Below are 163089 nucleotides of genomic sequence, written 5' to 3'. Positions count from 1 at the left end.
GTGCTCGCTTCCACCGTCGACGGCTGTTCCATAGCCAGATACTTCATTCGCCAAGCGTCCACTTAATCTAAGCGGACACTAACGCCTCAAGGTACGCGTCAGTAGGCGGCCTTCGTCGTATGCATACACACAAACAATGGTTCGCCCGAGAGGGTGATCCGGATCGTTCCCGCGGGGACGATGGGCAAGGCGATCTCGTTGGCAGGCTAGATCCTGGGACTGACTCTCCCAAGGTCGCTCATCAGATTGAGACGCCTCGCTCTCCTGACCCCATCATGCGGCGGCCCAGCGCCGACCGCGAAGAGAAGCGAGTGACCAGCGGGGCGACATGATCCGGAAAATGATGCAGGAGAAGCTTGACCTCACCACCCCCAATCAGAGAAGCCCGCCAGCCCTGGCGCACTGATCAGCCTGGTGCATGCTGGAGAGCACGGCGAAGCTAGAGCACTGCCTGAGGCACGATCAGGTTTTTACAATCTATCACTTTTACGAAGCATTCAAAAACTAAACCTTAACACAAAATAACTCTATGCCCCGGGAGCATGTAGTAGAGATTTGGAGGTGAAGACGGCGCCTTAAACCCGGCAGCTTTGTGCACCAGTGAACACACGGGCGCGATTGACTATGGAAAGCCCGCCAATGACCGCAGTCCCTCAATTTGGAAAGTTGGCAATCGGAGTTCCCGACCAGGTTTCTTTGGTTCCCTCCACGGATTTGCGAGCGGCGACCAAGGCGGCGTTTGCGGTCGAGTTCGGCCGATTTCTCGATCAGACTGATGATATTGTCAAACCGGAAAAGTTGTTCGGCCTTGTATGTGATTTTGCCCTGAATTTTGATTGCCCGTGGATCGCATATGGCTCTCTTACTCCCAACCAAAAATGTTTGAAGCCGGTCCGGCGCATGCTGAACTATCCTGAGGAATGGCAGCAGCGCTATTTAGAGATGCGTTACGACAAAATCGACCCAATCTTTAGGACAAGTCGAAATCGGACAGGAGCTTTTCGTTGGAGCGAGGTGTACAATGACTCACGCACGACAGAGGACGAACGTCGTGTTTTCGACGAGGCTGCCACGTTTGGCTTAAAGTCTGGAATTAGCATTCCGTTGCACCGCTCGGATGGAAGCCTTGCAGTTGTGAGCTTTGCTCATGTACATGACCAAGAATTCGAACATACCACTGTCACATACTTAGCGCTCGTAGCCTTGCACTTTCATCTCAGGATCGCGGATTTCGCGAATTCGATTGGCGCCGAAGAGCCAGTTATTCTCTCACAAAGAGAAAAGGAGTGTATTTCGTGGGTAGCCAGAGGAAAATCATCGTGGGAGATAGGCAAAATTCTACACATTTCGGATAATACCGTGAATTTCCACATAAAGAATGTGCTAAAAAAATTAGAGTCGTCTAACAGAACAGTCGCGGCTATTAAGGCAACGAACATCGGAATAATAGATTATTGAGGCGCACCGTCAATCCGGTCCCTCTGGTCGGCGTCTTGCCGGGACGCAGGATCATCGCGACCGAGCGGCCGGCGGCGGACCATAAACATGGATCGGCAGGAAGCAGCGCTCGTCGTAGTGGGGCGTTGAAGAGCGACAGCTGCTGATGGCCATGAACGACATCGAGCGTATCGTCAATGTCGAGCTTCACGCTCTCGGGCGGCACGGCATAGCTCGACAGCCACAGGTCGACCAGCACATCGCCGAGCCGGATAACGGTCTTGAGGTCGGGCAGGTTCTCCAGGCGCGAGCATGTCGGCAGCGAGCACAGGTCGAGCCCGCTGTCCGGCAACCGTCCGCAGGCAAGCTTGGAGGCCGGGTCGGCGCGCAGCCGATCGAGATCGGTGGCATCCTCATAGCCGCAGGCGATCGCAAAGATGCGGGCGCCCAGGATTTCGACCATGGCGTGCCTCACCCGCTGCGGGTGACGCGAACCGTGGATCGCAGCCGCAAGCCGGTCGGCCAGTCGCAAACGCCGCTCGCGGCGGCCAGAAGCATAACGCCGCCATCCGATGTGATGCGTCCGCCATCAAACGCAGGTGGGATCTTTTTGCGTCCAGCGGCTGGAAAACACAACGGCGGCAACGTCATGGCTCGCGAGATCTAGTGGAAGGGTTGGCCTCAGCAACCGAATCCTACGCCAAAATCAACCGCTTAACTTATCCGCCAGCCTCTCCAGCACGCTGTCATGCATAAGACTGGCCTTCCGCGACTAGGGGTGAGACGCGACGATGCCCGACGTGCTCGGGGCAGAGTTCGAACCACGCTTTCGAATGGCAATGGTCCTCTCGACCCGTCGCGAGAACGACGTCTCTGCGCATTGTCAGCGGCTTTGCATCTTGGCGACGACAACTAAACGCCGCTATTGGTGCTCCTTGCGCTAGAGTTCCGACAAGTTTTGTCGGGTGTGTCGGGTTTGCGACGGATGTTACCGATTAAACCCGCCGTCTGCGTCGCGGCTAGCGAGCGTATTCACACAGATTCGCTTGTTCTCGTCGATCAGCGAATTGGCACGAGATTTGAGCTAACAGAGAGCGTACGAGACGAGAGCGGAGTCGATACATATATTGCTAGATGAACGATCTCATCCTTGTGCCATTTGGCCATCGGCCCACAAAAACACACAACTCGAATCGGATCGCCCGTATGTCGTTTACTGAAGAGAAAAATAGCTCATGGGACGATTGGCGTTGGCAGCTTGCTAATAGCGTCACCACATTTGACGCCCTAAGAGATCACCTAAACCTAGCATCAGAAGAGGAAGATGCGTTCCACAAAGTAGGTAAGCGATATGTATTCCAGGTAACTCCGTATTACTTATCGCTGATGGACCGGAACGATCCAAACGATCCGGTTCGTCTCCAGGCTGTCCCAAACAACAAAGAGCTTACTGACATTTATCATATCGATCAACTCCCGTCGTTCCACCGATCAGGCGTGGAGTCCGAGAATCCTCTTTGGAAGGAGGGGAAGACCGATGTGAGTTGCATCGTTCACAGGTATCCCGATCGCGTACTTTTTCATCTAACCAACTTGTGTCCCACGTATTGCAGACACTGCTCGCGCAAGGTCCACGCGAGTCACGACTCAATCGTCAGCGACAGGTCCTTGATTGACAGTGGAATTTCGTACATTGAAGCACGGCCAGAGATTCGGGATGTATTGTTGAGCGGCGGTGATCCTCTTACGATTGGTGATAACAAGATAGAGTACGTACTGTCGCGTCTCAGAAAGCTTCGACATGTAGAGATTATCCGTATTGGCACCCGGACTCCTGTGACCCTCCCTCAGCGGATTACGCCCGAATTCTGTCGGATGATTAGGAAGTATCATCCGATTTGGATAAATACTCAATTCAATCACCCAAAAGAGGTGACATCTGAGGCCAAGCTCGCCATCGAACGGCTGCTCGAAGCGGGGGTCCCGGTGGGAAATCAATCCGTGCTGTTGAAAGGAATTAACGACTCGGTCGACGTTATGAAACGGTTGGTCCACGCACTCGTTATGGCGCGCGTGCGACCGTACTATTTATATCATGCTGATTTAGTGCGAGGAGCTGAGCACTTTAGAACATCGATAGCTGAGGGGATGCATATAATCGAAAATCTCCGCGGACATACCAGTGGGTTTGCGGTGCCACAGTATGTGATCTGCACGCCTCTAGGTAAGACGCCGCTCAATCCGAATTACCTGATTGGCTCGGGCCCGGGGCATGTCTTCCTACGCAACTATGAGTGGAGGACTTGGAAGGATCCGGACGCTTGAGAGCCCGGCCTGAAGTGTATGCTGCAGATGACTTACCCTCGTCGCAATCCGCATCGGAAAGCCGTTCAAACTGCAGGAGTGCGGAATGTTTCTTAAAGCGGACGGAACGGAAGTCTGGCTGCAGAGCTCACGAAGGTTGCCGTATCTATCGCTCGCTGGGGTGATGGAGACATCTGAGGATTATCAGTTGGTTCGATCAAGGCTGCGGCAAGTCTATAAGAGCTTTCACGGTATGGCCTCCGACGATGCATTCCTTATTCGGGATGGGAAAGGCAGCGCCTTGCTTTTTTGCGCCAGACGCGACAAGAACTGCGCCCTCTTACTGCTCGGAGAATTTGGCCGAAGTGGGAAACGACAAAGACCGAGCGCCGTGCTCGAGGACTTGATCGATATTGTCGACAGGAGCCTTAGCGGAATTGAGCAGCACAGTGGCGCAACCATTCGGCTTCGGGTGGTGAAGCCCGAAGTTGCAATAGGCGCCGGCTGAACGAGCCGCCGAAGCTGGATAGACGTTGTTGGCGGCGACATCAAAGGCAATCCTGATGCCCTTTGTACATGCAATTATGGAGCCATGTCTTCGCCGGATTCGGCCGCCCTCCAGCACCGCCGACTATACTGTGGCTCTCGTAGCGCGGGGTAAAGCGAGGAATTGCAGTTTCTTGGAAGTTTTCCCGGACGCTTACCTGGAAGTGCCGATCGCTCCTCCTTTCTGGAAACCGCATAGAATTGTGTCCACCGGCACTCATGGGCTACTGAAATCGTTAGCAGAAAGGGCCTACATCCATTTTCCGACATCCAGTGGAACCCAACTAGTCGATACCGTATCGGTTCGGCAGATGGAGTTCGTAGCGGCTAGCTAGTCATCCTGCTGTGCAGGATTGCGCAACAATTGTGGAGCCGCGGGCGTCGGCGAGCAGGACATCTAGCTTCTTCATTGCTACTAGCGCAAGGATCTCCATTGCCATATCGACGCGACAAATAGTTCGGGCTTTGGCTTGACCGTCGGCCAATATGCACACCTCGACGAAACAATTGCGCGTGTGACAGGACCCATCACGGCCGACAATCTTATGTCATTCTACTTGTATCGGAACAAAAAGGTCATAGTGAGATGAAAGTTGCTGTTCTCGGCGCCGGCGTCGTGGGTAGTGCAACGGCCTATATGCTTGCGAAGGAAGGACACGAGGTCACGGTCGTTGATCGGTGCGACAGGCCGGGAATGGAAACAAGTTTCGCCAATGGCGGTTTGATGACACCGAGCGACGCCAGCCCGTGGAATTCGCCAGGAACGGTCAGGCAGATCGGCAGGATGCTGTTCGGGAGCAAGTCGACTTTGAAGATTAATCCAAGCGCCATACCGTCAATCCTTGGTTGGGGCCTCAAATTTCTGGCGAACGCGACTTACGAGCGGCACAAGGCCAACATGATTTCGAACATTAGGATCGCGAAGTTGAGCATGGACGCCTTGCGCAGTATCCGCCAGACCGCGCGTCTCAACTATGATCAAACGACGCGTGGCACAATGCGGGTCTTTCCTTGCGGCGGGCGGATATCTGAATTCGTGCAAATGTGTCATGAGATGCAGGAATGGGGGGTCCAATTTGAGGTGCTCGATCAGGACCAGATCCTTGAGAAGGAGCCCTGCCTCGGACCTGTTATTGACCGCTATTGCGGCGCCGTGTTCTTTCCGGATGATGAAAGTGGCGATGCTCACAAATTCACGAATGAGATCGCGAGACTGGCTGCTGAACTGGGCGTTCAGTTCTTGATGAACACCCATATTAGGGAGATAGGCAAGGGATCTTCCTCGCGGATCTCACATATATCGACATCTCGAGGCGATTTATCTGCAGATGCTTACGTTCTTTCGCTGGGCAGCTACAGCCCAATATTGGCTCGCCCTTTGAGAATCACGTTGCCGATTATTCCCGTTAAGGGGTATTCCGTCACTGTGGCACTGAACGGATGGAAGGGAGGACCGACACGCCCTGTTATGGATGATGGATACCATGCTATGATGGTGCCCATGGGTGATCGACTGCGCATGGGCGGTCGAGCTGAATTCGCCAGATACGACACACGTGTTGACGAAAAGGAAGGACGGCGTGTTCTGCACGATATTCTGAAAATCTTGCCGGCTCTACGCTCTCACATCGACGCAGGTGCTGTGCTAAATTGGGCTGGTTTGCGCCCGATGACGCCTGCTGGGCCCCCTCTGGTCGGACCCACGCCCTATACGAACCTCTTCCTGAACACCGGTCACGGCCCACTCGGATGGACCATGGCATGCGGGTCTGCAAAGCTGATTTCCGATCTCATTACGCATGGACGAATTTGACTAATTTCTTCGATCGAACGTACGCGTTGTGACGTAGCGCGAGGCCGAATTCCGTTGCGCAAGCAGCCGGGCCAAGCCGCCCTATTAGCGCAGGTCTCGCCTATCGAAGACCTGCTACACTGCACGGTGCGGCGGCATGTTGGACTTCCACGGGCGCGCTTGCTCAAGCTGCCCAGCAAGCCGCAGCAGGGTGGCCTCGTCACCAAAACGGCCCGAGAACATCATCCCCATCGGTAGCCCTGACTTGTGCCAAGCGAGCGGCATAGACATAGATGGCTGGCCGGACATATTGAACACAAGTGGCATTGGCCATACGCGCCGACGTGCTGCCTGGATATGTGCGAGATCAGGGCGCATTGGATCAAGCTCTCCAATTCGTATCGGTGACCCGCAAAGTGTCGGACATAAGAACACTTCACACGTAGCAAAGAACGCGACAAGGCAACGGGAAATTTCAAAAACGGAATGCTCAGCGGTGACGTAATCGATTGCGGTTCCATTCTGGGCATTCCGTGCGCGTAGGAGCGTTAGCAACTCGAGATCACTCTCGGTCAACGGGCGGCCAAGTCGCCTCTCGCCAGAGCGCACTGCCAATGCCACCAAGTTGGCTCCGTTGATAACTTCTCCAACTTCGATCGGATCGAAAGGTAGAGTCGGCGCTCGTTCCTCAACGTCGTGACCGAGCTGCTCCAAGAGCGTGGCCACCTCGCGAACCGCATTCGCAATCTCAGGGTCGAGGTAGTCTCCATAAGGAGACCTGGTTGTAAAGGCGATGCGCAAGCGACCGGGAATTCGACCTACCTCATTCAAAAATGGTCGTTCCGCAGGCGGCGCGCAAAAAGGGCTGGTAGGCTCCGGCCCGGACAACGCGTCAAGCATTGCTGCGCTGTCTCGCACGCTCACACTGATTACGTGAGGACAATCAACTAGGCTGGCCCACCCTAGTCCCATATTCGGGCCGATCGGCGTACGAGCTCGGGTGGGCTTGAGCCCGAATAGGCCGCACACAGAGGCTGGTATTCGAGTAGAACCACCGCTATCGCTAGCGTGCGCCACGGGTACGATGCGCGCAGCAACTGCAGCAGCAGCGCCGCCTGAAGAGCCACCTGCAGAATACTCGAGATTCCACGGATTGCGCGTTGGGCCATGCAAACGGGATTCGGTGGTGCCCAGCGCGGCAAATTCTGGAACCGCCGTCTTTCCAAATATCGTAACGCCGGTCTTCAGTATGCGATGGGCAAAAGTGCTGTTATGGTCCGCCACGTAGTCGCTATAAGCGCTCGATCCATATGTGGTTCGCGTTCCCGCCAGAGCCGTGATGTCCTTCAGCAAAAACGGAACGCCTGTAAAGGGGCCGTCTGGCAATCCCTCAGAGATCTGACTTTTAGCAAAGTCATAGTGCTTGATGACTACCGCATTGATTTCCGGGTCTATGTTCTCAGTTCTTCGTATCGCTTCATCAAGCAACTCTTCTGGCGTCACCTCTTTCCTGCGAACGAGGTCTGCGAGGCCCAGCCCGTCGTAGTTCGAGTACTCTTCCATTCTCGCGAGACCCTCCGCATATCAGCTACTACAAACCGGTTGCTGCCTTTAGACCAACCTATCGACCGGAAGAAACCTGCCGCCGGCGGACTCCAATGTCAGGGCTTGCACAGGTATCCGCCATCAACGGCAAGGACCTGGCCGGTGATATACTTCGCTTCTTCCGAAACCAAGAACAGAGCAGCATTGGCAACATCCCAAGCTTCTCCCATGCGCTTCATTGGGGCGCGTTCATTTCGAAGCTGGCGCATTTTTTCGCGATCGCCGCCATAAAACTCTTTGTGCCTCTCGACCATGGGCGTATCCATGAGCCCCGGCATAATTGCATTCACGCGAATGCCTTTATCCGCGTAATCGAGTGCCATCGCTTTGGTAAGCGTATTTACCCCGGCCTTAGAGACACAATATAGGAATAATCCTGGTGAGAGCCTCTCGGCCGAGACCGAAGAGATATTCAGAATCGCTCCACTGCCACGCTCCAACATTGATGGCAGGACCGCACTGGAGGTAATGAACATGCTCTTCAGGTTCACGTTGATGACGCGATCCCATTCTTCATCGTTGGTGTTGAGCACGCCCCCAAATGTTTTCGGCTCGACACCAACGTTGTTGTGAAGAATGTCTATTTGCCCATATTCCTCGAGACACTTTCTGACCATAGCCTCGCAATCCGAGCGCTGGCTAACGTTGGCCTGAAAAGCAAAGCAGGTGCCACCCTCCTTCTCGATCATTTGCCGGGTCTTCTCTGCGGCCTCCAGATTGAGGTCAACAAGCATCACTGAGGCGCCCTCGCGGGCATAAACGACCGCGGATGCCTTGCCATTTCCGAGACCGTCACCTCCGGTTGATCCGGCTCCCGCAACAATCGCGACTCTGCCTTTCAGACGTTTGTGCATGGTCCACTCTGCAACTATGACTAGAGGTTAGTTTGAAGAGTCCGGGCGGGCCGCGTCGAGCGCTTTTTGAAACTCAGCGCTCGATCGCTGACGTTCGGTCCAGCCGATTCCACCAATCATACCGCCGTCTACAACAAGGTCGTGGCCGTTCACAAAGCTGGACTCATCGCTTGCAAGATACAGGACTGCGAAAGCAATATCTTCCGGCAGGCCGGAGCGTGGTATGGGCTGACGTGTCTTGTTGAACTCACGAAGGATAGCTGCTTTCTGCAGGGCTTCCGGCCCCGTCCTCCCCATTCCAGTCGCGATCTGACCAGGAGAAACCGAATTCACGCGGACACCAAATTCTCCAAGCTCCATAGCCACGCACTTTGTCAGGTGAATGACGGCTGCTTTGGCGGCGCTGTAATCCATGTAGGCAGAAACAGCCTGAATGCCCGAAATGCTTCCAGTGTTGATAATGCTGCCGGATCCTTGCTTTTTCATGTGGGGAGCAGCGTGCTTCATCCCGAGCATAACGCTCCGCGCGTGTGAGGCCATTACACGATCAAATCGATCCACTTGCATCGATTCAATGCCGCCGGATTGGCCAAGCATTCCAGCATTGTTGAAGAGGCAATCGATGCGACCAAATCGAGTTACGGCTAATTCGATAAGGCCTCTGACCTGATCCTCGTCCGTAACATCGGTCTTCTTAAAGACACAGGCAGGACCGAGGCGCTCGCACAAGGCGTCCCCCTCCGGGGCAAGGAGGTCTGCAACTACGACTTTCGCGCCTTCCGCGACGAACAGTTCAACAGTTGCCAACCCGATACCTTGGCATCCGCCAGTGATCGCTGCCGCTTTGCCGTCCAAACGTCCCATTGCCTAATCCTTCGTGCCTTTGGGCACCACAGTGTTAATTGATGTAAGTGATACTCTTCATTAGGCCGGAAATGTCAGGAATCTTCTCCAAAGAAAGAAGGATTTCGGAGATTTGATCTCCTCGACTTACAGAAAAAATTCCTGATACGCATTTGCGATATTTATTGAGGACCTCACCTTCGCCGACGTTGATGTGCTCAGTAATCTTCCGAGTCATCGAGTGAATCTGACTCCCATCGTTCAGGGTGATGGTGATTGGCAGTGCTTGGCCGGCCAGGTCTTCTCGGTAGACGATCTCAATTTTATCGCGGAAGGCAGACACATCCGATCCGTTCGCCCCTTCGGTCGTATACCGGTCCAGCCATGGACTTTTGTCCAAAAAGCTGCAGGCGATGCTGTGAGCCAAGCTGAACTTCGCCTCGTCCGCATTCCTTGGGTGGTGATAAAGCGCGGCGGCGAGTTGAAAAGAAGGTGGCGCCTCCAGGCGAACGGCTTTGACTTGGTGAGCGGAAAGGCTGTGCTCCTCGATTAGCCTGACAAATGCATCGATAGGATGCATTTGGGATAGGCAGCATGGATACTTCTTAATTTCGATGTCCAGCGCCCTGAATGGCGCCCCGAGCTTTAGATCCGGGTTTGCGATTCCCGCCACTGCATGAAGATACCCCAGCGGGCATTCCAGCACGGCGAGTTGTCCGGTCAGGCCATGCTTCGCCAGGAAAGCCGAAGCCAGGCCGTTCCGCCCGGCCATGCCGGACTCGTAAAGGTGCGCCCCCGATCCGACCTGTTTGAACAGGCCCGCCGCATGAGAGGCCGCTATGCTAACGGCCATACCGATCTCATGATCGCTGAGCTTAAGCAACTTGGCCGCACCAGCGGCCACACCGATAGTGGATCCTGCGGACCAAGGCGCCAATCCCCGGGCCATCATGTCCTGCGAAGCGATGGCCAGTTTGGATGCAACGTCCCAGGCTACGACGAACGCCTCTATCAGTTCCTTGCCCGAGATTTTCAGCTTCTCACCCAGTGCGAGCATCGCGGGGAAGACGCCAACGCTGTACATGTTTTCAGCGCGGGTATCGTCTTCGAGCTCCGTTGTATGGGAAGTCGTCCCGTTGGCCAGCGCCGCGTATTCCACGGAAGTGCGGAAGTTTGCGCCAATCACACCAACTTCCTGCGGAGCTCCGCATTCTTTCACGTAGCTCAGAACGGCCTTGCTTGTTTCGCTATTCACGCCAGCCAGCGTCATTCCCACGCCGCTAAGGAGTACGTTCTTCACATGCTGAACGAGCTTCGTATCAAACTCATCAAAAGTAGTCTTTTGAACAAACTGCGCAATGTCTGCCGTCGTACCCATGGTCAATCCCGCGATAAGTTTAGCTACGTCTGCCCGACATGAACGTCGCAACTAGCGTCGGTGAGCTTGGGCGTCGATAACGACGCCCAAGCTTGCGTCCAAATCAGCCGATGACCCATTCCTTAAACCGACGCGAAATAGGCTCGAGATTGTCCGTCCAATAAGCCCCGTCAACGAACAGACTCTTGGGGTTTGTCATATCCGGAGTCCACTTGCTGAGTTCGGGATCGAGAAGCGGAATTGCCTTCTTAGAGTTCGGAGCGATGAACGCCGCGTTGGATAGACGTGCCATGACCTCAGGCCGCAAGAAGTATTCGATGTACTTCATACCACCTTCTTTGTTCGGCGCCCCTTTCGGTATAATCAGTTTTTCAGTGCCGAGTAGGTTCTGTTCGAACGAGAACGCGAGTGGTTTGCCGCCTCCTGGCGCGTTTGTGGCCTTAACTCGATTGGCATAGCTGTAGCTGAAGTCGACCTCCTGGGTCTGCAACAGCGAGATCGTCTGGGGAGTCGCAGTCACCCAAGCTGCGATGCTGGACTTCACACGATCCAGGACTTTGAATGCGCGATCCACATCCAGCGGGTACATGTCCTTGGGCAAAACCCCATCAGCAAGGAGAGCTGCTTCAAGGGTTTCATTTGGCCGATTGGGCAAGGTACGACGACCGGGGAATTTTGCCACGTCAAAGTATTCTGCGAAGTTCTTGGGATGCGCCTCCGGCCCGAACTTCGCAGGATCCCATGCGATGCCACCTACGAAAGAACTTGACGTTACATACTCCTTCTGCGGAGGGACGGCCATATCGGCCACGTTCAAAATCCCCAAGTCGACCTTATCCCAGAGTCCCAGCTTGGATCCTAGCGCCGCGTCTTCGTCGACGGTCATGACAACATCGATATCTACACGTCCGGCGAGAGCTTGGGCTTTCAGTTTTGCAATATCCGGAAGCGGGACAATATTGACCTTGATCCCTGTCTCCTCGGTAAAAGGTGTGGCTACAGTTTTTACCAAGATCTCTTGAAACGTGCCGCCGTAGCCCGTGATCGTGATCGACTTAGACTGGGCGCGGGCGCGGGTGATCAATGCTGGGGCAAGCACTGCAGCCGAGGACGCTGCAAGAAACGTACGCCGGGACAACTGCTTCGATATCGACATAACTAACTCCTTCCATTGCTAGGTTGACGATGACTGTGTTGGCAAACTCAACGTCGGGTCTGCGCTAAATGCTTACGCACTCAACACGACAGACTCAGCAGGTGACCAGGAGAGCTTGACTTCAGATCCAAGCTCGGGGCGAGTGGAGGCGGGACCGGAGACCAGCTTTGCTGTAACCGAAACTCCCTGCACTGTTTTCACCGTGATCCTGGTCATGCCTCCGATGAAGGATATCCCCTCGACCGTCCCGTGCAGCCAGTTGTGACCCGCAAGTGTATCGGCCTGCGCAGCCGACACCTGCATCTTTTCCGGCCGAACCATTACCAGGACCTCCGAACCCAGGGCCCGCTCTGAGCTCGGCACGTGAACTAGTCCAGCCCCATCGATCGACACTCTGTTTACCGCAGTGATCTTGCCCAGTAGCAAATTAGACTCTCCGATGAACTCCGCTACAAAGCGGCTATTGGGCCTGAAGTACAATTCATCTGGAGTGCCTAACTGAGCGATCTCGCCGGTCTTCATGAGGCAGATCCGGTCAGACATGTTGAGCGCCTCCTCCTGATCATGCGTTACGTAAATGATCGTGGTGCCCAACTCATGATGCAGGCGCTTGATTTCAGTCTGCATCTGCTCACGAAGGTTTTTGTCGAGCGCTCCAAGTGGCTCGTCCATCATGATGATGTCCGGAGAGTACACGATGCAGCGAGCGATACCGACGCGCTGCTGCTGGCCACCTGAAAGCTGGCGGGGCTTTCGATCCTCGAAGCCCTTGAGTCCAACTCGATCCAACGCATCCAAGACTTTTCTGCGGATAGTTTCGGACGGTTCGCGCCTAGCGCGAAGTGGATAAGCAACGTTCTCAAAGACTGTCATATGAGGCATAAGGGCATAGCTCTGAAACACCATCCCGATGCCTCTGTCGCGGGGAGGCAGACGAGTAATATTTCTGCCAGACAGGAGTATTTCGCCCGAACTAGGCGCGATCGCCCCAGCGATCAAATTCAGCAAGGTTGTTTTCCCGGAACCAGAGGGACCGAGCAACGTAAGAAATTCCGATTTTTTGACAGTCAATTCAGTAGCCTTAAGGACTGTCACCGAGCCGAATGCCTTCGAGATCCCTCTCAAAGATATTGCTTCACCACTCGGGGCATTGTTGATGCGCATACGTTCACTCCCAGACTCCGATCCAGTCAGGTGACCGCCTGAGCGAAAGTTCATCGTAGACTGAACTGAGATTGGGTTTTCGTCGCTCAAGACACATCCTCGCCTGTTGATTTCCTCAGGCCAATAGTAACGATGCAGGCAAGCACAGACAGCGCAGTCAGAAGCGCCGATACGGCCGCGATCACTGGTGAGACTTCCCACGAAAGGTCGTTATACATCTTGACTGGCAGCGTCACCGTATCACTGCCCGCGAGGAACCAAGAGATTATTACCTCATCAAATGAAAGCAAGAACGCAAAGAATGCGGCGCTTATCAAAGACGGAACAAGCTGAGGGAGCACAACTGTCAAGAACATGTGAATAGGAGACGCACCCATTAGCTCCGCGCCAAACTCCAAATTTCGATCCAGCTTCTGCACACCCGCAATAATCATTAGCATTACGAACGGTAATGTTACCATCAGGTGGCCAAGAACAAGCGAGAGGGTTGTTCCACCAATGCCGATGTACGAGAAGTAAAAGTAGATTCCCAACCCGGAGACGATCGTGGGAATGACCAAGGGGCTGAGCAAGGTTCCGAGAATGAAAAGCTTTCCCAGAAATTCATGGCGCGAAATCCAGTATGCCGAAGGGACGCCAACGAAAAGTGCGGCAGCCGTCGAGAAAACCGCGACTTTGAGGCTCGTGTATATCGGCAATAACCAGCTATCCGAAGTAAACAAAATTCTGAACAAATCGAGCGAATATGTTGACGGAGGAAATTCGAGCGCGTTTGTTGGCCCAAATGCCATCGGAATTGTCACAGCGACTGGCGCCAGCAAAAAAACGTAGACGACCGTGGCGAGGCTGGAACCAATAAAACTATACCGCTGCGACACAGGATCGAGCACTGAGTTCACCATGACAAGTCCCTCAGATCCTACGCCGACGCCAAAGGGCCATCGGAACGATGAAGATTGAAGCTAATATCAGCAAGATAACGCTTATTGACGATGCCTTAGGCCAGTCGAGTACTTCACGATTATAAAAGTCGACCAAGTTGGAAAGCATTTGATCTTTTGGGCCACCGAGTAGCGCTGGTATCACAAACGCACCTAATGACATAACGAACACACTCAGCAAACCCGCCACTACCCCTGGAACACTTAGAGGGACAGTTACGGTCCAAAAGATCCTCGCCGGTTTCGCACCCATAACGGACGCCGCTCTGTAGAGCGCGCTATCGATTGCTAGCAGACTCGCGAGCACCGGCAGGACGACGAGGGGAACGAGGAAATTGGTCATGCCGACGAGCAGTCCGACGCGATTCAGAACGAGCGGCAGCTGCACGTCGATCCCAGACGCCCATCTCAGGAGATTGTTTATGATGCCGTAGCGACCCAAGATGATGGTGAAGGCAAAGCACTTGACCAGAATGCTTGTCCAGAACGGCAGGAGAATGAGAAACATGAGAGCAGTTCGTCGATTCGGGCTCTGTTTCGCCAAGTGAAGGGCAACGATGTACCCCAGTACGAGGCTCAGAACGGATGAAAGTGACGCTACAACCAGTGTCGTTGTTAGCGTTTGCCTAAACAAGTTGCTTTCCAGGATTGCTATGTATGCCGACAGGGGGCCGGCGTCGCCTTGGAAGCTTGTAAAAAGGACGTAGCAAAGGGGGGGTAGTACTATGCCCACTGCAACCAATGCAGCAGGTGACATGAACAGCGATTGCACTCTGAGATTGATTGAGCGGTCCATTTGAGCCTAGGCCGAAGTTTGTGACAGACGGGGTTTCGCGTGATCGGGATGAGGGCTCCGCGAACGATATTCTGCACGCGTGGCATTCGCGTCGCCTGTTATCGCGAACGGTCCAGAGAACTCTCGACTGGAGTTCAATATCAGCGAACACGTCGCGCTAAGCATCAACTCGCCCATCTGGTTTAACCGACATCCTCATGGTCTTGCCCTTCGGATTCGGGAGTGACTTCCGATGGAAACGGCTAGTCAGATCGACGTCACTCAGGCCTTCTCGTGCTGGACCGAAGCTCCTGGTCTGCAGAAGAGGTTTCCGTACGCAGCACTTGAATGAGATGTCGACGTCACGCAAAACAATGAGTTCAGACGCAGTCATTTTTCATGAGCGGAATATCTCATTCGATGAAGCCGTAAGCCGTCATGGTTCCTCCCGAACGATCGAGCTTTTGTAATATTGTTATCCAATATCGCATATTGCATTTAGCCGGTCAAGAGGGAATTCGTTTAGCGGCGGCGCTGCCACCTGGCTAGCTCGAATGGGGGTTGAGCTTTGCGCGCGCATTGGATAGCAATATGCGGGACCGCATTTCGCTAGGGATTTGGGTGTGACCATGCTCGACAAGAGGAACAAAAGCAGGACTGGGCTCAATCCGCCTGCTTCATTCCCGAAGCCCAACGTCGACGAGCGGCTCTATCTGGGAACTGTCGAGAAGGGGCTGCTAATCCTCGATACGTTCTGTGCCAATCCTCGACCGTTGACGCTCGCTGAGGTCTCGGAGGCATCTGGGTTGAACAAGAGTGCAACCCAGCGGGTGCTCTACACGTTGCGAGCGCTGAGATACCTAACCCATAGCGAGACAACTCGGCAATATTCGTTGGCCGCGAGGGCTATGGATATCGGAAATGCCTATCTTCGTAGTAATCCCATCGTGGAAGCAACATTTCCATACTTGCTCGAGGCCAACAAACGATCGCAGGAGACAGTCAACCTGACAGAACTTGATGGTTCCGACATCATATTTATCTCGCGTGTTCCAAGCAGGAACGTGATGAGCTCCTACGTGACGATTGGCACGCGTCTCCCCGCTTTCGCCACTGCGCCAGGGCGCGCGATCCTGGCCAACCTCGACGCCGACGCTAGTAACGCCATTTTAAATGGCTCGAGCCTTTCAGCGATCACCCCACACACCACGACAAGTCGGCAAAAGCTTCTCAAGGAATTGGAAAAGGTTCGCCAAAGAGGCTTCGCTATCGCCAATCAAGAGGCGATGCCCGGAGACATTTCGACCGCTGCGCCGGTCTTCGGCTACGACAACAAAGTTGTGGCTGCCGTTAATATTGCTGCTTCAACCGCCAGTTGGACTGCTGAGAGAGTGGAAGCTGAGCTGAGCCCTATTACCGTTGAAATCGCACGCCAGATGTCCAAGGTGGTGTCCCAGTATAGGCGCACATGAGCTGCAGGGCAGGCTCTCAAAGAGTGTTGGCACGAGAGGACCTTGGCCATCTTGAACGCGACCATCACTAGCATGCGCCTCTTGCGAGCCCAGCGTCTGTTTGAGCCAAAAAGTATCTGGCGCCCCGCGTTTGCGCGCTACTGCACGAAAGCGGTGCCGGCAATGACGACGGCGACACCCAAGCGCGCTGGTTGCTGCCAAAGGGCGAACGTTTGGCGCGATCAGCGCCTCCAAGAGGCGTTGGCTACCGCGGCGGTCGAATGTGCTGAACTGGCCGATGGTAAAAGCCTCTGGAGCCGCGTCGCTACAGCGTCGCGTCTTTCGTGAAGAGTGAAGCCCCATTGCGACACGGGCATGTTTGCGCAAACTTTGACGGCCCCAGGACATGGTCAGTCTCGTCAACGTCCAAACCATAGCTAATCTGCATGGCGTCTGAGGTCTGTCCGTGATTCGATTCCCCCGGAGAGATCGGAGGATGAGATGCGCGGCGAAGATGATGGGACGGAAGGGTTTTCTTCGTATGTGAGTTGCGAGGCTCAGGTTCCATCGGATCATCCGCTTCAAGCGATCCGTGCGATACACATCTTGCCAGCGGATTTCGCCTTGCCCGCAATCACCTATGCGGCGGTGGTCACATAACAGGCTGCGGAAAAACCCTTCGGAAGCGGCACTGGCTTTGGTGGATCGATTGGATGCCAAGCGACGGATCACGCTCGGTGCGGACAAGGCCTACGACGCGCGCGCGTTTGTCGCCGCCCTGCGCAAGCGCAAGGTTACCCCGCACATCGCCAAGCACGAGTATGTCACAAGAACGGCATCCTGCATCGAAGCGCTCTCGATGAGCGCACGACGAGGCATCCCGGCTATACGATCAGCCTGCGTATTCGTAAGCGGATTGAGGGGGTCTTCGGGTGGATCAAGACCACCGGAAGTCTTCGCCAAACGCGCCATGGAGGGACCGAGAAGGTGGACTGGGCGTTTACCTTAACCGTCGCCGCCTACAATCTGGTCCGGCTGCCAAAGCTGATGGCCGAGGGCGTGCCTAATCCGCCTCAAACCGGTGGATTGCGCAAAACCGGTCGAAAGAGCCTGACAAGAGCCGGCACAATGACCCTAGGGTGAGCTGATTTTCGCATCAATCCAACGGCAAAGGGCCTAACGGCTTGGGTTTTTCCGCAGCCTGTTAACTCTCGATAAATCCCCGTATACGCGTTCAAAAACGTCTGCGGTTTAGACGCGGGCGATCCAATCGCGTCGCGATTTCTCGCGCCAGACAAAAAGCGTTCCAAATCCGAATAGGCGAAAAGACGCTTGACTTAACCGCGGGACCTATTCACACTATATGATATTCGATATTGCATTCCAATGTGGGCTAGGCCGTGGATCGCTATATTCTCATCGACAGGCACGATGTAGTTGCTGTCATCACACTCAACAGGCCGGAAATCCTTAATGCCTGGCACGCTCCAATGCGGAGCCAACTTATCGATGCCCTCCTGGAACTCCAGAGCGACAAGGCAGTCGGTGCGATTGTCCTGACAGGGGCGGGGAACCGGGCATTCTGTGCAGGTCAAGATTTTAACGAAGCAAAGACGTTCGACGGTGATAGCGGTTCCAAATGGATCGCAGAATGGGAGCGTTTGTACGATGTCATTCGATCGCTTCCTAAGCCGCTGATCGCGGCGTTGAATGGAGTTGCCGCCGGTTCGGCGTTCCAGGTTGCACTGCTCTGCGACTTCCGCATTGGCCATTCTGGAGTACGGATGGGTCAGCCCGAAATCAATTCTGGCATTGCGAGCGTCACTGGGCCGTGGATCATGCGGGAAATCCTGGGGCTTGCTCGCACCACAGATTTGACGCTCAGCGGCCGATTGATGGATGCAACGGAGTGCCATTCGATCGGAATCATCAACAAGATTGTTCCGGCGGAAAGCGTCCTGGACGCCGCTCTCTCGCTGGCACGCGAATTGGCAGCGAAGCCTCCTCTTGCCATGCGCCTAGACAAGCAGTGGCTTCGCGAGATGACCGAGGCCGGGTTCCGCGAGTGTCTCGATGCGGCGGTGCGGATCCATCGTGAGGCTTACGCCTCCGGCGAGACGTCTCGGATGATGGACAAGTTCTTGGCTGAACGTGCAGCCAGGAAGGCGTGACATTTATGGTCAAGTCCCCCAATGGCTTTATTGCGGACTTCAGCAAAAAGGCCGATCAGAACCCGGATCGGATCTTTGCCAAGTTTAACGGTGAACCACTAAGTTTCGCTACGCTGAACAAACAGTCCACGACATTTGCGGCCGAGCTACGTCTTAGAGGCATGCAGCCTGGCGATCGTGTCGCAGTGATGATGCGAAATTCGCGGCTGTCCCTAGCCGTACTTTTCGGGATTGCCCGCTCAGGCGCCGTCTGGGTTCCGGTAAATGTTCATCAGAAAGGCGAGGGGCTGCGCTACATCTTGGACCACAGCAAGCCAAGACTGGTGGTCTGCGATCGAGAGTTTCTTCCGAGCATTGTTGATTGCCACGCCGGGATTCCATCTGACGCGGTGGTGACGATTGGTGAACCGTATGATGGGCGTTCACTCGAGACAGTTCTGCAGAAGAAATTGCCTTTCGCCGACGTTCGGCTCGAAGCCGATGATCTATTTGCAATAATGTACACGTCCGGGACCACCGGACGACCGAAGGGTGTTCTCGTCACGCATGGCATGTTGCGGCTTGCTGGGGAGGCCGCTCGCATCCTGACGGCGATGAAATCAGAAGACGTATTCTTCGTTTGGGAGCCGCTCTTCCACATCGGCGGCGCTCAATTGATCACTTTGCCGATCATCGAAGATGTCACATTGGCCATGGTCGATCGTTTCAGCGCGAGCTCTTTCTGGAGTCAGGTACGAGACGCTGGCGCGACCCACATTCACTACCTCGGCGGCATTTTGCAAATTCTGCTAAAGAAGCCGGAAAGCGACCTCGACCGTCAACATCTGGTGCGCATTGCATGGGGTGGCGGCTGCCCCAAGGACGCCTGGCCAAAGTTCAGGGACCGCTTCGGCGTGCAAATACGGGAATGCTACGGCATGACGGAAGCCTCGAGCATCACCACCTGCAATATCGAGGGCGTGGTCGGTTCGGTCGGCAAGCCGATGCCTTGGTACACTGTTGACGTTGTAGACGAGAGCGGCAATCCCGTAGCTCCCGGCAGCAGAGGAGAGATTATTGTCCGGTCGTCGTTGGAGGGTGCGCTTTTTAAAGGGTACCTGGACAACCAAGAAGCGACCGACAAAGCCCTTGTAGGAGGAGTGCTGCACACCGGCGACTCGGGCACCTTGGATGCTGAAGGAAACCTCTGGTTACACGGGCGCATCACTGACAGCGTCAGATGCAAGGGTGAGAACGTGTCGGCTTGGGAGGTTGAGCACGTAGCGGCAAGTCATCCCGCTGTCGAAGATTGCGCAATGATCGGTGTCACTGCTGACATCGGCGAACAGGACATCAAGCTGTTTGTGAAAGCCAAGAAAGGCAAGTCAATCGAACCGGAACACTTATCGGGCTGGCTGGCCGAACGTCTGGCCTCCTATCAGAACCCTCGCTACATCGAAATCGTCGGTGAGTTCGAGCGCACGCCAAGTCAAAGGATCATGAAACATCTGCTTCCGACAGACTTGGATAATTGTTGGGATCGGATGGCGGCGCAACAGTCAGCTCCGATCTAGGCGCGATCGGCTCTACCCGGCTTCCGCGGAGTCTAAAAAAGGGCGCCGCGACCCTTGTGTTTCGAAATGAGAGCGACTGCGAAAGGAAGGGCTAGATGGTTGGCAAGGTACCATCGGCAGTGGCCGATCGTTTGATACTCGTCGGTTGCGGTAATATGGGTTACGCGCTTTTGAGCGGCTGGTTAGGCTCAAAGGCACTTGATCCGAGGAATGTGCATGTCGTTGAGCCTCTTGCCGATCTTCGCGAGCGAGCGGCACGATTAGGGATCAAGGTACATGAGACGCCAGAGAGCCTGCCGGATCAAGCCGATCTGGTCGTTTTCGCTCTAAAGCCCCAAGCAATAACGGCAGAGTCGCCGATCTACCGTCGTTTTTCCGAACAAGCTATTTTCGTAAGCATTGCTGCGGGTTTGACTATCAGGGATCTGAGGACACTCCTCGGAAAGGCGCGAGTGATACGGGCCATGCCCAATACTCCTACCGCAATTGGTAAGGGATCGACGGTTGTCTTCCCAGGCGACGGCGTTCAGGAGCTAAACCTGAACAGAGTGGCGTCCCTGTTTGCCGCCGGCGGCCCTGTACATAAGGTGGATAACGAATCTGTGTTGGACGCTGCGACCGCTATCAGCGGTTCCGGCCCAGCCTATATCTTCTATTTTATGGAGTGCCTTACCATAGCCGCTCACGAGCTCGGCCTTCCAGAAGAGCTCGCAATAAAGCTCGTCAAGGAGACTGTTTACGGCGCTGGCGCCCTGGCTTTGCAAACTGAAAGCGAGCCGGCCCAACTCCGGCGGCAAGTAACAAGCGCCAACGGGACGACAGAAGCGGCACTCTCGCTCCTAACAGCAGAGGATAAACTCTTGTGTCTCATTCGCCGCACGACGAAAGCGGCTTTCGATAGATCAAAATCACTTTCCGCGAATGCGTGAATACTCGCGCAATCAGTTTTCTCGGTGACTTAGCTCGCCCTTGCACGGCAACACCTCTTGTTGCTCTCTGTACCGGCGGCATAAAACGGAAGACGGAGCGTGCGTTAGCACACAATTACGTTTGAACGATCCTACGGTCCAATTCGTCGATCGGGTAGGGGACCGTTTTTTTCAGCTTATGTCCGCCTGTACTGGGAAACAACTTTGGACATCTGGCGAGCGATATCAACTGTGATCGGGCTGAGTGTAGCCTCCACTCTCTCAGGCGTCCAATTGGCGGTCGAAGCCGCGATATTAACAGCAGCTATAACTTTGTTATCGTAGCCAAACACCGGCGCGGCCGTCGAGATGTCTCCAGGTATCGCCTCCTGGTCGGTTATGGAGAAGCCCTTTTGGCGCACTCCCTCCAATTGTTTGAGAATTCTTTGCCGATTGCTGATCGTGTGCAGAATCTCATTGATTGAGGCGGGCTCAAGGTTCGCAAGGATGGCGCGCCCTGGCGCCGTGACGAAAGCGGGGAGGCGCGTACCAACCGTTACGTACGAGCTCATCACGTTCCTGCTTGGAACACGCGAGATAAATATGATGTCGGAACCATCGAGCTCCGCCAGGTTGACGGTCTCCTGTGATCGTTTGTTGGCCTCGAGCAGGTATGGAAAGGTTACTTCAACTATGGGATTGCTGCGTAGGTAGGCATTTCCGATATTCATAGCCCTCGCTGACAGAGAATATTGCCGCGTTATTTCGTTCTGAGTTAGGTACCTGAGCGCCCGCAACGTGTAGAGCACGCGCTGGGTTGCACTTTTATTCAACCCAGACGCTTCCGAGACTTCCGATAATGTCATGGGGCGAGGATTGGCACAGAAGGTATCAAGGATAAGCAGCCCTTTCTCGATAGTTCCCAGATAGAGCCGTTCATCGACGTTGGGCTTCGAGAATGAAGCGAGTGAATTGAGCCCAGCCCTGCTCTTGTTCTTGTTATCGAGCATCGTCACTCCCAATTCATACCGGAATGCCACCCCGTGCGCATTGCTATCCAATGCGAATGCAAAGTCCAGCTCCCAATACAGGTAGGCTCTGCGCAAGTGGCACCATTTGCCGACGCCTGTAACTGAGGCCGTCAAACGGCGTGGTTCCAGGGCATAAGCGCGTCGATTTCGCTGCTCGGCTCGCCATGCTCCGATTCGCCGCTCAAGCGTACGACGCATGCCTTCGGACAACTCCGGATGCCCCGCAGCATCTCGTCATAAACCGCGACCGCCCGGATCCCGGGAGCGGCCTTGAGAAGCGGAATGACTTCGGCGTCAAAGATATGCTCGAGCGGATCGGGGCGATGGCGCTCGTGGGGCTGCTTCTTCTGCGACGGAAGTCGGGATCATGATCGATGCGGGAGGCTGTCGCCCGGCTGATCGACGCCTTCGCGACGGCGGAGCGGCGATGGCCCGCTCGGGGCCGGAAGTGGCGGATATCTTCCGCTGCTGCGGCGAACCCTATCGCGCACGGCATGATGCTGACGGCGATCGAACTGTGCCGGACCGCGGCGCTTGGCAGCGGGGGGAATGCCTGTCGCGACAGGTAATTGGCGTTGCTCGTTAGCTGCCTTATGGGCCAATTCTGTAACGCGGACTTGGCCCATAAGGCAGGTGTTGACGGCGATGCGCCGGTGGCCGCATTCATCGCATGCTTCGACGTGCCGCCGAATCGCTGGCCCGCGCACAATGGCTGGAGGATCGTCGCACCGAGCTACTCTTGGTAGTGCAACGCAGCAATCTCGTTTACTTGGTCCACCGCGTCGATCTTCCGCTGCGCAATCTGCTTGTCGGCGAAGGTCTGCTTGAGAAGCTGTTTGGCGAACTGGACCGGCAGTTGGAGAAGGCCGGCGTGATCCTGAAGCGTGGCACGATGCTGGATGCCACGCTGATCGATGCGGTCTCATCGCTGCCTTCGGGTGAGCGGGCCTCGAAGGATGCGGACGCGCGCCCCACCGTGCGGCAGGGCAAGAGCGGCTTCACCTTAGGCTACAAGGCTCATGTCGCAGTGGACGAGGGTTCGGGCCTGATCCGCAAAGTGATCACCACACCGGCCAACGTCAACGACACGGTGATGGCCGATCATTTGATCTGCGGCGACGAGAAGACGGTGTGGGCGGACGCCGCCTACGACACCCATGCCCGTCGCGCCCGGCTCAAGGCCGAAGGCAAGAAGCCTCGCATCGCACGGCGGCCCAACAAGCACCATCCGTTGCCGCCGCGGCTCAAACACTACAACCGCTTGATCGCCAGACGCCGCGCGGCGGTGGAGACCACCTTCGCGACGCTCAAGAACCGCATGAGGCTGACCACCATCCGCTATGTCGGGCTGGCGAAGGCCAGCGCCCAAGTGACATTGGCGGCGATCGCCTTTAACATGCGCCGATGGGCCGCCATCACAGGATAGGTGCGCCTGCAGCCCGGCCGTATAGGCCGAACCGCCGCCCGGAGCTCAAAACCAAACGCAAAATCCCCGGAAAGACAAGCAACAACCCGCCGCATTCCATTCCCGCCAGCGCTCTCAACTGCGCAACAGGCCCTAAGTGACGGACGGCATATCGACTGGTCTACGCAAAGGCGGTGCCGGCGCGGCGGCGCAGTACCAGCAACAAGCTTACCCCTCGCAGCAGTTGAAAAATGTGAAAAGCGGCCCAAAGTCCATGATTGCCGAACAACTGGCCGAATGCAAACAAAGTTGTGACAAAGGCCGCGAAGGATAGGAGCATCATATTGCGCACGTCGAGCCACCAAGTTGCGCCCACGAAGACGCCGGTCATCTGAAGTGCGAGCGCGCCGCTCGGTGCTGCGAAGGCCGCCCAAGGAAGATAGAGAGCCGCCTCGGCTCGCACATCAGCTGCCTTTGTTATGGCGCCAATGAGATGTTCACCGAACGCGAAGATCACAACGCTCGCAAGAACCGCAAGCGCAAGTCCCCAGCCTGCGGTCAGCTTAACGGCTTGTGAAAAAGCCGGCTGATAACGGGCACCAAGCGCTCGCCCGACGAGTTGCTCGGCCGCTGCTCCAAACCCATCAAGAAAATAGGCCGCGACCAGGAATATATGCATCAGGACCGCATTAGTGGCGAGGGTCAACGCGCCAAGCTGGGCGCTCTGTCTCGTAAACAGCATAAAGGCACCCAGGAGCATGCAAGAAGGGGTCACTATGTCACCGCTGACGTAAAGCATTCGCCCTATTGCCGCCATGTTGAACGTAAGTTGGCGCGACATTTTCGGCATCGCGCGGAAGCGGACCAAGAGGATTGTCATCCCGGCGACCATGGCGACGCCTTCACTGAAGACAGTCCCCCAGGCGACGCCTGAAATGCCCCAACCGAGATAAAGACCTAGAAGGATCGAGAGGGCGACATTCATCCCGTTCAGGAGAAGTTGCAGGAGAAGGCCGAGGACTGAATTGCCGCAGCCTAGGAAGTAGCCGAGAATTGTATAGTTAATGAAGGCAGCAGGTGCTGCGATAAGACGGACGCGAATGTACAAATCCATCGCGGCGGTCACACGCTGTTCCGTGTTCATGAACCATTCGCCAACCACGGCAATCAACGGCGAAAACAAGACCAGGCCCAGGCCAGAAATTGCAGCGATGACAAGCGCCCGCCAGAAGACCGCCTTCTCTTCCAGAGCGTCGTTTCTCCCGAAAGCCTGGGCGACTAGTGCTGTCGTGCCGGAGCGCAAGAAATTGAAGGCAGCGAAAACGATGTCGAAGACCGCCGCTCCGGCGGCAAGACCCCCAACTAAAGCTGCATCACCGAACCGGCCAACTACGGCCGTACCAACGAGGCCAAGCAGCGGCGTCGTGAGATATGCGAGCGTCATCGGAATGGCAATTGCCAGTACCTGCCGATGGGTTACCCTGAATGGCGTGGAGCCTTGAATCGACGTCTTCTTTGCCACGTTCGGCTCCTGTTGGATCGATTGCATTTGATTACAGTCGGTGTGACGAGCGGCCCTTGGACAGTTTCCGCAAACTTGCGATTCTTGGGAGGCCATTTCGACTTGCCTCAATCTTGCTTCGAGCGGATTGGCACTTGGCCCGATCTCTCAGCTGATATCATTTAAAAGAGACGATGGCGCAGCGAGCCATTGGGCGATTACACCACCATCTACAGCTGGACTGTTCGCTTCTGCACCCTTCGGTAGCAAGCGGCACCGCCTGAAAGACATCTGGCATCTGCGGAACCAATACCTGAACAGTTGTATCGAAGCGGAACTGTCGGGCCATCCAATGCCGGGCGGCGTCTTGGTCGCGCCCGATCTCAAAAAGGAAAATGAACGTACCATTGTCGGCAATTGGGAAGTGCAAAGATCCCGCAAAATTATTTGAAGGTTTTTTGAAACGAGGACTGGCCAGTCGCTGGGTACGAGTCAGAGGGAAACTGCCTTGCGGGCCAAGTGAGGGTGTAGCTGACGGTCGGTATGGATATCGCTACTGACTGTCGCCAGTCACTCGTCTCGAGATTGTTGGCACTGGCCGCCGGCGCCGCTGGTCGGAGGAGGAGAAGCTGCGGATCGTCGAGGATGGCAATTCGGCTCCGCGGCAGGCATCCGCGACAGCGCGGCGCCATGGGATTTCCAACCCACTGCTGTTTGCCTGTCGCAAGGCGTATCGCGAGGGTCGGCTTGGCAAAGGTGGCGTCTGCGGTTTCGTGCAAGCGACGATCGTACCGGAGCAGCCGACCCATGCAAACGCTGGTGAAAGCCAGCCCGAAAGAGACCTACGATCTCGACGAAAATCCAGGGCAAGCAAATGACCTATAGCCCGCGCGAAGGGCTGATCCATAAGTATGAGCTTGGTCTGCTCTATGTGACGGTGACCTGCTCCGCCCACTGTCGCTGCTGCTATCGCGAGGAGCTGATCGGGGGCAAAGAGATCACCCGCGAGGATCGCTCAGTTCCGGGAAGGCTCGATTGCCGAACCGGTTGGCGCGCATCGGATGCACGGCGCAAGTTGTTTCGTTGGCACCGCACGATCTCGGAAACGCCTGGTCATGCGGCAACTGTAACGCCATGGCCCTTCACCGCTTCTCCCTGCCGATAGTAGACACCGAAGCGGTTCCCCAGAAATGCGTCGAGCGCAATGTCCTCCTGGCGAACGAAGCCGTGGGCCGGGATATACCCGCCAGCAAGCAGATCGAGTACCGCGCAGATGCTGGAAGCGGTCGTAACCTGGATCGCGCTCGTGATGCGCCCTCCAATCTGCGTGCTGTAGATCTTGTTCGCGTAGGTTTCCTGGATCAAGCGGCCACTTCTTCGCCCGGAAACAGCCACGAACACGATCACGACGTCCTGTAGCGTCGTAGGCAGTGCGTGTTCGAGTATGTCCTTCAGTACCTCACGGCGGTGCCGTAGCCCCAAGTCCTGCAAAAGCGCCTTCATGATGGCGGCGTGACCGGGATAGCGGATGGTTCGATAGTTGAGCGTGTTGACCTTGCCCTTCAGCGTTTCGCAGAGCGTCCCCAATCCGCCGGAGGTATTGAAGGCCTCATAGGTGACGCCGTCGAGCGAGAATTCTTCGCGTTCCTCCAGTGCTGGCACTTCAACGAGTTCGCCGTTGACGACGGCCTGGCAGGGCTGGATGTACTCGTTGATGACCCCGTCCGTGCTCCAGGTGAGGTTGTAGTTCAAGGCGTTGCTCGGAAACTGCGGGAGTGCACCAACGCGCAGCCGCACGCTGTCGAGGCTGTCGAACTTTCGTGCAAGGTCGCTCGCCACGATGGAGATGAAGCCGGGCGCCAGTCCGCATTGTGGAATGAATGCGGTCTTGGCTGTCTTGGCGATCCGCCTTACCTGCCGAGTGGACTCTACGTCCTCGGTGAGGTCGAGATAATGCACCCCAGCTTTTGCAGCAGCAGTCGCGATGGTAACCGTCAGCTGGAAAGGCGCCGCGCTCAGTACCGCATATTTGCCGGACATCAGCGCAGACAAGGCTGCCTCGTCGGTGATATCGAGGATTGCCGTCGAACGGGCTGGACCACTTTCAATTTCCGCCAGCTGTTCGGCACCGCGGTCGACGACTGTCACATGATAGTCCCCGTTATCCGCAAGCAGCCGAGCGATCGTGGATCCGATCTTTCCAGATCCGATGACGACGACATCCTTCATTATTTCCTCCTGCAAAGCACCATATCCGACGGTAATGCTCTCAGGTGGTGCGGTTGTAGTGTTAACTTTTATAAAATTCTGACCTCCGTTCGTCGCATCGCAGGAGAGAATTTAACGAAACGCAGGTTTCGGACAAAAATCGCCAACTTCTGGTGCTGCTTGCAGAAGACGCGCGCATGCCCACCGCCGTGCTCGCGCGGAGGTTGGGTGTGTCGCGCACGACAATTCAGGCGCGGCTCGATCGCCGGAACGTTCCTGAGCCTGGACAGGGTTGGAAAGTCGATCGCGGCGCTCAAAGGGATTGAAGGTCATGCAATCGGCATCGCGGCGCCAGACATCTTTTGCTTCACCCTAATCCCGCGGGCTGTCAGGCAGATCCGTGTCCATGACCGATCCTGCGTCTTCCACGTCAAGTCGGGAGCTACCAGGACCTCGCAGAGCATGTGCTCAACGGGCGCGCTGATCTGGGCGTGTCGCGTCTGCCCCTTAACGAAAGACTCTTTGACTGGATGCCAGTCACAACCGCGACGAATGTCCCATCAGATTCCATGTGACGTGAATTGCCATCAACGTGCGTTCATGATTGCTGGGTATATGTCACGTCCTCGCTTGCTGCCGGAAAAGAATTTCCCGAGCTACGCATACCTTCCTGGCAAACATCCACATCCGGTGCGCGACCCCTTGGGTCACAGTTACCAAAGCGACCCGGTGACCGTTGTTGCCGTCGAGGAAGCACTCAGCTCACACGCATTCCGATGGGGTATCGACCTCTTCAACCACGGCTATTACTGGGAAGCTCATGAAGCTTGGGAGCCTCTATGGCACGCTGCGAAACAAAGCGCTCAGCATCGCCAGTTCTTCAAGGGATTGATCCTGTTGGCAGCGGCCGGGGTGAGATCCGCGAAGGAAAGCGGGTCGCTGCCGCGCGCCATTCGGCAAGGGCTGCGGCGCTATTTTATCAGGTGGCGCTTCTGCCGAGCCGGCCCTTTGAGGCCGCACTTGAACTCGGAAATCTATGGGCTCCGTATCCGTCCTTAAAATTGGCCAAGATCACAGCTTGGGCCGATGGCCCAATACCTGTCGTAGGATGAGGAATTTCGAAGCCTTTGCTTGCGCGTCCTGACATCATAAGAAGTCGGCCGAGAATGCGATGTCCTCCCATCCGACCGGAGATCTATGCAGTCGTCTGGAACGATCCGAACAAGAGCAGTTGCCGGCTAGGACTGCGACATCCTGCGGGTCGACGAGGCTGAGGCGCTGCTTGAAGCCTCGACGATGCCGGGTATAGCGTGGCGATCTGGAAGAGACGTGCGCGACACTCTCGATCAAGGTGAGATTCAACGTCGCCGCGCTATGCTCTCGCTGTAGTAGCGCTTAAAGGACTAGCCTTCCCGACCAGCGGTCCGCTTCGATCTTCGTGCCATATGACGCCGACCGCCGGGCAAGATCCTCGATGATCGAGCGGCCCATCTCGCTCCTGGCTAGTACCGGCACGCGCCTCGTGTGAGGTAGCCCCGTCTCAAGGGATTTCTCTCCACCCAGGATGATCGGTTCCAGTGACATGCCACAGAGTGCTCCGTCTTCATTGAAGGAGCAAAGGGCCACCACGCTTTTCCAGACGTCGGCCGAGTTCCACTCAGCTTCGTGCTCTGGAACGTGAAAGATAAAATTGCCGAGCCCAAAAAACAGTGGCGCCGATTTGTATATCTCCACCGGCTGCAGCACAGGCGCACCGTGGCAGGCAAATATCCGCGCACCTGTGTCGACGCATCTCCTGGCGAATACCCTCACCCACTCGGGAACTTCGCGCCAGTCGGCCTCCCAGTGGTGGTGGTGAAGATAGGCTATGACGAACTCGCCACGGCGGGCGGACTCGTTTATCGCGGCAAGCTGACTGGACGCACTGGTTTGGTCAATGAGAATGTGCCGCCGATTCTGGACCGACCGTCGGAACACCGTCCCGTAGAAGTCGATGTCGCGAGGGTCGCTCACGACTGGCGGATCGTCTGGTTGGTAATAGTTTGCCCTCTCCAACTCGCCGCTCTTGAATATCGACTGTATGGCGGTCAGCATGTCGAACTTTTCAGGATCAACAGTGAAGAGCCGGCGCACCTCTAGCCTGTTAACGCCCGGCCTGGCGGGTCTGTCCGAAGCTGCGTCGTCGGCATACATTGTCGCCGGGCCAGGCCCGGCGTCCATGGCAGCCAATGCGACCGTCTTCGCTCCCATCTTCTTCGAACGAGATGTCCTCGCGGCGGCACGGTCAGGGCCTGTGCCCGCATGGAGAAACCCGCGAGCCTCCACCTCCTCGAGCGTGGAAAGGACCCCACCTGGACCTAAGTCAAAAGCGTGGTTGTTCGCCAAGGACAGCGTGTTGAAGCCCATATCCTTCAGAACGTCGAGGACAAACGGCTCCGAACAACCGAAAAACGATCCCTTCATCGGCCAGCCAGGGTGGCGTCCCGTTACGGTCGTCTCCAAGTTGGTGAAGGCGACATCGGCAGTTTTCAACATCTGCACAATGTCATGGAAGCCGCTGTCGGGCGACGCACGGACATCGTGGTGAATCAAGGATTGGCCGGTCATTGCGACGGTGAAGGGCGATGTCATTTTTTGCGAGCTTCTTTTCGGAAAGGGCGAGCATGGGGCGACAGCATGGCGAACCCCGTTGCTTCGCCATGCCGCAATTCGAAGAACTTACGAAACGTCATTCAGAGCGCTGGGGTGGAGAGAGGTCGAAGCCGAACCATTGCAGGCTGAGCTTCTTCAACGTGCCGTCATTGACCGCGCCGACAATCGCCTTGTCGAATGCCTCCACCAAATCTCCATCGTCCTTCCTGATGCCGATGCCAATGCCGGGTCCCCACGTCCCGCCAAAGAGTTGCGGACCATAGAACGCCGCGTTCTGGCCGTCCGGGCTGTCCAGAAACAGCTTCCAGTTGGAGTAATCCGCCAACCCACCGTCGATCCGGGCGGCGGCGAGATCTAGCTTCAGGTTCTCCAGGGAGTCGTAGCTCCGGATCGTCGCCACCTTGCCGAACAGGTCGGTCAAGACTGCCTCGGAGTTGGAGGAGCGCAGCACACCAAGGGTTTTCCCGGTCAGGGCCTCCTTGACCTGGTCAAGGATCGCCTGTTTGCCGGCGTCCATTCCCGTGAGGTTCAGCTTCCGCTTTATGTCAGTTGGTGGCAAGTTCAGATCCCGACGCATGACGATCTGGTTGGTGCCGATAGCGTAGGGCTCTGAGAAAGAGATGGTCTTCTTCCGCTTCTCGGTGATGGACATACCGGAAATAATCGCGTCGTATTTTCCAACGGTGAGCGCAGGGATGATCCCGTCCCAATCCTGCGCCACAAAATTGCATTCGATGTTCATGCGGCGGCACAATTCCTTGCCGACGTCGATGTCGTAGCCAACGAGCTGGCCGTTGGCATCGATCGAGTCCCATGGCGGAGACGCACCCTCGGAGGCGATCGTGATCGCGGTTCGGGCGCCGGCGTGCGCGCTCATCGTCCAAAGCATGGCTACGGCGAAGGCGATCGGCAAAAGATGTCTCGGCATGATTAGATTCCCCTCTTTTGGTTGAGTTGTCCGTTGATGAGTCAGGGCGCATAGACCCGCGCCAAGTCCGGCTGCAGCCCGCAACAGATGCCGACAGAGTCGGTCCGCCAATGCATAGCCAGTTCGGCGAGATCGATGTGTTCGCCGCCGGCTGATCCGAGCAGGACCGCCTCGTCGCCAAAGGCCGCATCCGGGACGCGGGACAGATTGACACGCACATGCTCCAAGTGCAGGGGAGCAAGCAGCGGGACCCGTGTCCCGCGGATGATCGCGCTGGCGCCAAATGGCAAATCCCTCGGCAGCCCGTGTCCCCAGCCGATGCCAAGCACACCCATCCGCATGTCGGGGCTATAACCAGGCAGATCAGGTGCAGGGCCAATGCTGGCATCAGCCCGTTTGACGGAGACGAGCCGGGCCTTAATCGCGTGAAGGGCTGGCCTGAGGGTGAGTGGGCGTACCGCCCTCGCAGTGTCGGCGATGCCGAACAACATTGCCCCAGGGTCGACCGCGTCCAGATCCATCTCGGGGTGGCGCAGCACACCGTCGCTGCTGGACAACATGACGATAGCGGGTCGCCGGGTGATGGTTGCCAAAAGGTCTTTCAGACGGCTCCATTGCTCCCTAGCTGTCGGCCCGGTGCCTGGAAGTTCGTTCAAATGCGCGTACAAGCCCTTGATGTCGATATTGGGTGTAGCGGCGGCCCTATCGAGCAATCCTTCAACCTCGGCTGGGAGCGCGCCGGCGCGCCAGAAGCCGAGATCGACCTTGACGAATGCGGATAACCTTTCCGATGTCGCCGCCCAGGCCTCAAGCTCGGATGCGCTCGAAAGGGTGATTGTGAGATCCAGCTCCGCGACGTCGCTGGCCCATTGGGGACTTATGCCCGGATAGAGCAGAATTGGCGTCCGGGGAGCCCGCGAGCGGACGCGATAGGCGTCTCGCGCTGAGGCAACGCCGAATCCGTCCACCCCCTCGGCCGCCAGCACAGCCGCGACCTCGGCGGCGCCACACCCATAGGCATCGTTTTTGAGACAAGCAAAGATCTTGACGGCGGGTCCCACTGCCGACCTGACGGCGCGATAGTTGTGAACGATCGCCGACAGGCTGATCTCCCGCCAACACGACGCTGCGGCTGCGGACGCTAACAGGGACGTGGCATTCGTCATGGCGAAACCCGCCGCAACGAGAGCATCGCCGTGTTTCGCGCTACCTTCGGCTCAGCGCCTGCGAGGTACCTCTCCAGGAGGCGGAAGACCGAGGTTACGAGGTATGTGAGAGCGAGATAGATCACGCCGGCGGCGAGAAATATTTCATAGGGCGCGAAAGTTTCGGAAACGAGCCGGCGCGCTACGCCGGTGATTTCGAGAAGCGTCACCGTGCTAGCGAGGGAACTGGCTTTCGGCAAGCCGATGACCTCGTTCGTATAGGACGGCAATGCGGTGCGGAACGCGATTGGAAACACGATGAGCCGGGCCCGCTGCAAACGCGACATGCCGATGGCTTCCGCAGCTTCGACCAACCCGCGCGGCACCGCCTGGATTGCACCCCGGAAGAGTTCCGTCGTGTAGGCGGCGCTGTTCAGCGAGAAGGCGAGCAGCGCGCACCAGAAGGGATCGCGCAACAACACCCAGAGGGGGCTGTGGCGGATCACTTCGATCTGGCCGAGGCCGTAGTAGATAAGAAAGAGCTGCACCAGCAGCGGCGTACCGCGGAACACGTAGGTGTAGGTCAGTATGGCCGACGAGAGATATCGGCTGTCAGATGCCCGCATGAAGGCCAAGGGCACGGAGATGATGAAACCGACCATCAGCGACGGAACCGTCAGCGCTATCGTCAGGAACGCTGCGTTTGCCAGTGTCGCGATACTCTGGAGGAAGATGTCGAGCTGCATCTGGATTCCCCTCAGCGCAACTGGCCTGGTACAACGAAGTGTTGCTCGATCATTCTGAACGCCAACAGCGAGAGGCTCGTGAGCAGCAGGTAGAGCGCGGAGGCGGCGAGATAGAATGTGAGCGGCGCCCGCATGGAGCCCGCACCGACGAAGGCGACACGCATAATGTCTGTCAGGCCGACCACAGAAATCAGCGCTGTGTCTTTAAGGAGTGAGATCCAGAGGTTGCAGAAGGCCGGCAATGCCACGCGCACCATCTGCGGCAAGATCACGAGTAACCAGATCTGCCAAGATTTCAGGCCGATCGATGATGCGGCCTCCCATTGTCCACGCGGGATACTCAAGATGGCTCCGCGGAAGATCTCGGTGGAGTAGGCGCCAAAAACGACGGTCAGCGCGATGACACCTGCCGAGAGGGCGCTGATCTCGACATATCGGCCGATCACGAAGGTGATCGCCGCCGTTCCCCCGAAATAAATGAGGAGGATCACCAGCAGTTCGGGCACGCCCCTGATAACGGTCGTATAGATTTCGGCCAGCCACATCGGAATCCGATAAGCTGACAGCTTCGACGCGGCGCCGGCGAGGCCCACGGCGGTCCCGAGGACACCGCTGACTGCCGCGACCAGCACCGTCATGCTGAGTCCGTGCAGGAATTGTATAGCGAAGCCGTTCATGACGCAGGTCGCCCCATCAATAATGCGATTGAAGGAATCGGCGGAGCCGTTCGGAAGCGGGGTCAAGGAATAGCCGCTGCGATGGGCCCTCTTCCTCGATTTTGCCGTCATGCATGAACGCCGCGCGCGTAGAGACCTCCCTGGCGAAGGCGATCTCATGGGTTACCAGGAGCATGGTGCGCCCCTCCTCGGCCAGCGACCGGATGACCTTGAGCACCTCGCCGGTCAGTTCCGGATCAAGCGCCGACGTCGGCTCGTCGAATAACAGGACGGCGGGCTCCATGGCGAGAGCCCGGGCGATGCCCGCACGTTGCTGCTGCCCGCCCGAAAGGTGGCGCGGATAGTGATGACGCCTGTCCGCAAGGCCGACCTGTGCGAGATATTGCTCCGCGACCCCGATCGCTTCCCGCCGTGGCTGTCGCAGGACGTGCGTTGGGCCTTCCGCGACATTCTCAAGGATCGTTCTGTGCGGCCACAAATTGAAGCTCTGAAAGACCATCCCCAGGGAGGCCCTGACCCGTTGAATCTGGCGTCGGTCAAGAACGGCGCCGCCACGGCCGTTTACCGCCTCGCGAAGCTTCAACCGCTCACCCAAGGCCCACATGCGCCCGCGGTTCGGCACCTCAAGCAGGTTGAGGCAGCGCAATAGCGTGCTCTTGCCGGAGCCGCTGCTTCCCAGAATGCAGATCACCTCGTGCCGATGGGCGGTGAGCGTAACGCCACGTAGAACGGGGGTAATTGCCGAACGATTTCTCAAGTCCCTCTACCCTGAGGGCCGCCACGTCATCGCGGCCTGACTTATCGAGATCGGAGCGTGCCAACGAAACGTCTTCCGCCGTACATGCGATGCGCGCCAACCGCTGCGGCAATCGAGCCTTCCCGGAACTGGGCGAAAAGCTCCGCACTGCTGCCGACCATGGTCGCATCATCCGCCATTCCCATTCTGCGTTGAAACCCGGCAGCGGCGAGGCGACGCCCAAGAGCTCATCTCAGCGGGCGACCAGGCTTGACCGTGATCTGCCACAACAATCGGCCAAGGCAGGCGGACCGGTCAATTTATAAGCTAGATTCTTTTCGTATAAGCTGAGCTAATATAGCCATACTGGGCACTAGTGCCGAAAATGCGCATTTTTGGCCCACTATTCGTGCTTGCTCAACAGTTCGCGCCGCCGCATGATAAGGTGTCGTCGTTTGCTCCGGCCCAATGACTATCGACGTAAGAGCGCCGGGCAGGCACGACCGACGGGGGCAAACTTGGTCGAGATTGCGAACACTGGTGTAACGCTCCGCCAGCTGCAGATTTTCCGACAGGTCGTGCGGCTGGGCTCTGAACGTCAGGCCGCCAAGGTCCTGCGCGTCACCCAATCGGCGGTAAGCCAACAGGTCGCGCAACTGGAGACGGCGCTTGGCGTGCCGCTGTTTAGGCGCGAGGGAAACCGGCTGGTCGCCACGGCGCAGGCCTGGGAGCTGCTTCGCGAGATCGACGGGACGTTTTTGAGCCTTGACAGGGTTGGAAAGTCGATCGCGGCGCTCAAGGGGATTGAGGGTCATGCAATTGGCATCGCGGCTCCAGACATCTTTTGCTTCACCCTTGTCCCGCGGGCCGTCAGGCAGATCCGTGTCGATGACCGCTCATGTGTCTTCCACATCAAGTCAGGCAGCTACCAGGACGTCGCAGAGCATGTTCTCAACGGACGTGCTGATCTGGGCCTGTCGCGACTGCCCCTCGACGAGAGGCTCTTTGACTGGATGCCGGTCGCGACTGCGACCAATGTCTGCCTCTTTCCGGCGGGGCATCGGCTAGCGGAGAAGGACCTGATCACGCCGGAAGATTTGCGCGACGAGCCTATGATCGATATCGAGCCACGCCAAAATACTCACCAGATGGACTTGAACGCTCTGCGTTACATGGGCGTGGAGCCGAACATCGCCGTCGAGGTTGACGCCAACGGACATGAGGCTGCGTTCATCGCGGCTGGTGTCGGGATTTCGGTGACAAACAGTATCGTCGCGAAGGAATGCGCGTTCTTTGGCCTTCAGTTCCGGCCGTTCGAACCCAGTGCGATTTATCATTATGTCGTGTTTTGGCAGCGGGGACGCCAGTTAAGCGGGCAATTGCGGGTGGCACGCGAACGGCTCGCCGATGCGCTGCGGGACCCTGCGTGACGGTATCGGCGGAGACCTGCCGTCGCGGCCATGCGCTGGCAAACCGAAGCGAGGACGCCTCGGAGAGGTTGACGTGGCCGATCTGGGAAGTATCCCGTGTCCGGAGGGGAAGCCCGTGCTAAGTATTTTCCGAAGTTGAAGCTGACTGTCGTCGCGGTTTTCCGGCCTATCGGCGGTGTTCTTACCCCTAGCCTTCAAGTAAATGGCCCAGCGCCTTCAGCGGACGCAAGCGATCACAAATAATTTTCACGATGGCCAGCACGGGAACAGCCAGGATCGCTCCGGGCACACCCCACATCCAGAACCAGAATACCAGCGACAGAATGACGAGCACGGGGTTCAAGGTGAAGCGCCTCGCGAGCAACATCGGCGTCAGCGTCTCTCCCTCGACGAGATGGATGCCGAAGTAGAGGGCTGCCGGCAACAGCGCCCATAACAGGCTGTCGAAGGTGAGCATTCCCGCAAGGACGAAGATGCTCATCCCGAACAGCGGCCCCAGAATGGGGATGTAGTTGAGCAGGAAGGCCGTCGCGCCCCACAAGAGAGGGTCTCCGAGCCCACAAAGATACATCGCGACCGCGGTGGCGATGCCCACCGCGGCATTCATGCCGGTAATCGTCAACAGATAGGCGGACACATCCCCCTCGATCTGCTGAGAGATATCGACTGCTTGCCGCTTTTCGCTCAATCGCGGCAGGATCTCGACAAATCGCCGAAGGAATGTATCGCCCGACACCATCAGGAAGTAGAGCACCAGGACGGTCGTGAACAAGCCGTCGAGGACGGCGCGCGTACCGGAGAACAAAGCGCCAGTCAGGCCGAGGTCAGTGCGGATCGAGACGGTCGAGCCTTTCTGTCCAGGATTGTCGGCGATCTCTTCTACCTGCTGGATGAATTTCTGCAGCGCCTGGATCGGGCCTTTCAGGACCACCAGATGTGTTTCAAGACGCGGTATCCCTTGCGGCAGTCTCTCCGCCCATGTCGCGGCAGGCCCCGACAAGGCGGCAACAAGACCGACCAACACTGCGACAACGAGTAGAATCGGCAGGAGCGCCCCCAAGGCTCTTGGCAGATGGACACGCTCCAGCAACCGAACGACAGGCTGCAAGAGGAGCTTCAACACGAAAGCAAGCACGACAGGAAGGACGATGGAGCTTGCCACATAGGCAATCACCACGACGCTCACCGTGAACAGACCGCCAAGAAAGAATGTCTGCGGATTGGATGGCAACGGCATTTCCGTTTCGTCGACCATCCGGCTCGGCTCGGCATTCGGTTCCGGCTCAGACGCCTTCCGGTCCGTCGACGAAGGCGGGCGCTGCGGTGGTCGTGCGATTGGACCCATGGTTGTGGTTCACCTTGTCCCCGTTGCCTCACTCGGCTGCGCGCATATGCTGTCTCGTAGATGAGTTGTGCTCTACTCCCGATCAATCAGATATCACGGGTCAGCGCGAAGACTTCGAATCGTTTCGCAAGTTGCACCCGGAAAACCATCATGGTCCAGTATCGAAATCCGATCTCACACACGAGACTCCGACACGCGGCAGAACCGCCCGTCGTATAATGCCGCGGCACGCCGCCAATTGCCCATGAAGCGCTTGCCCCAGTGGTGTAGGGTTGTACGTAGTGGAGCCTCAAGATTTCGACATCGGTGACAATCTGACCCGAGCGCTCAGCGTCAGCAGACTTCGGAGAGAGATGCAAGATATCATGAGTTACCGAACCACCGGACTGACTATCGAATATTGTGACAGGATCAGCGAACCACTTACGACCAATCTATTCGGGTCTGCGTGGTCGCGCTAGTCGAAAGCAAGCAACGGATGCGTTGGAGAACCGGAAACAATGCCTTGGAACGTCATTCTTGCGCCGGAAAGTCAGGAGATGACCATGGCGCGGTCAGCCAACCTCTATGTTCATCTCGGCAAACTGAGGTTCTGTCGAGCGCAGAGCCGCTGGCGCATTTGGCACGTTTTTAAGAGCTCTGGGTAATGCCGCTATCCGTACAACAGAAGTTCACGCAGTTTCCGAAGAGAGATCTCCTTTGAATTACGATTTTAAGCCCGGTTAAGCCGATAATGGAAACAGTTGATTGCCGAACATATTGGTTTGAATGACTCGCTAATCGAATGTCGGAAGCGTAGAAAGCCGGTGTTGCCAGCTGATGAGTGGGCGCTGGCGATTGGAAGAGTGGATCGCGCTTTCGCCCCTTAACCGTGGGAGAAGCGCGATGGCGGTCAACGACATAGCGGACGTCGACCGGTTAACGACATGTCCAGCATAGTCGCCAAGTCCGAAGAGCAGCAGGACGCCGAAGCCGAAGTCGAGGGCTTTCAGGACGACCTTGGCCCGTTCGTCGTTGCCGCCGAGACAACACGAATGGCCATGGTATTCACCGACGCGAAAGAGCCCGGCAATCCGATCATTTTTGCCAATGATGCCTTCCTCGCCCTGACCGGATACGCCAGGGAAGAGGTGCTCGGTCAGCCCTTCAATTTCCTGATGGCGGACGGTGCCGACGCCAAGGCGTTGAAACGCATCAAGGTCGAGTTCGAAGCCAATGCGGAGACGGGTGCGGAAATTCTTTACAGACGCAAGGATGGCAGCGAATTCTGGGCGGGTCTTTTCGCCAATCCTGTCCACGACAAGAGCGGCGCCATCGTCCAGTATTTTACCTCCTTCGTCGATCTCACCAGACACAAGGAGGAGCAGGCACAATCCAAAATGCTCATCGACGAACTGAACCATCGCGTGAAGAACACGCTTGCAACGGTGCAGTCGATCGTCTGGCAGGCATCGCGCGCCAATTCCGATCCAAAGGTGATCCGCGAAGCTGTCGAGTCCCGGTTGTTTGCGCTCTCCCGGTCGCACAATTTGCTGACCCGTGAAAATTGGCATAGCGCCGGACTGCTCGATGTGCTCCACGATGCCCTGGAACCGTTCGGCGTCACCGACGGGCGAGCGGAGCGACTGGTGATTGCCGGCGAGAACATTCGCCTTTCGACAAAGGCGGCGCTGGCCCTTGGCATCGCGTTCAACGAACTCGCGACCAACGCGGTGAAGTACGGTGCGTTTTCCAACGACAAGGGCTCGATCCGGATCGACTGGACGATCGAGCCGACCTTAGAGGGACGTCGGCTGATCCTGTCCTGGCGAGAGCAGGGCGGTCCGCCGGTTACGCCACCGCTGCGAAAGGGGTTCGGCTCACGTGTGATCGAGCGCGGCCTGACCCACGAACTCGAAGGCACTGTGCAACTCGACTATCGCCCGGACGGGTTGATCTGCACGATGAACATTCCGGTACCGGGATCACGCGATGGATAAACTGCTTTCTGGCCGGCGCGTGCTCGTTGTCGAGGATGAAATTCTGGTCCTGATGATGATTGAAGACATGCTGAGCGATCTTGGATGCGAATCCGTCACCTCCGCGGCTACGATTGGACAGGCGATCGCCCTGATCAAAACACAGATTTTCGATGCGGCCATGCTGGACATGAATCTGGACGGCGACGACAGCAATACCGTGGCCGACGCGCTTGCCGAGCGCGGTGTGCCGTTCCTCTATTCGACTGGCAACAGCGGTCGCGACATGCGCGAAGGCTTCAGCGACCGTGCCGTCCTTCGCAAACCGTTCAGCTTTGATGAACTGACCGCCAAACTCGAACGCCTTCTTTCTCCCTGATCGAGGAAACAGGGCTCCCTTGTCTGGCCGGCTGTTGGTATCGGCCCTCGCGCCCCTGGCAGATCGTCCTCGGAGGTCGGTTCTAGATGGAACGCAAGCTAGTTAGAACAGCCGCAGAATATGCAGAATGCAATGAAGATGGTCGCCGCCCTCGTCCATACTCCCATATTCCCGAGTATGTCAGACGCGTCCAACGCATTTTTGGAATCGGTCACCGCGGCGACTGATTCATGCTGCTGATGGACCTGCAGCTCGGCATACCGGATGTCATGGGTGGCGCGACTGCCGCTTTGCCTCGGCCGGTCCAACTGGCTGCACTAAGCGCTTACCCCAGCGTGTCGCTCCGGGCCTTGCGCTCTTTCGCATTTGCTGCGTTATACTGTGAGCCGGCCGGCATGATCACCGAACCAAAATATGTAGCAAAACTTTACAAGGGATACGCATATGGCGACTGGAACCGTGAAATGGTTCAATAGCACCAAGGGATTTGGATTTATTCAGCCTGACAATGGCGGTCAGGACGTTTTCGTCCACATTTCCGCTGTCGAACGCGCGGGGCTCTCCACCCTCACTGACGGCCAGAAGATCAATTATGAGATCGAACAGGACCGCCGCACTGGCAAGTCTTCCGCCGGCAGCCTCAGCAAAGCTGGCTGAACTTTCTCTGCAACAGCAGGATGGACGCAGTACGCCCAGGATGTGCTGTCGCTCAATAAGGGCGGACGAGAAAATGGACCGGGAATGCTGGAACAGCAGATTGCTGCAGGCCCGCGCGAATTAGAAACGAAGCTTTGGAAGGGAAGGCGGATTGGGGTACCCCCGCCTTTTCATGTTCTGTGCGCAGATTGTGCCTATGGCAGCTGCGCGCTCCAGGGCGTATCTTAAATCACGCTGCCGATCGTCACAATGTTACAAAACGATCAGTAAGCAATTGAAATCATTGGATCGATCCAGAGTTCACTACTCTCTCGCAGCAAACGGCGTATCGCGGAGAACCCGACGGTCCTGGGGCCGGGCAAGGTAACGGTCGAGCCACCGGCGGAAGCCCGCAACCATCTGATCGCCTCTCCCAGATTCGGCCAGCTCAAGGATTGCCCCACCTAGATTTTGCTTTGCGTCTTCCTGTAATCGAGCGAGCGCCGCAGTCGTGGCGTACTGGCCCGCGCGGTTCTCTTGCGCGCATCCGTGCCAGTTCCAACTTCTGAGAGAGATCATCGGCCATGTCGTCGCTCCGGTTCAGCTCGGGCCGAGGGCATGCCGCAAATTTCCTAGTTCCGAAAGGAGCCGCTGCCCAGCGGCTTGGAGTGATTTGACTGTTTCTTCAGCTTCGTTCTCTTCGATAACAAGGACCGTACGTTGCGGTTGCTTTGATCGGAAGGCAAGCGTTCGCAAGACGAGCAACCAACCCCCTCGTTGGTCGAGCACGACTTTGCCGACACCGTGGCCCAGCGACGTGCGCAGGCCCTCATGGGTGCGGAAGGCCGATAGTGCTGCTGCGGATGCCTTTCCTTCCAAAGCGAAGGCTCCGGCTGGTCCGGTCAAAGTTGCCAATTCTTCGAACCGTTGCCCGACCAGATGGGGCAGTTTCACGACAGTGCCACGCTGCGATGTATTCGCTAGCACCAAAAGCGTCTCACTAACGGCGGCCTCGCTTCGCGCAAATATATCGAGGCAACGTCCACGCCATGCGTTTGCAGCCATGTGAGCCCGAGGCCACTGGGCGTTGTCGACAATAGGGATAGGGCTCGTTTCGGTATCCATATGGGAACGGATAGTAGCAGCCGAAACTTACCAACACGTTGGCCGTGAGAGCAGGGCGATGCATCATTGTGTCTCGACATAACGCTGCCAAATGCATCGCCAGCAAGGCCGCGATCTGGGTGCTGCGGCGCACGGTACTCGGCAAGATCGAGCGGTTGCTGACGATCGGACTCGATCCGCAGAACCGTGCGGTGCAGGTGCGCGGTTTCTCCAACCGTGTCGCCTTTGCCCGACGAGCGCAAGATCATCGAGCGCTGGGCCAAGGCGCGGGGTGTGATGATGCGAGACTGAAACGAAGGCCCCGCGCGCCGGACATGCCACGCGGGGTCTTTCTCATTGCAGAAGCAGGATGGCAAACCCTCCCGGGGATTGCCGGTTAGGCCTTGTGGTGCACCTGCTGCAATCCATAGACCGGGGTCGGCAGACCGACCTGCCTGGCCTTCAGCTGCAGTGACAGATATTGCGAATAGTGCCGCGACTGGTGGAGATTGCCGCCATGGAACCACAGCGCTTCCTGCTGGGTCGGCTTCCACATGTTGCGCTGCTCGCCTTCCCAGGGGCCGGGATCCTTGGCGGTGTTGGAGCCAAGGCCCCAGACCTTGCCGACTTTGTCCGCCGCCTCCTGCGAGATGAGGTCCGCGGCCCAGCCGTTCATCGAACCATAGCCGGTGGCGTAGATGACCAGATCGGCCGGCAATTCGGTGCCGTCGGCGAATTTGACGCCGGTTTGCGTCAGTTCCTGCACGGCGGCACCTGGCCCGCTTTTGAGCTTGATCGAGCCGTCGATGACGAGATCGCAAGCGCCGACATCGATATAGTAGCCCGAACCCCGGCGCAGGTATTTCATGAACAGGCCCGAGCCGTCGTCGCCCCAGTCGAGCAGGAAGCCGGCCTTTTCCAGATCCGCGTAGAACTTCGCGTCGCGTTCCTTCATCTGCTCGTAAAGCGGGATCTGGAACTCGTGCATGATGCGGTAGGGCAGGGAGGCGAAGATCAGGTCGGCCTTGCGCGTCGTCATGCCATTCTCCACCGCCTGCTCCGAATAGAGCGCGCCGAGGCCAATATCCATCAGCGTATCGGACTTGACGATGTGGGTGGAGGAACGCTGCACCATGGTCACGTCGGCGCCTGCCTCCCACAGCGCTGCGCAGATGTCGTGGGCGGAGTTGTTGGATCCGATGACGACGACCTTCTTGCCGCGGTACTTGTCCGGACCGGGATGGGTCGAGGAATGCTGCTGCTCGCCCTTGAAGATGTCCTGGCCCTTGTATTTCGGCCAGTTCGCCTTGCCGGACATGCCGGTGGCGAGCACCAGCTGCTTCGGCTTGAGGGTGATTTCCTCGCCGTCGCGCTCGACGACGACGGTCCATTCCTTCGCCTTCTCGTCATAGCTGGCCTTCTTGGCCGTGGTCGAGCTCCAGTAATTCAGCTCCATGACCCTGGTGTACATTTCCAGCCAGTCGCCGATCTTGTCTTTTGGCGCGAAGACCGGCCAGTTCTTGGGGAAGTCGATATAGGGCAAATGGTCGTACCAGACCGGATCATGCAGGCAGAGCGACTTGTAGCGCTTGCGCCAGGAATCGCCTGGATGTTCGTTCTTCTCGATGATGATGGCTGACACGCCGAGCTGGCGCAGGCGGGCGCCGAGCGCGATGCCGCCCTGGCCGCCGCCAATGATCACGACGTAGGGCTGCTTGGTACGGCCGAGTTCGGCGATCTCATCGTCACGCTCCTCGCGCCACGATTTCCTGTCCTTGCCGTGGCCATGCTTGGCGCCGAGCGGGCGGGTGAAGCCAGCTTTTTCCTCGTGGCCCTTCAGTTCGGTCATGGTGGTGAGCAAGGTCCAGATCAGGTCGCCCTTGAACCGTACCAGGCCATAGCCGCGCGCCACCTTGGTCTCGAAGGTGATCCAGGCGGTGGTGACGCCGTCCGCCTCGGTCGCCTCCTCGCCTTCGGCCACCCTCCAGCCGGTAGGCTTGGTCCCGGCCAGGGTCCCCGTCAGCATGTCGCGGACCTGGCCCCGGCCTTCCATCGTTCTCAGGTTCCAGGTGAAGGTGACGAGGTCGCGCCAGTAGCAGTCCGCCTGGAAGCAATTGACGGCGGCGTCGATGTCACTGGTCTCCAGCGCCTTGCCGAACTTGTCGAGCAGCGCTTGCGCCTTTGTGGTGGGGGTTCTCTCGAGCATGGTTCTCCTCCGGTTGTCAGATTGATCAGGAAAGGTCGATCAAGATTTTGAGTTGCGTCCCGGCTGGATCGAGCAGGGCGTCGAAGCCGTCGGACACCGCCTCCGCAAGGCGTATGCGCCTGGTGATCACCTTGGCCGCAGGCAGCTGTCCCGAGCTGATGAGGCGGATGACGCGTGGCCACAGATGCGTCGGATAGGCCCAGGAGCCGCGGATATCGACGTCCTTGAACGTGACCTGGAACCAGTCGAGCGGGTTCTCGTGCGGATGCAGGCCGGTCTGCACGACGACACCTTGCTTGCGCACCGCCGCGAGGCAGGCTTTCAGCGCATGCTCGTTGCCGACGCATTCGATGGCGACATCGCAGCCGACGCCGCCTTCGCTGGCGGCGCGCACCGCCTCATCGACCTTGTCGCGCTTCGGATTGAGGGTCACTACGCCGGGCTGGATCGAACGCGCCATCTCCAGCCTGGTATCGTTGAGGTCCGAGATGAACAGCTGTGTCGCGCCCGCGGCGCGGGCGGCCAGCATCGTCAGGATGCCGATCGGGCCGGCTCCCGTAATCAGCACCGAGTTGCCCGCGGTCACGCCGCCGCGGTCGCAGGCATAGACGGCGACCGCCGTCGGCTCCACCAGGGCCGCTTCCTCGTCGGACATTTCGGCTGGAATGCGCTCGACATTGTAGTCGTTGAGCAACGCGGCTTCCGCCATGCCACCGCCAATCCAGCTCAGGCCCGCCAGGGCAAGCTTGTCGGACAGATGGTACAGGCCGCGCGAGGCGTAATAGTCTCCCGAGCGCGGCATGATCAGCGGCTGGACGGCCACGCGGTCGCCGACCGAAACGGATGTCACGCCTTCGCCGACCGCTTCGATCACGCCGCCGAACTCATGTCCGAGCACCTGCACGCCGCTGACACCGGTAAACGGATGAGGCTCCGTCGGTATGAAGATCGGCCCGTAACTGTATTCATGCAGGTCGGTTCCGCAGATTCCGACAAACCTGTTGCGGACGATGACCTGTCCTGGTCCCGGCTTTGTTGGCCGGGGGATGTCCTCGATGCGCAAATCCCTGGCGGCATGAAAGCGCAAAGCTTGCATGCTTCGCGCCGTGGCCGCGAGATTGACGGCGTTCTGTGTCATGGCTTCTCCTCCAAGTTCCATCTGGGTACCTGGAACAGACAGCAAGCAGCATGCCAACCACGCTGGGTCAGAAATCGTAGTAAAATCAGTGGCGTGTAACGATTTCTGCTGTCGCGCCCTGTTGCAGCGGTGTGGCGTGCGCCATAGCGCGCCACAGTGCACGCCACACTAGTTCGGCGCGTCCAGCCGCAGCCGTTTCATGCGGCGATGGACCGTCGTGCGGTCGACGCCGAGCCGCCGTGCAGCCTCGGAGATGTTCCAGCCCACGGCCACGAGGGCATCCAGCAGCGCCGCGCGCTCGCCCTCGGGCGACGGAGCACGCAGCGCAACCAGGCGGGCGGGTGGCGCTGGCGGTACCAGATACGGCAAGGCGAAGTCGGGCAGGTCGGCAGGCTCAATCATCTCGCCCTCGCAAAGCGTTACCGCCAGATCGATGGCGTTTGCGAGTTCGCGGACGTTGCCGGGCCAGCGGTGACGGATCAGCGCCAGGCGCGCCGCCGGCGACAGTCTCGCCGTCCGGCCGGCAAGGCGCGCGCGTTGATCCATCAGCCGGTCCAGCAGCCATTCGAAATCGGTGCGCTCGCGCAGCGCAGGCAAGGTTAGCGAGGCGGCGTTCAGCCGGTAGAACAGATCCTCGCGGAAACGCCCTTCAGCCACCAGCTTGCGCAGATCATGGTGCGAGGCCGAAATGATCTTTATGTCGACCTGTCGCGGCTCAATGCCGCCAACCGGGACCAATTCGCGTTCGGCGATCACCCTGAGCAGCCGGGATTGCAGATGCAAGGGCATGTCGCCGATCTCGTCGAGGAAGAGCGTGCCGCCGTCGGCGCCTTCGATCAATCCCTTGCGCCCCCTGGCGGCTGCCCCGGTGAAGGCGCCGGCAATATGACCAAACAGTTCGCTCTCGATCAGATGCTCGGGGATAGCAGCACAATTGATGGCGACGAACGGGCCGGCGCGTTGCGAGCAGTCGTGTATCGCGCGGGCGAGATATTCCTTGCCGGAGCCGGTCTCGCCATGGATCAGGATCGGAATGGTCGTGCGGGCCAGCTTCGCGGCTCGCACCTGCATGGCCGCCATCGCCGGATCGCCGCCCGAAAGTTCGCTGATCGGTTTCGGCACCGCCTCGACGGGAGCGCGGCGCCCGGTTGGCGGCTGCGGCTCGATGGCATGCGCGAACAGGGCGCTGCCGCTGTGGCCGAAGACCAGCCGCTCCTCGGTCGGGCGGCCGCGTGTCAGGCTCGGCAAGTCGTCGACACCTATATCCAGGTAGCGCGAGATCGGCTGACCGACCGGCAAAGGCGAGTACCTCCAGTCGACACCCCCGGCCTGCGCCAGCAGCAGCGCTCCGCCACGCGTCGTGCCGAGGATACGGCCCGAGGCATCGAGGGCGATGGCTGCCTCGGGGTCGACGTCGAGGAACTCCGGCGAACGGGAAAAGCGCAGCACCCATTCAGAGTGCATCTGCGCCATCAGATTGGCGAGTTCGATGCGTCGCGCGGAGGCCGTCACCAGATGCAGCGCCAGATTCTGGCTGACTTTCGGTTGGGGGGAGCGCAGCAGGGAAATGTCGAGCACGGCAGCCAGGGCGCCATTGGTGTCGAAGATCGGCGCGGCGGTGCAGGAGAGCGGCGTATGCGTCGTATCGAAATGGTCGGTCTGATGGATCGTCATCGCCTCGCCGGTGACGATGCAGGAGCCGACGCCGCAGGTTCCGGTGCGGCTTTCGGACCATTCGGAGCCAAGATAAAGCCCCGCCGTGCGCAACTGGTCCATGAACAGCGGATCACCGAGGAAGTCGACGGTGACGCCCTTGGCGTTTGCCAGCAGCAGCACGTAGTTCTGGCCCGCCACCTGCTTGAAAAGCGTTTCCAGGCCGCTGCGGGCGATGGCGATCAGTCTCTCGGACTGCTCGCGATGTTCGCGCAACTGGGTATCGGGGACGATATAGGCTTCCGTGGGCCGGGCCGGATCGAGCCGGTGGGTGTCGACACAACGCAGCCAGGACTTGACCACGACATCGTCGCGGGCCGATCGCCCGCCGGACAGGACCTGCTCTATCTCGCGGATATGCTCCCGTTCGCCAGCCACGCGTCCTCCTCCCAGGCAACGTCGATAGCCCGGCATAGTGGTGCGTCAACGGCATGGGCTCAACTGTACTATGGTAGCGCGTAACGGAGCCGACCTCACAGGCAGTCGAAAACACCCAGCCGCACCCAATGCTTGCTTATGGCCCAGGCCAACGAAATCGAGACCTTTGGCTGAGTCGATGCGCGAGGCTGTAACGGCCTTTGATCAGGCCGCGTCGGGACCTTCCGAGGCGAGCAGCAGTGCGACCTCGACGCGGTTTCGGCCTTTGTGCTTGGCCTTGTAAAGGGCGGTGTCGGCGGCGAGAAGCAGGCCTTCCGGCATCCTGATCGTCCCGCCCGATCGCGACAGCGCGGTCGCTGAACCAATGCTGACTGTGACGCGTCCGCCGCCTTCCAGATTGCCGTCATGAGGCAGGCCGAGATTTTCGATTGAGAGCCTCAGCCGTTCCGCTATTTCAAGCGCTCCCTCGCTATCGGTATCAGGCAAGATGACGGCGAGTTCTTCCCCTCCGTATCGCGACGCCAGATCCCCAGGACGATCAAGCACGTCTCGTATTGCGGCAGCGACGGCACGAAGACAATCATCGCCTACCTGATGACCGTATTTGTCGTTAAAGCCTTTGAATCGATCGATATCGAGCAACAACAAGGACATCTGTCCAGCGCTGCCAACGGTGCGTCGCCATTCCCTGTCCAAGGTCTCGTCGAAGGCTCGGCGGTTGCCCAGGCCGGTCAGCCCGTCCGTCATCGCAAGCGAGCGGAGTTGCTCTTCGAGCCGTTTGCGTTCTGTTATATCTCTCATGATCAGCACGAAGTCGCCCGGAACGCCAGTTAGGGGATCACGGACCATGCGCGCCTAGCTCTCCACCCAGACAGTTTCCCCATCCTTGCGCCGGATCTCGATCGCAGCGGCTCGCCTTCATCTGCGCCGGCAAGCAAGAGCGCGGCTGCCGCAGCGATGTTTTGAAGATGCTCCGGCGGGACGAACACCTCCGGACCATGCCCCACCATTTCCTCCGGCAGCCATCCCAGAAGTCGGGTGCATGACGGTGAAACGTAGCGTGCCTTCGTGTCCGGTCCGAGTTGCATGATGACGTCACCGCTGTTCTCAGTGAGCATCCGGAAATTCGGTTCCTCCGGAAGAAGGTCCGAACGGATAGCCAGGCCAGCCGGTGATTGCCCGGATCCAACGCGACCAAAAGCCTTGCGAATAAACTGTGACGCGGATGGCAGGCGCATATTTGTTTCCTTTCCGGACTCTTTTTCGCGGGGTGCCGCAGCGTTCTTTATCGGCTGATCAAGCCAAGGGATTTCCGTCAGGCGATCAGATCGATTGGGTTCGCTATGCCGCTCGCTACCCTGGTCTCCTCAGCAGGTGGTTGCCCGAACCGCTTCAAAAGGCCTTTCGCTATCTGACGTGGTACCGCTTGCGAAAACAGATATCCCTGACCGAGCTGGCACCCGATCTCCGCAAGTAAAACGGCCTGGGCTTCGTTCTCGATGCCTTCGGCGATGACCTGGATGTCGAGCTTGCGAGCGATGCCGACCAAGCCCTCGACGATCGCCAGGCTCGGATCTCCCTGGACAAGGCGATCAATGAAGGATTTGTCGATCTTGACGATATCGACCGGCACCGTCAGCAGATGCGTGAGCGAAGCGAAGCCGGTTCCGAAATCATCGAGTGCGACACGCAGGCCATGGGCCCGCAACGCCTTGATCTCTCGAGCCACGACCGGATCGCGCTGGCCGAGATAGACCGACTCCGTGACCTCCAAAATGATGTGCTTCAACGGAACGTTCTCGCGGCCGAAGGCGGCTTCGAGACGCGCGTAAAGCGTGCCGCTATGAAAATCAGCTGAGGTAATGTTGATGCCGACATGCTGCAACGGAATACCTTGATCCAGCCACGAGCGCGCGTCGGCTGCGACGATCGCTATCATGCGTTCCGTCAGATTCGAAGCGACGCTGACATCGGACGTCGCCTGGTGAAACGCAGCGGCGGAAACGACCTCGCCATCCGGCTTGCGAAGGCGGCAGAGGGCCTCCATGCCGACGATCGCGCGGGTGTCGAGCCGCAGGATCGGCTGGTAGAACGCGTCGATCCGGCCTTCGCGCAAAGCCACGTCAACATCGCGGATCACCTCGATCCGGGTCTTGATTGCGCTGCCGATTCCCGGCGAGTACAGCACGAAGCCACCTCGCGAAGTTTCCTTGGCGTGGTAGAGCGCGAAATCGGCGTTTTGGCGCACGCTTTTCGCATCGATGTCCCCCGCCGACAGCACTGCGCCGCCAATGGTGGCCTGTGCCAGGATCATGTGCCCGTCGCAGTCGGCGGGCACAGCCAGAGTGTCGAGAATATGACGTGCCGTGCTCTCGATGCCGGCGGGCGCGCCAGCTCGCTGAAGGATTACGACGAACTCGTCGCCGCCCATGCGAAACACACGGTCAGGCGCTACGCTTTCGGCGAGACGTGACCCCACCGCCTGTAGCAAAGCATCGCCGGCCGCATGGCCGAAGGTGTCGTTGATGGTCTTCAGGTTGTCGAGGTCGATGATCAGGACCGCCCAGGCGCTAGGTTGGCCAAAGGACAGCCGCTCCAGGGCGACGTCCAAACTTGCCCGGTTCGGCAGGTTGGTGAGGGCATCGACATAGGCGCCGTGCTCTCGCTCTATGACCCGCCGGTGACGCTCAAGCGCGATGGCGCATAGGGAGGTACACGAGGCGACGACCTCTTCCTCGCGCGGGGTGGGGCCGCGCTTCTCCGTAAAGTACAGGGCAAAGGTGCCGAGCACAACGCCCGCGGCGTCGCAGATCGGGCTCGACCAGCAGGCCTTCAGGCCCAGCGCCAGAACGGGCTCCTTGAAGCTGGCCCAGCGCGGGTCGGTCGCGATGTCCTTCACAGCCACGGCTTTTCCGAGATAGGCCGCACTGCCGCAGGAGCCCACAAGCGGGCCGATCATCAGGCCTTCGAGAAGAGCCATATATTCATTCGGGAAGCTGGAACCTGGGAGGGGATGCAACAACCCGTTACCGTCAACGCGCAGAACGGAACATCTGACGCCCGGCAACAGTTTCTCGATCTGGTGGCAAAGACGGTCCGTCGTCGCTTCGAGCGTTTCGCCCCTGGCGATCATTTCGAGAATATTGTTCTGGAGATGGAGCACGATAACCCGCCAATACGGTCCCTAAGTGCCCTGCAGCATTCCTGGTGAAATCACCCTGATGAGGCACAGTGCACAAGATGACGATGTCAGGTAATCCTTTATAAGTGTTATCTTTCGCCACTGACAAACCGGGGCCAGGGCTCATTGATCAGAGGCAGAAGGCAGTTGGGATGCAGATGGCCGAGAAAGGCGGATGCAGGTCCACGGATTTTCACGTAAGTGCAAAGGCGAGGCTGTCGGTTCGAAGCCTCCCTCAAACGCAATGCGGCATGCCGGACTTATCGCGGTTTCAATAAGCATGCTGGACGCAGGCAATTTATTGCGTGTCCATGTTCCGCTGATCCCTAAGATGGGGCGAACCATCAGGGAACGCCGTGATACCTCTTGAGCTCAAGGTCACTGCCGCGCGCACCCTTCTCTCCGTTACATGGAATGACGGCGCGGTCTCGCTCATCCCGGCGTCCATGCTGCGGGCGCGCAGCCGGGCGGCACAGCAGGTGCGGGCGGACATCGATGGTAACGTACATTCGTTCGAGACCGTCACCGTGACGGGCGCAGAGGCGATCGGTTCCTATGCCATACGTCTGGTTTTCTCGGACGGGCACGAGCGGGGCATCTATCCCTGGAGCTATTTGCGCGAAATCGCCGATTCTGCGGCGTGAGGAACGAGAATGGATAATTTTGTCGAAGGGCTGTCGGAAGTCACCTGCGATGTGCTGGTGATCGGCGGCGGCACAGCCGGACCGATGGCGGCGCTCAAGGCGAAGCAGAAAAATCCCGCTCTGAATGTCGTCCTGCTCGAAAAGGCCAATGTGAAGCGTTCGGGAGCTATTTGCATGGGCATGGACGGGCTGAACAACGCCGTCGTCCCAGGATATGCGACACCCGAGCAATACACCAAGGAGATCACGATCGCCAATGACGGCATTGTCGATCAGGCGCCGGTCTTCAAATATGCCTCGCGCTGCTATGACATCATCCAGGAACTTGACCGTTTCGGCATCCGTTTCCAGAAGAACGCCAATGGCGATTTCGACCTGAAGAAGGTCCACCATCTCGGAACCTATGTGCTGCCGATGCCGAATGGCGATACCGTCAAGAAGGCGCTCTACCGGCAGATCAAGCGCGAAAGGATATTGGTCTCCAACCGCTTCATGGCAACGCGCCTGTTGACCGCCAGCGACGGCAGGATCGCGGGCGCCACTGCTGTGAACACGCGCACGGCTGAATTCCTCGTGCTGCGCGCCAAGACCGTGATCCTGTGCATGGGCGCGGCGGGCCGGCTCGGATTGCCGCATTCCGGCTATCTCTTCGGAACCTATGAGAATCCGACCAATTCCGGTGACGGTTATGCCATGGCCTATCATGCGGGTGCCGCGCTCGCGAATCTCGAATGCTATCAGATCAATCCGCTGATCAAGGACTATAACGGCCCGGCTTGCGCTTACGTGGCCGGTCCGTTCGGAGCCTATACTGCCAACAGTGAAGGCAACCGCTTCATCGAAAGCGACTACTGGTCGGGACAGATGATGCAGGAATTCTACAACGAACTACAGTCGGGCAAGGGGCCGGTGTTCCTAAAGCTCAACCACCTTCATGCCGACACGGTCGGCGAGATCGAAGAGATCCTGCACAAGGTCGAGCGCCCGTCGCGCGGCAGGTTCCATCAGGCGCGGGGCACCGATTACCGCGAAAAGATGATCGAAATGCACATTTCCGAAATCGGCTTCTGTTCGGGTCACAGCGCGTCGGGCGTTTTCGTCGATGAATTCGCCCGGACCACGGTGCCGGGCCTGTACGCCGCGGGCGACATGGCGAGCGTGCCCCACAACTATATGCTCGGCGCCTTCACCAACGGAGCCGTCGCCGGCGAGCACGCTGCCGAAGTCGCGCTGGAAACCGACCTTCCGGATTTCGACAGCGAGTTCGTCAAGGCGGAGCGCAAACGCGTGTTGGCACCGACGCGGCGTGAAGACGGCATCCCGCCCAACCAGCTGGAATACAAGACCAGGCGGCTGGTCAACGACTATCTGCAGCCGCCCAAGGTGACGGCCAGAATGCGGATCGGCCAGGCGCGACTCGCCGAGGTCAGGGATGATCTCGAAACCGCCCTTGTCGCACGCAACGCGCATGAACTGATGCGTTCACTCGAAGTGTCGTCCATTCTCGACTGCGCCGACATGGCGGCGCATGCCTCGCTCTTCCGGACGGAGAGCCGCTGGGGGCTCTATCACAACCGCGTCGATTATCCCAAAAAGGATGACGACAACTGGTTCTGCCATACGCTTCTTCGCAAGGTCGACGGCCGCCTGGTTTCTGAGAAGCGGCCCATCCAACCCTACATCGTTCCGATCGAAAACGAGGAGCGGACGGCCTATGACCGTCTGCGCGTTTCCAATCAAGCCTGACGAGGAAAGCCGTGCCGCTTGCGTTTTCACCCACAACAGTTCCCGTCGTCGTGGACGAGGCGAAATGCATCGCCGACAAGGGTTGCACGGTCTGCGTCGATGTCTGCCCACTGGATGTCCTGCGCATCAGCGATCTCACTGGCAAAGCCCATATGAAATTCGACGAGTGCTGGTACTGCATGCCGTGCGAGAAGGATTGTCCGACCGGCGCTGTAACCGTCAACATCCCCTATCTGTTGCGCTGACATGACTGCTTTCGATCCCTTCGAAGATTTTGGCGACATCGAGGAAATCGGCGAGCGTCTGAACGATGCTGACGCGGCCGTGCGACGGCTTGCCGTGATCGACCTTGCCGAGACGGCGAGCGCGGATGTGCTGCCGCATCTCCTGACCGCAGTTGCCGACCCCGACGCGACAGTGCGTTTGCAGCTGGCGATCGCATTGTCCGAGTTCGACGCCGTTGAGGCGGCTGCGGGCCTTGCCCGCCTAGTGGCGGATCAGGATTTGACGGTGGCCCAGGCGGCAGCCGATAGCCTTGCTGAACTGAAGGATCCGGCGGCAGCTGAATCCATTCTGCCGCTCGTCAGTCATGGGCGCGCCTTCGTCCGGGCTGCGGGTTTTCGCGGGCTGAAAGCGTTGCGTTCGCGTGGGGCACTCGGCCCCGCTCTGGCGGCGATGCGGGATGAGGATGCCAATGTGCGCGCGCAGGCGCTCGGCGTCGTTGCCTATCTCAAGCTGGAAGAGACCTTGCCGTGCCTCGTCGCCGCGACGCGCGATGCCGATGCCACCGTTCGGTCCGTTGCGGTCAACGCCCTGTCCTTCACGAGCCAGCCCGCCGCAGCGGCCGCCGTGACGGCTGCCCTCGACGATGAGACCTGGCAGGTGCGGGCCGCGGCGGCCGAATCGCTCGGTCGTATCGGCCAGACCTCGGCCGTCGACGGACTGACCGCCGGCCTTTCCGACGAATACTGGCAGGTTCGGCAAAAATGCCTGAATGCGCTTGGCAAGCTCAAGGCGCAATCGACGGTACGGCAGATTTCCGAACTGTTGACGAGCGACATGGCTTCGCTGCGCAAGGAGTCTGCGGCGGCGCTCGGTGAAATCGCTGATCCATCGTCGCGGGATTCTCTCATGGCGCATATCGGCGACGCCGATCCGGACGTACGCAAGACCGTTCGCTGGGCGCTAACGCGGCTCGGTTAGTGGAAGCCGAAGCGCCGTCTCACCCCGCCGCGCGCTTCGAAACCATTTCCATCAGGCTGTGAGGACGTTCGATGCGGATATGGCGTGGTGTCACCGTTACCAGCCCTTCCTTCTGGAAGCGCTTCATCATCATCGTCACCCATTGGCGTGTGGAGCCGACCATGGCCGCAATCTGGTCATGCGTCACCTTGGCATTGATGACGATTGCCCGTCCGTCGCGCACGCCATGAAGGGTACCGAGATTCATCAGGAACTGCGCCAAACGTTCGATCACCGAACGCGTGCCGAGCATCTGAGCCATCGCCGAATAGCATCTGCCCTTCGCTGCAAGTCCCTGTAGAAGACAGAGCGCGAAATTCGGAAGCTCGACGACGAGCTTCTTCAACGCACTGGCCGGTATGAACAGCATCCGGCATTCACTCAATGCTTCTCCGGACCAGATATGAATTCCACCGCCGGTCATTTCGGGGCCGCCAATGAAATGCCCCGCTGTCCAGTAGGCGAGGGTGATTTCGCGTCCTGACGGGGCCGTGTAGAAGACGTGCACCTTGCCGCTTTCGATGATGAAAATGCCACCGTGGCTGTCGCCCTGGGTGAAGATCGCCTGACCGGTCGCAAAAGCGAGACGTCGGCCATGCGCCCTCAGTTTCGCCCACTCGTCTGATGTCAGGGTATCGAGAAAATGCGCACCGTCGTCGAGCCCTTCCACGCTTTCGCTGAGAAAGAGCGCCCGATCGCCGGGAAGAACGACCTGCTCGGGCAGTTCGAGCACCGGCTCATGTTTCTTACGCTCAGCTTCGAAATCGGTCGAAAGCATTTCGAGGCTCATATCCGGCTCCTTGCGCGTCATGAAAACGCGTAAAAAGTATATAAATTCTATAGACAAAAAAGGAATATAATTGCGCCGTTCATGCCAGACTTAGATGATTCTTGTCCCCATTTCGAATGGCGACAGCGTAACCTTTTGTTTTAGCAAGACGAATTTAAATATCGACGCGACGCCTGGGATCAAAACCAACCAGAAACCGTGCAAGTAATTGCTTCTGCCTTCAGCTCGGCCATCACATAAATTTGCCGGACTGCGGTTTGGCAATCGCCACTGGGTCAGCAAATTCAGCCGCCGAATACCGGCATCAAATCACGAGGTAGGACCATGAATGTTCGCACACGTTTGGCTGCCCTTGCCCTTATGGCGGCCGGATTCGCTTCTGCCGCGGATGCCGAAACTATCCGCGTGGCGATCGGCACGCAGGACACCACCATCAATACCGCCACGGGCGGATTGCTGATCCGTGAGTTGAAGCTGCTCGACAAATATCTGCCGCACGACGGCAAGTATAAGGACGTCACCTATGATATCCAGTGGAAGAACTTCACGAGCGGCGCGCCGATCACCAATGAGCAGATCGCCGGAAAGCTTGATTTCGGCGTGATGGCGGATTTCCCCGGCTCGTTCAACGGTCTCGCCCATATCAAGGCCGGAGGAAGGAGCTTGTTCATCACCGTGCTGTCCGGCAGCGTGAACGGCAGCGGCAATGGCATTGTCGTGCCGACCGCTTCGCCCATCCAGTCGCTCTCGGAGCTCAAGGGCAAGACCATCTCCGTTCCATTCGCATCGACCTCGCACGGCATGCTGCTGCGGGCCGTCAAGGCACAGGGCTGGGACGCCGAAAGCGACGTGAAGATCATCACCCAGGCGCCTGAAGTTGCCGGCTCGGCCCTCCAGGCAAACCAGATCGAGGCGCATGCCGATTTTGTCCCATTTGCCGAACTCTTCCCCTGGCGCGGCTTCGCACGCAAGATCTATGACGGATCGCAGGCAAAGACGCCCACTTTCCACGGTGCTCTGGTCGATGCCAACTATGCCGAAAAATATCCCGAGATCGTTGTTGCCTATCTTCGCGCCGCAATCGAGGCCGATCAGTTGATCGCCAAGGAGCCGGAGAAATACAGTGAGCTGATCGCCAAGGTGACGGGTGTCGAAGCTGAGGTCGAATACCTGTTCCATGGACCGCTCGGGCTTCAGACCCGTGATCTCACCTGGAAGCCGGAATACCGCCAGGCTGTCGCCACTGCGATCGATACCTTGAGGCTCCTGAAAAAGACCGACCAGTCGCTCGACGTGGACAGCTTTGTCGATGACCGGTTCATAAAGGCCGCATTCAAGGCGTCTGGGCTCGACTATGATGCCTCGCTCAAGAACTATGCCCAGCTGCCTTTGAATGCCAAGGATGCTGCCTCCGGTGAAGCGATCAGCGATCCCAAGCGCGTTGCTGAGATCTGGGTCCAGGGTGAGCCACTCGTCCGACACTATGCGTCGCCGCAGAACGCATTCAAGGCGCTCAAGGCCATCGAAGGTGAGGGGAAGCCGGTCCGGGTGTTTTATGCGCAGGACCGTGAAAGCGGCATCAAGCTGCTCGGCAATCAGGCCTGGTTCGTGCGCGCCGACGGTGGCGAAGTCAGCGCCTTCCTGCTGAAGGAAACCGCCGAGAAATGGGCCAGGGATCATAGTGGCAAGGTGCTGGATTTCGCTGCCGCCAAGGCCTCGATCATGGCCAGCAATTGAGGCTGGCCATGACGCGTTTCCACCTTGGGCGCTGGTTGCGCCGGGCCGGATCCCTCGCCATCTGCCTCATTCTCTGGCAGATCGCATCGAGCCTCAGACTGAATCTCGGCATTGTCACGTTCGAGAATGTGCCATTGCCCGTGGATGTCGTCTCGGCAGCGTTGGAGTTCCTGCGCTCGCCCAAGTTCTTTGCCCATATATCGAGCAGCCTGGAAAGGGTTCTGGCGGGCTTTGGCATCGCCGCCGTGATCGGTATCGGCCTCGGCCTCGTCATCGGTCGCTCACGGTGGCTTGGCGATTTCCTGCAAGCCCCGCTCGAACTCCTGCGGCCGATCCCGGCCGTCGCCTGGATTCCGCTTGCGGTTCTGATGTTTTCGTCGTCGGAACTCTCGATGATTTTCATCACCTTTACGGGCGCATTGTTTCCGATCCTGCTCAACACCGTCCATGGCGTGGAAAGCGTCGATCCAAGGCTGATCGCCTCTGCGCGCAGCCTTGGAAGCACGCGGACCGCGATGCTGTTGGAGGTCATTATTCCAGGTGCGGCGCCAAACATCGTCACGGGCCTGGTCATCGGCATGGGCACGTCCTGGTTTTGTCTCGTCACAGCCGAGATGATCGCCGGCCAGTTCGGTATCGGTTACTACACCTGGGAATCCTACACGCTGCAAAACTATCCTGAAATTATCGTCGGCATGATCCTGATTGGGCTGTTCGGCATGGGAAGCAGCGCCCTCTTGCGAGCGGCAGGGGCGGCACTTCTTCCATGGCACACGAAGGACAGCAAATGACGACCCATCAGCGCAGCTTTCGCGCGGCAACGGGCCGTATCGAGGCCAATCATGTTTCGATCCGGCTCGGTCGCGGCAGCAGTGCGTTCGAAGCCGTCACTGATGCGAGCTTCGAAGTCTCTCCCGGAGAATTCGTCTGTCTTCTGGGGCCGTCCGGCTGCGGGAAGTCGACCCTGCTCGGCGCCTTGGCGGGGCATATCAAGCCAGCTGCCGGCGTCCTTTCGGTCGACGGGCAGCCCGTAAAAGACCCCCATCCGGAACGCGGTATCGTTTTCCAGCACCACACACTCTTTCCGTGGAAGAATGCGCGCGACAACGTCGCTTTCGGCCTCAAGATGCGCGGCGTCAAGCGCCGGCAGCGGCGTCTCGAGGCGGAGAAAATGCTCGATCTCGTCGGTCTGAACGGTTTTGCTGGGCGCTATCCCGGCCAGCTGTCCGGCGGCATGCAGCAACGCGTCGAGATCGCGCGTGTTCTCGTCAACCAGCCACGGCTGCTGCTGATGGATGAGCCCTTCGGGGCGCTCGATGCCCTGACACGGCTTCGAATGCAGGAGTTGCTGCTCGATATCTGGGAGCAATTCCGCAAGACGATCCTATTCGTCACCCATGATATCGACGAAGCCTTGCTGCTCGCCGACCGGATCATCGTCATGCAGGCGCAGCCCGGCCGGATCCACGAGGAAATCAGCGTGCCTTTCGAGAGGCCGCGCATGACCGGGATCATCGCCTCGGGCGAGTTCATGCGCCTGAAACAGCATTGCCTGCATCTTCTTCACCGCGACAGGCCAGGGGATACTTTGCCCCGGCTTTCTCCCTTGGGCTTGTGAGGCAGTCTCGACAGCCGCCATCGTGGCCCTCGTGCCGGACGATCCTTTGAAGCTCGTCCTGCAAGCGCAGCCGGGTCAGAGCCTCGAGGGCCCCAGCGGCTCGTCGAGCAGCAGAAAGCATGGCTTCGTCACGAGCGCGCGGGCGATCGCCACACGCTGCGCCATGCCGCCCGACAATTGGGCGGATAGGCTTTGGCAAATTGATCGAGGCGCAAGACCGTGGTCGCGTGTGGTCTTCACAACCGAAGACGCCGACCGCTTTCGCCATTGCACGGACCGTCGCTTCGTGATCGGGCGGCTCCAGCGTCTGCGCCACGATCTTGTCGACCACCCCCGGCTTCAGAGGTGCAATGCCAGGCGGCCGAGTCTTGTCGCGCACTAGGCCATCGACACCTTCGGCCATGAAACGCTCCTGCCAGGCTATACACAGGTCTTGGATTTGGCCGTCGCCGCCATGATCGCCACGGTGCTAGACCATCGGCAGTCAGCAGGATAATCCGTGCGCGCCTAACATGCTTCTGGGGCGAACTTCGCGCCAAAACGATCGCCGCAAGCCGATGCCGTCACGTCGATGCCGATACCTGTGCGCATCCCGACAGCCTCGCATGCCACGATCGAGGATCGAATCTCGGCCGGACTCCTTTGTCTCAATCAATCGACTAGATCAACCCGCGATCCTCCCCCACAGCCAAGCAAAAAACCCGTTCCTGCTAATTGTCGCGCGGACTCGAGTGGCGGCCCATCCCGCTTGCATCGTCGCACCGACATGGCAACTGCAGACGATTTCGTGCAATTGCCAGTCGGTGAGTTCGAAAAAGCGCTTCGCCTCACCGTATGTGTCATTTTTCAGACCCAGCGCACGCAATACCGGATCCTCGAAAGCAACCGTGATTGGCGATCCCCCACCACGAGTTTCATAACGTGTCACTGGACTCAGATATTCGGTGCCTGTAAGCGCTCCAAGGCATCGCCCGGGCTCTTGTTCGAGAAGCTCTGCCCAACGTTCGATCCGTTGGTTTCGGGTCATTGTTGAGTATGGCGCCAAGGGTTCAACTTCTGCGATTGCATGCAGTTGGTCGAGTGTTTGGTGTTTCATGGTCGGCTCCTGTCGATAGGTCGAAGCGCCCACGCCCTAACGGAAATTATCGCGCCGTGACGTGCCGGCAAGGCCAGCATGGGCGAGATGAAGGGCACGACGTCGCCGATCGTGCTGCCCGGCCCTGTACGAGAGCTCAGGCGCACTTGAAACGCCCGCGGGGACCATCGTTGGCCGAATGGTTAAGCTGTGGGCTTCTTCAAAATACCGCCAACGTTTCTGCAAAACTGTGACGCGGAACCGACGGCCTGTTCAGCGGTTTTTTCCTGAAGGAGACAATCTTATGCCCACTGTTCCTACGCCCGAACCAGCGCCCGCTCCGATACCGATGCCGCCGATTCCCCAACCAAAGCCCATGCGCGAGCCAGACCCAGACAGACTTCCAGACGAGAACCCTCTCCCCAATCCTGATGAAAACGAAGCCCCGCCGAAGCATGCCTTCGTCACAAAACCCGAAGCCGACCAAAGCCGAATTGGCAAAGGTTACAGTCCTTGGAGCAGGTCAGGCTGGCGACGCATCCTACGTGTGACCTCGCCGATCGATTCAATGTTCCCGTCTTGGCCCTGCGGTCGACGATCGAATGAAGGAACTTCAGTCCACCCCGAAGTTGAAACGGTGTCGCCGGCAACTCACCCACTGGGCGTTCGGCGCAAAGACAATGAGGCCCTTCCGGCCGTCTCGCCGTCGGCGGCTGCAAAAAGGTGGCTTCTTCGAAGTGCCCATGTTGGAAAAGCAACAGGACGCGAAAAGCGAGACCCGCCGCCTCGTTGGACGCGCGTTCGAGGTGTCTTTCCAAACAAAGCTGGTCGAAGACACGTTGGCACCGTTGTAGTTCAGAGGGGTAGAAGCAGCCCTGACCAAATCCAATAATCATCAGGCGCACTCCGTCGTGAACACCTGCAATGCCGGAACGCAAACAGGTCTCGCGCCCCACGCGAGTCAATGCACCAACCTGTGAAGGAGGAATGGCGGCGTCGCTCCGAGGGAGGTTGCCTAATGACGCCGGCCGGGCGGAACTCAGGTCCGCCGCACGGGCAACCTAGCCGAGTCCTTGCGGGCGTCACGGCTTGCGTGGTTTCCCATTTGTGGAAATAATCGCTGGCATTAGTCTTGCTGCGCCAGCTTGCCGGCTAACCTCGGGCTTGATCGCCGGAACTAGAGGCGGTTGGGTACCGCCCGGCGAGCTTGCCAGTACGGCCAGACATGCCGCGCGGCTGGGCGAGGGGATCGGAACCTCATTTCACCAACCATGCAGTGACGCCGGACAAGCGGCGAATTGAAAAGTCCGCGGGCACACGGGAACAAGAGACCGGCGATCCGGTTTTTCTGTTGCAGCGGTTGTCCCCTCTGCTGCGAAATCAGTCCATCTGATCCAGCGGCGCCTACCCCCGCGACCGGCAGGGGTGGAGAAACTCGATATGGCAAACAAAATCATAGATCCACCACCGAAGCCCGACCCGAAGAAGACACCTGTCCGTCGACGCGACAAGGAAGCACCAGAGCTTGAACATGTCGATCCGCCACCGCGAGACGTGCGAGAGGCACCGGCACCAAATCCGAACGGCAATAAGAATTCCTAACCGCCGGCACGCGCGGAAGCGCCTGCGCCGAGACGTTGGCTGCTCCATAGTTGACCATCCCCATATAAGAGTTTCGGGCGCCGGCAGGCGTACGAAAGTCCCCAAGGAAGGAAGCCACGGGCCACGGGCGATGGCTATGGGGATTTCGATTTTCGGCTGGTGTCGGGGATGGCGCGACGTCGTGGAGGGCGACCAGCCGGGTGAGGAACAGGCGGCGGAACAACTTGCCGAGTACCCTGACCGGGAGCAGGTAGGCCGGGCGCGACGATATCCAGCGGCTCCCGTCCGGCGCGATGCCGCCGCCTGGCACGATCATGTGGACATGGGGATGGTGGGTCATCGCTGATCCCCATGTGTGGAGCACGCACGCTCAGCCGTCGGGCGAGATCTATCCGCGAGACGGCAATCGCCAAAATTCTCAAGCGAAAATCGCATATGCCGGTCCGGTTAGAACCGCTCCAGCCTGCGCGGCTGTGGATGCCGTCGCGGTGGTTCTTTAACCTGGGGTTTAACGAGACGTAGACGCGTGAGCGACAACACGGTTAAGCCGGGCCATTCTCGAAACTTGATTGACCAAACGAAGCGCATTTGTAATACTGTGTATTACAAATGGAGGTCAACAATGCCTAAGCCAAATCTTTCCGATCCAATCACCATCCGCTTGCCGGAGGAAATCCTGGCTGCAATTGAGCAGATTGCTGTAACCTGTGACAGATCTCGCAGCTGGGTGATGGTCAGGGCGCTGAAATTATACCTTGCAGGCGAAGGAGCCGACATTCTCGCTGTCAGAAAGGGGCGGGAGCAAGTGGCCAATGGTGATTCCCATGACATGGATGACGTTCTGCAAGAGATTCACGAAATCGTCAGTCGCAAGGTCGCCTGATGAAGGTGCGCTTGTCGGGAGACGCCCGCGCCTATCTTCGACGGGAAGCCGCCTATCTTCAGAAGCACAGCCAGAAAGCAGCCAAGGCATTCGTCGACAGAATGACTGAGGCCCGTAAGAATCTGGCTCGGTTTCCAGAGATGGGTAAAACGTTTGATCGCCTGCCGATCCCGGGTTCCCATCGATTGGTGGTTGGAGACTATCTTCTCGATTATGATCTAGCCGATGAAGAAGTAGTGATCCTTTCAATACGTCACGGTCAACAGCAACCGTTGACTCCAGAAATCGATGACGATTTCGATTACGAAGAGGATGCCGCGAAGCCATCCGACCCCAAGCCGTGAATAGGTTTGACCCTGGGGACCAACCACCCAAGGCCCATGAAGCAGCGCAGCTTCATGGTGTTGCTACCGAATAGCGCGGAAATTCTAGGGATAGAGAAGCCACGCGGGCGGCACCTGTGACAAACCTGCCGAGTGGAAGGTGCCAAGCGACTGCAACGGCCATTCCCGACGAGGTAATGGTGCTGCTGTCGATCGTCGCGGACTTGAAGGCGCGGCTGGCCGACATCACCGCAAAAGTGCAGGAGCTAAGAGTTAGATCGTAGCGTTCGAGAGGCAGAAAGCTGCCTTCGAGACGGAGCGCGCTACAAGGTGCGATGAGGCTAACCATTTCTTTACCACCAGCCCGCATCTTCACCGTGCGCTTTGTACTGAGTGCGCGTCTCAGGCGACAGGGTGGGGAGAAGTCCCCACCCATCCCGTCTGAATCGAGCACGCCGCCGTGGAGGGCTTCTCCTACGCCGATAAGCCGCACTCGCGTTCATCCGGAAACAATCGCATTCCACGCGACGATGATCAGGACAAGTCTCGCCAGAAGTTGAATAGCCCTGTGATCGCATCCACTACGCCTGGCCGCGTTTCCAGGAGTCTAACAAGCTGCTGGCGGAAGAACATGGCCGACGGAGAGCGTACAGGCCACCCCCAGCATCATCGTCACCGCGAAGGCGACACCTGCCTGCGGGACGCCGCGCGTGATAGCGAACGTCATTGCGAACAGTGTCATTGGGCAGGGGATCAGGCCCGCCATGAAGCCGACCATCGAGCCTACACGGCTGCCGCGGCGATGGTGCTCCCCGCGAAAGGCCTGCCAGAGCATCCGGAGGCAGGCCCCGGCTTGCGCAAGCGGTTCAGTTGCTTCCGGCGACACGATCCGGTGACATTCTGGATCGATGCGGTGACGAAATATGAGTTGGCCGGAGGAGGGTAGTTCCGCTTAGAGGGCTATCTGCGCGCCACCGTTCATCGTGTGGTGACGCCGCCCGCCGGCGTCGAACGGATTTCGGTTCCCTTCTTCTTCAGCGCGCGGCTCGATGCGACCATACCGCTTCTGAGCCTGCCGGAAGAGCTGACGGCCGAGGCGCGCGGACCGGCGAGCGATCCGGACAACCCGTTGTTCCGCGATGTCGACACCAAACGTGCTCAAGAGCCGCCTGCGTTCACACCCCGACGTGGCACGCCGCCACTATGCCGATCTTCTCGAGTCCGGAGCAGCGCGCTCGTGAGGCTTGCGGCAATACGGAGCACGAATTTTTGCCGTTTCACGCTTTCTTTGGAATGTCATTCGTCGCCAAGGCTTTGAAATAAGATCAAACAGGCAAAATCGTCCGGCGGTTTCCTCCCATTCCGCCGGACGGTGTTCCCCTCTGAAGGTTTTGACCCTTCTTTTGGCCGGGCCGCATTCGAGCCCGGCCATTTTTTGTTGCGGGGCTCCCTGTTCAGCGCGGCTGGAACGCGTTTTCCTAGGGTCAATCGTTCGGAAACAAGACCGTTCGCATTCGCCGCCGATGGGCATTTCGAAGCAAAACTGCTTTCCTGACAATTGGATCGCCGGAGAGTCGAACAGGGCGGGGGACGTCCGCCACCGGCTGATAAGGATAAACATCAGGAGTTGACTGACATGACGATTGCAATGCGGCCTGGGCCGGTTGGAGGACGGCACTGGCGACGACGCTGGTGGTAGCGGCAGGACTGTTCTCGACCGCAACCTACGCCGCAGACGTCCGTATGGAAGCTGTGGAACGGCGGACAAGGCATCATGAAATGCCCCTCCGCCTACCTCGAGCATTCAAAGACGCTTCTTCCAGGCAATCCATGAGACGGTAGGCACTACGGATTTTGCGTGTGAATGTCGTAGGACGACAGCCCCAGCGCGATTTCTTTTTCAATCGCGGAGCGGTTTTCGGAATTTCATTTCTATCTAAGTCTATAATATCAGTGGACTTTAATCCAAGGCCCCTCGGTCAGCAATCGAGGCTGTGCCCTCTGTTCAAAAGGATTAAGGTCCCATGCGAAAACTGATTTCCGCCGCCCTTGTCGGGCTTGCCATAGCGGCCACGTCCGCCGCAGCGCATGCCGACGACAAGAAAGTCGTCATCGCCTACCAGACCGGCGCCAATCCCTATAATCTTGGCATCGCCAATGGCGATCTTGCCAAGAAGACGGGCTGGAAAATCGAATTCCGCCGCTTCAATTCCGGCGCCGACATTTTCGCCGCCATCGCATCCGGCGACGTCCAGATCGGCGATGTCGGATCGAGCCCGTTCGCCGCTGCCGTCAGCAGGGGCATCGACGTGAAGGCGTTCTACATCTCCTCGGTCTCCCGTGACGGCGAAGCTCTCGTGGTGCGGCCCGATATCAAGTCACCGGCCGACCTGCGCGGCAAGAAGCTTGCCGCAGCACCCGTATCGACCGACCATTATCAGCTTCTCGCCGTCCTCAAACAGGAAGGCATTTCGGAGAAGGAAACCCAGGTCATCGCCATTCCGCAGCCCGAGATCGTCGCCGCCTGGAAGCGCGGCGACATTGACGGGGCCTTCGTCTGGGATCCAGCACTCTCCGAACTCAAGAAGGACGGCAAGATCCTGCTCACAGCCGGTCAGGTCGCCGATCGTGGCGCGCCGACTTTCGGCGCGCTGGTCGTGACCGGCGACTTCGCCAAGGCCAATCCCGACTTCCTCGGCCAGTATGTCCGGCTGATCGACGGCTACAACACGGCCTACCTGACCAACCCGGCGGCATGGGGGCCGGAGTCGGAGAGCGCCAAGCTGATCGCCAAATTGCAGGGCGGCACGGCTGCCGAGAATTCGGAGCAGCTGAAGACGACGGTCGTTCCGCCGCTCGACGAACAGGTGTCCGACAAATGGCTGGGCGGCGGTGAGAAGAGCGCCGTTGCGAAAATCCTCAAGGACACTGCGGGATTCCTGAAAGACCAGCACAAGATCACCGCCATCAAGGACAGCTACGCCGCGTTCGCCGATCCGGAATACGCCGACGCTGCCAAGGCTTCGAACTAAAAATCACCTGACGACATTCGGTTCTGGCTGGCGGAATTCTCGCCAGCCAGACCGCCTGGAGGCCCATCATGCTTCGAATCCGCGATGCCAGCGTCACCTTTCCAGCCTCGGACGGCCAGGACGTGCACGCGCTTGATCACGTCTCGCTCGACATCGCACCCGATTCCATCGTTGTCGCGGTTGGTGCCTCCGGATGCGGCAAGTCGACATTGCTCAACGCGATCGCCGGCTTCCTGCCGCTCACCGAAGGCACGATCACACTGGACGGAAAAGAGATTGTCGCGCCCGGCGGCGACCGTGGCGTCGTCTTCCAGAAGGATACCTTGCTGCCCTGGGCCAACGTGCTGGACAATGTCGCTCTCGGCCTGAAATACCGGGGCGTGCGGCGCAGCGAACGCCGCGAGCGCTCAAGGCGTCTGCTGGAACTGGTCGGCCTCGCCGATTTCGCCGAAAAGCCGCCCTACGAACTGTCCGGCGGCATGCGCCAGCGCGTCGGTATCGCGCGGGCGCTGGCCACCGATCCAAAAATCCTGCTGATGGACGAGCCGTTCGGCGCCCTCGACAGCCTGACGCGCGAGACGATGCAGCAGCTTCTGGCCTCGGTCTTGGCCATGACCGGCAAGCAGATCCTGTTCATTACCCATTCCATCGAGGAAGCCCTCACGCTCGGCACCACCATCGTTGTGATGTCGCCCAGGCCAGGCCGCATCGTTGCCCGGTTCGACGCCGACTTCGTTCGCGATTTCGCTGAGAGCGGCGACATCGGGCCGATCCAGTCCCACCCGCGTTTCATCGAACTGCGGCAGGAAATTCGCTCGCTCATCCACCAGCCGGAAGCCGCCCGCACAGGAACCTTGCAATGACGCTTGCCGCCAATTCCCCGACCTCATTCCAGCCTTCAACGACCCAGCGCAGGCCGTCCGCTCAGCCGCGCCGGTCCGCGTCGACAAGCACGCTCGGCATCAGCCTGGTCACGCTGGCGTCGCTGATTGCCTTGTGGTTCTTGGCCACGCGCTTCGGCTGGGCGTCACCGCTGTTCCTGCCGTCGCCGGCCGAAGTGCTGACCCAGTTCAGCGCCGTCGCGGCCGACGGCTATGCCAACGGCACGCTGCTCGACCACACGCTGGCAAGTCTTGGCCGCATCGCCGCGGCTCTCGGCGTCGGCATTTTCCTGGGCATTCCGCTCGGCCTGCTTATGGGGCTCAACCGCTGGGTCAAGGGTATCTTCAGCGTGCCGATCGATCTCTACTGGGGGCTGCCGCCGCTGGCCTACCTGCCGCTGCTGATCATCTGGCTGGGCATCGGCGAGACCTCCAAGATCGTGCTCCTGTCGCTGTCCACCTTTGCCCCGATCTGCTTTGCCGCACAGGCCGGTGTCCGCTCCGTGCCGATTGAACGGATCAATGCCGCACTGTCGCTTGGCGCCAGCCGCCTGCAATTGTTCACCAGCATCATCCTGCCGTCCGCATTGCCGGAAATCATGACCGGCCTGAAGATTGCCATTGGCGCCGGGTTGTCGACGCTGGTCGCCGCCGAGCTGATCGCCGCCCAGTCGGGCCTCGGCTACATGATCATGTCGGCAGCCAATTTCCTCGCCACCGACGTCGTCTTCGTCGGCCTCATCGTCATCGCTGTCCTCGCCTTCGCCTTTACCAGCGGCATGCGCTGGCTCGAGCACCGTCTCATCCCCTGGAAAGGCAAGCTCTGACGCTTGCCTGTTCCACACATTCGCATCGTTGAAGGAACAATCCGATGTCCAGCAACCCGCTCGATCTCTACTGGTACCTGCCGACCCATGGCGATGGACCGTATCTCGGCACCAACGAACGGCACCGCCCGGCAACCTTCGGATACCTCAAGGAGATCGCCCAGGTCGCCGACCGGCTTGGCTTCAAGGGCGTGCTCCTGCCCACCGGCACGCAGTGCGAAGACGCCTGGATCGTGGCGGCCGGGCTGATCCCGCTCACCGAACGGCTGAAGTTCCTCGTGGCCCTTCGGCCGGGCAGCGGAACACCGGCGCTGTTTGCGCGTCATGCAGCCACTCTGGACCGCATCTCCGGCGGCCGTGTCCTGCTCAATGTCGTCACCGGTGCGGATCCGGCCGACCTCGCCGGCGACGGCAACAAGCTCAGTCATGACGAGCGCTATGCGCAGACCGACGAATTCCTGACCATCTGGCGTCGCATCCTTTCGGGCGAGCCGGCGGATTTCGAGGGCAAGTACCTTTCCGCCCACGGCACCGACATTTCCTTCCCGCCGGTCCAGCAGCCCCATCCGCCACTCTGGTTCGGCGGCTCATCCGACGCCGGCATCGCGATCGCCGCCAAGCATGTGGACGCCTATCTGAGCTGGGGCGAACCGGTGGACCAGCTTGCCGAGAAGATCGACCGCGTCAGGCAAGCAGCGGCTGCGCAAGGCCGCACGATCCGCTTTGGCCTTCGCATTCATCTGATCGTACGCGAAACGGAGGATGAGGCCTGGGCGGCCGCAGACCGGCTGATCAGCCACGTCACCGACGACCTGATCGCCGAAGCCCAGAATGGATTTGTCCACATCTCGGAATCCGTCGGGCAAAAGCGCATGTCGGCGCTGCATCAGGGCCGGCGCGACAAACTGGTTGTCGGTCCAAATCTGTGGGCGGGACCTGGGCTGGTGCGTGGCGGCGCGGGAACGGCGCTGGTTGGCAATCCCGACAATGTGGCCGCGCGCATACGCGAGTATCAGGAGATCGGCATCGAAACGATCATCGCGTCCGGCTACCCGCATCTGGAAGAGGCGTTCAACGTCGCCGAACTGCTTTTCCCCAAACTCGGCCTGAGTGGCGAAGCCGCACCCCAGGAGCGCAGCTGGGACGTCGAGTTCGGACGCGGCGCACGCCCCAAGGTCGCCGCGTCCGCTTCGTGACGGAAGGGGAAGCAATTCAATGGGCTGATCGTTGCCCGATGAGGCGAGCTCCATACCGCTGGCCGAACATGGCGGCCATGTCGTCCAGCCTGAGGAACGGGCGAAATGGGAAGAGGGCGCGCGTGGTGTCTGGACGGATTTCGCCGGCATTGTCGGCGGAGCCGACAAGATCCTGCAATCCGGAAGATCGCGTAGCGCTTCCAACACTCCATAAGGCGGGTTTGGACCAGATCCGTACCCACCATCTTCATGAAAGGTATTTCGATGACTACGCTGTTCGATCCTATCAACGTCGGTGACCTCAGCCTTGCCAATCGCGTCGTCCTGGCGCCGCTGACGCGCAACCGTTCGCCGAATGCCGTGCCGCGAGACCTGGCCGTCACCTATTACGCACAGCGCGCCACGGCAGGGCTGCTGATCACGGAAGCGACGGCGATCACGCATCAGGGGCAGGGCTATGCCGATGTGCCCGGCCTCTACGCGCCTGAGCAGCTTGCGGGCTGGCGCAAAGTGACGGACGCCGTCCATACGGCAGGCGGAAAGATCGTGGTGCAGCTCTGGCATGTCGGCCGCATCTCCCACAATTCGCTGCAGCCCGGCGGCGGCAAACCGGTCGCGCCGTCGGCGATTCGCGCCAAATCCAAGACCTACCTGATCGATCCGGAAGGCAGCGGCTTTTTTGCTGAAACGTCTGAGCCGCGCGCGCTCGAAAGGAGCGAACTGCCTGGCATCGTCGAGGACTTTCGGCACGCCGCGAAATCGGCGGTAGAAGATGCCGGCTTCGACGGTGTCGAGATTCACGGCGCCAACGGTTATCTGCTCGACCAGTTTTTGCGCTCCGGAAGCAATCACCGCACTGACGACTATGGCGGATCGATCGAGAACCGCGCGCGCTTCCCGTTCGAGGTGATCGACGCCGTCGTCGCGCAAGTCGGCGCGAGCAGAACCGGCATCCGTCTTTCACCGGTCACGCCCGGCAACGATGCATTCGATCCTGATCCGCAGCCACTGTTCGATCATGTCGTGAGGCGGCTTGCCGCCTATGGGCTAGCCTATGTCCACGTCATAGAAGGCGCGACAGGCGGAGCGCGGGATTTTCAGCAAGGCGACAGGCCGTTCGACTATGCATCGTTCAAGGCCGCCTATCGCGACGCTGGCGGCAAAGGCGCCTGGCTGGTCAACAATGGTTATGACGCGAAGCTTGCCGAGGCAGCAATCGCACAGGGGCGGGCTGACCTGGTGGCCTTCGGCAAACTCTTCCTTGCCAATCCGGATCTCGTCCGCAGGCTCCGCGAAGGAGCCGATCTGAACACACCGGATAAATCCACCTTCTATGGCGGAGGTGCCAAGGGCTATATCGACTATCCGGCATTGGCGTGAATGCGATCGCACCGGCGCCGAGGGCAGGGTGCCTGCGCCTGCTGTCAAAGCGGAATCTTGAGCGCCTGTCGCTACTCCGTCCGGCCGAGCCGGAATGGCAGAAGCATCAAATCCGCTGATGTCCGCAATAGGCTCGATCGCGTCGTCCGTCGCCGGTTGGCAACGGCCGCAAAGGGTCCGAAAGCTGGGAACGGCCGCTTCGCGCAAAAGTATTCTCCCGTGCGCCGACTTTCCGAATTGGCTTAACTTCCAAATCTGTGGCTTTGCCTGCATTCCGGACTGCGGAAGTCCGACCACTCGCCCAAGGGCATGTCATGGCGTTTCGACTCTTTGTTCCAATCCTTGCCGGTGCAACGCTGCGCGAGCGGCTGCTCGCCTGCATCGGGGCCATGATCGGGATCGCATTCACCGGCGTGATCAGTGCGCTGGCGAACGGGTCTGGCCCCCATGTCGCACTGCTGGTTGCTCCAATGGGAGCATCGGCCGTGCTGCTCTTTGCCGTGCCTTCAAGCCCGCTGGCGCAGCCTTGGTCGATTATCGGTGGCAATACGATTTCGGCACTGGTCGGCGTGATCGTGGCGCATTTCGTGCATGAACCCGTCCTTGCCACCGGCATTGCGGTGGCGCTGGCCATCGCCGCTATGTCATTCACGCGCTGCCTGCATCCGCCGGGCGGCGCCGCCGCCTTGACCGCGGTGTTCGGCGGACCGGCCGTCTTCAACTCCGGCTTGCTGTTTCCCTTCGTTCCGGTGGCGCTGAACTCGATCGTGCTGGTCGCACTCGGCTACGGCATCCACAAACTTTCGCGGCGCAACTATCCGCATGTGGCGGCCCCTGCCCTTAAAAGCACGCATGGAACCATCGATCCGCCGGCGCGGGAGCGGGTCGGCTTCCGGCCCGAGGATATCGATGCCGCGCTCGGCGCGCTGGAGGAAACCTTCGACATCGACCGCAACGATCTCGAGCGGCTGCTGCGACAGGTCGAGTTGCAGGCGATGGTGCGTTCGCACCGAACCTTGCTGTGCGAGGACATCATGTCGCGCGATGTGATTTCGGTCGATGAACATGCGCCTGCCGACCAGGCGCGTCATTTGCTGCTCGATCACAACATCCGGACGCTGCCGGTGACCGACGCCGAGGGCGGGCTGCTCGGTGTAGTTGGCCTGCGCGAGCTGACGAAGGCGACCGACACGGTGAGGGCCGTGATGTCGAAGGCTTGCACCGCCTCTCCCGACACGCCGGCGATGCGCCTGCTTCCCGTGCTCACCGACGGCCGCAGCCATGCCGTGGTCATCGGCGATGCCGAGCGACGCATTCTTGGGCTGATCACTCAGACCGACCTGCTGACGGCGGCAGCGCGCGTGCACATGGCAGACACAACGCTGGCAGCGGCATAAAATAGTGATCCGGATTTGCTCAATCCGGGAACCCGATGGGGCGCCTATGAATATAGCGATAGCGGCAGCAAGTCCGGCCTTCCGCCTAAGACGATCCCTTTTTACGAGTAGATCGAACTTCTGAAACGCGACCGCGCTCTCAACCGCTACCGCGATTACTCAGGGTGATATAGTTCCGGTCCGCGAACTCCCATACCGGCCCGCGGCCTTCGCGCTGCACCAAGAGGCCGGACAGATGGCAGCATCCGACAACGTGCCGACCGCAAAAACCGCTTGCGTCTTCAGGGGCGTCCGACATCTATTGTCGCCAATTGTCGAAATCGGCGTAGCCTACGACGCCTCGGGCGTCTACTATACCAAGGCCGCTGGTTTGATCCACAATGAGTGCCTTTGTTGTCGCACCTTGGTGACGTAACCAGGCGATAGCGGCACTCGCTACTGATATGCCAAGCCAAGGACGCAGCGTGTCCGCTGAGGGTGGATATTGTTGAAAAGTCCGACGCACCGCAAAGTCGGCACCGACAACAGAATCCCAATCCGTCGAGGGTGGTGAGGGCGACTTAACATGCTTGGTGTGATCACAACCGATGGTCGGTCCAGTCGTCTTTGCTCATCATCCCTGCCACGCTTAGCACGCCCAAACTTTCAGCATTCCGATCGACCTAAAGCCGAGGTCAATATGCTTTGCCGGCGCCCCTGGCGATCGATCCGGCACAGCTAGCCATCTTTGATCGAGGCTCTCCTGGCGGGCCCAGTGGGCCTCGCGCCGTGTCATCGCGGCGGAAAAGGATGTCGCAGGGCGGGACCTACGCCTTCGCAATGGATGGCAAGATGGTTGCCCCCGGTGCTGCGGCGTGTCCACAAAATCCTGGCTCTCGCTGGCAGTGACCGACTTATATCTCTGGTGAAGGACTAGACGGGAGCCTATTCCCGGCGAACTCGGCGATATTGCAGCTTGTTCGCCATTTCGTTGCGAGATAGATAGGAAGAGGCTGGAAGACAGTGCCCCAGTTTGGTTCCTAAACCGTGGAAATAAGGCAGTTAAAATACTTTGTCGGTGTAGTGGAAGCAGGCAGTTTCACGAAGGCAGCTGCGCTCCTCCACATCGCTCAAAGCGCCCTTAGCCTGCATGTGCGTCAACTGGAGGAGAGTTTCGGCACTCAGCTACTGATACGCGACAGAACCGGCGTTAGCGCAACCGCGTCCGGAGCCAAACTGCTCGAGCGGGCGCGGGGGATTCTCAAGGAAATTCAACTCACCGAGGCGGAGCTGACCAACACGGCGGCAGCTCCTTCCGGAGAGGTGACCCTTGGCATTCCGTCCGGGGCCGCTCGCGTCCTCAGCGGTCCGCTGCTTGAATCGGTAAGAAACGAACTGCCGAGGGTCTCCCTCAAGATGATCGAGGGTATGACGGGACCGCTGGAGGAGTGGATGGCTGCCGGACGCTTCAATCTGCGGTTCTCTACCGCACCGCGGACAGTGTGGGGGAGATGACGGTCCTGGCACGCGAAGAGTTTTGTCTGGTGGTGCCGCCGGGTGAACCGCCGTTTGAGGACTCGATATCTCTTGCGGAACTGTATGCATTTCCCCTGGCGGTTCCCATGCGGAATAATAATGTCAGGCGTTCAGTGGCTGATGTCATTGCACAGCACGGTTGCATGCTGGACGTCAGGTTTGAAGTGGATTCCCTCTCGACGATCATCAATTTGGTCATGGAGGGAAAGGCGTACTCTATTCTTACGCCGTCGGCCATTCAGAAAGAAGCCTCTCAGGGGCTGGTCCGAATGGTTAAGATCGTCGATCCGGTGATTACCCGTTCAGTCGTGCTTGCCGTAAATCCGAAAGATGAGCGTTCTCCGGCCGTCTCCGCGATCCGCAAGCTCATCCCTAAGGTCGCAAGGACATTGATTGAGAGCCGGCGATGGTCAGCCACGGCTCCGGACCGGGCTTAGGCACATCCTTCAACTTCCAAGGGCTACCGTCAATTCGACTAACGGCGCGCCGCCTGGGCGGCCTTGGCGACGTGAGAAGGTGCGATGACCACAGGTGCGAATTCGCCGATGAAGGCAGCGTGGCGTCGATCGTGGCCAGATCGTCGACGGCTACCATGGCTTTTCAAATCTCGACCCCAAGCTGTTGGCGCATCGCTTCTAGATTGAATGCCTGCGATAGTAGCTCAGGCGGTCGCCTTTTGCGGCTGGCTGAACGTATTTTCCGGGCGCGGCAGACCAAAATGGTCCCTCAGCGTTGCCCCCTCATAGTCGCGCCGGAAAAGTCCGCGCCTGCGCAAGATCGGCACCACCTCGTCGGCGAATACGTCGAACCCGCCCTGTAGATAGGGTGGCATGACATTGAAACCGTCCGCGGCGCCGTTGTCGAACCATTCCTGGATGTTGTCGGCGATCTGTTCCGGCGTCCCGGCCTGGACCCAATGCCCACGCGCGCCGGCGAGACGGTGGAGCAACTGCCGGATGGTTGGATTCTCGCGCTCAATGATGTCGAGTACGACGTGGAAGCGGCTGCTCGCACCCCGCTCGCCCTCGACACTGATGAGCTCGCGCGGAAATGGTCCGTCCAGATCGTAGCCGGAAAGGTCGGCGTCGACGATGCGGCGCAGCTGGTCAAGAGAATATTCCGGCTGCGTCAGTTCGTTGAACTCGTCATGCAGCGCGCGGGCTTCAGCCTCGGTTGAACCGATAAACGGGCTGATGCCGGGCAAGACCTTGACGTGGTCAGGGTTGCGGCCAACCGACTTCACGCGCGCTTTGATGTCAGCATAAAATTCCTGCGCGTTGCCGAGTGTCTGATGGGCTGTGAATATCGCCTCGGCATAGCGGCTTGCGAATGACCGTCCGTCTTCCGACGAACCCGCCTGGACGTAGACTGGACGCCCCTGCGGCGATCGTGGAAGCGTGAGCGGGCCCTTCACCCGATGATATTTGCCGATGTGGTTGATTGGGTGGATTTTGTCGGTGTCGGCGAAGATTCCAGACTCCCGGTCGGAGACGAGCGCGTCATCCTCCCAGCTGTCCCAGAGCTTCGTCACCACATCAACGAACTCGCCGGCGCGCTCGTAACGGTCGGCGTGGGTTGGATGTCGGTCAAAGCCGAAATTCAACGCCGCGGACGCATCGCCCGTGGTGACGATGTTCCAACCGGCGCGCCCGCCGCTCAGATGATCGACAGAAGCAAACAGCCGGGCCAGGTTGTAGGGTTCGTTGTAGGTGGTCGAGGCGGTCGCGATGAAGCCGATGCTCTCCGTCACGGCCGCGAGTGCCGAAATCCATGTCAGCGGCTCCAGCCGGAAGCGGCTTGCATAGCGGATGTTGTCGGCGAGCGCGGGCCCATCGGCAAAGAACAGCGCGTCGAATTTGCTCGCCTCGGCCTTTTTCGCCAGTTCCTGATAATAGGCGATGTCCAGCACTCTCTCAGGCGCGGAATCCTTGTAGCGCCAGCCGGCTTCATGATGGCCGCCAGGATAGATGAAAAGGTTGAGGTTCAACTGTCGTGATTTGATTGGCATATGGTCCTCCTGGGGGTGACTCTGAGCGACAAGTCTTCGGCCGCTCAGACCGGCAGCACAGGCTTTGTCTCGACGCCGAGATGACGCAGAAGTTCGGAGCGGATCTCGCCGAACCGGCGATGGCCATGATCGCGTGGCCTGGGGACATCAATGACGATGTCGGCGGCGATCGCGCCATTGTCGAGCACCAAAACCCGGTCCGCCAGCGTCACGGCTTCGTCCACGTCATGGGTGACCAGCAGGACGGCCGGCTGGTGCCGGGCGCAAAGCTGGCGCAGCAGATCGTGCATGCGCAGGCGGGTCAGCGCGTCGAGCGCGCCGAACGGCTCGTCCGCCAGCAGCAGGTCAGGATCACGAACTAGCGACCGCGCCAAGGCCACGCGCTGCTGCTCGCCACCAGAGAGTTCGACCGGCCATGCGGTCTCGCGGCCGCTCAAGCCAACCTCTTCGAGAGCTACCTGGCCGCGTTCGGCGGCGTCCGGTAGGTCGAGACCAAGAACCACATTCTCCAGCACGCGTTTCCACGGCAACAGTCGGGCATCCTGGAATACCACCGATTTCTTATCGGGTGTTTCGATCCGGCCGGAGCCGGAGACCTTGTCATCGAGATCGGCGAGAGCGCGCAACAATGTACTCTTGCCCGACCCGCTACGGCCGAGAAGGGCAACGAACTCGCCCTTCTCGATGTCGAGACTGAGGCCGTCGAGGATGGTTCGCGGCCCGAAACTCCTTACGAGGCTCTCGACCCGCACCACGGGCGCGCCGCTCAATCCGCCAAGGTGCGACGCCATGACAGCGACCTTTCCTGGAAGAAGCGGACGATGCCGTCGCAGCCGAGACCGAGCAACGCGTAGACGACAAGACCGACGATGACGATGTCAGTCTGGCCGTAGTTGCGCGCGAGATCGATCATGTAGCCGATGCCGCTGGTGGCGTTGACCTGCTCGACCACCACCAGAGACAGCCAGGCATAGGTCACCGCCAAACGCAGACCAAGGAAGAAGCCGGGAAGGGCGCCCGGCAGGATGACCTCGCGGATGAATTCGCCGTAGCCCATTCGCAAGGTCTGGGCCAGTTCGACATAACGGCTGTCTATGCTGCGCAAGCTGCTGTGGGTCTGGATATAGATCGGGATCAGGACGGCCAGCGCGATGGCCGTCACCTTCATGCCCTCGCCGATGCCGAACCACAGCATCAGCAGCGGGATCAGAGCGAGCGTTGGTATCGCCCGCTTGATCTGAACAGGGCCGTCGATGATGGCTTCCCCAACCCGCGACAACCCTGAAATGAGAGCAAGCACGGTTCCGATCAGGATGCCGAACACCAGACCCTGTGCTGCCCGCCAGGCAGACGTCATCAAGTGATCCTGAAGCTTGCCTTCGGCGATGAGATCGATGGCAGTGCCGACAACCGACCAAGGCGCCGGCAGCGTTCTTGGATCGATCAGGCCGGCGACACTGCCGAGGGACCAGATCACGAGAAGAAGTGCGGGCCCGATCAGCGCGCCAAGCGGGATCGCTCGCCCAAGCGCCAGGCGACGCCTCCCGGTCTTGCGGGGCTTAGCAGCAGGCGGAACCAACCCCCTTTCATCCGATGCGTAGGGAATAGGGAGTGCAACTGCGGCGGTATGTGAGATTGCGTTCATCTGCGTCGTCTCCAGTCTGGCAAGCAGGCGTCAGGACGCGTTCAGCGCATTTGAGGCGATCGTCTCGAAGCGCCTGTCGAAAAGATCCTCGGCCTTGATCGGGGGCTTGTTCAGTTCGCTAGCCAGGAGATCGATCGTTGCTTGCTGGCGCGCGATCACATCGTTCCAGTCGGACGGGATGTCGAACTGGCCGTCGGCGTCGACGAGATACTGGCCATCTTCGGTGTTTAGGCCCTGGGTGGCGACGTAGTAGCCCTCGATCCACTCTTTCGGATGCTCCTCCACCCAGCGGGCCGCAAGTGCCCAGTAGCGAACATATTCGCCGAGCGCGGCAGCTTTGGCCGGGTCGTCAAGCACGGCCTGTGGGGCATAGAGATGGGCTGGATCATCGCGCAAGCCGTGCGGGATAGTGGTAGCGCCGTCGGCACCATACTGGTGCAGATAGTGCTTGACGAGGACGCCCCAGATCGGCGCGACGTCGACTTGCTTGCTGGCGAGCGCCACCGGATAGGCGTCGCCTTTGCTGGGCAGTTCGATGAGATTGACGTCCTCCTTTTTCAGGCCAGCGGCCTGCAGGACCCGCAGCACCAGCGCGCCTTGCGCCTGACCGGGGCTGAAAGCGATCCGTTTGCCGCGCAAATCCGCGAGCGTCTTGACCTCGACGCCCGGCGCAATGCCGAGTTGATAAATCGGGTGCGCAACCGGTTCCTTGCGGAACTTCGCGGCAATGATCTTGACCTTGAGCCCCGTCCAGGTCGCGTGGATAGGCGGAATGTCGGCGACGGATCCGACGTCCAATGCATTGGCGCGAAAAGCTTCGATTGTTTGTGGACCGCCGCTGATATTGGCCCATTCGACCTTGAAGGGTAGTTGATCGATCAGACCCGAGAGTTCCATTGCCCTTTGCGTCTCGGGATCGCCGATACGAAGCACAGTGCCCTCCGGGATCTTGGCCGGCAGTTTACCCGCGTCCGGACTGCCCGCCTGGGCACTGAAAGCGGAGGAAAAAACGACCAAGGTTGCCGCCAAAGCGGTCACGAAGGCGCCAAACCTCCTTCTCGAAAATCTCTCCACAGCCAACATCATCGTCTTGCTCCAATTTTGGAAATGGCTCCTACTTTCGCTGTTCAGTATGTCTATCAATTATGTAGACGATAAAGTATCGGATGCTGTTCTTTGCCACCCAAGGGAAACGCTGTTCGCCTCCAATGCTCATTTGGGGCAAGTGTCCCTCAAATGAGGCGGGTTGGGTCACCGCAGCGCAGGCGGCGTTCCTGGCCGATGCCAACAATCGCGTTCGAAGCCGGCTCGGGCTGGCACGCAGCACGGCGGCAGAAGCGACCTACGAGCCGTCCGTTTGCAATACAGGAGCCGGCCGACGTGAACCGCGACATCGTATCCGAGCGATCGGAGCGCCCTGCTCGTCCGCCCGTTCCTTGGGGGATAGCGATCCGAGAGTCCCCATCCCCCGATCTCACCCAACGCACTGGAAGCTTTCCGTATGATGGGCGCCGTCTTGTTGAGCATCTCATCCGGGCGAGGAAGGCCAGGTGACCCACCAGCGGGTCACTTTCCCGACAGCGGCGTCCGAATCCATCCGATTGTACGCAGGGTCTCGAGGGGATTATCGTGGGCCCTGATCCGAGGCCATTTTGAGCGCGTCGAGCAGTTCTTGCTCTCAGTCGCCGGCAAGACGGTGCTTTCGCGCGGAGGCGCGCCTGTTGATGGTCATTTCGTTTCCTATGAAAAAGGCCGGAGAGGATGGGCTGGTGCGTGGATAATCAGCGCTGGCGTCTTGCCGATTGCGCCAACCGGCGCGCACTCTCGCCGCCATGGTGGCGGAGCATGTTGAATTGGCCTTGTTTGAGCAGTCGCTCGCCAATATCGAGGGCCTCAATCGACCGTTTGGTGATCGTGTGGCTGACGCTGCGGAAAAAACCGCAGGGTCGGTTCTGTTCGATGTTCGCGTCGACGGCGATAGCTGCGTTCAGCGGATGGCCGCGATTGGATATGGCGTAACCGGCACAGCGATAATCGTGGCGGAGAAGAACGGACAACTTAGATGCGCTTCGATAAACGGAGATACCGCCCTCTTGGTGGCAGAATTGGCTGCCTGGACTGCGTCTCCGCTGCGTGTGCAAGCGAGGCTTGACCCCCGCGCAACGGCCAGCATCCTGCTAGCGAAGCTTCGTGGCTCAGGTCACTTCGGCCGTCTCTAGCCGGCTCATCGCTGCTCGGACCCGGCGGCCAAATTCCTCCTCGGCTCAAATAGGACGCGTATAAACCACGGTGAAACCCAGCCTATGGCGAGCACATCACTGCTGATCCGGTGCCGGGTACCCTCCGCTCTCTACTTGGAAGGTTGCAATCAAACCATGATTCTAGCGTCAAAAATGGGTTAGGTCGCATAGCTTCGTATCCGCGTGAGGATCGTCTCCTCGATCTCGCTATCGAGAGGCTTACTCGCCAAATGCCGCGCGTGCTGCCCGGATCGGTCGATAAGGCTGTTGCCTCGACCGCCATGAACGCCGAGCGCTGGCAGGCTGGAATCGCATTTATGCAGTCGGGAACCCGGAGGCTGGGGGAGCATTGTCTATGCCAGCGCTTTGGTGCGTACCAACCAGGCGGTGCTTAGCGGGTACGCCGAGGCCGCCGTCAAGGCGAAGAAAGATCAGAGCTGCACGATCACCGTAAAAGCGCCGGCGGGGTAGTGTAGACCGCTGGAACCTAGTCCGGGAAATAATGGGGCGGCGATTAATGTTGGTGAACGGATCGAGGCTGGCACGCCGCATCGCGGATCGGCGCTGTTCAAACACTCAAACGTCTCTGCGTCTCGCTCGCCTCACTCAAAATCCAGTCGCGAAACCTCTTAACCTTCGCAATACGCGCTTTTTCGGTGGGGGCGATGGCATAATACCCATCTTTGGTAGGCACGGAATTGTCGATCGCGACGACTATTTTTCCTGACGCCAGGGCGTCGTTTGCGGAAACGTCGCGTACTACTGCGAGACCTTGACCCGTGCCGGCAGCCTGAATCAGCAATGTGTCGTCGGGATAACTTGGTCCTTTCATGGTGCCTTTGGGCAGCCTCACACCTAAGGCGGCGAACCAGGTTGACCAGTCTGTCCGTATCCGGTCATGCAGGAGTGGATAGCGAAGGCAATCCGCCGGTGTCGTCAGAGGGCCATGCATCAAAAGATCGGGGCTTGCGACGACAATGAGCCGTGGTGAGAAAAGGCGAACCGCATCCAGTCCCGACCACTTCCCGGCGCCATAGCGAACGCCTACGTCGATCGCTTCGGCCTTGAGGTCGACGGGCTGTTCGGTGATCTCAATACGAACCTCTATTGTCGGATGCAGTTTTGAGAAACGCCCGATCCTTGACGTAAGCCAGCAGGCAGCGAAGGTGGGGGTAGTCGTCACGATCAACGTTTCCGGTCCCGGTCGCCTGTCGGCAAACAACGAAATCGCATCGTCAATTTGCTGGAAGCCGGGAGCGAGGTTGCCATACAGAAGCAGCCCCTCTCGTGTCAGCTTGATCTCGCGGTTCCCGCGGTCAAACAGGCGAACGCCGAGTTGAAGTTCCAATAGCTTTATCTGCTGGCTTACCGCTCCTGGCGTCACGCCCAGGTCTTTTGCAGCGCCTTTTACGCTGCCGTTTCGCCCGACCTCGACAAAGGCGCGCAGAGCAGGGAGAGAAACTGGCATCGGCATAAGTTCAATTTAGCCAGTCTAAATCGACACGCAACAGAAATCAGTTGTCGAGATTCTCACGACGATCTACAGGGCGGGTTTGTCGAGGTCGGGGGCTTACCTCTAATGCATTCGGAAACAGCGCAGGGCGTCGATCCACTCCAGAAAGAGCATTCACTTCCGTTGGAATCGGCGCATCACGGCCTGCTCAAAACGATTGTCCTGACTGTAATATTCGCTGGTTTCATCGGGATCACATACGGGTTCTCGATGGATCTGTTCTCGATCCTGATACCCGACATGATGAAGAGCATCGGCTTCAACTATGTCGAGACCGGCGCGGTAGCTGGGATTGCGCGCTTCGGCTTTCTGCTGGCAAGCCTGCTTGTCGGTCTCCTCGCCCCCACTATCGGCTACGGCCGGACCATTGTCGGCTCCGTCCTGCTTTCGCTCTGCGCTCAGATCGGAATGGGCGTCTCGCACTCGGTCGGGATGCTGTACGTTCTGGCGTTTGTCCTCGGCGTCTGTTCGTCCGCAGTCTACGTCCCGATGGTTGCCGTAGTGACAAAATCCATACCGTTTCAGCATCGGGCCAAGGTGTTCGGAATCATTTCCAGCGGGCAGAGCTATGCCGACTTCGCGAGCGGCCTGCTCGTAGCCTCGCTGCTTCCCATAATTGGATGGCGGAACATCTGGGTTTTCATAGCGGTCCTCGGCGTGGCCATCACCGCGTTCTCCATCCTCTATCTGTTTCGCCACGGCATCATAGAAATGCCGGTCGAGTTGCAGGCCAATATCCCGGATTCTGATCGTTCCGGTGTCAAGAAGCGCCTGCGCGTCATCAGCAACCCGCAATCCATGATGATCTGGCTAATCATGCTCGCAAGCGGGCTCAGCACCTATCCATTCCAAACGTACATATCGCCCTTTGTCCGTGATGAACTGGGCTTCTCGGTCAACCTCGCCGGGGGCATGTGGTCGGCAATCGGGTTTGTCGGCATGTGGGGCGGCTTCGCAATGGGCTTCATTGCCGACCGCGCCGGCATCCGGACAGCGCTCACGATCTGCTTCCTCGCTATGTTGGTGTCTTCGCTGCTGGTGTTCTTCCACCTCAATGCGACCAGCCTAATGGCCGCAGCCGCCCTATATGGGCTGGCCTATTTCTCGATGTACGGCCTTTTCCCAGCCTACATCAGCAAGTCCTTCGATCCCGCCGCGTCGACAACCGTCTTTGGCGTCGGAAATGTCCTTCTCGGCCTCTCAAGTACTCTGGGAGGATTCTTTGGTGGCTTCGCAAAATCCGTCTTCGGAACGTTCCATCCTGTCTATCTGTCGGTGTCTGTTGTGAGCCTCGGTCTCGTATTGCTGACCCTCTTCTTAAAACGCGAAGGGGTCAACTCGAATGCAGCCGGAACCCCGTCCCCGGTGACCGCTGCTTAGAACCTGACTCTTTTCAAGGCGGCGAAAAAGCCGCTCGCACCGGAACGTGATTGGCCCCGAACTCCTCGGCAAGATGGTCCTGCCGCAAACGCGCGACCGGCTCCGCCTGACCTAGAAACGATCCATGCGGCAAGTGTGAGCGATGCGGATGGAGGGTGTGTCCTTCGCAAACATGTTTTACCGACAACTCGGCGGCTTGGCTGTCGATGCTCGTCAAGGCGGGCTGATCGGATCGCGCCCGCAGCCTATTGTTCTTCTCCAGCGCTGACCATAGAATCCGGTGGATCGCCCGCCTCCGCCTGGAACCATTTGAGCGCGATCGTTTAACGATGGCTGATGCCCCAGATATGGCCGGTCGGGCTTCAATGACGGGGAAGGTGAAGGATTGACTGATAGGGTTTGCGGGCCGAGCTTGTCGGCCGCTCAATCGAAAGCGTCATTTGAGGCGCTTCCTCTCCCCCATGCAACTGGAAGACACGCTCGTCCAGTTCCTTGTCTACTTCCGTGAGACGATGATTGAGGCGAAGATAGTCCGTCCAGGTCGGCGTGCGGAACGTTTCTGTCCATTGCATAGGCTTCTGAAGGTTGCGCTGGAGCGTCCAGTTCCGAGCGCCGACGCGGCTGTGGACATGACGCCGCTGCCGCATGAGGTCGAGGAAGGCCTCGAGATTTCTCTCGGCTATCAGATATTCGACCTTGACCACGATCGGGCCGCTTCTCGGCTTCAAATTGAGAGCGACAGCTGGGGCGTCGAATTCCTCCAAAGGATCGGGCTCGGACTCGCGGCGCTCGCGCAGAGGAAACAGAACGCCGGCTGCAGCAACCAGCAGCAGGGCTCCAGCGGAGCATTCCAGCGCCAAGGTCAGGGAATGGTTCTGGGAAACCGTGCCCCATACCCAGCTACCGGCCGCGATGCCGCCATCTATCAAGGCATAGTAGATCGAAATCGTGCGTCCCACGACCCAGCGCGGGCTCGCCAGCTGCACGCTCACGCCAACCCCGGACCAGGCGGTGACCCAGCCCGCGCCGCCCAGAGCAAGCGCAATTGCCGCCACCGCAATGGAAGAGGTCAACGCAAGGGAAAGGGAGCATGCCGCGCAGGCGACGCAGGAGAGCCTCATCAGCCGTTCCTGCGACAAGCTACGCCTGAATGTGCTGTTGGAGAGGCCGGCGAAGACGGCGCCCGTTCCGAAGCCGGCCATGAGCGTGCCATAGGCGAGCGGCCCTCCGCCCAATTGATCGCGGACAACCAGCGGCAGCAGTGCGAGAATGGCGATGCTCGCCAGGCCAAAGAGGGTCCCGCGCGCGATCGCCGCCTTGATTTCCGACGACATCGCCGTGAAGCGCAACCCGTCATAGATGGCAGTCCTCATCGACTCGCGTGGAAGGGATGAAGAGCGAACCTTCCACTTGCAGCGCCATATGGTGCCCAAGGGTACCAAATAGGTGAGGGTGGTCACGGTGAAAGCTGCCAGAAGGCCAAAAGAGGCAACCACGATGCCGCCGAGTGCCGGGCCCACCGTCCGGACAGTGTTGAAGCCGACGGAGAGCAGGGTGACGGCCGCGGGAACATCGCGTCGATCCACGATATCGCCGACAGACGCTTGCCAGGCGGGATCGTTGAGAGCACCGCCGCATGCGATCAAGAAGCTGAAGCCGAGGATCATCCACGGACTGACAAAGCCCAACGCCACAAAAGCGGTTAGCATCGCAGAGGCTATAACCATCAGGCTCCGGCCGGCGAACATGACCCGGCGCCGGCTGAAATTGTCGGCGAGGGCGCCGGCGAAGACGGACAAGATGAAAGCGGGCAGGTTCGATGAAGCCTGCACCAGCGCAACCATCAGATCGGAAGTCGAGATCGTCGCCATCAGCCAGCTGATGGCAACAGTCTGCATAAGCCAGCCGAGACTCGACACCTGCGTGGCGAGCCAGATCGAACGAAAGGTCGGCTGCATGAGGGGCGCAAACGTCGTTGGTGCAGCCAAATCTTCATTTGATCCAGCCACCCTAGTCATTTTTTGCGAGCCTTTGCTTTCCGGATATTGGCAGCGGTGTCTCGCATGTAATCTCGACTGAACCGTGGCGGCTGGCAGAATTGAGAGAAACTTGCGCGGCCGACGCGACCCAAGGCCCGCTTGCAGCCGCGGCGCTTCTTCGGGCATTGGTTCACTCGCTATGTCGTCGAACCTTTGTACGCGGGAAGGGCCGGTCGTTGCTGCGCGCGATGATTTCTTCGAGCGACCTTGACTTGTTTCTATGTCTCTGGCCAAAAAAGATAGTACGGCCTCTACATCGGCGATAAGGAGCCAAAGGGCATCGTCGGTTGAGCGATTATCGCGCTTCGCGTTAAAACAGGGAAGAGCGATGACCAATTCGGAAAAATCCCCAAGCGGCATAGCCTACCCTGACGACCTCGCGTTGCTGAAGCGGGTCTATGATCGGATCTGCCAAGAAAAAGGAATCCGCGCAGGTTCTGCTGAAGCGGAGCAACTGGCCGCGCGAGCTATGGATCTATTTGGTATGGGCATTTTCGAAGAAGAGGCTCTTTACAAGAACCTGGCATAGGCAGCTAATCGTTGTGGGCCCAAAGAGGGGAATGGTTGGGAACACGGGAGGAAATCATTGATGGACTACGAACTCGGTATTCGCAATCAAGATGACGATCAGCCTTACGAGCTTACCTCCTTCGCCAAAAAGCATGGCCTGACTCTCCCGATCGCGGATGCCGTACTGTTCGCAAAAGGGCCCTCTCGAATGGCGTGTGACACCGCTGCTTTGGCTTTCCTCTGCGCCGTCGCCACATATGCCAGGAAACAATCGGCGCGCTAGTTTTCGTCGAGAAAATCCAAGTAGCGAAGCGCGGCGCAAGTCCGGTTTCCCTGGCAGGTGTCTGATACGGCCGATCAGGCTGCCTTCACCCATTGTGTGGCCGGCACATCATGCCCTTCGGTACCAAGCCGGGGCTGTCCCATACGTGCTTCCAAAGCCGACCCGGCATCTCCCGTTCAAATTGATTGAGGCGCTGCCGACATAACGGTCGGTTTCGGCGCTCCGACATAAGCGCAAAAGCCGGCTGAACTCGCGTTGGACGCCAAGCAGATCGTAGATCGTATCAACGATCGGGGAGATCATCTCGCCAGCCGGCGGGAAGCCGCCAAAGAAGCAGAGATGGGATCTAACCAGAGTTTTGCGGCCGAGAGACGCGTAAGCAGACCCGGGCCGGTTCATCTTGCCTTCAACCACGTCATCCAGGGTGCATAGTTGCGGGAGCCCGGATTCTCGCTTGTCGTTCCACTCATCATGCTTCATCAAAGGGGCACTTTGCTGAGCGATGCCTTTTCGTGAGACGCGACCATGTTCTTTCGTTGGAAACTCACTCACCAGCGGCGTTGGATGCGCTGAGTATGTCTTGGGGAGAGTGAGGGCATTGCAGATCTTCGACAGGATTGACTCGCTGATTGACGCAGAAGATTTCGGGGCCGCGATCGAAGAGACGCGCGCCCTGCTGCTTCAGCTTGAACAAAGGTCTGACGCGCTCACACATGCGATCGACAACTTTCTGCTCGATCTGATGACGCTGGCTTTCATTGTTGAATGTTACGAACGCGGCTTTGAACTTTTGGCGCGAACGCTTGCCCGTAGAAGACTGGCAAAGGTCAGGCTTCTCTCGGGAGGGGTCGACTCCGCTTTTGGGAAATGACACCCAAAGCCTGATGGCTGAAGCGGCGGTCGCCCCGCGTTGCGCACAGTGACGAAGGTAATGGTACCGCCAAAAAATAGGCGATTGTATATTTCACGCACCCAAGCGTAAATCCGATCGGCCGGCAAACTGGAAAGCGTACGTTTCTCACGCAATGCCAAATCGAATCCTGACAAGCGAATTCTTGGGTCCGGAAGATTTGGCCCTCTGCCAGCGAGTGTTCCAGCAGATAATCGCCGATGCCCATGTAGACCGCACGTCGATAGATGCCGAACTGGTAGCGTCAGCGGTGTTGGGCCTTTTCCAGCGGATGCCTGTCAGTGAAGCGGAACTGCTAGAGGCAATGCGCTCGCGTAGCGCGGACTTCATAAAACTGGTTGGCTGACAATTAAGCCTCCCGATTAATCGTACAGCGCTATGGCTTGGTGTTACGTTGAGTAGGGCCGTCGGCAAACTTTTCCCCCACAAGCTATCGTGGTTCGCACGCGTGACGGCCTGCGCTTTTGCAAGCTGGAGAGGCGGGGCTCCATCCCCGTGTGGAAGGGAGAATAAGCAATGACTACCATTTTGCTTCGGGCGAAGTTTGTTGAAGTCTGTGCCTTATATGCGAGTGCGGTTCGGACGTGTGGAAAGCGTCTGTGCACACGTTCGGTCTTGGCCTAAACAGATGTCGTTCAATTTCTAGGGTCAGTCTCGTAAACTGACCTTGCCGGTGGTTCTTGATTTTAGGGGTGTGGGATAATGCAGGCGGCGATTCTTACTGTCTCTGACCTGCTCCCCTGGAAAGTCCTCGCTTTGAGGTTAGCCTGTTCTCTGGAAGAGGAGACGGGCAATGAAACGATCCAGGTTCACGGACGAACAGATCATTGGCATCCTGAAGGAGCATCAGGCGGGGCTGTCCGCGTCTGAGCTGTGCCGCAAGCATGGCATCTCGGATGCGACGTTCTACACATGGCGCAAGAAGTATGGGGGCATGGAGGTGTCGGAAGCCAAACGGCTGAAGGCGCTTGAGGAAGAGAACGCGAAGCTGAAGAAGCTTCTGGCGGAGTCGATGATGGACGTGTCGACGCTCCGCGAGATGCTCGGAAAAAACTTCTGACGCCCGGCTCGAGGAGGAACGCCGTGAGCTGGGCCATGGAAGAGAAGGGCTATTCCCAGCGCCGCGCATGCGGCCTGGTGGGCATTGATCCGCGTGTCTACCGTTATCGGTCGACGCGGCCGGACGATGGCGAATTGCGTGGAAGGCTGAAGGAATTGGCGTCACAACGCCGACGCTTCGGCTATCGTCGCCTGCACATGCTGCTGAGGCGCGAGGGCGTCGAGGTCAACTGGAAGAAGCTTTACCGCCTCTACCGCGAGGAACGGCTCGCCGTTCGCAAGCGTGGCGGCCGCAAGCGGGCTTTGGGAACGCGAGCGCCGATGGCGATTCCGCAGCACCCGAACCAGCGTTGGAGCCTCGACTTTGTCTCCGACACGCTGGCCGATGGCCGCCGCTTCCGCATCCTGTGCGTCATCGACGACTTCAGCCGGGAATGCCTGGCCACAGTGGTTGACAACTCGCTGTCAGGCGAACGCGTGGTGCGGGAGTTGGATGCGATCGCCGAATGGCGCGGCTATCCACTGATGGTGGTCAGCGACAACGGAACCGAACTCACCTCGAACGCCATGCTCAAATGGCAGCAGGATCGCGGCGTCGAGTGGCATTACATCGCGCCAGGCAAGCCGATGCAGAATGGCTTCGTGGAATCATTCAACGGGCGCCTGAGGGACGAGTGCCTCAACGAGCATCTGTTCCGCAGCTATCGTCACGCCCGCGACGTCATCGAGGAATGGAGGATCGACTACAATCTGAACCGACCGCATACGAGCCTCGACGGGCTCACCCCAAACGAGTTTGCAACCCGGTCCAGATCGGACCACAACGTGAACAGGGCTAACTTATAGGCGCGGACAAAACGGGGAGCAGGTCATCTCAGCCGCGCTTACGGTCGCGGCCATAGTCGCAATCGTAACGCTCTCGTTTAGAGATGCCGAAGCCTACTTCAAACTGTTTAAGGTGCTTGCGGTTTGTTTGGCTGGATGCGCCGTAGGCTACCTAGGCTACGCGCTTGGGTCGCTCGACGGTGGCAAAAGTGCGATAGAGCAAATTAAATCTGGCGCGTCCGTCGATGCCATCAATACAGGAATGCCAAGCTGGCCACTTGGCGTCATGGGTGGAATCTTCGCCATCCTCGCGACGCTTACTTGGTTCCCCGACTACCTAGGCGTTAAGGGGAAAGGCGAAGGCGACAAAAAGGTGAATTAGGAGCGCTACAGGAACCATTTAAGACCGTACACCGTGGCGGCAAAGTAAGGGTTCTGGTAACCGCACGGCCAAGTCACAAGCCACGTCACTTCGGCCTATCCTCCGCCTTTCTCCGCCTTCTCCCGCTTAGCCTTCGCCACCTTCCGCAGCGCCTCATTCAAAGGCTCTTCGGATTCGGACGCGCCAATCTTGCGCGCCAGCTCGCGGAATTTCTCAACCTGACCTGAGACCCTGAACTCCTCCGGCTTGAGGGAGAGTCCTGAGTTTTGTTTCTGGCCTCATGCGGCCTGTTTTTCCAGCGTGGATTTCATTGCGAACTCGGCCGGCGTCATGTTGCCGATGGATGAGTGTGGTCTGTGGTGGTTGTAATCCTCCTTCCATGAGGTGATGGCGCTGCGGGCCTCGCATTACCGTGACGCCGCTTGGAGCCGTCTCCCGCGTCTCGATCATGCTCTCGACGATTTCGAGGTGAGGGGAGCGCTTGCGGTCGTCAGCGCCGAGGTGGAGGCAGGCTAGCAACCGACATCGATCGCGGCGACGAAGGCAAGATCACTTGAACGTAGGGCGACTCCGATCGGGCAGATGAGGGGATCGCCGCCCATCAATGCACTGCCGGCTTGGACAAGGGCAGCTGCGTGAGGATCTTGTTAATGACCTTGCGGAGCTGCCGCCAGGTGGAGAGGTTTCGTTCGTCCACCCGCTCCTCAATGGCCGTCAGCATCCAACCGACGCAGGCAATGTCGTCCACCGCCCTATAGGTATCAGACCGCTTGATGCAGGCCGCGATGCGCGGGCGAGCATCGCCACTGTCCTTCGGGATGCTGGCGACCAGGGTCTGCGCTTCCTGATAGGCGAGCGCGATACGCTGCCGATCCTCGGGACCGCTTTGCAGGATCATGCCGCAAGTCCACATGAGGGTGTTCGATAATTCCTCGGACTCATCCCTCATTTCACATCGGATTCCCATGAAAGGTCCCAAAGTACCGAGAAGGGCAAGGGGCGAGCTCGAACTGCCGGGCCATGCCGCGCCCCATCGCGTTCTTTCCCATTGTCTCGATCAAAACCCTCGTTGCACAACTGGGCCGATTACCTGAACAACGCCGCTCCTGGCAAAGGCAGCTGGTTTCGGTTGGATGGGTCAAAGTGATCGACAGATTATCACTATGCAGCTTGCCGATCACGGCCATGAGGCCGACTTGCTTGAAGCGAGCAGCCGGTGTTTCCCTCTTCGAGGGGTTTCGCCAGGATTTGGTTGGCTGCCATGGTCAAACGCTCGTTCAAACCGCATAGAACGCCCCCTTGAACTTCGGATCCGCACAGGTAGCGGAGCTTGCTGGGCGTCTGTTGTAATCGCGTTTTTCCGATATGATCTCGTCGTCTGCTCTGAGGGACCGCAAACGGGCGCCCCCTTCATGCGCAAGCAGGATGCGTCCTCAGACCTCGCCGGGGTCGCGATATCCACGACGGCGTTTCGAGCGTTCGAGCCGCGTCGAGGCGGACAGCGCATCCTCCCCGCTGTCGAATGTCTCCACCATCGACTGGCCGTTCGTGCCGATCCGGCCCCAGTTGCGGATCACGGAGGCGCCGCCAAACAGGGTCGGATGGATCGCGAGCGAATAGAACCGGCGCATGTTCTGCGACGGATCGATGCGATGTAGATGAACCGGACCTGTCTCCTCCTTCTCCATGGCCGGATTCTCGCTTCCTTTGGAAGCGGCGTCCAACGACTTTCATGAATCGGTCCGTCGCCATGGATTCATCATCTTGATGGATCCGTGGCACCAGCGTCAGCGCTTACGCTCTTACCGCCATTCACGGATGATGCGTTCCATGATCGCTTTGAGCATCCGTTCGCTTCTTCTTCAGCGGCGGCTGGATACAACCATACCGCTTCGGAGAATTGGCGGCCGCATGCGGACCGGCAAGTGGACCCGGACAATCCGTTGTTCCGCAATGTCGGCACCAATGTCCTGAAAAGCCGGCTGCATCACATCCCGATGTGGCACGCCCCACTATGCCGATCTTCTCGAGTCCGGAGCCGCGCGCTCGTGAGGCTTGCGGCTATACGGAGCACGAATTCTTGCCGTTTCGCGCTTTCTTTGGAATGTCATTCCTCGCCAAGGCTTTGAAATAAGATCAAACAGGCAAAATCGTTCGGCGGTTTCCTCCCATTCCGCCGGACGGTGTTCCCTCTGAAGGTTTTAACCTTCCTTTGGCCGGGCCGCATTCGAGCCCGGCCATTTTTGTTCCGGGGGCTCCTTGTTCAGCGCTGAGCGATGTTGGAACGCGTTTTCCCTGGGGGTAATCATTCGGAACCAAGACGGTTCGCATTCGCCGCAGATGTGCACTTTCGATGCCGTCCTGACAACCAAACCTGAGAAGACGCCCAAAGCGACGGTGCTCCCAAATCCTGGGCCCTCGATGACAATTCGATTCGCGTCTCGCTGAAAGCCAACGGAAAAACCGCCACAATCGCCATTGGCGCGGTCAACAGGCCGCTCTTCGCCACCTACCGCACGGCTAAATTAGATGACCTCTATGCCGATTGGCAGTCGAAGCAGGAGAGCTAAACCGCAAAAGAAAAAGGCCCGTTGATGGGATCGGCAATTGGCGCGATTTCATCATACGCCCAGGTGCGGGGATATTTGGGTGTTTCGACGTCAGCGTATGAGCAAGCCTGCCATATCATGGGGCAGGAGATCGCCGCGGTGGTGATCGCCTGCATTCCGCAGGGGCACAGCACATCAATTCCCCGGGCGGCTATCTGCGCGTGCTGAGCAAGAAGGCTAGTGCAGGGGAGTTTTCGGCCGGGTCGATTGCTGATGGCGGCCTTGCGAGCGAACGCGTGACAGCAAAAATGACAGGTAGCCGTTGGCGGATCGGTTCGGGCTGACGAGGGCTTGTATGGCGCATCATGTGAGGCTATATACTGCCTCACATGGAATGGAGAGTGATATGCTAGCGTTCGGAAATGTCGCCGACGTGTTGGGGCTGCCCGTGAAAGAGGTGGCAGCGCGGTCGCCATTCGGGCTGATCTCTAGGATAGAGGATGGACTTCCCATTGGGGCGCTCGAGCGTGTTGCGCATCTTCTGGCGCCTGGCGATGCTCAGTTCAAATACCGGCTGATCCCCAAGGCGACCTACGAGCGGCGCAAGATGGTACATCGCCTCTCCTCGGACGAGGGCACACGATTGGCTCGCGTGGCGCGCGTCTGGGGGCTTGCTGTCGATGTCTGGCAGAACGAAGAGGAAGCGCGCGATTTCTTGTTTCGGCCGCACCCGATGATCGAGGACAAGCGACCGATCGACGTCGTTATCCTGAGCGAGTTCGGCGCCGAAATGGTGGTCGATATCCTCGGAAGTCTGAAGTACGGCAGTGCTGCGTGACGGCGCAGACTCTCGATCGCACGCTATCGTCCTTTCGCATCGGCGATCCGGCCGGCACCTACCCGATCTTCGATGCGACCGGCTCGACAATTGCGCCAGGGCGATGGAATACGCCTGGAAGTCCTATCATCTACACCAGCGAGCACTATTCGACGGCCCTGTTGGAAAAGCTGGCGCATGGCAGCGGCCGACTGCCGCCCAACCAGCACTACATCGAAATCACAATCCCGCGCGGACTAAGCTACGAGGTCTTTTCCCAGCCGTCACTGCCCGGCTGGGACACGATGCCGGCGACGGTGAGCAAGGGATTTGGCGAAGCTTGGTGTTCAGAACGGCGCAGCGTCATCCTGCTGGTGCCGAGTGTCGTAGCGCGTCTCGATTGCAATGTGCTGATCAATCCAGCGCATCCGGAGTTTTCAAGGATCCAGACAAGTCTGCACCAGCCCGTCTACTGGGACCGGCGGCTGTTTGGGGCGTAAGGGGGAGGGGCTTTCTGTCGCCTACAACCCCGAGGCATTAGTGAGACTGGCGCGGCGCACCGGTATGTGCGGCGTGACAATGAAGCTGCGAGCGTTGCGTCGATCCAGAATTGTCGCGCCACACCGGTATGTAACCCACGCGCGAAGACATGCCGCATTATGTGCGGTAAGGCCGCAACGCAGGAACATTTCGTAGAAACTTCGTCCGCTATGCTGCTTAGCGGAGTTTCCGAAGCCGCCACGGAGTCCCGACTTCGATGACACCCCATGACGTGCAAGCCAAGACTGGGCCCGGCTGACGTTTGGTCGCAGGACTGCCTCTTGCGTTGGCGATACTTGCGCTGCAATAATCCGTGGATGCATGCGTCAGTAGACTGCTGCGCCCGGTACTCTCTCGTTCATTTGTTGACTCCTGAAATGCGTGCGGCTAATAGATAAGTCACTAATGTTTGCGGGCGATCGCCTTTAAGATTCTATATGCTCAAAGTTCTCCACAGAATTGAATGGATTCAGCAATCAACTAATCCGGAGCGTAACTGCTCCATAGGATAGATGGGTAATTTGAGTGCTGTCATTTGCTGCATTTGGCGCAGGCTTGCTTAGAATTTTATTGACCGTTTTCCAGACAGTTCATTGCAATTCTCATACGAACTGTCTTTGTCCTCGTGAAGTTGGCGACAACGTTCTCCTTGAGGACCCGATCAACGAAGTCGATGTCGCGATTGTTCTCGCGGCCGACATGTCCGGCTCCATCAACCAGATAGAGGCCAAGCTACAACGCGAGAGCTATGCGGCTGCTTTGGAATCAGCGACCGTGCTGAAAGTGATCAAAGAGGGTATGCACGGCAAGATCGCTGTCACCTTTGTCGAATGGTCGAGCCGCGGCTCCTTGGAGACCCGGGTAGGCTGGACCATTCTTTCTGACGCAAACGATGCAGCCGCTATCGCTGAGGCACTCCGGAAGAACTCGGAAAGGCTCCGCTCTGGTCCGCACGGTTCGAAGACATCGATCTCATACGCCATCGACGCCTCTGTGGACGCCTTCGACAAACTCCCCGTCCCAACCCTGCGCAGGATCATCGATATTTCAGGCGACGGGTCAAACAATGACGGATCTTCAGTCGAGGACAGCCGCCAGAGAGCACTTCGGAAAGGCATTGTAATCAATGGTCTTCCGATAGGCGCGGATGTCGAAAACGGTGAGACGACCACGGAATATTATGAACGGCATGTGATCGGAGGGCCCGGCTCGTTCGTCATTCCCGCCGACAGCGCCGCTGCCTTTCAATCGGCAATAATCAAGAAGTTAATTCGAGAAATGAGTTCCGCCTCCGGCAAAGCACATTGTTAGACGATTGCACCGTTAGACGATTGCACCGTTATGGCCGTCGCTCTGTCGCGATCGTTATCGCGCGCAATGGTGCAGCTAAAAGTGCATTCAAGGCTGACCAAACACGCCGGCAGGTTTCATCCCAAAGCGCCTCGTCAATCTCGTCGGGAATGGATCGCTCATGGCCGAAAACACCCAGCCGCGCTCAATGCTTTGCTTATGGCCCAGACCAACGAAATCGGGACCTTCTTGCTGAGTCGGTGCGCGAGGCTGTAACGTCCTTTGATCAGGCCGCGTCGGGACCTTCCGATGCGAGGAGCAGTGCGACTTCGACGCGGTTTCGGCCTTTGTGTTTGGCCTTGTAAAGGGCGGAGTCGGCGGCGAGAAGCAGGCCTTCTGGCATCCTGATCGTCCCGCCCGATCGTGACAGTGCGGTCGCTGAACCAATGCTGACTGTGACGCGTCTGCCGCCTTCCAGATTGTCGTCATGAGGCAGGCCGAGATTTTCGATTGCGAGCCTTAGCCGTTCCGCTATTTCAAGTGCTCCCTCGCCATCAGTATCAGGCAAGATAACGGCGAGTTCTTCCCCGCCGTATCGCGACGCCAGATCCCCAGGACGATGAAGCACGTCTCTTATAGCGGCAGCGACGGCACGAAGACAATCATCGCCTACCTGATGACCGTATTTGTCGTTAAAGCTTTTGAACCGATCGATATCAAGCAACAGCAGGGACATCTGTCCAGCGCTGCGAACGGTGCGTCGCCATTCGCTGTCCAAGGTCTCGTCGAAAGCTCGGCGATTGCCCAGGCCGGTCAGTCCGTCAGTCATCGCAAGCGAGCGGAGTTGTTCTTCGAGCCGTTTGCGTTCTGTTATATCTCTCATGATCAGCACGAAGTCGCCTGGAACGCCAGTTAGCGGATCACGGACGATGCGCGCCTTGCTCTCCACCCAGACAGTTTTCCCATCCTTCCGCCGGATCTCGATCGCAAGCGGCTCGCCTTCATCTGCTCCGGCAAGCAAGAGCGCGGCTGCCGCAGCGATGTTTTGAAGATGCTCCGGCGGGACGAACACCTCCGGACCATGCCCCACCATTTCCTCCGGCAGCCATCCCAGAAGTCGGGTGCATGACGGTGAAACGTAGCGCGCCTTCATGTCCGGCCCGAGTTGCATGATGACGTCACCGCTGTTCTCAGTGAGCATCCGGAAATCCGTTTCTTCCGGAAGAATGTCCGAACGGATTGCCAAGCCTGCCGGTGATTGCCCGGACCCGACGCGACCAAAAGCCTTGCGAATAAACTGAGACGCGGATGGCAGGCGCATATTTGTTTCCTTTCCGGACTCTTTTTCGCGGGTGCCGCAGCGTTCTTTATCGGCTGATCAAGCCACCCCCAAGGAAGGGATTTCCGTCAGGCGATCAGATCGATTGGGTTCGCTATGTCGCTCGCCGCCCTGGTTTCCTCAGCAGGTGGTCGCCCGAACCGCTTCAAAAGGTCTTTCGCTATTTGACGTGGTACCGCTTGCGAAAACAAATACCCCTGACCCAGCTGGCACCCGATCTCCGCAAGTAAAACGGCCTGGGCTTCGTTCTCGATGCCTTCGGCGATGACCTGGATGTCGAGCTTGTGGGCGATGCCGACCAAGCCCTCGACGATCGCCAGGCTCGGATCCCCCTGGACAAGGCGGTCAATGAAGGATTTGTCGATCTTGATGATATCGACGGGCACCGTCAGCAGATGCGTGAGCGAAGCGAAGCCGGTTCCGAAATCATCGAGCGCGACGCGTAGGCCATGGGCCCGCAACGCCTTGATCTCTCGAGCCACGACCGGATCGCGCTGGCCGAGATAGACCGACTCCGTGACCTCCAAAATGATATGCTTCAACGGAACGTTCTCCCGGCCGAAGGCGGCTTCGAGACGCGCGTAAAGCGTGCCGCTATGAAAATCGGCTGAGGTGATGTTGATGCCGACATGCTGCAACGGGATACCTTGATCCAGCCACGAGCGCGCGTCCGCTGCGACGATCGCCATCATGCGTTCCGTCAGATGCGAGGCGACGCTGACATCGGACGTCGCCTGGTGAAACGCAGCGGCGGAAACGACCTCGCCATCCGGCTTGCGAAGGCGGCACAGGGCCTCCATGCCGACGATCGCGCGGGTGTCGAGCCGCAGGATCGGCTGATAGAACGCGTCGATCCGGCCTTCGCGCAAAGCCACATCAACATCGCGGATCACCTCGATCCGGGTCTTGATTGCGCTGCCAATTCCCGGCGAGTACAGCACGAAGCCGCCCCGCGAGGTTTCCTTGGCGTGGTAGAGCGCGAAATCGGCGTTTTGGCGCACGCTTTTCGCATCGACGTCCCCCGCCGACAGCACTGCGCCGCCGATGGTAGCCTGTGCCAGGATCATGTGCCCGTCGCAGTCGGCGGGCACAGCCAGAGTGTCGAGAATATGATGCGCCGTGCTCTCGATGCCGGCGGCCGCTCCGGCTCGCTGAAGGATCACGGCGAACTCGTCGCCGCCCATGCGGAACACACGGTCAGGCGCTACGCTTTCGGCGAGACGTGACGCCACCGTCTGTAGCAAAGCATCGCCGGCCGCATGGCCGAAGGTGTCGTTGATGGTCTTCAGGTTGTCGAGGTCGATGATCAGGACCGCCCAGGCGCTAGGTTGGCCAAAGGACAGCCGCTCTAAGGCGACGTCCAAACTCGCCCGGTTCGGCAGGTTGGTGAGGGCATCGACATAGGCGCCGCGCTCGCCCTCGATGACCCGCTGGTGACGCTCAAGCGCGATGGCGCACAGGGAGGTACACGAGGCGACGACCTCCTCCTCGCGCGGGGAGGGGCCGCGCTTCTCCGTAAAGTATAGGGCAAGGGTGCCGAGCACAGCGCCGGCGGCGTCGCAGATCGGGCTCGACCAGCAGGCCTTCAGGCCCAGCGCCAGGACTGGCTCCTTGAAGCTGACCCAGCGCGGGTCGGTCGCGATGTCCTTCGCAGCTACGGCCATTCCTAGGTAGGCCGCACTGCCGCAGGAGCCCACAAGCGGGCCGATCATCAGGCCTTCGAGAAGAGCCATGTATTCATTCGGGAAGCTGGAACCTGGGAGGGGATGCAACAAGCCATTACCGTCAACGCGCAGAACGGAACACCTGACGCCCGGCAACAGTTTCTCGATCTGGCGGCAAAGACGGTCCGTCGTCGCTTCGAGCGTTTCGCCCCTGGCGATCATTTCGAGAATATTGTTCTGGAGATGCAGCACGTTAACCGCCGATCCGCGTTCCTAAATACCCTGCAGGCATTCCTGGTGAAATCACCCTGATGAGGCGCAGAGCACAAGATGACAGTGTCAGGTAATTCTTTATAAGTGTTATCTTTCGCCACTGACAAACCAGGGCCAGAACTCATTGATCAAAGCCAGAAGATAACGGCAGCTGCGATGCAGATGTTCTTTTCGGTGAGGTCGTGCTTTTCGAGGACGCGGTCGGTGGCGATCTACAAATTGGTGCCGCGGAACTGCGCCATCTTGTGGCGCCTCAGGTCGAAGGTGTAGGGCGCATCGGACGTCGGGCTGTGCGGCCCGGCGGCGATGAACCCTTGTTGCCGGAGCGTCTCCACGGTCGGATCCGCTCGCCACAGAAAGCGGTCATCTTCGCGTCTCCGGATCCCGTCGATAGGCACACCCTGGCGCGCGTCGTCGGACGGGGAGTGCGATCTCGACCGATCATTGACGACGGCGGCAACGAGTTCATACGGTTGGCCGCGGAGCGCGTCGCGGACGCGCCGACATTCCTCGCCCATTTTGGGTTCAACACTCTGCGTGATTTGCCAGACACGGATGCGCTCGAAGACGCCGGTTTTCTCAGCAAGGAGCAGCTGCTTGCCGGTGAAATACCGCTGGCGATTGCCGACGAAGCCGAGGCACTTGCCGCCGTCGGGCATCGCCTTTTTGGCGATCTCGGCCGCCTGCTTGCCGGCATTAATGTTGGACGAGCGACACGCTTAGTCTGCGGCTGTCGCTTGGCCGACCCCGCAATCGGTTTTCTTCCGACGGATCGGAAAGAGTGGGCGGCCGACGGGAAGAGCTACATCAACGGCCTGTTCAACGGACGGATCCCCCCGGGCCGTGCCCGTCACCGCGCGGACGTACCTTCGCCGTCTGCAACAGGGTCGACCATAGTCGTGCCTTGTGCGTTGAGGAGCCAGGGAATTCCAGGCTCGAAAGCGCCAGTCCTACAGTTCTTGCGCGTTCGCGAGGTCGCCGTCCGATTGATCGTTTCCGTTCCTCAGAAGTCGCGAGAGGTTGGAAGCGACATCTCATGTATCTCGGAATCCGGGCAACGGTACTCGATCTAGAGGAGCCAGGGCCCGCTGCTTTGCGTGCGGGACGAATGCCCATTTTTCTCAGACGCCCATAATCATTGCATATATGCGTGCTACGAAGGGTCAGAATTGGGAACGAAAACAAATCGGGCGAGGCTTGATCATGTCGACCGCTAGCCGAGGGAAATCGCCCGCACAGCTTTTCCGCCATCTATCGGCAAAGTGGCCTGCGGCGTTCAATCCGAAAGCCCCCAGGCCGCTCAAGATCGGCATCCATCAAGACATTCGCGCGCTTGATGGCGAACTGTCTGATGATGAATTGAGGAGAGCCCTGCGCGCCTATACCAGGATAGCCAGATACTTGGCGAGACTGGATGCCGGCGCCGCGCGGGTCGATCTCGATGGCGAGCCGGCCGGCGAGGTATCGGATGCGGACGCGGCCACCGCCAAGGCTTTGCTGTGCCGCAAGGACAAGCAAGAGCCCAAGCAAACGCCGGAGCCAAGGGCAGAGCCTGAAGCGCCACCCAAACCGAAACCGAAGCAAACGGCCGTTTTCAAGGCGAAGAAAACGGCCGACAGCCCGACCGGAATAGTCGTTGAGACGAAGCGTCGCCGGTCTTTCCGAAAGCCGATGGCTTGATCGCCGCTGAGTGCGCCACCCTGATCCGCTACTGGACCCTCGATGAAGCCGATCATCGCTTGCTGGATACGCGCAGGCAGACGGATGCCCAGCTCGTTGCGACGCAAGCGGCAAGCTTTGCCGCCGAACGGCGCTGTTGCCAGCGAATCGAGCTCAGACGAGCAAGGGCAGTAAACCGATCCGTTTCCGCACGTCGTTCGGCGACATGCCCGATTCCAGTCCGCGGCTTCACCGCTGCGCTTGCGATGCCGGTGAGACCCGACCTTCTCGATCATACGACATAGCCACGCACTTGTGCTCGGGAGCGTCCGACATGTGGTGAGCGGAGAGCCGGGCCCGGCATTGATCTATCATCACGGCGCATATGGATCGTCGTGAGTGCCGATGTGTGACGGTTGGTGCCGCAACCTACATTGATGTTGAGATGTCCTGATCTACTGATCGATGGCATCAGCGGCGAAGCCCAATGCACATGAGCAGCAGCCGATCTTTCTCAGCATATCGGTCTCCACCAGTATGTGAATCAACTGATAGACCACCTGCCGTGATATCGAAGGGGCCCTGGTACCCGTCGCATCAGGAAAAGCCGGGGGCTGGCGATGTCCAGGTTCGGATTGCGCTTCAGCTTCATCGTCGACTAGCGTTTCGCCCCGACGAGTTGCACCGCGACATTGACGGAAAGGGAGGGGAAGACGCCTCTGGCCAATCATCGCCAAGAAAAAGCGCCCGCCGGAACGAACCGGCGGGCGAGACAGGGAGGAAACTGTTGTAACTGGAATCAGGCCGCCAGTACCGCCTTGGGCTCGACCAGCTCGTAACCGAGCGCTTCGGCCACCGCGCGGTTGGTGATCTTGCCTTTGTGGACATTCAGGCCGTTGCGCAAATGGTGGTCGTCGACCAGCGCCTTCAGGCCCTTGTCGGCAAGCTGCAGGCCATAGTGAAGCGTCGCGTTGTTAAGCGCATGGGCCGAGGTGACCGGCACCGCGCCGGGCATGTTGGCGACGCAGTAATGGATGACACCGTCAACCTCGTAGGTCGGCTCGGCATGGGTGGTGGCATGCGAGGTCTCGAAGCAGCCACCCTGGTCGATGGCGACGTCGACAAGCACCGAGCCCTTCTTCATGCCGGACAGCATTTCGCGCGAAACCAGCTTGGGTGCCGCGGCGCCCGGAATGAGCACGGCGCCGACGATGATGTCGGCCGAAAAGCACTCTTCCTCGAGCGCCTCAACGGTCGAGTAACGGGTGTGGACGCGACCGGCGAAGAGGTCGTCGAGCTGACGCAGGCGCGGAATCGAGCGGTCGATGATGGTGACGTCGGCGCCAAGGCCGGCCGCCATGCGGGCGGCATGCAGACCGACGACCCCGCCGCCGAGCACCGTGACCTTGCCGGGCAACACGCCGGGCACGCCGCCGAGCAGCACGCCGCGGCCGCCATTGGCCTTCTGCAGCGCCGTGGCGCCGGCCTGGATCGACAGGCGACCGGCGACTTCCGACATCGGCGCCAGCAGCGGCAGGCCGCCGCGGTCATCGGTCACGGTTTCGTAGGCGATCGCGGTCACGCCGGAGGCCAGCAGGCCTTTGGTCTGCTCGGGATCCGGAGCGAAGTGGAGATAGGTGTAGAGGATCTGTCCGTCGCGAAGCTGGACCCATTCGTTGGGCTGCGGCTCCTTCACCTTGACGATCATGTCGGACTTGGCAAACACATCTGCGGCCGTCTTGGCCATCGTGGCACCGGCGGCGCGGTAGGCGTTGTCATCGGCGCCGATGCCGGCGCCGGCGCCGGTCTCGACCAGCACTTCATGGCCATGGGCGACATATTCGCGGACCGAGCCGGGTGTGAGGCCGACGCGATATTCGTGGTTCTTGATTTCCTTGGGACAGCCGACGCGCATTGTCTTCTCCTGATCCGGCCCTTTTGGGCTCGTTCCCTGTATTGGTGGAGTGAACCACGAATTGCTGCGCAGGTGTTTGCGAATGCGCTTGCGCGAACTGGCAGGTTTCGATAATCGTTGCGCGAAATAGCAGGATATTCGCAGGATTCACGAAAAATGCCGCTCAATAGGATTGATATCTCCATTCTCGAGGTGCTGCAGAAGGATGGGCGGACATCTAACGATGCGCGCCGGATTCAGTCCGGCCTGAACGCAATGGAACTCCGAATGACGGCTTGGCAAAACCAGTGGGCGATCGTGACGCGCTGCTGTAAAAACAACGGCTTGCCGACGATGTCCTGCTGCCCGCCGGTCGCGACCTGTTTGCGGCGCAGCGATTAGATTGACTGAAGCACCGCCTTCTCCGCGCCAGCGTTTCACAGCCGAAAAACCCGCCACTCTTGAGGGCAAGAGCGGCGGGCTTTTTGCAGAGCTACTCGAACTGAATACGCGTTCCCACTCACATTAGCTGCGGATTATTAAGGCCGCATTAACATGAAAAATTCGGGCATCTAAATCGATCCGAATGCGAGATGCCGCGCGCCCGGACGTTCCGGGGCTAAATTGTCGCCGTGGTCAAATCGACAAGCCATCAGCCATCAGAAAATCTGTGCTTGACGTTACATAAGGTCCCCTGTTTTTCGCTGTGCAGGGAACGACTTCCAGTCTCGGTCCAGGGCGACGAAAATGAGGGGCAGCAATGGTGGCTGGCGAACCAAACGACGTGCGCGTCTTTTGCTGCCAGCGAGCCTGTCACTCGCGACATGCTCGCCCGCATCGTTGGAAAAAGCTGCAGCATCGATCTGCTGATCGACGACATCCGCGGGGAGTTGCGAGGCCGGCCCTACGACCTGGCCACGGTCGCCGGCGGCTGGAGGCACCTGACCCGCCCGGCCTATGCCGACGCCATCCGCAGTGCATTTGGCACAGCCGCCGGCGGGAACGGGCGTGCCGTAGACCTGACGCAGTCGGACGTGCTGGTGCTGATGTGCATCGCTTATTTCCAGCCGATCACGCGCGGAGAACTATCGAGCTTTTTTGGTAAGGAAGTTTCGCGCGATCTCATCGGTCATCTGCGCGGGGCGAAGCTGATCGCCTGCGGTCCGCGCAGTCCGACACCTGGCGCCCCCTACACCTATGTCACGACAAAGGCGTTCCTACTCGAGTTCGGCCTCGACACGCTACGCGACCTGCCGGATATCGAGGCGCTCGAGGATGCCGGGCTGCTGAGCAAGGAACGGCTTCTGCCTGGCGACATTCCAATTGCGACAAGCGGGGTGCTCGAGGAGGACGATGAAATCGAAGGCTGTGATCTCGATGTCCGATCCGAGGTGCCTGAATGAGGATCCCTCCAACCTACCCTTAGGCGGCATTCGGCCCACGGGGACGAAAGGTTTGCCCAGGTTAATGCCCTCCGCAAATCCCGTTCTACTGCGTTGCTCTCCTCAAATCTGAGGCCTTCACCTAGCAGCTAATCCATGTAGGCGTCGCCTTCCTCTAGATCGACGTCTTCCGCCTTTGCGTGCTCGTAACCCATGAAGCAGCGTGCCTTCTCAAAAGAACATGGAACCGCTTTCATGAGCCATTTGGCACGAGCCAACTTTGCAAGGGCATCGCGTGCGTGCCGGTGATCCTCGTCCACGGCTGCAACAAGATCGCGGTTGTTCCGCGCCGTCTCGATTGCCCACTCATAGTCAACATCGTGCATCTGGTTAGGGGCAATTGCGACGATAGCAGCCTCTACCTCCCCGAGCGTCAAGCTCGACTCCTCCAGCGTGCCATCACGACGCTGGACCTCAGAAATGATATTCCGGCAGTCTTGGCAGATGAGCACAGTGACATGGGAGCCGATTACCATTCCACCCGTCATGTCGCCACCGCGCCAGTAGAGGTTGCTGACATCCTCCTCCGCAATCCAATCCCGAATGATGTGGATGTGCGCCGTCCATTTTCCCTTGTTCGACTTCCTGCATATCTCCCGCTTGGCGCGCTTACAGCACCCGCACGTCCAATCCTCGCTTACAGCATTCCAATGCTTTTGTTCGCCGTTCTGGCCCCCTACATCGGCGAACTCAGCATCGGTGGGCGGCTTGCCGGCAGGCTTCACCTTCCGTTTTGCTGATTTGCCAACGGCGTCCCGCGCAACCGATCGGGCAAGTACTTTCATGCCGATGCTGCCACGGTCTAGGTGCGGCAATGCGTCTGTAACCTGCGCCCATACCAGCGCCCGGTCATCGATCCAGAAATCGGCCCGCATCCCGATCGCCACTTCGCGACGGTTCTTCCCCTTGGCGAACCGTATTGCCATCCGCTCAGCAAAATCGAGGCGATCCGCGATGTCTGGCTTCACCCGCTCCCACGTCGTGCGTGCCGCCTCAAAATCGACTGTATGGACACCGTTGTCGGTGGCGCGAATAAACCCGGTGATTTCTTTCGGTGAGAAAGTGAAGTCCCAATCCACGGCGCTGTCGAGTGCCGCCTTAGCGCTTCCCTCTGCCAGATTGCAGTCGATACAGATGAGCGTTCGTTCGAAGCGTTCCAAGAACTGGAGCATGCCGTACTTGGCATGCGACACTTGGATGTTGAACTCGCGATCGTCCGACTTCTGGTTGATTTCCTCGAATAGCTTCCCGGCCTTATCGCCTAAGTGGTCGTGGTGCAATTCAAGTTGACATAGCAGGACGCCGGATGTCGTGAGTCTCGCAATCTGCGGCTTTGTCCTCCGGCAGCATGGGCATGTCCAGCCCTGCCAGGTGCCAGCCCATGCCCGATTGAGATTGAGCTTATCGGTGTTGAACCGGCGCATAAGCGCTTGGTCTGCGCGCTCCATCGGCCGTCTCGCATTCGCGCAAGCTGTTCTAACTCGTCGTCGGTCATGCTTTCGATGTCTGGGATGGTGATCGTTATGGAGCTGCCGTGCACGACGATTTCGAACCATAGTTGGCGATGTAGAATTCTATTTTCATCGTATAGAACAATTGAGGACCGTCGCCAATCTGAACACCTTGGCTCGGATCATGGCGTTCGGGCGATGACTGCCGTAAGATTCCACCCGTGTGGGGCAAGGCCGCTACCGGCCTGCGACGGAGGGGAACATGGCAATTGATACTCTTGAAAAGGTGCCGCTGCTCTATCACTTCACTGATCGGAGGAACCTGCCGGTGATTAAAGAAATGGGAGGACTCTATCCACTCGCGCAGCTTGACCAGAAGAAGGTCAAGGTTCCGGCACCGGGCGGCAATGAATGGAGTCGGGACGCCGACGCGTTGAAGGGAATGGGCAACTACGTCCACCTTTGCTTTCGTAGCACCCATCCGATGGAGTACGTTGCCCGGCAGGATGGGAGGATCACGGACACGATCTTTCTGCAAATACACCCCTCGGTGATGCAGTTCACGGGTGTTCGTTTCACCAACGATGTCGCGAACAAAGCTGGCGTCGAATCGGTTCCTATCGGAGAGGCTGAACGCTAATCGATTTTGAGATACTTTACACCCGAACGGACTGGTAGGACCCGGCGATTAAGACGCGTCTCACGCAGGCGGAGAAATACGAGGTGTTGGTTCCCCATGTCATCCCACTCGGCTTAATAAGGAACATTTAGAATGGCTGAGAGACCAGTCTTTATCCCTGCGACCGAGGACGAAGGTTACGTCAGGCGATTGGATTTCGAAATTCCGTGGGCCGGTGGCTTCGCTGAGGTTCAGAAGAAGAAGAAGAATATCCGGTCGCTGCATGAGGCCGCCAAGAAAGCCGGATATGCGCCGCTGCTAGAAGTGTCTAGCAAGTCTGATGAAGTCGCCGGCCGGCATCTTAGCGCGTTTCACCTGCGCGTGATGACCAGCATCGGCGAGATACCGCTGGAGAACGCCTTTCAGGGAAGTAAGGTATTCGAGCGCGGCGGACCGTACACCGATCTGTACGAGGTTGAACCGCGCGATGCGAAGCGCGAGCCACGACTCCGCGATTCCGGCGCACTGGTGGGCTTCAAATTCGACGGCTTCGAGTTCCCGCTAGAACCCACGACCGTGTTCTACGATTGGCTTTATCTCAATGCCATCTTTCCTCACCGTGTATGGCTCAAAAATCGAGTGGACGGCGAAATGCGGTATGCCGGTTTCACTGACATAGAGTTCAACCCTAGCAAGTCGGTCAATTGTCAGGCGAAAACGTGCGCTCTGTTCGTAGTGCTCATGAGGGAGAACAAGCTGGAGCGCTACCTGAAAACGCCCGAGGTTTTCATTGCCGCGATGGCTGCTCATTCGCTTCGGCCGACCGAGCATCAACCTCATTTGAAGCAGGCCAGACTTAGGGTCGGCTAGGAGGCGGTATGCGCAATCTCTTCCGCAAGAGCAGCAAGGTCACTGCTGAGACCGCACGCCGGGTAACCGGTATCAGTACACCTGTCTTCGGCGTGTCTTGGTCGGACCCCGGCCCCTCAGAGACAGAAATCGTACGCCGCTTCCTCGTGTTTCTCGAAGATCGACGCGTCCTCTACAATCCCTTCGATATGGAGACCGAGGCAGAGGTGGGGCATTCGATCCACCAGATACGCGAGGAAGGCACCAAGACTCTTCAAGCGCTTTCCGCCGACGCGTTCGCCGTCGTGCCTCTTCGCGCGATCCGTGACGCCGGGCGACGGTTCCATGATGAGCAGCACGAGGATTATCGCCACTTCGATTATCAGTGGCGCGGGAGCCATGCCCGTCCGGCCTTCTTTGTGGCGTTGGGAGCGTTCCGGGCAACCGTAGGGCACCAAGTGGCGGCGCTGGCGGGTCGCTACGGGATCGATGTCGAAGGCCCGCTGGCGTCCATCATCCCGACCCTTGGGGAGGCGTCACAGTTGGCTGACGAGTAGCAATGGCCTACGGCATCGGACCTTCCATCGGCCGTGTCGGCGTTCAGCCCCGTTTCGATTGGTCCGTAATGATTTTTAAGAGATAGTCAGCGTCTACGACGTGGATGTGTTGTGCGCCAGCGCGCACCACGATTCCGTCCAGTACGATTTCCAAATTCTCCAATTCGCCAGTCAGCGAAAACACCGCTCCGCCGCTGTAGCCGTCGACAACCGGCCGCTCGCGAACATTAAGGTAGCGCCGGTAAAATTCGACATTTGTCAGGTAGCTCTTGTCTAGATCGCAGTCAGAGATCGCTCGCTTGATGTGAATGGAGCCAGGTTGTTCGGGGACGAAACCTTCTAGGTACTCATCCATCACGCCTTCGATTGTCGGGTAGCCGACCAAGAAGGACTTGACCCGGTTGGCCTTAGAGAATGGCGCAAGAGGATAGAAAAACGGCTGGTCAGAATGCTGAGTTTTCCAAGTGTCCGCCGCCTTGAAAAGCAGGACGTCGTGGTACTCTTCGTCCACATTCGAAAGTTCGAAGATGCAGGCCTTTAGTGGGATGTTTGAAAGTAGCCCCTTGCCGCTCCCTATCCTGATCGTATCGAGAATGTTCGTTGGCACGCTTGCACCACGGGCTATGCCCAACTGATGTCTCGTGGCGACGACGTAGTTCACACCCGCATATCGGACCAACGTTGCTGAGCCAGCGCGGCCTAGCGGAAGCGACCGGTCGCTGGCCTCATGAAAGACCATGCGACAGGATTGCGTGATTGTCTCGTAAACATCTCCCGGCTTAAGAAAAAGCCGTCCTACTTTGACGGTATTGATGCCGGGGTAATCTCGAATGAACATCACGGTCGACTTTCCAAAGGCGGGCTTTTGTCGACGATCTTCCCTTGCTTCCTTCCGAGATTGATCAGACGTTCGCGAACGCATTCGGTCGCAATCATCACGCCGTAGCAAATCTCCGAAAGATCGTGCCGACTGAGGCGAATTTGCTCCCCGAGGCTAAACACCGTTGTCCGCTCAACTTCCGCGTAAAGGATCGCTTCTCCCTTTTCGACATAAAGCGGTTCGTCACGATACGGCGCTAAGGTTGCATCGCCTTCATCCTCCAGCATCAATGACCTCGTGCGCCAGCGTAGTACGAACGACTCCTCTAGCGGGCCGGTGTCTTCCAAACTCACGATGCCCCTGCGATGTGCCATGCATTTCCGCGCGCTGTTCAAGGACACAAACATCTGTGAAAACCCTCCGTCTAGCCCAAGCGTCTTTGTAAGCGCCGCAAGCTGAGCCTCCACTCCGCCGCGATCGAATTTTCGTATCGCCTTGTCGTGATCCTCTTTAAGCACCGTGCCCCGTTCAAGGATGTACGCGATCGAAAACACCGCCACGAGGAACACTGAGAAGGTCTCAACCAAATCTCGAAATCCGTTTGTGATCGTCCAACTTTCGAAGTCGCGAACGAACGCTTGGCTAGTTTCGACGGTCACTTCCTGCGGCACGATAATGAACTGCGCCTTGTCATCTTGAACGTGCGAGACAGGAGGGTCGATGCGCGCGGCTACAACGTATCTGCGAGCCGGTTGGCCACCACGCGGTCCAGGAGTTCGGCAAAGCGGTTATTATCCTGAGCCATCTTCCAGAAATTCACGAAACGGCAGACGAGCTGAACATTGCCGATCGAATAGTGGCCGTAGCTGTCAATCCGGTCTGGAGAAACAAGCATATCGCTATCGCAATCGTCCTGCCCATGCAGATGCATCGTAAGGCCGGTGATGGCGCATTTCCCCTTCTGCTCCTCGTAGAGGTTGGCAAGATGAGCCTTCATCTCGGCCTCGGAACAATGGAGTTCCTTGTTCTTCAAGGTTTTGAAGACCTTCTGGCCATTCGAATTCGCAACCGCGCCCGTGATCGAGAGCATGAGGTTTGCGAGAGTGAGCTCATGCAGCGACACGCTCGATCCGAGGGTCTTCCCTTTGTGCACGCCGAGGCGTTCTTCCCACTTTGGGCGCGAATGCCACGGAGTGAGGTCACCTCCGTCGATGAGCGCCTGCACATAGCCTTTCATATCCGCATTGGCGACGCTGAACATGGCTGCCATTGAGGAGATATAGTCCTTCGCGACGGGATGGATCGTCTTCCATGACAACGGCTTCTCTTTCTTGTCATGGCGGGACCACTTGGTGACAGGCTTCGCGAGCATAACGCTGTCGGGATCGGAGTGATCAAAAACCGGATCGGCACTCGTCGTCTGGGCCCAATAGAGACTATCGCTGTTCTTGTCTCTGTGGAGCCAGAGATCGCCTTCGCTGCGCGTCAGGTCGTTACCTCGATTGAACCAGAGCGTCGCCCGACCTTTGACGTCGGCCTCTGAGTCGTCTTTGGCGGCGTCAGCTTTCGTAACCTCCAGATAGCTATCGTAGTCTTCTGCGCGCCATGGATCAAAATAGGTCTTGCCAAATTCGAGGGCTACGAGGCTCTCGCTGAGGCACCGAGACCAAAGGCTGTTTTCGTTCCCCGTCATGATGACATAGATTTTGCCTGCCAAATCGCTCCCCCAAATATACCCAGTCTTCATGCCTTTTACCGACGGCGTACTGAGGCTCGGTTAAGCCGACCAATCAATCCAGACATCTCATGCTAATGTATCTGTTGCTCTTCAAGTCCGCCGTCGTGGGGATCTGCGACAGAACTCAGCCAATCAGTGAGATCACGGCAGCCGGTATCGAGCCTTGGCATTCGCCAGAAAAAACCGAGAGGAGGCCGGCAGATCGTCGATAGCGGCGGCAAGCCCATATGCGTCGACCGTCGCTAGACGCTGATGGCATGCACAGTCCCTCCGATCAGGCCGCCATCGGCTGGGCTGTCGGCCCGACACCGATCACCGCACCTATGGTCATCAGCACGATCAGACCGCGCTCGGCTCCGGTCATGTCGAGATAGGCCCGAACCTGCGCGCGGTAGTGGTCGAGTGTCTGGGGATCGGGCGCCACGTCGCTCTTCCAATCGACGACGACGGCGGGACGGCCTTCAGACGTCAGAGTTAGGGCATCCGCGATTCCGGCCGTTGCCGTTTCCATCCTATCGTCCGCATGCGCGGCATAGACGGGAAACTCGGCCAGGAGATCCGGCCGCAAGACCGCGATTTGGGGCAGGGCAAGGGTCTGGACGACACAGCCCGCCAGTTCCTCGGCAGACAGTCCCGTCGCCGGGTCGGCGACCGGAAACCGGCCGAGGGCGCGGATGAGTATGGTGGCTCGGTCTGCAAGGGCTGCCTTTGCCTCATTGGTTTCCCTGGTCAGCACCTCTTCTATGAGCTTGTGCAGGATCAGTCCGCGTTCGCGGCTTCCTTGAACCAGAACAGCGGCTTCCAGTTCGGCTGGCTGGTCATCAGCCGATCCGGTCCAGATCCTGGCCTCTTCTTCCTGCAGCACGGCTCCGGCGGTGTTCTCATCCCGGCTGGGCGCAAGCCAGGTCAGCCGCGCCTGCCGCGCGGCAATGGCTTCGGCTTCCGTGGCGAAGATTGCGCGAGTTTGGGTATTGGCCGCTCCGTTGGCTGCCGTCGCGACGTCGGCGGGCAGATGCGAGAGGTCCAGGCCGGGGAGTTCGGCCAGCGAAAGATCGACGAGACCGATCCAAGCGGACTTCGACGGCGTTGTGTCGAGCCGGGGCAGGATGAGAAGTTCGCGGGCGCGCGTGGCGGCCACGTACCAGAGGCGGACGCGCTCCCGATCCAGCTCGTCTTTCTCAGCCTGGCGCGCGGCTTCGTAGCCGTCCGGCGCGACGCCCAGGACCGGGCAATAGAAGGTGTCCGTCTGACGGTCGATGACCGCACTGTCGGGCGCCATGACGCCCGTCATGGTGTTGACCGGGATGACGATTGGCCACTCGAGGCCTTTGGCCGCGTGCATGGTGAAGAGCGCGACGGCTTCTTCCTGCGCATCTGGCCGACCCTCCACTGCGCGCGCCTCGTCGGTCCAGGCTGCGGTCATCGCCTCGGCGAAGGCGCGAAGACCGCGAATGGAGTAGCTGGTCGACAGGCTCAAATAGAGATCAACATTGGCGAGCGCGCGTTCGGCCTGGCCGCGATGACGCGCGAGAAGGAGCGGCCGAACGCGCATCATGTCCACGGCCTGCGAGAGCAATTCGTGCGGCGTCGTGCTGTTGCTGCGGCGGTAGAGCGTCTGCAGCTTTTCGATGGTCTCTCGTGCAAGCGGATGAACGATGGCGGCTGGATCGACGCCGAGGTCGAGACGGGGAATTCGGTCGGGCTGTTCTTCGGAACGCGGCAGCGCCCAGACAATGTCCAGGAGTTCCTCTTCGGTGAGGCCGACTAGCGGGCCGCGCAGCAGCGCGCCAAGCGCCAGCGTGTCGCGCCGGTCGGCGAGAACGCGGGTCAGCGCGATCAGGTCCTGGATTTCCTGGCGGCGGAAGAGACCCTTGCCGGCTTGTGTCGCCACCGGAATGCCGAGGCGTTCGAGCGCCTCCTCATAGCGCCACAGCTCTGCGCCGGTCGGGGCCAGCAAAGCGATATCGCCGGGCTGGCAAGGACGTTCCGTCCCGCTGCGCCGGTCGACAATGGGATGGGTATCAATCAGGCGCACGCACAGATCGGCGATGGCATCGGCCTCGGCATCGCGCTGCCGCTCGGCGCTGGCCTTGCCGTTTTCGTCCGCCACGGCCACGTCGATGGCCGCCACGCACAGGTCGCCGCGATCGTCGTGAAAAGGGTCGAGAGCGGTAAAACCGGGCTGGCCATCGGCCGAGAGCACCGCCTCGAAGCGCTCGTTGACGAAGGTGAGGATCGAGGCGCAGGAACGGAAATTGGTGGAGATCGACAGAAGGCTGTCGGGGTCCTGCGTGCGAAAGGCATCGCGAGCCTGCACATAGGCGCCGACGTCGGCGCCGCGGAAGCGATAGATCGCTTGCTTGGGGTCGCCGACCAGAAACAGAGCGCCCGGCCGGATCCGGAACCGTGTCCAGTCGTCAACGTCGTCGACCGGATCGCCGCACAGCCGCCAGAAGATCTCGGTTTGCACGGGATCGGTGTCCTGGAACTCATCGACGAGGACACGCGCGAAGCGCTGTCCCAGCGCGCGCCGGACATCGTTATGGTCGCGCAGCAGGTCGCGCGCCGCGAAGATCAGGTCATCGAAGTCGAGCTGGGCACTCGCCCGCTTGTAATTGCGATAGCGCTGCAGGATCGGACGCGCGTCGTCGATCAGCGCCTCCAGAACCTGGCTGGCAGCGGACTGGAGAAGCACATCCCACTCCGCGCAGCAGGCGGTGTATTGGACCTCGGCTGCATCGTTCAGCCGATCGCCGTCGGCCTTGGAGAGGCCAGCGCGCTTCGCCGCTTCGGTCCATTTGCCCTTCTTGCGATAGGAGAGGAAGGCGCCTGCCTTGGTGCAAAGATCCGGGTGCGGACGCAAGGTCAGAAGCTGGACCAGGCCGGAGGGCGTTGCGGGATCGGGACCGGCCGCCAGCGCGGTCGCCATCTCGGCCAGCCGCTGGACGATCGCGACCGTTTCCGGCTCGGTCGCCGCTGCCCCGCGCATGAAGGCCGCGAAATCCGCCGTCGCCTGCCGAAAGTCTGTCAGATGACCGTCAAGCGGCGAGACGGGTGGCGCTGCGAGGGTGCGGCAGCGGCGCAGATTCTCAGCGATCTTGTGGACGAGCGCCACGGTTTCACCGGGGCTGTGCAGGACCATTTCGGCTAGGATGCCGTCCTGATCGCCGGACAAACGCTCGCGCAGCCAGCCATCGACGATCTCAAGGAAGGTGAGATCGGCCTGGTTGCGATCCATGACGCCGGCGCCAGGATCGATGTCGGCTTCGGCCGGATAGGGCTTTATCAGACGCTGGCAGAAGCCGTGAATGGTCGAGCAGGTGATTTCGTCGATCACGGCGGTCGCGGCGGCGAGATTGTCGCGCTGCGCCTGCGACAAGCCACCGGGCAGCGCCACGCGCAGCTCGGTCGAGATGTTGCCGACCGCAAGATCGGCAACAATTTCGCGCACGCGCGAAAGCAGCTCACTGGCTGCTAGCTCTGTAAAGGTGACGGCGGCGATGGCGCGCGGGGGGACGCCCTCCGCGAGCATGACGGCGATGCGTCCGGCCATGACGGCAGTTTTGCCGGAGCCTGCGCCAGCTTCGACCAGGATCGAGCGATCATGGAGACTGATCGCGTCGCGTCGCGCATCGTCATCCTTGAGGGCCCTAGACACGCTGCTCATTATTCCGCCTCCCAGATTTGAGTGACTTGACCGAGCCGTTCGGTCGCGGCCGGCATTTTGCGTTTGCAATAGGTGGCGCTGGCATTCGCCGGCAGGGCAAAGGCGAGATCGTCATAGTCGCCGCCGGTGTCGGGGCCTGGCAGCGCGGCACCGCCGGCGAAGCTGCTCCTCGCCGCGCACAGATAGTCAGTGATCTCAGCGAGGACCGCGTCCGGATCTTCGAGCTGGAGGTTGATTGGCTCACGCGGGTAGAGCAGCGAGGCGCTGATCGCGACCTCATCGCCCAGCAGCGCCTTCACCGCGAAGGCATAGAGGCAGCGCTGAAGCTCGCGGCCGCCGTTCAGCCGGATGTCGCCTCGCGGAGGACGGCCGGTCTTGTAGTCGCGGACCAGCGCGCGCTTGCCGTCGCCTGCGATGTCAAGCCTGTCAATATAGCCGGCGATATTGAAACCCGTGTCGGGAATCGTGACCGGCACATTGGGATCCCACGGCGTCTGCGCGTCCGACTTGGGCTCGGCCCCGCCGAACGGCACCTCGCCATAGGAGCGAGCACCCGGCAGAAGCACATCGCCATAGGCAAGAGCCCGCTCCGCCGTCAGCCGGGCATCACCCAGGGTGCGCTCCCAGATGACGGCGGGCGGGACCGCACGTTCGCTTTCCCAATCGGCGGCGACAAGCACCGCGGCCCGGTCAACCGTCGCCGTGATCGCCGCGGCGTCGGCGAACACCAATCCACCGGCGTTCTCCAGATGACGTAAGGCGCGATCGAGAACCATGTGAACCAGATCGCCGACGCCGAGCGCGTCGAGCACGAGCGGTTCGATGGTGCTTTCTGGCACGCGCCAGCCGAAGGCATAGACCCAGGCAAAGCTCAGCGGGTTGCGCAGCAGACGCCGGAGTGAGCTGGCCGATTGGGTGCGGGCCAGGATTGCGAGAATGAGCGGATGATCGGGCCGGATGAGGCCGTCATGCGGCGTGATCTCGGTGCGCCGCCAGTCACGCCAGCAGCCTTGCGCGCTGAGCGCCTGCCGGTCGGCGCTAAACTCCTGCGGCCTGGCCATGAGGCGGTCGGTTTCGCTAAAGGCATGGATCGGAACGGCGTTGCGACGGAGATAGATTTCCCGACCGTGCGCAGCGAGGAGGGGGCTGCGTCCCAGCAGCCGTCCGTCGCTGTCGCGACGGGCGCGCGAGAGGACGACTTCGCCGGTCGTCGTTGCCAGGATCGTCTCGAAGTCTCGGCGATCGGCCAGGCTCACTGGGAGCGGGTCGAGCTCGGCAGTGGGGATGATATGGTCCGGGATCAGCCGGTCCTCGGAAATTCCGCGCGGCCAGTGCGAAGAGTTGAGGCCGATCAGCCGCACAAAGCGCCGCGGCGAGGCTGCTAGCGCGCTCGCAGGCATCCAGCCGACGGACACGCACGACTCCAGCCCGTCATCCTGCTTCAGGGTTTCGAGGGTGGTGTCGATCGAGGCCGCCGGCCCGGCGAGGAGGCCCTTGCGCCAGATGGCGAGCGCGCGGCCCTTAAGAAAGGCCTCACCGATCTCCGGTGCTGCGTCGGCCCCCTTGGTGAGCAGGTCGATGGCCGCGCGTAAGGTCGGGGTGTGATCCGCGTCGTCCGGCCATTCTTCTGGCCTCAGCCGGGCGAGCAGGCGGTTCCAGGCGCTGGGTGTCGACAGGGGGGCATCAGTCGGCAGGACGCGCAACCAGCCTTCGGGCAGGGCCGCGAAAGGGCCTTTGTCCCGGCAAAGCGCCGTCAGGCGACGCAAGCGCGACTGCGACAGGCCGCGAACGACGATGTCCGCCAACGCTGCGGCCGCCTGCCCCTCGCGGGTGGTCACGGTTCGGACGCCATGGACGAAGTGCAGGTCGATATTGGCGTCGGCGCGCAGGGCCAGGAAATGATCGTCATAGTCGGCGGGAGACGCGGTCGCGATGGCGATCTGCGAGGGCGACACGCCCGAGGCGAGCAGGCTCCGCGCCCAGCGCATCGCCTCGATGGCCTCGTGATAAGCCGTCGCCGCGCTCACAGCGCTGATTTCCGCCGTTTGCGCCGGCGCGCGCGAGACGGTAACGCCCGTGCCTTCCAGCCACGAGGGAACGCTCCTCGGGCCGGCCGTCCACTGCACCGGGATCTGCGCGGTGAGGGCTCGGAGCAACGGTCTCCAGCAGGGCGAGAGTTCGGTGAGGCCGACGATTTCCATCGCACCGATGGTAGCCGGCGCATGGCCGACGCGGCCGGTCGCCGCGGCGACGATGTCGACGGGGCGTATCATGCCGGCCGGAAGTTGGTCGAGGACGGCAGCTTCCAGGCGTGCGATGGCCTCGAGGCGCGGATGATCGACCGCTCGCGCTGCGAGGTCTATGCCCGCGCGCCACGCCTTGTGCAGGGTGTCCGCAGCTGCGTCGATCATGCCGGGCAGCGATTTGATGCTCTCCAGCTCGCCCATTGGCGTTGCCGGCAGGACCTTCTGGATCGCGGCGCTCAGGCTTTCGTCATCAATCGGCCGGACGAAACCTCCGGCGAGCCGCACCGCCGCTTGCTCGAAGGACATGACCTGCAGGCCATGACGACAGTCGCGCGCCGCCGCCAGGCGGCATTCCCGCACGGCGAGACGGCCGTGAACAACGAGGGTGGATCGGCTCGCGATGGCCATGCTGGTTTCCCTCCTTTCGAGGTTAGCTCTTATTTGGGCGCCGGCTCAGAGAGCCAGTGCTGCCCCGCTTAGCGAGCGCCTCACTGTTGCGGCGGGGCGGTTCTTGGCGGGCTACTTTGTGGGAAGACTGTCGGACTGATTCGTATGGGCCTAAAAAGCAGTAGACAGTAGAATGCCGGGCGGGATGCTTCCGATGGAATGTAGTCCACAGTTTATCGTTACAACCGACCGGCTATGCGGCTCCAGAGACGCCGCCAGAAGCCTGATGTGGCCTTTGGGAGCGCGGGCTGAGCAGGAGGTGCGGCATTTGGCGATTGCCCGTAGAAACGAGCTTTGGCGGCGCGATCACGGCGACGCTCGGCTTCGACTTGCTCATCGCTCCAGGGGCCAGCTTCGACCACCTTGTCGCGGTCGATCACATAGTGTGACCGGCACTTCAGCGTCCAATTGCCGATCGACGGATGAAGCGAGATGGTCTCGCCGTCGAACGTCATCTTCCAATCCGTCGGCGTGAACGGCGTGACAACTTCCTCGCCGCAGCCGCAGCAGCAGCTGTGAGCCGACGTCGCATATTCCATCGACACATACAGCACGCCTGCCCCAAGGCGCTCGGGGATGTGTTCGACGAAACGATGCTCGAGTCGTTTGTGCCGCATCATTCGAGATCCCCATTGATCAGCATGTTGCCGTCGGTGGTGTAAGTGCAGTGATGCTCGCGCTCGAGGTCTCGGTAGAAGCCGCGGATTTTCTTCCACTTCACGACTGCGAGGACAGCATTCAGGGCATTGAGATCCGCAACCTGAATGTTGGACGCATAAATGTCCTCCACGCCGCCACCGACGAATGAAATACGCTGAGGCATATGATCCCGCTTCTGAGGCGTGCTGGCGGTCACCCGTAGGATGCCGCCGAGTGATCCTTCGTCGAGCTCAAGGCCCATGCCGACATCGACGAACGCAGCGCCAATCGTCTCGAGCTTCTCCACGATTAACCGCTTCGCGTCACCGGCATCGAGGGACAGGAACGCGAAGGTGACGCCGTTGAGAAGCTCGAGGTTGGCCGGGCCAAGCGCCACATCATGCGCCACAATGTTGCGATGCATCCGGCTATAGATACCCTTCAGATATTCGACTTTCTTTGGCGCCTCTCGCAGTTCCTCCAGGCTCGGAGCGCCCGGTGCCCGAAACGCGTTGTGGGTCAAGAATTCGTCGCTGTCGAAGAGTCGGATCTCGCGAACCGGCGTCTTGGCGACGAAGTCCAGAATGTAGCCGCCAGTGCCGCCGACGCCAATGATGGCAACCCGCTCGCCGGCCAGCCGCTCAGCCAAGGCGCCGATCCCGACACGGTCGGAGGCGGTCTCGACATAATTGAAGACGCTGTCCTCCTCCGCTTCAGGCTCTCGGATGGTGCGGGCCGTCGTGCCGGGGTTCAGCACCGCGGCCGGACCGGCGATGATGTTGGCGTAGCTGGTCATCTTGTGGTGATAGTCCGTGTAGCCCTCGGCCGGCTTGCTTGAGAAGGCATGCGTCGCCTTCAGGCCATGGCCGAGATCGAAGGCGCCGGTCTGGTGCGCGATGCCCTGGATGGGCGACCCATCGGCCTGACACGGGAAGTCGCCATCCCAGTGGGCGACATGGGTGTCGGGCTTGCGCGTCCGGTCCCCGGCCAGCGTGAGGCTGGAGATCAGGGTGCCGATGCGCAATTGCCGGTGCGCATCGACATAGGGTACCTCGCGCATGACGAGATACCCACCGCGCTGCTGGACGAAGTAGCCCTCGTCCCGCAGCCGCTTGAGGTCCGGATTAAGACTGAACAGTGCGTGTGACATTGAACACGGTCCCCTTCTTCTTGACGTCGACAGAGCCGCCAGCGCCGAGCTCACCGGCGTGCGGCGTCGACGCCGCGTGCCGGTAGGTCATCGAGAAGACGACGTTGGGTTCGTGCTGGCCCGGGAAGGCGAGCTGGACGATCTGTTCGAACGTCACCGTGCGGGCGTTCACCCTGCGCGGCCGCGAATTGACGATGATCTCGAACGTCAGCCGCGCGGTGATGAACCGCTCGATGCCGGGCTCGGCCAGATCGATCAGCTCGCCAGGCTCGATCAAGCGGTCTTCGCCGCCGGGGACCTCAAGGAAAACGCCCTCGCCATCGCCGGGCTTCGCAAGGCCATAGAGCACCGCCCCGCTGATGACGGGCTTGCCCCAGCGCAGCTCGTCGTCGTTGAGCGTCAGCTTGAAGTCGCGATCAGTCAGGAAGGCGACAAAGCGCTCGGCACCGCGCTCGCGCAGGTCGAAGGGTTCGTTCAGCCGCACGTCCTCAAAATCGCCCGAGGGCAGGACCGCGAAGAGGCTGTAGCCGTCCTGAGGGTCCAGAGCGGCGGCTTCGAGCAGCTGGCGGCCGAGCGGCACGGGATCGCTCACCTGGCGGGACAGGAAGTTGAGATCGCCCTGGGCGAGGAGGAAGCGATACCCCCGCGCCGGACGCAGCGACCGCCCTTCGCGCAGGGCGTCGCCGACGTCGTCGTAGTCGAGAAGTTCTTCAGTGTTCATACGATTGGTCCTTAGGTTGGGCCGAGGCGGGGCCACGGCTCTAAGGGTCCAATCGGATCGAGATTCGCCGACCGGTAAGGTCAGGCGAACTTTTTTTGCAGGGGGCCGTCGGGTGTCGGTCCGCAGATGAAGAAGGCCGGGCAGTTCGGGCAGGTGCGCGATGAGACCTCGGCCGGGAACCGTCCAGCGCGCATGTCGCCGAGAAATTTTGAAAGCTTGTCCGTGCGTCCCTTCAACTCGCGGTCTGAGAGGGAGAGCTCGGATGCCTCGCCGTCGGAGAGATGGACGAGCTCCGCAACAGCGCCGGGATAGGCCTGTTTGACCGCCAGGATCAGCGCCGCCGCGCCGACATCCTTGCTCTCGGCCGATCGCATGTGACCCGTGCGGACGCGGCGCACGGCACGGACACCGTCCGGCCGCACCAACACCTCGTCCGGCTCGACGAGGATCTCTTCGCCGCCGAGGTTGATACTGACCGCCACCGGCGCCTCAGCGATCGCTCCTACGCGGCCCGACAGAAAGAAACGCAGCATCGCCAATGCGAGATCGCGGAATTCAGCGCGATAGCCATGCTCCCCGAGTCCCTCGCCGGCAAGCGCAGTATCGGTGCGATCAATGAGTTCCTGCTCGGTCACAGGCACGTCCGACGCGATCACCGCCTCGACTACCGAGCGAACCGCCTCGTGCAAGTGCATAAAGGCCGTAGTGGTTCGGCGCCCACCGACGTGCAGGATATGGGTGTAGAAAAAGCGGCGTGGGCAGGATTCATACAGAGCGACTTGCGGGGCTCCGAAGCGCAACCGCCCTTCGACGACCAATTCGACTCCCCGCGCTTCCGCCGCCACCGGAAGCGGCCGCGCTGGGACAACCGAGCGCCGTGTCAAGGCGCTCCCGAGGCGGTCGAGGAATGGCGAAAGCGGTCGACTGTGACCGTTGCTCTTCTCTGTCGGCGCATAAAGGATCAGTCGATCGCGGGCGCGCGACTGTGCCACGTAGAAGAGGCATTCCTGCTCCTCTGCCTGCCCTGCGCGATATGCCTCGAGCGCGCTGCCTTCGGCGCCCGCAATCATGCCGTCGAGCGCTGGACATGGCGGCGCCGGCGGCGTGCGCGGGATCGTATCGCTGTTGAGCCCCGGCATATGCACACCGCCGAACTCGAGGCCCTTTGCGCCGTGGATGGTCATCAGACGCACGGCGTCGAGATGTTGAGCGGCCGCCGGCAATTGGCGCAGGTCGCGATCGTCACCGAGGCGCACAAGCCTGCGCACACGATCGAGCATGCGCGTGATCGGCAGTCCGCGGCCCGCCGGCTGAACGCGCATGAAGTTGAGAAACTGCCAGATTGCGATGCCGCGCGTGCGATCGGCGAGGTCCTCGGACGCGCCAAAGCGCGCGGCGATGCGCGTGCGATCGAGCAACAGCGTCGCGAGCACGGTCCAGGGCGAGGCTGTCTGGTCGAAGCCGCTGAGCGCGATCGCAAGCTTGGAGAGCGACTGACGGCCGGCGTCGCTTACGCTCGGCATTGCATCGACGTTCTGAAGCCAGCTGCCGGGGAGGTGCTCGGCTGCCCGCAGGTGCTCGAAGATCGCCGCCACGTCAGAAAAGGAAGTTGTGAATTCGGGCCAGCACGCAATACGCAGCAGGCCCATGGCGCGCCGATCGACGAGGACGGAGAGCAAGGCCAGGAGATCCTTGACCTCGGCCCGCTCGAATAGGCTGCCCAGAAACAGGACGGGTACACCGAGCCGTTCGAGGTCCTGCCCGATCGTCGCCAGCTTCTCATTGCCGGTGCACAGGACCGCCTGGTCACGGTAGGCAAAGCCCTCACTGCGAAGCTGCTCGATCGCGTCTGCAAGAGCAACTTGCTGCTGCTCAGCCCGCTGCACGATGCGCAGTTCGGGCTTTTGACCATTGCCGTCGCGATCCGCCTCGAGACCGCTGTCCGCGTCGCCCGCGCGCATCATGTTCCCGAAGCCGGAGAAGCTGGCGACGATCTCCGGCACCGAACGATAGTTGCGCTTCAGCCGACCGCGCTTGCCGCCAGGAAAGTCCTCTTTGCCAAATCGGGTCATGTTGAAGGACGACGCGCCCCGAAACCGATAGATCGACTGCTTGGCATCGCCGACCATCCAGAGATTGCGGCCATTTTTCCGTAGCGCGCTCAGCAAGCGCACACTGCTGCGGTTCACGTCCTGATACTCATCCACCAGGACGTGGTCATATTGCGCCTGTAGCGTTGCGCGGATGGCCGCGTCGGTCTCAAGCAGCTGGACCGGCAGAGTGACGAGATCGCCGAAATCAATACAATGCGCGTTGCGCTTGAGCTGTTCATAGGCGGCGTAGACGCGTGCCACCTCGCCGGCGCGTTCAGCGACCTCGCGCGTATCGGAGTCCCCGGCTTTCGCAAGCATTGCGTCGGCGAGCGTGGCGTAGGTTTCGGCGTCGACTACCTCGTCTTTCGCCCTCGAGACGGCGGCCAACATGTCGGCGATGATCTGGGTCGGATCGTAGAGATTGCGGTAATGAATAAGCCTCAGGCGCGGGAACTCCTCCTCGAGGAGCTCGACCGCCTCGGTCCGATCCATCATCCGCGGGTCTTTCGGCAGGCCCAGTTCTGCATGGAAACGACGGATGATATCGAGACCGAATGCGTGGAACGTGCCGATCCACATCGCGGCAGCAGCCTCGGGCCGCTTGCGGGCGATCCGCTCCGCCATCTCGCCCGCCGCCTTGTTCGAGAAGGTCAGAAGTAAGATGCGCCGCGGATCGACACCCTCTTCCAGAAGGCCTTCGACGCGAGCGATCAACGTCTGCGTCTTGCCCGTCCCAGGACCCGCCTCAAGCAGATAGGGTTCGCCGCGATGTGCCGCCGCCGAGGCTTGCAGCGAATTCAGCGGCCGCTCGACATGCGTCGCAGCTGTCGCGGGAGGCACCGGCGGGAGCAGCAGAGCGTCGAATAGTTGCTGCGCGACGACCTCCAACGGCGCTCCGAGCTTCGCGGCAATAGCGGACGCGGAGAGCCCTTCCTCCAAATGAAGCGCTCGCGCTACGTTGCGGGGTAGCAGCAGCTCGCGCGCAAACAGGTCCATCTGGACCTCACGGCGTTGCCTGCGGCCATAGTCGACAACCCGATCCATTCCGACAGGCGAAGGCTCGGCCGCGCGGCTGGGATCAATCGTGGGCGCAGGCTGGCCCTCAGGATCGTCGCCGAGTTCGACATGACCAATCTCGTGGGCGACGAGGAAGGCTTGCTCGAACGGCGACCCCACGCTCTCGTGAAGGATCAGATCGTCGGCGGCGACGAAGGTCGCACGGCCACCGTTGAGGACGGCGGCCCCAGCGGCTGTTGGTTCGACATCGATCCCCCGTCGCTTGGCCCCGGCGACGGCAAAGTCATAGGGCGACCAGGGATCGGAGCCGGATGCAACAAGGCGAGCGTGAAGCTCGGCGGCGACTTGCCTGGCGAGCTCCACGCTGTCCATATCAATCCGTCTCCGCCAACAACCGGGCGCGCTTCTCGGCGGGGACGCCGGCGTCGATCAGCACTTGCTCGAAGGTGACCTGCTCGCCGACGATCGGCTTGCCGTCGGCCTTATAGCTGCGCGCGGCAGCTGCGTGCGCCGGGATCCAAGACAATTCCAACTGCGCGACTGAGCTGCTCACCGCCTCGGCCAACGTCCCGAGAAATCGTCGCGGGATACTGACGAGCAAAATCCGTCGCTCGCGAAGCGCGGTCACGACCTGCCGAGGCACGTCCAGACGCTGGGCCACAGCACGCCAATTATCGACCGTCAGCGCCGCGAAGGGGTCGGGCGTCGGCGTCGGCATGGCCGCCGCGTATTGCGACCAGGCAGCGTCGATGAGGGCCTGATCGGCGGAGGACAGCGGCGCGTCGTCGTTGTAGACTTCTCGGCTGAGCTCGCGCGAGAGGTCGACGAGCTCCCCGGCATATTCTGGGTAAAGCCGCAGATAGCGTTCCAAGGTCGACTGGCCAGGCTCGCTTTCGACCGCGAACGCGTCGAGAACGGACTCGCGGGATGGACGTTCGCCGGCGGGACTCACCGCTGTTCTCCATCGGCCATGGCGGCCCGTAGAGCGGCGAAGGCCTTGTCACGATAGGTTCGGACTGTCTTTTCGGAGCGGCCTAAGGCCTTGGCAATGGTCATGACGTCTGGCTCCTTGGAGTCGATGGGGAAGCCCTGTCTCAGCATGTGAATGATCCTGCTTTGTTCTGTCGGTAGAGCCGCAATCGCTGCATCGAAGCGCGACCGGTAAGCCGGATCCTCGAAATCAGACGCGGCGAAAGGGTCGTGGGCTCCTGCGGCCGCCTCGACCTCCGGCGACAGCTCACCGCTGTCCTCGTCGTATTCGAGCGGTCGGGAACGGTTCTCGTCGCGCCAGGCCTGCTCTTGCGCGTCGCGCCGCAGGCTCGCGAGCGCGCCCTCGAAGCGCACCTCGAAGTAGTCCAGCTTGTCGACATAGGTGGCGCGATCCGCCGAGATGAGCTCGACAAATCGGCCAAACACCTTGTCGCGCACGGCCCCGCGTGTCAGCGATTCGGTCTTGCCATTAGAGCTTCCCGACTTGAGCAGACTGCGCAGCACCCGTTCGGTCAGGGTCCGATAGAGGCGCTCGAACCAAGTTTCGCCATTGTCTCGGCGGCTTGCGCGGATGAAATAGACGAGACATTCGCTGGGAATGTAGCGCGGATCGGAGCGCTTTGTGATTGCAGCCCTGGCGATCAGCTCGTCGCGCGACACGATCGCCAGTCCGGCGATGAACGCTTCTACCTTCGGGTCGCGCTCGTAGAGTTCGCCGCTGAGTCGTCGTTTGCGCAGCGGTGCTACTATCGCTTCGCCCGCGCGGTGCACATCTGCCTCTTGCCCTTTGCCGATAGCCCCCTCCAGATACTTCATCGCGCCGCCCCGCTTTCGCTCGCGCCGTTCTCGTTCAGATTCTTCTCGAGCAAACTGATGCTGTCGAGCACAGCCTTGAAATTCGGTGGGTCGCCGAAGATCATGCCTTGCATAGCCCTGTAGTCGACGCGCAACTGCTCGATCATCGCATCATGCGGGGCGAGCGCGAACGAGCCGGGCGCAGCGCTCGCGAGATCGAAATCCGGTCGATTGAAGAACATTCGGGCGTGCGCAACGCAGTCCGCGCCGAGCGCCGTATCCGCGATGGCGGCAGCGCCGGCCGACGTCGCGGTGAGCCGATGCAGGTCATAATAGTGACGGGACACGCGTTGGCCGCCCCCACGCAGCTCGCCGCGCTTGTCGAACCAGCGCCGCAATCCGTGGAGGATGACGATCTTATCCCAGAAGGTGCGTTCAGGGTCGACCGTTCGCACGGCCGGCACGGTCAGGTCGAGCGCCGGCAGATCATCGTCGACATAGGGTTTGATGGGAACTTCGCTGTTCGGATCGAGCGCGGATTTCGCGCCAGACTCGATCTTGATCGCCGCTCGCACATAATCCGATCGCGGCGTCGCCGCCGGATACCAGATCAGCAGCGTCTGCCCATCGGGATCGGCATCGTCGGCGTCCACCCGTCCCGCCCCGGTATCGAGGCCGGCGGCCTTGAGCCTTTCTTGTAGGATCAGAGTCAACTCAGCGCGCAGCGGGCCGTTGATGTAGGCTTGGCAGGCGTCCTTGATCGCATCGAGGCGCGCCTTGCGTTTCTTACCGCTCAGAGCGTCAAGCTCCTCGATGGTCGCCGGTTCGCCAATGTCGTCCCGAAACACCGTGACGTCGATATCCTCGGAGAACCGGTTGATCAGACCGAAGCCTTTGGACAAGGAGGTTCCGCCCTTGAAAAGGAGGCGGGGTCCCCCCTCTTTCAGTCCATTGAACAAGGCATCCAGCGTCCAGCAGACCCAGAAGTCCTTTTCGATATTCTGGGATGCCGTGCCGAGGCGCAGCGCCGTCGTATCGAAGGCGCTTAACATCGTGTCCGACCCTGCCGCGAGGACCTCGTCGAAAGCCGCATTCATGTCTTCGCGGTCCGGGTTGCGCCGAGCTTGGCGGTTCGTGTCTTGTCGGCAGAGTGCGGTTTCGGCTTCCGTCGGCCGATGGCTGCGTGATCATCGTCGCCGTCCTTCGTTCGTTGTCGCTGACGATCATGATCAGCATCGGCACCAGCATGATCATCATCACCGACATGCCAACGACCAACGCCAGCGTCGTTTTCGACAAGCGGCTTGAGAAACACCCACATCCAGGTTGGCAGCGCCGTCAGACCCGCAATGATGTCAGCTTTCAGCTGCGGGCCCGCAACTGGATCTTCGAAGAGCTTGGCGAGCTTGCGCTTGACGTGATCACTCTCTCCTTCACGGACCAGGAGATCGCGGAGCCAGTGAAGCGCCTGGACGACGCGCATCGCCGGTCGCCCGGCCCAGAACAACTTGCTGGCCGCGGTCGGACGGAAGGTGATCGTGACGTTACCGAGCTTAATCGCGCGACGGCGGGCGTCTGTGTGCACCACGATTTTTGCCGGGACCGCGTCGGTCAGGCCCAGATCGTTTGCTGCGGTCATGCCATCAACAAGCATCCGGGTTTGGTCGCGTCGACCAACGGCGTCGATGACCGAGCGCGGATCGGGCGGGTTAGTTTTTTGGGTGAGCTTGTTGAAGCCAGGCTGATCGTAGAGTCCTCGATCGATTCGCCTGAGGGTTTGCGCCTTCGTCAACCGCTGCAACGCCTTATCGACGGCGTCCCGCGAGGCGAGATCCATGAAATCACTGGGCGTCCACACCTTGCGCGGCGCGTCTGCACGGATGCGGTCAAGCATGGCTGTCTTCAGATCGGGCGAGTCGCTGCTCATGTCCGAAAATTGTAGAGGTTTTTCGGACGATCAACAAGCAGCCTGTCCGAAACATATATACAAATTTCGGACAGAGCCATCTCATCTCCGCTTATGACCGACTCGGTTGCCAGTCGCTCATCTGCAAAATGTTTCCGCCGAGTTTTGCGAACGCGCGTTGGCGGCAGGAGAAAACGAGAATCTGCTGATCGCGTGATTGACGATGCAAAGCGTCGAACATGCGCTCAATGCGATCGTCATCGGAATAGACCAACGCGTCATCTAGGATGACCGGTGTGGGTCGCCCGTCGCGGGCGAGCAGACGGGCGAAGGCCAGCCGGGTCAGAACCGAAAGCTGTTCTCGCATGCCGCCACTCAACCTCTCGACATCCTCGTCCTGACCATTGCGACGAACGGTCTGCGGCAACAGTGTATTCTCATCGAACACTATGGAGATGTCGTCGAATAACAGTCTGAGCAGCGGCCGCAGCTCGGACATGACCGGCTTGAGATATAGATCGCGTGCCGCCGAGCGCGCAGCGCCCAGCGTTGTGCGCAGCCGGTCGAGAACGGCCTTTTCGATTTCGAAGCGTCCCACTCGCTCTTCAGCGACTTCCAATTTTTCTCTGGCCTCGCGCCAAGCTTCTTCCACCGCGTCGTCGGACCGAGTGCGAATATGGCCATTGAGATCGGCAAGAGTTACACGCAACTGACCTGCCTCCTGCGTGGCGGCATCCTGAACCGAGCGGGCACGGCGCAGAACGGCCTCGGCGCTGGTGAGATCGTGAGCGCCGTCGCGCAGGGGCGCAGCGCGCATTTCAGCCGCTTCGCGCAGAGTTCGTCGTGCGGTGGCCTCGGTGAGCAGCAAGCGCTCCTTTTCCTCACGTGCTGCATCAGGTCCCAATATGACCTCGAGGCTGGTCAGTTCCGCCTGGATGGTCACGTAAGCAGTCTCCGCGGCCATGACAGCCTCGTCGGCATGGCTGCGCAAGGGCAGGGCCTCGCGCACATTGTTGCGTGTTGTCGTCACACGCTGCTGAGCTGCTGCATGATCTTGCCGGATCTGTTGCGAATCGACCTTAAGTTCGAGGTCCCCGGCCGCGAGGGCACTCAGTCGGGCAAGCTCCTCGTGCAATTGCTGTATTCCCTTGGGCGCGAGATCGCCGAGCCGCTGACGCGCCAAGCCCAGTTCGGCGGCCTTGTCGCGCGCTTCAACCAGGCGCTGGCGTGCCGTCATGAGGCTGTCGACACCAAGGGCCGCAAGCAGGCTGTGGCGCTTCGCTTCGGCTTCTTCGATGGTCCGGTTGGCTTGCTGCGGCCGATTTGAGCGCAGGGTCAAGGCTCCGATGCCGGCAATATCTATGCGCACGGTGCCAGCAAAGCTTTGATCTTCTGCATGGGCCAAAGGCTTGGCATTGATGGTCACCAAATCGGCGGCGCCGTCCCGGTATTCCATGCGTAGCGTCGGCAGGGTTCCCAGTTGCGCTGCACGAAGGCCGGCAAGGTCGATTTCGAGCGCTTGGAGTTGCTCGACAGCCTGTTCCGGCACCGCCAGCATAGCTAGCGCTGCCTCTCCGTCTTCGATCTGGGTTCTGGCGACTTCGGCTTGTTTCAACCGGTTGTGTAGGCTGGCCAGTTGTTCGGCTGCGTCGCGCGCCAAGAGGGTCGCATCCAGCCGCGCGAGCAGTTCGCGAGCTTCGCGCTCTTCCTGTTCGGCCACTTGAACTTCGGCCATCGCTTGTTCGTTTTCGGCTATGGCTGAAGCGCGCCGATCGAGAACCTCACTGCGGCGAAGCTGCGCAATCGTCGACTGCTCGCGCAAATCGGCGGCTCGTTTGAGCGCGGTCCGAAAACTATCGAGGGCCTGCTTCGCAGCGTCGTGGTGAATTGCCGCCAGGGCAGCTTCCGCTTCAGCAGCTTTCAGGGCTTCGCTGTGCGATTTGGCGGCCTCGACTGCGGCTTCGGCGGCCGAGATGCCCTCCCGCCGGGTAGCGCCTTCTTCGGGGTTTTCAAGCTCAGAAAGACGCGCTAACGCCATGCGCCGCTTGTCGAGCGCATCGCGCAGACCGGCAACTTCGGCGCTGAGGCGCACTTCTTCTTTCAGCAGTTTGTCGCGCTCATCGAGCGCCGCCGCATAGAGACCGCCGCTCTTGGGACGCAGCGTTGACGTAACCAGGCTATAGAGTTCTTCTTCACATGCGGCGGCGATTTCGGCCATGCGTCGCCCGCCGGTCAGGGCTTCAACTTCCCCCTGAACCGAGGATAGTAGGCTTTCGCGCACGCGTTTTTCGCCATCCTCCTCGCTTTTGCTGCGCTTTTCGATGCCGGTGACCCCTTGGCGAACCCAGAGCAATCCTGCCGGTCCTGCGGTTCCGCCATGGATTAGTTTGCCGATAAACGCTTCGGCCTCGTCCGCTTGAGCCAACAGTCGCCCCCGATCGAGGTCGATAACGCTTGCCAGCTTGCCTCCATAAAACTGCTTGGTAAGCCGATAGCGTCCTTCTGAAGTAGTGATGTCGGCCTCCACCACCGGGTTGCCCCCACTATAAGGCCGTAGCAGTCTCACGCCTTCGGGCGTCCCCGTATGAGGCTGGAAAAAGAGTGCATGGAGTGCTTCGAAGAAGGTTGATTTGCCGAATTCATTGACTGCGCAAAGCACGTTGACGCCGTCGCCTATGTTCTCGATGGCGACACCTTGCCCGGCGAACCGTTTGACGTTGTGGAGCCGAAGGGCTGTAAGTTTCATGATCCTATCGCCTCGCAATAGCTAAACAGCCGAACCAGTGCTTCTCGCGATATGTCGCGTTCAACAGTCGACCGCCTTTCGTCGGTGCTTCCATCCAACAGTGCCTGCGCTGCCTCGCGAAGGGCACCGGAGCGATCGATCCGATCCAAATCGCCGCTTTCGCAGTCGGTCGCGAGCCCGTCCCCTTGCAGCTCCAGATAGGCGTAGTCGGGCGCGACTGCCGCGACCGCCGCTTCGAGGGCGGTTCGTCCGCTTACCCGTACCCGGCCAGACGCGACAATTCGCAGCAAGGTCTGACGCCGCAAGTGTGCCGGTGGTAGCAACGCTTCAAATGCCGCCGCGCTGTCGTCGCCAGACAGCAAATGCAGTGGAGCGGTTTTCCAGGAAAAGCTGGCTGTCTCGACGGCCGCGATCTCCGGCATGGCGCCGGGCCCGGCAATGGAAACGACAAGGGCCTGGCCGGGTATGTCATGTTTGAAACGGTCAGGTTCTGGCGCACCGCTATAGCGGCTGCGCTCATTGATGGCGACGGGGCCGTGCCAGTCGCCCAGCGCCAGGTAATCGAGACCGGCCTTGGCCGCGCGATCTGGCGCAATGATGTCGGACGCTGCGGAATCCTCGGAAAAGGACTGAATGGCGCCATGAGCAAGGCCAAGCCGGATGGCGCCTTGTGGCGTCACGGCGCTGTCCATCCACTCGGTAAGGTCGCGACCGGGCCGGCGGGTCGTACACGGGGCAGGCAGCAGCGCCACGCCTGCGGCAATGGTCGAGACTTCGGGCCGGATCGCCAGCAGGACATTGTCCGGCACAACGCTGCCCGCTGCACTCCACAATTGATCAGCCAACAGGGAATCATGGTTGCCGGGCAGCAATATCCAGCGCAGGGGCGCGCTCTGGCTCATCTCGGCCATGGCCTGCCGCAACATCGCTGGAGTGGGCGTTTCGGTATCGAACGTATCGCCGGCCAGAAGTATCGTGGATGCACCATGGACGCGTGCCCGCTCTGCCAGCCGGCTGATCGCGCCATGGCGCGCTTCACGGAGCCGCCCGCGCAGATCCTCCGGCATGTTGCCGAACCGCTTGCCGATATGAAGATCGGAGCTGTGGATGAATCGAAACATGGAGTCTCCGAGACTATGTCGATGCCAGGTTGCGCCGGGCGCGATCGATGGCTTCATCCAGCCGGGAGCGTGATATCGCCGCAAGTCGCTCGACGCCGAGCAGACGTGCAAGGTCGAGAGCGGGGTCGGACTGTTCCAGAATGTCCTCGTTCGCAACGACGACAGCGGCCAGCTCGGCGATTGGAATGTCGGCAATGGACCGGCGGGCATCGGCATCGAACGGCATGCGATAGTCAAGCAGCTCGACCACCGTCCCTCTCTTCCATAGGAAGCTGCCGCTAGATTCTTCAGTTCTATCGAACTCGCGCAGATGCAGGTCGATCCGCTCCCGAATCTTGTTGCCCGTTCTGAGCCAGCCATGCGCCCGTGCGATGCGCTGCGCAAGGACGTCTTCTCGCAGAGGCCCTTCCTGTTCGATCACCGCGTCGACCATGGACCGCAGCGTGCCTCGGTAGACGAAGTCATAAAACTGATCCGGGCTGGTGGAAAATCCGGTTAGATCAGTCAGGCGATAACGGCCGCCCGTCGGTACGGAATCATGCGTCGAATGCGCGGCCGCAGGCAAAATTGCTGCAGATGCCGATGGGCGCTCTCCCGTCGCGAGGGGAGCGGCGACAAGTTCTGGCTCTGATTTTATCGACGGATGTTCCGGTTCGCCGGCCGATGCTAGGTCTTCGGCTGGCAATGGGTCCATGGGGTCGACCTTATGTCCCATGTCCCAATGGATCGCGGCTTCACTTTCCTGTTGTTCAGCCTGTTTGCGACGGCTTTCCTCGAGCAGCGCGGCCAGGCTGGCATGAAGCCTCTCGGTGCAACCTTCGAGATCAAACCACCAATCGATTGACCATACCCGGACAATGTTCCACCCGAGGCCTCGCAGGACCTGCTCGCGGACCTTGTCTCGATCTCGCGCCGTGGCAGAACTGTGATAGGTCGCGCCGTCGCATTCGACCCCAGCAAGATAGGCGCCGGCGAGATCGGGATGCCGGATCCCTATATCCACTCGAAAGCCAGAAATGCCGACTTGAGGAACGATGGTCCATCCGCGCTTCTCAAGCTCGGCGGCGACGGCCTCCTCGAAAGGCGATTCCAGGGCTCCGACCGATCCGCGTTCCTGCGCCGGCAATGCCACAGCACCGCGTTCGGCAAAATCGAGGAAGCCTTTGAGATGCTGTACGCCGATCGCTTTGGTTCGGTTGGGGTCGATCTGGTCGGCGGCAAAACCTGAAAATACGATCAGGTCCTGCCGCGCACGCGTCACCGCGACATTCAGCCGGCGTTCGCCGCCGTCCCGATTCAGCGCGCCGAAATCCATGCTGCGCTTGCCGGCATTATCTTGCGAAAAGGTGATCGAAAACAGGATTATGTCACGCTCGTCGCCCTGGACATTTTCCAGATTCTTGACGATGGCGGGTTCAATACGCTCGTCGGCAAAGAACCATTCAAGCTCCGGCTCTGTCTGTCGCGCCTTGTCGAAAAAGTCGAGGATGAGCGACTGCTGTTGCGCGTTGAAGGTGATGACCCCCAGCGTGGGTCGCTCCTTTTCCGGTAGGGCCAGCCAACGCCGCATTCTGCTGACCGCCTCGTCGGTTACCGCTTGGGCTTCGATTCGGTTGGTGCGGCTTTTGCCGCGGTCATAGATGCCGTTGCTGACTTTTCGCAGCTGCACTGCCCGATCTTCCACCGTTGGGGAGGGGAAGGTGATGAGCCGATTCTGATAGTAGTGATGGTTGGAAAAGGCGATCAGCGACTCATTACGGCTGCGATAATGCCAGCGCAGGTTACGCACCGGGATGCCGGCCGCCTTGGCTTCGTCGAGAATGCTTTCCAGGTCCTTTTCGTGCTCGACGACTTCCTCGTCCTCCTCGTTGCGGCCAAAGAAATTGGTGGGCGGCAACTGCTTGGGATCGCCTACGATAATGGTCTGACGGGCTCGCGCGATAGCACCGACCGCGTCCCAGGTGGTGATCTGCGAAGCTTCGTCGAAAATCACCACGTCGAACAGCGCTTGGTCAGGAGGTAGGTATTGAGCGATTGAAAGAGGCGACATCAGCATGCAGGGCGCGAGCTTGGCAAAGCTCGTCGGCATCGCGCCAATCATCTCGCGGATTGACCGGCTGGGCCGCTGCAATTCCATCTGATGACGCAACAGGCCCAACTCGGAATTGCGAGGGACGCTTTGCACAGCCGGCAAACCATGAGCGATGGCCCTGATGACGCGAAGGCTTGCTTGAGCGCGGACAAGATCGTCGATTTCCCGGAAATCTTCGATGGCATGCTCGTGCTGGAAGCGCCGGAAATTCCGGAGCACCGGATCGGCATCGAGCGTGGCCGGCAGCCACCAGCGCACATAGGCCAGGCGGAACGCGGATTGAGCCTCGCTTGGCTGCACCAGACCCGCCTCTATGTCGTCGACCAGCGCTCCCAGATTCTGGCTCACGGCCCTGCGACGAATGCCGCACCACGATGTCCAGTCTCGCAAGAGATGGCGGGCATCGAGCAAGTCTCCCATCGTGCTCATCAATTCGGTCAGCGGGTCGTCATGTCCTGCCCACGGCGGCGCGTTTCCAGCAGGGATCGTAAACTGGGCCCTTGCAGCCTCGAATGCCGCAGTGGCCGCAAGGAAGCGGGCTGCCGCTTGCCTCATCGTACTACCTGCTGCACCGCTTCGCAGGCTCGGTGCGGTTGCTTGCAGAAGTGCCCTGAGATCCTCAGTGCCAAGGCCGGGCAGCCGTAGCGTCTGTCGAAGCCTTTCGGCCATCGAGAGTATCTGGCCGATACGGTGGGTGTCCGTATCAAGTCCAGCAAATCCGATCGGCTTGCCGGATAGGATATTGGCTTCGACAGCGGCGCGGCGGTCCTGCATCACGCGCAACAGCGGCAAGTCCTGCTGAGGATCGGCCACCCCCTCTGTGACATAGCCTTGAAGCAGCTTCTGGACTTTGCGTTTTCCCAACTGACTGTTCGGCCAGAACGCAGCGACGGCTCGTTGCCATTGCTGCTCGATGTCGTCTACCGGTATGCGCGCAACAGCTTCCTGGTCATAGTGTGCTGACAGGCCCGAATGAGACGTGCGGTAGCTCCCGATTGCGTCATTGAGAGCCGCCACGGCTTCCCGCAACTGGGCGAAATCTCGATCAAAGGCGATGCTGAGGTCATAACCTGCACTGTCCTGGAGCACCCCTGCCAGTTTTCGCAGCGCTTCGAGCTCGGCTTTTGACGCATCGCCTTTGGCGCGCAGGCCGATGCTCACCAGGAAGGCGTCCAGTGCGGTGGCTAGAACCTCGGATGCACTTCTGAGCGCCTTCGCCGCTTCGAGCAAATTGTCCTGCCAGCCCGACGTCCACTCGGTGACATCTATGAGACGCAAGACCGGTCGCATCTCCACCGACTGAAATGCGAGACCTGTTTCGGCGGCAATATGCTCCAGCGCCAGCCGGTTTGCCTCGTCATGGGAATCGCGCGATGGCCAGGACAATTTAGGAGCGTGGTGCCGCTTGTTCTTGAGAGCGATGCCGAGCGCCAGATAAGGCGTCAGACCATTGACATGGCGCCGATGCAGCGCTTCGACATAGGCGTTGAGTTCGTCGCGGCGGACGCGAAGCCGCTCGTTGACCGCGATCCATTCGGCTCCGTCCACGCGTACGCTGCTTTCCCAGCTGTTCCTGAGCTGGTTGAGAAAGTTGCGCCGGTCCGCCTTGCTGGAATGGAGTTCGAGACAGTGCGCGCCCAGGCCATGTTCGCGAAGGCGACGATAGACGACATCAAGTGCTGCTGTCTTTTCGGCCACAAACAGCACGGTTTTGCCGACTGAAAGACAGTTGGCAATCATGTTGGCAATGGTTTGGCTCTTGCCAGTGCCGGGAGGGCCGATGATGACAAAGTCGCGACCTTCGGCGGCGGCAAGGCTTGCGGCGGTCTGTGAAGAGTCGGCCGGCAACAGCGAAACGATATCGGACGGAGCATAGTGGTGATCAAGGTCACGTTCGTCTCGGAATGATGCGCCATTACCCTCGAACGCTATCTCCGGCGTGTCGATCAGATGGCGCACGACACGGTTTTCGCGCAGCGCATCGGTACGCTCGACCAGATCCTTCCACATGAGAAACTTGGCGAAAGAGAAGGTTGAGAGCGCCGTCTCGTCCACCACCTCCATGCCGGGGACGTCGCGCACTGCCTGGCGCATAAGACCGAGCAGCCGCGGCACATCAACGCCGCTTTCGTCCTCGGGCAGCTCACCGGAAAACTGTGGCAGTTTGAGCTCGAAGTCGCGTTCGAGAAACTGCAACAAGGTTGCGTTGAATCGCGGTTCATCTTCATGGAAGCGCAAGGTAAAACGCGATGTCGCGCTGCGGCGCTCGATTTTGACCGGTACGAGCAGCAATGGTGCGCGATAGCTGCGCTCGTCCTCGGCCTTCTTCTTCCAGCGCAGGAAGCCGACCGCCAGGAAAAGCGTATTCGCGCCGCCCTCGGCAAAGTCGTTGCGCACTTGCCGGTAAAGATCGATCAGCCGGGATTCCAATTGGCGCCCATCGAGCGTCGACGGGAGCTCGTCGCGTAGAAGCGCTTCCGCGGCAAAGCCACGCTGGAGGTCACGTCCGTGCACCTCGCGATAGAGGGCAGCATCCCGCTCGCCCAGTGGATTCTGTTCGGGCAGCGAAATCAGCCGGATCGAAGCGCCTGCCATCAGGCGGTCCTCAAGGTAGCCGACGTCAGTACAAAGAAACGGAATTGTCTTCTTGGAGTCCGGAAAATTGAGCAGGCGGTTCCGCAGTGTCAAATCGAGGAGCTTTTTCTGCCAGCGGTCGATCCGTCCGGCCGCTGTCGTCGGCTTTACCTCGACGATCTCGACCGGCAGGGCTACCACGGCCGGTGCGGCTGGCAACGGCAACGCGATTTCGGTTGCCACCTCTGCATCCACGCTGCGACGCATCGGTTCATGCGAGGCAAGCGGTGTGATGCCGCCACTACGCGAGCGGCGTATATCGATGGCTGCGACAAAGGTGGCTACCTGCGTTTCATCGAGCCGCTGTTCGATTGCGTGTTGGGCAGCCTCCAGTGTCATGGCCGGCCGATGCGTCACGCCTGTCGTCTCAAACACGATCAGTTCGCGCGATGCCAGCGCCTTGCGGACCTCCATGGCATCGGGTTCAATGGCGTTGGCGAGCGTCCTTTGTGTCATCCAGACGCCGACGGCCGCGTGTCCCTGAAACATCAAAACGACGGGATGCAGGCCCGTCGCCTCCAGGGCGGACGCGAATAACAGACTGGTATCGAGACAGGTTGCCAGCTTTTCTGCCGTAATGATTGAGGGACGTCGAATTTTTTGGCCGCGGCTTTCGAAGCTTGCAGGTGGCTCTGCATAATGCAGCGATAGGCTGGCAATGGCCGAATAAATTGCGGCCGCCAACATGAATGCGCGTTGCGGATTGCCACTTTGATAGCCATCGAGGCTGGAAGGATGACCATGCGCTGCGAGCCGCTCCGCTGCGGAACGCAGCAGTCCTGCGATCGCCGGGTCGTTCGGCATGACGAATGCGGGGAGCAATTGCGCCATATCGATGACGCCACCCCATTCGTCGCGGGCAAGCAGGCGCACCGCAACGCGCTGCTCGGCCAGCACTGCGCCTCCTGAGGTTAGGCGCAACATTATCTCCCCGCGCTCAGCCTCGTTGAGACCGGCCAGATAGCCGGCGTCGAGATCGATTTTTCGATCGCTTAAGGGAAGCCGGTCGCCAGCAACGATCCGATCAATTGTCCAGCTCTTGGCGCGCAAAAAAGGGGGGTTCGATGTCAGCTCGAGAGTGCATTTTTCGAAGCCCTGCTGGGTCGGGTTATTGAGAGAGATGGACCGGATCACCGGAATAGCATTTTGGAAGGACGCATATGTAAAGCTGGGGGCGATGTCCGCCAGGACTTCTATTACGGGTATTACGGGCGCGGCTGATATACCGGCGGCATCGCCAGTGTCCGAACTTGTTTCCATGCCCCATCCCCTATTTTCATTTACGATAGAACTTTACGGCCAGAATTTGAAAGTAAATTCTCGGTATGGTCGCCGCTTAGTTCGTCAGCAGCATAAATCTCTGAACTCGAAACGCCTCCGTCAGCTTGGACAGTTGTCGACCTCTGAAGGGATTGGTGATCCTTGCCGCCGGTACAGCACGATATTTGTGATGAGGCAGTTGCTCGAGGAGCTTTCGTGCCAGCCGCGCTTGCTTCCACGTTTCGTTGAGCCGCGCTGATCGCTCGCTTGAGGCCGGACTGCGGCGTTCGTCCGGACAACGAACTGGTGGGTCTTTGGCCCCTCCTTTCAAGACCAATGGCGGGTCGCCCCCTTTTGGCTCAAAGCAAACAATCGCAGGTAAGGCCAAGGATGACCGCTTTGCTCCGCATGTCGGCCGTAGAGATCGACATCGCTGCGTCCCGAAACCAGACCTTGCCGGTGATGCGCTGGAGGTCTTGGTACTTCAGGGGCGGACGTAGAGATCGGTCTAAGGTAGGCTGTATCTAACGGTGGTGCAGCTAGGCCCCAGGCGGTTTGGCGATCAACGCCAACGCACGCTGGAGGTCATCGGCAACCAGCCTGGAAAGCTCATCTAGGCGCGCCAACCCGGGCACTCTGGATCGCGTGGCGGGATCACTCCAAGTCACGTCCAAGCGGCAGTCGGGATTGCTCAGCACATCTGCGGCGTCAAATGAACGGTGCCGCTCCCCATCCTCACGACTGGGATCGGAGTACAGTGCTATGAACTCCCGTAGATCCTCGCTCTGTAGAGGTTTCGTGCGGAGGGAGAACCGCTTGTCGGAACGAAGATCGTAGACCCACAGGCGTTGAGTAGATACCACTCCCGTCTTTTTTGGTTTGTCAAAGAAGATGACGTTCGACTTCACGCCCGCAGCATAGAACAATCCGGGTGGCAGTCTCAAAAGCGTATGAACACGGCAGGTCTCGACCAGTCGGCGACGCACAGAGGCTGCAGCACCACTCTCGAACAACACATTGTCCGGGACGACGACCGCAGCCCGTCCGCCCGGCTTCAGAAGCGCTACGATGTGCTGCATGAAGTTAAGTTGCTTATTCGCGCTCTGAACCCAGAAATCGGATCGCAGGATCGTCAGGCTGTCCTCCGGACGTGTCGAATTCCCCTGGGCATAGGTCACGCTGCCTTTGACCCCAAAGGGGGGATTCGTAAGCACAATGTCAACCTGTCGAGCGGGTGGTGCCTTTAGGCTGTCTTCGCACGCGATCGGCAGCTCATCGTCGGCGTTACCTCCGACGCCGTGCAGCAGAAGGTTCATGGTCGCGAGACGCGCGACTTCCTCGACTAGCTCCACACCGCGAATGGACTTCGTGGCCAGCGTCTTCTTCTGTGCTGCAGTCATCTTCGGATGGCTCTTCCGCAGATGATCATGAGCCGCCAAAAGGAAACCGGCGGTTCCGCAGGCCGGATCGCACACCACTTCGCCCAGCTGCGGGTTCACACATTGAACGATCGCTTCAATGAGCGGGCGTGGGGTGAAGTACTGCCCCGCCCCACTCTTCGTGTCGCGCGCGTTTTTCTCGAGCAAGCCTTCATAGGCATCGCCCTTTAGATCGTCGGAAAGTCCTGTCCACTCCGTCTGACCAATGAGATCGACGATCAGTAGGCGCAGCTTTGCCGGATCTCTGATCTTATTTTTTGCATTGCGGAAGATTAGCCCCAGCATACCGCCTCGCTCACCAAGCGCGGCCAGGATTCGCCCGTAATGCGCATGCATCTCCAACGAGTCGAGGCGTACCAGGGATCGCCAGGAATGGTCCTCCGGGACACCGCCGCCAGCCTGCTCGTCAGCCATCTTCAGGAACAAAAGGTAGGTCAGTTGCTCCACATAATCTGGATACGAAAGACCGTCGTCTCGCAAGACGTTGCAATACTGCCAGAGCTTTCGGATCAGGCTCTGAGCGCCTGATGTTCGGTTAGGTGTATCCGTCATTTCAAAGCCTTAGAACCACGTCGTTTATCCACCAAACATTTCTGAACGACTCGACATAGACCTTGGCGGCGGCCGAGTATTCGGCGCGGTGATCCATGTACGCCTTAAGGTCGCGGATGGCGTCCTTGAACGCGTCATTGGCCATTGGCCAACCTTCGAAATCGACAGGCGCCTCCCGGCGGCCGCGCTCCACCGCACGCTCTACAAGATTGTAGAGCGTCAAGCGTCCCTCGACGAACTTCGGCCAATTCAGGTGCAGGCCAAGCCGGCTCGCCTCGACCTTGGCGACAGCGACCGCGTTTCCCCTGAAATCCGGCGACACGTCGATCTCGCCATTTGGCCTGAACGTCAAAACGATAGGGTCGCCTGGTTCTGTGGGATCGAGAAGTGCGGGATGCTCCAGACCCAGATCGTCACCGGGGGCCCGAGCCCGAACGCCGGTCGCTAGGAGAGGAAAATGAGTGGACTTTCCACCAGCCACTCGGGCTCCCGGAGCAATGCGGGGCCGGTTGGCACGCTGGCAACTCAGCCGCATGTTTTTCCAATCGAACGCGAGCCAGTAATAGCCTGGGTGGGCCCGGTCCTCCCGCACTTTTCCCTTTGGGCGGAAGTGATCAATGTCATTGTCGGCGCCGGGGCTCTTGCACTCCGTGTACCAGCACTTGTCGAACGATGATTCTTCGAACGCCTGCCGCAGGGCCGTCCAACGTTGTTGATTCGCCTCAATGATGCGCGCACGTCGCTTCGCGTTTGGCTCCGCTAGGGCAGCATCCTGCGCGACCTGTAAGTCGGCTAGAAGGTTGCGGATTTTCGGGAGGATGGCTTCAAGATCGATGAACCGCATAGCTGTCAGGACGCACCCGCTTCCCGGCGCAGCTCTTCAACGATCCGAGCTGCCAGTTTTCCGCGATCTTCGCGCTGCTTAGGGGTTAATTCCACGGCCTCGCGCCAGGATGGATCTTCCTGCGCTGTCCATGCTTTCAAAAACTCCTGATAAAGGGGGTCACGGATGGTGAAATCAAAGCCACGACCGCGGAGGTCATCTCTTATCCGACCGAGTTCCGCCGCTTCCTCAGGCGTCAGTTCTTCCTTCATGCCGAGAACGCGCTGACGGTCCAAGTCAGTCTGTGTCTTGGCGTCGAGAGTTGTCTTGAGGCGAAAGAGATCACTGGTCAGGATCGCTGCGACACCCATGCCCCGTGGATCCTGGTCAGGCGGTTCCGCGATAGAGAAGCCTTTCTCGTCACGTCTGAAGATTCGCACCTGAGCCCGTTCAAGCCCGGCAAACACGAGCGGGTCATGCGAAGACATTACGATATGACAGCTATCGCGTCCCCGAATGAACCGGTCGAGGAAAGCCAGGTACTGCGTGCTCCAGGCTGGATTGAGATGCGTGTCCGGTTCGTCAAGCAGGAACAGGGCTTCATCCCGCGCCGTGAATTTCAGCAAGCCGAGAACCAAGAGCAATTGCTGCTCGCCTTCGCTTAGATCGCGATAAGTGACATTTCCGCCCCCAGCCCCGGCGCTCATCCTGACGCGCGTGCGGACCTCCGCCAACACCTTCGACAGGTGCATACTCTCGAGCGCGGTGAAGAAGGCATACTGGTTACCGTACGACCGATATACATCGGCGAGCGACTCCGCACTGGATAGGAAAAGATAGAGACTCTTGACGATAGGGTTCTTCGTCAGGTCGATCGGAATACGCCGCGTCATGCGCAGCGGAAGCATGGCCTGTTCATATAGCCGACTGAGAAATTCCTGCACTTCGCCGACGGCGTTCCAGAACCGCGGATCCCCACCTTTTCGCTTCCACGGTGGCTCCTTCAGCGCAAAAAGCACACTATCTAACCCTTCGATTTGAAGATGCTCGCGAAGGAAATCTCGATCTTCCCTGGAAGCGTCGCTGGCCTCCATGAAGAACGCAATGAGGGCGAACTGTCCGTGCAGCGTTTGGGCATAGAAGAGGCGCCGCAACGCGTTGGGGTCGCTGATCGTCCTCCCGCGCTGTTCCGGTGATTTTATGATCCAGCTATAAAATCGCTCCCGGTGCTTCTCGAAGATCGTCGCGAGCCGATCGCTAGGTCCCGAATAGTAGCCGAACACGAATGCAGGGCGATGACGGGGACGACCATCCCGATCCTCAACCATAAAGGTTTTGCGAGGAAGATCGCTGTACTCGGTTTCGTCCGATCGCTTGATCCGAAACGTCGGAAACTCGTCTGCCTTCGCGTGGACTTCGATGTGGTTCCCGCGGCACTCGTACTTCAGATCGTAGTCAAACGGTGCTTCGACATCGAGATCAAGGTTGCGGAAGATCAACGCCAATGCTTCAATCAGATTAGATTTCCCGGCTCCGTTCTCACCGACAAGCACCGTGTAAGGCGATCCCTCGTCGAAATCGACAGAGAGATCCCGTAGGTTCTTGAACGCGCCGATCCTGACCGCATCAAGCCGCATCGGCGACCTCAAGCTCCGCGTTCTCTGCGGCGTCTCCCGTCAAACGAATCGTGCCGCCGAGCGCGTCACGCAGAGCGAGATAGAAGAGCTCTACGTGTTCGGGCAGATCGCGGTTGTATCCGGCTTGGGCAAACAGCTCAGGCAGCGACAAAGACCCGCCGTTTTCCTTCAACACCGCCGCTAGGTCAGGCGTTGGTTCGGCTTGCTGCGTCGGGCGAGGTCGTCTCTTTGGCATGGTATCACCTCTCCGGCTTGATGGGGCTAACGTCGCCTGAGTCTTGCGCGGCGACCCCAGCCGCTGGAGAAGCTCGCTCGACGGCTCGTCATGTGGATCTTGCGGTGTTAACTCGCCCGCGACCGCCGCTGCCAGTAGTTCCAGCTCAAACTCAGGCAAGCGTGCAAGAGAGGCCTGTACGGCCCGTATCTGGCCGGCTGTCGCATCCAGGCGGCGGCGGGCCTCAGCGACAATACGCTGTTGTTCGTCATGAGGCGGGATCGGAAACGGAAGCGCTCGAAACCGCTCCAGTCCCAGATGTGCGATGTTTGTCGACCAACGCGCAATTTCGCGAAACACCCCCGAATGCATGTAATGGCGGAAAACCAGCAGCGCGTATTCCGGCTCGATCCCGTCTCCCGCGCGGAAGCGGATCAGGGTATTTTGAAAACAAGCCCCCGGAACCTCTCCGCGGTAGATCGCCGGACGACCAACCAGTTCCGGGCTCTGCCCTTCATTGAGAAGTACATCACCGTCCTGAAGTTCGTAGACTGCGACTTCTTCCGGCTCGAAGTTCATGCGCAGGATGTCTGAGGTGTCGATCCGGTCTTCGTAGACATTCGCCACCCGGAGGTAGGGACGCATATTGCGCCCCCGCTCATGCTTAGGCGCCCTCTGGCGCCCAAGCGTAACTTCTCCAACCTGATCCACGCGACGCCGCAGCCATCCCGCTGGTACTGTGGCGCTTAGCCCTGGGACGTCCAAGTTCGGCGTTTCCTCGAACAAATTGATCTGACCCGACCGTGATGGCCGGCGCGTGTGGTTTGGTTCAGGCGCTTGCGGTGATCGAGGCGCCAATTCGCCAGCCACCGCCGTCGCAAGAATTTCGCGCACCTGCTCATTTAAATGGTCAAGCGCGGACCTGAGGCGAGCCTCGGCCTCGCGAATCTCGGCCAGACGTATGTCAGCAATCTCGGTTATCCGTTTCTGCTCAGCCAGCGGAGGCAATGGGTAAGGGATTTCGGCAAAGCGCGAGCCGCCCAAATGCTGAATGCCGACACCTCGCGCCACGTCTGCGAAGACACCGGCAGCCGCGTAGTGCCGAAAAACGACGAGCGCATATTCCGAGGTAGTCAGATGCGGGCGGAATCGAATTACGGTATTCTGAAAGCAGCAGAGCTCGACTTCGCCGCGCCAGATCGCTGACCGCCCGACTTGAGAAGCGCTGCCTGATGCCTCGGTCAATAAGACGTCACCCGCCTTTAGGCCAAACACTTCACGCTCCGCCGGCGTAAAATTCATCTCGAGGAGATCTGATAGATTCATCCCGGCCGCTGTTATATTGGCGGCGCGCACATATTTGGTCATATGCGCACCCGAATCCTGCTCCGGCGAGCGTTGTCGACCTAGCCGCACCTCGCCGGCCTGATCCACGCGGACCAACGCCCATCCGGACGGCATCGCACGTTCAGAGTCGGTAGGCGGTTGGTCCATTCGCTTCCTCACCCTCCCGGTGAAGGACCAGACGTAATAGAGAAATCGTCTTGGCGACAGTCCTTCATGTTGGTCAGCTCATTCATAGATAAGCCACTGGCCAAAGCAATGGCGACATCACCGGATGAACCCCTTGCCGGACATTCCGCGTATTACGATAGCGCCGGAGCGACCACAGGGGTGTGCACGATGGCCGCTAACGGTCGATTGTGTTGAAGAAGTCGGTGGTTAAGCCGTGGATCCACTCGCAGCGAAGCGTCTTGATTGAGGTCGACGCGACCTCCTCGCCCTAAGTGGCTCGGATGGGTCTCCCGAGGGTGCAGATCTTGGCCAATTTCCTGAGGTTCTGGGCGATGGCTGCAAGGTGGAACTCATCGCGGGCACCACAGGGGCCGCGCAATCGCAATCGATCGAGCTTCAGGATGCGCTTGAGGTGCGCGAACAGCATTTCCACCTTCTTCCGCTGATAGCGTGAGGTCTGGTAGGTATCGGTCTTGGCGATGTCGCGGGCCATGTCGCGCGCGCCCTCATAGATCGAGCGCAGCACCTTGCGCGCCGGCTCCTTCGGGCAACAGCGGGGCTTCAGGGCACAGGCGTCGCAATCCAGCTTGCTGGCGCGATAGCGCATCATGCCGTTCTCGTCGACGAGAGGGTGTGGCACCCGATAGGTCTTCTGGCGCTGTCTGAGCGTCTTTCCGCCCGGGCAGCGGTAGGTATCGCTTGCATGGTCGTAGGCGAAATCCTCACGCGAGAAGGTGCCGTCCTTGCGCTTGGAGTGGTCGAACACCGGGATGTGCGGCTCGATCCCACGCTCATGCACCAACCAGTTCAGCATTTCGGCCGAACCGTAGCCGGTGTCGGCAATCAGCCGCTCCGGCCAGAGGCCGAACTCGTCGTGCGCCCGCTCGATCATGGTCTTGGCGGCCGTTACCTCGGCTTGGCGCACCGCGGTCGAGGGCTCCACGTCCACGATGATGGCGTGCTCTACGTCGATCAGGTAGTTGGTGCAGTAGGCGTAGACCGCCGGGCCGCCCCAAGAGGCGGTCCAGCGTGCTGCAGGGTCGATCGGCGAGACGAACTTGGGTTCCACCGGCGTGGCGGCCCCGAAGGCGGCATCATCCAAGGTGGCGAGGTATTCGGCCACGGCCCGCTTGGCCTCAGGCTTGAGCTCCTCGGCCGTCTCGACCCCGCGCTGACGCTGCGCGTCGGCGACGATCAAGCTGGCATCAACCGCAAAGCCTTCACCGCCAACGAGGCCTTCCGCCATGCAGCGCCGGACGACGGTCTCGAACAGCTCGCGCAGCAGGTCGGCATCGCGGAAGCGGCCATGACGCGCCTTGGAGAAGGTGGAATGGTCCGGCACATCGCCCTCGAGGCCAAGCCGGCAGAACCACCGATAGGCCAGGTTCAAATGTACCTCCTCGCACAGCCGCCGCTCCGAGCGGATGCCGAAGCAGTAGCCGACGATCAGCATGCGGATCAGCAGTTCAGGGTCGATCGAGGGGCGGCCGATCTGGCTGTAGTACGGGGCCAGATGTTGGCGGATGGCGGAGAGGTCAACGAAGCGATCGATGGACCTCAGCAGGTGGTCCGCCGGCACATGCCGCTGCAGGCTGAAGCCATAGAACAGCTCCTCCTGCATCACCTTCTGTTCGCCCATCATCGACTCAATCTCCTCTCAGAAGCGCCTCGTGTTGACAAAGGTGTCGTGCGCTTCTGCGGCGTCCTCAAGAAACTTGGACTTGACTTCGGCGCTGAAGAGATCCTTCGCACCAGCCACGTCCGAAAGCTCCAGCGCTGCCAGCATATCGGCGGCGGTGGCAAGATCGTTGAGACTGCCGAGCTGATCCTGCAGGTCCTTCATCGCCGTGATGAAGCGTCGATGGCGTTTGGTTTCCGCTTTGCTCTCATAAAGCGGCTCGAAGAACTCCGCCGCATAGCGCAGTTTCTTTGCGGCGATCCATCTATTTCGACACCCCCGGATGGGATCTGTCCAAGCGCGGCCGGAAAATCGGGAAATGAATGGATACAAATCGTCAAAGCCGGCGATGGCGCCGAGGCCGGATCGTTCACACGCGAGGAATGGGAGCGACCGGTCGCCGGCGATACACCGATACTTGACGATCCGCAGATCCGCGACCGGCTTGCAGGGGCTGGCCCAAAGCTCGCGCCGTGTTCGAGGTTCATGTCAAACGGCATTCTTGGAATGTGATCGATGGCGACGCCACGATCGAAGTCGCTTTGGATCTTGGCAAGCGTTGCAGCTTCATCCATTGAGGCCCAACGCGCGCCGATGTCGATGCTCTCGATGAGATGAGAAACCTTGTGTTCGGTATGTCGGACTGTACTTATTCTATATGCGCCTGCTGGACGCGGCCGCCGAAGATGCGGACTGGAAGGAAGTCGCCCGCATCGTGCTGCACCGCTTCCGCTCGGATCCTAAGCGCACACGTCGTTGCTGGGAGGATCACCTCAAGCGGGCGAATTGAATGACGCAAACAGGATACCTGAAAATACCCTCCGGCGAGCGAGACTCGCTGTCGTAGCGTCCGACAACCATGCATCCGTCATGTGAGGGGCACACTGTCCTGCCGAACAGGCAATGGCGGCATTTCGCCATCGGCCGTCCGCCAGATCCAGGAATCGAACTCCGGTCGGGATGCGATCAATTCGCCCAGCGTCTCCTCATATGCGCGATCGGAAGAAGGAGGAACGACGTAAAGTCCAACCGGTCGCGGCGGAATTTGCAACATCGCGGCCACGGCCGGCTTGTCCAGCGACAAGCTGTAGCGCAGACTCTTCACACTTCGCTCTCTCACCCTGGCGAGCGCATCGAGCAGCTTCTTTTCATAGGCGGACTCGTAGGGCACCCAATTCTCCGCCACCACCATGACTGCCATTTCTTCGATCACCGCAAGCCCCGCCGGCGTCAACCCGAAGGTGGCAATAGCGATCAAATGGGATGCCACATCCGCACCCCAGAGAGCCATCTCGGTTTCAAAACGGGTTTGGAGCCGACGGTACAGACCATCGTCGAGAAGGAACACGAACCCGGGCATGTGCTTGACGACCAGCTTGTGACCGCTGCGGGCAACGCCGAATTCCTTGACCTCACCGACAAGGATCATCAGCTTTCTTGGACCGCTCTTGGGGGGTACCGCAGACGCAAGCGCCTCCGCGCGTCTCTGTTCTATCGCGGTTTTGTCGGGGGACCGGAACGGTTCTGGTACGAACAATATGTCGCTCAGCGGTCCGCCCTTGACCGTCATCTGGCGCGCGGCCTCGATGAGGTGCCAACGGATGTTCCACCAATGGCGTTTACCAGCCCATCGCGATGTCCAGACGTTGAGTTCGGCTTCGTGCCAGAGATAATGAAGCAGGCTGCGCAGCGACAGTTTCTTTGTGTCCCCGGCCACGCTGTCCGATCCTCCGGCGCCCACAGGAGGCGCCGATCGAGCGCCAACTTTCGAAAGACTGAAATCCAGCTTGAGCGCCGCCATCCCGCTCTCTGAATCGACTTGGATCGCGCTGCCCATCAGCACGCCGAGCCCTGACAGTTCGTCGGGCGGCTCGTACGAGAAACAGGAAGGATCATGACCACCGCCGGACAGCGGCATCCGTTTGACGACATATTGATCACCAACCTGCGCGATATACATCGCGGGGCCCGGCTCCTTGCACAGGCAAAGCGGCCGGACTTTCCTCCGATAAGCATCCGCAAGCGCATCCTGAAGATCCGGCGCCGCCTCCTCGATCACCTGGTCAGCAAGACTGAAACGTCGCATCGCCTCCATTGCTCCGGACGCCGCCGCATCCCCACGCCCCCATTGACTCATAGTTTTGCCATCGAAGCAAGTCGGCGCGCCCTTGACGGCAACGGAGACGCCAACCGGGTTACCTGCAGTTGATACCGAGTTTGGGCATCTCACGCCGAGACCGGGCTGCGGCGGTAACCCGAGCTGCAGCCGGTCTTCACCTTCGGGCTCGCACCCGTGACGCAGCCGCGGCCGAACTGTCGGCGCTTCGATTGTCGGCGGACCGGCCAGCAGAGGAAGAGGGCAGGCGGGGCTTGCGGTGGCGGGCGATCGTCCGGGAGAGAGGCTCCCGGCGTCCGCCGTGGAGCAAACCCATGACACAGATGGAAATTCAATCGCCAACGCGGAACATACGTGCAGGCTACAAGGTCGATGTGAGCCGCGGCCAGCGTGTCGGCCGCGTGTCGTCGGAATGGTTCAACCGCCCGGCCGACGAGCGATACCTGTCCCTCAGCGACCTCCGGGATTCGGTGAGGGCCCGGTCCCAGCGCAGCCGCACGCGCATTGTCGAAAGCGAAAGGATCCGCGTCGAAGCCAGCCGCGACGACGCGGAACGCCTCATGCTCATGCTACCCGATGCAGAGGCACCGGTTGCGCCCACGCACTGGAGTTTTGGTCAGCTAGCCGGCCTGGTCGGCGCGCCGGCCACCTATCTGCGCCAACTCCCGGCCCCGCTCGCCGCGATCAATCTGCAGTACGGCCTGACCTCGCATCGGGCTGAACAAGTGAAGACGCTGGAAATCGAGAACGGCCGTCTTGAGCTTCGAGCAGTAACGGGCCCGGACTACGGGAGAATTTTCGACCATGAGCTGGTTGAGGCCGTGCAGAAGATCGCCGGCAACGGAACCGGCGATACGCGCTGGAAGGTGCCGGGCGTACTCGACTGGTCGACCAGCATCTACAACCCCAATGTCGATATCTCGAAAGACACGACGACGCTCTATGCCTCAGACCGCGACATCTTTGTATTCCTGGTCGATGACCTGAACCCGATCGAAGCTGGCCGGCTGCCCGATGGCGAACCCGATTTGTATTTCCGCGGATTTTACGCCTGGAACAGCGAGGTGGGCTCCAAAACCCTTGGAATTGCAAGCTTTTACCTGCGTGCAGTGTGTTGCAACAGGAATCTGTGGGGCGTTGAGGATTTCCAGGAAATCAGCATCCGCCACTCCAAATATGCCGCCTCGCGCTTTGCACTCGAAGCCGAGCCGGCACTGATCCAGTTCGCCGAATCCTCGCCCATGCCCTTCATCAACGGCATCAAGGCAGCGCGCGAGCGCGTCGTCGCACGCGACGATGACGACCGAACCACCTTCCTGCGCAAGCGTGGCTTCTCCAAGGGTGAAACCACGAAGATCATCGATGCCGTGCTCACCGACGAAGGCCATCCGCCGGCATCGGTCTTCGATTTCGTGCAGGGCATCACCCGTGTCGCTCGCGACAAGCAGAATCAGGACGTGCGCCTCGAGATGGAAGGCAAGGCCAAGAAGCTCCTCGACCTCACCCACTGATCCTGACCTGGCCGGCGATCCCGCACATCGCACTGCCGGATTTCTCATGATCGCCGCTCCAAGGCGCCGTCCTCACAGCCAAGAGGGCGGCGCCTTTCGTCGTGACGGGCCAGGAGGTCGATAGGCTCGCTTTCGGCCGCCCGTCACGGAGCACGACCCATGCGCGAAACCGCCCAAACCCCCATGCCCTTGCTGACGCCTGATCAGCGTGAACAGCTTCTCGCTAATGGCCGCCAGCCCAGTCGCGACCACGTTCCAGTGGTCAAGTTCTTCAATCCGGTCGGTATCGGCACCTGGCTCGCTACCGAGCTCGAGTCCGACGGCGACATATTGTTCGGCTTGGCGCAGCTTAACGATGCGCCGGAATTTGGGATCGTTCAGTCTCGAAGAACTCGCTGCGCTCAGCCTGCCGTTTGATATGCATATCGAGCGCGATATCTTCTTCACCGCCGTGTGCCCGCTCTCCGAAGCTGCGCGTGAGACCGGCAGCATCACCACAGCTATCCGCATCCTTTCCAATGCCGCTCGGCCTGGACCGGGGAGGGGGCCTGATGCGTTTCCGTCCCTGGCCGAAACCCGAACCCTATCGGGACACATCGCGCAAACGCGCCGCCTTCAAGCGCAAGCAGCGCCTCGAGCGCGAGGCATTGCCGCTCTTCGCCGAGATGATCGCCGCGCGACAGCACAGCCTCGAGGAAGAAAAGACCCGCCGGCACGTCTGGTGGGAAGAGCAAGAACACGAGCAGCGCGCCCAGCGCGCCGCCCGTTGGCGCGAAGCCCGTGCCCGGCTCTTTGCGCTCTCCGATCCGCTCCGTCGGACGATACGCAACGTCTGGCGGAGTTGCCCCTATCCGGCTGATCCCACCTATCTGCTCGATCTGCTTCATCAGATCGCGGTCGGCGGTGTCGATCCCATCGGCCGCCCTGGGTCTTCGACGGCAAGCGCCCGTCACGCCCGATCCGTCCAGCTTCGACGAAGCCTTCCGCGAGATCGGCCATCGAAAAATCGGCTGCGGCCCGAAGACTACGCCGGCCGACGAGTTCCTGTTCTGCGGCAAACTCGGTTCAGGCATCCTCTTCCTACGCACGCGCATCAGGCTCAACGATCCGCATGAGAGCTACCATTCCTCCTCCAGCCACCGGCTTCGCGATTCCCATGTCGGGCGAGCCGGTCGCTGGATCGATCTCGAGGTGTGCGGCGACTGCCCGGATGTCGAACTCGAGCTGATCCGCCGCCTCGCCCGGGAGGCCGACAGCCGTCCCGTCATCGTGCGTCGCGTCGCAAAGCTTTTTCCCGGCGAGCGGGAGGGCGACACACAATGATGAGCCATCCTGAAGCCTGCACGGCGTTGTCCCGGATGGAAGCCCGGCTGCGCGAAACGCGCCACAATCTTTACGAGCTCGAACGGTCTCTGCGCGATCCGTGCGGAGGCAGAGACGATCAGCTCGCGCCCGAAAATGCGTCGCTACAATCGCGCATGGCTTTGACGCGGTATTTTCGGCGGATCACCTCGATCGCCGCGTCCTGGCGGCTTGACCTTGCGGCGCAGTCGCTCGAGGTCCGTCGTGGCCTTGTCTGTGAGCCGGTCGAGGACTCGGAGAAACGCTTCCTCATCCGCCCCGGTCCAGTTGGACATGCGGCGACCGAGCTTTTCGCCGCTGTAGGCGGCTGGTCCCTGTTATCGGACCAACATCCAACAGCACCGGCCATCCCTTCCATCCGAGGGGGTGGCTTTCCCCATGACGGCTTTCCAGCGGGACCCTCCCGCCAGCCGTCTCGGAGATCCCCTCATGCTGCAACCGAAACCCGTCACAGACTATTCCGCCGACATCGCTGCCGCTCTAGCAACGCCAGGCCGTCACCACTCCATCGGCGGCGGCAGCTTCACCCTGCACTATCGCGATGGCGCGATGCTCTCCTGCTATGGATGCGAGGCGATCAAGGACCAATGCATCGCCGCCAACCTCCCGATCATCGACAGCCGGAGTGTGGCGTTCGATGTCGTGGTGCAACTGACGCTGTGCGGCCCGCTGATCGCCGTCGGCCGCGAGTCCGAGCCGGCCCCGATGTCACCGAGCCGCGTTGAGGCCGCCGCCTGCGCCGGCGCGGCGCCGCGAGAGGCAGAGGGCGGAGGGAGGGTTCCTGACGGGTTTGGTGGTTCGGGGAGAGGCCCCGGGCCGCCCGTCATGGAGACCCTAATCATGGCAAAGGCCAATCAGAAGATCGCAATGAACCCCTCGGATAATATTGCCTACGACAAGCTTGTGCTATCGCAGGAGAATGTGCGCCGGGTGAAGGACGGCGTAACCATCGAGCAGCTCGCCGAGGACATCGGTCGGCGGAAGCTCCTACAGAGCCTGAACGTTCGTCCTGTGCTCGACGGAAACGGAGAGGAGACCGGCACCTTCGAAGTGCCCGCCGGCGGCCGTCGGTATCTGGCGCTCGGCATTCTGGTCAAGCAGAAGCGTCTGGCAAAGAACGAACCGATCCCCTGCATTGTCAACCGCAGCGCAACAACCTCGGCCGAAGAGGACTCGCTTGCCGAGAACGTGCATCGCGAGAATCTGCATCCGCTCGACCAGTTCAGGGCGTTTAGAGCCCTCAGCGACCAGGGCCTCGATGTCGAGGAGATCGCCGCACGGTTCTTCGTGTCGGCGGCGACCGTCAAGCAGCGGCTGAAACTCGCCTTAGTTTCGCCAAAGCTGCTCGAGCTCTACGAACAGGATGAAATCCGTCTCGAGCAGATCATGGCGTTTTCGGTCTCCGACGACCATGGGCGTCAGGAGCAGGTCTGGGAGCGCATCTCCAACAACTCGAACATGCAGGAGCCCTACTACATCAGGCGCTTGCTGACGGAGACTACCGTTCGCGCCGATGATCGCCGGGCGGTCTATGTCGGCGCCGAAGCCTATGAGGCTGCGGGCGGCGTTGTCCTGCGCGATCTGTTCGAGCAGGATTCCGGGGGCTGGTTCCAGGATGCAGCTCTTCTTGAGCAGTTGGTCTTCGATAAGCTGAAGCTGGACGCCGAGACCGTTCGCGCCGACGGTTGGAAGTGGGTCGAGGCGGCGATCAGCTTCCCCTATGGCCATACCTCCGGCATGCGGCGCGTTTACGCCGAGCCCGAGGAACTAAACGCGGAGGAGATCGCCCGCTACGACGCGGTCAAGGCTGAGTATGACGCGCTCGACGCCAAGTATGCCGAGATGGAGGAGGCCGACCAGGAGATCGAGGACAAGCTCGATCAGCTCGGCGCCGAACTCGACGGCTTCAGCGATCGTCGCCATGTCTACGATCCGACGCAGAAGACTATCGCCGGAGCGTTTGTCACGCTCGGCGCCAACGGCCAGATGCAGATCGAAGCCGGCTTTGTCCGTCCCGAGGACGAACCGCGGGTCGAGACAGACGATGACGACGAGGAGGGCGACAGCGAGGATCGCGACGCGTCACAGTCCGAGGTTGACAGCGGCAATGGCGTTGTCGTCAACGGTCGGTCCGTGAACGGTACATCCGACGGTGCAGAAGAACCCGAGGATGAAGGCATAAAGCCGCTGCCCGATCGCCTCGTCTTCGATCTCACCGCGCAGAAGACGCTCGCCCTGCGCAACGCGCTCGCCAGCGACGTCGACATCGCCTTCGTCGCAGTTCTCCATGCACTCGTGCTGCAGGTGTTCTTCAGGTTCGCCAAGGACAGCTGCCTCGAGATCAGCATGACAAGCAACAGTTTCGGCCAGGTGCAAGACCTAGCCGAGACCCCGTGGGCGAAGGAAATCGCCGAGCGGCACGAGGCCTGGGACAGGGATATGCCCGACAGCGACAATCTCTGGGACTTCCTGCTCGGTCTCGATGAAGCGAACCGCAAGGCGCTGTTCGCGCACTGCGCGTCGCTCGCGCTCAACGCAGTCGTCGAGCCCTGGAACAGGCGCCCGGGCGCGCTTGCCCATGCCGATGCAGTCGCCGACACGCTCGGCTTCGATATGGTCACGGCCGGCTGGGAGCCCACCGTCGAGAACTATCTCGGCCGCGTCACCAAGGCCCGGATCGTTGAGGCGGTGCGTGAAGCGCGCGGCGAGGACTCCGCACAGCTGATCGACCACATGAAGAAGGACTTGATGGCACGTGAGGCTGCTCGCCTTCTCGAAGGGTCGAACTGGCTGGCCGAGCCGCTGCGTCTCGATGTCGACGACGCGGTTGCCGATGCCGGCGAGACCGTCACCGACGATGAGCCGGACGATGCCGACCGCGATGGCGATGCCGAATTGCCGGCCTTCCTCGTGGACGATGCGGATCCATCCAGCGATGAGTCCACGATCGGCACCGGGGACGAGGCTGACCACCTCCAGGCCGCCGAATAATCGGTCTCCTGCTCCGCACCGGGCCCGGCATCTCCGCCGGGCCCTTTCCGTTTTCCGACATGGAGAGATCCGCATGTCAGCCCATATCATCTACGATTCTGCCCCGTTGGGGAGCCTCGTCCGTTACACCGACCGCACCCCGAAGCCGCCGGCCCGCTTCACAAAAAAGGTCGTCGCATGGGAAAGCCGCAATGGCACCGGCCGCCTGGTCAGGAAGGAGCCGCCACGATCGCGGGCGACCTATAGCTCGCCGGCCTATTTCACCTTGCACGAAGGCGATTTCGGCCAGGCCGGCACCATCGTCGTCTCGGTCCGGCGCACCTGGTCGTCGAGAGCGACCTGCGTTTCGAGATCGTCGAGCGTCCAGCAATCGGCTTGGTCCGCGTTCTGCAGGACCTCGGCGACAGCCCGGAGCTCCTGCATCTCGCAGAGAACCGCGAGGCAGCCGAACGCTGGCTCGCCAGCAATTCGTACAGCCGGGCCTATGTTGAGGAGGTCTCCGCCGACGAGGTCGGCGCCGATTTCATCGAGGGCCGCACGGCCGCCTGACCGCTTCACCGCATAGAACCTAATGACGACAGGCCCGGGGTCGCGCGAGCGCGCGCCGGGCCTGTTCCGTTTCATGGAGATCGACATCTTCGACTGGAACAGAAGCTGCTCCTATGACGAGCAGCAGAAGAGACGTTTTCACACGACGGCACGGTCGCGGCTGAAGAAACTCGCCGCCGAACTTGCCCTGCCACCGGGCAGCTTTGATCTGCGCTCAAACAGGGCGGGCATAGCAGTGTCAGGTGAAGTCACCCTGCACCATGACCACGCCTACATCCAGGCCAGCCAGTTCGGCCTGCCCTCGGGCCACGGTATCCTGATCCGGACCTGCAGGAGCCGCAAGGATTATAGCGGCGGCCCGAACCACTTCGTCGCCTCACCATGTTAGACGACATTCCAGCCCTCGCGGCCGCCGCCCGCGCCATCACCGGCGTCGGGCGGAAGGATTCTAGCACGTCCGAATTCCGCGGCGCTGCCTGACGGTTGCTCGTAGAACAGGCTCCGCGCCGTTCGGCGCCACCAATCCATCAATCCGCCGATCGCCACCGCCCGCGGCATGTCGCGAGCGGGTGGCTCGGCTCGTCTGGAAGCAAGTCATGTCCAATCATCCACCCTTCCGAAAAGTCTTCGAGGGCGTCGCCACGCGAGAGCAGATCTTCGCCCTCTTCAATCGTCACAGCGATACTCCCGGTGTCGATCCCCTGTCCGGCAAACCATAAGCGTCGGAATGGTTCGAGATAGGAGGTGCGGAATATCATTTCATGCTCGGTCTGCTGCCGCCACTGTTTCAGCGCAGCGGAATGTTCGGCATCTCCGAATACAAGGCCGGAAACGTGACCAGCGTGTTTTTCGCGATCAGGATCCGCGAGCGCGAACGCTGGTACCACGGATTTTGCGACCTCTCTGACAAACGCAGTCCTGATGCGATGCGTGCCGCCATCATCGCCCATGAGACGGGCGCGGTCGACAGCATGACGCGCGAGGAGAAGCTTGAGGCGATCTGGTCCGCGACGCATGCCGACTTCAAGGGCATCGCCGGCGAAGCCAATCCCGATGCCTGGCCGCCGGAACATCACGGCAAGCGGACCATCCTGGTCAATGCCGGCGGGCAGGGAAGCGTCCTTATGCTCCTGGAGGATCTGTCCGACGAAGAGATCGACAGCCGCATGCCGGCGATCCGTGCACGAAACGCCAGAAGGGGAGGCGGCAACGATGCGGAGCCAGCGTAAGCAGCCGCCATCGGCGGGCAAGCCGACCAGTGAGGCACACTCCACCTACACCGCCGGCCTCGGAGCGCCAGATTGCCGCCGATATCGGCGCACGGCGCCGGGCGCACCGACTGTCGCCGATCTCCTTCGACCCGGCGACAGGGTGGCGACCTCCTACAACACCGGCGGCGTTGTCATAGAGCTGAAGGAGTATTTCTATGCCGCGCCAACAGGCGAGACGCTGTCGCATTGGACGATCGTCTATGTGCCGCCCCATCGCGTTGCAAAATACGGCGGTTCCGATCGTCACTGGCTCAACGAGTGTGTCGCGGTCGGCGACCGCATTCTGATGCTGTTCGAGGCGAATTCAGACGAAGTGTTCGTCGTCGGCCGTGCTCAATCAGCTGAAGCCCAGCGCTTCAGAACCATCCTGATCACGTAGGCGCATTGCCGGTACGCGCTGCCACGTCGATCGGCTCTCGGCGATCGTAATTCATTCTGGAAAGGAAACCGCCATGGCCAGAAAGGTCTTTTTCGCCGCCTTCGTCATCGACGAGGAGGCATACACACCCGAGCCCGGTCCCGTCGATCACCATTTCGTCGCCGCTGATCTCGCCCAGTCGAGTTTCGGCGAACAGTCCGGCGTGTCGAATATCATCCTCTGGAACTCCGCCGAGGACCTGATCGCCGATCGTCAGCAGCGCGGTCCAATCACGGTGGCCTATCTGCGCGACGACGAAGCAGAGCACGGTGCGAGCTTCACGCATAGGCCGGAGAACTGCCCGTCTAGCCACTGGAACCGCGGCGACGACATATGCGCGGACTGCGGCGCCGATCTCAATTCCGGCGCGGTCACGCAGCCGGATGGCGCAACGACGAAGACAGCGTTTCGCGAGCATCTTTCGCCGACAATGCAAACCGCGCTCGCCTTCGAATACTATGAGGTGCGGCCTTGCATCGAAAGCGATCGAAAGATCGCTTCCTATGCCGATGAACAGGACTACGCCGCCGCTCTCATGACGGCACAAGCGTCCAGGGAAGAGTTTCGCACCTTCTGGTCGCTCTACGGAATTGACGCCGGCGCCCATACCGCCATCGGGGACTTCGTCTCGAAGGATGCGGCACATGAGGTCATGAACGCGATCCTGGCTGTCCCCGCGGCGGCCCGAAACGCGATCCATGCCGAAACCGCGGCCAAACCGCGCAATGGGGCCGATGGAGAGGCGGGAGCACGAGCCGCCGCCGACTGGCTGGACAACGTGATCGACCAGTCCTCGAACGATCAGCGAATCTGACCACCCATCGGATCTCTCAACTTCTACAAACCGCCTCTCGATGCCCGGCCTCGCCGGGCTTTCGCATTTTTCGGCCTGCGCAAGCGGGGCTTTAACCAGGGAGAAGGACGTCACAGCCGATTCAACGAAGTCGAGTTCGGCGCGACTTGGGAAGAACTGGTTCGCAATGCCGACCAGTTCCCGAGTTCGAACACCTCCGTCGGCCTTGGGCGAAGCTTCGCGTGGAACCACTGGCCGAAGGTGAACGCCGTGGTGGATGACGCTTTCCGCGTGAAACGCACGGAGGCAGATCGCACTCGTTTCCTCGCCTTGGCCGACCAGCTCAGGAACGACGACAAGGCACTCGACACCCGCTCAGTAGTCTCACCCTTCGGCCCAGACCTGCCTACCCCGTCGACAGGGGCATCGACGCCCCCAAGGCACAACCAACGATCCCGGGGGATATCAACATACCGCCGCCGAACAAGCCCGCTACACGGGCAAGTCGCCGTTCATTCGCCAATCCACCGCGACGACCAGTTTGCGATCAAGGAACGCTGCACATCGACGTTGGACCGGAACATTCGTGGTTGCCGGCCATAGCAGGCCTTCGAGAAACAAACCTTCCGACGTCTCTAGCTGGCGCTCGCACCGGACCGACACCGGCCAGAACACTGCCTTCCCATTCCCAACCTGACTCAAAGAGGTTCCCATGCCGACCTACAGACTCGGATCCAGCTCGCTCGTCCATGCCCCCGGCCTTATCTCCTGGGCAATTAATGCCTACGCATTTCCGCGAGACCGCGCCGTCATGCTGCGCATCGTCACTGAGACATGGCCGGGATTGTCGGAAGAGCATGCGCGGCTCATTCTGATGCGCGCGCTATCCTACACAATCGAGGATGACACCGTTGTCCTTGACCTCTCCGACACGATCCCCCCAGCGGTCACTCCCGAGGCCAGCCGAAAGGTCCGGGAGGCAGGGCAATGACGGAATATGTCGTGAAACTTCGATTCTGGCTTCGGTGCTGGGACAGCATGGCGATCGACGCCGACAGCGATGCCGACGCAATCGCCATCGCACCGCAAATAGCGCGTGAAATGATGTCCGCTGCCAGCTTTCCGGAAACGCTCGAAGCCGACGAGCGCCGCGAGGGGTTGATCTCCTACATCGACCGCATCGATGCGGAAGGCCGCAACGAGATCGCCGAGGCGATCGAGTTCGAAGGCGCACAGCGACTGTTTCCGAAAGCGGCGGCGCTGATTTCGCGCCTTTCGGAGCTCCAGATCGAAGATGCCCAGGGTGAGGACGATCTGCGCCGTCTCCTCGACCGCTTCATCCTCGAGGCACGGGAGATCGCACCGGACGTTCCACCGCTGTCCCCCAGGCCCGACAAAGCCTTCAGATAACATTCCCAAGGAATTCCTTCGCCAGTTCTCTCCCCGTCGCTGGAGGGAGAGCGGGGCCGGGAGGATTGCGGCTCGCCGGCGCGCAGAGCGCGTGCTGGCGGGGCGCTCACTCCCTCACGCGAAGGACATCTCCATGAACATCGTCATTCCCGCATCGGCCGCCGCCCCGGCGGCCACCCCCCTTGCGACGCCTGCACCTGACGCCGTGAACCGTGTCGCTGCGATCCTGCAGGCCGCAGGTCAGCTTCTGCCCTATCTGGAACGCGGCCAGTCCATCAGCAGCCCCATGCTTCGTGGCGTGATGGTCGAGGCGTTCGGCGGCACGGACGCCGAAGGTCTCTGGGTCTGGAAGGATGCATACGAGGCGCTCGAAATCGCCCAAATCCTGTTCATGCGCAAGTTCGGACCGGCGATCCTGTCACGCTCGGCATCACCACAGGCGGCACTCGCCATGATCACACGGATCGTGCAGCTCGCCCCGACCCACACCCGCCGATCCGACGAAAGCCAGGCCATGCAGCAGCTCTCGACACCGCTGCCGCTCGCCTTCGTGGCAGCGCGTGCCGCGGCAATGTCTTCCTCCGATCTAATGCTCGAGCCCTCCGCCGGCACCGGGCTGCTCGCCATCCATGCCGAGATCGCCAGAGCCTCGCTTGCCCTCAACGAGCTTGCCGTGACACGCGCCGATCTCCTCGGCCTGCTCTTTCCCCGCATCCCCGTCTCGCGGCACGACGCCGCCCATATCGACGATCATCTCGACGCGGCCATGGAGCCTTCCGTCGTGCTGATGAATCCACCCTTCAGCGTCGGCGCTTATGTCGACGGCCATGTCGCCGATGCGGCATGGCGGCATCTCTCTTCCGCATTCGCACGCCTGCGCGCCGGCGGGCGCCTGGTCGCCATCACCGGCACCGGGCTGTCTCCCGAAAACCCCAAATGGCGGGCCGCCTTCGAACGGCTGCAGGAGCAGGGCACCATCATCTTTACCGCAGCAATCGACGGCCGTGTCTACGCCCGCCATGGGACAACGGCCGAGACCCGCTTGACCATCATCGACAAAGTTCCTGCTACCGACCCGACCGGCTTCGTCCCGGCGCCCGGCAAGGCTATGGATGTTGGGACGCTGCTCTCCTGGATATCCGATCTGCCGCCTCGCACACCGGGCGGCTTTCCGGATTCGATCGGCGCGCTGTCGAATGGCATCTTGCGCAATGCCGCCATGCGTATGGGCGCCCGATCGCAGGCGAGAGCCGCACCCGTCGCTGTCTCAACAGCTGCTCTGAAGACCATCCAATCGGTCCGCCCGGTTGCCCGGGCAAAGCCCGCCCGTCCGGTCACGGCAAGCAGCACGCCTGGCGTCGCGCTTGCCTATGAGCTGCGCGACTGGATGCCGGAGGAGGGCGGCCGGCTCACCGACACGATCTACGAACCCTACGCGCTCCAGTCGATCGACATTCCCCGCGCAAAGCCGCATCCGACGCCGCTCGTGCAGTCGGCCGCAATGGCCGCCGTCGCGCCGCCTAAGCCTTCCTATCGACCGCTTCTTCCTGATGCGATCATCGACGAGGGCCTGCTGTCGGACTCCCAGCTCGAAAGCGTCATCTATGCGGGCGAAGCCCATTGCGGCCATCTCACCGGCGCCTGGACGGTTTACGAGACCTGCGATGTCGTCTCGGCCGCGCCAGAAGGTGCCGAGAACGCCGTCCGCTTCCGTCGTGGATGGTTTTTGGGTGACGGAACCGGATGCGGCAAGGGACGGCAAGTCGCCGGCATCATCCTCGACAATTGGCTGCAGGGGCGCCGCCGCGCGATCTGGATTTCCAAGTCGGACAAGCTGCTGGAAGACGCTCAACGGGACTGGGCGGCACTTGGCCAGGAAAAACTCCTCGTGCAGCCGCTGTCGCGCTATCGACAGGGCACGCCGATCCGCCTTGCCGAAGGCATCCTCTTCACCACCTATGCCACACTCCGCTCCCAGGAGCGCGAGGGCAAGAAGTCTCGCATCGCCCAGATCATCGACTGGGTTGGTAAGGACTTTGATGGCATCATCGTCTTCGACGAAGCCCATGCCATGGCAAACGCGGCGGGCGGCAAAGGCGAGCGCGGCGATGTCGCACCCTCGCAGCAGGGCAAGGCAGGCCTGCGGCTCCAGCACGCGCTTCCCGATGCCCGGATCGTCTATGTCTCGGCGACGGGCGCGACCGCCGTCGAGAACTTGGCCTACGCGCAACGCCTCGGCATTTGGGGGAGCGAGGATTTCCCGTTCGCCAACCGCTCTGAATTCGTCGCGGCGATCGAGGATGGCGGCGTCGCCGCGATGGAGGTGCTCGCCCGTGACCTTAAGTCGCTCGGCCTGTACACTTCGCGCTCGCTCTCCTATGACGGTGTCGAATACGACCTGCTTGAACATGAGCTGACCGAGAAACAGGTCCGCATCTACAATTCCTATGCGGACGCCTTCCAGGTCATCCACAACAACCTGACCGCCGCTCTCGAAGCGGCCAACATCACCAGCGAGGCCGGCACGCTGAACCGCAACGCCAAGTCGGCGGCACGCTCAGCCTTCGAGAGCACCAAGCAGCGCTTCTTCAGCCATCTCATCACCTCGATGATGACGCCGACCCTGATCGGCGCGATCGAGCAGGACCTCGCCGACGATCATTCGGCGGTCGTGCAGATCGTCTCGACCGGCGAAGCGCTGATGGAGCGACGCCTTGCCGAAATCCCGACCGAGGAATGGTCGGATCTGCATGTCGACGTCACGCCGCGCGAGTACGTCGGCGGGTACTTGATGCACTCCTTCCCAACGCAGCTGTTCGAAGAATATTCGGACGCGGAGGGCAACGTCTATTCGCGGCCTGTCCATGACGAAGATGGCAATCCTGTCCAGTGCCGGGAAGCGGTTCGCCGGCGCGACGAGATGATCGAAAAACTTGCATCGCTGCCGCCGGTCGGTAGCGCGCTCGACCAGATCCTCCATCACTTTGGCACCGACACCGTCGCCGAGGTGACCGGCCGCTCGCGCCGCATCGTGAAGAAGACCGGCCGCGATGGCATCGACCGGCTGGCCGTCGAGAACCGCTCGGGCTCGGCCAACCTCGCCGAGACCCAGAGTTTTATGGATGACGACAAGCGCGTACTAATCTTCTCCGACGCCGGCGGTACCGGCCGCTCGTATCACGCCGATCTCGGGGTCAGGAACCAGAGGCTTCGCAAGCACTATCTGCTCGAGGCCGGCTGGCGCGCCGACAACGCCATCCAGGGTCTCGGACGGACCCACCGCACAAATCAGAAGCAACCGCCGTTGTTCCGGCCCATGGCCGCCAATGTGAAGGCGGGCAAGCGCTTCCTGTCGACGATCGCACGACGGCTCGACACGCTGGGCGCCATCACGCGCGGCCAGCGCCAGACTGGCGGGGCGGGGCTGTTCCGTGCCGAGGACAATCTCGAAAGCCCGTACGCGCGGGCCGCACTTCGCCAATTCTACATGCTGCTGCATCAGGGCAAGATCGAAGGTTGTTCGCTCACGACCTTCGAGACCGTGACCGGGCTGTCTTTAACGACCGACGAGGGCGGGTTGCGCGACGAGCTGCCGCCGATCACGACCTGGCTCAACCGCCTGCTGGCGCTGCGCATCGAGACCCAGAACCTGCTGTTCGAAGTGTTCGAGCAACTGATGACGGCGAAGGTCGAGGGCGCGATCGCTGCCGGCTCCTTTGACAAAGGTCTGGAGACGATTGCGGCGGAGAGCATCGTCGTCACCGATCGTCGCACCGTCTACATGCATCCGGTCTCGGGCGCGCAGTCGCATGTGCTGACGGTCGCGCGCAAGGACTGCATCCGCCCACTCGGCTTGGTGGATGCACTGGCGATTTCCCGCGCGGACCCGCAATCGGTTCTGCTGGTGAACGCCCGTTCCAGCCGTGCGGCAATCCGGCTGCCGACGGCGAGCCTGATGCTCGACGACGGGACAGTCGAGCACCGCGTACGCTTGCTGCGGCCGACAGACGAGGTGCGCTTCGGTCTCGACGCCCTTGCCGAAACCCACTGGCAGCCGGCCGACCGAAAACTGTTCTGCGACCTGTGGGAGGCAGAAGTCGCCGCCGTCCCGGAGTTCACCACCAGCACCTTCCACATCGTGACGGGTCTGCTGTTGCCGATCTGGCGGCGCTTGCCGGATCATGATTGTCAGGTCTACCGGATCCAGACCGATGCCGGCGAACGCATCATCGGTCGTCACATTGCGCCGACCCTTGTCACGACCATGTTCCGCAATCTCGGTCTCGACGATGTGCCAACGCTCGCGCCGGAAGATGCCTGGGCTGGGCTCGTGGAAGGCAGGATCGGACTGCAACTCGCCGATGGCCTGATCCTGCGCCGCAGACAGGTCATGAACGACTACCGTGTCGAATTGATCGGCTTCACCGACGCGATGGTCCCCCGGCTGAAGGCGCTGGGGCTGATCTCCGAGATCATCTCCTGGAAGCTCCGGCTGTTCATCCCGACGTCTGCGCAAGGGTCCGCCATGCTCGCCGCGCTCCTCGACCGCCATACGCTGGTCGGCGTCACCGACCGTACGGCAGCGGCTTGAGGGGGAGGCGATCATGACCTGCTCGGCCTCCGAACTGGCGCACCGCCTTGGCGAACATGCCGAGGCGGTGTGCCGCGAATATCTCTCCAACGGCCATCGCTCCGGCAATTACTGGATGGTCGGCGATGTCCGCAACACGCGCGGCCGTTCCATGCATGTGCGGCTCAAGGCGGTTGGCGGCAAGGCAGCCGGAAAATGGGTCGACGAGTCGTCGGGGGAATATGGCGACCTGCTTGACGTCATCGAGCAGAGCTGTGGTCTGGTCGACTTCCGTGAGGTCGCGGATGAAGCACGTCGCTTCCTCGCCATGCCGCTGCCACCGCCCCAGGCCCAGCCCCAGCCCCTTGGCGCGCAGCGCCAGCCTGCCGCGGTACGCGGCTCTCCCGACGCTGCGCGTCGCCTGTTCGCCATGTCGCAGCCGATCGCCGGTACGCTGGCCGAACGATACCTTGCCTGCCGCGGCATTCTGCTCTCGACGCATGAGCGTGCCCTGCGCTTCCATCCCGGCTGCTACTACAGGGATCTCGTGTCGGGCGAAAAGCAGACTCATCCTGCGCTGATTGCCGCTGTCACCTACCTCAACGGGCAGATCACCGGCCTGCAGCGCACTTACCTGTCCTCTGGGCTGGACCCGAGCGGCAAGGTCGGCAAGGCGCAGCTCGCCGATCCACGCCGCTCGCTTGGTCACCTGCTGGGCAACGGCATATGGCTTGGCCTTGAGCCCGGTGCGCCCGTCCCGGTCATGGCCGCCGGCGAGGGGTTCGAGACGATGGCCTCGCTGCGCACGGTGATGCCGGCACTGCCTGTGGCCGCCGCGACCTCGGCCAATCACCTTGCGGGCCTGTCCTTCCCGGCCGGCTGCCGTCGCCTCTACATCGCGGCCGATGCCGACGCCGCCGGCCGGCACGGCATCGAGCGTCTCAGCCAGCGCGCAGGCGAGTCAGGGATCCTCGCCCTGGTGTTGCGGCCGCAGCTCGGCGACTTCAACGACGATCTGCGCCATCTCGGCCCCGCCCATCTCGCGGCATGGCTCAGCGATCAGCTCGTCCCGGAGGATGCCCGTCTTTTCCTGCCGCCCGGATGAACGGCCGGAGCGGCAGGCGGGCAGGGGTGGCGTCACCGGAAGGCCTGCCGGCATGGCGGCGGTCCGCCGGAAGAGGCCGCGCCTGCGGCCTGTCCGAGAGGCACCCCTGCCACGCCCCGGTCACCGCCGCAACGGCTGCGCCGTCCTCCGCTCGCGCTCCGGCCTTCGGTGCGGCCGCGCCCGGGGCGCGGCCGGGGAGCGCTGTCAGGCCGCAATAGGCGCGGCCACAACCGACGGAGACACGCCATGACCTACGAGCTTCCTTTCGACGACGGCTACGAGCCCTACCACGCCTCCTCGCCGACCGATCGCGTCATCCTCGAACTGCAGATGTACGGCCATCGTCCGCATCAGGACGAACCTGATGCTCGGCCACTTCCCGACGACGAGGTAATCCGGGCCGGCCTTGCCGGGATCGTCGAGACCTTCGCCGGCATGCTTGGCGACACCAGGCTCGAACCCGATCTCGACGACCTGCTCTGGTCCTTCACAAACGTCTTCCACCGTGCCGCCGAGCGCGTCGCCCGAAGCCTGGACCGCAATGAGGAAGCCCAGCGTTCGAGCCAGCAGGAACAGGACGGTTCGGAGGTGAAGTCCGTCGAGCTGGAACGGCTCACGGCCGAAGGCATCACCTATATCGAGCGCCGCAACGTGCTCGAAATCATGCGCGATGAGGCCGCCGACCTCTACGAGGCACAAACCGGATCGGCATGGCGGCCGCGCACCGGCTCCAAGGTCTCCCACCAGGCGATGACTGCAGCGGTGATCGACAGCCGCGACTTCCTCGCCGCCCGCCGCCACGCCGAAACCGAGGTGCTCGTCCCGGCCGGCACCAAGATCGCCTTCGCCGGCGGCCTCGACTGCAACGATCACGACCGGATCTGGGACGCGCTCGATACGGCCCGCGAGAAGCATCCCGACATGGTCCTGCTCCACGGCGGCAGCCCCCGCGGCGCCGAACGCATCGCCGCCTGCTGGGCCGAGAACCGGAAGGTCACCCAGATCGCCTTCAAGCCGGACTGGAACCGTCACGCCAAGGCCGCTCCGTTCCGCCGCAACGACCAGCTTCTCTCGGTGGTGCCCTACGGCCTGATCGTCTTTCCCGGCTCCGGCATCACCGACAACCTTGCCGATAAGGCCCGTCGGCTCGGCATCCCCGTCTGGCGGTTCGCGGAGGGCGGCGCGTGAGCGCCGGTTTCCTCGCATCCGCACCATCGAACCCGACCGCGCGGTCGGGTTCAGGCCCGCGCGAAGTGCCAGCAAAGCCCGCGCTGGAAGCACGGCACCCTCCGACTTCACGGATCGTATCGGTGCGGTGGGCCGTGCCGCCACGCAACGTGGTATTGCGTTCCGCGTTACATAGACGTATATACGTCCGCAGCACAGGAGCGCGCCATGGCCACCACAGCCACGAGGAAGGAAACACCCGTCTCGATGCGGTTTCGCGACGATGATCTCACCATCATCGACCGCGGCGCCGAGCTGCTCGGCCTGTCGCGCACGGAGTTCATGCGGCGCGCAGCACTCCACGAGGCGCAGGCGGCCATCCTCAACGAAACCGTCATCCGCGTGTCCCCGGAAGCCTATGACGCCTTCATGCAGGCGATCTCAGCCCCCGCCGCCGCGCCCCCGCCGAAGGCGGCCGAGCGGCTGCGTCGGTCCCCGCCCTGGGACCGCTAGGTGGCGCTTTCAGGCATCGAACTCCTCGACGACGCGCACCGCCTCGACAGCTTCGATTGCGGCAAGCCGGCGCTCAACGCTTGGCTGGCCGGCTTCGCGCGAACGAACCAGCCCCGCAGGTTTACCCGCGTCCTGGTCGTTCACGACGACGGAACAGTCGTCGGCTATTACGGCCTCGCGCCGGGCGTGATCCAGCCAAACAGCGCACCGCGCGCCATCCGCACCGGACGGCCGCCCGATCCGATCCCCTGCCTGCTGATTGGACAACTCGCCGTCGACCATCGCTATGCCGGACAAGGCATCGGCAGGGGCCTGGTCAAGGACGCGCTGCATCGCTGCATCGCCGGCGCCGACATCGTCGGCGGTCGCGCGGTGGTGGTGCGGGCGATCGACGCCGAGGCCGAGCGCTACTGGCAGAGCTGGGGTTTTGTCCCGTCGCGGGACAACCCGTCTATCCTGACGCGCTCGATCCAGGACGTCAGCCTCTGGCTGGCCGGCCACTAGCTTCCGGCGCGCAGCGCCACGGACTTGGGCAGGGCCTGGACGCGCCGGCCTGCGGCCGGCCGGCTCTACTCGCGGCGTTCGGCAGCTCCTCGAGCCGGCTTCGCCGTCTCGACCTTCGGTGACGATCCCTCGCGCAGGGCCAGAGGGAGAGGGCGGCTCGAGCGGGGCGGGGGACCCCGGAGAGAAAGGAAGTCACGATGTCGATGATATTCATAGGTGGATCACGCGAGATATTCGAGCTGCCGGAACCTGCCACCACTCGCATCGGCGCAATCGTTGCTGCCGAGCACGGCGTGCTGATTGGCGATGCATCGGGAGCCGATGCCGAGGTGCAGGGCCTGCTCGCGGGCTACAAGTACGAGCATGTGGGGGTCTTCCATGCCGGCAAGGAACCCCGCAACAATCTGGGCGACTGGGCCGCCTACCATGTTCCTTCTCCTGAGAGCGCCGAAGGATACGGGGTCAACGCCGCCAAAGACCGGGAGATGGCGCGGCGCGCCGACTTTGGCATGATGGTCTGGGACGGCGCATCACCCGGCACGGCCGTCAACGTGCTTCGGCTCGCCATCGCGAACAAGCCGTGCGTCATTTACGATCTGACCAAGGGCAGCGTGGCGACCACATACAATGTGGAAGACTGGTGCGCCATGCTCCGCCATGCCGGTCCGGACATTCGCCGGCAAGCCGAAGCCCGCATGACGCCGGACGAGCGTCTGGCGCTGCCAGGATGATGTAGGCGCGGTCCCGCCGACAGCCCGGCGGGTCCGATCCGATATGCTTGATCCGGACTCGCGCCCCAACTCCGCTTGTATGAAGGCCGGGGCCGGCCCCTTTCGAAACCGGCCCATGCGCAGAGCATGGGGGCGTTGTGCAGGATGATCATCTTGACCCGTCTCGCATCTGAAGCGGGTGCAAGCGTGCCGAACATCCTGGCTTGCTTGGTCATCCAACCTGGCTGCGAGGCATCGCCCCCGAGGGGCGAGAAGTTCGCTGCCAGTCAGCTCCGATCTCGAAACCGCTATGCCGCCAGCCCGAACGCGCAAGGCGGTTCACACGCCAGGCTGCTGCTCGAAGTATCGACGACGCAGATGACATGACCCGAGAGGTGCGCGGCAAGCATGCCGGCGATCCGGCAGCGTTGCACGGGCGGCCAAGCGATGGCGGCCTGAGTTCTTGTCCATCTGCCGCATCCAGGACCATTCCCGTTTCATGTCGCCTTTGTAGACGACCGCCTGCTTTGTGCGGTCAACCCCCGGTGGGGGTACACTCGGCGAATATTCAGGAAAATTCGATTTCTGTTTTTGTCTGCGGGGCAGGCGAAGGGCCTGCCCGCACTTTTTCGGCAAATAGAATTTTCCAGAATTTTCGCCGAGATGACCGCAGCAGGACGGCCCTCTCCTTTGGCGCCATCGGGAATGGTCCCGATGCAACCGAAGGAGAACTACCATGGCCACCACGATCGCAAACCTCACCACCAAGGCCGACGGCTCGATGGAAGGCGTCTTTGCCACGCTCCGGGTCAACGCCCCGATCACCCTCATCCCGAACACCAACAAGTCGCGCGAGGACGCGCCCGACTACCGAATCGTCAACAAGCGCACGGGCTTCGAGATCGGAGCCGGCTGGCACCGCATCTCCCAGCGTTCGGGAGAGGAATACCTCTCGGTCAAGCTGGAAGCCCCCGAGATCGGCGTGATCTTCGGCAACCTCGCTCCCGCCCCCGGTGGCGAGGAAAACAAGAAGGTCATCCTCTGGAACAACCCCCAGTGAGGCATCGGGAGCCGGCCCCGCAAGGGGCCGGCTCCCACCGGCAAAAGGAGGTTGCAATGAGCCGCTACACCATCACTGTTACTGGCACCGTCACCGGACAAGTCCGCTCGGATCCAAACGCTATCATCGGCTACGATCCACCGCTTCGGACCTACTTCCTGCAAGCGTTCCCCCACCAAGAAACCGACGAGCCCGCGCTCTGGCTTGGCACCCGCGATGGCGCGTTCGAAGCGCTTGAGGATCTTCGCCACGCAGCCATCTCACACGGCTACGACTTCATGCCGCTGTCGCCCAAATTGGCTGCAAAGCTGGTCGACGACAAAGCGGCAGCCAGCGGGCGTCCGGACCGGGACGGCATCCTCGGGGTACTGCTGAAACACCCCAACCAACCCAAGTAGGCAAACACATCTCAGGGCCCGCGACGGAGTGCTCCGTCGCGGGCCCTTTTTTTGCGCGTCGCAAAAGAGCCACGAATATCAGCCGTCACAGCATGCGACAGCGACTCCAAACCGCCGATTATTCCGTCGGCAGTTTGTGCTTATGAATTCGGATATAATCCTGCACGGCCTTTCGCAGCAGCTCGGTCATGCTGTGCCCGTTGCTGATCGCCAGCAACTTGAACTGCCGCTGCTCCACGGCCGTCAGATAGTAGCCGCAGCGGACCATCTCCTCCTCGCGAATCTTCTTGCCGGCGATGGGATCCTTTTTCTGACCCTGCCGCAGCAGCTTGCGAAAGTCAGGCGTTGCACCCGATGCCGGCTCAGGCGTCTGCGACATGGCCGATCCGGCATTTGGCTCCAGCTTCTGCCCCTCGTTTTTTGGTGATGAAATGAACATGCTCGGCAGCGCCGGCGGCTGCGTGGAGATCGCCTTCATCATGCGGGCTTTCTTGTCGTCACCGTGTTTTGGTGCGGTTTTTTCACTCATGCCGCATTCCTTGTGGCTTCGATGAAGGTTTGCAGCAGGTCGTCAAAGACCCCTTCGCTCTCGGCAACCGCCTTCGCATCGGGCACCGCAGGGCTGTAAAGGGTCTGCCCGGTCTGTAGGTCGCGGTAGGCAACACGATTGTGGAGGACGTGTTCTGCAATCGGCGTCCCGTTGGCCTGGATGATGGCGCGCAGTTCGGTCAGGGCTCGCGCCCTGCCATCGATGATGGTCTGCTTGGTCAGCACGAATATCGCAGGCAGCGGTCTACCCCGGCTCTCGACCGCCAGCGGAATGTAGTGGTCGGTGATCTGGATGGCGGCGGTCACGTCGTCGAGGGCAAAGTAGACTGGCACGACGACAATGTCGGCCGCGAAGAGCCCGGCCATGAGGTTGTCATTTGTGGTGCCTTCCGTATCGATCAATACGACGGAGCGCTCACCGTTGTGAATGGCTGCGGCGTCAAGGATTTCCTGCGGGGTCATCGCGCTCACCAGCTGCAGGCTGTCGGGGCGATTGCCAGCGTCACCCAGCATCTGGAACCAGCGGTTCATGTTCTGCCGCCGATCGCCATCGATAAGAGTGACCGAATAACCCCGATGCAGCGCGACGGATGCGAGGGTGCGCAGCATCGTCGATTTGCCAGTGCCCCCCTTTGGGATCGCAGCGGAGATGATCATGGGGGCCTCCTTCCGGCGTTGGCTCCTTGTCTCCATGTTAACATGGAGACAAGTCATCATGGACACATGGAACGATATCTCGGTCGAAACATGATGACATAGTCAACGGGGAAGACTGGTTTGGCAACCCAGGCGCGCACCGATAAGGCTCGCTCAGGGGTGCAATCATTACGGGGCTGCCATCTTTTTGAGGAACGGATCCGGCGGACTGTTCGGGCCTGCGAACCGCTCGCTTGTTTCCATGTTAACATGGAAACAAGTCCTCAACGCATCATAGACACATTACACCAAGTCACGATGAAAACATCGCGACCGGGCCGCTGCCGTTGACGGCTGGGCTTGTGAATCGGCTTGTCTCTCTTCTGGCAGCTTGTCTCTCTTCTGGCAGCTTGTCTCTCTTCTGGCAGCTTGTCTCTCTTCTGGCAGCTTGTCTCTCTTCTGGCAGCTTGTCTCTCTTCTGGCAGCTTGTCTCTCTTCTGGCAGCTTGTCTCTCTT

General features: G+C 60.2%; 134 protein-coding genes and 17 pseudogenes. 78 read left to right on the top strand and 73 right to left on the bottom strand.

Features of this window, described 5'->3' with window-relative positions:
* Positions 1 to 639: 639 nt before the first annotated feature.
* On the top strand, positions 640 to 1458 hold the full coding sequence (locus tag JQK88_RS20735) for a LuxR family transcriptional regulator (RefSeq protein WP_246749947.1): 819 nt from the start codon (positions 640 to 642) through the stop codon (positions 1456 to 1458).
* Here the strand turns inward: JQK88_RS20735 and JQK88_RS20730 are convergent.
* Positions 1424 to 1969, bottom strand: coding sequence for a transposase (locus JQK88_RS20730; protein WP_203279301.1), 546 nt, complete (start codon positions 1967 to 1969; stop codon positions 1424 to 1426). The two genes, JQK88_RS20735 and JQK88_RS20730, sit on opposite strands and share 35 nt — an antisense overlap.
* A gap of 602 nt (positions 1970 to 2571) precedes the next feature.
* On the opposite strand from JQK88_RS20730, the gene JQK88_RS20725 reads away from it, so the two are divergent.
* The 3 genes from JQK88_RS20725 to JQK88_RS20715 all read left to right on the top strand — a co-directional run bounded on the left by JQK88_RS20725 (position 2572) and on the right by JQK88_RS20715 (position 6100).
* On the top strand, positions 2572 to 3762 hold the full coding sequence (locus tag JQK88_RS20725) for a KamA family radical SAM protein (protein ID WP_246749946.1): 1191 nt from the start codon (positions 2572 to 2574) through the stop codon (positions 3760 to 3762).
* 85 nt (positions 3763 to 3847) lie between these two features.
* Positions 3848 to 4249, top strand: a complete 402-nt coding sequence (locus tag JQK88_RS20720; RefSeq protein WP_203279300.1) for a death domain-containing protein — start codon at positions 3848 to 3850, stop codon at positions 4247 to 4249.
* 624 nt (positions 4250 to 4873) lie between these two features.
* Positions 4874 to 6100, top strand: coding sequence for a D-amino acid dehydrogenase (locus tag JQK88_RS20715; RefSeq protein WP_203279299.1), 1227 nt, complete (start codon positions 4874 to 4876; stop codon positions 6098 to 6100).
* Between the two features lie 114 nt (positions 6101 to 6214).
* On the opposite strand, the gene JQK88_RS20710 is transcribed toward JQK88_RS20715, so the two are convergent.
* The 8 genes from JQK88_RS20710 to JQK88_RS20675 all read right to left on the bottom strand — a co-directional run bounded on the left by JQK88_RS20710 (position 6215) and on the right by JQK88_RS20675 (position 14777).
* Positions 6215 to 7642, bottom strand: coding sequence for an amidase (locus tag JQK88_RS20710; protein WP_203279298.1), 1428 nt, complete (start codon positions 7640 to 7642; stop codon positions 6215 to 6217).
* A 98-nt stretch (positions 7643 to 7740) separates the two neighbouring features.
* Positions 7741 to 8538, bottom strand: a complete 798-nt coding sequence (locus JQK88_RS20705) for an SDR family NAD(P)-dependent oxidoreductase (RefSeq protein WP_203279297.1) — start codon at positions 8536 to 8538, stop codon at positions 7741 to 7743.
* Between the two features lie 27 nt (positions 8539 to 8565).
* Positions 8566 to 9402, bottom strand: a complete 837-nt coding sequence (locus JQK88_RS20700; protein WP_203279296.1) for an SDR family NAD(P)-dependent oxidoreductase — start codon at positions 9400 to 9402, stop codon at positions 8566 to 8568.
* A gap of 34 nt (positions 9403 to 9436) precedes the next feature.
* The gene (locus JQK88_RS20695; RefSeq protein ID WP_203279295.1) at positions 9437 to 10759 is read right to left on the bottom strand and encodes an MmgE/PrpD family protein; all 1323 of its coding nucleotides are present in this window, start codon (positions 10757 to 10759) and stop codon (positions 9437 to 9439) included.
* A gap of 103 nt (positions 10760 to 10862) precedes the next feature.
* Positions 10863 to 11915, bottom strand: a complete 1053-nt coding sequence (locus JQK88_RS20690; protein WP_203279294.1) for an ABC transporter substrate-binding protein — start codon at positions 11913 to 11915, stop codon at positions 10863 to 10865.
* Positions 11916 to 11987: 72 nt separating this feature from the next.
* Positions 11988 to 13079: an ABC transporter ATP-binding protein gene (locus tag JQK88_RS20685; RefSeq protein WP_203279293.1), complete on the bottom strand. Its 1092-nt coding sequence runs from the start codon at positions 13077 to 13079 to the stop codon at positions 11988 to 11990.
* Positions 13080 to 13165: 86 nt separating this feature from the next.
* On the bottom strand, positions 13166 to 13981 hold the full coding sequence (locus JQK88_RS20680; protein WP_203279292.1) for an ABC transporter permease: 816 nt from the start codon (positions 13979 to 13981) through the stop codon (positions 13166 to 13168).
* A 10-nt stretch (positions 13982 to 13991) separates the two neighbouring features.
* Entirely contained in the window at positions 13992 to 14777 is a 786-nt protein-coding gene (locus JQK88_RS20675) for an ABC transporter permease (protein WP_246749960.1), read from the bottom strand.
* A 647-nt stretch (positions 14778 to 15424) separates the two neighbouring features.
* On the opposite strand from JQK88_RS20675, the gene JQK88_RS20670 reads away from it, so the two are divergent.
* The 5 genes from JQK88_RS20670 (at position 15425) to proC (ending at position 20899) form a co-directional block, all read left to right on the top strand.
* Positions 15425 to 16267, top strand: a complete 843-nt coding sequence (locus tag JQK88_RS20670) for an IclR family transcriptional regulator (RefSeq protein WP_203279320.1) — start codon at positions 15425 to 15427, stop codon at positions 16265 to 16267.
* 687 nt (positions 16268 to 16954) lie between these two features.
* The gene (locus JQK88_RS36345) at positions 16955 to 17389 is read left to right on the top strand and encodes a transposase (protein ID WP_203279319.1); all 435 of its coding nucleotides are present in this window, start codon (positions 16955 to 16957) and stop codon (positions 17387 to 17389) included.
* A 257-nt stretch (positions 17390 to 17646) separates the two neighbouring features.
* Positions 17647 to 18417 carry an enoyl-CoA hydratase/isomerase family protein gene (locus tag JQK88_RS20660; protein WP_203279290.1) on the top strand — a complete coding sequence of 257 codons (771 nt, stop codon included), beginning with the start codon at positions 17647 to 17649 and terminating at the stop codon, positions 18415 to 18417.
* 5 nt (positions 18418 to 18422) lie between these two features.
* Positions 18423 to 19970 (top strand): AMP-binding protein, encoded by a 1548-nt coding sequence (locus tag JQK88_RS20655; RefSeq protein ID WP_203279289.1) that lies wholly within the window; start codon positions 18423 to 18425, stop codon positions 19968 to 19970.
* Between the two features lie 95 nt (positions 19971 to 20065).
* Positions 20066 to 20899, top strand: a complete 834-nt coding sequence (proC, locus tag JQK88_RS20650; protein WP_210388352.1) for a pyrroline-5-carboxylate reductase — start codon at positions 20066 to 20068, stop codon at positions 20897 to 20899.
* A 176-nt stretch (positions 20900 to 21075) separates the two neighbouring features.
* Here the strand turns inward: proC and JQK88_RS20645 are convergent, their stop codons facing one another.
* Positions 21076 to 21888, bottom strand: a complete 813-nt coding sequence (locus tag JQK88_RS20645) for an IclR family transcriptional regulator (RefSeq protein ID WP_203279317.1) — start codon at positions 21886 to 21888, stop codon at positions 21076 to 21078.
* Between the two features lie 177 nt (positions 21889 to 22065).
* Positions 22066 to 22405: pseudogene (locus JQK88_RS20640) on the bottom strand (hypothetical protein); the annotation flags it as partial.
* Here JQK88_RS20640 and JQK88_RS37810 point away from each other — a divergent pair.
* Together JQK88_RS37810 and JQK88_RS20635 are read left to right on the top strand one after the other, a co-directional pair.
* Positions 22337 to 22648: pseudogene (locus JQK88_RS37810) on the top strand (hypothetical protein); the annotation flags it as partial. The pseudogenes JQK88_RS20640 and JQK88_RS37810 sit on opposite strands and share 69 nt — an antisense overlap.
* A 57-nt stretch (positions 22649 to 22705) precedes the next feature.
* Positions 22706 to 23335 (top strand): annotated as a pseudogene (locus JQK88_RS20635) (IS5 family transposase); the annotation flags it as partial.
* Positions 23336 to 23495: 160 nt separating this feature from the next.
* Here JQK88_RS20635 and JQK88_RS20630 read toward each other — a convergent pair.
* A complete protein-coding gene (locus tag JQK88_RS20630) occupies positions 23496 to 24863 on the bottom strand; it encodes an MATE family efflux transporter (RefSeq protein ID WP_203279288.1) in 1368 nt (455 codons plus the stop codon).
* A gap of 100 nt (positions 24864 to 24963) precedes the next feature.
* Between JQK88_RS20630 and JQK88_RS20625 the strand changes: the two genes are divergently transcribed.
* Together JQK88_RS20625 and JQK88_RS20620 are read left to right on the top strand one after the other, a co-directional pair.
* Positions 24964 to 25266: a hypothetical protein gene (locus JQK88_RS20625; protein WP_203279287.1), complete on the top strand. Its 303-nt coding sequence runs from the start codon at positions 24964 to 24966 to the stop codon at positions 25264 to 25266.
* 109 nt (positions 25267 to 25375) lie between these two features.
* Positions 25376 to 25693: a transposase gene (locus JQK88_RS20620; protein ID WP_203279316.1), complete on the top strand. Its 318-nt coding sequence runs from the start codon at positions 25376 to 25378 to the stop codon at positions 25691 to 25693.
* A 235-nt stretch (positions 25694 to 25928) separates the two neighbouring features.
* Here JQK88_RS20620 and JQK88_RS20615 read toward each other — a convergent pair whose 3' ends face one another.
* A complete protein-coding gene (locus JQK88_RS20615) occupies positions 25929 to 27044 on the bottom strand; it encodes a saccharopine dehydrogenase family protein (RefSeq protein ID WP_203279286.1) in 1116 nt (371 codons plus the stop codon).
* Between the two features lie 125 nt (positions 27045 to 27169).
* Between JQK88_RS20615 and JQK88_RS36340 the strand changes: the two are divergent.
* Positions 27170 to 27289, top strand: a pseudogene (locus tag JQK88_RS36340) (AsnC family transcriptional regulator); the annotation flags it as partial.
* A gap of 196 nt (positions 27290 to 27485) precedes the next feature.
* On the top strand, positions 27486 to 28082 hold the full coding sequence (locus JQK88_RS20605) for a DUF309 domain-containing protein (RefSeq protein ID WP_312037309.1): 597 nt from the start codon (positions 27486 to 27488) through the stop codon (positions 28080 to 28082).
* 336 nt (positions 28083 to 28418) lie between these two features.
* On the opposite strand, the gene JQK88_RS20600 is transcribed toward JQK88_RS20605, so the two are convergent.
* The 6 genes from JQK88_RS20600 to JQK88_RS20575 all read right to left on the bottom strand — a co-directional run bounded on the left by JQK88_RS20600 (position 28419) and on the right by JQK88_RS20575 (position 33928).
* A complete protein-coding gene (locus tag JQK88_RS20600; RefSeq protein WP_203279285.1) occupies positions 28419 to 29654 on the bottom strand; it encodes a CapA family protein in 1236 nt (411 codons plus the stop codon).
* A gap of 97 nt (positions 29655 to 29751) precedes the next feature.
* Positions 29752 to 30564, bottom strand: coding sequence for a transporter substrate-binding domain-containing protein (locus JQK88_RS20595; RefSeq protein ID WP_376740439.1), 813 nt, complete (start codon positions 30562 to 30564; stop codon positions 29752 to 29754).
* Positions 30565 to 30644: 80 nt separating this feature from the next.
* Positions 30645 to 31769 (bottom strand): alanine racemase, encoded by a 1125-nt coding sequence (alr, locus tag JQK88_RS20590; RefSeq protein ID WP_203279283.1) that lies wholly within the window; start codon positions 31767 to 31769, stop codon positions 30645 to 30647.
* Positions 31766 to 32494, bottom strand: coding sequence for an ABC transporter permease (locus JQK88_RS20585; protein ID WP_203279282.1), 729 nt, complete (start codon positions 32492 to 32494; stop codon positions 31766 to 31768). Before JQK88_RS20585 ends, alr begins: the two co-directional genes overlap by 4 nt.
* A gap of 11 nt (positions 32495 to 32505) precedes the next feature.
* Positions 32506 to 33171, bottom strand: coding sequence for an ABC transporter permease (locus tag JQK88_RS20580; protein ID WP_203279281.1), 666 nt, complete (start codon positions 33169 to 33171; stop codon positions 32506 to 32508).
* 16 nt (positions 33172 to 33187) lie between these two features.
* Entirely contained in the window at positions 33188 to 33928 is a 741-nt protein-coding gene (locus JQK88_RS20575; protein ID WP_203279280.1) for an ATP-binding cassette domain-containing protein, read from the bottom strand.
* A gap of 497 nt (positions 33929 to 34425) precedes the next feature.
* Between JQK88_RS20575 and JQK88_RS20570 the strand changes: the two genes are divergently transcribed.
* Entirely contained in the window at positions 34426 to 35337 is a 912-nt protein-coding gene (locus JQK88_RS20570) for a LysR family transcriptional regulator (protein ID WP_246749944.1), read from the top strand.
* Between the two features lie 187 nt (positions 35338 to 35524).
* On the opposite strand, the gene JQK88_RS20565 is transcribed toward JQK88_RS20570, so the two are convergent.
* Positions 35525 to 36682, bottom strand: coding sequence for an AI-2E family transporter (locus JQK88_RS20565; RefSeq protein ID WP_203279279.1), 1158 nt, complete (start codon positions 36680 to 36682; stop codon positions 35525 to 35527).
* Between the two features lie 926 nt (positions 36683 to 37608).
* Between JQK88_RS20565 and JQK88_RS20560 the strand changes: the two genes are divergently transcribed.
* The 3 genes from JQK88_RS20560 to JQK88_RS20550 all read left to right on the top strand — a co-directional run bounded on the left by JQK88_RS20560 (position 37609) and on the right by JQK88_RS20550 (position 39676).
* Positions 37609 to 38661 (top strand): HWE histidine kinase domain-containing protein, encoded by a 1053-nt coding sequence (locus tag JQK88_RS20560; RefSeq protein ID WP_203279278.1) that lies wholly within the window; start codon positions 37609 to 37611, stop codon positions 38659 to 38661.
* Positions 38654 to 39019 carry a response regulator gene (locus JQK88_RS20555; RefSeq protein ID WP_203279277.1) on the top strand — a complete coding sequence of 122 codons (366 nt, stop codon included), beginning with the start codon at positions 38654 to 38656 and terminating at the stop codon, positions 39017 to 39019. The genes JQK88_RS20560 and JQK88_RS20555 overlap by 8 nt, the downstream gene beginning before the upstream one ends.
* Before the next feature lie 444 nt (positions 39020 to 39463).
* Positions 39464 to 39676, top strand: coding sequence for a cold-shock protein (locus JQK88_RS20550; RefSeq protein ID WP_019863204.1), 213 nt, complete (start codon positions 39464 to 39466; stop codon positions 39674 to 39676).
* 579 nt (positions 39677 to 40255) lie between these two features.
* On the opposite strand, the gene JQK88_RS20545 is transcribed toward JQK88_RS20550, so the two are convergent.
* Positions 40256 to 40609, bottom strand: a complete 354-nt coding sequence (locus JQK88_RS20545) for a hypothetical protein (RefSeq protein WP_203279276.1) — start codon at positions 40607 to 40609, stop codon at positions 40256 to 40258.
* 239 nt (positions 40610 to 40848) lie between these two features.
* On the opposite strand from JQK88_RS20545, the gene JQK88_RS20540 reads away from it, so the two are divergent.
* Positions 40849 to 41160 carry a hypothetical protein gene (locus JQK88_RS20540; protein ID WP_312037308.1) on the top strand — a complete coding sequence of 104 codons (312 nt, stop codon included), beginning with the start codon at positions 40849 to 40851 and terminating at the stop codon, positions 41158 to 41160.
* Here JQK88_RS20540 and JQK88_RS20535 read toward each other — a convergent pair.
* The 6 genes from JQK88_RS20535 to JQK88_RS20510 form a co-directional block, all read right to left on the bottom strand.
* Positions 41157 to 42965: an NAD(P)/FAD-dependent oxidoreductase gene (locus tag JQK88_RS20535; RefSeq protein ID WP_203279275.1), complete on the bottom strand. Its 1809-nt coding sequence runs from the start codon at positions 42963 to 42965 to the stop codon at positions 41157 to 41159. The two genes, JQK88_RS20540 and JQK88_RS20535, sit on opposite strands and share 4 nt — an antisense overlap.
* Positions 42966 to 42990: 25 nt before the next feature.
* Positions 42991 to 44061 (bottom strand): 2,3-butanediol dehydrogenase, encoded by a 1071-nt coding sequence (locus tag JQK88_RS20530; RefSeq protein WP_203279313.1) that lies wholly within the window; start codon positions 44059 to 44061, stop codon positions 42991 to 42993.
* A 210-nt stretch (positions 44062 to 44271) separates the two neighbouring features.
* Positions 44272 to 46194 carry a sigma-54-dependent Fis family transcriptional regulator gene (locus JQK88_RS20525; protein WP_312037307.1) on the bottom strand — a complete coding sequence of 641 codons (1923 nt, stop codon included), beginning with the start codon at positions 46192 to 46194 and terminating at the stop codon, positions 44272 to 44274.
* A gap of 204 nt (positions 46195 to 46398) precedes the next feature.
* A complete protein-coding gene (locus tag JQK88_RS20520) occupies positions 46399 to 47043 on the bottom strand; it encodes a GGDEF domain-containing protein (RefSeq protein WP_203279273.1) in 645 nt (214 codons plus the stop codon).
* Positions 47025 to 47432 carry a PAS domain-containing protein gene (locus JQK88_RS37505; RefSeq protein WP_203279272.1) on the bottom strand — a complete coding sequence of 136 codons (408 nt, stop codon included), beginning with the start codon at positions 47430 to 47432 and terminating at the stop codon, positions 47025 to 47027. The genes JQK88_RS20520 and JQK88_RS37505 overlap by 19 nt, the downstream gene beginning before the upstream one ends.
* 77 nt (positions 47433 to 47509) lie before the next feature.
* Positions 47510 to 49360, bottom strand: coding sequence for a sensor domain-containing phosphodiesterase (locus tag JQK88_RS20510; protein ID WP_203279312.1), 1851 nt, complete (start codon positions 49358 to 49360; stop codon positions 47510 to 47512).
* 371 nt (positions 49361 to 49731) lie between these two features.
* Between JQK88_RS20510 and JQK88_RS20505 the strand changes: the two genes are divergently transcribed.
* From JQK88_RS20505 to JQK88_RS20490, 4 genes are read left to right on the top strand one after another with little or no spacing between them, the layout of a single operon-like run.
* Positions 49732 to 50019 carry a gamma-butyrobetaine hydroxylase-like domain-containing protein gene (locus JQK88_RS20505; protein WP_203279271.1) on the top strand — a complete coding sequence of 96 codons (288 nt, stop codon included), beginning with the start codon at positions 49732 to 49734 and terminating at the stop codon, positions 50017 to 50019.
* Between the two features lie 9 nt (positions 50020 to 50028).
* Positions 50029 to 51765 (top strand): fumarate reductase/succinate dehydrogenase flavoprotein subunit, encoded by a 1737-nt coding sequence (locus JQK88_RS20500; protein WP_203279270.1) that lies wholly within the window; start codon positions 50029 to 50031, stop codon positions 51763 to 51765.
* An 11-nt stretch (positions 51766 to 51776) separates the two neighbouring features.
* Positions 51777 to 52010 (top strand): 4Fe-4S dicluster domain-containing protein, encoded by a 234-nt coding sequence (locus JQK88_RS20495; RefSeq protein WP_203279269.1) that lies wholly within the window; start codon positions 51777 to 51779, stop codon positions 52008 to 52010.
* 1 nt (position 52011) lies between these two features.
* Complete coding sequence (locus tag JQK88_RS20490) at positions 52012 to 52968, top strand: HEAT repeat domain-containing protein (protein ID WP_203279268.1); 957 nt, start codon at positions 52012 to 52014, stop codon at positions 52966 to 52968.
* Between the two features lie 19 nt (positions 52969 to 52987).
* On the opposite strand, the gene JQK88_RS20485 is transcribed toward JQK88_RS20490, so the two are convergent.
* A complete protein-coding gene (locus tag JQK88_RS20485; RefSeq protein ID WP_246749942.1) occupies positions 52988 to 53797 on the bottom strand; it encodes a Crp/Fnr family transcriptional regulator in 810 nt (269 codons plus the stop codon).
* A 324-nt stretch (positions 53798 to 54121) separates the two neighbouring features.
* Here JQK88_RS20485 and JQK88_RS20480 point away from each other — a divergent pair, with 324 nt between their 5' ends.
* From JQK88_RS20480 to JQK88_RS20470, 3 genes are read left to right on the top strand one after another with little or no spacing between them, the layout of a single operon-like run.
* Positions 54122 to 55534, top strand: a complete 1413-nt coding sequence (locus JQK88_RS20480) for an ABC transporter substrate-binding protein (protein WP_203279267.1) — start codon at positions 54122 to 54124, stop codon at positions 55532 to 55534.
* A gap of 8 nt (positions 55535 to 55542) precedes the next feature.
* Positions 55543 to 56325 carry an ABC transporter permease gene (locus JQK88_RS20475; RefSeq protein WP_203279266.1) on the top strand — a complete coding sequence of 261 codons (783 nt, stop codon included), beginning with the start codon at positions 55543 to 55545 and terminating at the stop codon, positions 56323 to 56325.
* Positions 56322 to 57152 (top strand): ABC transporter ATP-binding protein, encoded by an 831-nt coding sequence (locus JQK88_RS20470; protein ID WP_203279265.1) that lies wholly within the window; start codon positions 56322 to 56324, stop codon positions 57150 to 57152. The genes JQK88_RS20475 and JQK88_RS20470 overlap by 4 nt, the downstream gene beginning before the upstream one ends.
* A gap of 75 nt (positions 57153 to 57227) precedes the next feature.
* Here JQK88_RS20470 and JQK88_RS37500 read toward each other — a convergent pair.
* From JQK88_RS37500 to JQK88_RS20460, 3 genes and pseudogenes are all read right to left on the bottom strand, one after another.
* Positions 57228 to 57359, bottom strand: a pseudogene (locus JQK88_RS37500) (ATP-binding cassette domain-containing protein); the annotation flags it as partial.
* A pseudogene (locus JQK88_RS35825) lies at positions 57360 to 57697 on the bottom strand (helix-turn-helix domain-containing protein); the annotation flags it as partial. It lies immediately after the preceding pseudogene.
* A 119-nt stretch (positions 57698 to 57816) separates the two neighbouring features.
* Positions 57817 to 58248 (bottom strand): hypothetical protein, encoded by a 432-nt coding sequence (locus JQK88_RS20460; protein WP_203279264.1) that lies wholly within the window; start codon positions 58246 to 58248, stop codon positions 57817 to 57819.
* Between the two features lie 581 nt (positions 58249 to 58829).
* Between JQK88_RS20460 and JQK88_RS20455 the strand changes: the two genes are divergently transcribed.
* On the top strand, positions 58830 to 59081 hold the full coding sequence (locus JQK88_RS20455) for a hypothetical protein (RefSeq protein ID WP_203279263.1): 252 nt from the start codon (positions 58830 to 58832) through the stop codon (positions 59079 to 59081).
* Positions 59082 to 60007: 926 nt separating this feature from the next.
* Here JQK88_RS20455 and JQK88_RS20450 read toward each other — a convergent pair.
* Positions 60008 to 60193 (bottom strand): annotated as a pseudogene (locus JQK88_RS20450) (transposase); the annotation flags it as partial.
* Between the two features lie 162 nt (positions 60194 to 60355).
* Here JQK88_RS20450 and JQK88_RS20445 point away from each other — a divergent pair.
* From JQK88_RS20445 to JQK88_RS20435, 3 genes are all read left to right on the top strand, one after another.
* The gene (locus JQK88_RS20445) at positions 60356 to 60712 is read left to right on the top strand and encodes a CopG family ribbon-helix-helix protein (protein ID WP_376740435.1); all 357 of its coding nucleotides are present in this window, start codon (positions 60356 to 60358) and stop codon (positions 60710 to 60712) included.
* Positions 60712 to 61056, top strand: a complete 345-nt coding sequence (locus JQK88_RS20440; protein ID WP_203279262.1) for a type II toxin-antitoxin system RelE/ParE family toxin — start codon at positions 60712 to 60714, stop codon at positions 61054 to 61056. Before JQK88_RS20445 ends, JQK88_RS20440 begins: the two co-directional genes overlap by 1 nt.
* A gap of 116 nt (positions 61057 to 61172) precedes the next feature.
* Positions 61173 to 61319, top strand: a complete 147-nt coding sequence (locus JQK88_RS20435) for a hypothetical protein (protein WP_203279261.1) — start codon at positions 61173 to 61175, stop codon at positions 61317 to 61319.
* A gap of 323 nt (positions 61320 to 61642) precedes the next feature.
* Here JQK88_RS20435 and JQK88_RS20430 read toward each other — a convergent pair whose 3' ends face one another.
* Positions 61643 to 61870, bottom strand: a complete 228-nt coding sequence (locus JQK88_RS20430) for an urease accessory protein UreH domain-containing protein (RefSeq protein WP_246749940.1) — start codon at positions 61868 to 61870, stop codon at positions 61643 to 61645.
* 123 nt (positions 61871 to 61993) lie between these two features.
* On the opposite strand from JQK88_RS20430, the pseudogene JQK88_RS36335 reads away from it, so the two are divergent.
* The 9 genes and pseudogenes from JQK88_RS36335 to JQK88_RS20385 all read left to right on the top strand — a co-directional run.
* Positions 61994 to 62276, top strand: a pseudogene (locus tag JQK88_RS36335) (isopenicillin N synthase family oxygenase); the annotation flags it as partial.
* A gap of 783 nt (positions 62277 to 63059) precedes the next feature.
* Positions 63060 to 64067, top strand: coding sequence for a taurine ABC transporter substrate-binding protein (gene tauA / locus JQK88_RS20420; protein ID WP_203279259.1), 1008 nt, complete (start codon positions 63060 to 63062; stop codon positions 64065 to 64067).
* 68 nt (positions 64068 to 64135) lie between these two features.
* Positions 64136 to 64930, top strand: coding sequence for a taurine ABC transporter ATP-binding protein (locus tag JQK88_RS20415; protein ID WP_203279258.1), 795 nt, complete (start codon positions 64136 to 64138; stop codon positions 64928 to 64930).
* Positions 64927 to 65775 carry an ABC transporter permease subunit gene (locus JQK88_RS20410; RefSeq protein WP_203279257.1) on the top strand — a complete coding sequence of 283 codons (849 nt, stop codon included), beginning with the start codon at positions 64927 to 64929 and terminating at the stop codon, positions 65773 to 65775. The genes JQK88_RS20415 and JQK88_RS20410 overlap by 4 nt, the downstream gene beginning before the upstream one ends.
* 44 nt (positions 65776 to 65819) lie before the next feature.
* Positions 65820 to 66971: an FMNH2-dependent alkanesulfonate monooxygenase gene (ssuD, locus tag JQK88_RS20405; protein WP_203279256.1), complete on the top strand. Its 1152-nt coding sequence runs from the start codon at positions 65820 to 65822 to the stop codon at positions 66969 to 66971.
* Between the two features lie 31 nt (positions 66972 to 67002).
* Complete coding sequence (locus JQK88_RS20400) at positions 67003 to 67185, top strand: hypothetical protein (RefSeq protein WP_203279255.1); 183 nt, start codon at positions 67003 to 67005, stop codon at positions 67183 to 67185.
* A 50-nt stretch (positions 67186 to 67235) separates the two neighbouring features.
* Complete coding sequence (locus JQK88_RS20395; RefSeq protein WP_203279254.1) at positions 67236 to 68351, top strand: alkene reductase; 1116 nt, start codon at positions 67236 to 67238, stop codon at positions 68349 to 68351.
* Positions 68352 to 68665: 314 nt separating this feature from the next.
* A complete protein-coding gene (locus tag JQK88_RS20390) occupies positions 68666 to 69748 on the top strand; it encodes an HPP family protein (RefSeq protein ID WP_203279253.1) in 1083 nt (360 codons plus the stop codon).
* A 1026-nt stretch (positions 69749 to 70774) separates the two neighbouring features.
* Positions 70775 to 71700 (top strand): annotated as a pseudogene (locus tag JQK88_RS20385) (LysR family transcriptional regulator).
* 224 nt (positions 71701 to 71924) lie between these two features.
* Here JQK88_RS20385 and JQK88_RS20380 read toward each other — a convergent pair.
* The 4 genes from JQK88_RS20380 to JQK88_RS20365 are packed head-to-tail and all read right to left on the bottom strand — an operon-like array spanning position 71925 to position 75999.
* Positions 71925 to 73271, bottom strand: coding sequence for an LLM class flavin-dependent oxidoreductase (locus JQK88_RS20380; RefSeq protein ID WP_203279252.1), 1347 nt, complete (start codon positions 73269 to 73271; stop codon positions 71925 to 71927).
* Between the two features lie 44 nt (positions 73272 to 73315).
* Positions 73316 to 74062, bottom strand: a complete 747-nt coding sequence (locus tag JQK88_RS20375; protein ID WP_203279251.1) for an ABC transporter ATP-binding protein — start codon at positions 74060 to 74062, stop codon at positions 73316 to 73318.
* Positions 74038 to 74916, bottom strand: coding sequence for an ABC transporter permease (locus JQK88_RS20370; RefSeq protein ID WP_203279250.1), 879 nt, complete (start codon positions 74914 to 74916; stop codon positions 74038 to 74040). Before JQK88_RS20370 ends, JQK88_RS20375 begins: the two co-directional genes overlap by 25 nt.
* Positions 74917 to 74946: 30 nt before the next feature.
* Positions 74947 to 75999: an ABC transporter substrate-binding protein gene (locus JQK88_RS20365; RefSeq protein WP_203279309.1), complete on the bottom strand. Its 1053-nt coding sequence runs from the start codon at positions 75997 to 75999 to the stop codon at positions 74947 to 74949.
* Between the two features lie 749 nt (positions 76000 to 76748).
* On the opposite strand from JQK88_RS20365, the gene JQK88_RS37495 reads away from it, so the two are divergent.
* Positions 76749 to 77135 (top strand): hypothetical protein, encoded by a 387-nt coding sequence (locus tag JQK88_RS37495; protein ID WP_376740437.1) that lies wholly within the window; start codon positions 76749 to 76751, stop codon positions 77133 to 77135.
* A gap of 390 nt (positions 77136 to 77525) precedes the next feature.
* Entirely contained in the window at positions 77526 to 77627 is a 102-nt protein-coding gene (locus JQK88_RS37490; RefSeq protein WP_376740436.1) for a hypothetical protein, read from the top strand.
* A gap of 97 nt (positions 77628 to 77724) precedes the next feature.
* Here JQK88_RS37490 and JQK88_RS20355 read toward each other — a convergent pair whose 3' ends face one another.
* Positions 77725 to 78624 (bottom strand): LysR substrate-binding domain-containing protein, encoded by a 900-nt coding sequence (locus tag JQK88_RS20355; protein WP_203279248.1) that lies wholly within the window; start codon positions 78622 to 78624, stop codon positions 77725 to 77727.
* Between the two features lie 111 nt (positions 78625 to 78735).
* Here JQK88_RS20355 and JQK88_RS20350 point away from each other — a divergent pair, with 111 nt between their 5' ends.
* Positions 78736 to 80049: an MFS transporter gene (locus JQK88_RS20350; protein WP_203279247.1), complete on the top strand. Its 1314-nt coding sequence runs from the start codon at positions 78736 to 78738 to the stop codon at positions 80047 to 80049.
* Between the two features lie 25 nt (positions 80050 to 80074).
* Here the strand turns inward: JQK88_RS20350 and JQK88_RS37485 are convergent.
* Together JQK88_RS37485 and JQK88_RS20345 are read right to left on the bottom strand one after the other, a co-directional pair.
* Positions 80075 to 80161, bottom strand: a pseudogene (locus JQK88_RS37485) (GntR family transcriptional regulator); the annotation flags it as partial.
* A 250-nt stretch (positions 80162 to 80411) separates the two neighbouring features.
* Positions 80412 to 82067, bottom strand: a complete 1656-nt coding sequence (locus JQK88_RS20345) for an MFS transporter (RefSeq protein ID WP_203279308.1) — start codon at positions 82065 to 82067, stop codon at positions 80412 to 80414.
* A gap of 349 nt (positions 82068 to 82416) precedes the next feature.
* Between JQK88_RS20345 and JQK88_RS20340 the strand changes: the two genes are divergently transcribed.
* The 4 genes from JQK88_RS20340 to JQK88_RS20325 all read left to right on the top strand — a co-directional run bounded on the left by JQK88_RS20340 (position 82417) and on the right by JQK88_RS20325 (position 85696).
* Entirely contained in the window at positions 82417 to 82617 is a 201-nt protein-coding gene (locus JQK88_RS20340; RefSeq protein WP_203279246.1) for a hypothetical protein, read from the top strand.
* Positions 82618 to 82677: 60 nt separating this feature from the next.
* Positions 82678 to 82881, top strand: coding sequence for a hypothetical protein (locus JQK88_RS20335; RefSeq protein ID WP_203279245.1), 204 nt, complete (start codon positions 82678 to 82680; stop codon positions 82879 to 82881).
* A gap of 598 nt (positions 82882 to 83479) precedes the next feature.
* The gene (locus JQK88_RS20330) at positions 83480 to 83752 is read left to right on the top strand and encodes a hypothetical protein (protein WP_203279244.1); all 273 of its coding nucleotides are present in this window, start codon (positions 83480 to 83482) and stop codon (positions 83750 to 83752) included.
* Positions 83753 to 84584: 832 nt separating this feature from the next.
* Positions 84585 to 85696, top strand: a protein-coding gene (locus JQK88_RS20325; protein ID WP_192384594.1) for an IS3 family transposase whose coding sequence is annotated in 2 segments (ribosomal slippage) — positions 84585 to 84840 and positions 84840 to 85696 — 1113 coding nt in all. Because the reading frame shifts where the segments join, the coding sequence is not laid out codon by codon here.
* Between the two features lie 672 nt (positions 85697 to 86368).
* On the opposite strand, the pseudogene JQK88_RS20320 reads toward JQK88_RS20325, so the two are convergent.
* From JQK88_RS20320 to JQK88_RS20310, 3 genes and pseudogenes are all read right to left on the bottom strand, one after another.
* A pseudogene (locus JQK88_RS20320) lies at positions 86369 to 86458 on the bottom strand (integrase core domain-containing protein); the annotation flags it as partial.
* Positions 86459 to 86658: 200 nt separating this feature from the next.
* On the bottom strand, positions 86659 to 86955 hold the full coding sequence (locus JQK88_RS20315) for a hypothetical protein (protein WP_246749939.1): 297 nt from the start codon (positions 86953 to 86955) through the stop codon (positions 86659 to 86661).
* Between the two features lie 535 nt (positions 86956 to 87490).
* Entirely contained in the window at positions 87491 to 87745 is a 255-nt protein-coding gene (locus JQK88_RS20310) for a WGR domain-containing protein (protein WP_203279242.1), read from the bottom strand.
* 902 nt (positions 87746 to 88647) lie between these two features.
* Between JQK88_RS20310 and repC the strand changes: the two are divergent.
* The 4 genes and pseudogenes from repC to JQK88_RS20290 form a co-directional block, all read left to right on the top strand.
* Positions 88648 to 88950, top strand: a pseudogene (gene repC / locus JQK88_RS20305) (replication initiation protein RepC); the annotation flags it as partial.
* A gap of 62 nt (positions 88951 to 89012) precedes the next feature.
* Entirely contained in the window at positions 89013 to 89444 is a 432-nt protein-coding gene (locus tag JQK88_RS20300; RefSeq protein WP_183454856.1) for a DUF2384 domain-containing protein, read from the top strand.
* Complete coding sequence (locus JQK88_RS20295) at positions 89441 to 89923, top strand: RES family NAD+ phosphorylase (protein WP_203279241.1); 483 nt, start codon at positions 89441 to 89443, stop codon at positions 89921 to 89923. Before JQK88_RS20300 ends, JQK88_RS20295 begins: the two co-directional genes overlap by 4 nt.
* Before the next feature lie 565 nt (positions 89924 to 90488).
* Positions 90489 to 91274: a DUF1194 domain-containing protein gene (locus tag JQK88_RS20290; protein ID WP_203279240.1), complete on the top strand. Its 786-nt coding sequence runs from the start codon at positions 90489 to 90491 to the stop codon at positions 91272 to 91274.
* Between the two features lie 265 nt (positions 91275 to 91539).
* Here the strand turns inward: JQK88_RS20290 and JQK88_RS20285 are convergent, their stop codons facing one another.
* Both JQK88_RS20285 and JQK88_RS20280 read right to left on the bottom strand, forming a co-directional pair.
* Positions 91540 to 92574, bottom strand: a complete 1035-nt coding sequence (locus JQK88_RS20285) for a sensor domain-containing diguanylate cyclase (RefSeq protein WP_203279239.1) — start codon at positions 92572 to 92574, stop codon at positions 91540 to 91542.
* Positions 92575 to 92660: 86 nt separating this feature from the next.
* Positions 92661 to 94478: a sensor domain-containing phosphodiesterase gene (locus JQK88_RS20280; RefSeq protein ID WP_203279307.1), complete on the bottom strand. Its 1818-nt coding sequence runs from the start codon at positions 94476 to 94478 to the stop codon at positions 92661 to 92663.
* A gap of 557 nt (positions 94479 to 95035) precedes the next feature.
* Between JQK88_RS20280 and JQK88_RS36320 the strand changes: the two are divergent.
* The 3 genes and pseudogenes from JQK88_RS36320 to JQK88_RS20265 all read left to right on the top strand — a co-directional run.
* Positions 95036 to 95155: pseudogene (locus JQK88_RS36320) on the top strand (SMC-Scp complex subunit ScpB); the annotation flags it as partial.
* A 520-nt stretch (positions 95156 to 95675) separates the two neighbouring features.
* Complete coding sequence (locus JQK88_RS20270) at positions 95676 to 96209, top strand: ProQ/FINO family protein (RefSeq protein WP_246749937.1); 534 nt, start codon at positions 95676 to 95678, stop codon at positions 96207 to 96209.
* 92 nt (positions 96210 to 96301) lie between these two features.
* Positions 96302 to 96471 (top strand): annotated as a pseudogene (locus JQK88_RS20265) (ISKra4 family transposase); the annotation flags it as partial.
* A 516-nt stretch (positions 96472 to 96987) separates the two neighbouring features.
* Here JQK88_RS20265 and ald read toward each other — a convergent pair.
* On the bottom strand, positions 96988 to 98103 hold the full coding sequence (gene ald / locus JQK88_RS20260) for an alanine dehydrogenase (RefSeq protein ID WP_203279237.1): 1116 nt from the start codon (positions 98101 to 98103) through the stop codon (positions 96988 to 96990).
* 156 nt (positions 98104 to 98259) lie between these two features.
* Here ald and JQK88_RS20255 point away from each other — a divergent pair, with 156 nt between their 5' ends.
* A complete protein-coding gene (locus JQK88_RS20255) occupies positions 98260 to 98484 on the top strand; it encodes an Lrp/AsnC family transcriptional regulator (protein WP_203279236.1) in 225 nt (74 codons plus the stop codon).
* A 365-nt stretch (positions 98485 to 98849) separates the two neighbouring features.
* Positions 98850 to 99485: an SMC-Scp complex subunit ScpB gene (gene scpB / locus JQK88_RS20250; protein ID WP_281434884.1), complete on the top strand. Its 636-nt coding sequence runs from the start codon at positions 98850 to 98852 to the stop codon at positions 99483 to 99485.
* A 128-nt stretch (positions 99486 to 99613) separates the two neighbouring features.
* On the opposite strand, the gene JQK88_RS20245 is transcribed toward scpB, so the two are convergent.
* On the bottom strand, positions 99614 to 100972 hold the full coding sequence (locus JQK88_RS20245) for a hypothetical protein (RefSeq protein WP_203279234.1): 1359 nt from the start codon (positions 100970 to 100972) through the stop codon (positions 99614 to 99616).
* A 265-nt stretch (positions 100973 to 101237) separates the two neighbouring features.
* Between JQK88_RS20245 and JQK88_RS20240 the strand changes: the two genes are divergently transcribed.
* The 3 genes from JQK88_RS20240 (at position 101238) to JQK88_RS20230 (ending at position 103000) form a co-directional block, all read left to right on the top strand.
* Complete coding sequence (locus JQK88_RS20240) at positions 101238 to 101615, top strand: DarT ssDNA thymidine ADP-ribosyltransferase family protein (protein ID WP_203279233.1); 378 nt, start codon at positions 101238 to 101240, stop codon at positions 101613 to 101615.
* 132 nt (positions 101616 to 101747) lie between these two features.
* Positions 101748 to 102464: a DarT1-associated NADAR antitoxin family protein gene (locus tag JQK88_RS20235; RefSeq protein ID WP_203279232.1), complete on the top strand. Its 717-nt coding sequence runs from the start codon at positions 101748 to 101750 to the stop codon at positions 102462 to 102464.
* An 8-nt stretch (positions 102465 to 102472) separates the two neighbouring features.
* Complete coding sequence (locus tag JQK88_RS20230) at positions 102473 to 103000, top strand: DUF6650 family protein (protein ID WP_203279231.1); 528 nt, start codon at positions 102473 to 102475, stop codon at positions 102998 to 103000.
* 43 nt (positions 103001 to 103043) lie between these two features.
* Here the strand turns inward: JQK88_RS20230 and JQK88_RS20225 are convergent, their stop codons facing one another.
* From JQK88_RS20225 to JQK88_RS20115, 23 genes are all read right to left on the bottom strand, one after another.
* A complete protein-coding gene (locus JQK88_RS20225) occupies positions 103044 to 103838 on the bottom strand; it encodes a hypothetical protein (RefSeq protein WP_203279230.1) in 795 nt (264 codons plus the stop codon).
* A complete protein-coding gene (locus JQK88_RS20220) occupies positions 103838 to 104491 on the bottom strand; it encodes a hypothetical protein (protein WP_203279229.1) in 654 nt (217 codons plus the stop codon). The genes JQK88_RS20225 and JQK88_RS20220 overlap by 1 nt, the downstream gene beginning before the upstream one ends.
* A 59-nt stretch (positions 104492 to 104550) precedes the next feature.
* Positions 104551 to 105537 carry a hypothetical protein gene (locus tag JQK88_RS20215; protein ID WP_203279228.1) on the bottom strand — a complete coding sequence of 329 codons (987 nt, stop codon included), beginning with the start codon at positions 105535 to 105537 and terminating at the stop codon, positions 104551 to 104553.
* A gap of 295 nt (positions 105538 to 105832) precedes the next feature.
* The gene (locus tag JQK88_RS20210; protein WP_203279227.1) at positions 105833 to 109225 is read right to left on the bottom strand and encodes a UvrD-helicase domain-containing protein; all 3393 of its coding nucleotides are present in this window, start codon (positions 109223 to 109225) and stop codon (positions 105833 to 105835) included.
* Entirely contained in the window at positions 109225 to 111879 is a 2655-nt protein-coding gene (locus tag JQK88_RS20205) for a PD-(D/E)XK nuclease family protein (RefSeq protein ID WP_203279226.1), read from the bottom strand. Before JQK88_RS20205 ends, JQK88_RS20210 begins: the two co-directional genes overlap by 1 nt.
* 218 nt (positions 111880 to 112097) lie before the next feature.
* Positions 112098 to 112538 carry a ubiquitination-like system serine protease family protein gene (locus tag JQK88_RS20200; RefSeq protein WP_203279225.1) on the bottom strand — a complete coding sequence of 147 codons (441 nt, stop codon included), beginning with the start codon at positions 112536 to 112538 and terminating at the stop codon, positions 112098 to 112100.
* Entirely contained in the window at positions 112535 to 113707 is a 1173-nt protein-coding gene (locus JQK88_RS20195; RefSeq protein ID WP_203279224.1) for a ThiF family adenylyltransferase, read from the bottom strand. The genes JQK88_RS20200 and JQK88_RS20195 overlap by 4 nt, the downstream gene beginning before the upstream one ends.
* On the bottom strand, positions 113682 to 114428 hold the full coding sequence (locus JQK88_RS20190) for a multiubiquitin domain-containing protein (protein WP_203279223.1): 747 nt from the start codon (positions 114426 to 114428) through the stop codon (positions 113682 to 113684). Before JQK88_RS20190 ends, JQK88_RS20195 begins: the two co-directional genes overlap by 26 nt.
* Before the next feature lie 80 nt (positions 114429 to 114508).
* The gene (locus JQK88_RS20185; protein ID WP_203279222.1) at positions 114509 to 117910 is read right to left on the bottom strand and encodes a UvrD-helicase domain-containing protein; all 3402 of its coding nucleotides are present in this window, start codon (positions 117908 to 117910) and stop codon (positions 114509 to 114511) included.
* Between the two features lies 1 nt (position 117911).
* Positions 117912 to 118490, bottom strand: coding sequence for a hypothetical protein (locus JQK88_RS20180; protein ID WP_203279221.1), 579 nt, complete (start codon positions 118488 to 118490; stop codon positions 117912 to 117914).
* The gene (locus JQK88_RS20175) at positions 118487 to 119344 is read right to left on the bottom strand and encodes a response regulator transcription factor (protein WP_203279220.1); all 858 of its coding nucleotides are present in this window, start codon (positions 119342 to 119344) and stop codon (positions 118487 to 118489) included. The genes JQK88_RS20180 and JQK88_RS20175 overlap by 4 nt, the downstream gene beginning before the upstream one ends.
* Complete coding sequence (locus tag JQK88_RS20170; RefSeq protein ID WP_203279219.1) at positions 119341 to 120420, bottom strand: nucleotidyl transferase AbiEii/AbiGii toxin family protein; 1080 nt, start codon at positions 120418 to 120420, stop codon at positions 119341 to 119343. Before JQK88_RS20170 ends, JQK88_RS20175 begins: the two co-directional genes overlap by 4 nt.
* A complete protein-coding gene (locus JQK88_RS20165) occupies positions 120417 to 121217 on the bottom strand; it encodes a DUF6088 family protein (protein ID WP_246749935.1) in 801 nt (266 codons plus the stop codon). The genes JQK88_RS20170 and JQK88_RS20165 overlap by 4 nt, the downstream gene beginning before the upstream one ends.
* A 124-nt stretch (positions 121218 to 121341) precedes the next feature.
* A complete protein-coding gene (locus tag JQK88_RS20160) occupies positions 121342 to 123975 on the bottom strand; it encodes an AAA family ATPase (protein ID WP_203279217.1) in 2634 nt (877 codons plus the stop codon).
* Complete coding sequence (locus JQK88_RS20155) at positions 123972 to 125096, bottom strand: metallophosphoesterase family protein (protein WP_203279216.1); 1125 nt, start codon at positions 125094 to 125096, stop codon at positions 123972 to 123974. The genes JQK88_RS20160 and JQK88_RS20155 overlap by 4 nt, the downstream gene beginning before the upstream one ends.
* 13 nt (positions 125097 to 125109) lie before the next feature.
* Positions 125110 to 131082, bottom strand: a complete 5973-nt coding sequence (gene proA, locus JQK88_RS20150) for an anti-phage protein ProA (RefSeq protein ID WP_203279215.1) — start codon at positions 131080 to 131082, stop codon at positions 125110 to 125112.
* Between the two features lie 539 nt (positions 131083 to 131621).
* Entirely contained in the window at positions 131622 to 133073 is a 1452-nt protein-coding gene (locus JQK88_RS20145; protein WP_203279214.1) for a type I restriction-modification system subunit M, read from the bottom strand.
* A 1-nt stretch (position 133074) separates the two neighbouring features.
* Positions 133075 to 133917, bottom strand: a complete 843-nt coding sequence (locus JQK88_RS20140) for an HNH endonuclease family protein (RefSeq protein ID WP_203279213.1) — start codon at positions 133915 to 133917, stop codon at positions 133075 to 133077.
* Positions 133918 to 133922: 5 nt separating this feature from the next.
* Positions 133923 to 135533, bottom strand: coding sequence for an AAA family ATPase (locus JQK88_RS20135; protein ID WP_203279212.1), 1611 nt, complete (start codon positions 135531 to 135533; stop codon positions 133923 to 133925).
* On the bottom strand, positions 135523 to 137181 hold the full coding sequence (locus JQK88_RS20130; RefSeq protein ID WP_203279211.1) for a restriction endonuclease subunit S: 1659 nt from the start codon (positions 137179 to 137181) through the stop codon (positions 135523 to 135525). The genes JQK88_RS20135 and JQK88_RS20130 overlap by 11 nt, the downstream gene beginning before the upstream one ends.
* 349 nt (positions 137182 to 137530) lie before the next feature.
* Positions 137531 to 138904 (bottom strand): IS1182 family transposase, encoded by a 1374-nt coding sequence (locus JQK88_RS20125; RefSeq protein WP_203279210.1) that lies wholly within the window; start codon positions 138902 to 138904, stop codon positions 137531 to 137533.
* A gap of 15 nt (positions 138905 to 138919) precedes the next feature.
* Positions 138920 to 139273, bottom strand: coding sequence for a CHAD domain-containing protein (locus JQK88_RS20120; protein ID WP_246749933.1), 354 nt, complete (start codon positions 139271 to 139273; stop codon positions 138920 to 138922).
* Positions 139274 to 139808: 535 nt separating this feature from the next.
* Entirely contained in the window at positions 139809 to 141026 is a 1218-nt protein-coding gene (locus tag JQK88_RS20115; RefSeq protein ID WP_203279209.1) for a DUF1173 domain-containing protein, read from the bottom strand.
* A gap of 344 nt (positions 141027 to 141370) precedes the next feature.
* On the opposite strand from JQK88_RS20115, the gene JQK88_RS20110 reads away from it, so the two are divergent.
* Positions 141371 to 142567, top strand: coding sequence for a DUF932 domain-containing protein (locus JQK88_RS20110; protein WP_203279304.1), 1197 nt, complete (start codon positions 141371 to 141373; stop codon positions 142565 to 142567).
* A 183-nt stretch (positions 142568 to 142750) separates the two neighbouring features.
* Positions 142751 to 143093: pseudogene (locus JQK88_RS20105) on the top strand (DUF2958 domain-containing protein); the annotation flags it as partial.
* Here the strand turns inward: JQK88_RS20105 and JQK88_RS36315 are convergent.
* Positions 143068 to 143454, bottom strand: a complete 387-nt coding sequence (locus JQK88_RS36315; protein WP_246749962.1) for a hypothetical protein — start codon at positions 143452 to 143454, stop codon at positions 143068 to 143070. The pseudogene JQK88_RS20105 and the gene JQK88_RS36315 sit on opposite strands and share 26 nt — an antisense overlap.
* Positions 143455 to 143470: 16 nt before the next feature.
* Between JQK88_RS36315 and JQK88_RS36310 the strand changes: the two genes are divergently transcribed.
* From JQK88_RS36310 to JQK88_RS20020, 17 genes and pseudogenes are all read left to right on the top strand, one after another.
* Complete coding sequence (locus JQK88_RS36310; RefSeq protein ID WP_246749931.1) at positions 143471 to 143890, top strand: hypothetical protein; 420 nt, start codon at positions 143471 to 143473, stop codon at positions 143888 to 143890.
* An 879-nt stretch (positions 143891 to 144769) separates the two neighbouring features.
* Positions 144770 to 146920, top strand: coding sequence for a ParB/RepB/Spo0J family partition protein (locus JQK88_RS20095; RefSeq protein WP_203279303.1), 2151 nt, complete (start codon positions 144770 to 144772; stop codon positions 146918 to 146920).
* A gap of 73 nt (positions 146921 to 146993) precedes the next feature.
* Positions 146994 to 147469: pseudogene (locus JQK88_RS20090) on the top strand (UCP036055 family protein).
* A 22-nt stretch (positions 147470 to 147491) separates the two neighbouring features.
* On the top strand, positions 147492 to 147857 hold the full coding sequence (locus JQK88_RS20085; RefSeq protein ID WP_246749930.1) for a hypothetical protein: 366 nt from the start codon (positions 147492 to 147494) through the stop codon (positions 147855 to 147857).
* Between the two features lie 208 nt (positions 147858 to 148065).
* A pseudogene (locus JQK88_RS20080) lies at positions 148066 to 148698 on the top strand (DUF1419 domain-containing protein).
* The gene (locus JQK88_RS20075) at positions 148682 to 149119 is read left to right on the top strand and encodes a hypothetical protein (RefSeq protein WP_203279208.1); all 438 of its coding nucleotides are present in this window, start codon (positions 148682 to 148684) and stop codon (positions 149117 to 149119) included. The pseudogene JQK88_RS20080 and the gene JQK88_RS20075 overlap by 17 nt, the downstream one beginning before the upstream one ends.
* A gap of 73 nt (positions 149120 to 149192) precedes the next feature.
* The gene (locus JQK88_RS20070; protein WP_203279207.1) at positions 149193 to 149972 is read left to right on the top strand and encodes a hypothetical protein; all 780 of its coding nucleotides are present in this window, start codon (positions 149193 to 149195) and stop codon (positions 149970 to 149972) included.
* Between the two features lie 691 nt (positions 149973 to 150663).
* Positions 150664 to 150942, top strand: coding sequence for a hypothetical protein (locus JQK88_RS20065; RefSeq protein WP_203279206.1), 279 nt, complete (start codon positions 150664 to 150666; stop codon positions 150940 to 150942).
* Complete coding sequence (locus JQK88_RS20060; RefSeq protein WP_203279205.1) at positions 150939 to 151361, top strand: hypothetical protein; 423 nt, start codon at positions 150939 to 150941, stop codon at positions 151359 to 151361. The genes JQK88_RS20065 and JQK88_RS20060 overlap by 4 nt, the downstream gene beginning before the upstream one ends.
* Positions 151362 to 151494: 133 nt before the next feature.
* Positions 151495 to 155952 (top strand): strawberry notch family protein, encoded by a 4458-nt coding sequence (locus JQK88_RS20055; protein ID WP_203279204.1) that lies wholly within the window; start codon positions 151495 to 151497, stop codon positions 155950 to 155952.
* 13 nt (positions 155953 to 155965) lie between these two features.
* Positions 155966 to 157036: a DUF7146 domain-containing protein gene (locus tag JQK88_RS20050; protein ID WP_203279203.1), complete on the top strand. Its 1071-nt coding sequence runs from the start codon at positions 155966 to 155968 to the stop codon at positions 157034 to 157036.
* Positions 157037 to 157282: 246 nt separating this feature from the next.
* Complete coding sequence (locus JQK88_RS20045; protein WP_203279202.1) at positions 157283 to 158224, top strand: DUF2493 domain-containing protein; 942 nt, start codon at positions 157283 to 157285, stop codon at positions 158222 to 158224.
* A gap of 207 nt (positions 158225 to 158431) precedes the next feature.
* A complete protein-coding gene (locus JQK88_RS20040; protein ID WP_031255614.1) occupies positions 158432 to 158716 on the top strand; it encodes a type II toxin-antitoxin system TacA family antitoxin in 285 nt (94 codons plus the stop codon).
* Entirely contained in the window at positions 158717 to 159220 is a 504-nt protein-coding gene (locus tag JQK88_RS20035; RefSeq protein WP_203279201.1) for a GNAT family N-acetyltransferase, read from the top strand.
* Between the two features lie 197 nt (positions 159221 to 159417).
* Positions 159418 to 159951 (top strand): hypothetical protein, encoded by a 534-nt coding sequence (locus JQK88_RS20030; protein WP_203279200.1) that lies wholly within the window; start codon positions 159418 to 159420, stop codon positions 159949 to 159951.
* 715 nt (positions 159952 to 160666) lie between these two features.
* Positions 160667 to 160990 carry a DUF736 domain-containing protein gene (locus JQK88_RS20025; RefSeq protein ID WP_006205585.1) on the top strand — a complete coding sequence of 108 codons (324 nt, stop codon included), beginning with the start codon at positions 160667 to 160669 and terminating at the stop codon, positions 160988 to 160990.
* Between the two features lie 56 nt (positions 160991 to 161046).
* Positions 161047 to 161388, top strand: a complete 342-nt coding sequence (locus tag JQK88_RS20020; RefSeq protein ID WP_203279199.1) for a hypothetical protein — start codon at positions 161047 to 161049, stop codon at positions 161386 to 161388.
* A gap of 118 nt (positions 161389 to 161506) precedes the next feature.
* Here JQK88_RS20020 and JQK88_RS20015 read toward each other — a convergent pair whose 3' ends face one another.
* On the bottom strand, positions 161507 to 161917 hold the full coding sequence (locus JQK88_RS20015) for a hypothetical protein (protein ID WP_203279198.1): 411 nt from the start codon (positions 161915 to 161917) through the stop codon (positions 161507 to 161509).
* A complete protein-coding gene (locus JQK88_RS20010) occupies positions 161914 to 162594 on the bottom strand; it encodes a nucleotide-binding protein (RefSeq protein WP_203279197.1) in 681 nt (226 codons plus the stop codon). Before JQK88_RS20010 ends, JQK88_RS20015 begins: the two co-directional genes overlap by 4 nt.
* Between the last annotated feature and the right edge of the window lie 495 nt (positions 162595 to 163089).

It is taken from the genome of Mesorhizobium caraganae (genome assembly GCF_016836705.1).
GTDB classification, from domain to species: Bacteria; Pseudomonadota; Alphaproteobacteria; order Rhizobiales; family Rhizobiaceae; genus Mesorhizobium; species Mesorhizobium caraganae.
This window is presented reverse-complemented; position numbering and strand designations above follow the sequence as displayed.

What these genes read in the sequence shown, in the direction of transcription:
- JQK88_RS20735 (WP_246749947.1), top strand. Translation starts at nt 640, where the DNA reads ATGACCGCAGTCCCTCAATTTGGAAAGTTGGCAATCGGAGTTCCCGAC.
- JQK88_RS20725 (WP_246749946.1), top strand. Translation starts at nt 2,572, where the DNA reads ATGAACGATCTCATCCTTGTGCCATTTGGCCATCGGCCCACAAAAACA.
- JQK88_RS20720 (WP_203279300.1), top strand. Translation starts at nt 3,848, where the DNA reads ATGTTTCTTAAAGCGGACGGAACGGAAGTCTGGCTGCAGAGCTCACGA.
- JQK88_RS20715 (WP_203279299.1), top strand. Translation starts at nt 4,874, where the DNA reads ATGAAAGTTGCTGTTCTCGGCGCCGGCGTCGTGGGTAGTGCAACGGCC.
- JQK88_RS20710 (WP_203279298.1), bottom strand. Translation starts at nt 7,642, where the DNA reads ATGGAAGAGTACTCGAACTACGACGGGCTGGGCCTCGCAGACCTCGTT.
- JQK88_RS20705 (WP_203279297.1), bottom strand. Translation starts at nt 8,538, where the DNA reads ATGCACAAACGTCTGAAAGGCAGAGTCGCGATTGTTGCGGGAGCCGGA.
- JQK88_RS20700 (WP_203279296.1), bottom strand. Translation starts at nt 9,402, where the DNA reads ATGGGACGTTTGGACGGCAAAGCGGCAGCGATCACTGGCGGATGCCAA.
- JQK88_RS20695 (WP_203279295.1), bottom strand. Translation starts at nt 10,759, where the DNA reads ATGGGTACGACGGCAGACATTGCGCAGTTTGTTCAAAAGACTACTTTT.
- JQK88_RS20690 (WP_203279294.1), bottom strand. Translation starts at nt 11,915, where the DNA reads ATGTCGATATCGAAGCAGTTGTCCCGGCGTACGTTTCTTGCAGCGTCC.
- JQK88_RS20685 (WP_203279293.1), bottom strand. Translation starts at nt 13,079, where the DNA reads ATGCGCATCAACAATGCCCCGAGTGGTGAAGCAATATCTTTGAGAGGG.
- JQK88_RS20680 (WP_203279292.1), bottom strand. Translation starts at nt 13,981, where the DNA reads ATGGTGAACTCAGTGCTCGATCCTGTGTCGCAGCGGTATAGTTTTATT.
- JQK88_RS20675 (WP_246749960.1), bottom strand. Translation starts at nt 14,777, where the DNA reads ATGTCACCTGCTGCATTGGTTGCAGTGGGCATAGTACTACCCCCCCTT.
- JQK88_RS20670 (WP_203279320.1), top strand. Translation starts at nt 15,425, where the DNA reads ATGCTCGACAAGAGGAACAAAAGCAGGACTGGGCTCAATCCGCCTGCT.
- JQK88_RS20655 (WP_203279289.1), top strand. Translation starts at nt 18,423, where the DNA reads ATGGTCAAGTCCCCCAATGGCTTTATTGCGGACTTCAGCAAAAAGGCC.
- proC (WP_210388352.1), top strand. Translation starts at nt 20,066, where the DNA reads ATGGTTGGCAAGGTACCATCGGCAGTGGCCGATCGTTTGATACTCGTC.
- JQK88_RS20645 (WP_203279317.1), bottom strand. Translation starts at nt 21,888, where the DNA reads ATGCTCGATAACAAGAACAAGAGCAGGGCTGGGCTCAATTCACTCGCT.
- JQK88_RS20630 (WP_203279288.1), bottom strand. Translation starts at nt 24,863, where the DNA reads ATGCAATCGATCCAACAGGAGCCGAACGTGGCAAAGAAGACGTCGATT.
- JQK88_RS20615 (WP_203279286.1), bottom strand. Translation starts at nt 27,044, where the DNA reads ATGAAGGATGTCGTCGTCATCGGATCTGGAAAGATCGGATCCACGATC.
- JQK88_RS20605 (WP_312037309.1), top strand. Translation starts at nt 27,486, where the DNA reads ATGTGCTCAACGGGCGCGCTGATCTGGGCGTGTCGCGTCTGCCCCTTA.
- JQK88_RS20600 (WP_203279285.1), bottom strand. Translation starts at nt 29,654, where the DNA reads ATGACATCGCCCTTCACCGTCGCAATGACCGGCCAATCCTTGATTCAC.
- JQK88_RS20595 (WP_376740439.1), bottom strand. Translation starts at nt 30,564, where the DNA reads ATGCTTTGGACGATGAGCGCGCACGCCGGCGCCCGAACCGCGATCACG.
- alr (WP_203279283.1), bottom strand. Translation starts at nt 31,769, where the DNA reads ATGACGAATGCCACGTCCCTGTTAGCGTCCGCAGCCGCAGCGTCGTGT.
- JQK88_RS20585 (WP_203279282.1), bottom strand. Translation starts at nt 32,494, where the DNA reads ATGCAGCTCGACATCTTCCTCCAGAGTATCGCGACACTGGCAAACGCA.
- JQK88_RS20580 (WP_203279281.1), bottom strand. Translation starts at nt 33,171, where the DNA reads ATGAACGGCTTCGCTATACAATTCCTGCACGGACTCAGCATGACGGTG.
- JQK88_RS20565 (WP_203279279.1), bottom strand. Translation starts at nt 36,682, where the DNA reads ATGGGTCCAATCGCACGACCACCGCAGCGCCCGCCTTCGTCGACGGAC.
- JQK88_RS20560 (WP_203279278.1), top strand. Translation starts at nt 37,609, where the DNA reads ATGTCCAGCATAGTCGCCAAGTCCGAAGAGCAGCAGGACGCCGAAGCC.
- JQK88_RS20555 (WP_203279277.1), top strand. Translation starts at nt 38,654, where the DNA reads ATGGATAAACTGCTTTCTGGCCGGCGCGTGCTCGTTGTCGAGGATGAA.
- JQK88_RS20550 (WP_019863204.1), top strand. Translation starts at nt 39,464, where the DNA reads ATGGCGACTGGAACCGTGAAATGGTTCAATAGCACCAAGGGATTTGGA.
- JQK88_RS20535 (WP_203279275.1), bottom strand. Translation starts at nt 42,965, where the DNA reads ATGCTCGAGAGAACCCCCACCACAAAGGCGCAAGCGCTGCTCGACAAG.
- JQK88_RS20530 (WP_203279313.1), bottom strand. Translation starts at nt 44,061, where the DNA reads ATGCAAGCTTTGCGCTTTCATGCCGCCAGGGATTTGCGCATCGAGGAC.
- JQK88_RS20520 (WP_203279273.1), bottom strand. Translation starts at nt 47,043, where the DNA reads ATGGTCCGTGATCCCCTAACTGGCGTTCCGGGCGACTTCGTGCTGATC.
- JQK88_RS37505 (WP_203279272.1), bottom strand. Translation starts at nt 47,432, where the DNA reads ATGCGCCTGCCATCCGCGTCACAGTTTATTCGCAAGGCTTTTGGTCGC.
- JQK88_RS20500 (WP_203279270.1), top strand. Translation starts at nt 50,029, where the DNA reads ATGGATAATTTTGTCGAAGGGCTGTCGGAAGTCACCTGCGATGTGCTG.
- JQK88_RS20490 (WP_203279268.1), top strand. Translation starts at nt 52,012, where the DNA reads ATGACTGCTTTCGATCCCTTCGAAGATTTTGGCGACATCGAGGAAATC.
- JQK88_RS20485 (WP_246749942.1), bottom strand. Translation starts at nt 53,797, where the DNA reads ATGAGCCTCGAAATGCTTTCGACCGATTTCGAAGCTGAGCGTAAGAAA.
- JQK88_RS20480 (WP_203279267.1), top strand. Translation starts at nt 54,122, where the DNA reads ATGAATGTTCGCACACGTTTGGCTGCCCTTGCCCTTATGGCGGCCGGA.
- JQK88_RS20475 (WP_203279266.1), top strand. Translation starts at nt 55,543, where the DNA reads ATGACGCGTTTCCACCTTGGGCGCTGGTTGCGCCGGGCCGGATCCCTC.
- JQK88_RS20470 (WP_203279265.1), top strand. Translation starts at nt 56,322, where the DNA reads ATGACGACCCATCAGCGCAGCTTTCGCGCGGCAACGGGCCGTATCGAG.
- JQK88_RS20460 (WP_203279264.1), bottom strand. Translation starts at nt 58,248, where the DNA reads ATGAAACACCAAACACTCGACCAACTGCATGCAATCGCAGAAGTTGAA.
- JQK88_RS20455 (WP_203279263.1), top strand. Translation starts at nt 58,830, where the DNA reads ATGAAGGAACTTCAGTCCACCCCGAAGTTGAAACGGTGTCGCCGGCAA.
- JQK88_RS20440 (WP_203279262.1), top strand. Translation starts at nt 60,712, where the DNA reads ATGAAGGTGCGCTTGTCGGGAGACGCCCGCGCCTATCTTCGACGGGAA.
- JQK88_RS20430 (WP_246749940.1), bottom strand. Translation starts at nt 61,870, where the DNA reads ATGCTCTGGCAGGCCTTTCGCGGGGAGCACCATCGCCGCGGCAGCCGT.
- tauA (WP_203279259.1), top strand. Translation starts at nt 63,060, where the DNA reads ATGCGAAAACTGATTTCCGCCGCCCTTGTCGGGCTTGCCATAGCGGCC.
- JQK88_RS20415 (WP_203279258.1), top strand. Translation starts at nt 64,136, where the DNA reads ATGCTTCGAATCCGCGATGCCAGCGTCACCTTTCCAGCCTCGGACGGC.
- JQK88_RS20410 (WP_203279257.1), top strand. Translation starts at nt 64,927, where the DNA reads ATGACGCTTGCCGCCAATTCCCCGACCTCATTCCAGCCTTCAACGACC.
- ssuD (WP_203279256.1), top strand. Translation starts at nt 65,820, where the DNA reads ATGTCCAGCAACCCGCTCGATCTCTACTGGTACCTGCCGACCCATGGC.
- JQK88_RS20395 (WP_203279254.1), top strand. Translation starts at nt 67,236, where the DNA reads ATGACTACGCTGTTCGATCCTATCAACGTCGGTGACCTCAGCCTTGCC.
- JQK88_RS20390 (WP_203279253.1), top strand. Translation starts at nt 68,666, where the DNA reads ATGGCGTTTCGACTCTTTGTTCCAATCCTTGCCGGTGCAACGCTGCGC.
- JQK88_RS20380 (WP_203279252.1), bottom strand. Translation starts at nt 73,271, where the DNA reads ATGCCAATCAAATCACGACAGTTGAACCTCAACCTTTTCATCTATCCT.
- JQK88_RS20375 (WP_203279251.1), bottom strand. Translation starts at nt 74,062, where the DNA reads ATGGCGTCGCACCTTGGCGGATTGAGCGGCGCGCCCGTGGTGCGGGTC.
- JQK88_RS20370 (WP_203279250.1), bottom strand. Translation starts at nt 74,916, where the DNA reads ATGAACGCAATCTCACATACCGCCGCAGTTGCACTCCCTATTCCCTAC.
- JQK88_RS20365 (WP_203279309.1), bottom strand. Translation starts at nt 75,999, where the DNA reads ATGTTGGCTGTGGAGAGATTTTCGAGAAGGAGGTTTGGCGCCTTCGTG.
- JQK88_RS37495 (WP_376740437.1), top strand. Translation starts at nt 76,749, where the DNA reads ATGGTGGCGGAGCATGTTGAATTGGCCTTGTTTGAGCAGTCGCTCGCC.
- JQK88_RS20355 (WP_203279248.1), bottom strand. Translation starts at nt 78,624, where the DNA reads ATGCCAGTTTCTCTCCCTGCTCTGCGCGCCTTTGTCGAGGTCGGGCGA.
- JQK88_RS20350 (WP_203279247.1), top strand. Translation starts at nt 78,736, where the DNA reads ATGCATTCGGAAACAGCGCAGGGCGTCGATCCACTCCAGAAAGAGCAT.
- JQK88_RS20345 (WP_203279308.1), bottom strand. Translation starts at nt 82,067, where the DNA reads ATGACTAGGGTGGCTGGATCAAATGAAGATTTGGCTGCACCAACGACG.
- JQK88_RS20340 (WP_203279246.1), top strand. Translation starts at nt 82,417, where the DNA reads ATGACCAATTCGGAAAAATCCCCAAGCGGCATAGCCTACCCTGACGAC.
- JQK88_RS20335 (WP_203279245.1), top strand. Translation starts at nt 82,678, where the DNA reads ATGGACTACGAACTCGGTATTCGCAATCAAGATGACGATCAGCCTTAC.
- JQK88_RS20315 (WP_246749939.1), bottom strand. Translation starts at nt 86,955, where the DNA reads ATGATCCTGCAAAGCGGTCCCGAGGATCGGCAGCGTATCGCGCTCGCC.
- JQK88_RS20310 (WP_203279242.1), bottom strand. Translation starts at nt 87,745, where the DNA reads ATGGAGAAGGAGGAGACAGGTCCGGTTCATCTACATCGCATCGATCCG.
- JQK88_RS20300 (WP_183454856.1), top strand. Translation starts at nt 89,013, where the DNA reads ATGCTAGCGTTCGGAAATGTCGCCGACGTGTTGGGGCTGCCCGTGAAA.
- JQK88_RS20285 (WP_203279239.1), bottom strand. Translation starts at nt 92,574, where the DNA reads ATGCGCCTGCCATCCGCGTCTCAGTTTATTCGCAAGGCTTTTGGTCGC.
- JQK88_RS20280 (WP_203279307.1), bottom strand. Translation starts at nt 94,478, where the DNA reads ATGATCGCCAGGGGCGAAACGCTCGAAGCGACGACGGACCGTCTTTGC.
- JQK88_RS20270 (WP_246749937.1), top strand. Translation starts at nt 95,676, where the DNA reads ATGCGTGCTACGAAGGGTCAGAATTGGGAACGAAAACAAATCGGGCGA.
- ald (WP_203279237.1), bottom strand. Translation starts at nt 98,103, where the DNA reads ATGCGCGTCGGCTGTCCCAAGGAAATCAAGAACCACGAATATCGCGTC.
- JQK88_RS20255 (WP_203279236.1), top strand. Translation starts at nt 98,260, where the DNA reads ATGCCGCTCAATAGGATTGATATCTCCATTCTCGAGGTGCTGCAGAAG.
- JQK88_RS20245 (WP_203279234.1), bottom strand. Translation starts at nt 100,972, where the DNA reads ATGGAGCGCGCAGACCAAGCGCTTATGCGCCGGTTCAACACCGATAAG.
- JQK88_RS20240 (WP_203279233.1), top strand. Translation starts at nt 101,238, where the DNA reads ATGGCAATTGATACTCTTGAAAAGGTGCCGCTGCTCTATCACTTCACT.
- JQK88_RS20235 (WP_203279232.1), top strand. Translation starts at nt 101,748, where the DNA reads ATGGCTGAGAGACCAGTCTTTATCCCTGCGACCGAGGACGAAGGTTAC.
- JQK88_RS20230 (WP_203279231.1), top strand. Translation starts at nt 102,473, where the DNA reads ATGCGCAATCTCTTCCGCAAGAGCAGCAAGGTCACTGCTGAGACCGCA.
- JQK88_RS20225 (WP_203279230.1), bottom strand. Translation starts at nt 103,838, where the DNA reads ATGTTCATTCGAGATTACCCCGGCATCAATACCGTCAAAGTAGGACGG.
- JQK88_RS20210 (WP_203279227.1), bottom strand. Translation starts at nt 109,225, where the DNA reads ATGAGCAGCGTGTCTAGGGCCCTCAAGGATGACGATGCGCGACGCGAC.
- JQK88_RS20205 (WP_203279226.1), bottom strand. Translation starts at nt 111,879, where the DNA reads ATGGCCATCGCGAGCCGATCCACCCTCGTTGTTCACGGCCGTCTCGCC.
- JQK88_RS20200 (WP_203279225.1), bottom strand. Translation starts at nt 112,538, where the DNA reads ATGATGCGGCACAAACGACTCGAGCATCGTTTCGTCGAACACATCCCC.
- JQK88_RS20195 (WP_203279224.1), bottom strand. Translation starts at nt 113,707, where the DNA reads ATGTCACACGCACTGTTCAGTCTTAATCCGGACCTCAAGCGGCTGCGG.
- JQK88_RS20190 (WP_203279223.1), bottom strand. Translation starts at nt 114,428, where the DNA reads ATGAACACTGAAGAACTTCTCGACTACGACGACGTCGGCGACGCCCTG.
- JQK88_RS20185 (WP_203279222.1), bottom strand. Translation starts at nt 117,910, where the DNA reads ATGGACAGCGTGGAGCTCGCCAGGCAAGTCGCCGCCGAGCTTCACGCT.
- JQK88_RS20175 (WP_203279220.1), bottom strand. Translation starts at nt 119,344, where the DNA reads ATGAAGTATCTGGAGGGGGCTATCGGCAAAGGGCAAGAGGCAGATGTG.
- JQK88_RS20170 (WP_203279219.1), bottom strand. Translation starts at nt 120,420, where the DNA reads ATGAATGCGGCTTTCGACGAGGTCCTCGCGGCAGGGTCGGACACGATG.
- JQK88_RS20165 (WP_246749935.1), bottom strand. Translation starts at nt 121,217, where the DNA reads ATGCTTGACCGCATCCGTGCAGACGCGCCGCGCAAGGTGTGGACGCCC.
- JQK88_RS20160 (WP_203279217.1), bottom strand. Translation starts at nt 123,975, where the DNA reads ATGAAACTTACAGCCCTTCGGCTCCACAACGTCAAACGGTTCGCCGGG.
- JQK88_RS20155 (WP_203279216.1), bottom strand. Translation starts at nt 125,096, where the DNA reads ATGTTTCGATTCATCCACAGCTCCGATCTTCATATCGGCAAGCGGTTC.
- proA (WP_203279215.1), bottom strand. Translation starts at nt 131,082, where the DNA reads ATGGAAACAAGTTCGGACACTGGCGATGCCGCCGGTATATCAGCCGCG.
- JQK88_RS20145 (WP_203279214.1), bottom strand. Translation starts at nt 133,073, where the DNA reads ATGACGGATACACCTAACCGAACATCAGGCGCTCAGAGCCTGATCCGA.
- JQK88_RS20140 (WP_203279213.1), bottom strand. Translation starts at nt 133,917, where the DNA reads ATGCGGTTCATCGATCTTGAAGCCATCCTCCCGAAAATCCGCAACCTT.
- JQK88_RS20135 (WP_203279212.1), bottom strand. Translation starts at nt 135,533, where the DNA reads ATGCGGCTTGATGCGGTCAGGATCGGCGCGTTCAAGAACCTACGGGAT.
- JQK88_RS20125 (WP_203279210.1), bottom strand. Translation starts at nt 138,904, where the DNA reads ATGATGGGCGAACAGAAGGTGATGCAGGAGGAGCTGTTCTATGGCTTC.
- JQK88_RS20115 (WP_203279209.1), bottom strand. Translation starts at nt 141,026, where the DNA reads ATGCGACGTTTCAGTCTTGCTGACCAGGTGATCGAGGAGGCGGCGCCG.
- JQK88_RS20110 (WP_203279304.1), top strand. Translation starts at nt 141,371, where the DNA reads ATGACACAGATGGAAATTCAATCGCCAACGCGGAACATACGTGCAGGC.
- JQK88_RS36315 (WP_246749962.1), bottom strand. Translation starts at nt 143,454, where the DNA reads ATGAAGCAGATCGAGCAGATAGGTGGGATCAGCCGGATAGGGGCAACT.
- JQK88_RS20095 (WP_203279303.1), top strand. Translation starts at nt 144,770, where the DNA reads ATGGCAAAGGCCAATCAGAAGATCGCAATGAACCCCTCGGATAATATT.
- JQK88_RS20085 (WP_246749930.1), top strand. Translation starts at nt 147,492, where the DNA reads ATGACGACAGGCCCGGGGTCGCGCGAGCGCGCGCCGGGCCTGTTCCGT.
- JQK88_RS20075 (WP_203279208.1), top strand. Translation starts at nt 148,682, where the DNA reads ATGCGGAGCCAGCGTAAGCAGCCGCCATCGGCGGGCAAGCCGACCAGT.
- JQK88_RS20070 (WP_203279207.1), top strand. Translation starts at nt 149,193, where the DNA reads ATGGCCAGAAAGGTCTTTTTCGCCGCCTTCGTCATCGACGAGGAGGCA.
- JQK88_RS20065 (WP_203279206.1), top strand. Translation starts at nt 150,664, where the DNA reads ATGCCGACCTACAGACTCGGATCCAGCTCGCTCGTCCATGCCCCCGGC.
- JQK88_RS20060 (WP_203279205.1), top strand. Translation starts at nt 150,939, where the DNA reads ATGACGGAATATGTCGTGAAACTTCGATTCTGGCTTCGGTGCTGGGAC.
- JQK88_RS20055 (WP_203279204.1), top strand. Translation starts at nt 151,495, where the DNA reads ATGAACATCGTCATTCCCGCATCGGCCGCCGCCCCGGCGGCCACCCCC.
- JQK88_RS20050 (WP_203279203.1), top strand. Translation starts at nt 155,966, where the DNA reads ATGACCTGCTCGGCCTCCGAACTGGCGCACCGCCTTGGCGAACATGCC.
- JQK88_RS20045 (WP_203279202.1), top strand. Translation starts at nt 157,283, where the DNA reads ATGACCTACGAGCTTCCTTTCGACGACGGCTACGAGCCCTACCACGCC.
- JQK88_RS20040 (WP_031255614.1), top strand. Translation starts at nt 158,432, where the DNA reads ATGGCCACCACAGCCACGAGGAAGGAAACACCCGTCTCGATGCGGTTT.
- JQK88_RS20030 (WP_203279200.1), top strand. Translation starts at nt 159,418, where the DNA reads ATGTCGATGATATTCATAGGTGGATCACGCGAGATATTCGAGCTGCCG.
- JQK88_RS20025 (WP_006205585.1), top strand. Translation starts at nt 160,667, where the DNA reads ATGGCCACCACGATCGCAAACCTCACCACCAAGGCCGACGGCTCGATG.
- JQK88_RS20020 (WP_203279199.1), top strand. Translation starts at nt 161,047, where the DNA reads ATGAGCCGCTACACCATCACTGTTACTGGCACCGTCACCGGACAAGTC.
- JQK88_RS20015 (WP_203279198.1), bottom strand. Translation starts at nt 161,917, where the DNA reads ATGAGTGAAAAAACCGCACCAAAACACGGTGACGACAAGAAAGCCCGC.
- JQK88_RS20010 (WP_203279197.1), bottom strand. Translation starts at nt 162,594, where the DNA reads ATGATCATCTCCGCTGCGATCCCAAAGGGGGGCACTGGCAAATCGACG.